Annotated in this window: 150 protein-coding genes, 3 pseudogenes and 2 riboswitches (1 of these 155 only partly in view); of the genes and pseudogenes, 110 read left to right on the forward strand and 43 right to left on the reverse strand. The window is 50.5% G+C overall.

Annotation, left to right across the window (positions count from 1 at the left end; genetic code table 11):
• The 16 genes from HPY81_00945 to glnA all read left to right on the forward strand — a co-directional run.
• Positions 1–260: the final stretch of a DUF47 domain-containing protein gene (locus HPY81_00945; protein NPV26027.1), read on the forward strand. It extends 367 nt beyond the left edge of the window; 260 of the gene's 627 nt are visible here — the last part of the coding sequence; its start codon lies off the left edge, out of view; it ends in the stop codon at positions 258–260.
• Positions 261–420: 160 nt separating this feature from the next.
• Entirely contained in the window at positions 421–1,257 is an 837-nt protein-coding gene (locus tag HPY81_00950) for a DegV family protein (GenBank protein NPV26028.1), read from the forward strand.
• A gap of 34 nt (positions 1,258–1,291) precedes the next feature.
• The gene (cysK, locus tag HPY81_00955) at positions 1,292–2,206 is read left to right on the forward strand and encodes a cysteine synthase A (GenBank protein ID NPV26029.1); all 915 of its coding nucleotides are present in this window, start codon (positions 1,292–1,294) and stop codon (positions 2,204–2,206) included.
• Between the two features lie 95 nt (positions 2,207–2,301).
• Positions 2,302–2,389: riboswitch (cyclic di-GMP riboswitch) on the forward strand.
• Positions 2,390–2,494: 105 nt separating this feature from the next.
• The gene (locus tag HPY81_00960) at positions 2,495–3,046 is read left to right on the forward strand and encodes an HD-GYP domain-containing protein (protein NPV26030.1); all 552 of its coding nucleotides are present in this window, start codon (positions 2,495–2,497) and stop codon (positions 3,044–3,046) included.
• A 590-nt stretch (positions 3,047–3,636) separates the two neighbouring features.
• Positions 3,637–4,965, forward strand: a complete 1,329-nt coding sequence (gene miaB / locus HPY81_00965) for a tRNA (N6-isopentenyl adenosine(37)-C2)-methylthiotransferase MiaB (protein ID NPV26031.1) — start codon at positions 3,637–3,639, stop codon at positions 4,963–4,965.
• A gap of 52 nt (positions 4,966–5,017) precedes the next feature.
• Positions 5,018–7,648, forward strand: a complete 2,631-nt coding sequence (gene mutS, locus HPY81_00970; GenBank protein ID NPV26032.1) for a DNA mismatch repair protein MutS — start codon at positions 5,018–5,020, stop codon at positions 7,646–7,648.
• 38 nt (positions 7,649–7,686) lie between these two features.
• A complete protein-coding gene (locus HPY81_00975; GenBank protein NPV26033.1) occupies positions 7,687–9,375 on the forward strand; it encodes a hydantoinase/oxoprolinase family protein in 1,689 nt (562 codons plus the stop codon).
• Between the two features lie 7 nt (positions 9,376–9,382).
• Entirely contained in the window at positions 9,383–10,750 is a 1,368-nt protein-coding gene (locus HPY81_00980; GenBank protein NPV26034.1) for a histone deacetylase, read from the forward strand.
• An 18-nt stretch (positions 10,751–10,768) separates the two neighbouring features.
• On the forward strand, positions 10,769–12,649 hold the full coding sequence (gene mutL, locus HPY81_00985; GenBank protein ID NPV26035.1) for a DNA mismatch repair endonuclease MutL: 1,881 nt from the start codon (positions 10,769–10,771) through the stop codon (positions 12,647–12,649).
• 11 nt (positions 12,650–12,660) lie between these two features.
• Complete coding sequence (locus HPY81_00990) at positions 12,661–13,458, forward strand: class I SAM-dependent methyltransferase (GenBank protein NPV26036.1); 798 nt, start codon at positions 12,661–12,663, stop codon at positions 13,456–13,458.
• Positions 13,459–13,479: 21 nt separating this feature from the next.
• The gene (miaA, locus tag HPY81_00995) at positions 13,480–14,433 is read left to right on the forward strand and encodes a tRNA (adenosine(37)-N6)-dimethylallyltransferase MiaA (GenBank protein NPV26037.1); all 954 of its coding nucleotides are present in this window, start codon (positions 13,480–13,482) and stop codon (positions 14,431–14,433) included.
• Positions 14,434–14,489: 56 nt separating this feature from the next.
• Complete coding sequence (hfq, locus tag HPY81_01000; GenBank protein NPV26038.1) at positions 14,490–14,732, forward strand: RNA chaperone Hfq; 243 nt, start codon at positions 14,490–14,492, stop codon at positions 14,730–14,732.
• A gap of 168 nt (positions 14,733–14,900) precedes the next feature.
• Complete coding sequence (gene spoVK, locus HPY81_01005) at positions 14,901–15,881, forward strand: stage V sporulation protein K (GenBank protein NPV26039.1); 981 nt, start codon at positions 14,901–14,903, stop codon at positions 15,879–15,881.
• Between the two features lie 97 nt (positions 15,882–15,978).
• Complete coding sequence (hflX, locus tag HPY81_01010; GenBank protein NPV26040.1) at positions 15,979–17,952, forward strand: GTPase HflX; 1,974 nt, start codon at positions 15,979–15,981, stop codon at positions 17,950–17,952.
• A gap of 62 nt (positions 17,953–18,014) precedes the next feature.
• Positions 18,015–19,292, forward strand: coding sequence for a hypothetical protein (locus HPY81_01015; GenBank protein NPV26041.1), 1,278 nt, complete (start codon positions 18,015–18,017; stop codon positions 19,290–19,292).
• 121 nt (positions 19,293–19,413) lie between these two features.
• Complete coding sequence (gene glnA, locus HPY81_01020) at positions 19,414–20,736, forward strand: type I glutamate--ammonia ligase (GenBank protein ID NPV26042.1); 1,323 nt, start codon at positions 19,414–19,416, stop codon at positions 20,734–20,736.
• Positions 20,737–20,817: 81 nt separating this feature from the next.
• Here glnA and lexA read toward each other — a convergent pair whose 3' ends face one another.
• Both lexA and HPY81_01030 read right to left on the reverse strand, forming a co-directional pair.
• Positions 20,818–21,432, reverse strand: a complete 615-nt coding sequence (gene lexA / locus HPY81_01025; protein ID NPV26043.1) for a transcriptional repressor LexA — start codon at positions 21,430–21,432, stop codon at positions 20,818–20,820.
• Between the two features lie 67 nt (positions 21,433–21,499).
• Positions 21,500–22,252 (reverse strand): tRNA 2-thiocytidine(32) synthetase TtcA, encoded by a 753-nt coding sequence (locus HPY81_01030; protein NPV26044.1) that lies wholly within the window; start codon positions 22,250–22,252, stop codon positions 21,500–21,502.
• 178 nt (positions 22,253–22,430) lie between these two features.
• On the opposite strand from HPY81_01030, the gene ychF reads away from it, so the two are divergent.
• From ychF to HPY81_01060, 6 genes are all read left to right on the forward strand, one after another.
• A complete protein-coding gene (ychF, locus tag HPY81_01035) occupies positions 22,431–23,525 on the forward strand; it encodes a redox-regulated ATPase YchF (protein ID NPV26045.1) in 1,095 nt (364 codons plus the stop codon).
• Between the two features lie 36 nt (positions 23,526–23,561).
• The gene (locus HPY81_01040) at positions 23,562–24,785 is read left to right on the forward strand and encodes an NAD-dependent malic enzyme (protein NPV26046.1); all 1,224 of its coding nucleotides are present in this window, start codon (positions 23,562–23,564) and stop codon (positions 24,783–24,785) included.
• A gap of 142 nt (positions 24,786–24,927) precedes the next feature.
• Positions 24,928–25,710 (forward strand): DUF1992 domain-containing protein, encoded by a 783-nt coding sequence (locus HPY81_01045; protein NPV26047.1) that lies wholly within the window; start codon positions 24,928–24,930, stop codon positions 25,708–25,710.
• An 89-nt stretch (positions 25,711–25,799) separates the two neighbouring features.
• The gene (locus HPY81_01050; GenBank protein ID NPV26048.1) at positions 25,800–26,009 is read left to right on the forward strand and encodes a hypothetical protein; all 210 of its coding nucleotides are present in this window, start codon (positions 25,800–25,802) and stop codon (positions 26,007–26,009) included.
• A 14-nt stretch (positions 26,010–26,023) separates the two neighbouring features.
• Positions 26,024–26,605 carry a spore coat protein gene (locus HPY81_01055; GenBank protein ID NPV26049.1) on the forward strand — a complete coding sequence of 194 codons (582 nt, stop codon included), beginning with the start codon at positions 26,024–26,026 and terminating at the stop codon, positions 26,603–26,605.
• A gap of 130 nt (positions 26,606–26,735) precedes the next feature.
• Entirely contained in the window at positions 26,736–27,983 is a 1,248-nt protein-coding gene (locus HPY81_01060; GenBank protein ID NPV26050.1) for a competence/damage-inducible protein A, read from the forward strand.
• 86 nt (positions 27,984–28,069) lie between these two features.
• On the opposite strand, the gene HPY81_01065 is transcribed toward HPY81_01060, so the two are convergent.
• Positions 28,070–29,275 (reverse strand): MFS transporter, encoded by a 1,206-nt coding sequence (locus tag HPY81_01065; GenBank protein ID NPV26051.1) that lies wholly within the window; start codon positions 29,273–29,275, stop codon positions 28,070–28,072.
• A gap of 1,274 nt (positions 29,276–30,549) precedes the next feature.
• On the opposite strand from HPY81_01065, the gene HPY81_01070 reads away from it, so the two are divergent.
• Positions 30,550–31,908 (forward strand): NCS2 family permease, encoded by a 1,359-nt coding sequence (locus HPY81_01070; GenBank protein ID NPV26052.1) that lies wholly within the window; start codon positions 30,550–30,552, stop codon positions 31,906–31,908.
• Positions 31,909–31,961: 53 nt separating this feature from the next.
• On the opposite strand, the gene HPY81_01075 is transcribed toward HPY81_01070, so the two are convergent.
• Both HPY81_01075 and HPY81_01080 read right to left on the reverse strand, forming a co-directional pair.
• Entirely contained in the window at positions 31,962–32,375 is a 414-nt protein-coding gene (locus tag HPY81_01075; protein ID NPV26053.1) for a ferritin-like domain-containing protein, read from the reverse strand.
• A gap of 103 nt (positions 32,376–32,478) precedes the next feature.
• Entirely contained in the window at positions 32,479–33,873 is a 1,395-nt protein-coding gene (locus HPY81_01080; GenBank protein ID NPV26054.1) for an MFS transporter, read from the reverse strand.
• Positions 33,874–34,140: 267 nt separating this feature from the next.
• On the opposite strand from HPY81_01080, the gene HPY81_01085 reads away from it, so the two are divergent.
• Complete coding sequence (locus HPY81_01085; protein ID NPV26055.1) at positions 34,141–36,180, forward strand: PASTA domain-containing protein; 2,040 nt, start codon at positions 34,141–34,143, stop codon at positions 36,178–36,180.
• On the opposite strand, the gene namA is transcribed toward HPY81_01085, so the two are convergent.
• The 5 genes from namA to HPY81_01110 are packed head-to-tail and all read right to left on the reverse strand — an operon-like array spanning position 36,158 to position 40,976.
• On the reverse strand, positions 36,158–37,192 hold the full coding sequence (gene namA, locus HPY81_01090; GenBank protein NPV26056.1) for an NADPH dehydrogenase NamA: 1,035 nt from the start codon (positions 37,190–37,192) through the stop codon (positions 36,158–36,160). The two genes, HPY81_01085 and namA, sit on opposite strands and share 23 nt — an antisense overlap.
• Before the next feature lie 29 nt (positions 37,193–37,221).
• The gene (locus HPY81_01095) at positions 37,222–37,857 is read right to left on the reverse strand and encodes an MBL fold metallo-hydrolase (GenBank protein ID NPV26057.1); all 636 of its coding nucleotides are present in this window, start codon (positions 37,855–37,857) and stop codon (positions 37,222–37,224) included.
• Positions 37,858–37,887: 30 nt separating this feature from the next.
• A complete protein-coding gene (locus tag HPY81_01100; protein ID NPV26058.1) occupies positions 37,888–38,655 on the reverse strand; it encodes an enoyl-CoA hydratase/isomerase family protein in 768 nt (255 codons plus the stop codon).
• Positions 38,656–38,706: 51 nt separating this feature from the next.
• Entirely contained in the window at positions 38,707–40,047 is a 1,341-nt protein-coding gene (locus HPY81_01105; GenBank protein NPV26059.1) for a butyryl-CoA:acetate CoA-transferase, read from the reverse strand.
• 44 nt (positions 40,048–40,091) lie between these two features.
• A complete protein-coding gene (locus HPY81_01110) occupies positions 40,092–40,976 on the reverse strand; it encodes an MBL fold metallo-hydrolase (protein NPV26060.1) in 885 nt (294 codons plus the stop codon).
• A gap of 285 nt (positions 40,977–41,261) precedes the next feature.
• Between HPY81_01110 and HPY81_01115 the strand changes: the two genes are divergently transcribed.
• Positions 41,262–42,161: a radical SAM protein gene (locus HPY81_01115; GenBank protein NPV26061.1), complete on the forward strand. Its 900-nt coding sequence runs from the start codon at positions 41,262–41,264 to the stop codon at positions 42,159–42,161.
• Positions 42,162–42,254: 93 nt separating this feature from the next.
• Positions 42,255–43,376 (forward strand): MFS transporter, encoded by a 1,122-nt coding sequence (locus tag HPY81_01120; protein ID NPV26062.1) that lies wholly within the window; start codon positions 42,255–42,257, stop codon positions 43,374–43,376.
• 11 nt (positions 43,377–43,387) lie between these two features.
• On the opposite strand, the gene HPY81_01125 is transcribed toward HPY81_01120, so the two are convergent.
• Positions 43,388–43,768 (reverse strand): zinc ribbon domain-containing protein, encoded by a 381-nt coding sequence (locus HPY81_01125; protein NPV26063.1) that lies wholly within the window; start codon positions 43,766–43,768, stop codon positions 43,388–43,390.
• A gap of 20 nt (positions 43,769–43,788) precedes the next feature.
• Positions 43,789–44,265 (reverse strand): acyl-CoA thioesterase, encoded by a 477-nt coding sequence (locus HPY81_01130; GenBank protein ID NPV26064.1) that lies wholly within the window; start codon positions 44,263–44,265, stop codon positions 43,789–43,791.
• A gap of 236 nt (positions 44,266–44,501) precedes the next feature.
• On the opposite strand from HPY81_01130, the gene HPY81_01135 reads away from it, so the two are divergent.
• Entirely contained in the window at positions 44,502–45,656 is a 1,155-nt protein-coding gene (locus HPY81_01135; protein ID NPV26065.1) for an MFS transporter, read from the forward strand.
• Positions 45,657–45,781: 125 nt separating this feature from the next.
• Here the strand turns inward: HPY81_01135 and HPY81_01140 are convergent, their stop codons facing one another.
• The 5 genes from HPY81_01140 to HPY81_01160 all read right to left on the reverse strand — a co-directional run bounded on the left by HPY81_01140 (position 45,782) and on the right by HPY81_01160 (position 51,425).
• Positions 45,782–46,306 (reverse strand): CDP-diacylglycerol--glycerol-3-phosphate 3-phosphatidyltransferase, encoded by a 525-nt coding sequence (locus HPY81_01140; GenBank protein ID NPV26066.1) that lies wholly within the window; start codon positions 46,304–46,306, stop codon positions 45,782–45,784.
• A gap of 126 nt (positions 46,307–46,432) precedes the next feature.
• Positions 46,433–47,530, reverse strand: coding sequence for an HD-GYP domain-containing protein (locus HPY81_01145; protein NPV26067.1), 1,098 nt, complete (start codon positions 47,528–47,530; stop codon positions 46,433–46,435).
• Between the two features lie 14 nt (positions 47,531–47,544).
• Complete coding sequence (psd, locus tag HPY81_01150; protein NPV26068.1) at positions 47,545–48,384, reverse strand: phosphatidylserine decarboxylase; 840 nt, start codon at positions 48,382–48,384, stop codon at positions 47,545–47,547.
• A gap of 172 nt (positions 48,385–48,556) precedes the next feature.
• Positions 48,557–48,808 (reverse strand): hypothetical protein, encoded by a 252-nt coding sequence (locus tag HPY81_01155; protein ID NPV26069.1) that lies wholly within the window; start codon positions 48,806–48,808, stop codon positions 48,557–48,559.
• A 493-nt stretch (positions 48,809–49,301) separates the two neighbouring features.
• Positions 49,302–51,425, reverse strand: a complete 2,124-nt coding sequence (locus HPY81_01160; GenBank protein NPV26070.1) for a sigma 54-interacting transcriptional regulator — start codon at positions 51,423–51,425, stop codon at positions 49,302–49,304.
• A 236-nt stretch (positions 51,426–51,661) separates the two neighbouring features.
• Here HPY81_01160 and HPY81_01165 point away from each other — a divergent pair, with 236 nt between their 5' ends.
• Complete coding sequence (locus HPY81_01165) at positions 51,662–52,912, forward strand: LysM peptidoglycan-binding domain-containing protein (protein ID NPV26071.1); 1,251 nt, start codon at positions 51,662–51,664, stop codon at positions 52,910–52,912.
• A 50-nt stretch (positions 52,913–52,962) separates the two neighbouring features.
• Here the strand turns inward: HPY81_01165 and HPY81_01170 are convergent, their stop codons facing one another.
• From HPY81_01170 to HPY81_01180, 3 genes are all read right to left on the reverse strand, one after another.
• Positions 52,963–53,490 (reverse strand): permease, encoded by a 528-nt coding sequence (locus HPY81_01170; GenBank protein ID NPV26072.1) that lies wholly within the window; start codon positions 53,488–53,490, stop codon positions 52,963–52,965.
• A complete protein-coding gene (locus HPY81_01175; protein NPV26073.1) occupies positions 53,487–53,966 on the reverse strand; it encodes a permease in 480 nt (159 codons plus the stop codon). Before HPY81_01175 ends, HPY81_01170 begins: the two co-directional genes overlap by 4 nt.
• Positions 53,967–54,052: 86 nt before the next feature.
• A complete protein-coding gene (locus HPY81_01180; GenBank protein ID NPV26074.1) occupies positions 54,053–54,466 on the reverse strand; it encodes a PadR family transcriptional regulator in 414 nt (137 codons plus the stop codon).
• A 208-nt stretch (positions 54,467–54,674) separates the two neighbouring features.
• Here HPY81_01180 and HPY81_01185 point away from each other — a divergent pair.
• Positions 54,675–55,007: pseudogene (locus HPY81_01185) on the forward strand (transposase).
• A 123-nt stretch (positions 55,008–55,130) separates the two neighbouring features.
• Here HPY81_01185 and HPY81_01190 read toward each other — a convergent pair.
• The 13 genes and pseudogenes from HPY81_01190 to HPY81_01250 form a co-directional block, all read right to left on the reverse strand.
• Positions 55,131–55,847: a zinc-ribbon domain-containing protein gene (locus HPY81_01190; protein ID NPV26075.1), complete on the reverse strand. Its 717-nt coding sequence runs from the start codon at positions 55,845–55,847 to the stop codon at positions 55,131–55,133.
• A gap of 19 nt (positions 55,848–55,866) precedes the next feature.
• Positions 55,867–56,268 (reverse strand): zinc ribbon domain-containing protein, encoded by a 402-nt coding sequence (locus tag HPY81_01195; protein ID NPV26076.1) that lies wholly within the window; start codon positions 56,266–56,268, stop codon positions 55,867–55,869.
• 52 nt (positions 56,269–56,320) lie between these two features.
• The gene (locus HPY81_01200; GenBank protein NPV26077.1) at positions 56,321–56,725 is read right to left on the reverse strand and encodes a hypothetical protein; all 405 of its coding nucleotides are present in this window, start codon (positions 56,723–56,725) and stop codon (positions 56,321–56,323) included.
• Positions 56,694–57,983 (reverse strand): hypothetical protein, encoded by a 1,290-nt coding sequence (locus tag HPY81_01205; protein ID NPV26078.1) that lies wholly within the window; start codon positions 57,981–57,983, stop codon positions 56,694–56,696. The genes HPY81_01200 and HPY81_01205 overlap by 32 nt, the downstream gene beginning before the upstream one ends.
• Positions 57,976–59,526, reverse strand: coding sequence for a zinc ribbon domain-containing protein (locus HPY81_01210; protein NPV26079.1), 1,551 nt, complete (start codon positions 59,524–59,526; stop codon positions 57,976–57,978). Before HPY81_01210 ends, HPY81_01205 begins: the two co-directional genes overlap by 8 nt.
• Positions 59,527–59,952: 426 nt before the next feature.
• Entirely contained in the window at positions 59,953–61,998 is a 2,046-nt protein-coding gene (locus tag HPY81_01215) for a PAS domain S-box protein (protein ID NPV26080.1), read from the reverse strand.
• Positions 61,999–62,059: 61 nt separating this feature from the next.
• On the reverse strand, positions 62,060–62,200 hold the full coding sequence (locus tag HPY81_01220; protein ID NPV26081.1) for a hypothetical protein: 141 nt from the start codon (positions 62,198–62,200) through the stop codon (positions 62,060–62,062).
• Positions 62,201–62,279: 79 nt separating this feature from the next.
• Positions 62,280–62,405, reverse strand: a pseudogene (locus HPY81_01225) (redoxin domain-containing protein).
• Positions 62,357–62,942: pseudogene (locus HPY81_01230) on the reverse strand (Dam family site-specific DNA-(adenine-N6)-methyltransferase). The pseudogenes HPY81_01225 and HPY81_01230 overlap by 49 nt, the downstream one beginning before the upstream one ends.
• Before the next feature lie 145 nt (positions 62,943–63,087).
• A complete protein-coding gene (locus tag HPY81_01235; protein NPV26082.1) occupies positions 63,088–63,627 on the reverse strand; it encodes a DUF2284 domain-containing protein in 540 nt (179 codons plus the stop codon).
• 94 nt (positions 63,628–63,721) lie between these two features.
• A complete protein-coding gene (locus HPY81_01240) occupies positions 63,722–63,904 on the reverse strand; it encodes a hypothetical protein (GenBank protein ID NPV26083.1) in 183 nt (60 codons plus the stop codon).
• Positions 63,905–63,961: 57 nt separating this feature from the next.
• Positions 63,962–65,539, reverse strand: a complete 1,578-nt coding sequence (locus HPY81_01245; GenBank protein ID NPV26084.1) for an exonuclease — start codon at positions 65,537–65,539, stop codon at positions 63,962–63,964.
• Positions 65,540–65,811: 272 nt separating this feature from the next.
• Positions 65,812–68,004, reverse strand: coding sequence for an S-layer homology domain-containing protein (locus HPY81_01250; GenBank protein ID NPV26085.1), 2,193 nt, complete (start codon positions 68,002–68,004; stop codon positions 65,812–65,814).
• A 192-nt stretch (positions 68,005–68,196) separates the two neighbouring features.
• Here HPY81_01250 and HPY81_01255 point away from each other — a divergent pair, with 192 nt between their 5' ends.
• Positions 68,197–68,601, forward strand: a complete 405-nt coding sequence (locus HPY81_01255; protein ID NPV26086.1) for a hotdog fold thioesterase — start codon at positions 68,197–68,199, stop codon at positions 68,599–68,601.
• 3 nt (positions 68,602–68,604) lie between these two features.
• Here HPY81_01255 and HPY81_01260 read toward each other — a convergent pair whose 3' ends face one another.
• The 4 genes from HPY81_01260 to HPY81_01275 all read right to left on the reverse strand — a co-directional run bounded on the left by HPY81_01260 (position 68,605) and on the right by HPY81_01275 (position 73,445).
• Positions 68,605–69,015, reverse strand: coding sequence for a hypothetical protein (locus HPY81_01260; protein NPV26087.1), 411 nt, complete (start codon positions 69,013–69,015; stop codon positions 68,605–68,607).
• Between the two features lie 152 nt (positions 69,016–69,167).
• Complete coding sequence (locus tag HPY81_01265; GenBank protein NPV26088.1) at positions 69,168–70,343, reverse strand: efflux RND transporter periplasmic adaptor subunit; 1,176 nt, start codon at positions 70,341–70,343, stop codon at positions 69,168–69,170.
• 13 nt (positions 70,344–70,356) lie between these two features.
• Entirely contained in the window at positions 70,357–72,735 is a 2,379-nt protein-coding gene (locus HPY81_01270; protein ID NPV26089.1) for an FtsX-like permease family protein, read from the reverse strand.
• Complete coding sequence (locus tag HPY81_01275; GenBank protein ID NPV26090.1) at positions 72,735–73,445, reverse strand: ABC transporter ATP-binding protein; 711 nt, start codon at positions 73,443–73,445, stop codon at positions 72,735–72,737. The genes HPY81_01270 and HPY81_01275 overlap by 1 nt, the downstream gene beginning before the upstream one ends.
• A 356-nt stretch (positions 73,446–73,801) precedes the next feature.
• Between HPY81_01275 and HPY81_01280 the strand changes: the two genes are divergently transcribed.
• The 4 genes from HPY81_01280 (at position 73,802) to HPY81_01295 (ending at position 78,665) form a co-directional block, all read left to right on the forward strand.
• The gene (locus HPY81_01280; GenBank protein ID NPV26091.1) at positions 73,802–75,667 is read left to right on the forward strand and encodes a bifunctional homocysteine S-methyltransferase/methylenetetrahydrofolate reductase; all 1,866 of its coding nucleotides are present in this window, start codon (positions 73,802–73,804) and stop codon (positions 75,665–75,667) included.
• A gap of 186 nt (positions 75,668–75,853) precedes the next feature.
• Positions 75,854–77,509, forward strand: coding sequence for a pyridine nucleotide-disulfide oxidoreductase family protein (locus tag HPY81_01285; GenBank protein NPV26092.1), 1,656 nt, complete (start codon positions 75,854–75,856; stop codon positions 77,507–77,509).
• 216 nt (positions 77,510–77,725) lie between these two features.
• The gene (locus HPY81_01290; GenBank protein ID NPV26093.1) at positions 77,726–78,019 is read left to right on the forward strand and encodes a winged helix-turn-helix transcriptional regulator; all 294 of its coding nucleotides are present in this window, start codon (positions 77,726–77,728) and stop codon (positions 78,017–78,019) included.
• Positions 77,997–78,665: an SdpI family protein gene (locus HPY81_01295; protein NPV26094.1), complete on the forward strand. Its 669-nt coding sequence runs from the start codon at positions 77,997–77,999 to the stop codon at positions 78,663–78,665. Before HPY81_01290 ends, HPY81_01295 begins: the two co-directional genes overlap by 23 nt.
• Positions 78,666–78,779: 114 nt before the next feature.
• Here HPY81_01295 and HPY81_01300 read toward each other — a convergent pair whose 3' ends face one another.
• Positions 78,780–80,030 carry a glycosyltransferase family 2 protein gene (locus tag HPY81_01300; protein NPV26095.1) on the reverse strand — a complete coding sequence of 417 codons (1,251 nt, stop codon included), beginning with the start codon at positions 80,028–80,030 and terminating at the stop codon, positions 78,780–78,782.
• A gap of 328 nt (positions 80,031–80,358) precedes the next feature.
• Between HPY81_01300 and HPY81_01305 the strand changes: the two genes are divergently transcribed.
• The 9 genes from HPY81_01305 to HPY81_01345 all read left to right on the forward strand — a co-directional run bounded on the left by HPY81_01305 (position 80,359) and on the right by HPY81_01345 (position 87,851).
• Positions 80,359–80,835 carry a chemotaxis protein CheW gene (locus HPY81_01305; protein NPV26096.1) on the forward strand — a complete coding sequence of 159 codons (477 nt, stop codon included), beginning with the start codon at positions 80,359–80,361 and terminating at the stop codon, positions 80,833–80,835.
• Positions 80,836–80,936: 101 nt separating this feature from the next.
• Positions 80,937–81,302 (forward strand): holo-ACP synthase, encoded by a 366-nt coding sequence (locus HPY81_01310; protein NPV26097.1) that lies wholly within the window; start codon positions 80,937–80,939, stop codon positions 81,300–81,302.
• Positions 81,303–81,316: 14 nt separating this feature from the next.
• Entirely contained in the window at positions 81,317–82,867 is a 1,551-nt protein-coding gene (locus HPY81_01315) for an NAD(P)H-hydrate dehydratase (protein ID NPV26098.1), read from the forward strand.
• A 75-nt stretch (positions 82,868–82,942) separates the two neighbouring features.
• A complete protein-coding gene (locus tag HPY81_01320) occupies positions 82,943–84,058 on the forward strand; it encodes an alanine racemase (GenBank protein NPV26099.1) in 1,116 nt (371 codons plus the stop codon).
• A 162-nt stretch (positions 84,059–84,220) separates the two neighbouring features.
• On the forward strand, positions 84,221–84,469 hold the full coding sequence (locus HPY81_01325; GenBank protein NPV26100.1) for a ribbon-helix-helix protein, CopG family: 249 nt from the start codon (positions 84,221–84,223) through the stop codon (positions 84,467–84,469).
• 7 nt (positions 84,470–84,476) lie between these two features.
• Positions 84,477–84,827 (forward strand): type II toxin-antitoxin system PemK/MazF family toxin, encoded by a 351-nt coding sequence (locus HPY81_01330; GenBank protein NPV26101.1) that lies wholly within the window; start codon positions 84,477–84,479, stop codon positions 84,825–84,827.
• Between the two features lie 78 nt (positions 84,828–84,905).
• Complete coding sequence (locus HPY81_01335; protein ID NPV26102.1) at positions 84,906–85,634, forward strand: gamma-glutamyl-gamma-aminobutyrate hydrolase family protein; 729 nt, start codon at positions 84,906–84,908, stop codon at positions 85,632–85,634.
• A gap of 35 nt (positions 85,635–85,669) precedes the next feature.
• Entirely contained in the window at positions 85,670–86,821 is a 1,152-nt protein-coding gene (locus HPY81_01340) for an amidohydrolase (GenBank protein ID NPV26103.1), read from the forward strand.
• A gap of 142 nt (positions 86,822–86,963) precedes the next feature.
• Positions 86,964–87,851 carry a polysaccharide deacetylase family protein gene (locus HPY81_01345; protein NPV26104.1) on the forward strand — a complete coding sequence of 296 codons (888 nt, stop codon included), beginning with the start codon at positions 86,964–86,966 and terminating at the stop codon, positions 87,849–87,851.
• 98 nt (positions 87,852–87,949) lie between these two features.
• Here HPY81_01345 and HPY81_01350 read toward each other — a convergent pair whose 3' ends face one another.
• Together HPY81_01350 and HPY81_01355 are read right to left on the reverse strand one after the other, a co-directional pair.
• Positions 87,950–88,378 carry a transcriptional repressor gene (locus HPY81_01350; GenBank protein ID NPV26105.1) on the reverse strand — a complete coding sequence of 143 codons (429 nt, stop codon included), beginning with the start codon at positions 88,376–88,378 and terminating at the stop codon, positions 87,950–87,952.
• Between the two features lie 265 nt (positions 88,379–88,643).
• Positions 88,644–89,594 (reverse strand): L-lactate dehydrogenase, encoded by a 951-nt coding sequence (locus HPY81_01355; GenBank protein ID NPV26106.1) that lies wholly within the window; start codon positions 89,592–89,594, stop codon positions 88,644–88,646.
• A 191-nt stretch (positions 89,595–89,785) separates the two neighbouring features.
• Here HPY81_01355 and HPY81_01360 point away from each other — a divergent pair, with 191 nt between their 5' ends.
• The 5 genes from HPY81_01360 to rimI all read left to right on the forward strand — a co-directional run bounded on the left by HPY81_01360 (position 89,786) and on the right by rimI (position 94,108).
• Positions 89,786–91,513 (forward strand): hypothetical protein, encoded by a 1,728-nt coding sequence (locus HPY81_01360; GenBank protein ID NPV26107.1) that lies wholly within the window; start codon positions 89,786–89,788, stop codon positions 91,511–91,513.
• 20 nt (positions 91,514–91,533) lie between these two features.
• On the forward strand, positions 91,534–92,241 hold the full coding sequence (locus tag HPY81_01365; GenBank protein NPV26108.1) for a uracil-DNA glycosylase: 708 nt from the start codon (positions 91,534–91,536) through the stop codon (positions 92,239–92,241).
• 161 nt (positions 92,242–92,402) lie between these two features.
• Positions 92,403–92,882, forward strand: coding sequence for a tRNA (adenosine(37)-N6)-threonylcarbamoyltransferase complex ATPase subunit type 1 TsaE (gene tsaE, locus HPY81_01370; GenBank protein ID NPV26109.1), 480 nt, complete (start codon positions 92,403–92,405; stop codon positions 92,880–92,882).
• A complete protein-coding gene (gene tsaB, locus HPY81_01375) occupies positions 92,863–93,621 on the forward strand; it encodes a tRNA (adenosine(37)-N6)-threonylcarbamoyltransferase complex dimerization subunit type 1 TsaB (GenBank protein ID NPV26110.1) in 759 nt (252 codons plus the stop codon). The genes tsaE and tsaB overlap by 20 nt, the downstream gene beginning before the upstream one ends.
• Positions 93,602–94,108, forward strand: coding sequence for a ribosomal protein S18-alanine N-acetyltransferase (gene rimI / locus HPY81_01380; protein NPV26111.1), 507 nt, complete (start codon positions 93,602–93,604; stop codon positions 94,106–94,108). Before tsaB ends, rimI begins: the two co-directional genes overlap by 20 nt.
• Positions 94,109–94,173: 65 nt before the next feature.
• Here the strand turns inward: rimI and HPY81_01385 are convergent, their stop codons facing one another.
• Positions 94,174–94,425, reverse strand: a complete 252-nt coding sequence (locus tag HPY81_01385; GenBank protein NPV26112.1) for a hypothetical protein — start codon at positions 94,423–94,425, stop codon at positions 94,174–94,176.
• 587 nt (positions 94,426–95,012) lie between these two features.
• Positions 95,013–95,183 carry a 4Fe-4S binding protein gene (locus HPY81_01390; GenBank protein NPV26113.1) on the reverse strand — a complete coding sequence of 57 codons (171 nt, stop codon included), beginning with the start codon at positions 95,181–95,183 and terminating at the stop codon, positions 95,013–95,015.
• Between the two features lie 348 nt (positions 95,184–95,531).
• Between HPY81_01390 and HPY81_01395 the strand changes: the two genes are divergently transcribed.
• Positions 95,532–95,771: a DUF1657 domain-containing protein gene (locus HPY81_01395; GenBank protein ID NPV26114.1), complete on the forward strand. Its 240-nt coding sequence runs from the start codon at positions 95,532–95,534 to the stop codon at positions 95,769–95,771.
• Positions 95,772–95,821: 50 nt separating this feature from the next.
• Here HPY81_01395 and HPY81_01400 read toward each other — a convergent pair whose 3' ends face one another.
• On the reverse strand, positions 95,822–96,061 hold the full coding sequence (locus tag HPY81_01400; protein ID NPV26115.1) for a hypothetical protein: 240 nt from the start codon (positions 96,059–96,061) through the stop codon (positions 95,822–95,824).
• Positions 96,062–96,222: 161 nt separating this feature from the next.
• Between HPY81_01400 and tsaD the strand changes: the two genes are divergently transcribed.
• The 61 genes from tsaD to HPY81_01705 all read left to right on the forward strand — a co-directional run.
• The gene (gene tsaD / locus HPY81_01405; GenBank protein NPV26116.1) at positions 96,223–97,242 is read left to right on the forward strand and encodes a tRNA (adenosine(37)-N6)-threonylcarbamoyltransferase complex transferase subunit TsaD; all 1,020 of its coding nucleotides are present in this window, start codon (positions 96,223–96,225) and stop codon (positions 97,240–97,242) included.
• 417 nt (positions 97,243–97,659) lie between these two features.
• Positions 97,660–98,409, forward strand: a complete 750-nt coding sequence (lgt, locus tag HPY81_01410) for a prolipoprotein diacylglyceryl transferase (protein ID NPV26117.1) — start codon at positions 97,660–97,662, stop codon at positions 98,407–98,409.
• A 14-nt stretch (positions 98,410–98,423) separates the two neighbouring features.
• Positions 98,424–99,791, forward strand: coding sequence for a DUF512 domain-containing protein (locus HPY81_01415; GenBank protein NPV26118.1), 1,368 nt, complete (start codon positions 98,424–98,426; stop codon positions 99,789–99,791).
• A gap of 14 nt (positions 99,792–99,805) precedes the next feature.
• The gene (locus tag HPY81_01420; protein NPV26119.1) at positions 99,806–100,219 is read left to right on the forward strand and encodes a 4Fe-4S binding protein; all 414 of its coding nucleotides are present in this window, start codon (positions 99,806–99,808) and stop codon (positions 100,217–100,219) included.
• A complete protein-coding gene (locus HPY81_01425) occupies positions 100,212–101,954 on the forward strand; it encodes an aldehyde:ferredoxin oxidoreductase (GenBank protein ID NPV26120.1) in 1,743 nt (580 codons plus the stop codon). The genes HPY81_01420 and HPY81_01425 overlap by 8 nt, the downstream gene beginning before the upstream one ends.
• Positions 101,955–101,956: 2 nt before the next feature.
• A complete protein-coding gene (locus HPY81_01430) occupies positions 101,957–102,580 on the forward strand; it encodes a 5-formyltetrahydrofolate cyclo-ligase (protein NPV26121.1) in 624 nt (207 codons plus the stop codon).
• A gap of 13 nt (positions 102,581–102,593) precedes the next feature.
• A riboswitch (molybdenum cofactor riboswitch) is annotated at positions 102,594–102,769 on the forward strand.
• A 76-nt stretch (positions 102,770–102,845) separates the two neighbouring features.
• Entirely contained in the window at positions 102,846–103,022 is a 177-nt protein-coding gene (locus tag HPY81_01435) for a hypothetical protein (GenBank protein ID NPV26122.1), read from the forward strand.
• 10 nt (positions 103,023–103,032) lie between these two features.
• Complete coding sequence (locus HPY81_01440) at positions 103,033–104,271, forward strand: molybdopterin molybdotransferase MoeA (protein ID NPV26123.1); 1,239 nt, start codon at positions 103,033–103,035, stop codon at positions 104,269–104,271.
• A gap of 14 nt (positions 104,272–104,285) precedes the next feature.
• Positions 104,286–106,208: a molybdopterin biosynthesis protein gene (locus HPY81_01445; GenBank protein ID NPV26124.1), complete on the forward strand. Its 1,923-nt coding sequence runs from the start codon at positions 104,286–104,288 to the stop codon at positions 106,206–106,208.
• 28 nt (positions 106,209–106,236) lie between these two features.
• Positions 106,237–107,217, forward strand: coding sequence for a GTP 3',8-cyclase MoaA (gene moaA, locus HPY81_01450; GenBank protein NPV26125.1), 981 nt, complete (start codon positions 106,237–106,239; stop codon positions 107,215–107,217).
• Between the two features lie 2 nt (positions 107,218–107,219).
• The gene (moaC, locus tag HPY81_01455; protein NPV26126.1) at positions 107,220–107,720 is read left to right on the forward strand and encodes a cyclic pyranopterin monophosphate synthase MoaC; all 501 of its coding nucleotides are present in this window, start codon (positions 107,220–107,222) and stop codon (positions 107,718–107,720) included.
• Positions 107,705–108,145 (forward strand): MOSC domain-containing protein, encoded by a 441-nt coding sequence (locus HPY81_01460; protein ID NPV26127.1) that lies wholly within the window; start codon positions 107,705–107,707, stop codon positions 108,143–108,145. Before moaC ends, HPY81_01460 begins: the two co-directional genes overlap by 16 nt.
• The gene (locus tag HPY81_01465) at positions 108,138–108,629 is read left to right on the forward strand and encodes a MogA/MoaB family molybdenum cofactor biosynthesis protein (protein NPV26128.1); all 492 of its coding nucleotides are present in this window, start codon (positions 108,138–108,140) and stop codon (positions 108,627–108,629) included. Before HPY81_01460 ends, HPY81_01465 begins: the two co-directional genes overlap by 8 nt.
• Positions 108,630–108,931: 302 nt before the next feature.
• Entirely contained in the window at positions 108,932–109,219 is a 288-nt protein-coding gene (gene groES, locus HPY81_01470; protein ID NPV26129.1) for a co-chaperone GroES, read from the forward strand.
• Positions 109,220–109,257: 38 nt separating this feature from the next.
• Complete coding sequence (groL, locus tag HPY81_01475; GenBank protein ID NPV26130.1) at positions 109,258–110,880, forward strand: chaperonin GroEL; 1,623 nt, start codon at positions 109,258–109,260, stop codon at positions 110,878–110,880.
• A gap of 241 nt (positions 110,881–111,121) precedes the next feature.
• Positions 111,122–111,559, forward strand: coding sequence for a DMT family transporter (locus HPY81_01480; protein ID NPV26131.1), 438 nt, complete (start codon positions 111,122–111,124; stop codon positions 111,557–111,559).
• 111 nt (positions 111,560–111,670) lie between these two features.
• Positions 111,671–112,396 carry a DUF2092 domain-containing protein gene (locus HPY81_01485; protein ID NPV26132.1) on the forward strand — a complete coding sequence of 242 codons (726 nt, stop codon included), beginning with the start codon at positions 111,671–111,673 and terminating at the stop codon, positions 112,394–112,396.
• Positions 112,397–112,502: 106 nt separating this feature from the next.
• A complete protein-coding gene (gene hpt, locus HPY81_01490; protein NPV26133.1) occupies positions 112,503–113,042 on the forward strand; it encodes a hypoxanthine phosphoribosyltransferase in 540 nt (179 codons plus the stop codon).
• Positions 113,043–113,113: 71 nt separating this feature from the next.
• Positions 113,114–114,661: a glutamine-hydrolyzing GMP synthase gene (gene guaA / locus HPY81_01495; GenBank protein ID NPV26134.1), complete on the forward strand. Its 1,548-nt coding sequence runs from the start codon at positions 113,114–113,116 to the stop codon at positions 114,659–114,661.
• Positions 114,662–115,118: 457 nt separating this feature from the next.
• Entirely contained in the window at positions 115,119–115,688 is a 570-nt protein-coding gene (purE, locus tag HPY81_01500) for a 5-(carboxyamino)imidazole ribonucleotide mutase (GenBank protein NPV26135.1), read from the forward strand.
• Positions 115,689–115,720: 32 nt separating this feature from the next.
• Complete coding sequence (locus HPY81_01505) at positions 115,721–117,016, forward strand: adenylosuccinate lyase (GenBank protein ID NPV26136.1); 1,296 nt, start codon at positions 115,721–115,723, stop codon at positions 117,014–117,016.
• 22 nt (positions 117,017–117,038) lie between these two features.
• Entirely contained in the window at positions 117,039–117,743 is a 705-nt protein-coding gene (locus HPY81_01510) for a phosphoribosylaminoimidazolesuccinocarboxamide synthase (protein ID NPV26137.1), read from the forward strand.
• A gap of 15 nt (positions 117,744–117,758) precedes the next feature.
• The gene (purS, locus tag HPY81_01515; GenBank protein ID NPV26138.1) at positions 117,759–118,007 is read left to right on the forward strand and encodes a phosphoribosylformylglycinamidine synthase subunit PurS; all 249 of its coding nucleotides are present in this window, start codon (positions 117,759–117,761) and stop codon (positions 118,005–118,007) included.
• Between the two features lie 4 nt (positions 118,008–118,011).
• Entirely contained in the window at positions 118,012–118,722 is a 711-nt protein-coding gene (purQ, locus tag HPY81_01520) for a phosphoribosylformylglycinamidine synthase subunit PurQ (protein ID NPV26139.1), read from the forward strand.
• A complete protein-coding gene (gene purL / locus HPY81_01525; protein NPV26140.1) occupies positions 118,712–120,940 on the forward strand; it encodes a phosphoribosylformylglycinamidine synthase subunit PurL in 2,229 nt (742 codons plus the stop codon). Before purQ ends, purL begins: the two co-directional genes overlap by 11 nt.
• Positions 120,940–122,382 carry an amidophosphoribosyltransferase gene (locus tag HPY81_01530; GenBank protein NPV26141.1) on the forward strand — a complete coding sequence of 481 codons (1,443 nt, stop codon included), beginning with the start codon at positions 120,940–120,942 and terminating at the stop codon, positions 122,380–122,382. Before purL ends, HPY81_01530 begins: the two co-directional genes overlap by 1 nt.
• Positions 122,383–122,398: 16 nt before the next feature.
• On the forward strand, positions 122,399–123,466 hold the full coding sequence (locus tag HPY81_01535) for a phosphoribosylformylglycinamidine cyclo-ligase (protein NPV26142.1): 1,068 nt from the start codon (positions 122,399–122,401) through the stop codon (positions 123,464–123,466).
• Positions 123,463–124,086, forward strand: a complete 624-nt coding sequence (locus HPY81_01540) for a phosphoribosylglycinamide formyltransferase (protein NPV26143.1) — start codon at positions 123,463–123,465, stop codon at positions 124,084–124,086. The genes HPY81_01535 and HPY81_01540 overlap by 4 nt, the downstream gene beginning before the upstream one ends.
• Positions 124,087–124,205: 119 nt before the next feature.
• Positions 124,206–125,753: a bifunctional phosphoribosylaminoimidazolecarboxamide formyltransferase/IMP cyclohydrolase gene (purH, locus tag HPY81_01545; GenBank protein NPV26144.1), complete on the forward strand. Its 1,548-nt coding sequence runs from the start codon at positions 124,206–124,208 to the stop codon at positions 125,751–125,753.
• A gap of 26 nt (positions 125,754–125,779) precedes the next feature.
• A complete protein-coding gene (gene purD / locus HPY81_01550; GenBank protein NPV26145.1) occupies positions 125,780–127,060 on the forward strand; it encodes a phosphoribosylamine--glycine ligase in 1,281 nt (426 codons plus the stop codon).
• 126 nt (positions 127,061–127,186) lie between these two features.
• Positions 127,187–127,771, forward strand: a complete 585-nt coding sequence (locus tag HPY81_01555; protein NPV26146.1) for an HD domain-containing protein — start codon at positions 127,187–127,189, stop codon at positions 127,769–127,771.
• Between the two features lie 241 nt (positions 127,772–128,012).
• The gene (locus HPY81_01560) at positions 128,013–128,330 is read left to right on the forward strand and encodes a hypothetical protein (protein ID NPV26147.1); all 318 of its coding nucleotides are present in this window, start codon (positions 128,013–128,015) and stop codon (positions 128,328–128,330) included.
• A 6-nt stretch (positions 128,331–128,336) separates the two neighbouring features.
• Positions 128,337–129,320 (forward strand): ATP phosphoribosyltransferase regulatory subunit, encoded by a 984-nt coding sequence (gene hisZ, locus HPY81_01565; GenBank protein NPV26148.1) that lies wholly within the window; start codon positions 128,337–128,339, stop codon positions 129,318–129,320.
• A 73-nt stretch (positions 129,321–129,393) separates the two neighbouring features.
• On the forward strand, positions 129,394–130,071 hold the full coding sequence (locus HPY81_01570) for an ATP phosphoribosyltransferase (GenBank protein ID NPV26149.1): 678 nt from the start codon (positions 129,394–129,396) through the stop codon (positions 130,069–130,071).
• Positions 130,055–131,335, forward strand: coding sequence for a histidinol dehydrogenase (hisD, locus tag HPY81_01575; GenBank protein ID NPV26150.1), 1,281 nt, complete (start codon positions 130,055–130,057; stop codon positions 131,333–131,335). Before HPY81_01570 ends, hisD begins: the two co-directional genes overlap by 17 nt.
• Positions 131,336–131,351: 16 nt before the next feature.
• Positions 131,352–131,939, forward strand: a complete 588-nt coding sequence (gene hisB, locus HPY81_01580) for an imidazoleglycerol-phosphate dehydratase HisB (GenBank protein NPV26151.1) — start codon at positions 131,352–131,354, stop codon at positions 131,937–131,939.
• A 69-nt stretch (positions 131,940–132,008) separates the two neighbouring features.
• Positions 132,009–132,635, forward strand: a complete 627-nt coding sequence (gene hisH / locus HPY81_01585) for an imidazole glycerol phosphate synthase subunit HisH (protein NPV26152.1) — start codon at positions 132,009–132,011, stop codon at positions 132,633–132,635.
• Positions 132,613–133,338 (forward strand): 1-(5-phosphoribosyl)-5-[(5-phosphoribosylamino)methylideneamino]imidazole-4-carboxamide isomerase, encoded by a 726-nt coding sequence (gene hisA / locus HPY81_01590; protein NPV26153.1) that lies wholly within the window; start codon positions 132,613–132,615, stop codon positions 133,336–133,338. Before hisH ends, hisA begins: the two co-directional genes overlap by 23 nt.
• A 15-nt stretch (positions 133,339–133,353) precedes the next feature.
• Positions 133,354–134,118 (forward strand): imidazole glycerol phosphate synthase subunit HisF, encoded by a 765-nt coding sequence (gene hisF / locus HPY81_01595; protein NPV26154.1) that lies wholly within the window; start codon positions 133,354–133,356, stop codon positions 134,116–134,118.
• The gene (locus HPY81_01600; protein ID NPV26155.1) at positions 134,109–134,861 is read left to right on the forward strand and encodes a bifunctional phosphoribosyl-AMP cyclohydrolase/phosphoribosyl-ATP diphosphatase HisIE; all 753 of its coding nucleotides are present in this window, start codon (positions 134,109–134,111) and stop codon (positions 134,859–134,861) included. The genes hisF and HPY81_01600 overlap by 10 nt, the downstream gene beginning before the upstream one ends.
• A gap of 277 nt (positions 134,862–135,138) precedes the next feature.
• Positions 135,139–137,382: a DNA helicase PcrA gene (pcrA, locus tag HPY81_01605; GenBank protein ID NPV26156.1), complete on the forward strand. Its 2,244-nt coding sequence runs from the start codon at positions 135,139–135,141 to the stop codon at positions 137,380–137,382.
• 13 nt (positions 137,383–137,395) lie between these two features.
• A complete protein-coding gene (locus HPY81_01610; GenBank protein NPV26157.1) occupies positions 137,396–138,733 on the forward strand; it encodes a putative manganese-dependent inorganic diphosphatase in 1,338 nt (445 codons plus the stop codon).
• A gap of 16 nt (positions 138,734–138,749) precedes the next feature.
• The gene (ligA, locus tag HPY81_01615; GenBank protein NPV26158.1) at positions 138,750–140,759 is read left to right on the forward strand and encodes an NAD-dependent DNA ligase LigA; all 2,010 of its coding nucleotides are present in this window, start codon (positions 138,750–138,752) and stop codon (positions 140,757–140,759) included.
• Between the two features lie 46 nt (positions 140,760–140,805).
• Positions 140,806–142,125: a phosphatase PAP2 family protein gene (locus HPY81_01620; GenBank protein NPV26159.1), complete on the forward strand. Its 1,320-nt coding sequence runs from the start codon at positions 140,806–140,808 to the stop codon at positions 142,123–142,125.
• A gap of 82 nt (positions 142,126–142,207) precedes the next feature.
• The gene (gatC, locus tag HPY81_01625; GenBank protein NPV26160.1) at positions 142,208–142,489 is read left to right on the forward strand and encodes an Asp-tRNA(Asn)/Glu-tRNA(Gln) amidotransferase subunit GatC; all 282 of its coding nucleotides are present in this window, start codon (positions 142,208–142,210) and stop codon (positions 142,487–142,489) included.
• 18 nt (positions 142,490–142,507) lie between these two features.
• Positions 142,508–143,977: an Asp-tRNA(Asn)/Glu-tRNA(Gln) amidotransferase subunit GatA gene (gatA, locus tag HPY81_01630; protein NPV26161.1), complete on the forward strand. Its 1,470-nt coding sequence runs from the start codon at positions 142,508–142,510 to the stop codon at positions 143,975–143,977.
• An 8-nt stretch (positions 143,978–143,985) separates the two neighbouring features.
• Entirely contained in the window at positions 143,986–145,422 is a 1,437-nt protein-coding gene (gatB, locus tag HPY81_01635) for an Asp-tRNA(Asn)/Glu-tRNA(Gln) amidotransferase subunit GatB (GenBank protein NPV26162.1), read from the forward strand.
• Positions 145,423–145,913: 491 nt separating this feature from the next.
• Positions 145,914–147,047, forward strand: a complete 1,134-nt coding sequence (gene nifV / locus HPY81_01640; protein ID NPV26163.1) for a homocitrate synthase — start codon at positions 145,914–145,916, stop codon at positions 147,045–147,047.
• Position 147,048: 1 nt separating this feature from the next.
• Complete coding sequence (locus HPY81_01645) at positions 147,049–148,305, forward strand: 3-isopropylmalate dehydratase large subunit (protein NPV26164.1); 1,257 nt, start codon at positions 147,049–147,051, stop codon at positions 148,303–148,305.
• 31 nt (positions 148,306–148,336) lie between these two features.
• Positions 148,337–148,837, forward strand: coding sequence for a 3-isopropylmalate dehydratase small subunit (locus tag HPY81_01650; protein NPV26165.1), 501 nt, complete (start codon positions 148,337–148,339; stop codon positions 148,835–148,837).
• Between the two features lie 11 nt (positions 148,838–148,848).
• A complete protein-coding gene (locus HPY81_01655; GenBank protein ID NPV26166.1) occupies positions 148,849–149,853 on the forward strand; it encodes an isocitrate/isopropylmalate dehydrogenase family protein in 1,005 nt (334 codons plus the stop codon).
• Between the two features lie 187 nt (positions 149,854–150,040).
• Positions 150,041–151,840: an indolepyruvate ferredoxin oxidoreductase subunit alpha gene (gene iorA / locus HPY81_01660; protein ID NPV26167.1), complete on the forward strand. Its 1,800-nt coding sequence runs from the start codon at positions 150,041–150,043 to the stop codon at positions 151,838–151,840.
• A complete protein-coding gene (locus tag HPY81_01665) occupies positions 151,837–152,427 on the forward strand; it encodes an indolepyruvate oxidoreductase subunit beta (protein NPV26168.1) in 591 nt (196 codons plus the stop codon). Before iorA ends, HPY81_01665 begins: the two co-directional genes overlap by 4 nt.
• Positions 152,428–152,515: 88 nt before the next feature.
• Positions 152,516–153,718, forward strand: coding sequence for a phenylacetate--CoA ligase (locus HPY81_01670; protein ID NPV26169.1), 1,203 nt, complete (start codon positions 152,516–152,518; stop codon positions 153,716–153,718).
• Positions 153,719–153,934: 216 nt separating this feature from the next.
• The gene (locus HPY81_01675) at positions 153,935–154,336 is read left to right on the forward strand and encodes a carbohydrate-binding protein (protein ID NPV26170.1); all 402 of its coding nucleotides are present in this window, start codon (positions 153,935–153,937) and stop codon (positions 154,334–154,336) included.
• 14 nt (positions 154,337–154,350) lie between these two features.
• The gene (locus tag HPY81_01680; protein NPV26171.1) at positions 154,351–154,674 is read left to right on the forward strand and encodes a carbohydrate-binding protein; all 324 of its coding nucleotides are present in this window, start codon (positions 154,351–154,353) and stop codon (positions 154,672–154,674) included.
• 145 nt (positions 154,675–154,819) lie between these two features.
• Positions 154,820–156,088 carry a glycosyltransferase family 4 protein gene (locus HPY81_01685; GenBank protein ID NPV26172.1) on the forward strand — a complete coding sequence of 423 codons (1,269 nt, stop codon included), beginning with the start codon at positions 154,820–154,822 and terminating at the stop codon, positions 156,086–156,088.
• Positions 156,089–156,153: 65 nt separating this feature from the next.
• Positions 156,154–158,655: an NTP transferase domain-containing protein gene (locus tag HPY81_01690; GenBank protein ID NPV26173.1), complete on the forward strand. Its 2,502-nt coding sequence runs from the start codon at positions 156,154–156,156 to the stop codon at positions 158,653–158,655.
• A 489-nt stretch (positions 158,656–159,144) separates the two neighbouring features.
• Positions 159,145–161,010 (forward strand): TRAP transporter permease, encoded by a 1,866-nt coding sequence (locus HPY81_01695; protein NPV26174.1) that lies wholly within the window; start codon positions 159,145–159,147, stop codon positions 161,008–161,010.
• A gap of 161 nt (positions 161,011–161,171) precedes the next feature.
• Entirely contained in the window at positions 161,172–162,164 is a 993-nt protein-coding gene (locus tag HPY81_01700) for a TAXI family TRAP transporter solute-binding subunit (protein ID NPV26175.1), read from the forward strand.
• 358 nt (positions 162,165–162,522) lie between these two features.
• Positions 162,523–162,895, forward strand: a 373-nt coding sequence (locus tag HPY81_01705; protein ID NPV26176.1) for a PAS domain-containing protein, incomplete at its 3' end; no start/stop codon positions are given.

Raw genomic sequence — 162,895 nt, forward strand, 5'->3', positions numbered from 1 at the left:
AACAGGAAAAGGCCTTTAAATTACTCGAGAGTTTTGAGTCCAAACGTAATCAGATAATCGAATGCTGTGAAAACATTAAACGGTTGGAAAAGAAAGGAGACATCCTTTACCGTCAGGCGATGGCCGAACTATTTCAGGGTGTGCAAGAAGCAATGCAGATCATCAAATGGAAAGAAATTTATGAGCACATTGAAACAACACTCGATCGGTGCGAAGATGTGAGTACTTTAATCAACGGGATTTGTATTAAATACTCCTAATATAAGATATAAGAACATCGGCAAAAAATTCCCCCCAGGTGGCTAGAACCTGTGGGGAAATCAATGTGAAGGCGACACATTTATAGTATTGCACGTTTTCTCTGATTTCATTCATCACTTAGAATCAACAAAAAGTTCTAAATAGAAAGGGCTACTTAAATTGATTAGAATAGTAACTGATAGTACCTGTGATCTGCCTCAGGAATTGACTGAGCGTTATCAAATCACCGTACTTCCTCTTACCGTGAGCTTTGGCACGGAATCTTTTCGCGACAGAGTTGATCTCAAACCGCCAGATTTCCACGCTCGATTAGCCAACAGTCCGGTCTTCCCGACAACTTCTCAGGTCACGCCGGCGGCTTTTGCTGAAGTGTACGAACATTTTTTAGCTCAGGGAGATAGTGTGGTTGTAATAACCTTATCGGCTGTCCTGAGTGGGACCTACCAATCGGCCGTGATTGCCAGAGCGAAATTTCCCAGAGGGAATATTGAGGTCATTGATTCACGGGGTGCTACGCTTGGGTTAGGCTTAATCGTCATGAACGCGGCACGTCTCGTAGAACAAGGTTATCCACTGGCCGAGGTTGTCCAGCATGTGCAGCAAATGGTTGAAAATTTGCAGTATTTGATTGTTGCAGGCACCTTGGAATATCTTGTCCGGGGTGGGCGTTTATCTGCGGCCGGAGGATGGATAGGGTCTATTCTCAAGATCAAACCAGTCCTGGAGTTTCGGGATGGACGACCAGTGCCGAAACATAAAATCAGAGGTGAAAGGAACGTTATTCCCTGGTTGATGAATTATCTCCACAGCTTGAACCTGGATTGGAGTAAGCGCACTATTGGGTTAAACCACTGCCAGGCTCCAGAATTGGCCAGCGCAGTAAGAGTTCAGCTTAAGCAGCAGTTAAAGCCTGGAGAGATCATTGAGAGTGAGGCCGGTTGTGTGATTGGGGCGCACATTGGTCCTGGAGCGATAGCCATCTATTTTGAAAAATGATTTAGTAACAAGCCTTCTCTAGGGGGTGTCCAAGATTAAAGGGGTTGTTGCCAATATTTTAGAGACGATTGGGGAGACGCCAATTGTTTACTTGAAACGGGTGAATGACGGACCAGCGGTTGTGTTGGCTAAACTGGAGATGCTGAATCCCAGCGGCAGTGTCAAGGCACGGGCTGCCTACGGGATGATCTCGCGGGCCGAACGGGAAGGTTTGATTAAGCCAGGGGATGTGATCATCGAAGCAACCTCCGGGAACCAGGGAATTGGTCTGGCCATGGTCGGGGCAGTGAAGGGCTATCGGGTAATCGTGGTGATGCCGGAAACCATGAGCGTTGAACGAAGAATGTTGGCTAAAGCCTATGGGGCAGAAGTAGTTGTTACACCCGCGGCGGAGGATGTCATGGGAGCGGTAATCAAGGCCAGGGAATTGGCACAGCAAATCCCGAACGCCTGGTTGCCCGATCAGTTTTCTAACCCCGCTAACCCTGACTACCACAGTCAAACAACGGCGGTGGAGATCCTTCAACAGGTAGATGGCCCGATAGATGTGCTGGTGGCGGGAGTTGGCACCGGTGGTACCCTGACTGGGGTGGCCCGGGTATTGAAGAAACATTACCCTCAACTGCGGGTCATTGCTGTGGAGCCTAAAGCATCGGCCGTGCTTTCTGGTGGACAGCCGGGAACTCACCAAATCCAGGGAATCGGTGATGGTTTCATCCCTGATAATCTTGAATGCCAGCTGATCGATGAGATTTACACTGTTACCGACGAAGAATCCATCAACATGACCAGACGGTTGGCGCGTGAAGAAGGTATTTTGGCTGGTATTTCTAGCGGAGCAGCGGTTTGCGCTGCTGTAAAAATAGGCAAAAGGTTAGGGGGTGGGACCGTGCTGACTATATTGCCGGACACGGGCGAAAGATATCTTAGTAATCAGGTGTTTGAATGAACAGGAATGATTTTGCAAAAAATAAATCGAAAAAGAAGGAAACTAACAGGGTTTTGTTGAAAAAGAAGTAATGGTCTCGGCAAATTATATAGGGGGACCGATAAAGGCAAACTACGCCGAAAGGGTAGGACGCAAAGCCACGGGTCTAAGGCGGCGACACGCTATGACAGCCGGGCTACCGAAGTCACAATTCTAAACCTATTTTTAAGTTAAAACTAGTTAAAAATAGGTTTTTGTTTTGCTCTTGAGACCCGCCAGCTTATGTTTAAAGAAAGCGGGTAAAGAATCGTGAAACGCTTAGTTGAAATACTGTTTAGGACTTTGGAAGTCAGATCACCCGGTACAGCCAGTCATTGTCGAAGAGTAGCGGAATTAGCCCTAGAGATTGCTAAAAGGATGGATTTAAGCAGTAAAGAAAGTGATTGCGTTTACCTGGGCGGATTATTACACGATTTGGGGAAACTAGGGGTTAAAGATACTATCTTGGATAAACCAAATAGTCTGACTGAGCAGGAGTTCTCTGAGGTCAAACGGCACCCCGAACTTGGCGCAAAGATCCTCATGGCCATGGAAGAGTTGAGGGTGTTGGTTCCACTGGTGAAACATCACCATGAGGCTTTTGATGGTTCTGGTTATCCTCTAGGTCTAGTTGGCCAGGAAATACCATTGGGCGCGCGGATTATCTGCGTAGCCGATGTGTACGAGGCTATGACATCAGATAGACCGTACCGTCTCGCTCTAAGTGAGGAAACAGCCAGAATTTATCTACTCAGGTATCGAGGTATAAAGTTTGACCCAGATGTTGTGGATGCTTTCTATCGGGTCTTGCGCGGAAAGTAAAATAAAATGTAGTGAGTACTGATTGATTCCCAATGGGCAAAAATGGTAAACTTAAAGCAAGAGGAGTGATTATGGAGGAGTTTCTGAAACAAATCCTGACTCTACCATTCTGATAGTCGGTGACCTGAGCAATGTCGTTGGTAACACGAATAACGCAGTGTAAGGACTGCTAGCAGAAATAGGTGATATCCATATAGACGTCAGAGACATTAAGGAAATTTAAAAGTCGCTTTATGAAATATAGGGGGAACAAAAGCTGAAATCAATACTTTATGCCGTCGACCATTATAGTGAATTCTAAATTCAGTATCCGGCTTAGAGGTACAACCAGCATGTGACCCTGATTTTACACCTATTTCAGGGTGTTATTTTTTTGCTCGCCAGACATGGAATAGGTCTTACCGAAGGGTAGTTATATCTTATCGAATGATAGCAATAAGATTTTTAGTGCTTTTTGTAAACATTTTAACAAGAAAATACAAAGGTATTTTCATTACTGGGTGTGCTTTTCTAAACATGAATGGTTAGTAAATAATAGAAGTACACTATGACTCGCCAAACTTGATTAAAAAGTAGAGAGGAGGTATTCCATGAAATACCTGATTCAGACATTTGGCTGTCAGATGAATGAGCACGATTCAGAAATCATCGCCGGGATGCTGCAAGAAATGGGTTATCAGCCGACTACAGAGATAACGCAGGCGGATCTGGTTTTGCTCAATACCTGTTGTGTGCGCGAAACCGCGGAAAATAAGATTTATGGGAAATTGGGCGAGTTAAAACATCTCAAGCGGCAAAAACCAGATTTGTTGCTGGTGGTGTGCGGCTGCATGACCCAACAGGAGCAGGTAGCCGAAAAGTTGGCCCAACGTGCCCCGCACGTTGATGTGATCATCGGGACCCACAATACGCACCGGCTGCCCGAGTTGCTGGCCCAGGCCCGGGCGACCGGCAAGACTGTGATTGATGTGTGGGAAAAAGAGGGCGAAATCATTGAAGACCTGCCCACTTACCGCCAGGATGGAATCAAAGCCTATGTGACGATTATGTATGGTTGCAACAACTTTTGCTCCTACTGCATCGTGCCGTACGTGCGGGGCCGTGAGCGCAGTCGCCGGCTGGCAGATATTGTGGCGGAAGTTGAACGCCTGGCCCAGGCGGGATATAAAGAAGTCATGCTGCTTGGTCAAAACGTGAATTCCTACGGGAAAGACCTGGCCGAGAAAGTTGACTTTGCCGACTTGCTGGCCAGGCTCGATCGGATCCCTGGGATTAAGCGGATTCGCTACATGACGTCTCATCCCCGGGATTTTTCCGACAAACTTATTGAGATGATCGCGAGTTCCTCCAAGGTTTGTGAACACTTTCATCTTCCGATCCAGGCCGGGAGCAACGCGGTCCTCAAGCGCATGAATCGTGGTTACACGCGGGAGTATTACCAGGAGTTGGTCGCAAAAATTCGCCACCGGATTCCTCACTGCAGTGTGACGACCGATCTGATCGTCGGTTTTCCTGGGGAGAGCGACCAGGATTTTCATGACACTCTGGAACTGGTGCGGAACGTGCGTTTCGATGCGGCCTATACCTTTGTCTACTCCAAGCGTTCAGGGACGCCGGCCGATAAAATGCCGAATCAGGTTCCCCTGTCCGTGAAAAAATCCCGCTTGCAGCAGCTGATGCACCTCCAGAATAAGATCAGTCGTGAAATCAACGAGGCGCTGATCGGTCAGGACCTGGAGGTTCTGGTTGATGGGGAGAGCAAAACCAACCGGACGAAGCTGTCTGGCCGAACGCGCACCAATAAAATAGTGATCTTCAGTGGACCATCTGACTTGATCGGGCAATTGGTGCCGATCAGAATCACCGCCGCGCAAACCTGGAACCTGATCGGCGAGTGGAGAAATGACCAGCGTAGTTGAGATAAGTGTGTTGTGATATAATAATGGCAAACGCTGGCGGGAGGGGACCTGAATGACCGCGACGACGCCGATGATGCAACAGTACCAGCAGATCAAAAAACAGTATCCTGAGGCTATTCTTTTTTTCCGGCTGGGTGACTTTTATGAGATGTTTGGCCCGGATGCTGAACTGGCTTCCCGCGAGCTGGAAATTGTGCTGACTTCCCGCGAAGCGGGAAATAACGTGCGCATTCCCATGTGCGGCGTGCCTTACCACGCTGCGGAAGGTTATATTGCCCGCTTGATCGAGAAGGGTTACCGGGTGGCCATCTGTGAACAGGTGGAGGACCCGCGGACGGCCAAGGGCATTGTCAAACGCGAAGTGATCCGGGTAGTTACTCCAGGAACTGTTTTAAATGAGCAAGTCCTGCCGGAAAAGCAGAACAATTACCTGGTTGCCCTGGTTAAAGACGCCATGAACTGGGGGTTGGCGGTGGCGGATGTTTCCACCGGGGAATTTTTGGTTACTGAGTTTTCCAGTCAGGATGGACGAGAACGCCTGCTGGATGAACTGGCCCGACTTCAACCGGCGGAATTTTTGCTGGCGGCGGAGATTGCCGCGGATGATTGGCTCTTGCCGCAAATTAAGAAATTATTGCACAAGCCGCTGGTTGTGACGTCTTTTAATCAAGAGGAGATTAACCAGACCGTAAGTCTGGAAGTTTTGGGTGAGCAATTTGGACCGGCCGGTGTGGAAAAAGTCCTTAACCACGGCCTGTCCACGGCTCCGCTGGCTGCGGCGGCGCTTCTCCGCTATTTGCGGGAGACCCAGAAAGCAAAACTTACCCATCTCAATCAAATTGAGGTTTATTTTACGGCTAATCACCTTGTTTTGGATGGCGCCACTCTACGGAATTTAGAACTGACTCGCAACTTGCGGGATGGTTCCCGGCGCGGTACCGTTCTGGGGGTGTTGGATCACACCATTACCGCCATGGGTGGGCGCCTCCTCAAACGCTGGCTGGAGCAGCCGCTTCTGCAGGTCAAAGCGATTCAGGAACGGCTTGATGCGGTCGAGGAGTTGGTCAATAATTTCTTCCTGCGGGAAGACTTAAGAGATTTGCTTAAGCCCGTTTATGATCTGGAGCGGTTACTGGGCCGTCTGGCTTATGGAACAGCGAATGCCCGGGATTTAATTGCCCTTAAACAGTCGCTCAGCGTCGTTCCGCGGGTGAAGCAGATTCTGCAGCCGGTCAAAACCACTCGGCTGCAGGAACTCAGAAAACGGTTAGACGCGCTGGAAGATGTCGTGCAGTTGATCGGTGCGGCAATCGTTGATGAACCGCCGGTTTCGGTCCGGGAGGGCGGGATTATCAAGGAGGGTTACCATTCAGAAGTCGATCAACTGCGTCGGGCGTCCCGGGACGGGAAACAGTGGCTGGCTGGTCTGGAGGCCAGAGAAAGGGAAAGAACCGGCATCAAGTCGCTTAAAGTGGGCTTCAATAAGGTCTTTGGTTACTACATTGAGGTGACAAACCCGAACCTGGGCTTAGTCCCCAGTGATTATCAGCGCAAACAGACGCTGGCTAACGCCGAGCGGTTTCTTACCCCAGAGTTGAAGGAATATGAGGCCATGATCCTGGGAGCAGAAGAACGGGTGGTTCAGTTGGAATACGACCTGTTTGTTCAGGTACGGGATCAAGTCGGTGCTCAAACTGAACGGATCCAACAAACCGCTTATTGTCTGGCAGAACTGGATGTCCTGGCTTCTCTGGCAGAAGTGGCCGGCCGAAATCGGTATGTGAAACCCAAGGTTGATACGGGTGACCGACTCCATATTATCCAGGGGCGTCACCCGGTTGTCGAGGAAATGTTGATGGGCGAGCGCTTTGTCCCGAATGATGCCTACCTAGATGGACAGGATAATCGCTTGCTGATTATCACCGGACCCAATATGGGAGGTAAGAGCACGTTTATGCGACAAGTGGCGCTGATCGTTTTGCTCGCCCAGGTTGGTAGTTTTGTTCCAGCCGAGTCGGCCCAGATCGGGATTGTTGACCGGATTTTTACCCGGGTTGGGGCTGCGGATGACTTGGCTACGGGCCAGAGCACCTTTATGGTAGAAATGAGCGAGACCCGGGTGATCACTACCCAGGCTACGCGGCGCAGTCTGGTGATTCTGGATGAATTGGGGCGAGGAACGGCGACGTGGGACGGTATGGCCATTGCCCAGGCCGTGATTGAACACCTGTACCACCGGATTGGCTGTAAGTGTCTGGTCTCAACCCACTACCATGAACTGGCCGATTTGGAGAACCATCTGCCCGGCGTAAAAAACCTGTCGGTGGCAGTCAAGGAGAAGGGGCAGGACATCATTTTCCTCCGCCGCGTGGTGCCAGGACGGGCAGACAAGAGTTACGGGATTTATGTAGCTAAATTGGCCGGCTTGCCCTCAGAAATTGTCCAGCGGGCCGCCCAACTACTGGCCGAACTGGAAAGCAAACGGGAAGTGGCGGCGACGCAAGAGAAACCTGGTCAGCAGTTGTCGCTGGTTGACGTTTTTGCCGAAATGGGAGCGAGACTGTCCCCCGAAGAACATTATGTGTTGGAGAAGCTGCGGAGGATTGACCTGCTGAATACTACTCCCCTACAAGCTTTGAACCTGCTGTTTGAACTGCAGAATACTCTCAAAGACAAAAAATAATAAAAAATTGGATTAAATCAAAAGGACGGTGAGCCAAGGTGTTAATCGGGATCGATGTGGGTGGAACCTTCACTGATGCGGTCTTGATCGATCAGGGTCGGCCAGTACGTAAGGCGAAAATTCCAACTGCACCGGATCTTATACCCTGTCTGTTGGGTGCCCTGGATGAAGTAACCAGAGGAATTGAACCCCATCAGATCGAACGAGTAACTTTAAGTACTACCCTGATCACCAACCTCATTGCCGAGGAAAAAACCGACCCAGTAGTGATCCTCCTGATTCCTGGGCCAGGTGTCAACCCAGCAAGTTACCACCTGCCAGGGAAAGCGTATGTACTCAAGGGAGCGATCGACTACCGGGGACGTGAGACAGCCCCGCTGGATTATGATGAATTAAAGCGGGTGACAGCGGAAATCGCTCAGAGTGGACCGCGTAAGGTTGCCATAGTGGGGAAGTTTTCTCCGCGCAACCATACGCACGAGGACCAAATCGCCGACTATATTAAACAACACTACCCGACGTGGAAAGTAGAACTGGGGTACCGGGCGGCCGGTCAGTTAAATTTCCCGCGGCGCATCGTTAATACGGTATTAACCGTCGCGACCAGGCCAGCCTACCAACGCTTTGCAGAGCAGGTGATGACGGCGCTTAAAGAACGGGGTATCACCGCTCCAGTATACATTCTCAAGGCGGATGGCGGGACCCTGCCCATTGCCCGGGCGGTGGATCAGCCCGTAGAGACTATTTTCTCCGGCCCAGCCGCGAGCACGATGGGCGTCCTGGCACTTACCTCGCCTAAACAGACCTCGGTGGTGGTGGACATCGGGGGAACCACGACTGATCTAGCCTTAATTCTTGCCGGGGAGCCTCTCCTGTCTTCGAAGGGAGCCCGGGTCAAGAACTGGCTAACCCAGGTGCGCGCGTTTGCGGTTAAATCGGTCCCCCTGGGCGGTGACAGTCTGGTGCAGTACCGGGATCATCAACTTCTGGTTGGTCCGCACCGAGTTGGCGTGGCTAGTTGTCTGGGCGGACCAGCCCCAACGCCGACGGATGCGCTGCGGGTGTTGGGGTTAACCGACATTGGCAATCTTGAGGCGGCCAGATTAAGCCTGGAAAGAATTGCTAGGCAATTGGGTTTGTCTGTTGAAGCCACCGCTCAGGAGATCGTCCAGCGGGTGACTAAGCAGTTGGTTGAAGAGATCAATCAGATGTTTCTTGCCTGGGAACAAGAACCGGCCTACCGGGTCTGGGAACTGATGCAAAAGGAAAAGGTCAGACCAGAAAACGTGGTTGGGGTTGGCGGGTCATCTCCCAGTCTGATCCCCTTGGTGGCTGAACAGCTAAACTGTCGAGGAATTATTCCCCCGCATGCTGAGGTCGCCAACGCGATCGGGGCAGCAGTGGCCCGGCCAACCCTCTCGATCAGTCTGCGGGTAGACACCGAAAGAGAGCGTTACAGTGTGGCCGAAACGGGACAGGAAGAGAAATTGCCCAACGCCAAACGGTTCTTTATCGAAGAGGCCAATGAATTGGGCAGGCAGCTATTGAGAGAACGTGCCGCAGCGCTGGGGATTACGGAATATGCTGACGAGATGGAGATTATCCATAGTGAAGTCTTTAATATGGTCAGGGGCTGGCACACCGTGGGGCGCTTATTTGACGTCACCGTGCAAATCGCTCCTGGCTTAATCGCGAACTGGCAGGCAGGGGGTGTTGAGGGTGTCTAAACGCAAAATGGGACTGGTCTTTTTCCCAGCCTTCGACTGGGCGATTTCTCCGACCCATCCGGAACGGGAAGAGCGGTTGCTATACACTAAAGACCAGATCTTTGAGGAAGGGCTGCTGGACCTACCCGAGATTGTCGAGTACAAGGCAGGTGTGGCTACCCTCAAGGATATTGCCCGGGTGCACTTCTGTGTCCCGGACGTGAAGTCCCAGATTACGGATGCTCACCTGATTGCGGTGGGGGGGTGCCTAGTCCTGGCGGATGCTTTGCTGAAGGGAGAGATTACCAAAGCCTTTGCCTTAGTGCGGCCACCGGGACATCACGCCATGCGGGTGGTGCACGGGAACCGAGGCTTTTGCAATATCAACAACGAAGCGATCATGATTGAGTATTTGCGCAAAAAGTATGGTCTGCGCAAGATTGCCGTGGTTGATACCGATGTCCACCACGGTGATGGAACACAGGAGATCTTCTACCATGACCCGGATGTCCTATTCATTTCTTTCCACCAGGACGGGCGCACTTTATATCCCGGCTCAGGCTTCACTCATGAACTGGGGGGACCGGGAGCATTTGCCAGAACCCTTAATGTACCGCTGTTGCCGGGGACAACTGATGAAGGGATTCATTACGTTCTGGACAATTTGATCCTGCCGATTTTAAAGGAATGGCAACCGGAACTGGTGATCAATTCGGCCGGTCAGGACAACCATTACACCGACCCTCTGGCCAATATGCGTTTTTCGGCGCAGGGCTATGCCCGACTGAATGAGAAAATATCGCCAGATATCGCGGTCCTCGAAGGCGGGTATGCGATCGAGACGGCCCTGCCCTACGTCAATGTGGGGATTATTCTGGCCATGGCGGGGCTGGATTACTCCCACGTAAAAGAGCCTGACTATTACCCGGGTAAATTCAAGGAATCAGCGGAGTGCGTCCAGTATACCCGCAATCTGGTCCGACAACTCCGGGAGGTCTGGGAACGCCAGGAAGAACTGGCGGCCAAGCATAGAGCCGAGGAGGGCAAATTCCGCCTGCGGGGTGAACCTGGTAATGTGTACCAGAAATACAAGCATATCTATTATGATACCGACCAGATCGAAGAAGAGCAACACGAAACCGTACACCTGTGCCCGGTCTGCCCGGGATATTTGACTATTTCCTCGACCGCCAACCGCGGTTGGAGCGGACGGGCCAGCGCGTTTGCGGTTTCTATTCCTCTTTATGCCTGTCCCAAATGTCAGGAAGAAGGCCGGCGGGCTTACGCCAAGGCTCTGGACAGCAAGCGCAACCATGATTTCATTTACCTGCAAGATAAGCCCCTTGATGAGTACCGGCGTTTCGACTGTGCACGTAAGCAAGAGAGTAGTTTATAAATAACAGAAGGTGACACCGTGGGCAATCGCGTCGTAATCCTGGATGAAATGACCGTAAACCAGATCGCTGCTGGAGAAGTTGTCGAAAGACCAGCGTCGGTAGTCAAGGAACTGGTCGAGAACTCAATAGACGCAGGCAGTACCGTGATCCAAATCGAATTAGAAGAAGCTGGCCTGAAGCAGATTCGGGTAACCGATAATGGAAGTGGAATGTCTGCTGAGGACGCGCAACTAGCCCTGGCCCGCCATGCTACCAGCAAAATTCGCGCCGCCGCCGATCTGCTCCAGGTGGGGACCCTGGGGTTTCGCGGTGAAGCGCTGCCGAGCATTGCCGCTGTTTCCCGGCTGGAGTTAACCACGCGGACGCCAGAGATGGCAACCGCCGTGCGCCTTATTGTAGAAGGCGGGACCATTTGTCGGATTGATGAGGAGGGGAGTGCAGTCGGGACCCAGGTGGTTGTCTCCGACCTGTTTTACAACACCCCAGCCAGGCGGAAATTCCTTAAGAGTGCCTCCACAGAACTGGGGTATATCATTGACCTGGTCGAACGCTTAATGCTGGGACACCCGGCAATCGCTTTCCAAATTAAACACCAGGGACGTGTAATCTTGCAGTCCAGAGGAAATAATAATCTATTAGAGGTAATTAGTGGTATCTACGGTCGGGAGACGGCCCGTGCCATGATGCCAGTGCAGTTGCGCCAAGAAAATCTGACCATCGAAGGATTTGTTTCCCAGCCCAGTCTGACCAGAAGCTCCAGACGCTGGCAGACGATCTTTGTTAACGGCCGGTGCATCAACAGCCGATTGATTAGCGAAGCGATTAGTGAGGCCTATCAGACCAGATTGCCGGTCGGCCGGTATCCACTGGTGGTCCTCAGGCTTAATATTCCACCTAACCAGGTAGACGTTAATGTGCATCCGACGAAAATGGAAGTCAGATTCCAGCATGAGAGCCAAATTCAGCAGTTGGTGGTGGAAGGGGTGAGCCAGGCCCTGCAAGCTCACCAATCGGCGGCCGATTTTTGGGCGAACTATTCTACGGAGACGCATTTACCAACCGAGGAAGCAAAACAAACAAGTTTAAACACTAAAAATAGGGATGTTAGAACGGCGCCGGTCGTAGAATTATTTAGCCATGCTCGACAACAATTAATAACCGACGAAATTATTCCCGCTCGAGAAGACGGACAAATAACCGGGATAACTTCTGCTTTTCGTATTAAGGATTCCAGTCCCTGGCAGGTAGCTGAACCGACTGTGACCAGCATCAACGTGCCAGAAGCCGATGCGCGGGAGCCTAAACCTGATGCACCAACCCGATTCTGTGAACTTATTCCATTGGGCCAGCTTAAAGCAACCTATATCATTGCTATCGACTCAACGGGACTGTACATTATCGACCAACATGCCGCTCATGAGCGAGTGCGCTACGAGCAACTGCAAACTGTAGCCCAAGGAGCGCCGAGCTCTTCCCAAGGCTTACTGTTTCCGGTTACCCTGGAACTGGCTGGCGAAGACCGGGAGGTGCTCTTGAGACATATCATACGCTTACGGGACCTGGGGTTTATCGTGGAACATTTTGGGGGAAACACCTTTCTTTTGCGGGAGGTTCCAATGTTTCTGGAGGGAGATGCCAGAAGCTACTTTCTGGACCTGCTTGAACTTTTACGGGAAGCACAGTGGAAGGTTGAGAGACAGCGGTTATGGGATGAAGCCTTGAAGCTGGCCGCGTGTAAGAGCGCGATTAAAGCAGGGGACTTAATGACGCGGCCGGAAATGGAACGCCTGCTCGAGGAACTTGACCGGGTGAACCAGCCTTATACCTGTCCCCATGGTCGGCCGACGGTGTTTCGGCTCTCACTGGGAGAATTGGAAAAAAGATTTCTACGGGCGTGAGGGATTAGTCAATGACCTTTGGAGTTGAAGCGTCCCGGCTGATCGTCACAACAACCCAACCCCGTGAAGAGCAGATCAAACTTGCCCAAGAACTGGCTGCCCGGGTGGGAGGACAATATGTGTCCCGGGGAAATCGATCTGTTAAACAATTAAAAGCACAAGGATATAGCATCGTTGTCGTTGAAGCAAGCCAAATCACCTGGTATCCACCTGGCGAAGGACGAGTCTTTTTTCATCCGAGTATGGCTAAACTGAGGATCAAAGAGTGCCGAACCAAAGGACGGGATCAAATGGTCGAAGCGCTGGGGTTAAGACCAGGCGCCGAAGTGCTTGACTGTACGCTTGGTCTGGGGGCGGACGCGATTGTGGCCAGTTTTGTGGTCGGCCATACGGGCCGGGTGGTGGGAATAGAAGCGAGCCCGGTCCTGGCCGAACTGGTCAGATGGGGATTATCATGTTATGTCGAGCCCAACCCGGAACTGACCGCGGCCATGCGCCGAATAGAAGTGGTTACTGCCGACCATCTGGACTACTTACGGAGTTTGCCCGATCAGAGCTTTGATGTCGTTTATTTCGACCCCATGTTTCGGCGGCCGATCCTGGCTTCCTCCGCTCTTAAACCAGTGCGGAGGTGGGTAAACAGTGACCCTCTGAGGCTGGAAGCGGTGCAGGAGGCGCAGCGAGTGTCTAGAGCACGGGTGGTAATGAAAGAACACCGCGGCAGTTCAGAGTTTACCCGGTTGGGATTTACTGAGGTCCGTGGCGGTAAGTACAGCCGAGTAGCGTATGGAATCTGGGAAAAGACTTAAGAAGGGGCCGAAAGAAACGAGATGAAACAGGAAGCGCTGGCGGTCATCGTGGGACCAACCGCCGTAGGTAAAAGTGCGGTCGCGGTGGAAGTGGCCGAGCGAGTTAATGGTGAAATTATCTCCAGCGACTCCATGCAGGTATACCGGGGAATGGATATTGGGACGGCTAAGATTAAGCCGGTTGAGATGCGGGGAATCCCCCACCACCTGCTGGATATCCGTGATCCCGACGAAGAGTTCAGTGTCGCCGATTTTCAAACTCTTGTTCGACGTCTGATTTCGGAAATCAATGCTCGCGGACGATTGCCAATCTTGGTTGGCGGTACGGGGTTGTATGTCCGTTCGGTTATTGACCAGTATGAGTTTGGTCCATCTACTCCCGAACCAGCAATACGCCAACGCCTGCGTGCCCTGGCGGAAAAGGAGGGTCCGTTGACACTGCACCGTCAGCTGGCCAAAGTTGATCCGCTGGCGGCGCAGAAAATCCATCCGCACGACTTGCGGCGAACGATCCGGGCCCTGGAAGTATTTGAGCTAACGGGTCAATCGATATCGGCTACCCAGTATGCGGCTGGCCGCTGGGAATCACTGTATGAGCTGGCTATGGTCGGTCTAATTATGGACCGAACCAAACTATACCAGCGCATTAATGAGCGCGTTGAGACGATGCTGGCTGAGGGACTGGTTGATGAGGTCCGTCGCCTATTAGATCAAGGGTACACGGCTGAACATAAAGCCCTGCAGGGGCTGGGGTATAAAGAGATTATTGGTTATCTAAATGGTAACTACGACCTCGTTACCGCGGTAGAATTGATTAAACGCAACACGCGACGTTTTGCTAAACGTCAATTGACCTGGTTTCGGCGCGACCCACGAATTGTCTGGTTTGATGTTGAAAGTTTTGCTTCTTTGCAAGATCTGGCTGATGAAATTACGGCGATGATTTGCAGGACTATTAGAATATCTGTAGAATAGGATTATAATTGGTATTGAGGGAATAAGAAATATAATGAAACATTGGAGGGAAAACAATGACTAAAACACAAATAAACCTGCAGGACTATATTCTCAATCAGGTGCGTAAAGACAACATACCGGTGACTGTCTATTTGGTGAATGGGTTTCAATTAAAAGGAATGATTAAAGGATTTGATAATTTTACGGTGGTACTTGAGTTTGAAGGCAAGCAGCAGATGGTTTATAAGCACGCTATTTCGACCGTTACCCCAATGCGGGCCATTAACCTCAATGCCATTAACGCCGAAATCAAATAACGACATACCATTCAAAAACTTGGTAAATGAGAACTCTCCTGATCATATTTGGGAGAGTTTTTAGTTTCACTTTTACTTTTCACCAATCCAAGATGATTTTGCATATTATAAATAGAGCTACTGTAGTGACTAAAAAAGGGTGAGAACAAGCAAAAGGTGGTGAAAGTTATGAAAATTCGCTGGAATTTCCAGCATAATCTGGCCCTAGATCGTTCTGATTGGCCCGCTGCAGCTCCGGAGCGGCCTGAACTTCCGCCAGTTAGACCAGTCCATCTGGTCCGCCCTGACCGGCAGACCGTACACAGTTGGGAAAGCGACGCCAGTTCAGCTAAACGTGTGGACGAGATCCTGCGGGAACTGCAATCGCTGATTGGTTTAACCAGTGTAAAAAATTTGGTTCTGGAAATGCAGGCCTTTGTTGAGATTCAGAAAAAACGGGCTAGAGAACACCTAGCGACAGAACCGATGGTCCTCCATATGATTTTTAAAGGGAACCCCGGAACAGGAAAAACTACGGTGGCGCGGATCATCGGAAAATTGTTCAAGGAGATGGGGGTGCTGCAGAAGGGCCATCTGATCGAGGTAGAACGGGCTGACCTGGTTGGTGAGTACATCGGCCATACGGCCCAGAAGACGCGGGACCAGATGAAGCGGGCACTGGGCGGGATACTGTTTATTGACGAAGCCTATGCGCTGGCCCGGGGTGGGGAAAAAGATTTCGGTAAAGAAGCCATCGACACAATGGTTAAGGTTATGGAGGATTACAAGGATAACTTGATCTTGATTCTCGCCGGGTATCGGGAAGAAATGGACCGATTTATCCGAACCAACCCGGGTCTTCGTTCGCGATTTCCTATTCATATTGATTTTCCCGACTACACGATTGATGAATTGATGGCGATTGCTGAACTGATGTTAACCAATCGTCAGTACTGGTTAACCAGTGAAGCGAAAGCCACCCTGAAACAAATCTTGGAGAAAAATACAGGTTTAGGGCATGAGCACAGCGGTAACGCCCGTTTAGTGAGAAACCTGATCGAACGGGCGATACGGCGTCAGGCTGTTCGGCTGATTAATCAGAAGGAAGTGACGCGGGACGATCTGGTCCTGATCCGGTCAGATGATTTTGAACATAGAAACGATTACTAGTGCTCCAGTAAGGGCGAACGTGGATTTGGTTGAGCTATTATGCTATAATTGGCCTGGAAGAATTGACCTGAAACACCCCCGTTGCGGAGGAAAGAGCATGAAAAAAGAAGTCCAGGGAAATTTAGACGGTTTGCGTAGCAGTCAACTCCAATGGTTAGAAAATTTGTTTGCGTATGAGGTGCCGGTCGACCAGGTTGCGACAACTGAACTCATTGAGGAAATGGCCCGACTGACCTCGGATATCAGGCGAGAAGTAGCGATATATTTAAATCGAGCCGGACAGGTACTGGTGGTAATGGTCGGTGATAATCAGACAGTCTCTTTACCAGAAGTGCGTGGACGGCGCGCTTTACACCGCCTGAGCGGCATTCGCTGCCTGCATACTCATCCAGGTGGCAGTGGGGAACTGAGTGCTGTGGATTTATCGGCTCTGTGTGAATTAAGACTAGATTTGATGGCTGCGATCGGGGTGAAGGAGGGGCGACCGACAGATGTCTCGTTTGCGTACCTGGAAGGGGTTGAGGGAATTTTTGGGCAGCGGTACCAGGTAGTTGGCCCACTCTCCATCCAAGAAATCAACCATAATAATATTATGTTAATTATAAAACAAATGGAGAAGGACATTCATGCGGCTAGCGGTCAGAAGATTGGTCAGCCGACTGAACGAGCGATTTTGGTGGGACTAGAGACTAAAACAGGGACAAATTGGTCCGGGCTGGATTCCCTGGAAGAGTTGAAACAGTTGGCCTTGAGTGCAGGTGCGGTGGTCGTCGACACGGTTTTGCAAAAGAAAGAACGGCCCGATCCTGCCTTTTATCTGGGCTATGGCAAAGTCGAGCAGCTTGGGCTAAGGCGACAGGCCAGCAACGCTAACCTGATCATATTTGACGACGAGCTTTCCCCTGCCCAGTTGCGAAATCTGGAGGACACATTAGGCGTCCGTGTGATCGATCGTACGGCCTTGATCCTGGATATTTTTGCACAGCGGGCCAAAACCAGAGAAGGGAAGCTACAGGTGGAGCTGGCTCAGCTCAAGTATTTACTGCCGCGACTAGTCGGCCAGGGGCGGGTGCTTTCTCGGTTAGGTGGGGGAATTGGTACCCGGGGTCCAGGAGAAACCAAGTTGGAGACCGACCGCCGGCACATTCGGCGGCGTATTGCCGTTTTAGAACACGAGATCGACGAGATCAAACGACACCGACAAATCCAGAGAATGAGTCGCCGCCAGAGCCAACTACCTATCGTGGCCTTGGTCGGTTATACCAATGCCGGCAAGAGCACATTATTGAACTGCCTTTCTCTATTGAGTCAAGTCGGCGGAGATGAGGCCAGATTGAAAGAACTGGTTGCCCGTCATCCAGGCCTGCTCGACGGTAACCCGTTGCCGGAAAAAAACCGCGAGTCGGTAACGCTTCTAAATCCCGGTGCGGTAGCTGAGGATAAGCTGTTTGCTACCCTGGATCCGATCACCCGGCGGGTTGATTTGCCTAACGGCCGGAGTGTTTTAGTGACGGATACGGTTGGTTTTGTCCGCAAACTGCCGCACCATCTGATTGCGGCTTTCCGCGCGACCCTCGAAGAGGTCACAGAGGCGGATCTGCTCTTGCACGTGATCGATGTCAGCCACCCAGCCATGGAGGAGCAGATGGAAGCAGTATTTAAGGTGCTGGGTGAACTGGGAGCTTTGGACAAGCCAATCATCAATATTTACAACAAGATTGACCGTCTGCAGCCAGCTTGGCTTAGCTCGGGTGAGCAAGATAACCTGACCAGGCCGGCGATGGGGAGGGTGTGGGACCAGGACCGGGCCGTAACAATTTCAGCTCGACATTTACTTGGTTTGGCTGATTTACAGGCCGAATTGATGCGCGAGTTCCCAATATTTTGTCACCCAGTCCACCTACATATCCCGTATGATCAAGGTTGGCTAATCGGCTGGTTACACCGAGAGTCCCGGGTACTCAGTGAAGAATGCGGAGAGGATGGGATCAAGATTGTGGCAGTTGTTAAAGACGAGGATCGGCATGTGGTTGAGCCGTACCTGATTGTTGAGATAAAGAAATCGTCGTAATTTTATGGTCTGCTGGAACTTTAACTACTAAAAATACAGGAGGCTTCAACGTGGAACAAACAATCGAAAGACAAGGTCGGGCTTTTGGTCTTGACCGACGTTTGTTGGCACTGATTGATGAGGTGGAGCGGGAAGTGCGGGTACTTTGGGAAGAACGGGACCGGACCACCCGCGTTAATCAATGGAAGGTGTTGCGAGCTTTTCAGGATCACCGCATCAGCGATTTTCACTTGAAGGGTAGCACAGGATACGGCTATGGTGACCTGGGACGGGATGCCTTGGAACGGGTCTATGCTCAGGTTTTTGGTACTGAGGCAGCGCTGGTACGGGGACAGATCGTGTCGGGAACCCATGCCCTGGCGGTAGCCATGTTTGGCAATCTGAGGCCGGGGGATGAACTGGTCTCGGCAGTGGGTGCTCCCTACGATACTTTACAGAAATTGATCGGTCTCCCTGAACCGGGGCCGGGTTCCTTGCGCGCCCTGGGGGTGGAGTATCGACAGGTAGAACTAACCCCCGATGGACGTCCGGATCTGGCTGGCCTAAGTCGGGCCATTACAGGGCGTACCCGGCTGGTGCTGATTCAGCGGTCGCGTGGGTATACCTGGCGGCCGGCATTGGGCTTAGCTGACCTGGCCATGGTGATCAGAAAAGTGAAGGAGATCAAGCCGGACGTAATCTGCCTGGTAGATAACTGTTACGGGGAGTTTGTGGAAAGGTGTGAGCCAACCGAAGTCGGGGCCGACCTGGCCGCCGGCTCCCTGATCAAGAACATTGGCGGGGGGCTAGCTCCCACCGGTGGCTACGTAGTAGGTAAACAGGACCTGGTGGAAAACAGTGCTTATCGGTTAACGGCTCCGGGGATCGGAGCCGCTGTGGGCGCCAGTTTGGATTTTAACCGGGCCTTTTATCAGGGGTTGTTTTTGGCTCCCCTGGTGGTGAGTGAGGCGATTAAAGGGGCCATTTTCATGGCGCGCTTTTTTGAACGGTTGGGTTTTACGGTCGCTCCACGTTATGATGAACCACGCGGCGACATCATTCAGGCGATTGAGTTAGGGAGCCCCGAACGGTTGATCGCTTTCTGTCAGGGTCTGCAGAAGTCCTCGCCTATCGACGCGCACGTTGCCCTGGTACCCTGGGCGATGCCCGGCTACCAGGACGAAGTGATCATGGCCGCCGGCACTTTTATTCAAGGGGCCTCAATTGAACTCAGTGCTGACGGGCCGTTGCGTCCACCCTACATCGGCTATGTCCAGGGTGGTCTGACCAAGGACCATGTGGTTTTAGGAGCAGCTATGGCGGTCCAAACCATGCTGGAAAGGGGCTTGTTAAAAATCTAGATCCATAATTCCCAGGGGTTTATCGAATTAGAACAGGTTTAATAGTTGCGACCCGGCGGAATATTGTGGTAGTATTATCTTTGTAGAAATCTGAGGCAAGTTGGCGAAGGGAGAGTAATTAATGGACAAGGAACAAGTGCTGGCTTTGGCTAAAGAATTGGACGTTAAATTTGTCCGCCTGCAGTTCACCGATATTCTGGGGGTACTGAAAAATGTTTCCATCACCGTTGAGCAGTTGCAGAAGGCGCTCGACGGAGAACTGATGTTTGATGGCTCATCGATTGAGGGCTTTGTGCGGATTGAAGAATCAGACATGCTGCTAAAACCTGATCCCAATACCTTTCTGGCTTTCCCCTGGTCACCGCGGGAAGGTGTGACCGCTCGTCTGATTTGTGATGTCTACAACCCCGACGGAACCCCATTTGAGGGATGTCCTCGCAATACCCTGAAGCGGGTGTTGGCCGAAGCGGCTGAATTGGGCTACATTATGAACGTCGGACCAGAAGCTGAATTCTTCCTCTTCCAGCGGGATGAGGACGGAAAACCGACCACGATCACCCATGACAAAGCTGGCTATTTTGATCTGGCCCCTGTCGATTTAGGGGAGAACGCTCGCCGAGATATGGTCATTACCCTGCAGGCCATGGGATTCGAGGTTGAAGCATCACATCACGAGGTAGGAGCTGGTCAGCACGAGATTGATTTTAAATACTCGGATGCCTTAACAACAGCTGACCGGATTGTCACCTTCCGGGCCGTGGTACGCACGATTGCTCATCAGCACGGGCTGCACGCCAGTTTCATGCCCAAGCCGATTTTCGGTATCCCAGGCTCCGGCATGCACCTGAACATTTCGTTGTTTAAAGATGGCCAAAACGCCTTTTTTGCGCCGGCGGCCAAGGACCAATTGAGCGAGGTGGCTCTTTACTTTATCGGTGGTCTGCTGAAGCATGCGCGCGGTTTCACGGCGATTACTAATCCGACGGTCAATTCCTACAAACGGCTGGTTCCCGGCTATGAAGCCCCCGTGTACATCGCTTGGTCGGCCAAGAACCGCAGCCCCCTGATTCGGATCCCAGCCCGGCGGGGCTTGAGCACCCGGTTAGAATTGCGGAATCCTGATCCCTCCTGCAATCCCTACCTGGCGTTGGCGGTTGTTCTCAAGGCTGGTCTAGATGGGATCAAGCACAAGATTGCTCCGCCGCCCCAGACGCAGAGCAATATCTACGAGATGTCAGCGGAAGAACGAGAGCATCAAAATATCCCGAGTTTACCCGGGGATCTGGCCGAGGCGCTCCGGGAACTGGAAAAGGACGAGGTTATTAAGGCAGCTCTAGGCAAGCACATCTATGAGCGGTTTCGGGAAGCCAAGACGATCGAGTGGGACCGTTACCGAGTCCAGGTTCACCAGTGGGAACTGGATGAATACTTGACCAAGTTTTAAGCCGAAACTTTAGTTTTAATTTATTTAAATAAAATAAATGAAAGGCCCTCGTCCAACCGCGGGACAACGGGCCTTTTACTTTTAATGGATGCGGCGAATAACCCCAATGACTTTCCCTAATATAGAAACTTCTTTGACCAGGATGGGTTCTAAGTAGGGGTTTTCGGGTTGCAGCCGGACATGGTCGCGCTCTTTGTAGAAGCGTTTAACCGTGGCTTCTTCACCAAGCAGGGCGACTACTATGTCGCCGTTGTTGGCTGTGCTTTGCTGACGAACAATGACGAAGTCTTCGTCTAGAATCCCGGCTTCGATCATGCTGTCACCGCGTACGGAGAGGATAAAGACTTGATCAGTACGGACAAAATCATAGGGCAGGGGGAAAGTGTCATCAATATTCTGAATGGCCAGAATCGGTTCTCCTGCGGTAATTTTACCCAAGACAGGAACGTTAACGATTTCCTTCTGTACAGGACCAGCATTTTCCAGGATGACTTCAATTGCCCTGGGTTTAGTGGGGTCACGTCGAATAACTCCTTTTTCTTCTAACTGGCGTAAATAGGCGTGGACTGTCGAACTGGATTTTAAACCTACTGCCTGGCCAATTTCCCGTACTGAAGGGGGATATCCTTTGGCCTTGATTTGCTGTTTGATGTAGTCAAGGATCGCGGCCTGCCGTTCAGTTAGCTCATAACCCATTAATAAATCACCTGCCTTTAGCGTAATTTATCCCGCTTTCATATGGAATATTATAGCATAACTCTTTTTATTTTAAAACATTCGTTCGAAAAGATTGTGGCGGCCAGAGGTGATCCAGGTCAACATTCCGCAGCGCGCTGAGGATTTTGTCCCTGACATCAGGTATCAGGGTTTCCAGTTGTTCGATGATTTCTTTAACCTCATGCCGTTTAGTGCGGCCATTAACAGGGCAGGGGTTAGCAATCACGGGCAGTTTCAGGACAGCAACGACTTCTTTGATGGTACTCTCTTTTACATAGATCAGGGGACGGATCAGGTACAACTGTTTACGGCTGAGATAAGTTTTCGGCAGAAATGCACCCAAACGTCCCTCGTAGAACATGCTCATCAGCAGCGTTTCAATAGCGTCATCTGCATGGTGGGCCAGGGCAACCTTGTTGCAGCCGAGTTGGATGGCCACGTTGTGCAGGGCACCGCGCCGGAGTTTGGCACAGAGAGAACAGGGATTTTTCTCCTGACGATAATCAAAGACGATTGGCCCGATCTGGGTTTTTTCCAGGTGAAAAGGAACATCCAATTGGTTGCAGAGTTCGCTGATTGGAGTAAAGTCGCAGTTCCAGCCCAGGTCCAGCATGACCGCTGTCAGCCTAAACTTAACCGGAGCAAACCGACGAAGGTTAGCTAAAACGTACAGAAGGGTAACACTGTCTTTACCCCCAGAGACGCCAATGGCCAGGTGGTCGCCCTCGTCGATCAGTTGATAATCGGCGTTGGCCGCTCCGACCTGGTGCCAGAGATTGTGGCGAAATGAGCGTTTCATCCAAGCTGGCCTCCCTAAAACTTTAATCAAAATCATTTGTATTATAACGAAGCCTTGACACGAATGCAATCATGGCGGATGGTTGACAAGTAAACTGGTTACGTTAAAATGGAGTAAGAAGCCCGTTTTGGCTGAAGAAGGGTATTGATAGGATTGCCTGGAAAAAGGATGATGTGCGATGGCACTGACGTGTGGTCTAATCGGCTTACCAACTGTTGGTAAGACGACGTTTTTTAATCTGCTGACCCACGCTAACGCTGAAACCTTAAATTTCTTTTCCGGTAAAACTGAGGCGAACGTTGGCGTAGCAACGATCCCAGATGAACGCGTTGAGTATTTATCTAAACTATACCGACCAAAAAAGACAACCTTTGCCCAACTGGAGGTTACTGATGTCGTCGGACTGGTGCGCGGGGCCAGTGAAGGAAAAGGGGCAGGCAATACCTTTCTGGCCAGGATTCGCAATGTGGACGCACTGGTCCATATTTTACGCGTTTTCAAAAACGACGAGGTTTTGCATGTTGAGGGGTCAATTGATCCCCTGCGTGACCTGGAAACAGTTAATCTGGAATTATGGCTGGCCGACCTGGAAATGGTAGAGAAGCGAATTGAACGAATTAAAACTGGGAAGAAGATTAAAGCGGAGAATCAGGCTGAGTTAGCAGTTTTAGAAAAACTGAAAGCGGGCTTGGAAGCGGATAAGGGTATTCACCAACTGGATTTGAGCGAAGAAGAGAGCCGACTGGTCCGCCATTTTGCTTTTCTCACGGAAAAGCCGATGATTTTGGTTGTTAACCTGGACGAAGACCAGTTGACGGGTGGCTCCTATCCGCAAAAGGAGGCCCTGTATGACTACGCTGAGCAGCAAGGGCTGCCACTCTTAGAAATATGCGCTAAAACCGAAATGGAAATTAGCCAGCTTAGCCAAGAGGATCAGACGGTCTTCATGGCCGAGCTCGGGATAACCGAGCCCGGTATTAATCGCTTGGCCCGTGCCATGTACCAGAGCCTGGGACTTATTTCCTTTTTCACCGTGGGTGAAGATGAGGTGAAAGCCTGGACGATTAACCGGGGGACTGATGCTAAGCGGGCGGCGGGCAAGATCCACTCGGATATTGAACGCGGCTTCATTCGAGCCGAGGTGGTCCGGTTCAGTGATCTTCAAGAACTAAGTTCGATGGCCAAAGTGAAAGAGAAAGGGTTGTTTCGTCTAGAGGGTAAGGATTACGTCGTGGAGGACGGAGATATCATTAATTTTAGATTCAACGTTTAAGTTAAGTAATAAAATAAAAGTGAGGTGCCAAATGAAATGGATATTAGGGAAACCGCATTAAAACTCCATAAGGACAATCAGGGTAAAATTGCCGTGATCAGCAAAGTTCCCTTGAAAAATCAACGCGACCTCAGTCTGGCTTATACACCCGGGGTAGCCGAACCCTGTAAAGAAATTCGGGATAATCCCGCGACGGTCTACGACTATACAGCCCGGAGCAACCTGGTAGCGGTCGTGTCTGACGGAACTGCTGTCTTAGGACTGGGTAACATTGGGCCAATGGCTGCTCTGCCAGTCATGGAAGGTAAAGCCCTTTTGTTCAAGGCTTTCGCGGGTGTAGATGCCTTTCCAATTTGTCTTGGAACGACGGATATCGACGAAATCGTCCGCACTGTTAAGCTCCTGGAGCCTACCTTTGGTGGGGTAAACCTGGAGGACATTGCTGCTCCTAATTGTTTTGAGATTGAACGGCGTTTGAAGGAGATTTGTGATATCCCGATCTTTCATGATGATCAGCATGGGACGGCCATTGTTGTGCTGGCCGCAGTGATCAACGCTCTTAAGGTGGTTAAGAAATCATTAGATCAGGTTAAGCTGGTGATAAACGGTGCAGGTTCGGCGGGCATTGCCATCACCAAACTGTTACTGAAAGCCGGACTTAAGCATGTGATTATGTGTGATAAACCCGGGGCAATTTATGAAGGGGCAGACTGGCTGAATCCGGCCCAGGCCGAGATGGCCAGGATCACTAACCAGGAAAAATATACCGGCACTTTGGCTGAGGTGCTCACCGGGGCAGACATCTTTATAGGTGTATCTGCGGCCGGTGTTGTGACTAGGGAAATGGTCGCGACAATGGCACCTTCGGCCATCGTCCTGGCGATGGCCAATCCAGTGCCGGAGATTATGCCCGAGGAGGCTAAAGCGGGAGGAGCCATGGTTGTTGGGACTGGCCGGTCAGATTTTCCTAACCAGGTTAATAACGTTCTAGCCTTCCCTGGTGTTTTCCGCGGCGCTCTTGATGTTCGAGCGCGGGATATCAATGACGAGATGAAATTAGCAGCAGCCCATGCCATTGCTCAACTGATCAAAGATGAGGAACTTAACCCAGAGTACATTATTCCCAAGCCGTTTGATCCCCGAGTGGCTCCCGCAGTGGCAGCTGCTGTCGCCCAGGCCGCGATTGAGTCCGGCGTGGCCCGGATGACGGTTGAACCGCAAGAAATCGCACTACGGACAAAACGATTGGCGGCAATTTAAAGTTTAAATTTTTTGGTTAACTAACCTTATTGAACTAATGTCTGGTATAAACAGGAGCAATCAGAGGGGGGCTCCTGTTTCTTTTTATTTACCTTGCTATAATATAATAGTAAGGTTCGGGGAGATAGGGGGACAACTGAAAGTGGTGTGGGCAAAAATCGCTTCTAGCTTGCGCGAGTGGTTAAGAAAGTTTCTGAGGTATGATTTAATCAACGGCAAAGAAACTGCGCCGTCCGGCTGTATTGTTGACGACTGCCAGACACAGCCCAAGCGGTTAGAAGAAACAGAACGGCATATTAAAGATAGGCCGGCAATCGGGACAATTCAATATAATGATGATATTGAAGGGGAAGAGGATTTGTCCGAGATTGGCCACCGACACATCAGCCAGGAAGCCCTGGAAGAACAAATTCGTCGGAAAATAAAACAGATTCGGCCGGTTGCTCGATATATGGCTAGTACGGAAGACATTGTAGAAGAACGGATACGGAAGGCAATGGAACGGGGCGAATTCAATAACCTGAAAGGAAAAGGGAAGCCACTGGATTTAAGAGAAAAACCCTTTGAGGATCCTGATATGCGCATAGCCTACAAAATACTGAATAATGCCGGATTTTCTCCGTATTGGGTGGCTATCGGCAAGGAGATCGACGCGGAAATTAGTGGCTGCTGGCAGTTGGTCGAACAGTTCGTGGTTTTTGTCGAACGGATGCGACGAGAAGAACGCTTGAACTCACGCCTGATCACAATACGTCGGGAGGAAGTTTTGGAAATCTGCTCTAAAAAGCTAGCCAAAGCAAACAAAAAGATTGAAAACTACAATTTTATTGTCCCTATGTACTGGCTGCAGCGGAAAAAGATTGACGAAGAAAAGGAAATGGCTCGGATCAGAGAAAAAATTGATACAGCAGTCCGCGGATATTAAATGCGGATATTCAATCGAGAAATTGCTCGGAATAATTTTTATAAATTGGGAAACAACTAGACTAGTAGAAGCTCACATTAGAAGGAGTGATGATTTTGCATCAGTTTTCCACCAAGGAACTCAATTACATCAAGGACCACCTGTCCTGGGAATTGTTGATGGCGAAAAAGTGCTATGATACCGCGCAGGCCTGTAACGATCCCGATATCAAGACGGCGATCAATCAGGTTGGGCAAAAACATCAACAGCACTATCAGCTTCTATTGAGACACTTAAGCGGGCAGGAAATGAGCCAGTGAAGGAGGAAATTAAGATGCCACATCATGGACAAATACCCGAGGTGAAGGGATCAGAGTTTAATGACCGGGACCGGCTGAACGACATCTTAAGTTTTGAAAAGTATTTAACTGTTGGTTATAATATTAGCGTGAATGAGGCCAACAATGACCTGCTCTACCATGATTTATTGCAGATTCTAAATGACACGCACCAAAATCAACGCCAATTATATAAATTGATGTTCAATAAGGGATGGTACAAGGAAACGGTTGCTGACCAGCAAGAGATTAACCAGACAGCAACTCAGTTCACCAATTACCAAACCCAGCTTCCTTACGGAAATCAGCAATACACCAAGACAATACCGCAGGCGGGTCAGCAGTACTGGACCGGGGAGCAGCAGTTTACCCAAACGGGGCCGCAATTCTGGCCGGGGCAGCAGTACGCACCGCCTATGCCGCAACAACCAAGTCAACAATATCAATCCCCGCCAGCGGGTCAGCAGATGCCCCAGTTTGCTCCAATTGGTCCACAGCAATGGCAAACGATGCCGCAGTATGGTCCAACTACGCCCCACCTGGGACAGCACCAACCTTCGCCCTGGCGTCGAGTATAAACATTGGTTGGTGGAAATATAAAAACAGAGGAAAAGCCACGCTGACAAGTTCAACGTGGCTTTTTTGTACGGCTTGCGGTATAGTAAATATAATAATAGGAAAGAGGTAAAACTGTGGAGGAAAGTAACGATGAACGCGGAGATTATTGCGGTGGGAACAGAACTTTTGCTCGGACAGATTGTTAACACCAATGCCCAGCAAATTTCAGTTCGTTTATCCGAGATCGGGGTTGATGTCTACTATCATACTGTGGTGGGAGACAATCGCCAGCGGATACAAGATACCATATGTCTGGCCCTCGAACGCTCGGATATTGTGATTACGACTGGTGGTCTGGGACCGACTCAGGATGACTTGACCAAGGAGGTTGTGGCCGAACTGCTGGGTCGGAGGATGGTTTTTGACCCCCAGAGTATGGCGGCGATCGAAGAATATTTTCGGCGGTCCAGGCGAACATTAACCGAGAATAACCGACGGCAGGCCTATTTTCCCGAGGGCAGTCAGATAATTCCCAATAAGCGAGGAACAGCTCCCGGCTGTATCGTGGAACACGGGAACAAAATTGTGATTATGCTGCCCGGCCCCACTGGCGAAATGGCGAGTATGCTAGAAGAAACAGTGATTCCTTTTTTGAAGGAGCGCTCTCCATATACGATCCACTCCAAAGTCTTACGGATTTTCGGGCTGGGGGAATCAAAAACCGAGGAAATGATTATTGACCTGATCCGGCAGCAATCAAACCCCACCATTGCCCCTTATGCCAAAGATGGGGAGGTAACTTTGCGGATTACGGCTAAATCTCACTCTTTGTCGGAAGCCGAGGAGTTAATCCGTCCTGTGGAGGAGGAGATCCGCCGTCGACTGGGTCTGGCTGTTTACGGCGAAGGAGAAATGGAGTTAGAAGAAGTAGTGGTTGGGCAATTAATGAATCATCGTATGACCCTGGCCACTGCTGAGTCATGCACAGGCGGACTTATCGCGCATAAATTGACAAATGTACCGGGGGCGTCGCGGGTTTTCGAACGTGGGGTTATTACTTACAGTAATGAAGCCAAGGTTCAGCTCCTCGGTGTTTCCCCAGCCAGCCTTCACCAGTTTGGTGCCGTTAGCAGTCAAGTTGCCGAAGAAATGGCGAACGGCGTACGTAAACTGGCTGGAACTGACATCGGTTTGGGAGTAACCGGCATAGCGGGCCCCAGTGGGGGAACACCGGAAAAACCAGTTGGTTTGGTGTTTATTGCTCTCAGTACTAATGAGGGTATCTGGCACCGCCAACTTAATCTGGTGGGCAACCGGTGGCGGATAAAAAACCTTACTGCCTTAAGTGCTCTCGATTTCCTAAGGCGGCATTTACTTCAGCGGAACCTTACTTGTTGATTTGGCCGCGAAGCGCTGCCAACTCTCGGGGTGGCTCCCATTTTTGCAGTTTGGACATCCAGGTTCACCTCCTTATTACCTTATGTTCAAGATTTATAAGAAGTGAAAGTGGCTTTATATTTAGTAGACGGCTGGGTTTGGGGTGAAGACTGGATGACGATATAAACGCCAATGAGATTGATCAAGAGCAGAATGCCAACGACGAGGAAGACGGTAGGAATACTGAAGAACGCGGAAATAAGACCACTTCCCATCACTCCAACAAAACTGCCCAAAAAGATTCCTGTTGAGGTTAAACCATAGACGCGGCCGCGGCTGTCGGCCGGCGTAAGACTCCCAATCAAGGCGTTAGCCATCGGAATAATCCCCCCCATGAATATCCCTAGCCCAAGGCGTAAGAACAGTAACTGCCAGGTATTGTGGACAAAAGCCTGCGGCAGATAAAAGAGTCCCGCTCCGGCCAGGGTGAGCAAAAGAACTCTTTGGTAACCCCATTTGATACTGCGCCTAGTAAAGAAAGATACCGCCAGTAGTTGACCCAGTCCAGTAGTGGCAAAGAGAAGGCCAGTCCAGGTAGTCAAGTGTGCTGGGGATTGATTGAGAGCTTGTACATATAAAGTCATAATCGGTTCGACGCAGCGATTCGCAAACTGAGCGCTGAAGAGGACGCCAATCATCACCAGTACTACGCGCAAATTTAACTCGTTGTTTATTATCGGCTGGGACGTGGCGGCGGCTGTCCCGGGAGAGGAACGAGGTGTTTCCTGTACCAGAGAAATCACCAGTAAAGTAGCGAAAAGTCCCAAGACGGCAGTAATTTGAAAAATAAAGGAATAAGGGATTTGATCGGCTAGTAGACCGCCGATCAGAGGACCAGCAAGTGCCCCCAACACCTGAGCGGTTTGAAGCCAACCTAAAGCATAGCCCAGTTCATGACGCGGTGTACCACCACCGACCAGGGCAATCGACGTGGCGGCAAAGCCACTAAAAAACCCAAGCAGCACCCGCAGGACTAAAAGGTGGTATATATTACCAGCGAAACTGGTTAGGAAACTGAAAATAGTAATGCTGAGGCAAGAACGGACAACCATTGGCTTGCGGCCAAGCCGGTCAGAAAGCTTCCCCCAGAAGGGGGAAGAGAGGGCCGCAAAGAGAGAATTAATGGAACCCACAATACCAGCCCATATTTTAACACTGCTAATATCAGTGATTCCTAGTTCCATGATGAATAAGGGCATAAACGGCATTACAATAGTAAAAAGAAGAAACATAATAAATTGTACAATCAGCATTACATATAGATTTTTTCTCCAGATTTCCATGGTGTCACCTGATCTCAACAGCATATTAATTTGATTATAAACCCTATAAAGTAAGTATAACAAGAAAATCGACTTCGTCGACTACATAATGTCCTAGAAACTTCGCAGTACTTCCTATAATGGTAATTATGTAAACTAGACTTGGTGGGATTAAAAAAACGCCATCATAACGGACGTTTATGAATCTTTGATAGATGAGCAAATACCGCCTCGACGACATCAACCCTTAGCTTGTCAGCAGCTTGAGTGCTTTACCTGTGCTAAAAAGCTAAAAAGCGGGCATGCTGCACAAGCATTCCTCCCGCATGATAACCTTATTCTACTACAATGGTTCCTCAGAATCAAGATTATCCGGCGCAGCTGGATGTTCCGGAGTGGACACAGTTGCAAATAGCTAAAGGGTAGGCATCAAGTTCCCCTAGTAAGAACCTTTGCCTACCCTTTGCCGGTTAGAGACTGCAATTCTGCATGTCCCCCCTTTGTTTTCTCCCCTGAAATTTCGGTTGGCTTGATTTTCTCTTACCCACCTACTTATCCGAATTTCCTTATACTCAAAATCATCAGCCCTTATGGCTAAATCTTAATTGTATAAGGATTTTTCGTCCATGTTTATAGTCTCTGCTTATCTCAAGATTTCAACTTTTGGCCTCTGGCCTTTTTACTTTTCTATTAGATTAGGTTTCCCTGAACTAACAGAATTTCATTTGACCTCGGTGACAACTTAAATCAGTCTTTCGACTTTTTAAATTGTCTTCCTTTTAGATCCACAGTTAAAATCTCTGGTGTCAGCAGATTACCATTAACTTTGGGCTATCGAATTATCAGGGGACATCCTAATTAATAACCTTATCGGTTATCTTTTAGGTTACTTTCATTGTAACCAAAAAAAGACAGGCTGTCAATATATTTTTCAGATAATTTAAAATTTTCTATAACAGCCTGTTACCACTACTTCTCTGGCTTTAGTGACATTTGATTTATTCTCATATCATCTCACGTTTCCCTCTTTCCTTATTGGATATTACATTATAAAATAAGCATGGAATAGATTTCCTACTTTAAGTTTTCTAATGTCAGAGAACAACAGGGGGGTGCGATGATAATTGGATTTTGCCTGATATTGTCATAATAGTAGTGTACCACAGATGAACAGCACGCTATTGCTGCAATTAAACTTTAGATTAACGATTAGGAACCAGGAAATAATAATCTAAGATATTTGCAAATTTTACGGAGGTCTCACTATGTCGACAAAGATGAAAACAAATTCCCTGGATGCAGGAGTATTAGAAAGAATTTTTCACTTAAGAGAAAACCGGACCAATGTATCCACAGAGGTTTTGGCCGGGTTTACTACTTTTGTCACATTGGCCTACATCCTGTTTGTCAACCCGAGCATTTTGAAAGATGCTGGCATGCCAGTAGCCGCAACATTTGCCGCCACCTGTATTGCTTCTGCCTTTGCTACCCTGGTCATGGGGCTCTATGCCAACTATCCGATCGCCGTGGCGCCAGGAATGGGGCTAAACGCCTTCTTTACTTACACCGTGGTGCTCGGAATGGGGCTTCCCTGGCAAACCGCTCTGGGCGCGGTCTTTATTTCGGGCGTTGTTTTTTTCCTCCTGACGGTTACTAAGGTCCGGGAATGGATTGTTGACGGAGTACCCCAGGTCCTGCGCTTAGCTATTGGCGTAGGGATTGGCCTGTTTATTGCCTTTATTGGTCTGCGTAACGCTGGGATTGTGGTGAAAAGCGAAGCGACCCTGGTTACCTTGGGCAATATGAAAGAGCCTGGAGTTTTAGTCGCCCTTGTCGGTCTTATTATCACCAGCTTCTTGATTACCCGGCGGATTAAAGGGGCATTGCTTCTGGGTATTCTGTTGACAACGGTGATTGCCGTCATATCCGGAGTAGCGCCAGCTCCCAAGGGAATAAGCAGCTTTTTGGCTGTTTCTAATCCTTTCGCCGCCCTTCAGTCAACGGCGTTCAAGTTGGATATTAAGGGCGCGTTAAGCGTTGGTCTGATTTCAATCCTTTTTTCCTTTACTTTTGTGGATTTGTTCGACAATATTGGGACTCTGATCGGTGTCTCACGCAAGGCCGGTTTGCTGAATGAAAAAGGAGAGTTACCCCGGATCGGCAAGGCTCTTTTTTCTGATTCGCTTGGGACAATGTTTGGTGCCCTGATGGGGACCAGTACGGTGACCAGTTATATTGAAAGCGCAGCTGGTGTTTCCGCTGGCGGAAGGACCGGGCTAACCGCGGTGGTGGTGGCCTTGCTTTTCATTATTGCCATAATTTTTGCTCCTCTGGTAGGGCTGATCCCACCGCAGGCCACCGCTCCTGCCCTAATCATCGTGGGCGTATTGATGATGGGGGAAATCAGGTCAATAAAATTTGATGATTTCACCGAGGCCTTGCCAGCCTTTCTTACCATCATCATGATGCCCCTCACCTTCTCCATCGCTCAGGGCTTGGCCTTTGGGTTTATGTCCTATACAATTGTGAAATTGATAGCTGGGCGGCATAAAGAAAATAATCCCGTAGTGTATATTCTTACTATCTTATTTATCCTGCACTTCATTTTAGGGCAGACGGCTTGATGAATGATGAATACTTCATTATAATAATAAAGTCTTTCCTTGTTTCCAGAGCTTTACTCGGCTTTGCTTTCAGTTAACAACAGTTGCAGGCGCATCGCGTGTTCAGCTTCGTCATGCATGATGTCAAAGAAAATATCTCGGTAAAACAAGCGGTTGGACTGGAGATAGTAATCCTTGTAATGCTCATAAGCGTCGATCTCGGCGATAATCCTTTCTCTTAAAGCAGTACGGTAGTTTGGCACTTGTGGGTCGACTCTTGCCGGCTTGGAAGGTTTTGTGCCAGTCAATGTCATATACACTTTGGAAAAAAGCTGCTCATGCCTTTTTTCGTCCTTCGCTATGTTTAATATGGTTTGTCTGGTTTGCGCGTTGGGGGCCTGTTCCGCCAACTTCTCGTAATAGGCCGCATCACAGATCTCATTTTTTATGGTTTTTTCCAGGTCTTCAATAAATTCGTATTGGTACACTTTATCTCTCCTCCTTAGCTGTTCTGTTACTTGGATCATATTCAAAGGATTGATAAAGTGTCACAATACCACCCTAATTTTGTCTTCCAGAAAAATAAAACTTTTATTTTGCTTGGTTCTGGTTATACACATTGCCTCTGGCCAAGGACGCAAATATGCCGCTAGCAGATAGTACCGTAAAGATAATAAACGAAGTTTTGGTGCTCCTTATTAATAAGTCAGAATAAGCCGGGCTTAATTCCATATTACCAACATAGAGTGCAATAATTAATGTTACAATGGCCATGCTGATGGCTTGACCGGTCAGTCTCATTGTGCCCAAAGTTGAGGAAGCAATGCCGTAAAACCTTTTTTCTACTGACCCCATCACCGCGTTGCTGTTCGGCGATGCGAACAGAGCAAAGCCAATTCCTAAAAGCATTAAATTGGCGACGATCAGCCAGATCGGGGTAGTTTTCGTAATAAATAGTAAAACAAATAATCCGAGAGTTACTATGCCCATTCCCCATGATGAGACAATTCTTGGTTCGATCCGGTCAGATAATCTGCCCGCGAAGGGGGATAACAGGGCCATAACTACCGGTTGAGCGAGCATGATCAGCCCGGCTACCTGGGAATTTAATCCCATCGTGACCTGCAGGTGCAGGGACATTAAAAAACTTACCGCAAAAGTGGCGCTGTAATTTATTAAAGCGGCCAGATTCGAAAAGGCAAAAGTCATATTCTTGCTGAAAAGTGCTACATTCAGCAGCGGATTTTCTTTCTGTTTTTGCTGCCAGATAAAAATACCGATCACAAACAGGCTTAATAACAAGATGTATTTGGCTTCCATAGATTTGGCAATTGATGATAAACCGTAAATGAAAGTGACCAAGCCCAGAACGTAGAGAATGGAACCGGTTAAATCAAATTTTTCACCACTTGCTCCCACCCATTCTCCCGGCAACTTCAATAGGGTAAGCAGGATAATCAATATCCCGATCGGCACGTTAAAATAAAAAATTGACTCCCAACCTAAATAGTGGTTCATCGCTCCCCCCAATACTGGACCCAGCGACAGACCAGTATAAACGGTAGCACTGTTTATCCCGAGAACCTTTCCCCGCTCGCCAGGAGGAAAAACCGAAGTCAGAATAGCCATTCCGGTACTGAAAACCATGGCACTGGCAATCCCCTGGAGTAAACGAAAGATAATGAGTGCCTCAAGCGACCTTGCAGAACAGCATAACAACGAAAACAGAGAAAAACCAGCAATTCCCAGGAGAAAAATTTTCTTCCGTCCAATGATATCGGCCAGGCGCCCAAAGGGAACCAAGAATGCGGCCGAGGCCAGTAGAAAACTGGAAACAACCCAGCTGAGTAAATAGGCCCCACCCGTTAGCTCTTTTCCAATAGAAGGAATCGCCAGGTTCACTGCACTGCCCATAAACGGGGTGAGGAACGAGGCCATGGTAACTATCACCAGCGAGCTCTTTTTTAGTGAAGTATCGTGTTTCAACTCAGCTTCTCCGTTCATATTTGCCCCTTCCAAAGCGATCATTTTTTCTTCATTTGAAGTCTTCTCCGGTTGTAGACAAATTCCTCTTTTTTCTTGAGGGCTACCTGATTTTACCTTTGTTTTGTGTAAAAACATTGTTAAAATATGCCTGTAGTGAATTATTTTCTACATATGGGGGTTAAAATTTTGCACGAAAAGCCTAAGTTATACAACCATCGGGCCAGATGCATATTTGGCGGTTTTACCTTTTTATTTTTCTTACTTATTTTGCGTTTTGGGCAACTCCAGTTGGTCCAGGGCCAGACCCTCTACCTTAAGGCGTTGGCGAACCGGACAAGAGAGATACCTTTAGAGGCCAACCGGGGGATTATCTACGACCGAAATTTTCATGAACTGGCCATTAGTGTAAATGCGGATGCTGTTTTTGCCCTGCCAGGCGATATTCGTGGTTCGAACCGGGAAAAGGAAATCGCCCAGAATTTAGCGGGGATACTAGAGTTGGACGAGCAGAAGGTTTATGAAAAAATCACCTCTAATTCTCCTTTTGTTTGGCTGAAGTTTAAGGTTTCTGCTGATAAGTCCCAACAAATAAAAAGCCTTGATCTACCTGGTATTGGTGTAACCAGCCGGAGTCAACGCTTTTACCCCCAAAAAACCCTGGCCGCGCATGTGCTGGGAATTGCTGGCATGGAAAACAAAGGATTGGAAGGGATTGAATATTTTTATGATAAGGAATTGAGTGGCATCCAGGGTATATTAGTTGCAGAAGCCGATGCCCAGGGCCACTATATCCCTGATGAAACCAAAAGACTTGTCCCGCCCCAAGATGGAAAAAGTATTGTTCTTACGATAGATGAAACAATTCAATTGATGGCTGAACGGGAGCTGGAAAAAATCATGAAAGAGTACCAGCCCAAAGGCGCGACGGCCATCGTGATGGACGTAACCACGGGGGAAATTCTGGCTTTGGCTTGTCAGCCGACTTTTGACCCCAACAATTATAATAATTACCCCCAGGAGGCCAGGCGAAATTTAGCCGTAAGTTACAACTATGAACCTGGTTCCACCTTCAAAATTATTACCGTGGCAGCCGCCCTGGAAGAAAAAGCGGTCAGCCTGGGAGACTATTTCAACTGCCCTGGCTATATTCAAGTGAACGGCCGGACGATCCGCTGTTCCCACAACGAAGTTCATGGTTGGCAGTCTTTAGCCAAGGCGATGGCTAATTCCTGCAACGTGAGCTTCGTCCAAATTGGGGGCCGTCTGGGTTGGCCAAAACTTTACCAGTATGTTCGGGCTTTCAATTTTGGGAACAAAACCGGCATTGACCTACCAGGTGAATCCCAGGGGATTTTACTCCCAGAAAAAAATAACCGACCAATCGATCTGGCCACAGCTTCTATTGGGCAGACCAATGCTGTTACCCCCATTCAACTCCTCAGCGCGGTTTCCGCGATCGTCAACAATGGTATATACATGAAACCTCACCTGGTAAAAGCTTTTGCTGATAAGGATAAAAACATTATTCAAGAGATTACTCCGGTAGCTTCTGGTCCAATCGTATCTAAAGAGACCTCGCAAGCGGTACGCCTCTTACTGGAAGAAGTAGTCAAAACTGGCACAGGCAAAAATGCTCAGATCGAGGGATATCGTGTTGGTGGTAAGACCGGGACCGCCCAGAAGATTGCCCCAACCGGTGGCTATCTGCCCAACGAGTATGTTGCTTCTTTCATTGGCGTGGTCCCGATCGATAATCCTCGGCTTGCTGTTTTAGTGGTGGTGGATGCTCCCCAGCGTGGGTTGCCGTACGGTGGCTGGGTGGCGGCTCCGGCTTTTAAAGAAATTGCCAGGGAAGCGCTAAAAAGACTGGGGGTTTATCCTACAACATTGGAATTCCAAAGCGATGGACAGGACACACAAGTTGCTACCGTGCCGAATGTACTTGGCTTATCAGGAGAAGAAGCGGTTCAAAAAATTAAACAAGCGGGTTTGCAACCTATTCTGCAGGGGAATCAGAATCGGGTTGTTAACCAGTATCCATCTCCCGGGAGCAAAGTAGTGTCCACTCAGCCAGTATTTGTCAACCTGTCAGGCCGGAAAGAAGTTACCTATAACCCGCAGAGCAAACAAGTTATTGTCCCAGACTTAACTGGCAAAACGGTACGTGAAGCTGCCCAGATCCTTGGTTTGCTCGATTTGAAGATTCAAATTGAAGGGAGCGGCGTGGCTTACAAACAAGATGTAGCCCCTGGTACATACGTCAGAGAAGGCGCAGTCATTACTGTTAGTTTTCGTGGAGTTGAGTAGGAAATTTCCCGCGGATGTATTGTGCCGGCCATTCAATGTTTTGGCCCAGTAAGTAAGCGGCTTTTAAGGGCCAGTATGGATTGCGCAGCAATTCCCGACCGATGTACACCAGATCTACTCCCGATTTCACCACTCTTAAGGCCTGCATGGGTTCGGTGATCAGGCCACCGCCGATAACAGGAAGATTTGTTCTTTCCCTGATTGTTAAAGCAAAGGGAATCTGGTAGCCAGGGTAAGCCCGCGGCACGGTTTCTGTGACCGCGCCTGAACTTACGTCTACAACATCGATGCCTTTGTGTTTAACAGTGTTGATCATTTCGGCCACGTCCTGGGGGGTGTTGCCGCCGGCTTCGAAGTCATGCGCCGAGACCCGTACCAGCAGCGGCATACCTGATGGCAATACGGACTGCACGGCTTCCACTACTTCTCCCAATAGACGCGCCCGGTTGGCTGGCGAACCGCCGTATTCATCTTCCCTTTGATTGCTTAATGGTGAGAGAAACTGACTCAACAGGTAACCATGGGCGGCATGGATTTCTATCAGGTCAAACCCCGCCCGCACGGCTCGGCTAGCTGCCTGGGCAAAGCTTTCCACCACTCCCTTGATATCGTCCCGGGTCATTTCTTTTGGTGTCCCATATTTGGCGTTAAATGCGATGGGGGACGGCGCCAGCAACGGCTGCCCGGCAACGTGGCTTTTACGTCCACCGTGGTTCAATTGAATGCCAATGCGACTGCCATTCGCTAAAACGGCCTCAACCAGCCGTTTTAGCCCGTCAACCTGTCTATCATCCCATAGCCCCAGGTCACTGTTGGTTAATCTCCCCTCTGGGGCAACGGCGGTGGATTCTACAATCAGTAAGCCTACCTGCCCTACGGCACGCGTGGCATAGTGGATCACGTGCCAATCGGTTACTGTTCCGTCCAGGTTAGCGCAGTACATACACATTGGCGGCATTACAATGCGGTTTTTTAACGTCAGGTTTTTCACGGAAAACGATGAAAACAACATGGGTAGGTCCTCCATTTTTAATCAGAAACCTATTTTTTTAATTCTAAAAGCACAACTTTTGGTATAAGGTCCAGGTCTTTGCCAGTAATAGAGAAAGCCTGGGTTTTCTCATAGCCAGGGTAATGTCTTAAAAATTCATCTGCTCCGCTAATTGGAAAATCTATATATTCAGTTTTGTAGTGCATTGGTATGACGCATTTAGGGCCGAGTTGTTCGACGATCTTGGCAGCCTGATTATGGTCAATAGTAAAATAGCCGCCGACGGGGACGAAAAGCACATCTATATCTCCGATTGCCTTCACCTGTTCCAAAGTGAGAACATGCCCCAGGTCTCCCAGGTGACAGAGCCTTAAATCCTCCGCTTCGATAATATATATAATGTTCTTACCTCTTTTTTTACCCCCATCTGAATCATGGAAAGAAGGAATCCCGACGATATTAACTTCTGTGAAGTTATATTGCCCTTCTTTTTCAATAATAACCGGCTCGCCGAGTATTGTCTTGACTGCATTGTGATCATAGTGTTGGTGACTGATGGTGATATAATCGGCTGCCAGATTAGGTAATGGGTAACCAATGCTTTGATCGAATGGATCGGTAATTATGGTCGTACCAGTTTGTAATTGAATAGCAAAACAAGCGTGACCAAGCCACTGAATTATCATTTTCAACCCCCCATTAATATATTTTTAAAGTTATTTCTCCCTTCGTTTTGCCAGGAATTCCCGCAATAGCTCGCGATGTTCTTCAGATTGGAAGCAGATCCCCTGCGCGAATGCTTCCAGTTCCAGCAATGTCGGGAGATCACAGCTCAGGCTGCGGTTGAGAATCGACTTGGCTAATCTAATCGCCGTTGGCGATTTTCGGGCGATGTCCCTAGCTAATTCGAACACAACGGGTTCCAATTCTGCCCGGGGAACGACTCGGTTAATTAGCCCCATTTCTTTCGCTTCTCTGGCCGTGAGCATTTGACCGGTGAAGACCATTTCTTTCGCGCGCGGCAGACCTACTAACCGAGGCAGAAAATACATTCCGCCAAAGTCAGGAATTAATCCAATTTGAATAAAGATCTCCGAAAACCTGGCTTCTTCTGCCGCCACAATTAGATCTGCAGCCAGGACCAGATTGCACCCTGCTCCGGTTGCCACTCCATTAACAGCGCAGATAATCGGTTTTTCTAAGTTAACCATGGTCATGAGCAGGCGATCCAGGTTGCGAATCCGCTCACGTCCAGAACTGGCGTCGAAACCACCCGTCTGCTCTTTGACGTCCCCGCCGGCACAGAATGCCCGACCAGCACCGGTGATCACCACCACACGAACTTCGTCATCTTTGCCCAACTCTTCTAACGCTAATCGAATTTCTTCCCGCATCAGGAGATTCAGAGCATTAAGCGCGTCTGGCCGGTTTAAGGTGAGCAAACCAATGCCCTCTGTCCGTTTAACTAGAATGGTGCTGTACAAATCACAATCACTCCTTCTTAATTAACCAGGTTGTAATTGGAATACAATTTATTAGATCTTGTTAGTCCGCCGCCAGATCTTCATCTTTTCTGCTTCTTTAATGAGTTCGTCGCGAAAATTAGGGTGGGCAATCCCGATAATTGCTTCTGCGCGTTGCCAGGTCGTTTTCCCTTTCAGATTTACTTTCCCGTACTCCGTGACCAAATAGTGAGTGGCCGTCCGCGGGTCGGTAACAATTCCGCCGGGGGTAAGAATGGGCCGAATTCTTGATTTAACCGCACCGTTTTTAGTCGTGTATGTCGATGAAAGGCAGATAAAAGCTTTACCCCCCCTTGAATCATACGCACCCTGGACAAAATCAAGCTGACCCCCGGTCCCACTAATGTGGTGAATCCCGCTAGACTCCGAACAGATCTGCCCAAAGAGGTCAACTTCGACCGCGTTATTAATCGCCACCATATTATCCAACTGGGCGATCGTGGCTGGGTGATTGGTGTAATCTACGGGGTAGGCGGCAATCACCGGGTTGTCGTCAATAAAATCGTAGAGCTTTTTGGTCCCGGCGGCAAAAGTCATGACCATCTTGTACCGGTCGATATTTTTCCTTACCCCGGTGATTTTTCCGGCCAGGTACAGATCGACGAACGAGTCGACCAGCATCTCGGTATGAACACCCAGGTCTTTGAGGTCGGATTGGGCGATCATCGCGCCAACGGCATTGGGCATTCCGCCGATTCCGAGTTGCAGACAAGCCCCATCAGCCATTTCTTCAACGATCAACCGGGCCACCGCTTCATCTACCGGCGTGATCGGCGCTGGGGGGATCTCCGGTAGACTGGGGTTGTTGCCTTCAATAATCATATCGACATCTGAAATATGGACGACCTCTTCCCGTCCTCCTCTCACCCGGGGCAGACTGTGGTTGACTTCTACGATGACCACCCGGGCTTTTTCTACGAGAGCCATGTGGTTGGTTACCTGCGGACCGAAATTAAAGAAGCCATGTTTGTCCATGGGGCACACCTGGCAGACAAAAACATCGATTGGTTCGACTTCTTGTCGTGTTAACCGGGGTAATTCATTGAACTTGAAGGGAATGTAGTACGCTGAGCCCCGATCATATAAAGCTCGGTCTCGCCCGCTGAAGTGCCAGCTGTTCCAGACAAAGTGTTCACCGTCAGGATCCGCCTCCATCACCGCGATCGGCCATAAACTACAACAGCTTCGGAACTTGACGTCAAACAATTCCTCTTTGCGCTGGGCCAACGCCCGGTCGAACTCAACCGGGGCGCCAAGAGCAAAGCCATACTCAACCCAGTCGCCAGATTTAACCACAGCAGCAGCTTGTTCGGCTGTAACCAGTTTTTGTCGATACATTTCTAAGAGTCCCATTCTTCGCTGTTCCTTTCCCTGTTTTATGTCGATTTAATTTCCGTTCACAAACATTCTTGCACCCGTTTGATCAGCAGGTCAATACAAGTATGAATATTCTCAGGGGTGTATATACGTAAATTGCCTTGATAATAACGGTTAAAAAGTCTGTCTTTCATCTCAGCCTCCTGAAGCCCGGCTTCAGTCATTTCTCTGATTTCCTTAAAGGCGTTCTGCGCAGCTTCTAGCGCCCGCTTATAAAAAATCTCGATATCATTACCAGTCCAGATTCTCTCGTGGGCAATGCCCAGAACATTGGTAGGATAGCCCATCAACCGCTTAATAGTTTCCACATACAGTTCATATCCTTGAAAGAAGATGGGAAAAATTTCGGTATCAGAAATTTGAAAACCCGCGGCATCCGAGAGGAACATCACCTTATCGGCCGGCAAGTAAGCGGCCAAACTACAGGGACTGTGGCCGGGAGCCGCGATTATCTCTAATTTTATCCCAGTCCTTAGATATAAGGTATCTCCGTCCTCGAGAAGGTAGTCAACTATTATAGTTTGGGCCGGTGGTACCCTGACTGGTTCGGGCAAAAACCCTTCTTTCATTAGAACCTGGACCATTTGTTCATCCTGAGCAAAAAAATTCTCCATTACCGTTGGCTTACCCATCACTTTTTGGGCGTGGGGGCTGGCCGCAACAGCCGCGGTGGGAAACATTTTACGTAAAGCTGGAATCCCACAAACGTGATCAAAATGGGCGTGCATGGCTATCAGGTATCGAATCTCAGGCTGCAAAACCGCTGATTGCCACTGCTGGTAAAAGTTGACGACCGCTCCGGTTACACCACATTCAATAAGCGCTGCTTCTTTTTGGCCAACGATAAAGAAATTAAAATGTCGATTGCCCAAGCACCGGACGTTATCTGTTAATTGTTTTGTCATAAGGGCTCACCTACTTTAATTGAAGGTTTATAAAGTAGCAGGGTGTATTGCAACCCTGCTTCTCTTCTACAACCCATTAACTCATCCACTTTACTTTATTGTCTAATCGCACACCGGGCGTGAATGACCTCGAAGAATTCCATGCTGAACCCTCCTGTGTTATTTTTTACTATTATTTCTATTCCATATTAAATTTTCCTTCTCAGCAAGGCCGGTTTTTCTGGCTGTGAGCACAAGGAGATCAGACTTGTCAGGCGAAATATCATTGATTGGAGGTGTGTGAAGTTGCTCGGCCGCCTTAAAAAATGTGAATTGTGTCCACGAAAATGCCGCGTGAATCGACTTGAGGGAGAAATCGGGTACTGCCGGGCTGGCCTGGAAGCAAAGGTAGCCCTTGCTTCCCTGCACTACTGGGAAGAACCCTGTATTTCTGGGACCAAAGGCTCCGGCACCGTTTTCTTTTCCCACTGCAACTTACGCTGCCTCTTCTGCCAGAACTACCAGATCAGCCAGCATGGGACTGGTCAGGAGGTAGCTATTGCTAGACTCAGCCAGATCTTTTTGGAGCAGCAGGACCGGCAAGCCCACAATCTCAACCTGGTGACCCCGGTTCATTACGTTCCCCAGATTATTGCCGGTTTGGAATTAGCCAGGTCTAATGGTTTTCGTCTCCCGGTAGTTTATAACACCAACAGTTACGAGACAGTGGAGACGATTCGTTCCCTGGCAGGCTATGTAGACGTGTACCTGCCAGACCTGAAATATTATGACGACCGGTATGCGATCATCTACTCCGGGGCCCCTGATTATTTTGCGCAAGCCACCAGAGCGATTGAAGAAATGGTCTCCCAGGTCGGGACACCCCGGTTTGATGAAAACGGTTTAATCCAGAAGGGGGTTATTATCCGGCACCTGGCTCTTCCCGGCCTCTTGGAGGACTCAAAGCGCATCATCGAGTATGTCCACCACACCTTTGGTAATTCGGTGTATTTCAGCCTGATGAACCAATACACTCCCATGTTTCGGGCCCAGGAACGGCCGGAAATCAACCAACCTCTCCATCCGACCGATTATGAGGCGCTTATAGATTATGCCCTGTCGTTGGGAGTGGAAAACGGATTTATCCAGGAAGACGATACCTCTTCTGTCCTCTTTGTGCCGAAGTTTGACCTGCGTGGGGTTTAATTTGCGGTGGTTTGCGAAGCTTTATTTCTTGAATTTCTTGGTTAAAAGTGATATTTTGGTGTCAACCGGAATTTCACAGGATAGGGTATTAAGATGATAAACAATTCACTCTTTCTGATCAGCGGGGTATATTTTCTCTTAAATGTTGCCATCCAGAGTTCCACTATTTTTATTCCTCTGCTTGGTGCCCAGTTGGGCGCGTCGAACTTTCAAGTAGGTTTGATCGGCGCGGCTTACGGAGGGGCTTATCTGCTGGCCTCCCTCTACTCGGGCCAACAATCAGATCGCCAGGGGAAATTACGTTTCGTGCGGGTGGGTCTCCTGCTTAGCACGGTGGCCTTCGCTGGTCAGTTACTGGCTCAACACCTATTGAGCTTGGCTTTGGTACGCGCTGGCGTTGGTTTGTCCCTCGGGGTTACCACGGCGGCTTTGGTGGCTTATGCCTTTGAGTCCGGCGCCGACATGGGACGGTTCAGTTCCTATAGTTCGCTCGGTTGGATTGGGGGAGCGATAGCTGCGGCTTTTTTGAATGATTTTGATGATCTGTTTGCAGCCAGTACCATTTGTTGCACCCTGGCTTTTATTCTTTCTCTCTTCCTTTCACCGCCCAGAGAAGGCAAAGCAATCGCAAAAAGAGAAAGCACCCCTCAGTTAAGTGCTGTGATAAAGCAGGGCTTTCCAGTTTACCTGGCGATCTTTTTGCGACACCTGGGAGCAGCATCGGTGTGGATTATTTTGCCCCTATATTTTACCTCCCTGGGTTTGGATCGTTTCTGGATCGGACTTTTATGGGGAACAAATTACGTTGTGCAGGTTATCGTCATGCGGTCTTTGGAACGCTTCCACCCGCAGCGGGTATTTGCCTTCGGTCAGGCGCTGTCGATCGTGGTTTTCTTAGGCTACGTGCTGATTCATTACCGCTGGCCCCTGCTGCTGGTGCAGGCCATGCCGGGCGTAGCCTGGGCCTGTCTCTACGTGGGGGCGCTTCTGCTTGTCTTGCGGGCCGGTGAAGACCGTGGTACGGCCAGCGGTATCTTCCAGGCCACCCTAAATCTGTGCAATGCAGTGGGCCCGTTCTTGGGCGGGATGATCGCCCAGGGCTGGGGTTATCGGGGAGTAATGCTTTTTGCTGCGGCCCTTGGGGTTGGCGGGATGATCGTGGCGGTGCCGCAGAGTAGAACTCAGTCGGAAACGTCTAAATCTTTGAGTGGTTGAAAGTAGTTATCTTAAATTCCCCTGACTGGACGGCGGAACGTGTAGTTCCACCAGAATTCTCCCGGTTCCCCAACCCGTTCCCAACCCTCCTGAATAAGCTTATTAACCAGGACATCCAGCAAATCCCTGTGTTCTTGGGTCGACGGGAGGTTATAGAACGGACTGGTACGGAAAACTCGTGATTTCCCCGCAATGTATTCACCTCGCGGCCCACTGGCCTGAGCCACGAATCTAAGGTCGTCTCCCCGATAAAGGAAGCCGTCGCGCACGGTTTCGTATTCGATCTGACAGGTTTCCCATGCGGTTTCGGCCGGCTCCTTACAGGGCTGACCACATTTCCAGCAAAAATTAGCTTCAGCTGGTAACTCCAAGCCGCAGTTCGCGCAATACATGACTGGCCTACGCCTCCTTGTTAGCTGGCTGAATTCCTGGCGGCTTTTTTCAGGGCAGCGACCCGCTGCCGGCCTTCTTCAAAGCGTCGTTTTTGCTCTTCATTTTCCAGTTTGAGCGGCGGAACAGGAGTTGGACGACCGTTTCGGTCCAGGGCTACCATTACGAAATATCCTTTCAATGCATCCTTTATTTCGCCTCGGCTTAAGTTTTCGACTTGGACGGTGACCAGCACTTCCATGGAAGTTCGGCCCGTATAGACGATCTCCGCATGGCAAATAACCAGGTCGCCGACAAAGATCGGTTCCTGAAAGGTTAACTGGTCTACACTGGCTGTGACGACATTGCAGTGGGAGTGGCGTTGGGCGACGACGCCCGCAGCGATATCCATGAGCTTCATGACTTCTCCCCCATGCATGTTCCCGGCGGCGTTGGCCTGGGAAGGAAGGACAATTTGCGCCATCGTGACCGCGGAGGCAGAACTTGGTTTTGGTTCCATGGGCAGACTCCTTTCCGTAACTGGTGTTCTTCGTATCTTGATGGTAGCATCCTATGAAAACAGTTTTCAATTAACTTACACCTTAAATTATACCTTTAGTGTACCGGTGTTGCCACGGTTCGTCAATAATTACCCTTTTCTATCGCGTACCGATTTGGTTAGTCGTTGACAATTGCTTCTATTTTGTGATTACAATAGGGCGAAAGCAGCTAAAAGAATTGGTGGGAGTGAGAAAGATGTATAACGTCTGGTTGCTCGGGCTGGTGAGCTTGCTAACTGACATCAGTTCAGAGATGGTTTACCCTCTGGTTCCCCTTTATCTAACGGCAAAGCTGGGAGCTACTCCACTGATCGTTGGACTCATCGAAGGAGTGGCTGAAAGTCTAGCCAGTCTGCTGAAAGTCTTTTCCGGATACTTCTCGGACCGGTTGGGCCGGCGCAAGACGCTTACAATATTGGGCTACGGGTCCTCAACTGTTGGTAAGGCACTGTTTTATCTGGCGGCCTCCTGGGGCTGGGTCTTTGGCGGTCGGCTGGTCGACCGCTTTGGTAAGGGTGTACGAACAGCGCCACGCGACGCCATCATCGCAGATTCAGTAAACGCCAGTGAACGGGGACGCGCTTTCGGGCTGCACCGTACCATGGACACCCTCGGTGCGGTGCTCGGTATCCTCCTTGCCTATTACTTATTCACATTCTATACAGGTGACTACCAGACGGTTTTCCTGATGGCAGTAATCCCGTCCATAATCGGTGTGATTGTCTTGTTGGCCGTGCGGGAGAAACGGACAGTGCAAACTGTAGGAGGCAAGCAGTTCAGTCTGAAATGGTCTTCCCTGAACTTTCGTTTACAGGCGTTTCTGGTGGTGGTCTTTCTTTTTGCCCTTGGTAACTCCTCCAATCAGTTCCTTCTGTTACGAGCACAGCAGATGGGGTTTGACGCTGGCTCGGTCATCCTCCTCTATTTGACCTATAATCTGGTCTACACCGTTGTGTCTTACCCGGCCGGGCGGCTATCTGATATCTTTGGTCGGAAAAACTTGTTGGTGCTCGGTTATATGTCGTACGGGCTGGTTTACCTGGGTTTTGCCCGGGCCAGCGAAGCAAGCTCGGTGTGGTGGTTGTTTGGGCTTTATGGGGTCTATGCCGGGGCAACTGAAGGAGTGGAAAAAGCCCTGATTGCGGACATTGCCCCAGCGCACCTGCGGGGAACGCTGATGGGCCTGCACGCCACCCTGGTGGGGATAGGCCTACTACCGGCCTCATTACTGGCGGGCTGGCTGTGGACGAAGTGGGGTGCGGCGGCCCCTTTCTACTTCGGCGGCTTTATGGGTGTGCTGACAGCAGTATTGTTGTGGTTTGTCCTGGCGGAGAAGTCGATGACAACATAATCCTGGCAGTGGGATCATGGGAACGGTTCTCCTGCAGGATTTCCCGACCGTTTAAGTCTGATATGTGCCAGTTGGTAATCACCACCTAACGTTCATCACTTGGATTGTGTTATATGACGTTCGTCTTACCTACCCCTGGCTATCCGATAAAACTCCCACGCGTAGCTGATAAATGCCACAAACATTCCAGTTATGGCTAAACCTAACATATACATGCCGAAGGTCTGCCAAAAAGGTAGGCTTACTATGGCGAACGCAAAAAGCCAAGCAGTAACTTTGCCAAGAATATTGGCAGGCAAAATATTTGCTCCCTTAAGTAAAAGCGTAGCTCCAGTTAAAGCTAAAGTATCCCTTATCACTACAATCGCGAATATCCACCCCGGAATCAAATGGGCTTGCCAAAGGCCATAAAGAGAAGCCAGTAAGATGGCTTTATCTGCGAGCGGATCGAGTAAAGCTCCGTATTTCGTGGTCAAACTATATCGGCGGGCAAGAAAACCGTCAAGCAAGTCAGTAAATTCGGCTAATAAAAACAGCCCTAACGCGACCAGCGGGTTTCGTTTGAATAACCAGGCGATTGGCAGAGCAAGGACAAAGCGCAGGCAGGTTATAACGATGACAGGGTTAATTTGACAAAGCGATTTGCTCACTAGTACCTCCGCTCAAAACAAAAATGGTGAACTTTATGTACTTTTCATCACTTCTGGTTGTTTTCCTGCATGTTGGTTAACGAAAAAGATAGCCCAGAAGAGTGCTTCTTATTAAAAGCTTGATGGCTAATTGCAGTTATTTACTTTCAACCGGGGCCTTTGTTTTTCGGTTAATACGTCTTGAATAAAAATTTGGGGCCTGGTCTTTAGATCGACAACTGGAAATTTATGAATGATGATCCCGAATTTGTTGGAAATAAGTTTAACCTTGGGCCGAGCTGGGTGCTCCGGATCGACGTGGACCACCACACCAATATCTCCTGTACTGAGCTGGACAGTCGAACCCACTGGGTAGGGCGCGATCACCTTGCAAAACACTTTAAGGATCTGGGGGTCAAAAGCCTTTCCTGCCTCGGCTACCATCTGCTGCAGGGCCTGGTGAGGATACAAGCGCTTGGCTGGATTTAGGGGTGAAACCAGGTTATCGAACGTATCAGCCACGGCGGTAATCTTGCCAAAGGGGTGGATCTCTTCCCCTTTTAAGCCACGTGGATACCCGCTGCCGTCAAACCGTTCGTGGTGCTGAAAAGCCGTGTGGGCGACTAGCAGACTGAGCTCACCGTAGGTGCGGATGAGCTCGAAACCCGCAGTGGGGTGTTCGCGATAAACGGCTTCCTCAGATGCTGACCGCTCATTGCTATTATTCAGAATCGCTTCATCCAGTGTTCCTTTGCCGATGTCGTGGAGCAAGGCGCCAGTGCCCAGAAGTTTCAGCCTCAATTGGTCGTAGCCCATGGCGATACCAGTCAGGATAGCTAATACACAAACGCTTACTGAGTGATTGTAAAGATGCGTGCTCTTAGTGCGGATATCATTTAACACGACCAGTGTCGGTGATGAACCGATATCGTCAAGGATCTGGTTGACAATATCAGTAACCAGTTTGATATTAAGCTTCTGATTGCCCCTGATTTTTTCGGCGCACTCTTTGATGATCCGTATGCTTTGTTGTTGCAATGATTCGGAAATTACTTCCTCAACCTCAAGTGTACCGATATACTCGTCTTCTATATAGACAACCAGGACCTCCAGCTGTCTTAGTCGTTGAATCACTGCTGGCGTTAATTTGACCCCTTTTCCGAGCAACAACCGTCCATCTGGCGCATAGATGGCTTTGGCCAGCCGCATTCCTTCTTGTAAATCTGATAAGTCTACGGGCCTCATTGTCCCCTCCTAATCTAGTTGATATGTCCAATTGCTTGGCCCATCAATAACCGTTCCCCGGGCTGAAGATCAGTCCTTAGACTGACCCGGTCTTTTTCAAATAACAAGATGACAGTGGAACCGAACTCGAAACGGCCGAGCTCTTTTCCTTTGTCAAAAAAAGGTGCCGATGCTAGTTCTCCATGAAAAAGACGACCGGCAGTGACATTGGTAGTGACATCGTCTGCGTAGACAACCCGGACGCTGCCGACTAAAGTCGCTCCAACCTTAACCATGGCCACTTCGCCGGCCGGGGTTGCCAAATAAGTGATGAGACGTTCATTACGGGCGAATAGTCCCTGGACTGCCCGTACCCCGAATGGATTAACAGGAAACAGGGTGCCTGGCACGTAAGTATAACGGGTGACTTTTCCCGCAATGGGTGTGTGGATGCGGTGGTAGTCCCGCGGACTGAGATAAATCGTGATAAAGCTCCCGCCATAATAGCGGCTGACCTGTTCAGGTGCGCAAGCCAGGAGTTCGGTGACCCGGTAATGGACCCCTTTAGCTTGGAACAGTTGGTCTGTTTCGATAATGCCTAAGGCAGAAACGAGCCCATCTACAGGGCTGACGATAGAATGCGGATTAGGATCGATTGGTCTCAGTTCTGGTTTTACCCGGCGGACGAAAAAATCAGTCAGGGAAGCGTACTCCCCAATTTCCAGTTCCACTTGGCTCAGGTCGATCTTGAAACAGCGAGCATATAAGGGAATAAGAGGCCGACTGGCCGACCCTCGGGCAAACCACCCGAACCAACGCGATATGATTTTGACTGGTAATATGCTCAGTAAAGCCAATCGTACTTGGTCTAGCATTCATTGGTCCCTCCGTATGCAAAAAAGAGCTCATCCCCAGTATAACCGATATGGGGATAAATGTGTATCATTAACTTTGGGCACCAATTTATAAGGGCTGAAACTTACTTGTTTCAGCCCTTATATGCCTTATATGCACAACATTTATCATATGCTATTTCTGAAGCATTATTTACGCAACAAAGCGTTTGTGCCTTGTACCATAGATTACTTTATCGTTAGCTACATTCCTGGTTTGTTGTTCGTAAGCCTCCAGTTTAGCTTCCAGTTCTTGCAGTCGTAAGGATTCTGCCCTTTTCTCTTTTTCCTGGAGAGCCCGCCGGGCAATTGCGCCGGTGATAAACCATACTGAAACAAAGAAGGCAATTTTAACTGTCACGTAAAAGGCAACAAATAGGAGAAATAAAGTTTTCAATGTAATCATATTATCTCCCCCCTTATAACACCTCTCTCAAAACCTTTGCCTATTAATAAAAGCAAAAATCTTGCCAAAAGTATGGCAAGACAGAAAAAAGTTACAATTTTTTTGGGAAGCTGTAACGCGGCCCAGTTAAATCAACATTCCCAACTAATGGTTCAGAAAAGTTACACCAAGGAGTATAAAATATTACAAATTTGTTCTAATGAGCACATGTACTACCGGTACAATAATGTTCCATTTGTCAGTGTAGAATGACGTCTTTGGCAGAAAAAACCTTTTAAAATATACTTTTAACACAATCATTACGACGTTCCATAATGGTACTAAATTGTTCCAAATCTGAAGAAAAATCACGTTGCTTGAAGGCCGTTATATCAGGCCTGAAATCTATGCATTAAATGAAAAAATTAACAAATGGAACGTAATAATTCCACTTTCCTGTAATTGTTGGTCTGTCGTCAATGATGAAATGGGTTTTTAGCAATAAAATATCAAATTATGCATCAGATTCCACCTGGAAATCACTCGTACCAGTAAGCCTGTATTTGTTTAACTTGCGAATGATCGTGGTGTGCGTTACCCCGAGCAGTTCAGCAGCTCGCCGGGTACTTTTACCAAGTTGCAATGCTCGAGTAATCAGAGCTTTTTCCACCAGTTCTTCTGCGTCTTTCAATGGGATTAATGAGTGAACCCGGATCGGAGAAGCATCCTCCCCATTACGGTTGGTGATGTGTGGTGGGAGATGAAGTGGCGTAATTACGTCGGCATTACTGGTAACGATCAACCGCTCGACTAAGTTTTGCAATTCACGGACATTTCCTGGCCAGCTATACTTTTCAAGTAACCGGAAAGTTTCTTCTGAAAAACGACGATTCAGATGATATTTTTCGTTGTATATTTGTAAGAAGTGGGTGAGTAGCGGAACGATGTCCTCTGGCCGTTCGCGCAAAGGTGGTATTTCCATCGGAACAACGTTTAGCCGGTAGAACAAATCTTCACGGAATTTACGCTGGCGCACCATTTCCGGCAAGTCTTTGTTAGTAGCGGCAATGATCCGAACATTGAGTTTGATCGGTTTGCTGCTGCCGACCCGGTAGATCTCTTGCTCCTGAATCGCTCGTAACAGTTTGACCTGGAGGTTTAAGGGAATCTCTCCTATTTCATCAAGGAGCAGTGTCCCATTATTAGCCATTTCGAAAATCCCAATGTGTCCCTCCCGGTTGGCGCCGGTAAACGCCCCTTTCTCATAACCGAATAATTCTGATTCGAGAAGATTTTCCGGGATAGCGCCGCAGTTGATCTGAATAAATGGCCCGTCCCGACGGGCACTGGCACGGTGAATTAGCTTGGCGATGACCTCTTTGCCTACCCCGGACTCCCCACTAATCAAGACAGTTGAATCAACCCGCGCCACCCGGCAGGCCAGCTCAGTGATCCGGCGCATCGCCCCACTGACACTGACGATCTCGGTGGTTAGCATGAACCGGGCCCGCCATTCTTCCAGTTCTTGATAATACCGTTCAGTTAACTCACTGGCTTTCTGCACCTGTTCCCGGAGGTAATTCAATTCCGTCATGTCCCGCAGGTTGGTGACTATCCGGATGATGTTACCTTCTTCATCAAAAACCGGGTTGCCTGTAGCGAAAATTTGCTTACCTGACTGGACCCGCTCGGTTAAGGAAACTGGTTTACGTTCTTTTAGCACCCGCAAAGAGACCGAATCTGATAAGAAACCGGCCGCGATCAGATCCTGGGCGGTTTTTCCCAGAACATCTTCTGGTTTTGCTCCCGTCATCTTTAAGAAGCTATTGCTGACCCGGATAAAGCGTCCCTGGGGATCGGTAATGGCCAGGCCGTCGTATGATGATTCCAGGATGCTTTCCAGTTCTTTATTTAGGTCTTTGACGGTCTTTAGCTCTTTATAGGCAAGTTCTAGTTCAGACAGGTCTTGAAAACAAGCGACGACCCCAATAACTTCCCCATCTTTCCAGATAGGCGTCCGGTTGGATATGGCCACCACTCCCTGGTTGAATTCGACCCGGCGGTTGTATTGCGGGATTCCCGAGGTGAGAACTTCGGGAATATTAGTTGTTGGAATAACTTCGACAATGTGCTTGCCAATCGCCTCGCTGGCCGGCACGCCGACCATCCGCTCTGCGGCCGGATTAAAGTGGGTAACAATTCCCTGCCGGTCAACCCCGATTATTCCGTTATGACAAGAGTCCAGTACGTATTTCAACTGGTTTAGAGTTGTCTCGTAAGATTCTAGCAAAGCCATACCGATTTGGGTTTTGGAGAGAAGACCGAGATAAGCTCCTTCACTGTTTTCCACTACTAACCAGTTAGTCGGAAATTGAAATGCCACCTCAACCACAGTACATTCCTCGATCACCGACCACTCTTTATTCAGAATCCAGGTGATCGGCATTTCGTAATCAAGGCCGAGAAACTGAAGCAAGTCATTCTTTACCGCGATCCCCAAAACCCGTCCATCATCGTCGAGCACCGCGCCACCTTCCATGTCTTCGGCAAGCAGTGTTTCCAGAACACTAACGACAGTGTCTCGCTTGGAGAAAGCAGTTTGCTTGCGGGGCAAGAGGTCCTTCACCTTTGCCTTCATATCCTGATCTCTCCTTTTTCAGTAGATAAAAAACTATTCGCGCATGGAAAAGACAATTCCTTCTTGGGTTATATAATCTGTTGTAATAAGGTAAAAAAGCAAGGGAAAAAATGTCAATATTTACCTGAAGGAAAAATTCCTGGGAATGTCGAATTATTGTAGCAACCAATGGATGAATTAGTAGAATTAATCCGTGGTGAAAAAATTTAGCGAAGTTGTACGAAAGGAGGGAACAAATGAAATTCAATCGTCTTTTATCAATGGTTACCATGATCGGGTTCCTGGTCTCTTCAGCGTTGGTGTTGACGCCAGCTCAAGCGTCAGCAGCAACGACGACTGGTTCCTATTACATAACCTACACCAACTATAAAGTGGTTGCGGGTGATACTCTGTGGCTGATCGCTAAAAAATTTAGCACTACGGTTGACACTCTTGTCAAGATCAACAACTTAACATCAACTGATCTTCAGGTTGGCCAGGTCTTGAAAGTTCCCCAATCAACTCCAACTACCCATTACTATGTTCAACCTAATGACACCTTGTACCTGATTGGACAGCGTTTTGGGATTTCAGTGGACAAACTAATGGAATTAAACAGCCTTAAAGACAATAGCACAATTTATCCGGGACAGAGTCTCGTGATCCCCGGCAGTTACCTCAAGTATACGGTGAATTCAGGTGACACCCTCTTCTTGATCGCCCAGAAATTTGGGACAACCATAGAGCGGATTATGGGATTAAACTGGCTTAAGTCCAGTATCCTTAGTGTTGGCCAAATTTTACTGCTTCCCTGCGCCCCACCCGGGATCGACCCTATTAACTCGCCCCCAGCCATACCAGAAGCACCAAAACCAACACCTCCGCCAACGGTGACATGGGGAAATTTACCACCGGGTGTGGTGCTTTACCACGTCGTTGCGGGGGACAATCTGTGGACAATTGCTAATAAATATGGGACAACTGAGGAGACCATTATCAAGACCAACAACCTGCATGCCCAACTTATTGGGCCGGGACAACCCCTTTTTATTCCGGTAAATTCAACCCAACCAATCACGATCATCCCGCCCTCGGTTCCCCGTAAGCCGGGTTATGGCGAACTGCTTGACTGGGAATTTGCCAACTGGATTTTTAACACGGGCAGTACAGCCGTGCTCCAGGATTTAGAAACAGGCAAGCAGTTTAAGATTTATCGAATTGGCGGCTCTAACCACGCGGATTGTGAGCCGTTAACCGCTGAGGATACTGCCGTGATGAAAAGTGTATTTGGTGGCACCTGGACCTGGAACACACGAGCAGTCTTGCTCCTGATCGGCGACCGGGTGATCGCGGCCTCGATGGCTGGGATGCCGCACAGCTTTGACACAATCAGCGGCAACAATTTTGTGGGCATGTTTGATCTGCACTTTTTAAATAGTCGAACTCACAACACCAACGAGGTCAGCGCCGCTCACCAGGCGATGGTCCAGAAAGCGGCTGGGAATTAACTATAATCAAATTTTAGCACAAATTAACCCGCCTGTGAATGATAGGCGGGTTAATTTGCGTTTCGATAAATCATAATCTTATCTTCATCTAATAATATGGACTCAATTATATAAGCAATTAATATTATCCCAGGGATATTGACAATAAACCTTGTCAGCATAAACTTCCATCCCATTGCGGAAGCCTCGAATAATAACATTGGAATCTTTGTCGTCGACCATGCTCCAATAAATATCAAGATATTTGATAATTTACATCCCTTCTTCAGAAGTACACCAGCCAGGGGAAAGGCTGCGTATAGCGGACCAGCGGCAGCTGAACCCAAAAGAAAAGCAAGAGCCATGCCTAGCAGTCCTGATTTTTCACCCATTAATTTAATCACGGTTTCCCTTTCTACCCAGACATCAAGTAGGCCTAACAGAACAAAGATTGGCGGCAATACTGACAACATTTCAAGCATATTGTTTCCCGATATTTGTAACGACTTGATACCAATAGTGGGATGCAGAACGAGGAGCGCAAGGTTAAAAAACAATATTATAATCACAAACTTATAACGACTAATAACCGCACTCATTTTAATACCACCCCAATTATCATGGCCACTGCAAATGAAAATACAAATGCTAGCCCGTTTCTTAAAGCTGTAACCTTTTTCCCAAAATACTTAACTTCTACGGGTACTGTGACAATACCCACCATCATTAGTGTTGAGATAAAAACTGCAATTTGCATAAAGCCAGCACCACTTTTTAGAAGTGCTGCGGCCAGGGGAAACGCCACAAACCCGGGTATTAATGTAATAGACCCTATTATCGATGCGATAATCATTCCCATCCAACCGGATTTTTGGCCAATCAGTTTTGAAATAGTCTCTGGGCTGAGTACTGCAAGCGTGATCCCAATTATAAGTAAAATGGCAAGAAACTGCGGCAATATGTTTTCAAATGATTTCCAAGCCTTTTTTAAAGCCATATTTGTTTTCTTTTTATCCCTGTAAAACGAATATAATAATAAAACTATGGTTAAAACATAAAGTGTATTGGTAAACATAGGACACCTTCTTTCTCTCATCAATTTTAACATCTAAAGACAAGCCGGCAAACTTGTCGTATGTGCCGGCTTTAACCAGACAGTTGTTATTGTTTGTCCTTTCCATCGGACGGAAAAGCCTTTTCAAAAGCGGCTAAAAAACCTTCAAGAGAAGTCTTCCTCTTTCTAATAGCAGATTCCCAAACTTTTAGAAAACCTTCTCCTTCCGGCGTCAAGGAGTAAACCTTGCGAGCTGGTCCTCCGCTCCCTGGTTCAAGACGTGACTCCACCATCCCCTCTTCCTCTAAACGACGAAGGTGACGGTAAACAACCCCGGGATCAGGTACTACATCGAGGAAAGGTAGGGTTTCCAACTTTTCGATAAGTTCATAACCATGTATCGACTGTTCTTTTAATATCAGCAAGAGACAAGGAACGATGAAACCTTCGATTCTTGGACTTAGGTCATGGCATCCGCATTTGTTTTGGAAACCGTGAAAAAATCTAGGCGGTCCGCACATGATTTGTCTACCTCCTGTAACAAAGCATATATATAAACCAAGTTACTATTGACATTATAACAGTATTGACATAAAACGTCAATAATTAGCTCTCAATGACCGTATTTCCTGAACCACTCTATCGGCAAAAAATTTCTACCGCTGGTAGGAAGATAGTCAATCTCACCGCCGTTTTTAAAACCTATATCCCCCAGTCAGTACTTTTATAAAATGGTTTGCTATTGAACACGAATTGAAAGAAGTTACACTGGAAAAACGTTATGAAATCCGCTTGGCGCGCAGCCGTCCCGTGCTGGATGCCTTTTTGGCGTTGCTTAATAAACAAAGTTCGCAAGTGTTTCCCAAAAGTGCTTTTGGCCAGGCGATTCATTATTGCTTGGGTCAGTGGGATAAACTCGAAGCTTTTCTGCGAGACGGACGCCTGGAAATAGATAATAACCGCAGTGAACGCTCCATTAAGCCCTTTGTGATTGGCTGTAAGAATTGGCTGTTTGCCAACACCCCACGCGGTGCCCAGGCCAGTGCCATTATTTACAGTTTGTTTGCCGAGTAAATAAATAAGCTTACTTAAGTCCTCACCTTATTGGCAGGGTGGGGATTATTTAACGCTTACAAAATCTAGATACTGCTCTGGAGCTTCCCCCTTACTCTCAAGACCAGTTTGTCATTTCGCCTTTGTTTTCTTCTGGTTTAGATCCTTGATATCAACAATTCTCCACCCTGAGTTAAACTTGGATAGATAGAAAACACTGGTCCCGCTATCAAGCAATTTCCCTTTTGGTCCGTCACTTGCCTCAAGAGCAACTACTACTTTAGCGGTATTATCAGTGGTTTCCTCAGAGACTACTCGGACAACTTTGATGTACAAATCTTGTACGGATGGATCTTTAGATTTAGCGAAATCGAAAAGCATAGGGAAGAGATCAGCCACGTCCTTTATACTTACCCCGATAAAGGTCCCCAAGATATTGCTGGTAGCAGTATAAGCTTTTTCATATTTGGGGTCAAAGCAGGAAACCGCAGTGTTTATATCTTTCTCATTAATGGCCTTAATGAATTTTTCTACTACGTCTATCGGTTTGACTACAAAAAACATATTGTACAGAATAATCCCGGCGATAACAATTGCCACGACGATGGAGGTAGTTAGGATCTTTGTTTTGGCCACAGTACCCGCCACTTGAGCTGCACCGACCCCAGTTGCTCTGGCGACTTCATTAACCCCCATCATTACTGATGAGGATGGGCTTACACTTGCAGCAACTTGACTCGCGGTATTAAGTATTTGCTTGGCTGCTTGGTTTGCCACACTGGGTGCTCCGCAATTGACACAGAAGTTTGCCCCGTCAGGCAATTGATGGCCGCATTTTACACAAAACAAGCGCTATCCCCCCTGAACTTTAAGCCTCCTCAATCTTATGTCCGCACTTGGCACAAAACTTTGCTCCCTGTGTAACACCATTACCACACTGGGGACAAAATCCTGAAGTTATCGGCTTACCTAGGGTTTGTTGTGTCTTGACGTGGATTTCCTCAAGTTCGTCTTCTTTATTTTTGATTTCCTGATCTATCTGGGCTATCCTGGCGTATTTGAGGTTAACTTTTTCCAAGTCAAATTTGTCGTTCTTCAACATGGCGTAAACTATATGACCAAGTTCTTCGATAGCATCTTTCTTTTGCTGTTTAAGTTGGTCAATTTCTGTCTTGACCTTCGTTGCCTCGACCCATTCTTTTGATTTGGCGCTAACGGTGGTTACCCCTTTGCCGAGCCCCTGCTTTAGTTTGTCAAAAAAGTCTGCCACAACTTGGAACCCCCTTTAAGTCAACTTTGAGCCGCACTCAACGCAAAAGTCGTTACTGGCTGAGTTCCTGCTTCCGCACTGGGAGCAGAATTTGGAATCTTCTACCCCCCCTTCCACCGATATTTGAGGGTATCAGTGGAATTGGCTTTCCTTGATTCATCATCTGGTAGAGGTTAAAGCCAGCGGCAGCGATAAACAAGATTAAACTTAAATAGAACCCGGCCCCATAATCGGCTTCAAGCATTTTTTTGCCTTGTTTCGCGATTTCATCGTCGATTACGAATTTAAGCACCAGGGTAGTAAGAACCCCTATCGCCCCCGCCGCAGCGGATAGAATTAAACCCAGCCTGTTCTTCATGAAACCAACGCCAATACCACCAAGAACAACCAACAGAGTAATAACTGTAATTATGTTTCTTTGAATTCTAACAAGATACGAGGGTGTCGTTCTGGTCAACTTGTTGTTTCCTGGCATAGGCTTCAAAACCCATGAAAAATCGGGAACTGACGATGATTAACACAGCCAGAAACAGACCAAAACCACCAAGTACCCCGAAAAATAAAGGACTGGTTTTTTGGAAACGATCTTCGATGCTGATTCTTTGACCCGCAGGAGCAGTAACAGTTCTTTTCCCTTTTTCTTCAAGCCCTACAGAGCTTGTATTGGTTTTAAGGCTTGTAGTCACTTCTTCTTTGGTTTTTATAGTGGACGCATTGGTTTTAGTATTTGTCACTTGCGCCAGTTGATTTCCCGGATACAGAACGACGTATTCCACAGGCTCCAATATTTCTACTCTACTCCCAAAGAAATTGGCCGGTATGAAGTTGTCATAAAACCGGTAGACAGGGAACAACTTCGATGAGTTTGGAACAAGCTCGTAGTTTACTTTTTCATCCGTGAAAATTTTTGCTGAGGCTTTCTGGAATGCATCGAAGTCTTTACTCGTATAAGCAATCACATAAGTAACCAGACCATAACCGTCGTTTCGGGTTATTTGATAGCCATCTCCCAGCTGCTTGTTAAAATAGTCAAGAACCTTGTCTGTGCCGCCCTCATTGAGTACCTTGGCCGTGCTTTCGTCCAGGGTAATTTCAATTTTTCTGGATGGATTTTTTATGTCTTTGAGGTTTGTGTTAATAGATAAATGTTTAATCGGCTGACTGTACCTATCTTGAAGATCAACGTTTCCGTACCAACTCGCTCTACTACCACTGGGTAGGATAAATGTCCCATTTGTGGTGTCTACCAGTTCGCTTCTTGAGGTTAAGCCAGCTTTTTTAACAGCATTAATTGCCCAGGCAAAATAATCGTCCGGCTTGTTGGGTTCACGATAAGTAAAAGTCTGGTTAAATGGGGAACCGCTAACGTTACAGATGATACCACTACTCTTACCCAGGATTTCATCACTTTTGCCAATCAATTCCTGGATAGACGAAAATTGCATGTTCATCACATAAGTAACACCATTACTATCCGATTGGATTTGCAGATCTAAAGGCCTAGGCAGATTAGCTCTGATAGTTTCATCAAGGGCAGGCTGGCCACCTTTTATTTCGTTGAAATCGCTTTTCGGGACAAAGATTTGCAATTTACGGTATCCAGAACCATCTTTGTTAATTTTGGTTTCAATGTTAAGTTTCGCGCAACCCGATAAGACTAGAGTAAGGACAAAAATGATAGTTAGTGATAGAACCAGTCTTAGTTTCCTAGACACCCAACCCGCCCCCTTGCTGTTTATTAAATGGAAGTCCAACCTGCGGGAACACTTTAGTTGATCTCACATGTTCAACCAACAAGCGGAGCAATGCCCCGACCGTGCAACAAATGGTTGAAAACAGGAAAACCATCAAAACCCCTTGCCAGAATAAGTTGTTGATGGCCAAACTAAATGAGATACTGCCTTCGCCAGGGATTGAAGCAGAAAAATTGCATTTAAATCCAAACCATAAAGCCAACCCGTTAGTCAGCAAGGTGTAGCAACCGGCGGTAGCAACACTTTTAATCAGCAGTATCTTGTTACGCAAGACGAAATCGCCTTGATTGATTCGATACGCATAATAGCCACTGAGTAATAGGGCAATAACAGGTATAAGCACCAATAAGTAGCAGATATTGCTAAGTAACAAAAAAGTACCATCCGAAACATCCACGCCATTAAAAAGGTCTGCCGAGCCATTAACAATCTCAGGTTTGTGGTTATCTTCCATAGAATTAAGCACCCAAGTTATCTTTCCGCCGAACAAAAACGGTAGGCTTTGTAAGGCAAGATAAGGCAACAAACCGAGCCAGTAGCCCATTCTTAGTTCTTTAGGAAATGCAGAGTAAATATCGTCCTCGTTTACTATCGGCTTGAGATCATATGTCAAAGAAAAGACTGATAACGCAATAACAATTAAAAAGAGAGCGAAGACATATGCGTAGATCCCACACATTATCCCTGTGCCGGCAAACGAAAAACGTTTTTGCAGATCAAGGCCGATCGCGTAGATGAAAGATTTACCGTGCTTATTGAGGTAATGCATGACGGTAGCAGTAAAGAGGGAAAGGATAAAACTTTTGAGCAAAATGCTGAAAATACCCAAGCCGGTACTGATTTTATATTCTACTGGAACAGAAAGACCATTTTCAAAAGGAACGCTTAAACGTCCACTGTCAGGGATATTGAAAAGAAGAGCTAATATAGTCATTAGAAGGGTGTAACCAAGGGCATAAAAAACAGTCCTATGTAACGGAGAATCGACCTTAAAAAACTTTTGAGCCACTATCCAGCCAACTGCAATTGCTAATATCGGAATAATCGGTCCAAGCACTAACGGAAAACTAAAATTACCTGAAGTCATCCCACTTAAACCAACAGGACCAAAAAGTTTACCTGAAAAATCACCTTTAAAACTTAGACTGGCAGTATGAAGTAACCCATACAATTCAAAAGGGCTTGGTGAAATATCTTTAATAAGGTTGGTAAGCATCATACCAAATTGTCTAAAATCGTTTTCTTTTTGCAGTTCTTTTACAACAACACTAATTACCCATGTCCGGGTAAGAAAAGAGATAATGATACCGATTAAGACGCTAATGACCGAGCCAGTTAAAACGTTTAAGATAGTTTTTTTGTCTATATTCTTAAAAGCTTGAGTATAATTGACTGTCACGACCTGTTGATGTGTTAACAAACGCGTACCACAATTAGTACAGAAGTTATCACTGATTGAATTTTTGGTCCCGCATTCGTGACAATAAATAAATTGCTCACTCAAAACTACCCTCTCCCCTTGTTTATAACACTATAGTTGACAATGTTTTTATACTTTGGTTAGAAAACAACAATTTTTATCTTTTAAGCAATACTTACATTTTTATCCACCCCTCTTTTAGTCTTAGTTATTATAAGATTATATTATAAGATTATTCTATGAAGCAAGATCAATGTATGATTCGTCCGTGTCAAGATTCAGTAGGTATCTCCACAAAAAATTTTCCCGTTATAAGACCTCACCGCTCAAAACATTAGCTTCAAGGCAGCGGCCTTGACAGCCACCCCACAGGTGGTCAAATATATGCACCGACAGGGCGGCTCCAGGGAACAGGTAACATAATACACCAACTCTGTCGCAAAACCATTATACCACCTGCGGGGACCCTGGCTGTCAAGGCTTCCCTAACGGCGCTGCTTTTTGGGCCCTCTAAGGCTCACCAAGGAACAGGTCGTTTGTTCCCAGTTCTTGTTCATACCTGACACAATTACGTCCAGCACTTTTTGCTTCATACAGCAAGCTGTCAGTACGTGTTATAACAGTATCAACTGTATCCGCAGGAATGTAACCAGCTACACCGAAGCTCGCCGTCACCCGTCCTATATCCGGTAAAGCCAGGTTGCTCAAGTTTATTCGAAGCTCTTCCGCCAAACAAGCGGCCTTTTCCACAGGTGTTTCGGGTAAAAGGATAATAAATTCCTCCCCGCCCCATCGAGCCAGAATGTCTGTTTTACGGAGCCTGCTTTTTATCATCTCTGTCACTTTCTTAAGAACCATATCACCAGCAGCGTGTCCGAAATTATCGTTTATGGTCTTGAAATGATCCAGATCCAGCATTATAATCGAAAAACGTCTCCCGCTCCGCCGCGCACGTTTCATCTCCTGTTCTATCATTCCCATGAAAAAACGGCGATTGTATGCATTTGTAAGAGGGTCGGTGATGGACAACCTGTAAAACAGTTCTTCTGTTTTTTTGCGTTCGCTGATGTCGCGCACAATTCCCACCGCGTGCCAGACACCTTTTATTTTTAAGGCAGATAGTGATAGTTCCACATCAATCTCTTGCCCATTTTTAAGCTTTGCTTTCAGCTCAAGTGTTTTTCCAACAGAATTTCCTTTTCCCGTTAGCTGGAAATTCTTGAATCCCTTCAAATATAGCTTATAAATTACCTCATTGGGCACCAGCAGCTTGTGCAGGTCTTTGCCCAGGACTTCTTCTCGGCAGTACCCAAAAAGTTTTTCCGCTGCCGGGTTCCAAAAAGTTATGTTCCCCTGACCGTCAATCATGATGATGGCATCCCTTGCCGAGTCTACAATGGCACTTAAAATGGCCTGCCTGGCCCGCAGTTCTTCTTCCAGTGTCCTGCGTTCCGTCAGATCGATAACCAGGGCCACATACACTTTTTCTTCCCAGTGTTCTACAAGTTGCAGATGGATCTCTGCAGGGTAAAGAGAACCATCCTTCCGGCGGTGTACCGTGTTGAACACAATCTTCTTCTGCTCACCGCTGACCAGAGGGGCAAGAAGTTCCCTGAAGCTCTGGAGGTTCAGTTCAGGCTTAAGGTCGAGAGGGGTCATCCGGCTCAGTTCTTCCATGGTGTATCCCAGGTTCTCCCTGGCCCCACGATTAACGGCAATGAACTTAAATGTTTCGGGATGAAATATATAGCCCTCGTTCAGTGAATTTTCAATTATGTGCTGATAAAGTTGTAATTCTTTCTCTGCCTGACAGCGTTCGGTGATGTCAAAAATGATATAATACAGCAGCATGCTTTCCTGATATTGGATAGGGCAGGAATAGACTTCAACGACCCGGTTTTCTCCGCCAGCCAGGCGGTGAGTAAAAACAAAACGGCCATGATTTTTCTCAAAAACCTCTACTTGCTCTTGGGCAGGTTCTGAGCAGGAATCAACATTAAGTTCTTTTATGTTCATTTTAAGTAAGGTTTCTCTGGGATATCCATAAAAGCGGCAGGCAGCTTTATTGGCGTCAACAATACGTCCCGATTCGGGTTCAATTAGCAGCATTACCGCTTGATGCATTTCAAACATGTTGTGGAACAGCCTTTCACTCTGCTTCAACCGGGTATTTGCTTCATGAAGCTTAAGCGCCATTTCCACTGCCGACAAAAGCACATATTCACTGGTATTTTTTATAACATATCCGTATCCTGTAACTGAACGTATTTTTTCGACAATTTCTCTGCTGGCATTGGCGGTTAGAAATACAATCGGTATATCTCTGAACTGCTGGATTAACTTTGCTGTTTGTATGCCATCCATTCCTTCCTCAAGTTCTATGTCCATCAGAATAAGGTCAGGGCAATGGCTGCTCCAGGCTTTTTCCACAGCTTCTTTTCCCGTACAAGTTATTTCTACCGCGTATCCGTATTTTCTTAAGATATCAGCTGTTATTTGTGCATTAAGGCGGCTGTCTTCAACGATAAGGATTTTTGTGCTATTGAATGCAAGCATTACCTTCTCCTCCAGGTGTCCCTGTATTCCAACGAAATCGGCCATTGATGCTTGGCAAATGTCAGTTTTCGATTTCACCTGTGCCGGTAATATCTCTGATCAGCCGCTGGATCTGCCACTGGGTATATCCAATCGTTTTAAGATTAGTGCATAAAACCTGCACGGTCCGCAGTTCCTCACTGTCCTGTCTTGGCGTACTCATTAATGATCACCCCTCTACCGCATTTGGTGGTAATAAAAAGTTCTTCATAGCATACTGCTATGTGCGAGATCTCGGTGGGTCAGACAAAAGTAAAGTCTCCGGGGTAAAAACAAAGCACAACCCATTGGCCCCTTAGTTTTTCCAGTGAAATTTCTGTTATTTTGCCTTGATGAAATGCCTTGGCAGTAAATTCAGGAGCTTTTTCCCTACAAGCATGCTTAAATTCCTCCTAATCACCAGACAGCCTTTCCTGTCCAGCTCTCTGAATACTCCAGCCAGCCTTTTCTGTTCTTCTTCGCCAAAATTTTCGGCTGTGTAGCTGGTGAAGTTGGCTGTTGCTGAAACCGGGTGGTACGGCAGGTCCAGGTACACAAACGTGCCGGGCTCCGCATGTTCCAGTGCCAGGTTGAAGTCGCCGCAGATTATCTCTGCTCGTTTCAGGACTTCGCTCACCAGCCGTAGGTTTGTCTCGTCAGCAATCCTGGGGTTACTGTACCGCCCGAAAGGGACGTTGTGCTTCCCCTGCCGGTTGACCCTCCACAGGCCGTTGTAGCCGGTCTTGTTCAGGTAAAGAAACCGGGGACGCACGTTCCACTGAATCGAGCTTCGCCGGGTTAAGCGCTCTTATGTGATAATAGTAATCGGCTTTGTTTTCGTGCTTTCTTAAATCGGCCAGGAGTTCTTCCAGATGGTCGCGCACCGTCAGGTAGAAGTTTATCAGCTCTTCGTTGCTGTCGATCAATACCGCCTCGCGCCGGCTTTAGTTGGCACAATTAAAAAGCAATTCCTTTCGATTGTAGGAATATTCAGTACTATGTGGTGATAACTGTTTATTTTTACCAGCACTTTTGTTCCGTAATTGGTATCTTTTCCGTAAGACGCTTTTGTTAATCGATTAGTACGCAGCCGACGAGTATGAGGGTGCCAGAGACGAATGTGTAGTCCAGTCCCGCCCTTTTGCACAGCTCCCCCACGTCGATGCCGAAAGCGGACAAAGAGCCTTTACGTTCTTCGGGCTTGCGGCAGGACGCGTCCGGATATGTACAGCATTCACATAACCCACAGCCTCCGGTTGAAAGAAGCAGCACATCCGAATGCTCACTGCGGATGAAGGCGCAGAACTCCTCTAGCCTTTGATTGTGCCGCTCAACAAGTTGCACCATAAGCTCATGGTCGCTGCTGTCCTCCAGAATGCTCTTGCTTTGCAGGAGTATGCCTCTTTTGAATCTGGATATTTGCTCGGCACACATTTCAAGATCGCCGCAGCCGGGCGGACATACCCAACTTTTGCCATAGTTTTGGCATTTTTGCGGTGTGCAAAGTGCACGGATCTCCGGCTTGCACTCCATGATGCTGCAATTGAAGGGTACAGCCGCGGTAAAGCCGAGCGCTAGCGCCGTGGCCGTGTATTTAGTCAGTTCGTCCATGTTCATTCCTCGCTCAATTCTGCAAGTGACGAGCCGGTCAGCCGCTGCAGACTGCTCGTACCGTATGTCCTGTGGGCAGGCTTGTTTGGTTTCATTAAGTATGAACGTGAACGGATACCTTTTCAATACCACTTGCATCCAGTGCACTGGTTTCAACCCCGTATGCCTGTTCAATAACTGGACGACAGAGCCTGGTGCTGGCCTCGCACCCCCGGGTGTTGTGACCGGGATAACGTAGCCCGATGGAGTTAGTCACTCCCTGACTGAGGCTGGTCAACTCCGAGGCCTGCATGTCTCCGACTTCAGTCGGGGGTAGTTGACACGGTATTAACTCTTACAACCTGACAGTATCTCCCCTTGAAGGGTAGAGTACTTTAAGACTCCCTTCAAATCGCTTGAAGAAGCTTCTGTTCTCGCTGTGGATCGGAATTAGAATCTCCGGCTTGATCATCTGCACCAACTCTTCCAGACCGGGGCCGTGAATGTGGCCGCTGGCGTGGAAACCGGACTTCTCCCGGTCACGTCCCAGCGTGCCGTATAATCTAAAACCGCAGAAGTCTATCCAATTCTTGACACGCTGGTGGTCGATCAGCATTTCTTCGTCAAAAGCTTCACTGGAAGAATAGATGTATGAACCGCCGCTGGGGGCAATATCCAAAAACGCGTGGAAGTCGTAGTAAGAGAAGCACAGGATATATGCGCTTGGGTCAGTTTGGACCCTGGCCGCATCCACCAGTCGGTCCGGAGCACTGGTGTTAAACCTGCTCAGAAGAGCGTCCTCCCATTTCTGACGCACCGCCTTGGGACGCACGTACAGGGCTATTCTTTCGTCCGTAAAGGGGTCGGGGATACCTGTTTCTCCGCCGGCCTTGATCGCGTCCAGAAGGTACACATCTTTTGGAGTAAGCACCAGCTGGCGGCCGGCTGCGCCCGCTATTTTCCAGAAAGAAAGCAGCCGCTCTACGTTGCGGGGACCGAAGTCAGCCACCACCAGACCGTCCGTTTTCCGGACCGCATCAAAGCAGTTTGAGGCCACCGTATCCTCGGTAACCGGTGATTCCGTCGCCGGGTGGGTGCCCTCACAGATCAGCACAGCTGGTTTCAGCTCGGCGGCCTCTTTAATAAACTGCCTGGATAAAGCAGAATTTTTCCCGTGCAGGCGAAGGTCGCCAGTGTACACTATCCAGCTGGCAGACGTCTTTATCCCAAACGCACCTGCACCCGGCACAGAGTGATCCACCGGCCAGAAGCAGATCTGCAAACCGGCCACCTCTGTTTTGTCCACACAAGCCTCAAGTGGTGTGCAGCACAGGCCGCGGGTGGCGTCGCACTGTTCCCAGAAAGACACTACCGCTTGACTTTCCGCGGTTTGCCCGAAAACCCGGTAAGGACGCTGTTGGGCCGGGGCTGGATTTGTTTTGGTAGATCTGACAGTTTGTATGAGGCCGTCTTTGAACTCCCGCGGCGTGGTGTAGCATATGTCCTGCAGCCTGTTTCCGCCGCTGGTGTCCTGCAAAGCCTTGCAGATAAGAGCCGTTGTTAAGCTGGAATAAACCGGTATGTCGTCTCGCAGGTAGGAAATGTATCCACAGTGGTCGTAGTGGGCGTGGGAAAGCAGGACGCCCTGTATCTCTACTTCACGAAACAATGGGTGGTTTAAATATTTTTGCCAGACACCCGGGTACTCCAGGTCGAGTCGGTAGAGATTTTTCAGCGGCGGCAGTATTTTCAGGGCTAAAAGATCGGAAAATCCGAAGGTGTTCCGGGAGTTAAGGAACTCGTCGAAGTACATTCCTTCCGCCTTGAAGTTAGTGCCGAAGTCCAGCATTAAAGCTGCTCCATTGTCCTCCAGGAGTATCTTGTTGCCGCCAATGCAGTCAGTGCCATCGTAAAAGGTTATTGAGACAGACATCTATTGAAAGCCACCTTGCATTTGATTCTCCGTTTTCCAAAAACATTCTTCAAAGATTTGCCATTTCCTTCTATTAAAGCTCACAAATATAAAACAATGGTTTAATTTTCGACATCCGGCAGGAATTTCCTCTCATGCTATAGAAAAAGGCGCTCCTGCGCCTTTTCAAGAAAAAAGAGGTGGCAACCCAAAAGTCAGTGACCACCTCTTTAGCCCTTGTATACCACCCCATCTATGTGATTGAGCACTTCTTCCGGTGAAAATAAGTTAACCTATGGTCTGACCTTCATGGCTCGCACGAGGGCGACCGCGGCTTCGGCTCGGGTGACGGCCTGGTCTGGTCTAAAGTACGAACCGTCTCCCTTCAGGATGTCCAGGCCCCAAGCCAGGGCCACATAGCCAAAGGAATCTTTAGCAATGGCGTTGGTATCGGCATAGGGAACCTGGTAAATTCCTTGTACCCGGGCCGCACGCTCCAGGTTCAGCAGGCGGATCACCATTTTCGCCAGCATTTCCCGGCTGATGGTGGCGTTTGGCAGCAGGTCTTCCTTCAACCACCCGCGTTCCCTGGCCTGTTTCAAGACGTCTTCGTCCGATAGGTCGATGATTCCCCAGGGGCCGTTATTGGCCATCAGCATTGCCCGCAGGAGAGATGCCGCGGTGATATTTTCCGCCGGGCGGAAGGTGTCACCGTACTCGCCGAAGATGCCGGCCTGGCCCAGGAGGGTGATTTCCTGCTCCCCAAAGCTTCCCTGGATGTCCGTAAAACGGTGTGCTCTTGGCTGTTGGGCGAGGGGTTTCCCCTGCCAGTCGAGCGGCTCCCCGGTTTTCGCATCGATCAGATTGGTGACCTCTTTGCCGGGAGCAGCCAGCGGCTGGTAGACCAGCTGGACTTTTTCCGGGCCGGCGGGTCCGTAAACCTGGTTATAGCTCAGGGTGAGGGGGCGGTTTTTCAGAAACGCCTCCGTGGCCTCGTTGGCGTTTAAAAGCTTTTCCGGGGCCGGAAAATCCAGATCAAACCAGTTCAGGTTGTAACTGATGATCCGCCCGGCGACCGTGTCCACTGTCACACTGATGGTATTGCCCGGGAAGACGATGCCGTTCACTACCCGCTGATAGATGAAGTACTGGACAGGCGGGTTCTGGCTTTCCTTCAGAGGACGGGGTCCCCCGCCCGGGTTATTTTCCTCCAGCTTGACCTCCTGGAAACGCTGGGGCTGAACCTGCCGCAGGAAGTTTTCCACCATTTTCTGCGCTGCTTCGCGGCTCAGCTTACCCGCTTTTTCTGGCCCGGGGTACGGCGAAGACAGATCAAACCCCAGTAATTCTCCCGTGAGGGCATTGACCCGGGCGCTGATATAGTCCGGCTTTCCAGGGCCGGGGTTTTTGGCATTCCAGTACAGGTGCCAGATGCGGGTTTCCGGTGACTGCCAGGCAGTCATCAGGTTGGCGTTACGCAGAACGAGGTCAGCCGGGATGTCCACCCACTTTTTCACGGCGGCCACCGCCTCATCCTGGCTGATCAATTTGGCTGTTTTTTCGATTTCCTGCAGTTCTTCCGGGCTCAGGGGACTCAGGGGAGCCTGGGAAGCGAGCGCTTTTCTGGCCATTTCCTGGGCCCCGCCATCGCCGCCGCCACCGTTCAGCAACCAGCTACCGCTGTCCAATATTACCGGCTCGCCGGTCAGGGCGTCGATGACCCCGTTAGATGGATGATGCAACTGGTAGACCAGCTGCACGCGCGGTTTTTCCCCCGCGGCCAGCGGTTTGTAGGGCGGAGACATAAAATACTGCAGTTCCAGCATGCCCGCTTTTTCGAAGGCTTCGCGGGCTTTTTCCGGCGAGATGGCTCCTGCCGTGGCCGGCAAGGCGGATTTTGTCCAGTTCAGGTTGTAGTTGATTACCCGCCCATCATCACCACGAACGCCGATGTAGACCCCGTTTCCCGGAAAGACAGCGCCGTTGACCACCCGCTGCCAGATAAAATTGTAGGTCACCGGCCCGTAGTTGTTGAGCGGCATGACTTGATCATCATCAGTGACCAGTTGCAGTTCCGCTACCCGATTGGGCGCCAGCCGGGCTAATAGTTTCGCGGCTATTTCCTGGGCTTCAGCTTTGGAGATGGTTGGCAGGCGTAAACCCGGCTCAGGCTGATATTTGGCGTCCCAGTAGTTCACATTGGTGATTTCTCCCGTAATCGCGTCCACCTGGGCGTGAAAACTCCCCCCCGGTTCGCCCGGCTTGTTCCAGTCAAGCGACCACACCTGCCGGTTGTCGTAATTGTTGTAACCGGAAGTAAACCTGGTGTATTCTTTAGGAATTTCAAAGTTGTCCTTCACGGTGCGGATGGCCTGTTCCAGGGAGACGGCCGGTTTGTCATCGGCTAGTGCCCCGGCAGGAATCAGGGTCAGCAGCAGCAGGGTTGTCAGCCACCAGGTCAGAAAGCGTTGGCGGTATCGTTTCAAGCTTATACATCCTCCTTTGATAGTCCCACATGTAACCAGAGGGTCTAGGGGGACATGAAAAATTGTGTTAATCTTTTAAAAATAAAATGTTATAAAATAAAAAGCAGGTTAATAAATCATAAGAGACGAATGTACGTAAATGCAATGGAAGTGTAGTGGAAAATATCACCATTAATTCGATGGGGGATTACGATGGATATTGACAAGACAAGAATAAAGGGGACGATCTTAGAAGTATTGAATATCGAGTATCAAGAAGTAACACCCGAACGGGTGGTGCTGACAATGCCGGTCGGGCCAGCCACGCGGCAACCATATGGCCTACTGCACGGTGGCGCGTCGGTCGTCCTGGCAGAAACAGCCGCCTCTATCGGCACCTATCGGAACATTGATCCGACTACCCAGGCGGCGGTGGGCTTAGAAATCAACGCTAACCATCTCCGCAAGAAATCTGACGGGATTGTTACGGCTATCGCTGTTCCCTTGCACAAGACCCGGTCAACCATGGTCTGGGATATTAAAATCGTGGATGAAAATGAGCAATTGATCTGTGTTTCCCGCTGCACAATGGCCATTATAACCAGGAAACATCCGTGACCTTTAGCTTCGCTTCAAGGTCGAAATCGGTACGATATTGGTGATCTTGAAGACCAGGCAGTTCTTGAGGGGAAAGTCTTTATACCGGGTGGCGGCTAACCGGGCTTTGATCCGGTCGTAGTAGGGGCCTTCGCTTAAGTCGTCCACCAACTCTACGTACACCCGGATACCATCCTTGGTCTTTTCGTTGTCAGTCACCAGCACCATGAAAGCCCCTTTGCCTGTTTCTTTCAGGTTGGCATAGGTCTGAGCCGCACCAAAACGGGCGCAGAGAATGGTCTCGTCGTCAATCATTTCTAAGATCGAGATTACAGCCACATTGACATTGTAGTTGCGGTCGACGGTGCTCAGAGTGGTGGTGATCAGGTTCCGATTGAGCAGGTCTCTCGCTTTCTCGATTAAAATACGATCCATGAGTAACTCCTCTTTCTGGCTGAATTTGCCTTTCTTATGTTATTATACCCTATTGCGATCTTTCAATAAACCCTTTTTAGTTAATAAACTCTTAGTTTACATAAACCGTGAGGGATACATAGTTGAAAACCGTTTTTTAAACTATTTGAAAGTTATTTATCACTTTCCTTTGGTTTTATTCTCGTTTTTTCTGCCAGGTCCAGGCTGCCATCTTTGACTATCTCCATACCGGCTTCTAATCCTGCGGTTATTTCAATGTGTTCACGGTCGCTGATTCCGGTTTGCACGGGCCGGTGTTGGACCCGCTTATTAACCACCACCATTACTTCTTTCTGGCCGCTTTTGGTGGTGCGCACGGCCTCCCGGGGTACCACCAGCACATTTTGCCAGTTGAGGACTTCGATGGCTACTCTCACTTCGTAACCAGGTTTCAGCTGGTTGCTCTCGCTCAAGGAGATAATCACCGGTACCCGCCGCTGAACTACACCCAGGGCGGATTGCTTTTCTTCTGCCCGGGGATAGATCTTCTTTACTTCCCCGACCAGGACTTTTTGGCCCAGGACCGGGGCTGTGACATTGACTTTTTGCCCTTCTTTAACTTCTGCCAGGTCGTCGCTTAAGATGTCGGCCTTGACTTCCAGTTGGCCCGGCACAGCGACGCTGGCCAGCAAGGCCCCCGGCTGCAAAACTTGTTCTGGTTTAACCGGCAAGCTCAGCACGATCCCGTCAACCGGGCTCTTTAGCACCAGTTGCTGTTCTTTGGTAGCCAACTGCTGGAGCGTCTGGTTGTAACCAGTGATTTGGGATCGGGCACTGCTCAGGCGGGCTTGTTGTTCACTCAGACTTCGTTGATAGGTTTCCACGAGCAACCGTGCCTTGTCAAATTCTGCCTGGGTGACGGCGCCAGCCTGAAATAGTTCCTCAATCCGGGCAAGATTTTCCTGGGCGTCTTTAAGCTCTAATTCAGTTCGTTCCAGAGCGGCCTTTGTCCCACTGACCGTCGCTTCTGCTTGCAACAACTGGGAGCGGATGTCGGCCAGTTGTACGGCCAGGTCCAGATTTTCTAGTACTACCAGGGTTTGTCCCTGTTTTACGAATTGGCCGGTTTCGACCGGCACCCGGATAACCCGGGCGCTCTGGGTAGCCTGGAAATTATAGTCTGTTGCTGGTTGGACGTAGCCGACATCTTCTACCGTGCGCGAAATGTTTCCCGGTTGGACTTTGACTGTGTCAACTACCGGTCCTCCCCTGGTGAGCAATATTGCCGCTAAAAGTAGGATGGCTACAATCCCGATTAATAGATAGGTTTTTTTGTTCAGTTTTTTCATTACTGCCTCCTCGCTAATCGTTGTTTTTTAAGACGGCTACCAGGTCGAGTTGCTTGACCCCTTTAACCGCAAACAGATGGGCCACCACAATAAAGCCAATCCCAAGCAAGGCGGATAAAACGTAGGTCAGTGGGTAAACCACCGCGGGCATAGTGAACAGCTCAGTACTCGCGGCTTGGACATAAGCTCGCGCCATTAAATTGCCGAAAGGTAAGCCCAAAGTCACTCCCAACAATGATTGCAGGAAGGTTTCTTTCATCAGGAGCTCGGAAACTTCCTGGGAGGAAAATCCGATGACCCGCAACGAGGCAAGTTCTCTTTTTCGCTCGGCGAAATTGATCACAGAGGCATTGTAGACAATGGCAAATCCCAGGATTGCCGCGAACGTGATCATAATGGATATGGCGTAGACCAGACTATCCAGGTTTTGGTTAAAGTTGTCCAGTTCTTTCTCCCGGCTCAGAATGGAAGAAACCCCGGTCAACTCATTCAGTTTTTCTTCTACCAGGCTGGTTTTACCGGGATCGACCTTTAACATGGCCCCGGAGATCAGTTGTTTTTCCTGGAGTACCCGGTTGGCCTGATCCAGGGAGATGTATGAACTGCCACCGACCAGTTGCCGGTTGATACCAACTATTTTGGCTGTCGCGGAGTGAGCTGGTCCCAGACCAAGGAGGGTTTCAATTACTATTTCGTCACCAACCTTGACCCCTAATTTACGGGCTGTCCTTTCGTTAATCAGAAGGCCTTCTGCTGGTAACCGCAAGGGTTGGCCGGACTCACTGACTAATTCCTTGAGTTTTACTTCAAGGGGTAAACCGAGCAGAACATCTTCTGCAGAACGGCCAGCAAAATGCATTTTGACTGGCAACTCAAAAATTGGTTCTGTTATTATTACTCCGTCAATGCGGGAAATATTTAATAATTCATACTCTTTAACCGGCGCGGTAAAGCGAAGAAAGTAATCATAATGCTGTTCTTGCTCGAAGTGTGTTTTCAGCAGGTAATCAATTGAGTCTCGGGTAAACAGGGCGACGACCAGCATACCCACGGCAAAGATTATCCCAAGCACAGTTATGCTGAAACGCAGCCGGTTGCGGCCAATGCTGCGTAAACCCATCTTCCAGGATGCCTCCAGGTTCCGCCACAGCCAGGTCCAACGTTCCAGCAGCATTTTGCGCGGGCTTCTAGGGGGTTCAGGACGCATGGATTCAGCCGGATTAATAGTGACCACCTGGCGGGTGGCGGTCAGACCAGCCAGGACACCAACGCTCAAGCTGAGGCCGAAAGCGGATAAGATAGACTTAATATTCAGCGCACCAATCGCCTGAGGTAAATTGAAATACTGGGCATAGGTAGCGGAAAAGATGGCGGCCAACCAAACGCCCAGCAAGGTACCGAGAACTGCTGCTAAAACAGCCACGCTTAAGGCGTAACCGGTGTAGTGCAACATGATCTGCCAGTTGCTGTACCCCAGGGCCTTCATGACGCCGATTGGCAAACGCTGGGTTTTGACCAGCCGGCTCAGCATGACAAATTGGATAGCGGCGGCGATGACTAAAAAGATTATGGGCAGAAAATAGGATTGGGTCTTTAGACCATCGAGCTCCCCCTGTAAAACAGCGTGGCTCAGCTGCTGCTTACGCGGGTAGCTGGCCAAGTTACCGTAGGGTTCCAGGATAAGCTTAATCTGCTCGGCTACTTTTTCCTCATCAACTCCGGGAGCAAGTTGGACCACGACCTGATTTATCTGCCCGGTCAGATTCAAGATTTGTTGGGCCTGGTGGTGAGGGAGCATGATAATGCCAAATGTCTTGGGCTCCGGCATCAGGCTGGCCGCATCCTTCATCGGGTAAATAAACTCAGGACTGGTTGCCGTACCCACCACCGTCAGTGGCACCCGTTTACCTTCGGCTACGATGGTTACCTGATCGTTGATAGCCAGACTGTTGGCCGCAGCATACTGGGGATCTAGCAGAATCTCAATTCCCCCGCCGGCCGGGTATTTTTCAAATAGCCGGCCAGTCAACAGATGCAGACGATTGACTGCGGTATCCAGTGGGAGGGGATAGCTGGTTAAACGGGCTGTTGCCCTTTGCTTGTTCTCCTTAAGGATCGGCACGTCTTTTTGGATTCGGCCTGTGGCCCTGATCACACCTGGGACAGACTCGATTTGTTTAATTACTTCCTGAGGGGCTTTGACGACGTGAAAGTAGTAATCAGCAAAATTGTTTTCCTGGTAAAACAAATCCTGGGAAAGTTTTAAATTGTTATAACTTGTACTCATGGAAATATTAACAATGACTCCCACCATTACTACGGTGACCAGTGCCAGAAATTGGCCCTTGGTGCGTTGAATGGTGCGCCACAGTTTTTTGGTCAGGACGTTCATTACCACTCAATCCTTTCGGGTGAAACCGGGGATTGGTTTTCGGAGATCTCTACGATTTGGCCACTGCGCATCCGGACAACCCGGTGGGCCATGGCCCCGATGGCGGTATTGTGGGTGACGATTACTACCGTGCTGCCGCGTTCCTGATTGATCCTGGTCAGCAAGCCCAGAATTAGTTTACCGGTCTGATAGTCCAGAGCGCCGGTGGGTTCATCGCAGAGCAGCAGGCGAGGATTCTTGACCATTGCCCGCGCAATAGATACCCGTTGTTGTTCGCCGCCGCTTAACTGGGAGGGGAAGTGGTCCATTCTGGTTTCCAGCCCCACTTCTTTTAACATATCTGCCGTGGGCAACGGATGCGGCACGAGATTGGCGGCTAATTCTATGTTTTCCCTGGCGGTTAAGTCTGGGATGAGGTTATTAAATTGAAAAACAAAACCAACGTCATGACGTCGATAGCGAGTTAAGCGAGCATCACCGGCCTGACTCAAGTCTTCCTGATCAAAATAGACTTCACCGGTGGTGGGTAAATCGATTCCACCAATAATGTTTAATAGCGTGCTTTTACCGGAACCACTGGGACCCAGGATCACCAATAATTCCCCGACATAGATTTTCAGGTTTGTTTCCTTGAGGGCTTCAACGGTTACCTCACCCATTACATACGTTTTGGTGACTTGCTTAAGTTGTAAAAGGATGTTTCTGTTCATGGTGTGCATCCTTATAGTTATTTTTTATATCGAAGTAACTGAACTTACCTTTGAACCCATTATAAGATTTAGCTTGTTCAAAAACAATCGTAAAGATGTGATCAGGGGTATTGATAAAAGAAAGGGTTCGCTGAATCCAATATTGACCTGACGACAATTCTTGTACTACCAGACAAATTGCCGGATTCTGGTAACCGGCCTGGTGGTTTTGACCTATTGACGGTTGGCGGGGAAACACCGATAATTAACTAAAACAGCACATCGGCGTACCTGATCAAGAGCAGTTATTTAACCTACCCTTTAGGCCTTGTCCAGTTGGGGCTTTTCTTTTTCAGTTACCGCGAGGAGGGATATGGGTGACGAAGAAACCAGATCTGAAAACTTACGTACAGGACCATCTCCTGGTGGGTGATGGGGCGATGGCTACCTGGCTGTATCAGCAAGGGATTCCCATTGGGGTATGCTACGAAGAACTTTGTTTATCCAAGCCGGAACTGATTCGCGGTGTGCACCGGGAGTACTATGCGGCGGGGGCCAGGCTGATCGAGACCAATACCTTTGGCGCGAAGCGGGAAGCCCTGGCCAGGTACGGACTGGAACACCTCGTCTCCAGAATCAACTGGAAGGCGGCGGTAATTGCCCGAGAAGCGGTAGGTGAGGATGCTTATATAGTGGGAAGCATCAGCTCTGTTTCCGCTGGGCGGGTTAGAGATGTACAGATGCGTGGTTACCGGGAACAGTTTGAGGAACAGGCGAGTGCCTTGCTCACCGGTGGGGTGGATGGATTAATCCTGGAGACATTCTTAGACCTGGAAGAATTGCTCCTGGCCCTGGACGTGATCCGCCCTCTGACGACCCTGCCTATTTTGGCTCAATTGGCCTGTCTGGAGGTTGGCCGCACTCGCGATGGATATACCTTGACTGATGCCTTCAGTCAACTGCAACGCGCTGGGACTGATGTGGTGGGTTTGAATTGCCGTTTGGGACCAGCTGAAATGGTGCGCTCTTTGGAGCAGACAGTGGTGCCAGTGGAATTACCACTTTCTGTCTTCCCCAATGCTGGCCGGTTAGGATTATCTGAAGGTGAGTATGCTTATAAATCGTCGCCTGAGTATTTTGCTGACAGTGCTCGCCGATTCCGTGACCAGGGGGTAAGTATTATCGGTGGGTGCTGTGGGACAACGCCTGCCCATATTCGGGCAATTGCGGAAAGGCTGCGAGGTCTTCAGCCTGTTCCCCGGAAAAATCCACCGGCTGAAAAAGTAGAGCCAGTTGAACGACAAACACGACTGGAAATTTCGGGAATTAAAGCAACTCCCAGTATTGTTGAGAAGGTAAGGGAACAATATACTGTAATCGTTGAATTTGATCCACCTAAAGACCTGGAAATAGATGAATATTTGCAGGGAGTGGCGAATTTACAGGATGCTGGCGCCGATGCCATTACCATGGCAGATAACTCATTGGCGACCACCCGGATGAGCAACATGGCCCTGGGGGCGATCATCAAAAACAAGTTTGGTATTGACCCTTTGGTGCACATCGCCTGTCGGGACCGTAATCTGATCGGGCAACAATCTCATCTCATGGGACTGCATGCTTTAGGTATTCACCAGGTACTGGTGATTACCGGGGATCCAGCCCGTTTTGGAGATTTGCCTGGGGCTAGTTCAGTATTTGATGTTTCTTCTTTTGACCTGATCCGTATGGTGAAGCAGTTGAATGCCGGCTATTCTTTTTCCGGCAAGCCACTTAAACAGAAGGCCCAGTTTGTGGTAGGGGCAGCGTTCAATCCACACGTGCAAAACTTTACTTCGGCTATTAGCCGCTTGGAGCGTAAAATTGAGGCTGGTGCTGATTTTATTATGACTCAGCCGGTGTACGATGCGGAAACCATTGAACTGATTTATGAACGGACTAAACATCTCCCGGTGCCAATTTTTATTGGGATTATGCCCCTGACCAGTTCCCGTAATGCGGAATTTCTGCACAATGAGGTGCCAGGGATTAAACTAACTGAGGAAGCTTTACAAAGAATGAGAAAGTACACCGGGGCGGAAGCTAGAAGTGAAGGAGTAAAAATGGCTAGGGAACTGCTTGATTTAGCCATGCGGTATTTTCGAGGGATTTATTTAATCACCCCGTTTTCCTATCACGACATGACTGCAGAACTAACGCGGTACGTTAGAGAAAAGCAGAAGCAGGGGACATTAAACTCTTAAAAAGTTTATTCAACTTGACGAAAAAAGTAGAAGAGCTATGATTAAGGATAAGAAAATTATTGTTCTGAGAGAACGGGACAGTATTCCAGGTTCCGCGATTGAGGAACATTAGAAGTCAGGGGGATTTCAGTTATTGAAGTGAAAGGATATCTGTAAGATTATTCAAGCATGAGAGGGGGATTCTCAATGGGAAAAAGAATTCTTATTGTGGGCGGCGTAGCCGGCGGGGCAAGCGCAGCAGCCCGGCTGAGGCGGTTAGATGAACAAGCTGAGATTATCATGTTTGAGCGAGGAGAACACATCTCTTATGCCAACTGCGGTTTGCCTTATTTTGTTGGCGGGGTGATTACCAAGCGAAATAATTTATTTGTGCAGACGCCGGCTTCGATGCGCAAGCGGTTTAACATCGATGTTCGTGTCCAGAATGAGGTAATCCGTATATATCCGAAAGAAAAGGAGGTCGAGGTCAAGGACTTGGTCACCGGGGAAGTCTACCGGGAGGCGTACGATTACCTGATTCTGTCCCCGGGAGCAAGTCCGTTTGTCCCCGATATCGCGGGGATCAAGCTGCCTAATGTCTTTACTTTCCGAAAGTTTACCGACAGCGACCTGGTGAAGCGGCAGATTGAACTCGCCAAACCCCAATCGGCGGTGGTGATTGGCGGCGGTTTTATCGGCCTGGAAATGGCCGAAAACCTGAGAAAGTTCGGGGCAGCGGTTACGCTGGTGGAAATGGCCAATCAGGTGATGCCGCCGCTGGATTATGAAATGGCGGTTTTCATCCACCAGGAATTGAAAAGAAATGGGGTCAATCTTTGCCTGAAGGAAAAAGTGGTAGCGATCGAAGGCACTAATCGAGCGGAAGCAGTGGTGCTGGCTAGCGGTAGTCGGATACCTGCGGAGATGGTCATTGTAGCTATTGGGGTCAGACCAGAGGTACACCTGGCGAAAGAAGCCGGTTTGGCGATTGGGTCAACCGGTGGCATTCTGGTTGACGAATACCTGCGCACTTCTGATCCATTTATTTATGCGATTGGGGACGCGATTCAAGTTAAGGATTTTGTTAATGGGCACGATACACACATTCCGCTGGCTGGCCCGGCCAACAAACAGGGCCGCCTGGTGGCGGACACGATTGCGGGCATCCCCAGTAAGTACAAAGGGACGCAAGGGACAGCCATCGTCCAGGTTTTCGACCTGGTAGCAGCCAGCACAGGCAACAACGAGAAGACCCTGCGGAAACTGGGGAGCGAGTACCTGGCTTCCTATACTCACCCGGCGTCACATGCCACTTATTATCCCGGGGCGGTACCGATGTCGATTAAGCTATTATTTACTCCGCGTGATGGCAAGATTCTCGGGGCGCAAATTGTGGGGAGTAAAGGGGTGGATAAACGCATTGACGTGCTGGCGACGGCGATCCGGGCTGGCTTGACGGTGTTTGACTTAACGGAACTGGAACTGGCGTACGCGCCACCGTTTTCCTCGGCCAAAGACCCGGTGAACATGGCGGGCTACGTGGCGTCGAATATTGTGAAGGGGGACATGGAGATTATTCACTGGCACGAGATAGCTGGTCTCAATCCAGAAGAATCTGTTCTGGTTGACGTTAGAACACCAAGAGAAGTGGAGGCGGGTACCATACCGGGTGCCATCAATATTCCGGTTGATGAACTGCGGGAGCGGCTGGGTGAACTGCCGCGGGACAAAGAGATTATCGTGTTCTGCCAGGTTGGGCTTCGGGCCTATATCGCCACACGGATCCTGCGTCAGCATGGCTTCAAGCGGGTTAAAAATCTCAGCGGTGGTTGGATGACCTATCGATCAGCAGTTCTGCAATAAGCTGGTTAATGAGTAAGAACGAATATTTAGGCATTTTCGCTTATTAATCAGCTGACTAGCCGAAACTTCAGAAATAAGGAATTAAAAGGCATAGGGAGCGTGTCGGTTAAGGCTGTCTTCCTATGCCTTAGTCTTAATTCTTGACATACTAGTTTGAGAGAATTATAATACAGACAATTAGATTATCATCTAAATATTTGTAAGAGGGTGTGTGCATTGCCAGTTAACGCGGTATTTAATGCTCTGGCTGATCCGACCAGGCGAAAGATTTTGCAATTACTTAGAAAACGAGACATGAGCGCTGGTGAGATTGCGGACAATTTTAAGATGGCCAAGGCTTCAGTCAGTCACCATCTCAGTATTCTTAAGAACGCTGGCCTGGTTTCAGCTGAAAAACAGGGGCAATTTGTGATCTACTGTTTGAATATGTCAGTGCTTGAGGAAACCCTGGAGGCTTTTTTTAACTTTTTTAAGGGAGAGTGTGTTGATGAAGATAACCCTGAAGAGTGAGCTCATACCATTCTTAATCATTGTGGCTTCGGTGCTGGTATCAATATTGAGCTATCCTTATCTCCCCGCTCAGGTACCCACTCACTGGGGAATAGCTGGGACACCAGATGCCTATGGTAGTAAACTGACCCATTCAATTTTTATTCCCGCCTTAATAATAGGGATCTATTTGTTGTTTTTGGCTTTACCCTATATTGATCCTAAGCGGGCCAACTACGAGGACTTTGCCGGAGTTTACACAATTCTGAAGATCATGATTCTTGGTTTTATGCTGGGAGTGCAAATGCTGACAATTGAAGCGGTTTTTGCACCGGAGCAGCGCTTGGCGGTTAATTATTTATTGGCGATGTTGGGTGTCATGTTCATCGTGATTGGCAATTATATGGCTAAAATCCGTCCATCGTGGTTTGTCGGAATAAAAACGCCATGGACCTTGTCCAATAACGAAGTATGGCGGCGAACGCACCGGGTCGGCGGATGGGGGTTCGTGTTGTTCGGTTTAGCCACTTTAGCACTGGCTCCATTCAATCAACCGAAATTGCAGTTTCTTGTTTTCATTGGTGGAGCACTGGTGGCGAGCCTTGGTCCCATTATTTATTCGTACTTGCTGTATCGGCGGCTGGAGCAGGAAAAGACAAGGAAATAGATGTTAATCGAGGATGTTTAATCGAGCGGAAGTGGAGAGAAAAAAAGAAGAGAGTCCTCTTTCTTTTCCAGGCTCTCTTTTTTTCTTTTTTGGAAAGAAGAATTATTGAGGATTTTAAGAGTTTTCCAGAGAGTTGATCGAGATTCCCCGGGTGTGACGGGTATGAGCCCAATCTTTTTCGTGGTGCTTTAATAGGCCAACAATAGTTACAGGAAACCACGTTAAGCCATACAATGGATACGTTATGTAATAGAAGTAGGCCTTCTTTGGCGCATTCTCCAGGTATAACCCTGCCATTGGGTAGAGATAACCCAGGATGCCGAGGATCGTCCACAACCACCCGGGCAATAGATGCGAAAAGATGGTGGTATAAATGGGCTGTGGGAAAAACGCGGCGATGAAACTAATTAAAAAAGTGAACAAAACGGTCATAATCCACATCGGCTGGAACAGATAAATTGCCCCATCAATACAGTACCACTTTCGTTCGGCAAACCCTTTTTTAAGCAGTGGAATCATGTACCGCAAGGCCACATCCCAGTGTCCTTGCAGCCAGCGTGTACGTTGTTTCCAGGTCTGAGAGAAATAAACCGGCTTTTCGTCGTACACTTTAGCTTCGTGACACCAGGAGGTCTTAATGTCATTGAGCAATAGCTTCATCGTAAACTCAAGGTCTTCCGTCAGACAGTGGGCACCCCAGCCATACTGTTTTAAAACTTCAATGTCTATACACAACCCGGTACCTCCCAGAGCGTTTGAAAGGCCCAGGTTGTAACGGGCGAGCTGCCACATCCGGTTCATTGACCAGTAGGCGGTGGCGTAACAGGCGGTTACCCAGGAATCGTTCGGGTTCTTGGTATCTAAATAGCCCTGAATTGACTTGTACCCCTGCAGTAAACGAGCGTTCATTTCTGTCAGGAAGTTGGAGGAGACCACGTTATCCGCGTCAAACACGCAAACAGCATCATAGTGTTTATCTTCCATTTTAAAGAGCTCATTGAACATCCACTCGAGAGCGAAACCTTTGCCGCGCTGGGGAGAAAACCGTTCCATGACGGTTACCCCTTCCGCCCGGGCAACTTCAGCGGTATTATCGGTGCAGTTATCAGCGATAATATAGATGTCATATAACTCAGATGGATAATTGAGTTTTTTCAGGCTTTCGATGTGGTACTTGATTACCAACTCTTCGTTGTGCGCCGGAGTGATCAGAGCAAAACGTTTGGTCGGTGGGAAGTTATGGGTTTCTTCATTCTTTTTCCAGCCGAAAACCGACACCGCGTAGTAATATATGGTAACAAAAGTAATGATCAGTTGAGCTAGTGAGACAATGATACTCAGTAACACAAAAGAAACTTCTTCCAACCGACTTACCCCTTTCTTGTGGTACGCAGAATTAATAATTAGTCTACCCGCTTAAACATAAGAAAATTATAAATCATCTTCTTGGTTATTGCTAGCTACCTTGGAAATGCTAACCTCTTAAATGTTATCAAATTTAAGAAGGAATTTCAATTATCTTTGTCAGATGGACAACTTGCTCTACCAGTAAAATATTTATGGTAATTGTAAATTTTTATGTCCAAAGTTTGTGAAGGGAAGGAATATATTGACATTATGTAGAAATATTAGTTGACCTGACCTAAACAGCTGTATTAACCGGGATAAATTTTTTTGAGGATGGTGATCAGAAGTGCCAGATGAAGAAATCCAACTGGTTGTTTTTGCTTTGAAGTCGGGCAATAGTACCTGTGAGTACGGGGTACCGATTACCCAGGTTCAGGAGATTAACCGTTTAACTAATCCCACGAAGCTGCCTAAAGTACCCAGCTTTGTGGAAGGGGTGATCAATTTACGGGGGAAAGTGATTCCGGTCATTGATTTAAAGAAGCGGTTTGATCTAGAGATAGGGGAATATACCGACGATACCCGGATCATTGTCGTTGAGATTGACGGGCATACTGTTGGAATAATCGTCGATGAAGTAACTGAGGTCTTGCGGCTCGCGACCAGCCAAATTGAACCCCCACCTTCCATCATTGGTGGGATCGCGGCGGACTATCTAAAAGGGGTTGGCAAAATAGGGGAGCGCCTGTTAGTCTTGCTCGATCTGCACAAAATCTTGACTGAATCGGAGAAAAAAGACCTAGCCAATGTCGAGGTTACCTAACCGATAATTGGTGGAGACTCTGCCTTAAAATTTGGCAGGGTTTTTCTTTTCCTGCCAGAAGGTTATAATAGGGTTGAGTTCATCCGAAGGGGAGACGATCCGTGACAAGGGCCGTTGGTATTGATCTGGTGGAAATTGCGCGGTTTGCCCGGGTAAGACAGCGACGACCACGGGTCATTGAGCGGGTTTTTACGCCGGCGGAAATCGAGTATTGCCTTGCCCGTCAAAACCAAAATGCGTCGTTCGCTGTGCGATTCGCGGCTAAGGAGGCAGTAATTAAACTGCTGGGGTCTACCGAAGGTATTGCCTGGTCGGATATTGAAATCCTGATGAATGCAACTGGCCAGCCAGAGGTAAGATTACGCCGGGAAGCCGAACGCAGGGCAGAAGATTTAAAAATTCGTTCGATTGTCCTGAGTTTATCACACAGCCGGTATTACGCCGTGGCTGTGGCCGTAGCTGATTGAAGGAGGCGGGAACAATGAAGGTTGCCAATAGCGCCGAGATGCGGCAGCTTGATCAACTGGCCTCTTCTCAATACCGCATACCCAGTCTAGTCTTAATGGAGAATGCCGGTTTGCGGGTGGTGGAGGTAGTCAATCAGTTGTTAGGTTTCGTGGCTGGCAAAAAGGTAGTTGTGCTGGCTGGGAAAGGTAATAATGGCGGGGACGGGTTTGTGGTGGCCCGACACCTGATCAATCACGGTGCTGACATCAAAGTGTTCCTTCTCGCCCAGCCAGAGGAGATCAGTGGGGATGCCAGGATAAATCTGGATATCCTCGGGCAAATGGGGGCAAGATTGTACCCGGTTCTGAGCGATAAGGACCTGAATGTTGTGAAAATTGCCTTGGTCTATGCGGATCTGGTTGTTGATGCGATGTACGGGACCGGGTTTAAAGGGGCGGTTACTGCTCAACAGGCTAAGCTGATTCGCTTAGTTAATCAGTCAGGTAAACCGATTGTGGCGGTTGATATTCCATCGGGGATAGAGGCAGATACTGGGAAAGTCCATGGGGAGTGTATCCGGGCGACGCGCACCGTGACGTTTTGTTTGCCCAAGATCGGATTATTAATCGAACCTGGGGCAAGCTATGTTGGCGAATTGACGGTGGCTGATATTTCGATCCCGCAACAACTGGTGAATGCTCAGAAGATCCACCGTTATCTGATCACCCGGGACTGGTGTGCATCCCAACTTCCCCGGCGGTCGGTTGAAGGGCATAAGGGCAGCTATGGGCACGTATTAATTATTGGGGGAGCAGAAGGAATGACTGGCGCGATTACCCTGGCCAGCGAGGCAGCACTCCGTGCCGGGGCCGGACTGGTTACGGCAGCGATTCCCGCTTCGCTTAATCCAATTTTAGAGGTAAAATTAACAGAAGTGATGACCAAACCACTCCCCGAGACGCCACTAAAAACAATCAGCCTGGAGGCTTTGCCGGTGATCGAGGAATTTTTACCCCGCGCTTCGGTGGTGGCCATCGGACCAGGGATGTCCAGACATCCGGATCTCTTTCCATTAATCCGCACCCTGTTACCCAAGCTGCAGGTGCCGCTGATCATTGATGCCGACGGTTTGAATGCTCTGGCTGATGATCCGACCGTTCTGAAGGACAGCCCGGTACCGATTGTCCTAACGCCCCACCCGGGTGAAATGGCCCGTTTGCTCAAGACCACCGTTGATAAAGTTCAGGATAACCGTTTGGCAGTGGTGGAGCAGGCAGCGCAGGATTGGCAGGCGACTGTGGTGCTGAAGGGGGCCAAGACCCTGGTAGCGTCACCAAGGGGGGAATGCTTTATTAACCTGACGGGAAATCCGGGGATGGCCACGGGGGGGACCGGTGATGTTTTAACCGGCATTATCGCCGGACTGATCGCGCAAGGAATCAACCCAACTTCAGCGGCGGCGCTGGGAGTTTATCTCCACGGAGCAGCCGGGGACCTGGCCGCGCAGACTCGTGGGCAAAGAGGGCTGGTTGCGGGCGACCTGATTACTGAACTCCCAGCTGTGCTGAAACAGTTTGAGGCATAGCCAGAAGTGTTCCAGTATACCCAGTACCGGCAGGTATAGAAACATGAGATATTAGAATCAACGAGGTGACATCAATTGTCCAGACCGGTGTGGGCGGAGATCAGCCGCTCGGCAATCGCTCACAATGTACGGGAGTTAAAAAGGAAAACCCAAATGGGGGCCCGCTTAATGGCCGTCGTTAAGGCTGATGGTTACGGGCACGGGGCCCTGGAAGTGAGTCGAGTTGCCCTAGAGGCCGGGGCGGAATACCTGGGGGTAGCGACTTTAGATGAGGCTGTTGCCCTCAGAGACGCCGGGATCAATGCCCCGATTCTCATCCTGGGCCATACCCCGGATGACGACTTGGCCAAGGTAATCGCGCATGACATTACCCAGACTGTTTACTCACTCACCGGAGCGCAGGCGGTGGCAGCGGCTGCCCGGAAGGTTGGGCGGACAGCGAGAATTCACCTTAAGGTGGATAGCGGGATGAGCCGGCTGGGTTTTTTCCCCACCGAGGACTCGATCGCTTTGGTCAAGCAGATTGTCTCCCTGTCGGGATTGCAGGTCGAAGGGATTTTTACTCACTTTGCCACGGCCGATGAAGTGGATAAGTCCTATGCCTGGGAACAATTTGCGCGATTTAAGTGGTTTATTAAGCGTTTGGAAGATGAAGGTCTAATGATTCCCCTCAAACACGCGGCTAACAGTGCTGCTATTATCGATCTACCGGAAACTCACCTGGATATGGTACGGGCGGGGATCGCCCTGTATGGTTTGTACCCTTCGGCGAACCAACGTTCGAAGATTGATCTTCAGCCGGCAATGAGTTTGAAAACGCGCGTCGTCTTTTTGAAGGAGGTTCCAGCGGGTACAGCTATAAGCTACGGGCGGACCTACATCACCCCTGTGCCGACGCGGGTGGCCACATTGCCGATTGGCTACGCGGATGGCTACTCTCGGCGGCTTTCTAACCGGGCCGCGGTCCTAATCCATGGCCGGCGTGCACCAGTAATTGGTCGGGTCTGTATGGATCAGTGTTTGATCGACGTGGGCCAGATTCCCAGGGTAGCTGTAGGGGATGAAGTTGTTCTCTTTGGCGAACAGAAGGGGGCCAAGTTGCCGGTTGATGAACTGGCGGAGATCTTGGAAACAATTAACTACGAGGTGGTTTGTCTGATTACAGCCAGGGTCCGGCGTGAATATCTTTAAAATTTGACGCATTACCGAGATATTTTGGTATTTTGGCGAAATATTTGTTTGTGGTTGCATAGTGTCCGTTAGAACTATATAATTTAAATATAGCAGTATATAGCAGCTGTTATATACCATTTAATCTGGGAGGTGCCCTTCTTGCCGGCAACGAAGCGGATCATGATCAGCTTACCGGAGAGCTTATTAGAGGAAGTGGATGGGATCGTTTCTTTGGAAAAACGTAACCGGAGTGAATTTATTCGAGAAGCGATGAAAATGTATCTGGCTGAACGCAAACGACGGGCATTAAGAGAACAGATGAAGAGGGGTTACCTGGAAATGGCCCAAATTAACCTTGGGTTAGCGGCGGAAAACTTTAACCTGGAGAATGAGGTTGACTTGTGCTTAGTAAAAAAGCTGGCGGAGTGAAGGTTTGATGACGGTCAAACGCGGAGAGATCTACTATGCTGAGCTCAGCCCAGTGGTCGGTTCAGAACAAGGAGGAACAAGGCCGGTCCTGGTGGTGCAAAACGATATCGGAAATCAATACAGTCCGACGACGATCGTCGTGGCAATTACTTCCCAGATTAATAAAGCCAAGCTGCCCACCCACGTTGAGATTAAGGCGGACAAGAGCGGACTCGACCGCGATTCAGTTATCCTGGGTGAGCAGATTCGAACGATTGATAAGACCCGCCTGCAACAAAAGGTGGCTTTTCTGGACGAAGAAACGATGGCCAAGGTTGGCCAGGCCCTGGAGATCAGCCTGGGACTGGTGAGTGTCTAACTGTTAAGTTGAGTGCAAGTAACTTTAGACAGGCAGAAGCGGCCTGTTTTTTGTTGTACTTGGCTAGGGGGTGGGGAAGTGCGGCCGGTGATTGGGATTACTTGTGCACAAAACGCAAACGAAGATTGGTTCTACCTCCGTAATACATACGTTAAAGCGATTGTCGAGGCTGGAGGGCAGCCGATCTTACTGCCCGCAGTGAGGAACCTGGAGTTGGTTCCCCAGTATAATCAATTAATTCACGGTTTACTATTATCAGGTGGTGGAGATATTGACCCAGCTTTTTTTGGGGAACTGCCCCATTCAGGTCTGGGCGAAATCTGCCCGGAACGTGATGCATTCGAGATCACCCTGACTCGGCTTGCCTTAGAAGGGGATCAACCGATTCTGGGGATCTGCCGGGGGATCCAGGTGATCGTCATTGCGGACGGCGGGACGGTCTACCAGGACCTGACCAGTGAACGGCCCGGTTCAATCCTGCACCAACAAAAAGCCCCTCGCTACCATCCAATTCATCAGGTTAAACTGGTTGAAGGGACGCAACTGTGGCGGATCTTTGGGCAGGTTATGTTAACTGTGAACAGTTTTCACCATCAGGCGGTGAAAGAGATTCCCGGTGAGTTTATCATTTCAGCCACAGCCCCTGATGGCGTGATTGAAGGGGTGGAGTCTACCCGGCACCGGTTTGTGCTTGGGGTGCAGTGGCATCCCGAAGCAATGTGGGAGCAATATCCTCTGTTTCTCCGTCTCTTTATCGCTTTGGTCGAGGCGGCTAGACAGGGTAGGAAAGTAAGACAAAATTCATAATTTTAGAGGATAAATGTTGAGAGGAGGGATAAGGGGTGCTGGCAATCACTAATGGAAAGATCATCACCATGGCCGGCCGGAATTTTGCGTGTGGGACGGTCCTGATCGAGGCCGGCAAGATCATCGCAATTGGTGAAAATATTGACATACCAGTTGGCGCGGAGGTTATTGACGTTCAGGGCAAGTTGGTTATGCCAGGTTTGATTGATGCCCATTGTCATCTGGGGATTCTGGAAGAAATCTACCGGATAGAGGGGGATGACTTAAATGAGATAACCGACCCGGTGACACCGCACCTGCGGGCGATCGACGCTGTCAATCCTGAAGATGAAGGGTTCCGGGATGCCCTCCGCGGGGGGGTCACGACTGTCTGTACTGGACCAGGGAGCGCCAATGTTTTGGGTGGAGAAAACGTGGTCATCAAAACTTATGGTCGAGTCATTGACCGGATGGTGGTGCGTCAGCCGGCTGGCCTTAAGGTGGCCCTGGGTGAGAACCCCAAGCGGATCTATGGTGGCAATAAAAAAGCACCGCTGACCCGGATGGCTACGGCAGCCCTTTTGCGAGAAACGCTGACCAAAGCGCAGAACTACCTGCGGAAACTCAAGGTTGAGCGATCGGCAGATATGCCCGAACGAGACCTCCGTCTGGAAGCAGTAATCAAAGTGCTCGAGCATCAGATGCCTTTGCGCGTTCATGCTCACCGGGCAGATGACATTATAACCGCAGTGCGGATCGCGGAGGAGTTTGACGTAGAAATTTGTATTGAACACTGTACGGAGGGACATAAGATTGTCGAAGAACTGGCTAAACGGCAAATCCCAGCCCTGGTAGGCCCACTGATGAGTAATCGGGCCAAGGTCGAGTTAAAGGACCGAACTCCGGCGACACCGGGTATTTTGGCCAGAGCGGGCGTCCCGGTGGCCATCATTACGGATCACCCCGTGGTGCCAATTGAATTTCTGTCCCTGTGTGCCGGCCTGGCGGTGAAGGCGGGTATGTCAGAAGAAGATGCGCTCAAGGCTATCACCATAAATCCTGCCCGTATCCTGGGAGTTGATGATCGGGTAGGCAGCCTGGAGGTGGGTAAAGACGCCGACCTGATTGTGGCTGATGGACCTATACTCGAACTGAAAACACGAATTGAGTTGGTCCTGGTGGAAGGACAAATAATTGATCTTAATTGAGCTTTGATATTGGTAAAAAGCTCTAAAATAATTGTTTTATGTCTATATATTGTGTATGAGCGTTAATTATTGTCTATCAGTCGTATTAGGTTAGCTAAAAAAATAGGTTTTTACACTAATTTTTATATTAGAGGCGCCAGATATGAAACACTATGCGGCATTTTTTTGCCTGGCGGGGCTGCTGCTGGCGGCTGGGATTGGCTGCGGCAGTCAGCATATACCAAACAGCAGCGCAGGGTCAAATCGAAGTGTAGTCAATCAGTTGGCTGCTCCTAATGAGACCCGGAATAAATCTACTCCCAATGAGGCCATCAATAAATTTGAGGATAAACAAATAAATAAAACCCCAAAGGAATGGGCCGAGAAAGTGTCCGGCGTCAAGACCCGGCTGGCTACCAATGACAAAGTAATTGCTCTGACCTTTGATGCCTGCGGCGGTGCTGCCGGTAGCCAGTACGACCAAAAGCTGATCGAGTACCTGACGGCAGAGAAAATCCCGGCCACTTTGTTCATCAACAGCCGATGGATTGACGCCAATCCGGATATTTTTCTCCAGTTGTCCCGGAACAACCTGTTTGAGATTGCTAACCACGGGACCCAGCATAAGCCTTTATCTGTTAATGGGAAAACGGCCTACGGCATCAAGGGGACCGGAAGTATTGAAGAGGTTAAAGAGGAAGTGTTAGTAAATGAGCAGAAGATTCTAAAGTTGACCGGCCGGAAACCAAAATTCTTCAGACCTGGGACTGCTTTTGCTGATGAAATTGCGGTGTCTGTGGTCGAGGATTTAGGGGAAGAGGTGGTCGGGTTTAATATCCTCGGGGATGCTGGGGCTACTTTTTCTCGGACTCAGATCCGTCAGTCCTGTTTACGGGCCAGCCCCGGTTCCATTATCATTTTTCACATGAATCACCCCGAGTCCGAGACTTTGGCGGGTATAAAGGAAGTGATTCCGGAACTGCGGAAAAAAGGTTTTCGCTTTGTCAAACTCGGGGACTACCCCCTAGAATGTGGAGACCACGGAAAATGAAGCGGAAAAAATACCGGTCAGCGACTTTTCCTCCACCGCTGCCTTGACTTTTTCGTAATCATGTGTTTCATATCTAATATTAATATTAATTGCATAGGTTACCGGGTTTTTGTCTGGCAGTCGGGACACCAGCCGAAAAAGTCCAGACGGTGACGAACAATGCGCAAATTGCGTTCTTGGAGCAATGTGTTCTTCAGCTCTTTCAATGGGTAGATCTCCAGGTCCTCGATTTTACCGCAGCCCTGGCAGAAGAAGTGCGAGTGTTCGGAAACATTACCATCGAAACGGCGGCGTTCTGCCAGTGCTCCCACATCGATGGCCAGATCCAGCTCGAGCAGCATTTCCAGCGTGTTATAAATAGTGGCCAGACTGATGGTAGGGAACTTTTCTCTTAAGTCGGCGTAAATTTTTTCTGCACTGGGATGCTCTTTGCTGTTCAGCAGGTAATCAAGGATGACCAGTCTTTGGTGAGTGACTTTATAACCAGATTTTTTGAAGCGAGTGATATGGTCGGCCAGATGCTTCATACAAGCTCATTCCCTTATTTAAAATATACCCAAAATTAGAATTTATACTAAATTCAATTGTAAATTCCTATATTCTCCAGATCAAGCCCCGCTTTTGTGACTTGGCCGAAAAATTTATTGCTTAATCCGGAAAATTTATTGCTTAATTATGAAACTATTAGGGATAGGATCATTCGTCAAACAAGAATGATTCTATCCCTAATAAGTTTAATTGGCGATGATTTTCCGGTGCTCAGTTTTAGACTATTCATTTCATTATAAAAAATTATAAATTTAATTGGCGAAGAATTGCCCGCAGTGTTTCAGCCGATTGGCGAAAGGCCGAGATTTCTGATTCACTCAAGGGCAGGGCGATAATCCTTTCCCGTCCCCGTTCATTGACCAGGCAGGGGAGGCTGAGGCAGATATCGCTAACACCGTAGATATTGTCGATTAAACTGGAGATGGTCAAGATCGAGTACTCGTCCCGCAGAATAGCTTCACAGATCCGGCGGATGGCCAGACCGATGGCGTAGTAGGTTGCTCCCTTGCGTTCAATGATTTGATAAGCGGCTGTTCTCACTTGTTCGAATAACGCTTGTTTATCCTCGACCACACATCTTTGCCCCCAGATTGAGTAGTATTCATCCAGCGGAATCCCGGCGATGTTAGCTAGACTCCACACCGGGACTTCGGTATCGCCGTGTTCGCCAATAACATAGGCGTGAATATTGCGGGCATCCACCCGACAATGCCGACTGATGACGTGTCGAAACCGGGAACTATCTAGCACTGTACCCGAACCCATGACTCGGGCCGAGGGTAGACCGGACACCTTGAGTGCCGCATAGGTAAGGATATCAACTGGGTTTGCGACCACTATGACAATCGCCTGAGGACAATGGCGAATTATTTTCGGCAATTCCTCCTGAATTATCTGAACATTTTGTACGGCCAGGTGAAGTCGTGTTTCCCCTGGCTTTTGATTTGCCCCGGCGGTAAAGATGACGATCTGGGCATCTCGACAATCCGGATAATCACCGGCGTAGATCAGAATTGGTTTCACGAAGGAAGCGGCGTGGTTGAGATCCATCGCTTCCCCTTCAGCCTTTTGCCGATTAACATCAAGTAACACCAGTTCAGAAACGAGGCCGCTGATCATTAAGGCATATGCCGTTGTTGCCCCCACAAAGCCTGTCCCCACGATGACCACTTTTGCGGCAGTGGTTTGGACCAAAATCAGTCCCTCCAAAATAAATTAGTTTAATCCAGACCAATACCAGTGATTTTAAAGTTTAGTGTTCCCGCCTGATCCCGGGATATACAAATTTCCGCGGTTAAACATTTTCTGTCTGGGAGTGAAAACAGGATTTTCTTGAGCAGACGTAGAATTTCCAAGAGGTAAGACCGGGAGAAAGGAGCAAGAAGATGAAGACAAAATTAATCGGTGCCCTTGTCGTTGTGTTTATGTTTATTATGTTTGGATTGTCACCTGTTTCCGCGTCTTCACCATTGAGGATTTTTGTTAATGGTCAGGAGGCGGTTATCCCTACCGCTCCAATCATTGTTGATGACCGGACCTTAGTGCCAGCCAGTCTCTTTGCAGTCCCTGTTTTTGGCGTAGAGGTCAATTGGGACCGAACCGCTAAACAAGTTCGGATCACCAATCAGGCGATGCAACTGATACTGAAGATAGATTCAACTAATGTATTGGTCAACGGACAGGAGAACTCAATGGAGGTTGCTCCGCGTTTAGTAAAAGGGATACCCATGGTCCCGCTTCGTTTCCTTTGTGACACTCTGGGCGTGCAGATCAAGTTGGCCGAGGATGGAAAGCGAATTGAACTGATCAAGGCGGCGCAGTCTGTCACGCTGCAGATTGACCAAACAATAGCCAACGTAAATCAGCGTGAGGTAAAGCTCGACGTTTCACCCCAACTGGTGGAAGGACGAACCCTGGTGCCCCTCCGGTTCGTGGCGGAGGCCTTTGGGGCTGAGGTCTTTTGGAACGGTCAAACCCAGGGAATTACCGTCCAGCGCGGACAGCAAATGGTTACCCTGCAGATTGGTAACCTTCAGGCCAGAGTAAATGGGCGTGAGGTTTGCCTGGATGTCCCCCCGCAACTAGTCAAGGACAGAACGTTAATTCCAGTGCGCTTTGTGGCCGAGGCACTTGGGGCGGAGGTTGACTGGGAAGCTACTAGCCGCCGGGTGGTAATTACCCAGCCCGGAAATTTAAAGCACGTCCTGGCTTATTACTACGGCGGGTCTTATCAGGAGTTCCTCGCGAATGCAGACAAGCTCAACCAGGTGGCTTTCCGCTGGTTTGAAACCAATGGTCAAGGTGAGATTTTAACTAAGTATCCCGATAGCTATGAAAGCGTCTTGAAATTTGTTCAGGACAAAAAAATTGCCGCTGCGGCGAGTATTTTTCTTTCGGATCCGGAGCAACTCCATATTTTATTGAACAGCCCAGAAAATCGGCGACGACTCATCGATAATGCTTTAAAACTTGTGGACAAAGATGGATACCAGGGGATCAATCTTGACCTGGAGATGGTGAAAGCAGAAGACCGCGATGGATTAAACCTGTTAGTGAAGGAGTTCCGCGATCAACTTAAGCCGCGTAATCTAGAGCTATCGCTCGCTCTCCCGCCGAAAAACGCAGACACGAAATGGTTCGCGGCTTATGATTACACAATTTTAGGCGGTTTGGCCGACCGGGTGGTAATTATGGCCCATGACTTACACTGGAAAGGGGGGCCTGCGGGGCCGATTGCTCCCCTGGCTTGGGTAGAAAGCGTGCTTCAGTTCGCTAAGACCCAGATCCCGTCTGACAAAATCCTACTTGCCCTGGGGGTATACGGATACGATTGGCCGGAGAGGGGGACGGCCAGGTCCTACACGCCAGCCCAACTGGCGGAGTTAATGTGCATATATAATGTTTCTCCTGAATGGGATAGTGCTGCTCAGTCTCCCTATTTCACTTACCGTGACAGCCAGGAGGTCAATCATACGGTTTGGTTTGAGGATGACCGCAGTCTCCGTCAAAAGATGAACTTGCCAGAACAGTATGGCATTGCGGGGATTTCGCTCTGGAAACTGGGAAATGGTTTCCCAGAGATGTGGCAGGCGATTGAGCGGCGAATCAAATAAATCTAAAAAAGGTGAGCCAGATGGAACCAAAGCAATTGCGCCTGTTTGTTGAGGAAGAGTCAACCGATACTGAGGCCGGTAGTTCAACCGTGAACGAACTAAAACCGGCCAGCGATTCCTTTCGATTAAGCCTGGAGTTCAAACCTACCGAGACTTTTAGCGCCGGCCGCTATGCCACGCTGGAAGAACTGGCGGCTTTCTGTCAGCATTGTCAGCGGTGCCGGCTGAGGAGCGGCTGCCGCGGCGTGGTGTTTGGGGAGGGCAACCCGTCCGCCCGCATTATGTTTGTGGGCGAAGGGCCTGGACAGACGGAGGACGAGCTCGGGCGTCCCTTTGTGGGACTGGCTGGTCAGCTGCTAGACCGGATCCTCCAGGCGGCCGGATTTGTCCGGGAGGAAGTGTATATCGCAAATGTTGTTAAATGTCGTCCGCCAGGCAACCGGCTCCCTCAACCGGATGAAGTGGCGGCCTGTCGTCCATACCTTGAGGAGCAAATTCGGTTGATCAAGCCGGCGGCAATCGTCTGTCTCGGCGCGTTGGCTACCCAGACTTTGCTTGATCCCCAGGCCCGGATCACTAAAGTCCGCGGCCAGTGGTTCGAAAAGGGCGGGATCTGGTTCCTGCCGACTTTTCACCCAGCGGCACTTCTCCGGGACGAAAGCAAGAAACGTCCGGTCTGGGAAGACTTCAAACGCCTACGCGACTGGTACCGGAGTAATTTTTCGTGACAGGGGAGCGAGGGGGTAGCTGAAACCCCCTCGAACAAGAAAATTGATAACCTTATATAGTTGTCGAAAGTTGATTTTCTTGAACGCAGTAGGTTGCGCGGTACTGGCAAATGGATATACTAGACATGAATGGATCTAGACAAATTGGAGTGATCTACAGGATGTGGCAACGCCGGATATGCCATGCTGAAGAAATGCGCCGCCTCGGCGAGTACCTGGGTCAAATTTTGTGGCCGGGTGCTGTTATTTGTCTTTCAGGAGAATTGGGCGCTGGTAAAACCGTGTTGGCTCAGGGAGTGGCCAAAGGAGCAGGGGTGGGGGGCTATGTAACCAGCCCGACCTTTACCCTGGTTCATGAATATCAGGGAGAACACCCAGTTTATCATCTTGATGTTTACCGTTTAGATGACCCAGCCGAGTTTGCCGAGCTTGGTTTTCGTGAATACCTGGGTGGTGATGGAATCGCGATAGTTGAGTGGCCAGAACGGATTTTAGAGTATTTACCCCAACAGTACCTGCTGGTTGAGATTAAGAGGGATGAGCACCAGGCAGATTGTCGCCTTGTTACCATTAAGCCAGTAGGCGACGACTATCATGTGGTGTTAGAGGAGTTGGAGCAGCGTGCGGATTTTGGGTATTGACAGTTCGACAACAGTGGCTGGCGTGGCGGTGGTCGAAGATGACCGGCTGGTGGTAGAAACCTTTCTGAATACGCGCAAAAACCATTCGCAGCGGCTAATGCCGATGCTGGACGCCATGCTGCGGGAAGCTGACTTAACGCTGGCAGACATAGACGCCCTCGCCGTTTCCATCGGTCCCGGTTCCTTTACTGGCTTGCGCATAGGGTTGGCCACAGTTAAAGGGTTAGCGCAGGCCACGGGGAAACCGTTAATTGGGGTACCGACTCTGGATGCTTTGGCGTTGAATGTGGCTGGTCTAACCGGTTTAATCTGCCCTGTTTTAGACGCGCGGAAAAATGAAGTTTATATGGCCGTATATCAATCTGCCTCATCCCTTCAGGTCAACAGAATAAGTGATTATTTAGCCATCAGCCCGACAGAGTTGATTGGCCTTTTCCAGGGTTCGCGCTTTTTTGGTGATGGTGCAAGCGATTGGCGGCACTGTCCGGTAACTTTTCTGGGTGATGCAACACCAGTATATCGGGACCTGTTAACAGAGGGGCTGGGTAACCGTGCCCGGTGGGTATTACCTACCCATAACTTAATTCGCGCGGCCCAAATCGCTTATTTGGGTGGTCAGCGGTTGGCGGCTGGACAGAAGGATGATTATTTAACCATCAAGCCGCTCTATATTCGCCAGTCTGAGGCCGAAGTCAGGTGGCAGAGCCGGGAAAAGGAGAATGCCTGCTATAGAAGGTGACGAAGTGAACTTTAAGATTAGAAAAATGATGGCTGAAGACCTGGACGACATTTTAAGAATCGAACAGGTATCTTTTCCTACACCCTGGTCAAGACAGGCCTATCTGTCCGAACTGCAAAACGACTTTGCCTACTATGTAGTGGCAGTCGTGGATGAGCAGGTAGTGGGTTATGCCGGGATGTGGTTGCTTGTTGATGAGGCACATGTGACCAACGTCGCCGTTGCTCCCGACTACCGCGGACGGCAACTCGGTGAATATCTGCTTAAATGGTTGATGGAAATCGCAGTTTTGCGCGGCGCCCGGGCGATCACCCTGGAGGTGCGACCATCAAACCGGCCAGCCCAGCGTCTTTATACCCGCTTAGGTTTTGTAGCGGCCGGCCTCCGTCGGGGCTACTATACCGATACAGGTGAAGACGCGATTATCATGTGGAAGTATTTACCAACGCATGCGTCTGAAGAAATAACGAACGAGTCAGGCGAGTAACCTAAATTTACCGAGAATAAAAAACATGGTTAGATTGGCGAAGATCGCCTGCCAAAAAGCGAAAGCTAAACCTCTTTTTTTTCTTTAAATTTTTCTTCGCTGGATTCTGTCGAAACTGGCTCGAGTTTAGGGATTTGCCGAATGGCTTCTTGAAACTTCACTTGTTTCTCGATATCGGCCTGGTCCTTACGAACCTCATACATTAACTCGGCGAATTGCCGCTCCAGTTCTTCTTCGGTCATCAACTGCTCCCCACACTGACTGCAGACAGTTGCCTTTTCGTCCTTTTCCTGGTGCCCACAGAAGATGCACTCCAAAGTTTGTCACCTCCCTCTGTCTGTGTATATTATATTCGATTATATCTTAATTGAACAGAGTTTCTCAGGCTCGATAACGTTCCCGATTTTTGGGCATAATACCACCAAAAAACAAGGCGGTGAAAAGAGAATGAAGCTCGATCAAGTGATGCAATTAAACGGAGATGAGTGGGAAATCACTGAGCCAGAGTTAACGGAGTGGATTGAACTGTGTGGACTAAATCCTGACGATCTGGATAAATAATTTTGGATAATAAATTTAAGGAAGTGATAAGTGTGTTGGAAACGGAATATTTGGCAGATACGCCTTTGCGAAGAGCAACCTGTGTTTCCTGCAGACGGCCATTTACTTTACCGGACGTTAGCCTAAGCAATAGTGTCCACACGGTTGATTACTTGTGTAAAGACTGTCGGGAGGCAGCCATGTAAACTGGCTAAAAAGTCAAGCCTCCGGAAGATTCCAGAGGCTTGGGGGGAAAGGAATGAAGAGAAAAGCACACACTAGTATTTTTGCCCGGCGACTATTAATCTATACAAACTAGACAAACAAACTAAAACCCCCCAGATAACTTCTGGAGGGTTTAGGTTTATTCTGGCTGTGCTGCACCGACCGGACAGATGTCGGCACATGAACCACAATCGGTGCATTTCTCAGGGTCGATGACGTATTTATCAGAGCCCTCGCTGATCGCTTCGGCTTTGCACTCATCGACACAGGCTCCACAACTGAGACAGTCGTCTGTAATCTTGTAGCTCACTTAAAATTCCTCCCCCAACAAAGAAATAAAATCTTAGATAATATTATAGCACCAACTTGCTCCTTGACAAGGAAAAATAAACATTTTGCGAAATAAATGGAGAAACCCCCAGGGGAGCCATTCCTGAGGGTTCTCAAAAAGAGAGTTATTGGGGGAGGGTAAATCCCCATTGTATATTATGTCCAACTAAAAAAGGCATAATTCACAATAAAAATATATTTTTCCAGATTATTCTTATAAGCGCAGATTTTGTCACTGTCAGCAAAAATTTCAAGTCATAGTGTTCCCACAATCACGGTCAAAATAATAAAGGAGACGAAAAAATATTTTATGAGGAGGTCTTTAAAAGTGACAGTTGGCCAAAAAATGCATACCACTCTGAGCAATCTGGAATCCGCCTGCGCTAGTCTAAAATCGTTTGCCCTGGAAACGCAGGATCAGTCGGCCAAGCAAATGTTTAACGATTATGCTGCCCAATTAGACAACATGATCCAAAGTTTTAAAGGTCGGGTTGACTATATTGAGCAGCAGGAACCTCAATATAAGGTTAGACAACAAGCCGGCCAACAGCAGCAAATGAAAAAATAACAAGAACAAGCAGAGCACCTTTCAGCGGAGAGGTGCTCTTGTTGTGCCAATTAAATTTTATTGAACAAGACTAGTAGAGCAGCCAGGATAACTAGAATGGTGATGAAGATGTAAAGACTTTTCATTCCTTTAATCATGATACTTTTGAAAGCCTGATTAAACTGATGTTCACAATAAATGCAATGCGCGCCGCTCAAGCCTTCAACCATGTGCGATTGACAGAATTTCCGCCCACACTGGCAGGTGCCGATGGCTGGCCGCTCGCAGGTATAACAGCGAGCTGAAGTCATATACGGGACCTCCTTTTTTTAGTACCCCGTCAACTGATCATCCTAGTCTAATTATACTTGGAAAATATACGGCGGAAAACAGGAGAAAAAAGGACAGTATTTGTAGAAAACGACAAGAACAAGTATAATTAGGGGTAAAAGGCCAAATCGAGGTGCTTTCAATGTATTCAGCGCATCTAAATATCTTGGGCTTGGAAACATCGTGCGATGATACTTCCGCGGCGATTGTGGCTAACGGTCGGGAAATCAGAGCCAATATAATTTCTTCACAAATTCAGGTCCACCAAAAATTTGGTGGCGTTGTACCGGAAATTGCTTCGCGTAAACATCTGGAAAATATTTCCGTTGTAATTGACGAAGCACTCAGGGTCTCTGGTCTGGACTGGCCTGATATTGGGGGAATTGCTGTTACCTATGGCCCAGGCCTGGTTGGAGCTTTACTGGTAGGTGTCTCAACAGGGAAAGCCCTAGCGTATGCACGAAATATCCCGCTGATTGGGGTTAATCACCTGGAAGCACATATCTACGCCAATTTTCTCGAACACCCGGAGTTGTGTTTACCGGTGGTTTGTTTGGTTGTCTCCGGTGGCCATACCAACCTGATCTATCTCCAAGAACATGGGCGATACGAGTTACTGGGACGAACACGGGACGATGCGGCCGGGGAAGCTTTCGATAAAATTGCCCGGACAATGGGGTTAGGCTATCCTGGCGGGCCGCAGATTGACCGTCTGGCGCAAACTGGCGATCCCACAGCAATCCCTTTGCCTCGGGCCTGGCTTGAGGAGGGGAGTTTAGATTTTAGCTTTAGTGGTCTCAAGTCCGCAGTCTTAAATTATCTAAACCGAGCCAATCAACTTGGCTCAAGAGTCAATTACTCAGACCTGGCTGCCAGTTTTCAACAGGCGGTGATCGACGTGCTCGTGTACAAAACGATTCACGCCAGCAAGCAAAAAGAGGTGAAAACCATTCTCTTGGCTGGTGGAGTAGCGGCCAACTCCTGGTTACGCCGTCAGCTGGCGGAGGCGGCCGCTGAAGCCGGGATGAATCTAGTCTACCCATCGTCATTGCTCTGCACGGACAATGCAGCTATGGTGGCCTGTGCCGGGTATTATAAATTCTGCCGGGGTGACCTGGCCCCTTTGGACCTAAATGCTGTCCCAAATCTGTCGTTAATCTAGGGTAATCCTGGCTAGGACATTGGTCTTAAAACAGGTGTTTTGTGGATAAAATCATCCTGTGGATAATGTGGATAATTCTGTTGATAACCTAAAAAATGCGTATTTTTTCATTTTTAATCATGGGCAGGCCAAAAAACCACATTGATTGTGGAGAATGTGGATAACTAGGAGAGAGCCCAGTAGTTTTAAACTTCTGCTTGTGGATAGGGCTGGGGATATTAACTCTGTCCGATAATATCCTGATATTAAATGTTTATGCGCAAACAGATGACTGATAGAACCAGTTCTGGAAAAAACATAAAAATTCATTCGGTTTAAAGCGAGCAGTATTTAACCATTTTTTAACCTGCCTTGACAGTCTCAGTGGACATCCTGTATATTCACAGTGAGGCAGATACCCCAAGGGGAGGGACGAAAATGCATCCAATCCTTTATTCTTTTGGCCCGATCAACATTTATGCCTGGGGATTCATGCTTAGTTTGGCTGTGATCGTCAGCGCATTAGGTGCCAGGCGCATGGCGGCTAAGGCGGGTATTGACCCGGACCACATTATCAACCTGGCAATTCTTCTGGTTCTCAGCGGACTCTTAGGTGCGCGTATTTTTTACGCTATTTTTTACGAACCAGGCTACTTTATGGCTCATCCCCTGGATATCTTCAAGTTCTGGGAACCAGGTCTGGTTTGGTACGGTGGACTGATTGGTGGGATAATTGCCGGCGGGTTGTATGTCCACTTTTATCATTTACCTTTCTGGGGCTTGGCTGATGTCCTGGCCCCATGGCTAGCTTTGGGCTACAGCATAGTCCGGATTGGCTGTTTCCTGAATGGTTGTTGTTACGGTAAAGTCACCACTGTCCCCTGGGGTGTGGTCTTCCCCCAGCTGGATAACCTGACCCGCCATCCAACCCAGCTCTATTCCGCAGCGGTTGGCTTTGTCCTGGCTAGCATCTTGTTTTGGCTTTACCCGCGCCGAAAATTTGCTGGTCAGGTATTTCTGACCTATCTAATGGCTTACGGGGTTTTGCGCTCGGTGGTTGAATACTTTCGCGATAACTTGACCATATTAGGACCGATTACTGTTTCCCAGGCCATCAGTCTAGTGGTGATTAGCTTGGCCGGGGTTATTTACTACGTATTGGCGCGGCAAGCGAAAGACCTGGGTTAAAGGAGATAGGCAGTTTGGCGCAGAATCTAAATGGTGAACTTGAACGGGTAATTCTTCGCTCAGCTCAAGAGTACAACATTCTTCCCCTAACCTCAGGGTGTAATCTAAGGTGTGTTTTCTGCAGCCACCCGCAGAATCCACCCGGTATTCAGGTTTACACTATTCCGCCGCGTTCCTTGGAAGAGATTGAGCGGACCCTGGAATTTATTGATGGGTCAAGGAAGATTGTCATCGGTGAGTCGGCGACCAGAATCATTGAAGGAGAGCCCTTTACCCACCCCCAGATTCTGACCGCCCTTCAGCTGTTACGGCGGCGGTTTCCGCAAACGCTGCTGTCGATCACGACAAACGGAACCCGGTTAACTGAAGAACTGATTACTGCCCTGGTTGAACTGTCTCCGCTTGAGCTGAATGTTTCCTTGAACAGCGCGACTACCCATGGCCGCAAGCGGTTGATGCGGGACCACCAGGCCGAACGGGCGATCGCGGGCATAAAAACTTTGGCCAAAGCCGGCTTGCCGTGGCACGGTAGTATGCTGGCCCTGCCCCACATCGTGGGCTGGGATGATTTGACTGAAACAATTAACTTTATGAGCGAACACAGGGCGCGGACAATCCGGGTTTTTCTCCCAGGTTATACCCGGTGGACGCCAGAGATCTGGCATATCCATAATTTTGCTGATTTGCTCGGGGATATTGTAGCTTGGGCGGAAGAGATCCGCCGTCAGGTCCCCGTTCCGCTGCTGCTGGAGCCAGTTCCACCGGCCGACCTTGTGCCGGTGGTGGCGGGCGTCATTCCTGGCAGCATCGCTGAACAGGCTGGTCTATCAGCTGGCGATGTGATTGAAAAGGTAAACGGGGTGAAGTGTTTTTCGCGGGTTGATGCCTGGCAGAAAATCTACCGGGCGGCCAGCAGCTGCCTTGAGGTTCGCACTGGCAGCCAGCGCCGGACCTTTATCCTGAAAAAACCGGCGCATACGTCACCCGGCCTGGTGATGGTCTTTGACCTGGATCCGGCGGACTGGCAGGCGGCTTTACGAGAAATCGACCGAAACCGAGCCAGACGGGTGTTGCTTATGACCTCCCGGCTGGCCAGAACTGTTCTGCAAACGGCGGTAGAAACATACTCCCCGGTTGATTGTCAGATCGAGCTGCTCATGGTCGAAAACCGGTTTTTCGGCGGCACGATTGCCTGTGCCGGTTTACTGGTGGTGGAGGATTTTTTGTCCGCCTGGCAGGAGTGGTCATCGGGCCGGCTTATACAGCGGCCAGATTTAATTCTTTTGCCAGGGCGGGCTTTTGATCACCGGGGCTGCGACTTAGTTGGCCGGGGTTATTGGGAAATTGAAGAGAAAACGGGGATAACTACCCGGGTAATCTAGATGGGAGGACCAGGATGGGAAAGATCCTTACTGCCCGAAACATGAACAAGTGCATTGGTTGCTACTCCTGTATGCTGGCCTGTGCCCGGCTGGTGCACCGGAGCTTTTCTCTTCAGAAAAGCTGTATTCAGATCCGGACCCGGGGTGGGCTGCAGAGCAAACTGGTGGCGGATATTTGCCGCGGCTGTTCCCAGCCAGCCTGTGCTGAAGCCTGCCGGATTCGGGCCCTGGTGCCCCGTGAGGGTGGCGGGGTGAAACTGAATGCCCGAAAGTGCATCGGGTGCGGCGATTGCGTGGAGGCCTGCCCGGTCAAAACCATCCGTCTGGATGAAGAAACCCGGTTGCCGCTGATCTGCAAACACTGCGGGATCTGCGCCAAATTTTGCCCGCACGGTATCCTTTCGCTGGAGGTGAGCCCGCATGCTTAATCAAAAGTACATTCGGGTCCTGACTATTGATTTGACTAGCCAAACCTTTGACATCGAGGAGCGGGCCGATCTGTACGAGTACCTGGGAGGAAGCGGAGTGGCGGTCCAGCTCTTTTCGGAAACGGTCAACCCTAACCTGGACGCTTATGCGCCAGCCCAGCCGATCGTGTTCGCAATTGGCCCGCTGTCAACGATCTACCCGGCCGTGACCAAGACAGTGGCCATGTTTCGTTCGCCATTGACCGGCGAACTGGGTGAGAGCCACGCTGGTCTGCGTTCAGCATTGGCTATGCGCTTTGCCGGCTACGATGCGATCGTGATCCGGGGACGGGCAGCACGAGCGACCTATCTGTCAATCGGCAGTCGCTCTGTTGATTTTAAGAACGCGGAGCCCTTGTGGGGGCTGTCCACGGAAGAGGCGGGGCGGCTGCTCCGTGAGCTCGAACCTGGCATGGGGCAGCGGAGCTGCCTGCGAATCGGACCAGCGGGGGAGAAACTGGTCGCTTTCGCCGGCGTCAACGTGGATACTTTCCGTCATTTCGGCCGGTTGGGCCTCGGCGCGGTATTCGGCAGTAAAAACCTCAAGGCCATTGTGATCTACGGGAAGAACAGTTACCCGATTTCGAAATTTAAAGAGTATGCCCAGGTCTACCAGGAAATATATACCCAGATGATTGATACCGAATTAATGGAGAAGTATCATGATTTGGGGACTTCGGTGAATGTGGCGCCGCTCAGCGCCATGCATGCCTTGCCAACGCGAAACCTCCAGCAGAGCAGTTTTGAACAGGCTGAGCAGATCAGTGGCGAGTCCTTTGCGGCTGAGGCCTTGATCCGAAAAATGGCCTGCCCCGGCTGCCCGGTAGGATGTATTCATATCGGAATCTGCCGTCGGCAGTTTGCGGGTGATGGTTTTGAATGGGAATCGGCCACCGTTTCATACGACCATGAACTAATCTACGCTTTAGGCTCGATGCTGGGCGTTGGTGATAAAAACGACTTATTGGCGTTGATCGAGAAGGTTGAACTACACGGTCTGGACGCGATTTCCACCGGCGTACTCCTGGCCTGGGTGACAGAGGCTTACACGAGAGGACTGATTACGGAGCAGGAAGTGGGGGGGCCGGTGGCCTTTGGTGAGACCGCGCATTACCTGGAGGTGATCGACCGGCTGGTGACCCAGCCCAACGAATTTTACCAGGTCCTGGCTAGAGGGACAGCGGCGGCGGCCGAGCGGTACGGTGGTCAGGAATTTGCCCTCACCCTGGGGAAAAACGAGGTGGCTGGTTATCACACTGGTTACGCCAATATCCTGGGGCAACTGGTGGGGGCGCGGCATTCGCACCTCGACAACGCCGGCTATTCCCTGGACCAAACTCTGACGGAGTATAACCCGGAGAAAATTGTCTCGGCGCTGATCGAGGAAGAACAGATCCGGTGTGCCCTCACCAGTCTGTGCATCTGTCTGTTTGCCCGCAAGGTCTATGACCCGCCCACGGTGATCAAAGCCCTGGGAGCAATCGGGATTGACCTGACGGAAGAGCAGTTTATCAAACTGGGGAAAAAGATCTGGCGGCTCAAGCTGGCGGTTAAGCGGCGTTTGGGCTATGACGAGACGCAACTGAACATACCCAAACGATTTTTCGAAACCCCGGGCCTTAAAGGGCAGCTTAATGAACAAACCATGGAGGAGCTCAGGCGCCTCTATCGGGAAAAAATCAGGATGGTCTTATGACGGTGGATTTAAAAATCAAACTGCGGCAGGAATTGCTCCAGCGACGGCTGGGGCTGACGCCGCAGACGGTGGAAGAAAAAAGCGAGGTGATTATTCACCGCCTGATTGATCTGCCGGAGTTTCAGTCGGCGCAGGCGGTAATGACTTATGTCAGCTTTCGCCACGAGGTCAGCACGGAACTATTGATTAAACAGGCCCTGGCCAGGGGGAAAAAGGTTTTTGTCCCGGTGACTGACTGGGAGCAGAAACGGTTGGTCCCTTCCCGGTTATTAAATTATCCAGACGACCTGACTGAGGCCCGCTATGGCTTGCGGGAACCGAAAAAGGACCGCCGGCGGCCGGGCGACCCTGATGAGATTGATCTGGTGGTGGTGCCGGCGGTAGCCTTTGATCGGCAAGGATACCGCTTGGGTTATGGGGCGGGTTTTTACGACCGGTTTTTGGCTAACCTTAAGGCCTCGACACTGGTGATCGGGTTAAGCTTTGCCCAACAGTTGGTAGCGACAGTTTGTCCGGAGGCGCATGATCGACCAGTAACCATGATTATTACTGAAGAAGGGATTCTAGATTTTCGCCCAAAAAAGCAGGATAATTTTAGTGGATGTCGAAAGAGTACAGTAAAATAATCATAATAACAACAATTGCATAGTACTCCGATTTAGTCCACCTAAGGTGTAACCGCACTATGGTGGCTAAACGTTGACCAGCCGAACCGGAGGTCTGAGGGTGTATCTCGTTTGGGCGACAACGTCTGAGCGACAAGGGGGAAACCGGTACGCCTCCCGTATTTGGAAAGGAGTAAGACCGTAGCCGACGTCAAGTGGGTTGAGGTTGGCTTTTAGGCACCTTTCTGCAAGGTGCCTTTTTAGTCATACTAGCGAGGTGAGCAAGGTGGAAATTAGACCGGAGATTATGGAAGCCCTGAAAAAGGCCGCCCCGGAAGGACGTTTGTCTTGTCCTGAAGCTAGAAGGCTGGCGGAACAGTTAAAAGTGCCTCCGATCGTGATCGGGCGGGCCTGTGATCAATTGAAGATTAAGATCAAAGCCTGTGAACTTGGTTGTTTCTAGGAGAAAGGCCATGTCAGAACTTTTTCAAGTAATTACCCTGGAACAGGCTTGCCAGTTAATGGCGCAACATCTACCCCAACCGCAATTAACAGTAGAACAGGTTCCTTTGACCGCGGCTCTTGGGCGCCGGCTGGCCAATGATGTTATAGCGGAAGACGATCTGCCAGGATTCAGCCGTTCGACGGTTGATGGATTTGCGGTTCGGGCCAGTGATACCTTTGGAGCCTCTGAGGGACTACCGGCCTACCTGGACTTAGCGGGCGAAGTGCTGATGGGTCAGGCCGCTGATCGGCCCGTCCAGCCCGGCCAGGCCATCAAAATCTCGACCGGGGGGATGCTGCCGCCGGGGGCAGACGCGGTGGTCATGGTGGAGTACACCGAGCCGCTGGACCACCGGACCATTGGGGTTACCCGGTCAGTCGCCCCCGGGGAAAACGTCATCCGCCGGGGGGAAGATGTTCAGGCGGGTGAATTGATTTTTACTCGGGGACATCGTCTGAAAGCTCAGGATCTAGGACTGCTGGCGGCACTTGGTCGATCGACGGTGGAGGTGTTAGCCCCGGTGCCAATCGGGATCATCTCGACGGGTGATGAGGTTGTTACCCCGGAGACCCAGCCCGGCCCGGGCCAGGTACGCGATATGAATTCTTATACCCTTTTTGGACTGGTGCAGATGGCCGGGGGCCGGCCGAAGTTATATGGCATCGTTCCCGATGATTTTACCCAACTCCAGGAGAAACTGGCTCAGGCCTTGGAAGAAAACCAGATCGTTTTGCTTTCTGGCGGTAGTTCCGTGGGGACGCGGGACGTGACTGTCCAGGTGATCAATGCCCTGGGCAGTCCCGGTGTTCTGTACCACGGTTTAGCCATTCGGCCTGGTAAACCGACCATCGGTGCGGTGCTTAATCAAAAACCCGTGTTTGGCCTGCCTGGTCACCCGGTTTCGGCCATGGTTGTGTTTGACCTTGTAGTCCGTCCGCTGATAGATGGCCGGATGATCAACCCGGCACTCCAGGAAGGAATACCGGTCCCAGCCAGAATAACCCGAAGCCTGGCCTCGGCAGCTGGCCGTGAAGATTTTATTCGGGTGCAGTTGCGCCGGGAGCAGAGGGAATACCTGGCGGAGCCGATTCTTGGGAAGTCAGGCTTGCTGACCACCATGGTGAGGGCGGATGGATTGGTAAAGATCCCGCTGGACAAACAGGGATTGGTAGCGGGCGAATTGGTTGAGGTGTGGCTATTTGAGTAGAAGGGGTGAACTTGATGCCTCGACAGGTTTATGTAGATAACGTTCCCCGTGAAGAGGCCCTCCAGCGTTACTTTAGCCGGCTGGAAGAACTGAGTGGCTTAAGGCCAGGGCAGCCCCAGATTGTGCCGGTGGTGGAAAGCTTGGGGCGGGTCACGGCCGGGCCGGTGTATGCCCGGCTTTCTTCACCGCATTATCACGCCTCAGCCATGGATGGGGTGGCGGTGCGCAGTGCAGACACCTTTGGGGCTGCGGAGACCACCCCGGTTCGGCTGCGGCTGGGTGAGCAGGGGGTGGTGGTGGATACGGGTGATCCACTGCCAAGTGGTTATGATGCAGTGATCATGATTGAGGAGATCAATTTTGTCGAGCCGGATCTGATCGAGATCATCCAGCCGGCGGTGCCGTGGCAGCACGTGCGGATGATCGGGGAAGACGTGGTGGCAACAGAAATGCTTTTACCCGCCAACCACTTGATCCGCCCGTATGACCTGGGGGCGCTGCTGGCGGGTGGGCTGACTGAAGTGGAGGTGTATCCTCAACCCCAGGTGGCTATCGTGCCAACCGGCACGGAAATTGTGGAACCTGACCGGGTTGTAAAACCGGGAGAAATCATTGAATTTAATTCCCGTGTCCTGGCCGGTCTGGTGACTGAGTGGGGCGGGCAGCCCTACCGGCACGAAATCCTGCGCGATGATTACGCGGAGATTAAGCAGACAATCAGTGAACTAGTCGAACGGTTCGACGTAGTGGTGGTTAATGCGGGTTCTTCGGCTGGTCGGGAGGACTTTACCGCTGAGGTGATCCGTGAACTGGGCGAAGTGGTGGTGCACGGCGTGGCCATTAAGCCAGGTAAACCGGTGATCCTGGGGATTGTGCGGAACAAGCCCGTGGTTGGTCTTCCCGGGTACCCGGTCTCGGCCGTCCTGACCGGCGAACTGTTCGTTCGACCAATTATTTATCGGCTGCGTGGACACCTTGCCCCCGAGCGGGAACGGGTGACGGCGATGGTGACGCGCAAGACGGTGTCACCGCTGGGTGTTGAAGAGTTTGTGCGGGTTAAACTGGGGCAGGTTGGGGAAAAAATAGTGGTCACCCCGCTACCTCGCGGTGCAGGCCTGATCACTTCATTGGTTAAGGCTGATGGGGTCTTACGCATTCCCCGCTTTTCTGAGGGTTTCGCTGCCGGGGAGCAAGTAGAGGTGGAACTGCTCAAGCCCCGCGCGGAGGTCCTCAACACCACAGTAATCATCGGCAGTCATGATCTGGTCCTGGATGTGCTGGCCAGCCAATTGCGGCAAACCCATCCAGAGTGGAGCCTGTCCTCCGCGCACGTGGGCAGCCTGAGCGGGCTGGCGGCTTTGCGCCGGGGGGAAGCGCACGCCGCCGGGATTCATCTGCTCGATGAAGCCACCGGCGAGTACAATGAAAGCTACGTTCGCCGTATGCTGCCCGGAGAGCCAGTGATCTTGCTGAATTTGACATATCGTCAGCAAGGGCTGCTGGTCGCCAAGGGTAACCCTAAAGGAATTACCGGCCTGGCTGATCTCAAGCGAGGCGATCTAACCTTCGTCAACCGCCAGCGTGGTGCCGGCACCAGGATCCTGCTGGATTATGAACTGCGGCGGCTGGGGATTGACGTAACGACGATTCGAGGCTACAACCGGGAAGAATTTACCCACATGGCAGTCGCGGCGGCTGTCGCGAGCGGTACGGCAGATGCAGGCCTGGGGATCCTGGCGGCGGCCCGGGCCCTTGACCTGGACTTTTTGCCCGTGGCGGTGGAGCGGTATGACCTGTGTATACCGAAACGGTTTTGGGACTCCCCTTATATCCAGCGTTTGTTGGACGTAATCAACCAGCCGGTGTTTCGGGAGCAGGTGGAGCGGCTGGGAGGTTATGACCTGCGCGATTGCGGCCGGGTGGTTTGGGAATCCTAACTTAGGCTAAGGGGGAATGGGGATGGGACTGGAAGACGGCTATTTCCGTACGGTTAACTACCTGAGGATCTCCATCACCGACAAGTGCAATCTCCGCTGTATCTATTGCATGCCGGCTGAGGGGATCAAACTCAAGGCCCACGAAGAGTTACTCCGGTTTGAAGAACTGACTGAACTGGTGAAAGTCGCGGCGGAGCTGGGGGTGACCAAGGTCCGGTTGACCGGGGGAGAACCGCTGGTCCGTAAAAACATGGTTTCTTTCGTCGAGGCCATCGCGCAGGTGCCGGGGATCGACGACATTGCGCTCACGACGAATGGGGTGCTGTTACCGAAACTGGGGCCAGCCTTAAAGCAGGCTGGGCTGAAGCGGGTAAACGTCAGCCTGGATAGCCTGCAGCCAGCGCGATTCCGGTGGATTACCCGGGTGGGTGAATGGATAGACACCTGGGCTGGGATTGAAACGGCCCTGGAACTGGGCTTCGACCCGGTTAAGATTAACATGGTGGTGATCCGGGGAGTCAATGACGACGAGATTCTTGATTTTGTTGATCTTACCTATCGCTATCCGCTGCATGTCCGTTTTATCGAGTTCATGCCGATTGGCACGAGTGATGGCTGGGCCCAAAAGCGGCTGGTTCCTTACGCGGAGATTAAAGAAATAATCGAAAAACGAGTCGAGCTCATCCCAGTCAAAAGCGTTAAAGGAAACGGGCCGGCCAAGTACTATCAGCTGCCGGGGACCAAGGGTACAGTTGGTTTTATCAGTCCAATCACCAACCACTTCTGTCAGCACTGCAACCGCCTGCGTTTAACAGCCGAAGGCAAGCTGCGTCCTTGTCTCCACAGCAGCTGGGAGATTGACTTGAAAGCTTCCTTGCGTGCCGGCGCCAGCCGGGAACAACTGGCGGAGCTATTTCGGGAAGCGATTCGGCGGAAACCGCAGCACCATACGATGAGCGATGACGGCTGGCAAGACCAGCCGCGGATGATGTACCAGATTGGAGGTTGAGGATGGCGGAGTTTACTCACTTCAACGAAGCGGGTCGGGCGCGGATGGTGGACGTGACCGGCAAAGCCGATACCCAGCGGGAGGCGGTGGCCCGCGGGCGAATCACTATGCAGCCGGCAACCCTAACCCGCATTTTGCAGGGCGAGATGACCAAAGGAGATGTCCTGGGGGTAGCCCAGGTGGCCGGTATCATGGGAGCCAAGCAGACCAGCCAGTTGATTCCGATGTGCCATCCCCTTTTTCTGACGGGCGTTGATCTGACTTTTTGGCCTGATCTCAGCAATAATTGTATTAATATTGAAGCAAAAGTCAGAACCACGGGAAAGACGGGGGTCGAAATGGAGGCTCTGACGGCGGTCGCAGTGGCGGCCTTAGCCATCTACGATATGTGCAAGGCTGTTGATAAGGGAATGACTATTGAAAATGTCCGTTTGGTGGAGAAAACCGGCGGTAAAAGTGGAACATTTAGACGTGAGGGGGAAGACGAATGGGCAAGATCGTAGCGGTATGCACCAGTACAGGCAAAGGAGAACGGAAGACCAATGTCGGGCAGGGACGTCTGATCGCCGATTTTGGTTTGGAAGGAGATGCCCACGGAGGAACGTGGCACCGGCAGGTTAGCTTGCTGGCCATGGAAAGTATTGAAAAAATGCGGCAGATGGGTCTGGATGTGGGGCCCGGCGACTTCGCAGAGAACCTGACGACCGAAGGGATTGAACTAACCTCATTACCTATCGGAACCAGGCTGCGCATTGGTGGCCAGGCCCTTGGCGAAGTTACTCAGATCGGCAAGGAGTGCCACACCCGCTGTGCTATTTATTATCAGGCGGGGGATTGTGTCATGCCTCGCGAAGGGATCTTCATCCGCATTCTGCGCGGTGGCGAAGTTAAAGTAGGCGACCCAATCGAGGTGGTTGACCGTGATTAGAGTTGGCGTTTTGATCATGAGTGATAAGGGCTCGCGCGGGGAACGGGTGGATGCCTGCGGGGATGTGATCCGGGAAATGGTTAAAGAGATCGATGGAGAGGTGGTGGCCTACGCCGTGCTCCCTGATGAGCAACCGGCCATCCAGGATCATCTGATCGATTTTGCCGATAACCAGCGGTTAGACCTGGTACTGACCTCGGGTGGGACCGGGTTCAGTCCTCGCGATGTAACCCCCGAAGCCACTCTGGCGGTAGTGCATAAACTGGTTCCTGGGATTGCTGAGGCTATGCGTTTGGAAAGTCTCAAGATCACTCCCAAAGCGATGCTGTCACGGGCCATTGCTGGCATCCGAGGAAGAACATTGATTATTAATCTGCCAGGCAGCCCTAAGGCGGTCCGCGAGTGCCTGGCGGTGGTGCTGCCAGCCCTGCCGCACGGGATTGAAATTCTGCGCGGTGAGGCTTTTGAGTGTGCCGAAGGTTAAAGTAATATTTTCAGGCTAGGTGTATAAAACGCTGGCAATTGGGAAATATCAATGAAGAAAGAGAAACAGGACAAACCACCGCAGTTCTGATCTAAAACCTCAAGCAAGCGACCAAGGCAGGAGAAGGGAGAATAAGAAACAGGCTAGAAGCGCCAGAAAATTGGTTAAGATTGATAATTATGGGATGCTAGTCCGTTTGCAAATACTTCTGGTCTTGCCTATTATTATAAATGAATATTAGCACTCAGTCATGCTGAGTGCTAACAATAAATATCCTAAAATAAAGGAGGTATAAAAATAGTATGAAGCTCAGTCCATTGGGTGACCGTGTCGTGATCAAAGTCCTCGAAATCGAAGAAAAAACCAAGAGTGGGATTGTACTGCCTGACACCGCGAAAGAAAAACCGCAAGAAGGCGAGATCAAGGCTGTTGGTACCGGGCGGGTGCTCGATAATGGACAACGGGTACCGCTGGAAGTCAAAGTTGGGGACCGCGTGATCTTTTCCAAGTATGCGGGCACAGAAGTTAAGGTTGATGGAGAAGAGTACCTCATCCTGTCAGAGAGGGATATCCTGGCAATTGTAGGTTAACCCTATTAACAAATACATATGAGGAGGGAACAGGTTAAATGGCAAAACAGATTATTTTCCGGGAAGAGGCTCGTCGGGCGTTAGAGAAAGGCGTCAACACCCTGGCGGACGCTGTCCGGATTACTTTGGGACCGAAAGGTCGTAATGTAGTTCTGGAAAAGAAATTTGGTTCCCCGACCATCACCAACGACGGGGTAACCATTGCCAGAGAAATTGAAGTGGAAGATCCATTCGAAAATATGGGTGCGCAACTGGTGAAGGAGGTTGCCACCAAGACCAACGATGTCGCCGGTGATGGGACCACGACCGCTACGGTTCTGGCCCAGGCCATTATTCGCGAAGGTTTGAAGAACGTGGCGGCTGGTGCCAACCCGATGATTATGAAAAAGGGTATCGAGAAGGCCGTTGAGAAGGCGGTCGAGGAAATCAAGAAGATCAGTAAACCGATTGAAAGCAAAGAAGCGATCGCTCAGGTTGCTTCCATTTCCGCAGCTGATCCCGAAATCGGTAAACTGATCGCCGAAGCAATGGAAAAAGTTGGTAACGACGGGGTCATCACGGTTGAAGAATCCCAGACCATGGGCACTACGCTGGAAGTCGTTGAAGGGATGAACTTTGACCGTGGTTATGTCTCGCCATACATGATTACTGATACTGATAAGATGGAAGCCGTTTTAAACGAGCCATACATCTTGATCACCGATAAGAAAATTTCGGCAGTCCAAGAACTCTTGCCAGTCTTGGAGAAAATCGTGCAAGCCGGCAAACAGCTCTTATTAATCGCTGAAGACGTGGAAGGCGAAGCCCTGGCGACACTGGTAGTCAACAAACTGCGCGGGACTTTCACCTGTGTGGCAGTTAAGGCACCAGCCTTTGGTGAACGCCGGAAGGCTATGCTGGAAGACATTGCCATTTTGACCGGCGGTCAAGTCATCAGCGAGGAACTTGGTCGTAAACTTGAAAACACGACCTTGAACATGCTTGGTCAGGCGCGGCAGGTACGCGTCAAGAAAGAAGAAACTATCATCGTGGATGGCCGCGGCTCCGAAAGCGACATCAAGGCCCGGATCGCCCAGATCAAGAAGCAGTACGAAGAGTCTACTTCTGAGTACGATAAGGAGAAACTGCAAGAGCGGCTGGCTAAACTGGCCGGCGGTGTAGCCGTGATCCAGGTCGGTGCGGCGACCGAAACCGAAATGAAGGAGAAAAAGCACCGCATTGAGGATGCCCTAGCAGCGACTCGAGCGGCGGTCGAAGAAGGCATTGTTGCGGGTGGCGGTACGGCGTTGATTGATATTCTCCCAGCGCTGGATGAACTGAAGGCCGAGGGTGATGAGCAGACGGGTATTAACATCGTGAAGAAGGCCCTCGAAGAGCCAGTGCGGCAGATCGCCAACAACGCTGGCGTGGAAGGTTCTGTTGTTGTGGAGAAAGTCAAAGCGGCGGGACTGGGTATTGGCTTTAACGCTCTAACTGAACAGTATGAAGACATGATCGCGGCTGGAATTGTTGACCCGGCGAAAGTAACCCGTTCCGCGCTGCAGAATGCGGCCAGTATTGCGGCAATGGTGCTAACTACTGAGTGCCTGGTTGCTGATAAGCCCGAGGAGAATAAGGGCAACATGCCTCCTGGAATGGGCGGCATGGGCGGCATGATGTAAGAAACACCCAAGGCCAATTAAATAACATTTGGTCAAAGAGCCCCGGTGAAGGATACCGGGGCTTTGCAGATCTTTTGATTAATTGTCCCTAAAGAGTGGTCTCTAATTTTGGCAGCCCCCCAGGAGAAGTTGAAGTCAGGCCAAGGTTGAAAGATAAGCGCGAGTTGGCTACACTGGGAGTGGGAATGATTCATGATATTATCTTTAGGCTCAACAATATATTTATAAGGATGGGATACGCATGCAGTTATTTATTTTTGCCTTGTTTACTCTGTTGATCGGTTTCGTCGGGGCTCTGCAGAATGTCTTTAATAATGCAATGAAAAGCTTTATCGGCCTATGGGAGACGACTTTTTTTGTTCACCTCTCCGGTGCGGTTGTCGCTCTAATTGCCATGCTTTTTTTTGGACAGGGGACGTTCTGGCAGTTGGAGAAAGCCCCATGGTTTGCCTGGCTGGGCGGGGTGTGTGGCGTGATCATTATCAGCGGCATCGTTCTGAGTATCCCTCGGCTGGGGGTTGTTGGAACGGTTGGATTGTTCGTATTTGGACAACTTCTGCTTTCGGTCCTGATCGACCAGTTTGGTTTATTCGGCGTCAGGCAGTTACCTCTCACCTTCATGAAAGCGAGTGGTCTGGTCTTAATGGGCCTGGGCCTATGGTTTTTCTTCCGCGGGTAAATCGCGGGTAAATAAGGAGATAAAACTGGCTGGAGAACTACCAAGTTTACATAACGCCAAAATGCTTTTCCTGAAACCGGCATAACCCACTTCAACCGCTAATAGAATATGGTGAGTGAAATTACGGGTGAGGGGGAACTGGGGATGTGGTTCAGGGTAACGAAGCGGAAGTTGGCTATTTTTTTTCTGGCCATTCTGATCATTTTCTTATGTACAGTCGTTTATCATTGGTGGTTCAATCACAGTGCGGTTGTACCCGAGGAACTCATTGGTGTGGCGATTGAAAACACGGCCCGGGCCCAGAGTTACCGTTATGAAATAGTGGCGCGTTCTCAGGTTGATGGTCAGTTCCGCACCTTGAGCGAAATCACGGGAGAAAAGGCTAAGAACGGCGATTTTCACATCAAGGGGGTCATGGTGAATTCGCCAGTTGATATTTACCAGATTGGTGACATCACTTACCATAAGGATTTATTCACCAACAAATGGATTGTGACTGAAGGCAGCAATCTGGCGAAAATGCAGGTGTTGATGACGGAAATCAATCCCCTGGCCCATTTCAACTTTCGACAGGTGGTTGGTGTCAAGTATCTTGGCCAGGAAAAGGTTCGCGATGAGCGGTGTTATGTGCTTGAATGCCAGCCACATCTGGAAAACCAGTACCTTGAACTCTTCTGGACTGAGTTTATTTATCAACTGTGGATTGACCGAAAAGACCAGCTGATCCGCAAAGCGTGCATCAAAGCCAGGCATAAGAGCAATGCTAACGCAGCTCTTTCCATCGATGTTCAGTTGTACGACTTTAACCAGAACCTCGAGATAAAACCTCCTAGATAAGCGGCCTAAACCAGCTCTTACCAGGACCCTAGTAGGGTTTGACATTCTGGAACCCTCCTGATATAATTTCCACATAAATTGTCAAAATTGGTGGAGGAGTACCGGGATGTTGACGATTGAACGCCGGATCTTAATAACAACCGAGCAGATTAAACAGCGCGTCAAGGAGATGGGAAAGGAAATCACCAGGGATTATGCGGACCGAGAGCTTTTGATCGTGGGGATCCTTAAAGGAGCTTTTGTGTTCATGGCTGACCTGGTTCGGGAAATTACCATACCTGTTGCCCTAGATTTTATGGATGTGTCCAGTTATGGATCGGCGACGGAATCATCGGGAGTGGTCCGGATCATGAAGGACCTGGACCAAAGCATCGAGGGTAAACACGTCCTGGTCGTTGAGGATATCATCGATACGGGATTGACCCTTCATTATATTCAAGAAAACTTGCGTTCACGCCGCGCAGCCAGCGTGAAGATCTGTGCTTTCCTTGATAAACCCAGCCGGCGTAAAGTAAATATTTACCCGGATTACTTGGGTTTTTCGATTCCTGATGCATTTGTCGTGGGTTATGGGCTGGATTACGCCGAGAAGTTCCGTCAATTACCTTATGTGGCTGTTTTAGGCCCCGAAGACTACCAGGCTTAGTACTGAATAGTGATAACTTGAAGCTACCTCACCGGTAGCTTGTTCTTGTTGTAAAAGGAGGGACAAGCATAATGACGGACAGGCCAGGGCAGGAACTGGTTTTAGTCCTGGATTTTGGCGGGCAGTACAACCAACTGATTGCCCGCCGCATCAGGGAACTCAATGTCTACAGTGAGATGCTGCCTTACAATACCCCGCTGGAGAAAGTCCTGGCGTTAAACCCGAAGGGGATCGTTTTTTCCGGCGGACCATCCAGTGTCTACGGCGATAAAGCCCCGGTTTGTGATCCGCGACTGTTCGAGAGCGGGATTCCAATTCTGGGAATTTGCTATGGCATGCAGTTGATGGCCCATCTCCTGGGTGGCCAGGTTAGGCGGGCGGAACACCGCGAGTACGGAAAAACCGAATTATGGATTGTCGATGAGAACGATTCATTGTTTGCCGGACTGGAGCGTAATCAGACCTGTTGGATGAGCCACGGTGATCTGGTTGAGGCTCCACCCTCTGGATTTAAAGTGACGGCCCGGACCCCGAAAGCTCCTGTGGCGGCGATTAGCGATCCCCAGCGCCGCTTGTACGGCGTTCAGTTCCACCCCGAGGTCAAGCACACGCCGCGCGGCCAGGACCTGCTCCGTCACTTCCTGTTTGACGTTTGTGGTTGCCGTGGCGACTGGACGATGGAATCATTTATTGATAAAACGGTCGATGAGGTGCGGCAGGAGGTCAGCGGTGGGCAGGTACTGTGCGCTTTAAGCGGTGGCGTAGACTCGTCGGTAGCGGCTGCTCTGGTGCACCGGGCGATTGGCGATCAGTTAACGTGTGTGTTCGTTGACCACGGCCTGCTCAGAAAAGGCGAGGGAGAGCAGGTCCGGCGAACGTTTGCCGAACAGTTCCAGATGAAGCTGGTTTATGTTGATGCTCAGGGGAGATTCCTGACGCGTTTGGCCGGGGTGACTGACCCTGAGCAAAAACGCAAGATCATCGGCAATGAATTCATCCGCGTGTTTGAAGAAGAAGCCCGAAAGCTGGGGGCGGTTGACTATCTGGTTCAGGGTACTTTATACCCTGACATCATTGAGAGCGGGACTGAGACCGCAGCCGTAATCAAAACCCACCACAACGTCGGTGGATTGCCTAAAGACATGCGGCTAAAGCTGATCGAACCACTGAAATGGTTGTTTAAAGACGAGGTAAGGCTGGTGGGACAGGAACTGGGCCTGCCGGAGGAGATCGTTTGGCGCCAGCCATTCCCCGGTCCTGGATTGGCTGTCCGGATTCTGGGCGAGGTGACCCAGGATAAACTGGAGATCCTGCGGGAAGCTGACGCGATTGTTTATGAAGAAATCAAACGGGCAGGCTTGTATCGGGAGATCTGGCAATCTTTTGCCGTGCTTCCCTCGATGCGGAGCGTTGGGGTAATGGGCGATGAGCGGACTTATGCCTATCCGATTATCTTGCGGGCGGTGACCAGTGAAGACGCGATGACAGCCGACTGGGCCAGGTTGCCCTATGACCTGCTAGAACGGATTTCGAACCGGATCGTCAACGAGGTGCGGGATGTGAACCGGGTGGTCTACGACATAACAAGTAAACCTCCAGGTACCATTGAGTGGGAATAGCGAAACAATAGCTCAAGGCGGCGGTGTAAATAAATGGTACAAGGCGAATAATAGTGTTAACAAAAAATTTAATGTTCGTTATTTTCCTTGACAATGGCTTCGCCGGTCTGTTAACATCTAAAATAAGAAAGCAAATTTACCAAGTCTGTGCAGAGTGAGGATATGGCTCGCTAGTCAAATCAGGTAACCATAAATTACCTGCGGCAGGCGAAAGTGTACCTAGGGTTCCACTTGCGGCAGTTTAAGCGGGGTTTGGTCCGAGTGGTACAGACGACCTCACATCCAGTCTGTTGGCTGATGGCGAGGTGGTTACACCGAAGGGATAAAAGCCCAGTCGGGTAGGTTTCCCTGTTCATCTGTGGAATCTACCGTCTGGGCTTTGCTATTCTTTAATCTAAATATTTTAGGCGGTTTTCGGTTACACTCGGGTTTAAAGAATATGAAAATGGAGGAGCGTATGTCAGAGAAAAGTAAAACCACGGCTAAACAAACCAAACCTAAACCAAAAGGGGCCAGACCAGTCGAGGTTGGGATCGTGATGGGCAGTGATTCCGATCTACCGGTGATGAAGGAGGCGGCCGAGATTTTAGAACGATTCGCCATTGGCTACGAAGTGGTGATCGCTTCTGCCCACCGAGCTCCCGCCAAGACGGCTCAGTATGCTGAACAGGCAGCTGAACGCGGCCTGGCTGTGATCATCGCTGGAGCCGGCGGGGCGGCTCATTTGCCCGGGGTGATTGCGGCGTTGACTCCTCTGCCTGTGATCGGAGTTCCGATTAAAACAGCGGCACTAGGGGGGGTGGATTCACTTTACTCAATTGTCCAGATGCCGAGTGGCATCCCGGTGGCTACCGTAGCGATTAATGGAGCCAGGAATGCGGGCATCCTGGCCGCTCAAATTCTGGCGGTGCGTGACGCGGACCTGCGCCAGCGAATCCAGCAGTTCAAGGCAGACCTGGCCAGCGAGGTTGAAGCCAAGGCTGCCCAACTGGCCGAGCTCGGGATCGAAGGTTACCTGAATCGATAGTTCTAGATGAATCAGAAAGTGAGGGATGCTCTTTGATTGAACGTTACACCCTCCCAGCCATGGGACGCATCTGGGAAGAAGAGAACAAACTGCAGAAGTGGTTGGAGATTGAAATACTGGCCTGCGAAGCATGGGCTAACCTGGGCAAAATTCCCTCAGCGGCGCTGGAAGAAATTAAGGCGAAAGCAAGATTTGACAAAAACCGGATCGCGGAGATTGAAAAGGTTACGCGCCATGATGTCCTGGCTTTTCTCACCAATGTGGCCGAGTACGTGGGGGACGCCTCCAAATACATTCATATGGGCATGACTTCTTCTGACATCCTGGACACGACTCTGGCGGTTCAGCTGCGGGAAGCGGCCGACATCATCCTGGCCAAACTGGAACGGCTTTTAGAGGTTCTGGCGGCACGCGCCCGGGAACACAAATACACCCTGATGGTTGGCCGCACCCACGGGATCCACGGTGAGCCCGTGACTTTTGGCTTGAAACTGGCCCTCTGGTATGATGAAACCCGGCGCAATATTGAACGGATGCGGCAGGCCCGGGAGGTAATCAGCTACGGTAAAATCTCCGGAGCGGTTGGCACCTTTGCCAACATCGACCCGGCCGTCGAAGAGTATGTTTGTGCGAAGCTGGGGTTAAAGCCGGCGCCGGTGTCGACACAGATTATCCAGCGCGACAGACACGCCCAGTATCTGACTACCCTGGCCGTTATTGCTGCTTCGCTGGAAAAGTTTGCGACGGAGATTCGCAACCTGCAGCGAACGGACATCCTCGAAGTTGAGGAGATGTTTGCTCGGGGGCAGAAGGGTTCCTCGGCCATGCCGCACAAGCGGAACCCCATTACCTCAGAGAGGGTGACAGGATTGGCCCGGGTGATTCGGGGTAACGCCCTGGCTGCCCTGGAAAACGTCGCCCTGTGGCATGAACGCGACCTGACCAATTCTTCCACGGAGCGGATCATCATCCCGGACAGTTGTATTCTGCTCGATTACATTCTGACCAAATTCATAGAGGTTATCGCTAACCTGCAGGTTTATCCCGAAAACATGCAGAAGAACCTTAATAAAACCCTGGGTATGGTCTTTTCGCAGCGAGTGCTGCTGGCTTTGGTGGACAAAGGGGTGCTGCGGGAGGACGCGTACGCCTGGGTGCAGCGCAACGCCATGGAGACGTGGCGAACCGGCCAGCCGTTCAAGGAGACGATCCTCAAGGATGCGGACATCATGGCATGGCTCTCACCAGCGGAAGTGGATGAACTGTTTGACTACGGGTATCACTTGAAGAATGTAGACTATATCTTTAAGCGGGCAGGATTAGAGTAAGAAGGAGGTTTTTTTGGTAATGGTGGAGAGACTGGAGCTACTGTACGAGGGGAAGGCCAAGAAGGTATATCGGACCAATGACCCTAACCTCTACTGGATCGAGTATAAGGATGACGCGACAGCTTTTAATGGCCTCAAAAAAGGGACGATCACCAACAAAGGGTTTTATAACAACCAGATTTCCGCTAAGCTGTTTCAACTGCTGGAAAACAAGGGGATTCCTACCCACTTTGTCGAACTGGTCAATGAGCGGGAAATGGTGGTCAAGGCCTTAAAGATCATCCCTGTCGAGGTGATCGCCCGGAATATCACGGCCGGCAGTCTGGCCAAACGGCTGGGGATGGAAGAAGGCATTGTGCTAAATAAACCGGTTCTGGAGTTCTACTACAAGAGTGATGAACTGGGCGACCCGATGATCAACGAGTACCACATTGACGCCATAAATTTGGCCACGCCGGAGCAGATGGCGGTGATTAAGGATCTGGCCTGGCAAATCAACGATATTCTAAAGGTCTACTTCGCGGAAAAAGGCATCTTGCTGGTTGATTTTAAGCTCGAGTTTGGTGTCTATCAGGGGCAGGTAATTTTAGGGGACGAGATTTCGCCGGATACGTGCCGGTTCTGGGACGCGGAAACTAAAGAAAAACTGGACAAAGACCGCTTCCGTCGCGACCTGGGCAATGTGGAGGGAGCATACGCGGAGGTCTGGCGGCGGCTGCAAAGTTAAGATTGGAGGTAAGCAATGTTTAAGGCTAACATTCACGTAACCCTGAAAAAGAGTATCCTCGACCCCCAGGGAACAGCTGTGCAAAAGGCCCTCCATTCGTTGAACTATGTTAACGTCACCGATGTCCGTTTGGGCAAATACTTTGAGGTGCAGTTGGACGCGCCAGACCGTGCGGCAGCCGAAGCGCAGGTTCGGGAGATGTGTGAACGGCTGCTGGCGAACCCAGTCATCGAAGACTTTACTTTTGAACTGGTGGAGGTATAGCTGAATGAAATTTGGGGTAGTGGTTTTTCCCGGCTCCAACTGTGATGCGGACTGTTACCACGTGGTGAAAGAGGTGCTGCAACAGCCGGTTGAGTACGTCTGGCACCAAAACAGTTCAGTAGCTGGCTTCGATTGTCTGATTCTGCCGGGGGGATTTTCCTATGGGGATTATCTCCGGGTTGGGGCGATCGCCCGGTTTTCGCCAGTCATGGGAGCCATTCAAGAATTTGTCGAGCGGGGTGGTCTGGTGATCGGGATTTGCAATGGATTTCAGATTCTCATGGAGGCGGGGTTATTGCCAGGTGCCATGCTGCGCAATGACAGCCTCCAGTTTCGCTGCCACCCAACCTACCTGCGGGTGGAGGACAACACGACCCCCTTCACCAATCAGTGCCAGCCGGGACAGGTGCTCCGAATTCCGATCGCGCACGGGGATGGGAATTTCTTTGCCGATGCCAAGACGCTGGCGGAGATCGAGGCCAACGGCCAGGTTGTTTTCCGCTACTGCACGCCAGTTGGGGAGATCATTCCTGAGGCCAACCCGAACGGTTCACTGAATAACATCGCGGGAATCTGCAATCGGGGGCGGAATGTCCTGGGGATGATGCCGCACCCGGAGCGCTGTGCGGAGGCGATTTTAGGCAGCGAGGATGGACGCCTCATTTTTGTTTCCCTGTTGAAATGGTGGGAAAGTGGTGGCTTCGATGGAAAGTAAGGTCTGGCGGGAAATGGGACTGACTGACTGGGAGTACGAGCGAATCAAAGAGCTTTTAGGCCGGGAACCGAACTACGTGGAAACCGGTATGTTTGCGGTCATGTGGTCTGAACACTGTGGCTACAAGAATTCCCGTCCCGTGTTGAAACTCTTTCCAACCAGCGGTCCCCAGGTCTTGCAGGGGCCGGGGGAAAACGCAGGTATCGTTGATATCGGTGACGGTCAGGCGGTGGTCTTCAAGATTGAGAGCCACAATCACCCTTCGGCAGTTGAACCCTTCCAGGGGGCAGCTACTGGGGTTGGCGGGATCGTGCGCGATATTTTCACCATGGGGGCGCGTCCGATCGCTTTGCTAGATTCTCTCCGGTTTGGTGAGCTGACAAAGCCCCGGGTCAAATATCTTTTTAGTGGAGTAGTCGGTGGAATCAGCTCGTACGGTAATTGTATCGGAATTCCCACCGTGGCGGGTGAGGTCTATTTTCACCCGAGTTATGAGGATAATCCGCTGGTCAATGCCATGTGTGTTGGGCTGATTGACCAGAAAAATATTGCTAAGGGTGTAGCCGCCGGGGTTGGCAACCCGGTGATGGTGGTGGGAGCGCGGACCGGCCGGGATGGTATCCACGGGGCCACTTTTGCCTCAGAAGAGCTAAATGAAGCTTCCGAAGAAAAGCGCCCGGCGGTTCAGGTAGGCGACCCCTTTATGGAGAAGTTGCTGCTCGAAGCTTGCCTGGAGCTGATTCAGGCCGGCCTGGTCGTGGGGATGCAGGACATGGGTGCGGCCGGGCTGACCAGTTCATCTTGTGAGATGGCGAGCCGCGGCAACAGCGGGATGGTGATCGATGTCTCATTGGTTCCCCGGCGGGAAGAAGGCATGACCCCGTACGAGGTTATGTTATCAGAATCGCAGGAACGGATGCTGGTCGTGCCGAAGAAGGGAAAAGAGGAAGAAGTCCAAAAGATTTTCGCCAAGTGGGGCTTGGAGGCGGTGGTTGTCGGCTGGGTAACTGATGACGGGATAATGCGGATCAAAGACGGCGATGAGATTGTGGCCGAGATTCCCGCGAAAGCCCTGACCGATGAATGTCCGGTGTATTACCGGGAGGAAAAGGAGCCGGCTTACTATCAGCGCTTAAAGGAATTTGATCTCAGTACCGTTCCTGAACCGGCAGACTACGTGGCGGTCTTACGCCAACTGCTGGCTTCGCCGAATATTGCCAGCAAAGAACTGGTTTACCAGCAGTACGACCACATGGTCGGGGTAAACACCGTTGTTGTCCCTGGTGCGGCAGATGCGGCTGTTTTACGGGTGAAAGGAACCCAAAAAGGATTAGCATTAAAGACTGACGGCAACAGCCGGTTCTGCTACCTGGATCCCTTCCGCGGCGGTGCGCTAGCGGTGGCGGAAGCAGCGCGCAACTTGGTTTGCACTGGAGCAAGACCACTGGCGATCACTGACTGCCTCAACTTTGGTAACCCGGAGAAACCTGAGATCTTCTGGCAGTTCCGTCAGGCTGTCTTGGGGATGAGCGAGGCCTGCCGGGCTCTAAATACGCCGGTCATCAGCGGTAATGTTAGCTTCTATAATGAAACTAAAGGAGAAGCGATTTACCCGACCCCAGTCGTGGGTATGGTTGGCCTGTTGACCAACATTAACCGGCGGTGTACGCAGGGCTTTAAGCAAGAAGGGGACGTGATCCTTCTATTGGGTAATAATAAAGGGGAAATTGGCGGGAGCGAGTACCTGGCCGTGGTGCATGGGCAGGAAGCAGGTCCAGTGCCTGAGCTTGACTTGGATCTGGAGCGCGCGGTCCAGACTTGTTGCCTCATGCTGATTGAAGAGGGTTGGGTTAAGTCGGCCCATGATTGTTCGGAAGGTGGATTAGCGGTGACGTTAGCGGAATCATGCATCAGCGGGCAAATTGGTGCCGAGATTGAATTCACCAGTGAACTACGCGCTGACCACTATTTGTTCGGCGAAACACCCTCGCAAATTGTGATTTCGGTTGCACCTGAACGGGTACCGCTGGTACTGGAGGCTGCCGAAGAATTTGTGGTTCCAGTGACTGTTCTGGGTCGGGTCGGTGGCCCTAACTTAAAGATAACGAAAAAAACCAAACAAGAAAACTTCATGGCGCAATCCTTAATTGATGTACCGGTCAAAGAAATCGAAGAAATTTGGCGGGGGGCAATTCCGTGTTTGATGAAAGGGAATTAATGGATAAGCCAAAAGAAGAGTGCGGTTTGTTTGGCATCTATGTACCGGTTAAGGAGGCCAAGGTCAGAGGCTTCCCAGTGAATGAGGATGTCGTGTCAGACGTGGCCAGACTGACCTATTACGGCCTCTACGCCCTTCAACATCGGGGCCAGGAAAGCGCCGGGATCGCCATCTCGAATGGGAAAGGGATCGAAGTCACTAAAGCCATGGGCCTGGTGGCTGAGGTTTTTGACGAACAGAAACTGAGCGCTTTGCGTGGGCACGTGGCTATCGGCCACGTGCGCTACTCGACGACGGGCTCGAGTCTACTTGTCAACGCGCAACCCCTGGTGTTTCGTTACCTCCAGGGGATGATGGCCCTCGCCCATAATGGCAATTTGACCAATGCCACTCAGCTTCGGCACCGGCTGGCAACTTTGGGTTCTGTTTTTCAATCAACAACTGATAGTGAAGTTATTGTCAACCTGATTGCCCGGTATTCCCAGGACAGTGTTGAGGATGCCCTGCTGAAATGCATGATCGACATCAAAGGGGCCTACTCGCTGGTATTGATGACGGAAAACAAGCTGTTAGGTGTCCGGGATCCCTTCGGGGTGCGGCCACTGTGCCTGGGCCGGCTGGGTGACGCCTATATCCTGGCCTCAGAATCCTGTGCCTTGGATACGGTTGGGGCAGAGTTTATCCGGGACCTCGACCCCGGGGAGATTGTGGTTATTGATGAACGGGGCTTGACCTCCCTGAAGATTTTACCGGCTACTCACCGAGCGACCTGTATCTTTGAATACATCTACTTTGCCCGGCCAGACAGCAACATCGACGGATACAACGTGAACCGGGCGCGGCGGGCGATGGGAAGACAACTGGCGCGTGAGAAAAAGATTGAGGCCGATATCGTAATCTCTGTTCCCGATTCCGGTACGGCGGCGGCGTTGGGTTATGCCGAAGAGGCAGGGATTCCTTATGAAGAGGGGTTGATGAAGAACCGCTACATCGGTCGCACGTTTATTCAGCCTGCCCAAAAGACCCGCGATCTCGGTGTTCGCCTGAAACTTAACCCGATTCAGGAAGCCTTGAAGGACAAACGAGTAATCATGGTGGATGATTCAATCGTGCGTGGGACGACTTCGAAAAAAATTGTCCGTATGCTGCGTGAGGCGGGGGCGGCTGAAGTGCATATGCTGGTGAGCTCACCCCCGATTCTGCACCCCTGTTTTTATGGGATTGACACCTCCGAACGGGAAGAACTGATTGCGGCCAAGATGAGCCTGGCCGAAATCGAGAAGTATATTGGGGCGGATAGCCTGACCTACCTCAGCCTGGAGGGACTGTTGGGTTGTTTCCCCGGGAATGAAGAAATGTTTTGTACGGCCTGCTTCAGCGGAAATTACCCGATTGAGATTCCGTCTCAGGTAGCGGCGGGCAAGTTTAGTCTTGAGGGTTAAGAGGAGATGAGAAGCAATGAGCGGCGCGAAGGAATTGACCTATCGAGACGCGGGTGTGGATATTACGGCCGGCAGCGAAACCGTAAACCTGATTAAAGAAAGCGTCCGACGGACGTGGCGGCCTGAAGTGCTTACCGAAATTGGCGGGTTTGGCGGTTTATTTGCCCTTAACGTGGTGAAGTACCGTGAACCAGTACTGGTGTCGGGAACGGATGGTGTGGGGACGAAACTGCGCGTGGCCATGATGGCCGACCGGCACGATACCATTGGGATTGATGCCGTAGCCATGTGCGTGAATGATATCCTGGTGCACGGGGCCGAACCCCTGTTTTTTCTAGATTATTTGGCGGTGGGAAAACTGGTGCCGGCTAAAGCGGCGACGATTGTCCAGGGGGTGGCCGAGGGCTGTCGGCAGGCGGGCTGTGCCCTGATCGGTGGAGAAACAGCCGAGATGCCCGGCTTTTACGGAGAAGACGAATACGACTTGGCCGGCTTCGCGGTAGGTGTGGTCGAAAAGTCAAGGTTGATTACCGGTGCCAGCATTGTAGCGGGCGACCAGATTCTAGCCCTGCCTTCGACTGGCCTCCACAGCAACGGATATTCCTTGGCCCGCAAGGTTTTGTTTGAGGTTGGGGGTTACCAGCTTAGTGACATGGTGCCGGAACTAGGAAAAACCGTCGAGGAGGAACTTCTGACTCCAACACGGATTTATGTCAAGTTGGTGTTAAAAATCCTGGAACAGTATCAGGTGAAAGGAATGGCCCACATTACCGGGGGCGGGCTGGTGGAAAACGTCCCCCGGATCCTGCCGGCCGGCACAAGTGCTTTGCTCTACCGCAATAGTTGGCCGGTCTTACCAATTTTTAAGCTGTTGCAAAAACTCGGCAATATCAGCGAGGCGGAAATGTTCCGCACCTTTAATATGGGGGTGGGCCTATGCCTGGTGGTATCGGCCGCTGACGTGGCTGGTATAACCAACCTCCTCCAGGCTAATAATGAACCTGTTTACCGGATTGGCGAAATTATCCCAGGCGATGGCCGAGTGGTCTGGACGGATGAACACGCGAAGGAGGCGGGAGAATGAGCAAGTTTCGACTGGCTGTCCTGGCTTCCGGGCGTGGTTCGAATCTTCAGGCGATCCTGGATGCGATCGAGGATGGGCGGCTGCAGGCCCAGGTAGCGGTTGTGATCAGTGACCGCGGGGAGGCGCCGGCTTTAGAGCGAGCCAGGGCCAAGCATATCCCCGCTGTCCATATCAATCCCAAGGACTTTTCAGACAAGGCCGCATATGAACAGGCGGTGGCAGACTGTTGCATCGAGTACCAAGTAGACCTCATTGTTCTGGCTGGATATATGCGCATTCTTGGGGCTGAATTCATTCGCCGCTTTCCAAACCGGATCGTAAATATCCACCCGGCCCTTTTACCGTCTTTCCCTGGGCTGCATGCCCAGCGGCAGGCCCTCGAGTACGGGGTGCGTTTCAGCGGGTGCACCGTGCATTTCGTTGACGAAGGGGTGGACAGTGGGCCCATCATCAGTCAGGCGGTAGTCCCGGTGCTTCCCGACGACACGGAGGAGACCCTGGCCGAACGGATCCTTGTGCAGGAGCACCGCATTTATCCAGCGGCGATTCAGCTGATTGTCGAAGGCCGGTTGGAAGTCAAGGGCCGGCGGGTGCTGATCCGAGATAAGCATGGACATTAGTTTACATAATGCAACAAACTCGATACTTTTTTAAAATGTAAATTGAACTTTGATGAAGAATTAAGCTTGATTTAGCTACCCTTATGTCAAAATAAAAATATAATAAGAGGTGACAACCGATGAAAAAAAGGCGAGCACTAATCAGTGTTTCCAACAAAACTGGGATCGTTGAACTGGCGAAGTCCCTGGTTGACCTGGAATTTGAGATCGTCTCCACGGGTGGGACGGCTCAATACTTACAAGCGGCTGGGGTGCCGGTAACACCGGTTTCCCAGGTAACGGGTTTTCCGGAAATCCTGGACGGGCGGGTGAAGACACTCCATCCCAAGATTCACGGTGGGATTCTGGCCCGACGGATTCCAGAGCACCTGAACCAATTAGATGAACATGCCATTACCCCAATCGATCTGGTAGCGGTTAACCTGTATCCTTTCCGGGAAACCATCAGTAAACCTGGTGTAACCCTAGAGGAAGCGATTGAAAACATTGACATCGGCGGACCATCCATGGTTCGTTCGGCCGCCAAGAACTACCAGGATGTCATTGTTCTTGTTAATCCCGAGCGGTATGAAGAGGTTTTAAAACAGCTGATGGAGACTGGCAACGTCAGCCCGGACCTGCGTCAGCAACTGGCAGCTGAGGCGTTCGCGCACACGGCCGAATATGACCGGTTGATCGCGGCCTTTCTACAAGGGCTAAATCAAGCGGACAAGCCAGCTGTCTTCCCGGAGCAGTTGGTGCTGGTGGGCGAAAAGATTCAAGACCTCCGCTATGGAGAGAATCCTCACCAGAGAGCGGCCTTTTACCGGCTGGCCGGTGTTCAGGGCGGCCTGGCGAACGCCAAACAGCTCAATGGGAAAGAGTTGTCGTACAACAATATTGTTGACCTGGAATCGGCTTGGGCGATCGTTAGTGAGTTTGACGAGCCCGCCGCGGTGATCATTAAACACACCAACCCCTGCGGTACGGCGATTGGTGCCGATCTGGCCGAGGCATACCGCAAGGCTTATGCGGCCGATCCTCTGTCAGCCTATGGGGGGATCGTGGCCCTCAATCGCCCGGTGGACCGGCTGACGGCGGAGGAAATGGCCAAGATCTTCTTAGAAGCGGTCATTGCCCCGGCTTATGATCATGAAGCCTTGGCAATCTTACAGAAAAAGCAAAACCTGCGCGTCCTGGCCGTTGAACCGATACGGACGAAGCAAGGAAGCTGCTGGCAGGTGAAGACTGTCCAGGGGGGCTTTGTTGTCCAGGATGTTGATGAGGGTAGCCTGGACGATGTTGAACTTAAGGTGGTTACTGACCGTCAGCCGACTGAACGGGAGTGGGAGGATCTCCGTTTTACTTGGCAAGTGGTCAAGCACGTCAAATCAAACGCCATCGTGGTTGGCACCGGGGGGCAAACCTTGGGTGTCGGTGCGGGTCAGATGAATCGGGTCGGTGCGGCCAAGATCGCTTTGGAGCAGGCCGGGGAGAAGGCCCGGGGCGCGGTGCTGGCTTCTGATGCCTTTTTTCCCTTCCGTGATACCGTAGATGAGGCGGCCAAGGCCGGCATCACGGCGATTATTCAACCCGGGGGCTCAATCCGTGATGCCGAGTGTATCCAGGCGGCCAATGAACACGGGATCGCCATGGTGTTTACCGGGATGCGCCACTTCAAACATTAATTGACATAATACAAAGGGGTGGTAGCGTGGAGGAGAAGCTAAACGTACTCGTGGTCGGCGGTGGTGGTCGTGAACACGCTCTGGTGTGGAAACTCAAGCAGAGCCCACGGGTCAAAAAAATTTACTGTGCCCCGGGAAACGCGGGTATTGCTCAATTAGCCGACTGTGTTACCATCGCTGCCGAAGACATTCAGGGTCTGTTGCATTTTGCCGAGCAGGCGAGTATTGACCTGACCGTGGTTGGTCCAGAGGCCCCACTGGTGGCGGGAATCGTTGATACGTTTGAGCAAGCCGGTCGGCGTATCTTTGGCCCTAGCCAAAAAGCAGCGCTTCTTGAGGGCAGCAAAGCCCTGGCCAAGGAGATCATGGTCAAGTACGGTATCCCAACGGCCAGGCACGCTACGTTTAGTACGGCTGAAGCAGCGTATGCCTATATTCAAGAACAAGGAGCTCCCTGTGTGGTCAAAGCCGATGGGCTGGCGGCGGGTAAAGGTGTCGTAGTGGCTATGGATGAAGAGACGGCGTTGGCGGCAGTTAAAGAAATCATGGAGAACCGGGCCTTCGGTGAGGCCGGGAATCAGGTCGTGATCGAAGAATACCTTGAGGGCGAAGAGGTTAGCATTCTGGCTTTCACGGATGGGCAGACGGTGGTCCCGATGGTTTCGGCGCAAGACCATAAACGGGTCTTTGATGGGGACCGGGGACCGAATACCGGGGGGATGGGGGCATATTCACCAGCTCCAGTCTATAACCCGGGTGTGGCCCAGCAGGTAGTGAAACAGATCCTGGAGCCGACTGTGGCGGCGATGCGCACCGAAAGGCGAGAATACCGTGGAGTTTTGTATGCGGGTTTAATGATTACGGCCAATGGCCCGAAGGTTTTAGAATTTAACGCCCGTTTTGGCGATCCCGAAACCCAGGTGGTGTTGCCGCGCTTGAAGACTGACCTGGTGGACATTATTGAGGCAATCCTGGATCAGCGGCTTGAACAGCTTAAGATCGAATGGTATCCGCAGACGGCTGTTTGTGTGGTCCTGGCGGCGGGGGGTTACCCGGGTAGTTACCAGAAAGGAATGGTCATTGAGGGGTTGGATCGGCTTACCCAAGAGGTGCTGGTTTTCCATGCTGGGACGACGAGGCGAGACGGGCGGATTGTTACCAACGGCGGCCGAGTCCTCGGGGTAACGGCTTTGGGGGACACCATTCAAACCGCAATTGATCGGGCCTACGCCGCGGTCGAGCAGATTAAGTTTGCAGATATGCATTACCGCCGAGACATCGGCTACCGGGCTTTACAACGGCGTTAGGATGCACGAGCGGATAACTAATCCAGTGAGAAGTAATGAGGTGAGACCTTGATTGCTTTAGAAGACCTGAAGAATAACCCCAAAATTATTACCTATCTGGATCATGTCAATGAGTATCTGGGTAAAATGGGGGCCATCGAACACAACCAGCGCCACGCCGACCTGGTGGCTGACCTCAGCCGGAAAATTCTACAGACGCTTGGCTATCCGACGCGAGAGGCTGAACTGGCGGCCATCGCTGGATTTTTACATGACCTGGGCAATATGGCCAACCGCTACGGTCACGGGCTGACTGGAGCGATTTTTGCTTACAACTTATTGCGGGAGATGGGGATGCCACCCGAGGAACTAGCGGTAGTGATGTCCGCGATCGGTAATCACGAAGAGAAAGCAGGGGGGCACCCAGTTACTCCGGTCGGAGCAGCGGTAATTCTGGCGGACAAATCTGATGTTCATCACACGCGTGTGCGCAAAACGGATTTGGCGCAGTTCACGCGACGTGACCGGGTGAATTACGCGGCTAGGCAATCCTTACTGGATGTCAATCCCGAGCAACGCGTAATCACCATGAAATTGATTATTGACCCGCAGATCTGTTCGGTCATGGAGTACTTTGAAATTTTTCTGGCGAAAATGATCATGTGCCGCCGGGCGGCGGCTGCTCTGCAGTGTCAGTTTGAATTGATCATCAACGACGCCAAGCTGTTATAATTTTATAGGATAAACCACGTTTATGACCGTTGTAATTTTAGGCAATACTGTTGGCAAAACAGCCATTGCGGGAGGTCAATATGGTGAAAGACCTATTTGACCGCCTGATTTCGGCCGGTGCTTGATACACCGGTCTTTTGTTTGGTAAGTTAATCTTGTATTGGGCTTGCATTACCAGAGCAAGCTTGCTATAGTTAGATTAGTTTCAAACGGTGATATACTAAAGTGGAGGGTATGGGCTATGGCTTTCGAGACGAAAATACGGCACCCTTTTGTGGATAAGCTTTTTGAGGCGATTCTGCTTTTGGAAAATGAAGAGGAGTGCTATAGATTTTTTGAGGACTTATGTACGGTGGGTGAAATTCAGGCCCTGGCTCAACGTTTAGAAGTCGCGAAAATGCTCTATGCCAACTGTACTTACACGGCGATTGCGGAAACGACCGGGGCCAGCACGGCGACTATCAGTCGGGTGAAGCGTTTTCTTAACTACGGGGCGGGCGGCTATCAACTAATCTTGCAGCGACTGTCTGAGCGAGGCTTACTAGAAAGGAAAGAGTGATTTCTGATGAATAAACTGATGTGGCCGATTCCTACCGGCCTTAAGGATCTACTACCTGAGGAAGCTAAACGGAAGCGAACTTTGGAGGCAAATCTGGCTGCTCTTTTTGAACGGTGGGGTTATGAGGAAGTGATTACTCCCACGTTTGAATATTATGAGACCCTGGCGATGGACCTGGGTAGTGAAGCGGAAGATGAGTTGTTCAAGTTTTTTGACCGTGAGGGCCGGCTGGTCGCCCTGCGTCCGGATATGACCACCCCCATCGCCAGACTGGTGGCCACCCGTCTCAGAAACAGTCCCATGCCCCTGCGCCTTTACTACTTGGCCAATGTCTTCCGTTACGAGGCCCCTCAAGCCGGCCGACAGCGGGAGTTTTATCAGGCCGGCGTGGAATTTATCGGTGAGCCGGATGCTAGGGCCGACGCTGAGGTGATTGCGCTGGCGGTTGAGGCCTTAGAGAGTAGTGGTTTACGGGACTTCCAAATCAGCCTGGGCCAGATCGAGGTCTTCAATGGGTTGATGGAAGAGACGGGGCTATCACCAGAACAGAAAAAAAAGGTCAAGGAAACCATCGCTCGCCGAAACCTGGTCGGGTTAGAGCAATTGTTGATTGAATACCGGGTCGCCACCCGACAGAGTGAATCTATTCTCCGCTTGCCTCACCTTCACGGTGGAACCGAAGTGTTTACCCAGGCCAGAAACCTCACCACCAATGTTAGAGCACAAGCGGCGTTGGATAACCTGGAGCGGGTGTTTGAACTGCTGGATGGCTATGGACAGACAAAACGGGTTTGTGTTGACCTGGGAGTGCTGCGCGGGTTTGATTATTACACGGGGGTAGTATTTGAAGGTTATACCGCTGATTTGGGCTTCCCGCTCTGCGGCGGCGGCCGGTATGACCGTTTATTAGGCAAGTTTGGTTTCGATTGCCCGGCCACCGGCTTTGCTTTAGGGTTGGAACGGCTGATCTTGTCGCTGATCAAGGGTTGACAGCTTCTCCCTTATCATGTTAGAATTGCACTATATTAATACTTTAATATGATAAAGCAGAAGGGAGAGAGCTATGGCCCGGACTGAATTAACCATCGCCTTACCGAAGGGAAAACTGTTCGAACCAACCGTTGAGCTTTTACGGCACGCCGGGCTGCCCTGGGAGGAGTTACAGGCGGAGTCCCGTCAACTGGTGTTTGACTACCCGGCTCAGGAGGTCAAGTACATTATTTGTCGACCGACCGATATTCCAACTTATGTTGAATACGGGGCGGCTGACCTGGGTGTGGTGGGGAAAGACACCATTGTTGAGCAAAACAAGGATGTTTACGAGCTGGTTGATTTAAAATTCGGCGCCTGCCGGTTTGTGGTGGCGGTACCGGCAGCGGTGGCGAAAGAAAAAGATTTAGCCAGGTTGAGTCACGCGCGGGTAGCCACCAAGTTTCCCCGGGTTGCCGCCAGCTTCTTTCGGGAAAAGGGAATCCAGGTTGAAGTCATTGAGTTGCATGGCAATATTGAACTGGCGCCGAGTGTTGGCTTGTCCGAGGCGATCGTTGATATTGTTTCCACCGGCCGCACGTTAAAAGAAAACAATTTGGTTCCTCTGGAAGATATCCTCCACGCGACGGCCCGACTGATCGCTAATCGGGTGAGTTACCGGTTGAAATATCAACGCCTCTATCCACTGGTGGAAAAGTTCAAGCAGATTATCGAAAATAAAGGGAGCGATTCGAATGCGTATCTTAAATAGTCAAGACCCGACTGTCAAAGGATTACTGAAAAAACAGGTGGCCAATATTGAGGAGATCGAGGCGCGTGTGCAGGAGATTCTTAAAGCGGTTCGTGACCAGGGGGATGAAGCGGTCTTTGCTTTTACCAGGCAGTTTGACCGGGCGCTGATTAATACCCAGAACTTTCGAGTAACAGAGGAAGAGATCAAAGAGGCCTCTACCCAGGTTGAGCCGGAAGTTTTGACGGCGATCCGGCAGGCAGCCGAGAATATCCGCCAATTTCACGAGAAACAGAAGGTGAATTCGTGGATGGAACCTGATGCCCAGGGGACAATTCTCGGGCAACTCTGTCGCCCGCTGGCTCGAGTGGGGATTTATGTGCCGGGAGGGACAGCTCCGCTGCCTTCCTCGGTTTTAATGAACGCTATTCCGGCTCAGGTGGCTGGGGTGAGGGAGATCGTGATGACGACTCCACCGCAGGCCGACGGACGGATCAATCCTTACATACTGGTGGCAGCGGCCGAAGCCGGGGTCACCGAGATTTACAAGGTCGGCGGAGCGCAGGCGGTGGCGGCGCTGGCTTACGGGACCGAATCAGTGCGCAAAGTGGACAAGATCGCGGGACCTGGGAACATCTATGTCACCATCGCGAAAAAGCTGGTTTACGGCGAAGTGGATATCGATATGCTGGCGGGGCCAAGCGAGGTGCTGGTGATCGCTGATGGAACGGCCAATCCCCGCTACGTGGCCGCAGATTTGCTGTCCCAGGCCGAGCACGATGTGCTGGCCTCGGCCATCCTGGTTACTCCTTCCACAGCCCTGGCTGAGGCAGTCCAGGTGGAGGTTGAGCGGCAACTGGCGGTCCTGAGTCGGCAAGATATCGCTTTAACGGCGATTAGAGACTACGGGGCGATTATTTTGACGACTGACCTGGCGGAGGCGGTGGAGATCGCCAACGAGTTTGCCCCGGAGCACCTGGAGCTTTTGGTGGAGCGCCCATTTGAACTCCTGGGGGGAATCAAAAACGCCGGGGCGATCTTCCTCGGGACGTATTCCCCAGAGCCAGTAGGTGACTACTGGGCCGGTCCCAACCATGTCTTACCGACCGGGGGAACGGCCAGATTCTATTCACCGTTAAGTGTCGATACCTTCATCAAGAAAAGCAGCATTATTGCCTATTCTGAAACCAGTTTCCGCCAGGGGGCGGCGGCGATTATTAAGCTGGCGATGATTGAGGGCCTGGACGCCCATGCCAACTCGGTCCGCGTCCGCCTTGATGGTTGAAAGGGGAGGAGACACGATGCTTCGTAGAGGGGAGATTGTCCGGAAAACCAGTGAGACTGACATCACCCTATCACTGAGCCTGGATGGACAGGGGGAGTGGCGTGGGAATACCAGCGTTCCCTTTCTTAATCATTTGTTGGCTGCCTTTACTCGTCACGGCCTGTTTAACCTGGAGGTGCAGGCAACCGGTGACCTGGAGGTGGATGACCACCATACGGTGGAAGATGTCGGGATCTGTTTGGGTAAAGCCCTCCGTGAGGCGCTGGGTGATAAGCGGGGAATTGTGCGGTTTGGGTCAGCCCTGGTCCCGATGGATGACGCTCTGGCTATGGTTGCCGTTGACCTCAGCGGTCGTGCTTATCTGAGCTATAATGTTAATTTACCGACGGCCATGGTGGGGACTTTCGCTACTGAACTGGTGGAAGAGTTCTGGCAAAAGTTTACCGAGCAAGCGGGGATCACGATGCACATCCGATTGCTCGAAGGTCGAAATACCCACCACATTATTGAGGCGATTTTTAAGGCGGCCGGACGGGCCTTGCGGGTGGCCTGTGAGTTTGACGCCCGGGTGCCGGGAGTCCCGTCCACCAAAGGTCAGCTCTAACTCGCTTCGACTGCGCATTTCCACCTCCATTTGAGATAGCGATTATTCTGCTTACATAGGAGGAGAACAATGATTGCGATTATTGACTATGGGATGGGCAACCTCCGTAGTGTTCATAAAGCCTTTGAAAAACTAGGGTTTCCCGCCAGAGTGACTAACGAGGCCGATGAGATTCGCTCGGCCCGTGGGGTGGTTCTCCCCGGGGTTGGGGCTTTCGGTGACGCGATGAAAAACCTGAAGCGCGAGGGTTTGCTCGAACCCATTCTGGAAGCAGTGACACAAGGCAAACCCTTTCTGGGGATCTGTCTGGGCATGCAGTTACTTTTTTCGGGGAGTGAAGAGAATGGGTGGCACGAGGGGCTGAACCTGTTGCCCGGTATTGTCCAGCGCTTACCGGCGGGATTGAAGGTACCGCACATGGGTTGGAACCAGCTCGACATCCAGCGGGATAACCCGATTGTCGCGGGGATTCCCCAGGCGTCAGCTTTTTATTTTGTCCATTCCTATTATGTTCCGGCTAAAGAACAAGATTTTATCGTGGCGATCACGGATTATGGCGTGCCTATCGCGGCGGTGGTTAGTCAAGGCAATGTGTTTGGGCTCCAGTTCCACCCGGAAAAAAGCAGCCGACTGGGACTATCGTTGTTAAAAAATTTTGGGGGGATGGTGCAAAGTGATCGTAATTCCAGCTATTGACCTGCGAGCGGGAAAATGCGTGCGATTGGTTCAGGGGAAGTTGAGTGAGGAGACAGTCTTCTCTGATCAGCCGGTAGAAATGGCGGTTACCTGGGAAGCCCTTGGGGCCCCCATGCTGCATTTGGTTGACCTGGATGGAGCCTTTGCGGGGGAACCTCGCAACCTGGAGGTGGTGCAGGAGATCGTGCGCTCAATCAACATCCCTGTTCAGCTGGGCGGCGGGATCCGGACCGTTAAAGCGGTCAGTAAGCTGCTGGAAATGGGGGTGAGCCGGGTTATTTTGGGGACTGCGGCAATCGTGAAACCCCGCCTGGTGGAGGAGGCAGTAAAAGAATTTGGCGAACAGATCGTGGTGGGGATAGATGCCAAGGATGGACTGGTCGCTATCGAGGGTTGGGAATCTACCGTAGAGAAAACCACGGTTGAACTGGCGCAGGAAATGGAGCTCCTTGGCGTTCAACGGGTGGTGTTTACTGACACCCGACGTGATGGACTGATGAAGGGACCCAACCTGGACAGCACGCGGGAACTGGCCCTGGCTGTCAAGATGAAAATCATCGCCTCGGGAGGAGTATCCTGTCTAGACGATATTCGAGCCTTGAAGCAGCTTGAGCCGCTTGGTGTCGAGGGGGTCGTCATGGGGAAAGCCCTGTATACCGGGGCGGTTCGACTGGAGGACGCCCTGGCCGTGGCTCGGGAATAGGAGGAACTGGTCACCATGTTAATGAAACGAGTTATACCCTGTCTCGATGTACACGGCGGCCGGGTGGTTAAGGGAACAAATTTTCTGAACCTGCGTGATGCGGGTAACCCGGTGGAACTGGCGGCTTACTACGACCGGGAGGGGGCGGATGAATTGGTGTTTCTGGATATCACCGCTTCGGCCGAGGGGCGAGAGACGATGATTGATGTCGTTCGCCGAACCGCTGAGGAAGTGAATATTCCCTTCACTGTCGGCGGTGGAATACGCACCCTGGAGGATATTCGTGCCCTCTTGAAGGCAGGAGCGGATAAGGTTTCGCTGAACACTTCGGCCGTTCAGCAGCCGGAACTGCTGCGCGAGGCTGCCAACAGGTATGGCAGCCAGTGCATCGTCCTGGCGGTGGATGCCCGCCGGCGGGGGCCGGACAGTTGGGAAGTGTTCATCCATGGTGGTCGGACCGCAACGGGGATTGATGTCCTCTCCTGGGTTAAGCAGGCTGAGGCCCTGGGGGTAGGGGAAATCCTGCTGACCAGCATGGACTGTGATGGAACGAAGAAGGGGTATGACCTGGAATTAACCCGGACGGTGGCGGAAGCAGTCAGTATACCGGTGATCGCTTCTGGCGGGGCCGGCGAGCTCGTCCACCTGCGGGATGTGCTTACCATCGGCAAAGCCGATGCGGCTTTAGCAGCGTCGATCTTCCACTACCAGCAGTGCACGATCCGGGAAACGAAAGAATATCTGGCCGCACAGGGGGTCTGCGTGAGAAGATGCAGTTGAAAGAAATACCAACCAGGTGGTTGAATGAACTGAAATACGATGAAAATGGGCTAATCCCGGCTATCATTCAGGACGTGCGGAATCGGGAGGTCTTGATGATGGCCTATATGGACCAGGAAGCGATCGCTAAAACTTTGACCACTGGCGAGACCTGGTTTTACAGTCGCAGTCGGAGGGAACTCTGGCACAAAGGGGGAACTTCCGGTCACCGCCAACTGGTCAAAGAGATCCGTTATGACTGTGATGCCGATACCCTGTTGATCCTGGTCGAGCAAAATGGCGGGGCCTGCCACGAGGGGTACCGGTCTTGTTTTTACCGTCAACTTACTCCCACCGGTCACCAGGAAGTTTGCCTGGAGCGAGTGTTTGACCCAGCTGAGGTCTACCGGGCGGGAGAGGCTGTAGCGCCAGAGCGGGGGATTGAGCCGGCTCTCCAGACGAATGGCAAAACAGAAACCGCGAGTGCCGAGACTATCATTGAAGAAGTCTACCAGGTGATCATGGACCGGAAACAAAACCGGCCAGAAGGCTCTTATACTGCTTATTTGTTTAACCAGGGGCAGGACAAGATCTGCAAAAAGGTCGGTGAGGAGGCCGCGGAGGTAATCATTGCCGCCAAAAACAAAAGCAAGGCCGAAATACTATACGAAATGGCCGATTTATGGTATCATACTCTTGTCTTGCTCGGTGAGCACGACATTCACCCGGCCGAAGTATTTGCCCAGCTTCGACAGCGGCGGTAGACTGTGAATTTTGGGGCTATTGTGTAGGCCGTTTGCTTAATTTTTTTGATAGCCGAATTAGATGTGGTTTTTTGGACCTGTAAGAGTGCTCCTAAAGTCTCAGGTCCTTTTACTTTATTAAAATTTAATAGTTTTTCTGGGAGTTTTGACAATACTTTGAATGTGGTTTAAATTTTCATTAGGTACAGACCTTACCTGAATCACAAAAGCACTTGAAGGAAAGGGAGTGAAAAACCTATTGCAAGTTTTTGATGGGTTTGAGAAATCAGGGTGTTTTGTGGATATACTTGCTCATTTAAATCCGGTACAGGTCGAGGCGGTTACGCACACCGAAGGGCCGCTGCTGATTCTGGCCGGCGCGGGGAGCGGCAAAACCAGGGTCCTGACCCACCGGGTGGCTTATCTGCTTCAGGTGAAGGGGGTCAACCCGGAGAATATCCTGGCGATCACTTTTACGAACAAAGCCGCAGATGAGATGAAGAATCGCCTGGGCCAATTACTGCCGGATACAGCTGGACTTTGGGTTTGCACCTTTCATGCGGCCTGCGTGCGGATTTTGCGCCAGGAAATTGAGGCTTTGGGTTGGGGAAGGAACTTTGTGATCTACGATGAAGTAGATCAGCAGAATTTGATTAAAGAGTGCCTGAAGACCTTGAATCTGGATGAAAAGCGGTTTGCGCCCCGGTCCATTGGCACGGTGATCAGCAAAGCCAAAAACCAACTTAAAAACCCAACCGTTCTAAGGCAGCACGCGGCTACTGTTTTTGAGCAAAAGGTAGCCCAAGTCTACGAAATGTATCAACGGCGGTTACGGGAGAATAATGCGCTGGACTTTGATGACCTGATCATGACCACGGTGGAACTGCTGCGCCAGCACCCGCACATCAGGGGCTACTACCAGACTAAATTCCGCTACATCATGGTGGACGAGTACCAGGATACCAACCACGCTCAGTATGTCTTGGTCAAGCTACTGGCTGAACACCATCAGAACATCTGCGTAGTTGGAGATCCCGATCAATCGATCTACGGGTGGCGAGGGGCCGACCTAACGAACATTTTGGAGTTTGAGCGAGACTACCCTGGCGCTAGATTAATTAAACTGGAGCAGAATTACCGGTCGACTCGGGTCATTCTGGAGGCGGCTAATCAAGTGGTACGCCACAACCGGGGGCGGAAGGAAAAGAGGTTGTGGACGATGAACGATCAGGGTCAGTTGCTGGTGAAGTACTGCGGAGAAGATGAACACGACGAAGCCCGGTTCGTCGCCGAGCGGATCTTGCTGACCCGGCAGAGAGAAAAAAGAAACTATCGTGATTTTGCTGTGTTTTACCGCACCCACGCCCAGTCGCGCGTGTTTGAAGAAGAACTATTGAAGTATCAGATCCCCTACAAGATGATCGGCGGAACCAAGTTTTATCAGCGAAAGGAAATCAAGGATGTGCTGGCCTATTTGCGGGTGGTGCTTAATCCTCAGGATGTTGTCAGCCTGCAGCGGGTAATTAATGTTCCGCGGCGCGGGATCGGTGATGCTTCCTGGAGCCGTTTAACCCAGTATGCGAGGGAAAATGGCCTCAGCCTCTACGCAGCGATGGCCGGGGTGGAGCAGATCCCTGAACTGGCTGTACGGGTCAAGAGCGCGTTCCGCGGCTTTTACCAACTAATCGAATACTTGCGGAAATTCAGTGAGGGGCACAGTGTCACGGCCCTGGTGGAAGAATTATTAGAGCGGAGCGAATACCGGCGCGAACTTGTGGAGGAAAGAACACCGGAGGCTGAAACGCGCCTGGAGAATCTGAACGAGTTTTTATCGGTGACTAAGGAATTTGACCGGCGTGAGCCCGGTGGCAGTTTGTCGGATTTTCTCACCGGAATTTCCCTGATCACCGATCTGGATGATTATGAGGAACAGGAAGATGCGGTGGTGCTGATGACTCTCCACGGCGCCAAGGGCTTGGAGTTTCCAGTGGTCTTTCTGACGGGTATGGAGGAGGGAATATTTCCGCATTCCCGTGCCCTGTTTGAGGCAGAAGAACTGGAAGAGGAACGTCGCCTGTGCTATGTTGGGATTACCCGGGCCCGGGAAAAGCTGTATCTGACGCATGCCTGGGTGAGGAACCTGTATGGCCGGCAGATGTCCAACCTGGTGTCCCGGTTCATTCAGGAAATCCCGCCACATTTAATTACCGAACAAGACCCGTTGACGACCCTGCAGGTGGTCGCTTCACCGGCGCCGGTCGAAAAAGAGGGGAGAGAGCCGAGTCGACAGCCAGTTCAGTCGGGACCGCGGCGAAACAGCTTCCCACTGCACCACGCGGTGACACAGGCACCAGCGAATAACCAGCCCGGTTCGGTATTCCCGGTATACCGGGTGGGCGACCGGGTGAACCACCGCAAATGGGGCCCCGGCGTTGTGGTTCAGGTTAAGGGAGAAGGTGAGGAATCCCAGGTGGCGGTAGCCTTCCCTGAACTGGGGATCAAGAATTTACTGCTAAAGTATGCCCCATTAGAAAAAATATAATGGGAGTGAGCTTATGGAAAGACCAATCTACGTAATTGGACACACCCACCCCGACACGGATGCGATTTGTTCTGCTCTGGCCTATGCTGACCTAAAAAAAACACTTGGGCTGCGCGAGGTGATCGCGTGCCGGGCAGGGAACATTAAGGCCGGCACCCGCTGGGTCCTGGAACAATTTGGCTGTAGCGAACCGCTGTTGCTGGAGGATGTACGCACTCGCGTTGCAGATATGGTTGATCCTCAGGTGGTCAGCGTTACGCCGGCGACTACCCTGCGCGAAATTGGTTATCTAATTAAACACCAGAAGGTTAAGACCATCCCCGTGGTGGACGACCAGAACCACCTGTTGGGATTGGTGACTGTCGGCGACATTGCACAAAAATACATGGATGAATTAGCGGATGAAGGTTCTCCAGATATCGAGGAACGGGTCAAACGCATCCGGAGAACAAAAGTCAATGAGATTATGCGCAAGGATGCCCTGATCTTTTTTGAAGGTAGTGAACTGGCTGATGATGCCCGTAAGGTAATGCTGGAAACCCGTTACCGCAATTACCCGGTGGTTGATGATCAGCACCACCTGCTGGGGGTTGTCTCCCGCTACCATTTGCTGGCTTTAAGTCGGAAGAAAGTGATTCTGGTTGATCATAACGAGCGGGGCCAGGCCGTTAATGGGATTGAAGAGGCCCAGATTTTGGAGATTATTGACCATCACCGTCTGGGGGACCTCCAGACGGGTGAACCGATCTACATCCGCAACGAACCGGTGGGGAGTACCAGTACCATTGTCGCCGGGATGTATTGGGAGAACGAACTGGAACCGACTCAGGCAGTAGCCGGCATCCTGTGTGCCGGTATCATCGCGGATACTCTGCTGTTCAAGTCGCCGACCTGTACTTTACGTGACCGACAAACCGCTTATCGGCTGGCTGCCCTGGCCGGGGTACAGGTGGAACAATTCGGACGGGAAATGTTTAAGGCCAGTTCATCCCTCATTGGGCTGACGCCCCAGGAAATCTTTTACCAGGATTTCAAGGAGTTCCGCATAGGCGATCAATTGGTGGGGATAAGTCAGATCGAAACAATTGATATGGAACGGGTCGAAAAGATCAAGCCTGATTTATTGGAAGTTATGGAAGAAGCCAGACGCAACAGAAATTATGACCTGGTGCTTTTAATGTTAACCGATGTTTTACAGGAGGGTTCGGAACTACTGGTTGTCGGGTCTAACCCCGCGCGCGTCGCCCAAGCCCTGGGAGGGACAATGTCCGATGAGCGGCTGTATTTACCCGGGGTAATTTCCCGTAAGAAGCAGATCGTACCACCACTGGTTAAATTCTTTACACGGTAAGCGGGAGGTGAAAAGCGTGTCCACGTCCTTGGATGGAGCTAGGAGGCGAGCAGAAGAATTACGTCGGCTCATCAGTGAACACGACTATTACTATTATGTGCTTGATCAACCCCGGATCTCCGACGCGGAGTACGATGCTCTGCTGCAGGAGTTAATCGAGCTTGAGCAGACTTATCCCGAACTCATTACTCCCTCTTCACCCACCCAGCGGGTGGGCGGTCGCCCAGCGGAAGGGTTTCGCCCGGTCCGGCACCGGCAACCCCTGCTCAGTCTGGCAAACGCTTTTGGGGCAGATGATTTAAAAGAGTTTGACCAGCGGGTTCGCCAGGTGGTTGGGCCCGTGGATTACGTGGTAGAGCCGAAAATTGATGGCTTGACCGTGGCTCTGGTCTACCAGGATGGACAGTTGTTGACGGGTGCGACACGGGGGGACGGCGAGGTGGGAGAGGACATTACAGCCAACCTGAAAACCGTACGGACGGTCCCGCTCACGTTGCGGCGCAATTTGCCCCGCCTGGAGGTGCGTGGTGAGGCTTACATGACCAAAGAGGCTTTTGTGCGGCTGAATGAAGAGCGGGAGGCCCAGGGAGAGCCGACTTTTGCCAATCCCCGGAATGCGGCAGCAGGTTCTTTGCGGCAGCTTGACCCCAGAGTAACCGCGGCGCGGGCCTTGAATGTCTTTGTTTACGCCTTAATGTACAGCGAGGGGCTTGAAGTGGCCACGCACGACGAGAGCTTAAATATTTTGGCTGAGCTAGGCTTTGTGGTTATTCCATACCGGCGGGTATGTACGACGATTGACGAGGTGATCGATCTGTGCCAGGAGTGGACAGACCGCCGGCACGAGTTGCCTTTTGAGATTGACGGCCTGGTGATTAAGGTTAATTCTTTCTCGCAGCAGAATGACCTGGGTGCCACCTCGAAGACCCCACGCTGGGCAATTGCCTACAAGTTTCCAGCCGAACAGGCGATCACGGTGATCGAAGACATCATTATTCGGGTCGGCCGGACGGGGGTCTTGACACCCACAGCTATTCTAAAGCCCGTACGGCTGGCGGGCTCCACGGTCAGTCGGGCGACCCTGCATAACGAAGATGTGATTCGGGAGAAAGACGTGCGGATTGGCGATACGGTGGTGGTGCAGAAGGCGGGTGACGTTATCCCAGAAGTAGTTGAGGTCTGCCGGGAACGGCGCCAGGGGCAGGAGCGGCCCTTTACCATGCCGGTCGTTTGTCCCGAGTGCCGGGCACCGGTCATCCGACTGCCAGGGGAGGCGGCTGCTCGCTGTACGGGGACAAACTGCCCGGCCCAATTGCGGGAGGGGATCATCCACTTTGTATCCCGGGACGCGATGAACATTGAAGGTTTGGGGCCAGCGGCTATCAGCCAGTTGATCGCGTCTGGCCTGATCAAGGACGCGGCCGACCTCTATTACCTTGATCGCGGTGAACTGTTGAAACTGGAGCGGATGGGCGAAAAATCAGCGGATAACCTACTCGCCGCGATCGAGCAGAGTAAGCACAACTCGCTGGCGCAACTGATTTTTGCTCTCGGCATCAGACACGTTGGGCAGCGGGCGGCCAGAATCCTCGCGCGGCAGTTTGGCTCGCTGGAGCGGCTCCAGGCGGCCACCTATGAAGAGTTGACTGGTATCCCGGAAATCGGGAGTAAAATCGCGGAGAGCGTGTGTAATTTCTTTGCCCAGGAGCAGAACCGGGTTGTGCTGGAAAAACTGAAACGGGCCGGCGTCGACCCACGAGAAAGACAAACGAAAGATTTGCCCCAGCTTCTGGCCGGAAAACAGTTTGTCCTCACTGGGGGTCTGGAGACGCTGACCCGGAAAGAAGCAGAGGCCTTGATCGAGCAACTCGGAGGAAAAGTATCTTCCAGTGTCAGCCGTAAGACCGACTACGTAGTGGTGGGCGCTGACCCCGGGGCAAAATACGATAAAGCGGTGGCCTTGGGAATTACTATTTTGCACGAAGATGAGTTTCTTGAGCTGGTTAAGTCTAGTAAAATAAGATAAAAATTTTTAAAGACCATTTTAATTTTATATTCTGAGGTAATCGCTAATGAGCAGTATTTATGTCTGGTTGCTGGGGACAACTGATCTGTTTGTTAAGTATGGTAGTGTTGGTCTGTTTCTGCTGGCCTTTGCCGAGTCATCCTTCTTTCCCATTCCACCAGATCTCGTTTTAATCCCGCTGGCGTTAATTTCACCCCGCCGGGCGCTCTGGTATGCCCTGGTCTGCACGACCGCTTCTGTTGTCGGGGGGGTTTTTGGCTATTTGATCGGACGGTACGCCGGCTACCCCCTGCTGCGCAAAGTGGCTTCACTCCAGCGCATCCAACAGATTGAAGACATATTTGCCCGCTACGGCGGTTGGGGGGTAGCGATCGCGGGTTTCACCCCGATCCCTTATAAGCTGTTTACCATTGCCGCCGGGGTGTTCCGCATGCGGCAGACGGAGTTTGTCCTGGCCTCTATTGTTGGCCGGGGCTTGCGGTTTTTTCTCGAAGGTTGGCTGCTCATGGTTTACGGGCAAGCGATCCTGGACTTTTTAGCGAAGTATTTTGAACTGCTGACGTTCGGTCTGACGATTCTCCTGGTGATGCTCTACCTTGGTTTGTCCCGGCTCAGGAAAGCAGTTGGCTTATCCCGTCGCGTCGACCAGCAAGTAGGCCAGCTCAAAGATTGGGTTAATGCCTGGTGGCTGAAATGCATTGTTCCGCTGGGTAAGCTGGGCACCTATGTACTGGTTGGTTTGAGTTTAGCGGGCTTTTTTCTCCTGTTACTGGCCAAGTTGATCGAAGACTTACTCGGGAATGAGTTGGGATATTTCGACCAGTTAATCACCGCCGGCATCACCAGTTTGCGGACTGAACCCTTGACTGAGTTGATGAAACTCTTGACTACATTGGGCTCACCTGGTTTGTTAGTGCCGGCGGCCTTGGTGCTGGGCCTGACTTTTATCTTCTGGTTCCGTCATGTCTGGGAAGCCGTAACCTTCTGGTTATGCCTGTTGGGAGCCTGGGGTTTAATCGAACTGCTCAAAGAATTATTTGCTCGTCCCCGTCCCGCGGGTGTGCCGCTGATTGAGGCTGCCGGCTACAGTTTTCCCAGTGGCCACTCGCTGCTGGCCATGGTGTTTTATGGTTTTTTAATTTATGTTTCGTGGTTAAAGGTTCAGAACCTCAATCTCCGGCTAATCTTAACCGTATTTTTGTCCCTGTTGATCCTGGGCGTAGGCGTCAGCCGAGTTTACCTGGGGGTGCATTATCCCAGTGATGTGTTGGGCGGATTTGCGGCCGGCGGATTCTGGTTGATCAGTTTTATCTTGGGTTCCCAGGGACTCCGTCACCGCCGAAGGCGTCCCTTCATCGTTAATTAAAGAGCAAATTCCTGGTTAGTTGCGAGCATTTACCCAATTTGTTATAATGGGAAAATAATGCAGAAAGCTGGTGAAAACGGTGCTGATTTCCAAACAAGAGGTCGAACATGTGGCTCTTTTGGCCCGTCTGGAACTGACCGAGGAAGAAAAAGAGCGTTACACTTCCCAACTCAACGTTATCCTTGAGCATGTCAGGAAACTCAACCGTCTGGATACCAGTCAGGTTGAACCGATGGCGCATGTTTTACCTTTACAGAATGTCTTCCGGGAGGACGTGATCCAGGAATCGATGGACCGTGACCTGGTTTTGCAAAATGCCCCCGCCCGTGAAGGTGGGACCTTTAAGGTGCCGCGCATCATCTAGGAAGGGGAGGTTCATAGGTTGGAATTATATGAAATGACAATTCATGAACTGCACGCGCTGCTTCGCTCACGCCAGGTGAGCGCGACCGAAATTGTTGAATCGGTCTATAACCGGATCAACCAAGTCGAGGGTGTGATTCAGTCTTACGTCACCTTAAATAAAAACAAGGCCCTGGAGATGGCCCGGCTTGTTGACACGAGTCTGTACAACGGTGATGACCTGCCGCCATTGGCGGGGATTCCGATGGGTTTGAAAGATAATATATGTACGAAGGGAATCCCGACCACCTGTTCTTCACGGATCCTGCAAAATTTTGTGCCGCCGTACGACGCTACGGTCACCGAAAAATTGGCCGCGGTGAATGCGGTCCTGGTAGGGAAGCTCAATATGGATGAGTTTGCCATGGGGTCTTCAACGGAAAACTCCGGTTTTTTCCCGACCCGCAATCCCTGGGACCCGCAAACGGTTCCCGGGGGTTCAAGCGGTGGGCCAGCCGCCGCTGTCGCGGCGGACGAACTGATCTATTCATTAGGGTCTGATACGGGTGGTTCGGTCCGGCAGCCGGCGGCCTTTTGCGGCGTGGTCGGACTAAAGCCGACCTATGGCCGGGTGTCCCGCTACGGGCTGGTGGCTTTTGCCTCGTCTTTGGACCAGATTGGACCGATTACCAAGGATGTCCAGGACTGTGCCCTGGTGATGAACGTGATCAGCGGACACGACCCTAAGGATTCTACTTCTGCACCGGTAGATGTGCCTGACTTTACGCGGTATCTGGTGAATGACATCAAGGGTTTACGGGTGGGGATCCCCTGCGAATACTTCGCGGAAGGGATTGATCCCGGGGTCAAGGAGACCGTTAAACAGGCCCTGCTGAAGCTTGAGGAGTTAGGGGCGATCTGTGAGGAGACATCATTGCCCCATACCGAGTACGCTTTATCCGCCTACTACATCATCGCGCCGGCAGAAGCCAGTTCCAACCTGGCGCGTTACGATGGCGTTCGTTATGGTTATCGTTCAGAGACGTCTCCCGATCTTGTGACGATGTTTCAGAAAACCCGGCAGGAGGGGTTTGGCCCGGAGGTCAAACGCCGGATCATGCTGGGGACATACGCGCTCAGTGCCGGCTATTACGACGCCTATTACGTCAAAGCCCTCAAGGTCAGGACCCTGATCAAGCAGGATTTTGACCGGGCGTTTGCCAGGTTCGATGTGCTCGTTTCACCGACGGGGCCGACTACAGCTTTCCGGTTTGGCGAGAAAGTGGAGAACCCGCTGGCCATGTACATGTCAGACATTTGTACCATCCCCGTTAACCTGGCGGGCATTCCCGCGATTTCGCTCCCCTGCGGCTTCCAGAACGGTCTGCCGGTCGGATTGCATATCATGGGCAAACCTTTTGACGAGGGGACGTTGCTGCGTGTGGCTTACACCTATGAGCAGAATACCGACTGGCACAAGCAGAAGCCAGTGCTCAAGGGGGTGAAATAATGGGCGTGATGGATTTTGAAGCGGTGATTGGGCTGGAGGTTCATGCCGAGTTAAAAACAAACTCCAAGATCTTTTGTTCCTGCACAACTGCCTTTGGCGGCGAACCGAACACTCATGTCTGCCCAGTTTGTCTGGGCCTTCCCGGGGTCTTACCGGTCTTGAATAAAAAGGTGGTTGAATTTGCTATCCGGGCAGGAATAGCGCTCAATTGTGAGATCGCCGAGTTCAGCAAGTTTGACCGTAAGAATTACTACTATCCCGACTTGCCGAAGAACTACCAAATTTCTCAGTACGACCTGCCCATTGCCAAAAATGGTTATCTGACCATTGAGGTTGGCGGTCAGGAAAAGCGGATCGGGATCACCCGCATCCACATGGAGGAGGACGCTGGTAAACTGGTTCACTCTGGGGCAACGATTGCCCAGTCCCCATACTCTTATGTGGACTATAACCGGACCGGAGTGCCCCTGATCGAAATTGTATCTGAACCGGATCTCCGCTCGGCGGAAGAGGCCCGGGTTTACATGGAGAAACTGAAGGCGATTCTCCAGTACATTGGTGTTTCCGACTGTAAGATGGAAGAGGGTTCCCTGCGGTGTGATGCCAATATCTCACTGCGGCCGGCCGGGAGCCAGGAGTTTGGTACCAAGACCGAAGTCAAGAATATGAACTCGTTCCGCGCCCTCCAGCGGGCGATCGAATACGAGATCGAACGTCAGGCGGATATTTTACGGGAAGGCGGTCGGATTATCCAGGAAACGCGGTCCTGGGACGAGGGCAAAGGGATTACAGTCTCGATGCGGAGTAAAGAAGAAGCCCACGATTATCGGTATTTCCCCGAACCTGACTTGGTGCCCTTGGTGATCAGCCGAGAATGGGTTGACGAAGTGGGGCGAGTGCTGCCGGAACTACCTGACGCCCGGCGGGCCCGGTTTATTGAACAGTACGGGCTGCCGGCTTACGACGCCGGCGTGTTAACCAGTTCCCGGCAGTTGGCTGATTTCTTTGATGAATGCTGCCGGATGTACCGGGAGCCGAAAACGGTCAGTAACTGGGTGATGGGCGAACTGCTGCGTTGTTTAAATGCTCAGGGGTTAGAAATCGAAGATTCGCTAATTCGGCCAGCCCACCTGGTGGAGTTGCTTAATCTGATCGACAAAGGCACGATCAGTGGCAAGATTGCCAAAACCGTCTTTGAAGAGATGTTTGCTACCGGCAAGCGGCCCGAGCAGATTGTGCAGGAAAAGGGCCTTGTGCAGATCACTGACGAGGGTGCCATCGCCGACATCGTGGATCGAGTCCTGGCGGCCAATCCCCAGGTGGTTGCCGATTATCGTCAGGGTAAGGAAAAGGCCCTAGGCTTCTTGGTAGGCCAGGTGATGAAGGAGACGAAGGGTAAAGCCAATCCAGCCCTGGTCAATCAATTGCTCAAGGAAAGGCTCTAGAAAAAACAAAATGTATAAATATGTCACTGTGACGAAAAAACATACAAGAGAACACCAGTATTAGCTGGTGTTCTCTTGTATGTATACATAATTCTTTTTAAAAATTTATGCATCTAGGCAGGAATTAATGAATACCCATAGAATTATATAGCTCTATTATTACCGGCAGAAGATTTCCTGAAGTTCCGCTGATTGACCAGAGGTCGGCGATAATGGTCGGCCGGCCGGGAAACTTGTTAAAGGGGGTGAGGGCACCAGAAAGGGTAAAAATTCAGAGAAAAAAAGAGCGGCATTATCTCAACTTCGGACGTAACAGGTCTGGCAAACCTGGTGCTGATTCCCAGGTGAGGGCATGCAAGTAAAGCTATACTGCTCCGCAAAACAGTGGTTTCCATGGAAGGATGGGTTTGGCTGAGGTCAACCTATTTCTCTATTTTAATGGGGTCCATTGTACAGTAGGCAAAATATCAAAAAGAAAGGAATGAGTGTTTATGACCAATGGAATTAAGATTGTCGATACGACCTTGCGCGATGGCGAGCAGACAGCCGGCGTAGTATTTGCCAATAAAGAAAAAATTCAAATTGCCAAGTTCCTCGATGAACTGGGGGTGCACCAAATTGAGGCCGGTATTGCCGTAATGGGCGGTGATGAGAAAGAAGCCCTTAAGGAGATTTGTAAGCTCGGCCTGAAAGCCAGTATTATGGGTTGGAACCGGGCGGTCATTTCGGATATTCAGGAATCCATCGACTGCGGGGTTGATGCGGTCGCCATTTCGATTTCGACTTCGGATATCCATATCAAGTATAAGCTGCAGACTACCCGGGAGGATGTCCTGGAGCGCATGGTGGAAGCGACCGAATATGCTAAGAAACAGGGCATGTATGTATCAGTCAACGCCGAGGATGCTTCGCGCAGTGACATGGAGTTTCTGGTGCGGTTCGCACAGGAGGCCAAGAAGGCCGGGGCCGATCGGCTTCGCTACTGTGACACTGTGGGGATTCTTGAGCCCTTTACCACTTATGAGCGGGTTAAGACCCTCATCGAGGCGACTGGACTGGATGTCGAAATGCACACCCACAATGATTTTGGGATGGCGACCGCGAATGCACTAGCGGGAGTACGCGCGGGGGCGAAGTACATTGGCGTCACGGTCGGCGGATTGGGTGAACGGGCTGGCAATGCTGCTTTAGAGGAAGTGGTGATGGCCTTGAAGCACATTGCTAACATTGATCTGAACTTTAAAACAGAAAAATTCAGAGAAATTGCTGAGTATGTGGCCCGGGCGTCAGGTCGGCAGCTCCATCCCGCTAAGCCGATCGTCGGTTCAAATATGTTTGCTCACGAGTCAGGCATTCACGGGGACGGGGTTCTCAAGAACCCGCATACTTATGAAGCCTTCCTGCCGGAAGAAGTTGGTCTGCAGCGTCAAATCGTGATTGGTAAGCACTCGGGTTCGGCGGCGTTGATCTCTAAGTTTAGAGAATACGGGATTGAACTCCTTCCCGAGGATGCGGAACAACTGCTGGTGAAGGTTCGGGCGGCGGCGGTTGACCTGAAACGGTCGCTATTTGACAAGGAACTGGTGTACCTGTACGAAGACTTTTTAAAAGAGAGAGGGAAATAACTTGGGAAAAACACTTGCGGAAAAGATCTTAAGCAACCATAGCGGTCAGGATGTTTACGCCAATGATATTGTGGTGGCTGATGTTGATTACGTCATGGGCCAGGATGGTACTTCGCCGCTGGCGATCCAGGCTTTCCAGGAGATGCAGGGCCGGACCGTTTTTGATCCCGCGAAGGTCGCTTTTGTGATTGACCACAGCGCCCCCAGCCCGCTGGAAGGTGTTTCTGCCCTACATAAGCTGATGCGGGAATTTGCTCATGTCCAGGGAATGACCTTGTTCGATGTCGGTGAGGGGGTCTGCCACCAGTTGATTCCAGAAAAAGGCCATGTTGGCCCAGGGGCGTTGGTGGTTGGGGCCGATTCCCATACCTGTACTTATGGGGCCCTCAATGCCTTTTCCACCGGCGTGGGTTCAACGGATCTAGCCGCGGCGATGATTTCTGGTAAGCTCTGGTTTAAAGTCCCGGAAACTTTCCGCTTTGTCTGTCACGGACGACTGCCGAAAGGTGTTTATTCGAAAGACCTGATCTTGTACCTGATCGGTGATGTCACCGCTGACGGAGCGACCTACATGGCGGCCGAGTATGTGGGGGAGGCGATTACTGACCTATCCGTCGAGGCCCGGTTTACCATCGCCAATATGGCCATTGAGATGGGAGCCAAGGCGGGCCTGATGGAGGCTGACGAAAAAACCCTGGCCTGGGTGGCTGCCCATAGCCGGAAGAAGTTCACGCCAGTGACGGCGGATCCTGACGCGGTTTACGCGCGGGTCAAGGAATACGATGTGTCGAATCTGGAACCCCAGGTGGCCCGGCCCCACACGGTTGACAACGTGGTGCCGGTGGCCGAAGTGGCTGGGGTGGAGATTCAGCAGGCGGTAATCGGGACCTGTACCAATGGCCGCCTGGAAGACCTGACGATCGCGGCCGAAATCTTGCGCGGGCGTAAGGTGAAACCAGGGGTGAGGCTGATCGTGGCCCCAGCCTCACGGCAGGTCATGTTGGACGCGATTAAGACGGGGGTGCTGACTACCCTGATCGAGGCTGGCGCCGCGGTAGTCACTCCTGGTTGCGGCCCGTGTGTGGGGACCCACAACGGGGTGCCGTCCGACGGGGAGAACGTGATCTCGACCGCTAACCGTAATTTTAAAGGACGGATGGGCAACAACAAGGCCTTCATTTACCTGGCCTCGCCAGCCACGGTGGCGGCCTCGGCCGTCACCGGTAAGATCACTGACCCGCGGGAGTTTATCAAGTAGGGATAGTTAATCAATACGGAAGGTGACAGACGTGAAGTTTCAAGGTAAATGTTTCAAATTCGGTAACGATGTAAATACCGACTACATCATCTCGGGTAAATATAAATTTAAAACCCTGGACATGAAGGAATTGGCCAAACACGTCATGGAAGACCTGGACCCGGATTTTTCGGCTAAAGTTAAACCCGGTGACTTTATCGTCGCTGGAACCAACTTCGGTTGTGGTTCTTCGCGTGAACAGGCACCCTGGGCGATTATTTACGCCGGTGTCAGTGCAGTTTTAGCTAAATCGTTTGCCCGCCTGTTTTACCGCAATGCCATTAATACTGGCTTGCCGCTGGTCGAGTGTGATACGGACCAGATTGACCCCGGCGATGAACTGGAGGTTGACCTGGAAAAGGGGATCATCAACAATCTGACCCAGGGGACAACTATTCCCATTAAGCCGTTACCGAGGGTCATGCTGAAAATCTTGGCTGACGGGGGATTGGCGGCGCATTTTCAAAAGTATGGGACCTTTAACTTTGACTAGAGGTGACTTTGATGAAGCATGTGGTAACCCTGATTCCCGGTGATGGAATCGGGCCAGAAGTATCGACAGCGGCCAGACGGGTACTCGACGCAGCCGGGGTAAACATTGAGTGGGAAGTTGTTCAGGCGGGAGAAACGCTCATCGCTGAGTACGGTACTCCCCTCCCCCAGTATGTGCTGGAATCGATCCGGCGGAACCGGGTTGCTTTAAAGGGCCCATTTACCACGCCGGTGGGTACAGGATTTCGGAGCATTAATGTGGCCCTGCGTAAGGAGCTTGATCTCTATGTTAATCTGCGGCCCGCTAAATCCTTGCCGAACATAATTACCCGGTACGAGAATGTTGATCTGATCATTGTGCGGGAAAATACGGAAGACCTATACATGGGAATCGAGCACATGGTTGGCCAGGATGCAGCGGAAAGCATCAAGATCATCACCCGCCAGGGCTCAGAGCGCGTGGTGCGTTTCGCTTTTGAGCTGGCGCGAAAACAGGACCGCCGTAAAGTCACGGCGGTCCACAAAGCCAACATCATGAAGCTGACGGACGGTTTGTTTCTCAATACCGCGCGGCGGGTGGCCGCCGATTATCCAGACCTGGAGTTTGAAGAAATAATTGTTGACGCCTGTGCCATGAAACTCGTGCAGAACCCGGGCGACTTTGATGTCCTGGTGATGCCTAACCTCTATGGTGATATCCTGTCTGACCTGTGTGCCGGTTTCATCGGTGGCCTGGGGGTAGCGCCAGGAGCCAACATCGGTGATGGAGTAGCGATCTTCGAGCCGGTTCACGGGAGTGCGCCGGGGTTGGCTGGACAGAATAAGGCGAATCCATTGGCCACCATTCTCTCCGGGGTGATGATGCTCGAATACCTGGGGGAATACGCGGCAGCGGCGAACATTCGACAGGCGGTTAATCAGGTTTTGTTGGAGAAGCTTCAGGTGACTGCTGACCTGGGCGGCCGTGCAGGGACCGTAGAAATGACGGATGCGATCATCGCCAGACTAAAAAATTAGTGACACGCATTTTTTTCTGTGCTACAATACTATTAGTTACATGATTCCCAAAAGTTGAGATGAGTCGAGTTGAGCTGAGCTTGGGGCGGCTGAGCCGAGTTTAGATTGTTTTGTACCCAGACCGGGCTCTTGCCCGGTTTTGTATTTTATCCCACGTTTTTTTATCCCAGGTTTTGCGGAACGGGAGATGGTAAATTTGCCGGTTAAGTTGCTGATGGGGAATGAGGCCATTGCCTATGGAGCGCTGGAGGCGGGTGTCCAGGTGGCAACCGCTTACCCTGGAACGCCTGCTTCGGAGATTTTCTCCACGCTGGCTGAGTTGGCCAAGGAGTATGGCTTTTATGCCGAGTGGTCTGTTAACGAAAAGGTGGCCTTAGAGGTGGCGGCGGGGGCAGCCTATGCCGGGGCGAGAGCGATTGTTAGCATGAAGCAAGTGGGCCTGAACGTAGCCGCTGATCCGTTGATGACCCTGGCCTACATTGGTGTCAAAGGCGGACTGGTGTTAGCGGTGGCTGATGACCCGGGTCCGCACAGCTCGCAAAATGAGCAGGACACGCGTAAATTTGCCCAGTTTGCCAAGCTGCCCGTCCTGGATCCCGCAAGTCCAGCGGAAGCGAAAGAAATGACAAAAGCCGCCTTTGAATTATCCGAGAAATTGTCTCTGCCGGTGATCCTGCGTCCCACCACCCGGACCTGTCACGTCTGTCAGGATGTACCCGTGGGCGAACGGATACCACGGCAAACCAGGGTCTACTTCCAGAAGGACCCGGGGTGGACGATCATGCCAGGGCTGGCCGCCCGCCGGCACCCCTGGCTTAATGCTCAACAGGAAAAAGCACGGGAGTTTTTTAATGGTTCGCCGTTCAACCAGGCGATAATCAGAAACCGCGTCGGGATTATCACTTCGGGGGTTAGCTTTAACTACGTTCAGGAAGCCCTGGATTTGCTGGAACAGGAGGCTTCCATCTTGAAAATCGGCACCCCTTATCCCCTGCCCGACCGGGTGGTTCTCAACTTTCTGGGTCAGGTTGACCGGGTGCTCGTGGTCGAGGAACAGGAGCCGGTCGTGGAAGACCAAGTCATTGCCCTGGCTTGGAAAAATAAGTTAGGCGTGACGATCTCCGGTAAACATGACTGTCTGGTTCCCCGTGAAGGCGAGTTCGATGTTGATAAGGTCAAAGACATGCTGACAACCTTCTTTGGTTTGGCCCCAAGTGTGGCCACTCGGCCGCAGCTGCCGCCCTTGCCCCTGCGGACACCCGTCCTGTGTGCGGGTTGCCCCCACCGAGCCTCGTTCTATGCTTTTAAGCAGGCAGCGGCTGGGCAGGATGCAGTGTTTACGGGTGACATCGGTTGCTATACGCTGGGTGTCATCCCGCCTCTTAACACGGTGGACACCTGTTTGTGCATGGGCGCCAGTGTCACGATTGCGACCGGGCTGGCCAGGGTCGAACCGGCGCGCAAACACGTGGCCTTCCTGGGGGACTCGACCTTCTTTCATACCGGCTTGCCCGGATTGGTTAACGCGGTATACAACCAGGCCGACATTACGCTGGTGGTGCTGGATAACCGGACGACCGCGATGACGGGTTTTCAACCCCATCCCGGTTTGGGACGGACGGCTCTGGACCAGGTAACAAAACAGCTGGACATTGTCAAAATCGCTGCTGCCTGCGGGGTAGAGTTGGTTTGCGAAGTTGACCCCTATGATCTGGCTACAGCCAAGCAGGTAGCTCGCAAGGCCATAGCCTTCCCTGGACCGGCGGTGGTGATCATGAAGCGCGAGTGTGTCCATTTGGTCCCGAAGAGATCGGTTTTTCGGGTTAATGTGAACAATTGCGTGAATTGTAAAATCTGTCTAGAGGAATTTGGCTGTCCAGCCATTACCCTGGACGGCGAACAGGTGATGATCACGGACAACTGCAGCGGATGTGGTGTCTGTGCCCAGGTTTGTCCTGTGGCCGCCATTGAGGAGGTGCAACTGTGAAGATTGACATTGTCATCGCCGGAGTGGGGGGACAGGGGAATGTCTTGATGTCCAGGATTTTAGCCCGGGCGGCCATGGAGGCCGGGCTGGCGGTGCGAACCTCCGAAGTGATCGGGATGGCCCAGCGGGGTGGGCCGGTGACCAGCCAGGTCAGAATGGGTGATGCTCTTTACGGCGGGCTTATCCCCGACCGGCAGGCCGACATTATCCTGGGATTGGAACTGGCGGAGACAGTCCGCGTTCTGCCCAAACTGAAGCCAGGTGGCCGGGTGATCACCAGTTCTACCAGCCTGGTGCCGGTTTCCGTTGCGGTTGGTCTGTCAACCTATGATCGGGAGGCCCTCTTGCAGTACCTACAAACCATGACTTCCCGGCCGGTGATCTTCGACGCCGTAAGTCTGGCCCTTCAGGTAGGTAACGCCAGGGCAGCAAACGTCGTGCTGCTGGGGGCCTTATCCACGCTACCAGTTCTCCCTTTTTCTCCAGAAACGCTAATGCGGTGCTGCCTGGAGTCTATCCCAGCACAGTTCCAATCCATTAACCAAAAAGCTTTTGAACTTGGCCGTCGTATTATGGAGGTGGATTAAATTGAACGGGCAACTAGCCAGAAACCCCAAGCCTGACACGGTTAACCTGGAGGCTATTGCGTCCTACCAGGAACCAAAACTGCGGGAAATGATCACTCGGCTTTATGCAAATTCGCCCTTCTACCGTGCCAAGCTGGATCAGGCTGGAATTAAACCTGTTGATATTCAAACCATGGCGGATTTAAGTAAAGTTCCCTTCACGACGAAAGAAGAGCTGCGCCTGGGTTATCCACTTGGTTTAATGGCTGTGCCCGAGGAGGAGATCGTGCGCATCCATTCCTCGTCGGGAACAACAGGCAAACCGATCATTATCCCTTATACCCGGCAAGATGTGGAGACCTGGGCTGAAATGATGGCCCGCTGTCTGGCCATGGCCGGTGTGACCAGGCGAGACCGGGTCCAGATCACACCCGGCTACGGTTTATGGACGGCCGGCATCGGTTTTCAGGCTGGGGTGGAAAGGCTAGGGGCAATGGCGATACCCACCGGCCCGGGCAACACGGAAAAACAGTTGGAGATGATGATTGATCTCCAAACCACAGTTTTGATCGGTACTGCCTCCTACGGACTACTGCTGGCTGAGGAGATCCATCGGCGCGGGCTGCGGGACAAGATAAGCCTGCGGGTGGGCATTTTCGGTTCGGAACGCTGGGGTAATCACATGCGGGCACGAATTGAGAAGCTCTTGGCGATCGAAACCTTTGATATTTACGGCTTAACGGAAATCTATGGCCCGGGGATCGCCATTGATTGCCCTGAGCACGCGGGGATGCATTACTGGTGGGATCATCTGCTGTTTGAAATCATTGACCCGCATACTGGCCAGCCTTTACCGGCCGGAGAGCAGGGGGAATTGGTTATCACCACGTTAACTAAGGAAGGCATGCCGCTTCTGCGGTTCCGCACCCGGGATATCACCAGGATTATCGCCGAACAGTGTGCCTGTGGGAGCAACTGTCCCATGATCGAAAAAGTCCTGGGTCGCAGTGATGATCGGATCAAGGTGAAAGGGGTCAACATTTACCCGGGGCAGTTGGAAGACGTGCTGGAAATGACGGAAGGGGCTTCCAGCGAATATCAGATCATCATCTCGCGCCAGGATGCCAAGGATTATCTACTGTTGAAAGTTGAACATGAAGAGGGATACAATCCCGAAGAAGTAGCCACCCGTTTGCGGCGAAACATCAAAGCCCGGATCGGCATTGCTGTCGATGTGGAGTGTCTGCCCGTGGCTTCTTTACCCCGAAGTGAAAAGAAGAGCAAACGGATTTTTGATTACCGCGAGTATTAACCCTTTGCCGGGTAAAACAGGGTAAAATTATATAAATAATGTGATCGGCAAATAAGAGCCAGGGTTCACGCTATAACAGGACCCCGGCTTTAATTTTTTTACATACAGGACTCTGATTTAAACTTAAAAGGATGTTTTTTCTCATCACTCATCTCAAAAGGAGAATTTTTGGTCCCAAGTAATAAAAATTCTGCCGATCTTGAATACTAAATTTAGATGCAAAAACAAGCTTGCAGGGAGGTGAGAAATGTGCCAAGAAAAACAACGAAAACCACCGATACTGACAAAGGGAAGCGGCAACATGCAGCCGAAATTGAGGGCGGAGTGATGATTCGTCCGGTGCCGCTCACCCGGGGTGAACAGGTCACCATCACCTACGATGGGCTGTTGTCCTATGCCGGCGCGGATCAAGTTTATCTTCACAGCGGTTTTGGCAGTAACCAGAACTGGCAACAGGTATATGATCACAAAATGGTGCGGACTGCCCGAGGATGGGAAACAACCTTTGAGATAACTGATGGCAGTCGGCTGAATTTTTGTTTTAAGGATAGTGCCAATAACTGGGATAACAATTATGGTAAAAACTGGAGTTACGAAATTCACGAGGGTGATTTATAGGAGGTCGGCTAACGATGATGACAGGAAAACAGGAACCGGGAGGAATTACTATCAATCCTTACCCGCTTAATGCGGGGGAATTGGTCACCGTCACGTATAATGGTTTGCTGGCCCAATCAGGTGCCGATCAGGTTTACCTGCATATGGGTTACGGTGATGGCTGGCACAACACCCAGGATCTCAAAATGCAAAAAACTCAGCGTGGCTGGGAAAAAAGTTTTTCCCTGACTGAAGCAGGCTCCCTGAATCTTTGTTTTAAAGATAGTGCCAATAACTGGGATAACAATAACGGAAAGAACTGGACCTACCCCATTGATAACCCGCGATTCACTACCTAGGTAGAGATTGTGCCTGAAAAAGAGTTCCTACCTTCGCCAGGGGTAGGAACTTTTTGTTTATTAATTGTCCAGTCAGTGCATACAAACAATTTGCCGGGCAAAAAATATGAGGAATAAGGCAAATTTAATAAGGAGGTAAAAGGCTATGCAGATCTTGATGCTGTCTTGGGAGTACCCTCCCCGCAGTGTTGGTGGTTTGGGCCAGCATGTTTATGAATTATCCCGGGCCTTGAGCCGTCAGGGACAGGAAGTTCACGTGATTACCTGCGGTATTGAGGGAGCTGCTCCTTTCGAGGTGGTCGATGGGGTCAAGGTTCACCGTGTTCAGCCCTATACCCTGCATGCGCCAGACCTGATCACCTGGGTGCTCCAGCTTAATTTGAGTATGTTGGAGTACGCCATCCGCCTCATCAACACAGGAGGGGGAGTGGATTTGATTCATGCCCACGATTGGCTAACGGCATATGCTGGACGGGCGCTCAAGCATGCTTATCGATTACCACTGGTGGCCACCATCCACGCGACCGAATATGGACGAAATCACGGACTGCATAATGACCAGCAGCGGTACATCAGTGGGGTAGAATGGTGGCTGACCTACGAAGCCTGGCGGGTAATCTGCTGTAGTTATTACATGAAGAACGAGGTCAAGGGAGTTTTCCAGTTGCCAGACGACAAAATTCGGGTTATCCCGAATGGGGTTAATCCGCAGAACTTTGTGGTTAGTGAGAATGAGCCGTACAATCGGGACGATTATGCTCACCCGAGTGAAAAAATCGTCTTTTACGTCGGGCGGCTGGTGCATGAAAAAGGAGTCCAGGTTTTACTAGAGGCGGCTCCCAAAATTCTGGCCTCTTACCCGCGCACGAAGTTCATCATTGCTGGACGTGGACCAAATGAAAACTATCTCAAACATCGAGCCCAAGAGTTGGGGATCTCCAACTCTGTTTACTTCACGGGCTATATAGACGATCAGACCCGCAACCGACTGTATTCCTATGCCAATGTAGCGGTCTTTCCCAGCCTTTATGAACCTTTTGGCATCGTTGCTCTGGAGGCGATGGCAGCCAGAACGCCAGTAGTGGTTTCTGATACCGGGGGCTTAGCGGAAATCATTGAAGAAGGGGTTGATGGACTCAAGGCCCACCCTGGTTCCTCCGACTCACTGGCGGCGCGGATCCTAGAGATTCTATATCAGCCTCACCTCGGCCAGCGGTTGAGGGAAAAGGCTTACAGCAAAGTTGTCCGTCACTTTAATTGGGAAGAAATTGCCGAACAAACCATGGCACTCTACCAGGAGGTGCGCATTCAGTACGCCAAGAGTATCTGGGCACCGCCGAACGCCTTAGAAAATGCGTTGAAACATTCTTCCCGCTATCGGACAAATCGAGTGGGTGAACCAAGAGTTAGCTAGCCTAACGTCGAGTCATATTTGTGGTTTACAGTAAGTAACATCAGGATAGACAGGAGTTGTAGCCCATGAAAGTGATCATTATGGCCGGGGGTGAGGGCACGCGCCTGCGCCCCCTTACGTGCGACCGGCCCAAACCAATGGTGCCGATCATGAACCGACCCATTATGGAGCATATTGTGAATCTGCTCAAACAGCACGGGCTGACCGAAATTGGTGTCACCCTGCAGTACCTACCTGAAGCGATCAAGAGCTACTTTGGGGACGGTGGTGAATTTGGCGTCCAGATGCGTTATTTTGTGGAAGAGGTCCCGCTGGGAACGGCCGGAAGTGTGAAGAATGCCGAAGCGTTTCTGGATGATACCTTTCTGGTTATCAGTGGGGACGCTTTAACCGATCTGGACCTGTCGGCGGCGATCGCTTTTCACCGGGAAAAGAAGTCGATAGCCACGATTGTCTTAACCGTGGTTGATTCCCCACTCGAGTACGGGGTGGTGATTACGGAACAGCAGGGGCGAATCACTCAGTTTTTAGAAAAACCGAGTTGGGGCGAAGTCTTTTCCGATCAGGTAAACACCGGGATCTACATTCTGGAACCGGAAGTGCTTACTTATTTCAAAGCCGGCCAAAACTTTGACTTCAGCAAGGACCTGTTCCCTCTGCTGCTTAAACACAATCAGCCGTTGTACGGCTGCGTGGTGCCGGGCTACTGGTGTGATGTCGGCAACCTCCAGCAGTATCAGCAGGCCCACACAGATATCTTGGCTGGCCGGGTTAAAGTCAATATCCCCGGCCGCTGTGTGGGGGACCAGATCTGGGTTGGGCCGGGGAGCGAGATCCATCCAACGGCCAGTCTGCGGGGTCCCCTTTTGATCGGTGATAACTGTCAAATTGGGCCGGATGTGGTGATTGAGCCTTACTCGGTTTTGGGTAACAACACGGTGGTCGAAGCCAGGGCCTCCGTCAAACGCAGTATCCTCTGGGACAGCAATTACATCGGCAAAAAGGCTGAACTGCGCGGCGCTACCCTGGGCAACCGGGTAAAAGTGAAACCCAATTCCTTTATCTTTGAGGGGGCGGTGATCGGTGACGATACGGTCATCAATTCTCAGAGCATTATTAAACCCAATGTAAAAATCTGGCCGGCCAAAGTCATTGACCAGGGCACTGTGGTCAATGACAGTCTGGTCTGGGGGACGCGCTGCGCTCGCAGTCTCTTTGGTGCCAACGGGGTAACCGGTCAGATCAACCTGGAAATCACGCCGGAATTTATGACCAAGCTCGGAGCGGCTTATGGTACCTGGCTGGGGAATTCGGCCCGGGTGGCAGTCAGTGCTGATGCTTATGGCGCCTCGCAAATGCTGAAAAAAGCGCTGATTGCGGGGATTCTCTCTACCGGGGTAACGGTTTTCGATTTGGGCAAGGCCACGACGCCGGTCTGCCGGTTCTCGGTCCGTTCCCTCGAGGTCAAAGGAGGAATCCACGTCAAAATTGCTCCGAACGACCTGGATAAGATTATCCTCACCTTCATCAACTCACAGGGCGCGGATATCTCTAAAGGCGATGAGCGCAAAATCGAGGGGTTGTTTACTCGGGAGGAGTTCCGGCGGATCGCCAGCCAGGAGGTAGCCGAGGCGACAAATCTACCCCAACTGAATGAGACTTATCTGGAAAACTTACGGGCTTCGGTTAACCAGGCCGGAATTAAAAACGAAGGTTTTAAGCTGCTTCTTGATTATGATCCCGAAAACATGTCGCGCCTCGTCCCTACGCTTTTGAGCGAACTTGGTTGTTCAGTTACGCGGTTTGAGCTACCGGGGAACAGTGGGCCAGGTCGGCCGCGAAATTTTGCTGACATTGTTAAGCAACTGCCGCAATTGGCGGAAACGGTCAAAAGAAAAGGGGCAGACTTGGGAGTGGTGATGGATAACAACGGTGAGCAGCTCATCTTGATCGATGAAAAAGGGCAGGTGATCAGTGATGAATTGTTTACGGCCCTGGTTTCGCTGATTATTTTGAAATCTCGGGTTGGCGGAACTGTCGCGGTGCCGGTAACTGCCCCCAGGGTGATTGAACAAATGGCGCGTCAATACGATGGCCGGGTTGTGCGGACCAAGGTCGGACCCCAGTCTTTTATGGAAAAAGTCCTGAGCCAGGATATTGTGGCCATTCAAGGGGAATTCTCCCAGTTTCAACTTCATTTTGATGCCCTGGCGGCCCTGATTAAAATCATGGAATATTTAAGCCAAAACGGGATCCGGCTTTCGGAGCTCCGGGAAGCAATTCCCCAGTTCCACCTGAGTCAGAAGGCGATTGACTGCCCGTGGGAAGCCAAGGGCAGGGTGATGCGCACCCTGATCGAAGAAAAACAGGGCGAAAAGGTTGAACTTCTAGAGGGGATCAAGGTTTACCACGATGAAGGCTGGGCCCTGGTCCTGCCGGATGCGGACGAGCCGTTGTGTCGGGTTTACAGCGAAGGTTTTTCTCAGGAGATTGCCGACTCGCTAACCGAGATGTATGCCGGCCGGATCAATGAGATTGCCAGGGGACAGGAGCAGACGGTAGAGTAAGTAACAGTTTTAGTTAGATAAAGCCCATCCTTGATTCGGCAAGGTGGGCTTAGAATTTTTTTGTTTTGAAGTTAATCATTAATTTATTTAAGCAGGAAATTCATTAAATAATATTGTAATGATATGTTGAACAAGTTAGAAGTCACTTTAGATCCTTTCATAATTGGTGCTACACTGCACCATCATGGTGCAGTGTTTGACCGGTCAGATTTCTCTAGTGTTTGTGGAACCTTGTGATTACGCTAGCTTCTCTAAGTGGCATGAAACTTGCTTAATAAACTAATGTAGCTGTTTGAATATTTATTATCATGATTTTATGTCAACTGGCACTGCCCAACCCAGGAAGAGGAGCTATATCCTGGGTTCTTGCAATCAGGAGGTGGTTGATTAACTACGGTATGATTAGCTTGGTTTTATTGTTCAACTAATCATCGTGGTAACCAACTTGTACAAGAAACGGTAATCGAGCTATGACAGGAGGAGTGTTAAGTGGAAGCTACGGAAAAAGAGAAAGATTTGAGCCTTATAATTACTGCTACGGCTGTCGGTATGTCATTATTTATCGTCATTACAACCCTTGCTTTTCCGCTTACGGCGATGATTCAGCGGGCGGTTATTCTGGCGATGAGTTTCTTGATCATTTTCTTGCAGAATCCGCTACTGAAGAAAAGAGGCAAGGCTGCCTGGTACGATTATCTCTGGGCTTTGTTGTCCTTGGTTGTTGGCCTTTACGTTGTGTTTAATTTTAAAAGCGTAGTAGGTCGGATGGGTTCGCCCAATACGATTGATTTGCTCTTGGGTGGCCTGTGCATCATCATGGTTCTTGATGCGACTCGTCGAGCCATTGGTTGGCCTTTGCCGATCGCGACTAGTCTGTTTTTGTTGTATACATACTTTGGAGATCTAATCCCGGGAAAATTTGGCCATCGCGGTTATGACCTTGAGCGGATCATTAATCAGATGTACATGACTACGGAAGGAATATTTGGTGTTCCCCTCGGTGTAGTAGTGACCATTGTTTTCCTCTTTATCCTGTTTGGTTCTTTTTTGGAGAAAAGTGGGGGAGGAAATTTCTTCATTAATTTTGCCATTGCGGTGGCGGGCCGAGCAAAGGGTGGGCCGGCGAAGATCGCGGTTATCGGGAGTGGCCTGATGGGCATGATTTCGGGCAGTAGTATCGCCAACGTGGCGACAGTCGGCACCCTGACTATTCCCTTAATGAAGCGTGTCGGTTACCGGCCGGAGTTCGCGGCGGCGGTGGAAGCGGCCGCGTCAACGGGCGGACAAATCATGCCGCCGGTCATGGGGGCGGGAGCTTTTATCATGGCCGAATTTACCCAAACCCCCTATCTGGCGATCATTATCGCGGCGGCGATTCCGGCGATCTTATATTATTTCAGTTTGTACATGAATGTTCACTATGAGGCTTGCCGAACCGGTATGGAAGGTTTACCTGACGAAGAGTGCCCCAAGGTTCGAGATGTAATGCGGGACGGTTGGGTGTATATTGTTCCTTTGGTATCGTTGATGGCGATTTTGATCATGGGATACAGCCCGGCCCGGGCTGCTTTTATCGGGATCGCGTTGCTGATCGTTGCGAGTATGTTCAGGGTGGCTACCCGCATGAAGCCTAAAGATATCTGGGACGCTTTGCGTGATGCTGGCCTGGGAGTGTGTTCAATCGCGGCCGCTTGCGCCTGTGCGGGAATGATCGTCGGATCAGTCAGTATGACTGGCTTGGGCATCAAGTTTTCCAACCTGATCGGGTCAATGGCGGGTGGCAAAGAAATCCTGGCCCTGATCTTGACGGCCATCGCTGGGCTAATCTTAGGAATGGCTTTACCGACCACGGCCAATTACATTGTCCAGGCGTCGGTGGCGGCGCCGGCTCTGGTGGCCCTGGGAGTTCCGATGCTGACCGCCCACTTGTTTGTCTTTTACTTCGGAGTGTTTGCTGACATTACACCGCCAGTAGCCCTGGCGGCTTACACGGCCGCCGGCATCGCCAAGGCTGACCCGATGCGGGCCGGGGGGATCGCTTCGAAGAACGTTATGGTGGCTTATCTGATCCCCTTCCTGTTCGTGTATTTCCCGGCTCTCATGGCTAAAGCGCCGGCTCTGGATATCGTGATGACAACCCTGGCTGCTTTGCTGGGGGTGGTGGCCTTGAGCGCGGCCTGGTCAAACTACTTCCAACGTCCGTGTAATATTCTGGAACGGTTGCTATTAGTGGTCAGCGCGGTGATGTTGATTTATCCCGAGTACAAGACCAGTTTGATCGGGCTGGCTTTGTTAACCGCGATTTATTTGTGGCAGCGGAAAAGTAGTAAAAATAGTGTCGTCAGGGGAGCTTAAATACCAGATGTGAGGCCAGAGGCCATTATTAGCCTATAGATTAAAGATTTGAATCTGCTTAAACAAAAAGGAGGTGGCTATAGCGGCAGGTAGGGCAAGTGTAGCCGGGATAGACATGGCCAGGCCTATGAAATAGCACAATAAACAAGGAGGTTATAATGGTGAAAAGATTTGGTAAACTGACCAGTGTTGTTTTGGTTGTCGTTATGCTCTTTAGCATTGCCTTAGTTGCAGGTTGTGGCGGTAAAGATCAGGCGGCTGCGCCAAAAACGAAGAACATCTCCATTTCTACTGGCGCAACCAGTGGGACGTATTATCCGTTGGGTACAGCAATTGCCAGTGTTTGGACCAACGCCGGGATTGGCTTGAATGTAACCGCTGAATCTACCGGTGGATCCGTGGAAAATGCCCGTCTGCTTGGGAAAAAGCAAACAGAAGTTGGTTTTGTTGAATCACTGGTGGCTGACTATGCATTAAACGGGAAGGAATGGTTTAAAGACCAAAAAATTGACAACATTCGCGGGCTTGTTTCGCTTTACCCCAATACGATTCAGAAAGTAGTCAAGACCAAATCGGGGATCAAATCTTACGCCGACCTGAAGGGTAAAAAAGTAGCCGTTGGCGTACAGGGTGGTTCAACGCCGTTCAATGTCCAGGCTGTCTTGGAAGCTTATGGCTTAACAATGAACGATATTAAGCCGCAGTACCTGGCCTTTGGACCGGCGATGGAACTCTTGAAGGATGATCAGGTCGACGCGGTGGTTGTGGACGCGGGTTACCCGAACTCGACCATTATTGACGTGAGTACCCAGCATCAAGTCAAAATCTTGTCCATTGATCCTGATAAGGTCAAAAAGATTAAGGAGAAGTACCCATTCTTCTCTGATGTGGTAGTTATTCCAAAGGGTACCTACAAGGGTATTGATGAGGATATCACCACTACCGGTTCGCTGGCGACCCTCTGTGTGCGGGCTGACCTACCTGAAGATATGGTCTACAAGATGACCAAGACCCTGTTTGAGAAAAAAGATGACATAGCCAAAGTCCACGAAAAAGGAAAGAGTATTAATCTGAAAACTGCTGTTAATGGAATTTCCATCCCGTTACACCCAGGGGCGGAGAAATACTATAAAGAACAGGGTATTTTGAAGTAACATATTGTCAAAGTAACAAAGCCGGCTGGTGGATATGCACCAGCCTTATACTTTTATTACTGGCATTACTTCCTCACTTGCCGGTCTCCATTTTGAAGAAGCTTTTTCCTACGTCTCTTTTTTATTTACCGTTGCCTTGATAAGTCTCAGCCGCTACAGCCGTCCCGATCACCCCAGCCGCGTTTGGTCCCATGGGGTGTATGAGAATCCAATTGTGTTCACCCGGATAATTGGTGCGATTCGGCACCAAGAAGGATTATATCGGGCAGGAATTGCTTGATTTATGGCGAACCAGAACGGAGTAGGATTTGGATGTTTTGTTTGAGGGAGAATGATTCCGAGTGGAGGAGGATGCCAAGTGGGAAAGACTCGCAAAAGAAAATCAATTGTTTACGAAAAAGTAGTTTTGCCGGCAATCCTGGCTTCTTTGCCCGACGGAGTGGTAGTGGTTGACGAAGCGGGAATGATTATCGAGATAAATGCGGCAGCTGAGACGCTGTTGCAGATCAGCGGAAAAGAAAATAAGGGCAAAGAACTGGGGCAATGTGTGCCCAACTTGAAACTTAAGGAGATCCTACAATCACAAAAACCCAGGGAAAACATAAAATTATGCAAAGTAATTGCTTATGTCAAGTCGAGTGCAAAAATAATTGAAAAAGCTCAATTCATGATAGAAATACTATCCATAATCCTTCAAGATGAAAGTGATGCTGAAGCATCCATCATATTGA

The organism is Bacillota bacterium, assembly GCA_013178045.1.
In the GTDB taxonomy this organism is placed as follows: Bacteria; Bacillota; Ch66; order Ch66; family Ch66; genus Ch66.

What these genes read in the sequence shown, in the direction of transcription:
- miaB (NPV26031.1), top strand. Translation starts at nt 3,637, where the DNA reads ATGAAATACCTGATTCAGACATTTGGCTGTCAGATGAATGAGCACGAT.
- mutS (NPV26032.1), top strand. Translation starts at nt 5,018, where the DNA reads ATGACCGCGACGACGCCGATGATGCAACAGTACCAGCAGATCAAAAAA.
- HPY81_00980 (NPV26034.1), top strand. Translation starts at nt 9,383, where the DNA reads ATGGGACTGGTCTTTTTCCCAGCCTTCGACTGGGCGATTTCTCCGACC.
- HPY81_00990 (NPV26036.1), top strand. Translation starts at nt 12,661, where the DNA reads ATGACCTTTGGAGTTGAAGCGTCCCGGCTGATCGTCACAACAACCCAA.
- miaA (NPV26037.1), top strand. Translation starts at nt 13,480, where the DNA reads ATGAAACAGGAAGCGCTGGCGGTCATCGTGGGACCAACCGCCGTAGGT.
- hfq (NPV26038.1), top strand. Translation starts at nt 14,490, where the DNA reads ATGACTAAAACACAAATAAACCTGCAGGACTATATTCTCAATCAGGTG.
- spoVK (NPV26039.1), top strand. Translation starts at nt 14,901, where the DNA reads ATGAAAATTCGCTGGAATTTCCAGCATAATCTGGCCCTAGATCGTTCT.
- hflX (NPV26040.1), top strand. Translation starts at nt 15,979, where the DNA reads ATGAAAAAAGAAGTCCAGGGAAATTTAGACGGTTTGCGTAGCAGTCAA.
- glnA (NPV26042.1), top strand. Translation starts at nt 19,414, where the DNA reads ATGGACAAGGAACAAGTGCTGGCTTTGGCTAAAGAATTGGACGTTAAA.
- lexA (NPV26043.1), bottom strand. Translation starts at nt 21,432, where the DNA reads ATGGGTTATGAGCTAACTGAACGGCAGGCCGCGATCCTTGACTACATC.
- HPY81_01030 (NPV26044.1), bottom strand. Translation starts at nt 22,252, where the DNA reads ATGAAACGCTCATTTCGCCACAATCTCTGGCACCAGGTCGGAGCGGCC.
- ychF (NPV26045.1), top strand. Translation starts at nt 22,431, where the DNA reads ATGGCACTGACGTGTGGTCTAATCGGCTTACCAACTGTTGGTAAGACG.
- HPY81_01040 (NPV26046.1), top strand. Translation starts at nt 23,562, where the DNA reads ATGGATATTAGGGAAACCGCATTAAAACTCCATAAGGACAATCAGGGT.
- HPY81_01050 (NPV26048.1), top strand. Translation starts at nt 25,800, where the DNA reads ATGATTTTGCATCAGTTTTCCACCAAGGAACTCAATTACATCAAGGAC.
- HPY81_01055 (NPV26049.1), top strand. Translation starts at nt 26,024, where the DNA reads ATGCCACATCATGGACAAATACCCGAGGTGAAGGGATCAGAGTTTAAT.
- HPY81_01060 (NPV26050.1), top strand. Translation starts at nt 26,736, where the DNA reads ATGAACGCGGAGATTATTGCGGTGGGAACAGAACTTTTGCTCGGACAG.
- HPY81_01065 (NPV26051.1), bottom strand. Translation starts at nt 29,275, where the DNA reads ATGCTGATTGTACAATTTATTATGTTTCTTCTTTTTACTATTGTAATG.
- HPY81_01070 (NPV26052.1), top strand. Translation starts at nt 30,550, where the DNA reads ATGTCGACAAAGATGAAAACAAATTCCCTGGATGCAGGAGTATTAGAA.
- namA (NPV26056.1), bottom strand. Translation starts at nt 37,192, where the DNA reads ATGTTGTTTTCATCGTTTTCCGTGAAAAACCTGACGTTAAAAAACCGC.
- HPY81_01095 (NPV26057.1), bottom strand. Translation starts at nt 37,857, where the DNA reads ATGATAATTCAGTGGCTTGGTCACGCTTGTTTTGCTATTCAATTACAA.
- HPY81_01105 (NPV26059.1), bottom strand. Translation starts at nt 40,047, where the DNA reads ATGGGACTCTTAGAAATGTATCGACAAAAACTGGTTACAGCCGAACAA.
- HPY81_01110 (NPV26060.1), bottom strand. Translation starts at nt 40,976, where the DNA reads ATGACAAAACAATTAACAGATAACGTCCGGTGCTTGGGCAATCGACAT.
- HPY81_01120 (NPV26062.1), top strand. Translation starts at nt 42,255, where the DNA reads ATGATAAACAATTCACTCTTTCTGATCAGCGGGGTATATTTTCTCTTA.
- HPY81_01125 (NPV26063.1), bottom strand. Translation starts at nt 43,768, where the DNA reads ATGTATTGCGCGAACTGCGGCTTGGAGTTACCAGCTGAAGCTAATTTT.
- HPY81_01130 (NPV26064.1), bottom strand. Translation starts at nt 44,265, where the DNA reads ATGGAACCAAAACCAAGTTCTGCCTCCGCGGTCACGATGGCGCAAATT.
- HPY81_01135 (NPV26065.1), top strand. Translation starts at nt 44,502, where the DNA reads ATGTATAACGTCTGGTTGCTCGGGCTGGTGAGCTTGCTAACTGACATC.
- HPY81_01145 (NPV26067.1), bottom strand. Translation starts at nt 47,530, where the DNA reads ATGAGGCCCGTAGACTTATCAGATTTACAAGAAGGAATGCGGCTGGCC.
- psd (NPV26068.1), bottom strand. Translation starts at nt 48,384, where the DNA reads ATGCTAGACCAAGTACGATTGGCTTTACTGAGCATATTACCAGTCAAA.
- HPY81_01155 (NPV26069.1), bottom strand. Translation starts at nt 48,808, where the DNA reads ATGATTACATTGAAAACTTTATTTCTCCTATTTGTTGCCTTTTACGTG.
- HPY81_01160 (NPV26070.1), bottom strand. Translation starts at nt 51,425, where the DNA reads ATGAAGGCAAAGGTGAAGGACCTCTTGCCCCGCAAGCAAACTGCTTTC.
- HPY81_01165 (NPV26071.1), top strand. Translation starts at nt 51,662, where the DNA reads ATGAAATTCAATCGTCTTTTATCAATGGTTACCATGATCGGGTTCCTG.
- HPY81_01170 (NPV26072.1), bottom strand. Translation starts at nt 53,490, where the DNA reads ATGAGTGCGGTTATTAGTCGTTATAAGTTTGTGATTATAATATTGTTT.
- HPY81_01175 (NPV26073.1), bottom strand. Translation starts at nt 53,966, where the DNA reads ATGTTTACCAATACACTTTATGTTTTAACCATAGTTTTATTATTATAT.
- HPY81_01180 (NPV26074.1), bottom strand. Translation starts at nt 54,466, where the DNA reads ATGTGCGGACCGCCTAGATTTTTTCACGGTTTCCAAAACAAATGCGGA.
- HPY81_01215 (NPV26080.1), bottom strand. Translation starts at nt 61,998, where the DNA reads ATGCTTGCATTCAATAGCACAAAAATCCTTATCGTTGAAGACAGCCGC.
- HPY81_01220 (NPV26081.1), bottom strand. Translation starts at nt 62,200, where the DNA reads ATGAGTACGCCAAGACAGGACAGTGAGGAACTGCGGACCGTGCAGGTT.
- HPY81_01235 (NPV26082.1), bottom strand. Translation starts at nt 63,627, where the DNA reads ATGGACGAACTGACTAAATACACGGCCACGGCGCTAGCGCTCGGCTTT.
- HPY81_01245 (NPV26084.1), bottom strand. Translation starts at nt 65,539, where the DNA reads ATGTCTGTCTCAATAACCTTTTACGATGGCACTGACTGCATTGGCGGC.
- HPY81_01255 (NPV26086.1), top strand. Translation starts at nt 68,197, where the DNA reads ATGGATATTGACAAGACAAGAATAAAGGGGACGATCTTAGAAGTATTG.
- HPY81_01260 (NPV26087.1), bottom strand. Translation starts at nt 69,015, where the DNA reads ATGGATCGTATTTTAATCGAGAAAGCGAGAGACCTGCTCAATCGGAAC.
- HPY81_01265 (NPV26088.1), bottom strand. Translation starts at nt 70,343, where the DNA reads ATGAAAAAACTGAACAAAAAAACCTATCTATTAATCGGGATTGTAGCC.
- HPY81_01270 (NPV26089.1), bottom strand. Translation starts at nt 72,735, where the DNA reads ATGAACGTCCTGACCAAAAAACTGTGGCGCACCATTCAACGCACCAAG.
- HPY81_01275 (NPV26090.1), bottom strand. Translation starts at nt 73,445, where the DNA reads ATGAACAGAAACATCCTTTTACAACTTAAGCAAGTCACCAAAACGTAT.
- HPY81_01285 (NPV26092.1), top strand. Translation starts at nt 75,854, where the DNA reads ATGGGAAAAAGAATTCTTATTGTGGGCGGCGTAGCCGGCGGGGCAAGC.
- HPY81_01295 (NPV26094.1), top strand. Translation starts at nt 77,997, where the DNA reads ATGAAGATAACCCTGAAGAGTGAGCTCATACCATTCTTAATCATTGTG.
- HPY81_01315 (NPV26098.1), top strand. Translation starts at nt 81,317, where the DNA reads ATGAAGGTTGCCAATAGCGCCGAGATGCGGCAGCTTGATCAACTGGCC.
- HPY81_01325 (NPV26100.1), top strand. Translation starts at nt 84,221, where the DNA reads ATGATCAGCTTACCGGAGAGCTTATTAGAGGAAGTGGATGGGATCGTT.
- HPY81_01330 (NPV26101.1), top strand. Translation starts at nt 84,477, where the DNA reads ATGACGGTCAAACGCGGAGAGATCTACTATGCTGAGCTCAGCCCAGTG.
- HPY81_01345 (NPV26104.1), top strand. Translation starts at nt 86,964, where the DNA reads ATGAAACACTATGCGGCATTTTTTTGCCTGGCGGGGCTGCTGCTGGCG.
- HPY81_01350 (NPV26105.1), bottom strand. Translation starts at nt 88,378, where the DNA reads ATGAAGCATCTGGCCGACCATATCACTCGCTTCAAAAAATCTGGTTAT.
- HPY81_01360 (NPV26107.1), top strand. Translation starts at nt 89,786, where the DNA reads ATGAAGACAAAATTAATCGGTGCCCTTGTCGTTGTGTTTATGTTTATT.
- HPY81_01365 (NPV26108.1), top strand. Translation starts at nt 91,534, where the DNA reads ATGGAACCAAAGCAATTGCGCCTGTTTGTTGAGGAAGAGTCAACCGAT.
- tsaE (NPV26109.1), top strand. Translation starts at nt 92,403, where the DNA reads ATGTGGCAACGCCGGATATGCCATGCTGAAGAAATGCGCCGCCTCGGC.
- rimI (NPV26111.1), top strand. Translation starts at nt 93,602, where the DNA reads ATGCCTGCTATAGAAGGTGACGAAGTGAACTTTAAGATTAGAAAAATG.
- HPY81_01400 (NPV26115.1), bottom strand. Translation starts at nt 96,061, where the DNA reads ATGACTTCAGCTCGCTGTTATACCTGCGAGCGGCCAGCCATCGGCACC.
- tsaD (NPV26116.1), top strand. Translation starts at nt 96,223, where the DNA reads ATGTATTCAGCGCATCTAAATATCTTGGGCTTGGAAACATCGTGCGAT.
- lgt (NPV26117.1), top strand. Translation starts at nt 97,660, where the DNA reads ATGCATCCAATCCTTTATTCTTTTGGCCCGATCAACATTTATGCCTGG.
- HPY81_01420 (NPV26119.1), top strand. Translation starts at nt 99,806, where the DNA reads ATGGGAAAGATCCTTACTGCCCGAAACATGAACAAGTGCATTGGTTGC.
- HPY81_01425 (NPV26120.1), top strand. Translation starts at nt 100,212, where the DNA reads ATGCTTAATCAAAAGTACATTCGGGTCCTGACTATTGATTTGACTAGC.
- HPY81_01440 (NPV26123.1), top strand. Translation starts at nt 103,033, where the DNA reads ATGTCAGAACTTTTTCAAGTAATTACCCTGGAACAGGCTTGCCAGTTA.
- HPY81_01445 (NPV26124.1), top strand. Translation starts at nt 104,286, where the DNA reads ATGCCTCGACAGGTTTATGTAGATAACGTTCCCCGTGAAGAGGCCCTC.
- moaC (NPV26126.1), top strand. Translation starts at nt 107,220, where the DNA reads ATGGCGGAGTTTACTCACTTCAACGAAGCGGGTCGGGCGCGGATGGTG.
- HPY81_01460 (NPV26127.1), top strand. Translation starts at nt 107,705, where the DNA reads ATGGGCAAGATCGTAGCGGTATGCACCAGTACAGGCAAAGGAGAACGG.
- groES (NPV26129.1), top strand. Translation starts at nt 108,932, where the DNA reads ATGAAGCTCAGTCCATTGGGTGACCGTGTCGTGATCAAAGTCCTCGAA.
- groL (NPV26130.1), top strand. Translation starts at nt 109,258, where the DNA reads ATGGCAAAACAGATTATTTTCCGGGAAGAGGCTCGTCGGGCGTTAGAG.
- HPY81_01480 (NPV26131.1), top strand. Translation starts at nt 111,122, where the DNA reads ATGCAGTTATTTATTTTTGCCTTGTTTACTCTGTTGATCGGTTTCGTC.
- hpt (NPV26133.1), top strand. Translation starts at nt 112,503, where the DNA reads ATGTTGACGATTGAACGCCGGATCTTAATAACAACCGAGCAGATTAAA.
- guaA (NPV26134.1), top strand. Translation starts at nt 113,114, where the DNA reads ATGACGGACAGGCCAGGGCAGGAACTGGTTTTAGTCCTGGATTTTGGC.
- purE (NPV26135.1), top strand. Translation starts at nt 115,119, where the DNA reads ATGTCAGAGAAAAGTAAAACCACGGCTAAACAAACCAAACCTAAACCA.
- purS (NPV26138.1), top strand. Translation starts at nt 117,759, where the DNA reads ATGTTTAAGGCTAACATTCACGTAACCCTGAAAAAGAGTATCCTCGAC.
- purQ (NPV26139.1), top strand. Translation starts at nt 118,012, where the DNA reads ATGAAATTTGGGGTAGTGGTTTTTCCCGGCTCCAACTGTGATGCGGAC.
- purL (NPV26140.1), top strand. Translation starts at nt 118,712, where the DNA reads ATGGAAAGTAAGGTCTGGCGGGAAATGGGACTGACTGACTGGGAGTAC.
- HPY81_01530 (NPV26141.1), top strand. Translation starts at nt 120,940, where the DNA reads ATGGATAAGCCAAAAGAAGAGTGCGGTTTGTTTGGCATCTATGTACCG.
- HPY81_01535 (NPV26142.1), top strand. Translation starts at nt 122,399, where the DNA reads ATGAGCGGCGCGAAGGAATTGACCTATCGAGACGCGGGTGTGGATATT.
- HPY81_01540 (NPV26143.1), top strand. Translation starts at nt 123,463, where the DNA reads ATGAGCAAGTTTCGACTGGCTGTCCTGGCTTCCGGGCGTGGTTCGAAT.
- purH (NPV26144.1), top strand. Translation starts at nt 124,206, where the DNA reads ATGAAAAAAAGGCGAGCACTAATCAGTGTTTCCAACAAAACTGGGATC.
- HPY81_01555 (NPV26146.1), top strand. Translation starts at nt 127,187, where the DNA reads ATGGGGGCCATCGAACACAACCAGCGCCACGCCGACCTGGTGGCTGAC.
- HPY81_01560 (NPV26147.1), top strand. Translation starts at nt 128,013, where the DNA reads ATGGCTTTCGAGACGAAAATACGGCACCCTTTTGTGGATAAGCTTTTT.
- hisZ (NPV26148.1), top strand. Translation starts at nt 128,337, where the DNA reads ATGAATAAACTGATGTGGCCGATTCCTACCGGCCTTAAGGATCTACTA.
- HPY81_01570 (NPV26149.1), top strand. Translation starts at nt 129,394, where the DNA reads ATGGCCCGGACTGAATTAACCATCGCCTTACCGAAGGGAAAACTGTTC.
- hisD (NPV26150.1), top strand. Translation starts at nt 130,055, where the DNA reads ATGCGTATCTTAAATAGTCAAGACCCGACTGTCAAAGGATTACTGAAA.
- hisB (NPV26151.1), top strand. Translation starts at nt 131,352, where the DNA reads ATGCTTCGTAGAGGGGAGATTGTCCGGAAAACCAGTGAGACTGACATC.
- hisH (NPV26152.1), top strand. Translation starts at nt 132,009, where the DNA reads ATGATTGCGATTATTGACTATGGGATGGGCAACCTCCGTAGTGTTCAT.
- hisF (NPV26154.1), top strand. Translation starts at nt 133,354, where the DNA reads ATGTTAATGAAACGAGTTATACCCTGTCTCGATGTACACGGCGGCCGG.
- HPY81_01600 (NPV26155.1), top strand. Translation starts at nt 134,109, where the DNA reads ATGCAGTTGAAAGAAATACCAACCAGGTGGTTGAATGAACTGAAATAC.
- HPY81_01610 (NPV26157.1), top strand. Translation starts at nt 137,396, where the DNA reads ATGGAAAGACCAATCTACGTAATTGGACACACCCACCCCGACACGGAT.
- HPY81_01620 (NPV26159.1), top strand. Translation starts at nt 140,806, where the DNA reads ATGAGCAGTATTTATGTCTGGTTGCTGGGGACAACTGATCTGTTTGTT.
- gatB (NPV26162.1), top strand. Translation starts at nt 143,986, where the DNA reads ATGGATTTTGAAGCGGTGATTGGGCTGGAGGTTCATGCCGAGTTAAAA.
- nifV (NPV26163.1), top strand. Translation starts at nt 145,914, where the DNA reads ATGACCAATGGAATTAAGATTGTCGATACGACCTTGCGCGATGGCGAG.
- HPY81_01655 (NPV26166.1), top strand. Translation starts at nt 148,849, where the DNA reads ATGAAGCATGTGGTAACCCTGATTCCCGGTGATGGAATCGGGCCAGAA.
- iorA (NPV26167.1), top strand. Translation starts at nt 150,041, where the DNA reads ATGGTAAATTTGCCGGTTAAGTTGCTGATGGGGAATGAGGCCATTGCC.
- HPY81_01670 (NPV26169.1), top strand. Translation starts at nt 152,516, where the DNA reads ATGATCACTCGGCTTTATGCAAATTCGCCCTTCTACCGTGCCAAGCTG.
- HPY81_01675 (NPV26170.1), top strand. Translation starts at nt 153,935, where the DNA reads ATGCAAAAACAAGCTTGCAGGGAGGTGAGAAATGTGCCAAGAAAAACA.
- HPY81_01680 (NPV26171.1), top strand. Translation starts at nt 154,351, where the DNA reads ATGATGACAGGAAAACAGGAACCGGGAGGAATTACTATCAATCCTTAC.
- HPY81_01685 (NPV26172.1), top strand. Translation starts at nt 154,820, where the DNA reads ATGCAGATCTTGATGCTGTCTTGGGAGTACCCTCCCCGCAGTGTTGGT.
- HPY81_01690 (NPV26173.1), top strand. Translation starts at nt 156,154, where the DNA reads ATGAAAGTGATCATTATGGCCGGGGGTGAGGGCACGCGCCTGCGCCCC.